Annotated in this window: 208 protein-coding genes, 1 tRNA gene and 1 other RNA gene (1 of these 210 cut by a window edge); 78 read left to right on the top strand and 132 right to left on the bottom strand. The window is 72.9% G+C overall.

All coding sequences use genetic code 11. The features are described 5' to 3' along the window. From D9598_RS13925 to D9598_RS13895, 7 genes are all read right to left on the bottom strand, one after another. Positions 1 to 588, bottom strand: partial view of an amino acid ABC transporter substrate-binding protein gene (locus D9598_RS13925; RefSeq protein WP_198367128.1) — the 5' portion only. The gene continues 438 nt to the left of window position 1, outside the view; the window shows 588 of its 1,026 coding nt (coding positions 1-588); the start codon lies at positions 586 to 588; its stop codon lies off the left edge, out of view. Between the two features lie 135 nt (positions 589 to 723). Then, positions 724 to 1,833, bottom strand: a complete 1,110-nt coding sequence (locus tag D9598_RS13920) for a glycosyltransferase family 4 protein (protein WP_198367127.1) — start codon at positions 1,831 to 1,833, stop codon at positions 724 to 726. A gap of 11 nt (positions 1,834 to 1,844) precedes the next feature. After that, on the bottom strand, positions 1,845 to 3,497 hold the full coding sequence (locus D9598_RS13915) for a heparinase II/III family protein (protein WP_198367126.1): 1,653 nt from the start codon (positions 3,495 to 3,497) through the stop codon (positions 1,845 to 1,847). Further along, positions 3,497 to 4,189 (bottom strand): ribulose-phosphate 3-epimerase, encoded by a 693-nt coding sequence (rpe, locus tag D9598_RS13910; RefSeq protein WP_198367125.1) that lies wholly within the window; start codon positions 4,187 to 4,189, stop codon positions 3,497 to 3,499. Before rpe ends, D9598_RS13915 begins: the two co-directional genes overlap by 1 nt. A 160-nt stretch (positions 4,190 to 4,349) precedes the next feature. Then, positions 4,350 to 5,630 carry an RsmB/NOP family class I SAM-dependent RNA methyltransferase gene (locus tag D9598_RS13905; RefSeq protein ID WP_198367124.1) on the bottom strand — a complete coding sequence of 427 codons (1,281 nt, stop codon included), beginning with the start codon at positions 5,628 to 5,630 and terminating at the stop codon, positions 4,350 to 4,352. A gap of 83 nt (positions 5,631 to 5,713) precedes the next feature. Next, on the bottom strand, positions 5,714 to 6,238 hold the full coding sequence (locus tag D9598_RS13900; protein ID WP_198367123.1) for a chromate transporter: 525 nt from the start codon (positions 6,236 to 6,238) through the stop codon (positions 5,714 to 5,716). Positions 6,239 to 6,252: 14 nt separating this feature from the next. Further along, positions 6,253 to 6,870, bottom strand: coding sequence for a chromate transporter (locus tag D9598_RS13895; protein ID WP_198367122.1), 618 nt, complete (start codon positions 6,868 to 6,870; stop codon positions 6,253 to 6,255). 71 nt (positions 6,871 to 6,941) lie between these two features. Between D9598_RS13895 and D9598_RS13890 the strand changes: the two genes are divergently transcribed. The 3 genes from D9598_RS13890 (at position 6,942) to D9598_RS13880 (ending at position 10,055) form a co-directional block, all read left to right on the top strand. After that, positions 6,942 to 8,654 carry a glycosyltransferase family 39 protein gene (locus D9598_RS13890; protein WP_198367121.1) on the top strand — a complete coding sequence of 571 codons (1,713 nt, stop codon included), beginning with the start codon at positions 6,942 to 6,944 and terminating at the stop codon, positions 8,652 to 8,654. Then, positions 8,651 to 9,256, top strand: coding sequence for a DedA family protein (locus D9598_RS13885; protein ID WP_198367120.1), 606 nt, complete (start codon positions 8,651 to 8,653; stop codon positions 9,254 to 9,256). The genes D9598_RS13890 and D9598_RS13885 overlap by 4 nt, the downstream gene beginning before the upstream one ends. A gap of 448 nt (positions 9,257 to 9,704) precedes the next feature. Beyond that, positions 9,705 to 10,055: a hypothetical protein gene (locus tag D9598_RS13880; RefSeq protein WP_198367119.1), complete on the top strand. Its 351-nt coding sequence runs from the start codon at positions 9,705 to 9,707 to the stop codon at positions 10,053 to 10,055. Between the two features lie 54 nt (positions 10,056 to 10,109). Here D9598_RS13880 and D9598_RS13875 read toward each other — a convergent pair whose 3' ends face one another. Continuing rightward, entirely contained in the window at positions 10,110 to 12,005 is a 1,896-nt protein-coding gene (locus D9598_RS13875; RefSeq protein WP_198367118.1) for an AMP-binding protein, read from the bottom strand. Between the two features lie 118 nt (positions 12,006 to 12,123). Then, positions 12,124 to 13,791: an MFS transporter gene (locus D9598_RS13870; protein ID WP_198367117.1), complete on the bottom strand. Its 1,668-nt coding sequence runs from the start codon at positions 13,789 to 13,791 to the stop codon at positions 12,124 to 12,126. Positions 13,792 to 14,266: 475 nt separating this feature from the next. On the opposite strand from D9598_RS13870, the gene D9598_RS13865 reads away from it, so the two are divergent. Both D9598_RS13865 and D9598_RS21160 read left to right on the top strand, forming a co-directional pair. Then, a complete protein-coding gene (locus tag D9598_RS13865) occupies positions 14,267 to 14,659 on the top strand; it encodes a hypothetical protein (RefSeq protein ID WP_198367116.1) in 393 nt (130 codons plus the stop codon). A 146-nt stretch (positions 14,660 to 14,805) separates the two neighbouring features. Next, positions 14,806 to 15,255: a MarR family transcriptional regulator gene (locus D9598_RS21160; protein ID WP_198367115.1), complete on the top strand. Its 450-nt coding sequence runs from the start codon at positions 14,806 to 14,808 to the stop codon at positions 15,253 to 15,255. A 40-nt stretch (positions 15,256 to 15,295) separates the two neighbouring features. On the opposite strand, the gene D9598_RS13855 is transcribed toward D9598_RS21160, so the two are convergent. The 7 genes from D9598_RS13855 to D9598_RS13825 all read right to left on the bottom strand — a co-directional run bounded on the left by D9598_RS13855 (position 15,296) and on the right by D9598_RS13825 (position 19,656). Then, entirely contained in the window at positions 15,296 to 15,706 is a 411-nt protein-coding gene (locus D9598_RS13855) for a hypothetical protein (protein WP_198367114.1), read from the bottom strand. 5 nt (positions 15,707 to 15,711) lie between these two features. Then, positions 15,712 to 15,984 (bottom strand): glycine zipper domain-containing protein, encoded by a 273-nt coding sequence (locus tag D9598_RS13850; RefSeq protein WP_198367113.1) that lies wholly within the window; start codon positions 15,982 to 15,984, stop codon positions 15,712 to 15,714. Positions 15,985 to 16,085: 101 nt separating this feature from the next. Continuing rightward, positions 16,086 to 16,277 (bottom strand): hypothetical protein, encoded by a 192-nt coding sequence (locus D9598_RS13845; protein WP_198367112.1) that lies wholly within the window; start codon positions 16,275 to 16,277, stop codon positions 16,086 to 16,088. Positions 16,278 to 16,318: 41 nt separating this feature from the next. Beyond that, the gene (locus tag D9598_RS13840; protein ID WP_198367111.1) at positions 16,319 to 18,043 is read right to left on the bottom strand and encodes a histidine kinase dimerization/phosphoacceptor domain -containing protein; all 1,725 of its coding nucleotides are present in this window, start codon (positions 18,041 to 18,043) and stop codon (positions 16,319 to 16,321) included. Positions 18,044 to 18,105: 62 nt separating this feature from the next. Beyond that, positions 18,106 to 18,324, bottom strand: a complete 219-nt coding sequence (locus tag D9598_RS13835) for a hypothetical protein (protein ID WP_198367110.1) — start codon at positions 18,322 to 18,324, stop codon at positions 18,106 to 18,108. Beyond that, positions 18,324 to 18,968, bottom strand: coding sequence for a sigma-70 family RNA polymerase sigma factor (locus D9598_RS13830; RefSeq protein WP_232477215.1), 645 nt, complete (start codon positions 18,966 to 18,968; stop codon positions 18,324 to 18,326). The genes D9598_RS13835 and D9598_RS13830 overlap by 1 nt, the downstream gene beginning before the upstream one ends. 211 nt (positions 18,969 to 19,179) lie before the next feature. After that, a complete protein-coding gene (locus D9598_RS13825; protein ID WP_370592028.1) occupies positions 19,180 to 19,656 on the bottom strand; it encodes a sigma-70 family RNA polymerase sigma factor in 477 nt (158 codons plus the stop codon). A 95-nt stretch (positions 19,657 to 19,751) separates the two neighbouring features. Between D9598_RS13825 and D9598_RS13820 the strand changes: the two genes are divergently transcribed. Continuing rightward, on the top strand, positions 19,752 to 20,477 hold the full coding sequence (locus D9598_RS13820; protein ID WP_198367109.1) for a PhyR family response regulator anti-anti-sigma factor: 726 nt from the start codon (positions 19,752 to 19,754) through the stop codon (positions 20,475 to 20,477). A gap of 84 nt (positions 20,478 to 20,561) precedes the next feature. Continuing rightward, entirely contained in the window at positions 20,562 to 20,723 is a 162-nt protein-coding gene (locus D9598_RS13815) for a DUF1328 domain-containing protein (protein ID WP_198367108.1), read from the top strand. 64 nt (positions 20,724 to 20,787) lie between these two features. Here the strand turns inward: D9598_RS13815 and D9598_RS13810 are convergent, their stop codons facing one another. From D9598_RS13810 to D9598_RS13795, 4 genes are all read right to left on the bottom strand, one after another. Next, positions 20,788 to 21,369, bottom strand: coding sequence for a DUF1643 domain-containing protein (locus tag D9598_RS13810; RefSeq protein WP_198367107.1), 582 nt, complete (start codon positions 21,367 to 21,369; stop codon positions 20,788 to 20,790). Positions 21,370 to 21,379: 10 nt separating this feature from the next. Further along, the gene (prfB, locus tag D9598_RS13805) at positions 21,380 to 22,510 is read right to left on the bottom strand and encodes a peptide chain release factor 2 (RefSeq protein WP_198367106.1); all 1,131 of its coding nucleotides are present in this window, start codon (positions 22,508 to 22,510) and stop codon (positions 21,380 to 21,382) included. Between the two features lie 248 nt (positions 22,511 to 22,758). Beyond that, the gene (locus D9598_RS21500; protein WP_198367105.1) at positions 22,759 to 23,703 is read right to left on the bottom strand and encodes a hypothetical protein; all 945 of its coding nucleotides are present in this window, start codon (positions 23,701 to 23,703) and stop codon (positions 22,759 to 22,761) included. A gap of 252 nt (positions 23,704 to 23,955) precedes the next feature. After that, positions 23,956 to 26,538, bottom strand: coding sequence for a penicillin-binding protein 1A (locus tag D9598_RS13795; RefSeq protein ID WP_198367104.1), 2,583 nt, complete (start codon positions 26,536 to 26,538; stop codon positions 23,956 to 23,958). Between the two features lie 205 nt (positions 26,539 to 26,743). On the opposite strand from D9598_RS13795, the gene D9598_RS13790 reads away from it, so the two are divergent. Beyond that, a complete protein-coding gene (locus D9598_RS13790; RefSeq protein ID WP_198367103.1) occupies positions 26,744 to 27,529 on the top strand; it encodes an alpha/beta fold hydrolase in 786 nt (261 codons plus the stop codon). Positions 27,530 to 27,538: 9 nt separating this feature from the next. On the opposite strand, the gene D9598_RS13785 is transcribed toward D9598_RS13790, so the two are convergent. The 7 genes from D9598_RS13785 to D9598_RS13755 all read right to left on the bottom strand — a co-directional run bounded on the left by D9598_RS13785 (position 27,539) and on the right by D9598_RS13755 (position 35,118). After that, complete coding sequence (locus D9598_RS13785; protein WP_198367102.1) at positions 27,539 to 27,961, bottom strand: hypothetical protein; 423 nt, start codon at positions 27,959 to 27,961, stop codon at positions 27,539 to 27,541. Positions 27,962 to 27,974: 13 nt separating this feature from the next. Beyond that, entirely contained in the window at positions 27,975 to 29,588 is a 1,614-nt protein-coding gene (locus D9598_RS13780; protein ID WP_370592027.1) for an ABC transporter ATP-binding protein, read from the bottom strand. Between the two features lie 11 nt (positions 29,589 to 29,599). After that, positions 29,600 to 30,634 carry an ABC transporter permease gene (locus D9598_RS13775; RefSeq protein WP_198367231.1) on the bottom strand — a complete coding sequence of 345 codons (1,035 nt, stop codon included), beginning with the start codon at positions 30,632 to 30,634 and terminating at the stop codon, positions 29,600 to 29,602. A 5-nt stretch (positions 30,635 to 30,639) separates the two neighbouring features. Further along, positions 30,640 to 31,752: a microcin C ABC transporter permease YejB gene (locus D9598_RS13770; protein ID WP_198367100.1), complete on the bottom strand. Its 1,113-nt coding sequence runs from the start codon at positions 31,750 to 31,752 to the stop codon at positions 30,640 to 30,642. A gap of 78 nt (positions 31,753 to 31,830) precedes the next feature. Continuing rightward, positions 31,831 to 33,705 carry an extracellular solute-binding protein gene (locus D9598_RS13765; protein WP_198367099.1) on the bottom strand — a complete coding sequence of 625 codons (1,875 nt, stop codon included), beginning with the start codon at positions 33,703 to 33,705 and terminating at the stop codon, positions 31,831 to 31,833. Between the two features lie 91 nt (positions 33,706 to 33,796). Continuing rightward, the gene (locus tag D9598_RS13760; RefSeq protein ID WP_198367098.1) at positions 33,797 to 34,588 is read right to left on the bottom strand and encodes an inositol monophosphatase family protein; all 792 of its coding nucleotides are present in this window, start codon (positions 34,586 to 34,588) and stop codon (positions 33,797 to 33,799) included. Beyond that, positions 34,585 to 35,118: a cytochrome c family protein gene (locus tag D9598_RS13755; protein WP_198367097.1), complete on the bottom strand. Its 534-nt coding sequence runs from the start codon at positions 35,116 to 35,118 to the stop codon at positions 34,585 to 34,587. The genes D9598_RS13760 and D9598_RS13755 overlap by 4 nt, the downstream gene beginning before the upstream one ends. A gap of 197 nt (positions 35,119 to 35,315) precedes the next feature. Here D9598_RS13755 and D9598_RS13750 point away from each other — a divergent pair, with 197 nt between their 5' ends. Then, complete coding sequence (locus D9598_RS13750) at positions 35,316 to 36,170, top strand: prephenate dehydratase (protein WP_198367096.1); 855 nt, start codon at positions 35,316 to 35,318, stop codon at positions 36,168 to 36,170. 55 nt (positions 36,171 to 36,225) lie between these two features. Here the strand turns inward: D9598_RS13750 and D9598_RS13745 are convergent, their stop codons facing one another. From D9598_RS13745 to D9598_RS13700, 11 genes are all read right to left on the bottom strand, one after another. Continuing rightward, entirely contained in the window at positions 36,226 to 37,377 is a 1,152-nt protein-coding gene (locus tag D9598_RS13745) for a DegT/DnrJ/EryC1/StrS aminotransferase family protein (protein WP_198367095.1), read from the bottom strand. Between the two features lie 49 nt (positions 37,378 to 37,426). Further along, a complete protein-coding gene (locus D9598_RS13740) occupies positions 37,427 to 38,842 on the bottom strand; it encodes a nucleotide sugar dehydrogenase (protein WP_198367094.1) in 1,416 nt (471 codons plus the stop codon). A 43-nt stretch (positions 38,843 to 38,885) separates the two neighbouring features. Further along, complete coding sequence (locus D9598_RS13735; RefSeq protein WP_198367093.1) at positions 38,886 to 40,883, bottom strand: nucleoside-diphosphate sugar epimerase/dehydratase; 1,998 nt, start codon at positions 40,881 to 40,883, stop codon at positions 38,886 to 38,888. 161 nt (positions 40,884 to 41,044) lie between these two features. Beyond that, complete coding sequence (locus D9598_RS13730) at positions 41,045 to 42,256, bottom strand: glycosyltransferase (RefSeq protein ID WP_198367092.1); 1,212 nt, start codon at positions 42,254 to 42,256, stop codon at positions 41,045 to 41,047. Further along, positions 42,256 to 43,389: a non-hydrolyzing UDP-N-acetylglucosamine 2-epimerase gene (gene wecB / locus D9598_RS13725; RefSeq protein WP_232477236.1), complete on the bottom strand. Its 1,134-nt coding sequence runs from the start codon at positions 43,387 to 43,389 to the stop codon at positions 42,256 to 42,258. Before wecB ends, D9598_RS13730 begins: the two co-directional genes overlap by 1 nt. After that, positions 43,386 to 44,630, bottom strand: a complete 1,245-nt coding sequence (locus D9598_RS13720; RefSeq protein WP_198367091.1) for a glycosyltransferase family 4 protein — start codon at positions 44,628 to 44,630, stop codon at positions 43,386 to 43,388. Before D9598_RS13720 ends, wecB begins: the two co-directional genes overlap by 4 nt. A 4-nt stretch (positions 44,631 to 44,634) precedes the next feature. Continuing rightward, on the bottom strand, positions 44,635 to 45,861 hold the full coding sequence (locus tag D9598_RS13715; RefSeq protein WP_232477213.1) for a DegT/DnrJ/EryC1/StrS family aminotransferase: 1,227 nt from the start codon (positions 45,859 to 45,861) through the stop codon (positions 44,635 to 44,637). A 71-nt stretch (positions 45,862 to 45,932) separates the two neighbouring features. Further along, complete coding sequence (locus tag D9598_RS21150; protein ID WP_370592026.1) at positions 45,933 to 46,556, bottom strand: sugar transferase; 624 nt, start codon at positions 46,554 to 46,556, stop codon at positions 45,933 to 45,935. Beyond that, positions 46,549 to 47,772, bottom strand: a complete 1,224-nt coding sequence (locus D9598_RS21145; protein WP_370592024.1) for an O-antigen ligase family protein — start codon at positions 47,770 to 47,772, stop codon at positions 46,549 to 46,551. The genes D9598_RS21150 and D9598_RS21145 overlap by 8 nt, the downstream gene beginning before the upstream one ends. Beyond that, positions 47,769 to 48,662, bottom strand: coding sequence for a hypothetical protein (locus tag D9598_RS13705; RefSeq protein ID WP_198367089.1), 894 nt, complete (start codon positions 48,660 to 48,662; stop codon positions 47,769 to 47,771). Before D9598_RS13705 ends, D9598_RS21145 begins: the two co-directional genes overlap by 4 nt. Before the next feature lie 54 nt (positions 48,663 to 48,716). Next, positions 48,717 to 50,435: a heparinase II/III family protein gene (locus tag D9598_RS13700; RefSeq protein ID WP_232477212.1), complete on the bottom strand. Its 1,719-nt coding sequence runs from the start codon at positions 50,433 to 50,435 to the stop codon at positions 48,717 to 48,719. 215 nt (positions 50,436 to 50,650) lie between these two features. On the opposite strand from D9598_RS13700, the gene D9598_RS13695 reads away from it, so the two are divergent. Beyond that, positions 50,651 to 53,386, top strand: a complete 2,736-nt coding sequence (locus D9598_RS13695; protein WP_198367087.1) for an SLBB domain-containing protein — start codon at positions 50,651 to 50,653, stop codon at positions 53,384 to 53,386. A gap of 4 nt (positions 53,387 to 53,390) precedes the next feature. On the opposite strand, the gene D9598_RS13690 is transcribed toward D9598_RS13695, so the two are convergent. After that, positions 53,391 to 54,290, bottom strand: a complete 900-nt coding sequence (locus tag D9598_RS13690; RefSeq protein ID WP_198367086.1) for a DMT family transporter — start codon at positions 54,288 to 54,290, stop codon at positions 53,391 to 53,393. Between the two features lie 206 nt (positions 54,291 to 54,496). Here D9598_RS13690 and D9598_RS13685 point away from each other — a divergent pair, with 206 nt between their 5' ends. Further along, complete coding sequence (locus D9598_RS13685; protein WP_198367085.1) at positions 54,497 to 55,738, top strand: ABC transporter substrate-binding protein; 1,242 nt, start codon at positions 54,497 to 54,499, stop codon at positions 55,736 to 55,738. Here the strand turns inward: D9598_RS13685 and D9598_RS13680 are convergent. The 4 genes from D9598_RS13680 to acs form a co-directional block, all read right to left on the bottom strand. Continuing rightward, the gene (locus D9598_RS13680) at positions 55,728 to 56,390 is read right to left on the bottom strand and encodes a glutathione S-transferase family protein (RefSeq protein WP_198367084.1); all 663 of its coding nucleotides are present in this window, start codon (positions 56,388 to 56,390) and stop codon (positions 55,728 to 55,730) included. The genes D9598_RS13685 and D9598_RS13680 overlap by 11 nt on opposite strands. A gap of 81 nt (positions 56,391 to 56,471) precedes the next feature. Continuing rightward, positions 56,472 to 57,290, bottom strand: coding sequence for an MBL fold metallo-hydrolase (locus D9598_RS13675; RefSeq protein ID WP_232477211.1), 819 nt, complete (start codon positions 57,288 to 57,290; stop codon positions 56,472 to 56,474). Positions 57,291 to 57,322: 32 nt separating this feature from the next. After that, positions 57,323 to 58,204, bottom strand: a complete 882-nt coding sequence (locus D9598_RS13670) for an aldose 1-epimerase family protein (protein ID WP_370592023.1) — start codon at positions 58,202 to 58,204, stop codon at positions 57,323 to 57,325. Between the two features lie 118 nt (positions 58,205 to 58,322). Then, positions 58,323 to 60,257 carry an acetate--CoA ligase gene (gene acs / locus D9598_RS13665; RefSeq protein ID WP_198367082.1) on the bottom strand — a complete coding sequence of 645 codons (1,935 nt, stop codon included), beginning with the start codon at positions 60,255 to 60,257 and terminating at the stop codon, positions 58,323 to 58,325. Positions 60,258 to 60,455: 198 nt separating this feature from the next. Between acs and D9598_RS13660 the strand changes: the two genes are divergently transcribed. Next, positions 60,456 to 61,496, top strand: a complete 1,041-nt coding sequence (locus D9598_RS13660; protein WP_198367081.1) for a patatin-like phospholipase family protein — start codon at positions 60,456 to 60,458, stop codon at positions 61,494 to 61,496. Between the two features lie 93 nt (positions 61,497 to 61,589). Here the strand turns inward: D9598_RS13660 and D9598_RS13655 are convergent, their stop codons facing one another. Then, a complete protein-coding gene (locus D9598_RS13655) occupies positions 61,590 to 61,913 on the bottom strand; it encodes a TIGR02300 family protein (RefSeq protein ID WP_198367080.1) in 324 nt (107 codons plus the stop codon). A gap of 112 nt (positions 61,914 to 62,025) precedes the next feature. On the opposite strand from D9598_RS13655, the gene aroA reads away from it, so the two are divergent. The 12 genes from aroA (at position 62,026) to D9598_RS13595 (ending at position 75,057) form a co-directional block, all read left to right on the top strand. Next, positions 62,026 to 63,387 (top strand): 3-phosphoshikimate 1-carboxyvinyltransferase, encoded by a 1,362-nt coding sequence (gene aroA / locus D9598_RS13650; RefSeq protein ID WP_198367079.1) that lies wholly within the window; start codon positions 62,026 to 62,028, stop codon positions 63,385 to 63,387. After that, positions 63,384 to 64,016 carry a (d)CMP kinase gene (cmk, locus tag D9598_RS13645; protein ID WP_198367078.1) on the top strand — a complete coding sequence of 211 codons (633 nt, stop codon included), beginning with the start codon at positions 63,384 to 63,386 and terminating at the stop codon, positions 64,014 to 64,016. The genes aroA and cmk overlap by 4 nt, the downstream gene beginning before the upstream one ends. A 393-nt stretch (positions 64,017 to 64,409) precedes the next feature. Continuing rightward, the gene (rpsA, locus tag D9598_RS13640) at positions 64,410 to 66,131 is read left to right on the top strand and encodes a 30S ribosomal protein S1 (RefSeq protein WP_198367077.1); all 1,722 of its coding nucleotides are present in this window, start codon (positions 64,410 to 64,412) and stop codon (positions 66,129 to 66,131) included. A 194-nt stretch (positions 66,132 to 66,325) separates the two neighbouring features. Further along, complete coding sequence (locus tag D9598_RS13635; RefSeq protein WP_198367076.1) at positions 66,326 to 68,443, top strand: catalase; 2,118 nt, start codon at positions 66,326 to 66,328, stop codon at positions 68,441 to 68,443. 121 nt (positions 68,444 to 68,564) lie between these two features. Continuing rightward, the gene (gene sppA, locus D9598_RS13630) at positions 68,565 to 69,482 is read left to right on the top strand and encodes a signal peptide peptidase SppA (protein ID WP_232477209.1); all 918 of its coding nucleotides are present in this window, start codon (positions 68,565 to 68,567) and stop codon (positions 69,480 to 69,482) included. Between the two features lie 40 nt (positions 69,483 to 69,522). After that, positions 69,523 to 69,852 carry an integration host factor subunit beta gene (gene ihfB, locus D9598_RS13625; RefSeq protein WP_198367074.1) on the top strand — a complete coding sequence of 110 codons (330 nt, stop codon included), beginning with the start codon at positions 69,523 to 69,525 and terminating at the stop codon, positions 69,850 to 69,852. Then, positions 69,849 to 70,205 carry a lipopolysaccharide assembly protein LapA domain-containing protein gene (locus tag D9598_RS13620; RefSeq protein ID WP_198367073.1) on the top strand — a complete coding sequence of 119 codons (357 nt, stop codon included), beginning with the start codon at positions 69,849 to 69,851 and terminating at the stop codon, positions 70,203 to 70,205. Before ihfB ends, D9598_RS13620 begins: the two co-directional genes overlap by 4 nt. A gap of 1 nt (position 70,206) precedes the next feature. Next, positions 70,207 to 70,923, top strand: a complete 717-nt coding sequence (gene pyrF / locus D9598_RS13615; RefSeq protein ID WP_198367072.1) for an orotidine-5'-phosphate decarboxylase — start codon at positions 70,207 to 70,209, stop codon at positions 70,921 to 70,923. Between the two features lies 1 nt (position 70,924). Beyond that, positions 70,925 to 71,602, top strand: coding sequence for a phosphoribosylanthranilate isomerase (locus D9598_RS13610; RefSeq protein ID WP_198367071.1), 678 nt, complete (start codon positions 70,925 to 70,927; stop codon positions 71,600 to 71,602). 26 nt (positions 71,603 to 71,628) lie between these two features. Next, on the top strand, positions 71,629 to 72,873 hold the full coding sequence (gene trpB / locus D9598_RS13605; RefSeq protein ID WP_198367070.1) for a tryptophan synthase subunit beta: 1,245 nt from the start codon (positions 71,629 to 71,631) through the stop codon (positions 72,871 to 72,873). After that, positions 72,870 to 73,700: a tryptophan synthase subunit alpha gene (gene trpA, locus D9598_RS13600; RefSeq protein WP_198367069.1), complete on the top strand. Its 831-nt coding sequence runs from the start codon at positions 72,870 to 72,872 to the stop codon at positions 73,698 to 73,700. The genes trpB and trpA overlap by 4 nt, the downstream gene beginning before the upstream one ends. Positions 73,701 to 73,776: 76 nt before the next feature. After that, positions 73,777 to 75,057, top strand: a complete 1,281-nt coding sequence (locus D9598_RS13595; RefSeq protein ID WP_198367068.1) for a DUF2254 domain-containing protein — start codon at positions 73,777 to 73,779, stop codon at positions 75,055 to 75,057. 8 nt (positions 75,058 to 75,065) lie between these two features. On the opposite strand, the gene D9598_RS13590 is transcribed toward D9598_RS13595, so the two are convergent. From D9598_RS13590 to D9598_RS13570, 5 genes are all read right to left on the bottom strand, one after another. Continuing rightward, complete coding sequence (locus tag D9598_RS13590) at positions 75,066 to 76,235, bottom strand: hypothetical protein (RefSeq protein WP_198367067.1); 1,170 nt, start codon at positions 76,233 to 76,235, stop codon at positions 75,066 to 75,068. Further along, positions 76,235 to 77,803: a hypothetical protein gene (locus D9598_RS13585; RefSeq protein WP_198367066.1), complete on the bottom strand. Its 1,569-nt coding sequence runs from the start codon at positions 77,801 to 77,803 to the stop codon at positions 76,235 to 76,237. The genes D9598_RS13590 and D9598_RS13585 overlap by 1 nt, the downstream gene beginning before the upstream one ends. A 59-nt stretch (positions 77,804 to 77,862) precedes the next feature. Next, positions 77,863 to 78,807, bottom strand: a complete 945-nt coding sequence (locus D9598_RS13580; RefSeq protein WP_232477208.1) for a tripartite tricarboxylate transporter substrate binding protein — start codon at positions 78,805 to 78,807, stop codon at positions 77,863 to 77,865. 93 nt (positions 78,808 to 78,900) lie between these two features. Then, on the bottom strand, positions 78,901 to 79,812 hold the full coding sequence (locus tag D9598_RS13575; RefSeq protein WP_198367064.1) for an AEC family transporter: 912 nt from the start codon (positions 79,810 to 79,812) through the stop codon (positions 78,901 to 78,903). A gap of 32 nt (positions 79,813 to 79,844) precedes the next feature. Continuing rightward, on the bottom strand, positions 79,845 to 80,828 hold the full coding sequence (locus D9598_RS13570; RefSeq protein WP_198367063.1) for an adenosine kinase: 984 nt from the start codon (positions 80,826 to 80,828) through the stop codon (positions 79,845 to 79,847). 281 nt (positions 80,829 to 81,109) lie between these two features. Here D9598_RS13570 and D9598_RS13565 point away from each other — a divergent pair, with 281 nt between their 5' ends. Together D9598_RS13565 and D9598_RS13560 are read left to right on the top strand one after the other, a co-directional pair. Continuing rightward, positions 81,110 to 81,793: a polymer-forming cytoskeletal protein gene (locus tag D9598_RS13565; RefSeq protein WP_198367062.1), complete on the top strand. Its 684-nt coding sequence runs from the start codon at positions 81,110 to 81,112 to the stop codon at positions 81,791 to 81,793. Between the two features lie 47 nt (positions 81,794 to 81,840). Then, positions 81,841 to 82,278, top strand: a complete 438-nt coding sequence (locus D9598_RS13560; protein WP_198367061.1) for a hypothetical protein — start codon at positions 81,841 to 81,843, stop codon at positions 82,276 to 82,278. Between the two features lie 40 nt (positions 82,279 to 82,318). On the opposite strand, the gene D9598_RS13555 is transcribed toward D9598_RS13560, so the two are convergent. Continuing rightward, complete coding sequence (locus D9598_RS13555) at positions 82,319 to 82,564, bottom strand: hypothetical protein (RefSeq protein ID WP_198367060.1); 246 nt, start codon at positions 82,562 to 82,564, stop codon at positions 82,319 to 82,321. A gap of 188 nt (positions 82,565 to 82,752) precedes the next feature. Here D9598_RS13555 and rph point away from each other — a divergent pair, with 188 nt between their 5' ends. The 4 genes from rph to D9598_RS13535 all read left to right on the top strand — a co-directional run bounded on the left by rph (position 82,753) and on the right by D9598_RS13535 (position 86,293). Next, positions 82,753 to 83,472 carry a ribonuclease PH gene (gene rph / locus D9598_RS13550; RefSeq protein ID WP_198367059.1) on the top strand — a complete coding sequence of 240 codons (720 nt, stop codon included), beginning with the start codon at positions 82,753 to 82,755 and terminating at the stop codon, positions 83,470 to 83,472. 4 nt (positions 83,473 to 83,476) lie between these two features. After that, the gene (locus D9598_RS13545) at positions 83,477 to 84,097 is read left to right on the top strand and encodes a non-canonical purine NTP pyrophosphatase (RefSeq protein ID WP_198367058.1); all 621 of its coding nucleotides are present in this window, start codon (positions 83,477 to 83,479) and stop codon (positions 84,095 to 84,097) included. A 169-nt stretch (positions 84,098 to 84,266) separates the two neighbouring features. Next, a complete protein-coding gene (locus D9598_RS13540; protein WP_198367057.1) occupies positions 84,267 to 85,244 on the top strand; it encodes a GTP-binding protein in 978 nt (325 codons plus the stop codon). Continuing rightward, positions 85,241 to 86,293 (top strand): WD40 repeat domain-containing protein, encoded by a 1,053-nt coding sequence (locus D9598_RS13535; RefSeq protein ID WP_198367056.1) that lies wholly within the window; start codon positions 85,241 to 85,243, stop codon positions 86,291 to 86,293. Before D9598_RS13540 ends, D9598_RS13535 begins: the two co-directional genes overlap by 4 nt. Before the next feature lie 23 nt (positions 86,294 to 86,316). Here D9598_RS13535 and D9598_RS13530 read toward each other — a convergent pair whose 3' ends face one another. The 3 genes from D9598_RS13530 to hemE form a co-directional block, all read right to left on the bottom strand. Beyond that, positions 86,317 to 86,976: a type 1 glutamine amidotransferase gene (locus tag D9598_RS13530; RefSeq protein ID WP_198367055.1), complete on the bottom strand. Its 660-nt coding sequence runs from the start codon at positions 86,974 to 86,976 to the stop codon at positions 86,317 to 86,319. 386 nt (positions 86,977 to 87,362) lie between these two features. Beyond that, positions 87,363 to 88,424, bottom strand: coding sequence for a catalase family protein (locus D9598_RS13525; RefSeq protein WP_198367054.1), 1,062 nt, complete (start codon positions 88,422 to 88,424; stop codon positions 87,363 to 87,365). 95 nt (positions 88,425 to 88,519) lie between these two features. Next, positions 88,520 to 89,563: a uroporphyrinogen decarboxylase gene (hemE, locus tag D9598_RS13520; protein ID WP_198367053.1), complete on the bottom strand. Its 1,044-nt coding sequence runs from the start codon at positions 89,561 to 89,563 to the stop codon at positions 88,520 to 88,522. A 361-nt stretch (positions 89,564 to 89,924) separates the two neighbouring features. Between hemE and D9598_RS13515 the strand changes: the two genes are divergently transcribed. The 5 genes from D9598_RS13515 to D9598_RS13495 are packed head-to-tail and all read left to right on the top strand — an operon-like array spanning position 89,925 to position 95,474. After that, entirely contained in the window at positions 89,925 to 90,782 is an 858-nt protein-coding gene (locus D9598_RS13515) for a pyruvate, water dikinase regulatory protein (RefSeq protein WP_198367052.1), read from the top strand. Beyond that, on the top strand, positions 90,782 to 91,375 hold the full coding sequence (locus tag D9598_RS13510; RefSeq protein WP_198367227.1) for a Maf family protein: 594 nt from the start codon (positions 90,782 to 90,784) through the stop codon (positions 91,373 to 91,375). Before D9598_RS13515 ends, D9598_RS13510 begins: the two co-directional genes overlap by 1 nt. Before the next feature lie 55 nt (positions 91,376 to 91,430). Then, complete coding sequence (locus D9598_RS13505; protein WP_198367051.1) at positions 91,431 to 92,522, top strand: AGE family epimerase/isomerase; 1,092 nt, start codon at positions 91,431 to 91,433, stop codon at positions 92,520 to 92,522. Positions 92,523 to 92,553: 31 nt separating this feature from the next. Beyond that, positions 92,554 to 93,936 (top strand): Trk system potassium transporter TrkA, encoded by a 1,383-nt coding sequence (gene trkA, locus D9598_RS13500; RefSeq protein ID WP_198367050.1) that lies wholly within the window; start codon positions 92,554 to 92,556, stop codon positions 93,934 to 93,936. Continuing rightward, positions 93,933 to 95,474 (top strand): TrkH family potassium uptake protein, encoded by a 1,542-nt coding sequence (locus D9598_RS13495; protein WP_370592022.1) that lies wholly within the window; start codon positions 93,933 to 93,935, stop codon positions 95,472 to 95,474. Before trkA ends, D9598_RS13495 begins: the two co-directional genes overlap by 4 nt. Before the next feature lie 3 nt (positions 95,475 to 95,477). On the opposite strand, the gene D9598_RS13490 is transcribed toward D9598_RS13495, so the two are convergent. Both D9598_RS13490 and D9598_RS13485 read right to left on the bottom strand, forming a co-directional pair. Then, positions 95,478 to 95,654, bottom strand: coding sequence for a hypothetical protein (locus D9598_RS13490; RefSeq protein ID WP_198367049.1), 177 nt, complete (start codon positions 95,652 to 95,654; stop codon positions 95,478 to 95,480). Next, complete coding sequence (locus D9598_RS13485; RefSeq protein WP_198367048.1) at positions 95,651 to 95,866, bottom strand: hypothetical protein; 216 nt, start codon at positions 95,864 to 95,866, stop codon at positions 95,651 to 95,653. The genes D9598_RS13490 and D9598_RS13485 overlap by 4 nt, the downstream gene beginning before the upstream one ends. A gap of 160 nt (positions 95,867 to 96,026) precedes the next feature. On the opposite strand from D9598_RS13485, the gene hrcA reads away from it, so the two are divergent. Continuing rightward, positions 96,027 to 97,127, top strand: a complete 1,101-nt coding sequence (hrcA, locus tag D9598_RS13480) for a heat-inducible transcriptional repressor HrcA (RefSeq protein WP_370592021.1) — start codon at positions 96,027 to 96,029, stop codon at positions 97,125 to 97,127. Positions 97,128 to 97,137: 10 nt separating this feature from the next. Here hrcA and D9598_RS13475 read toward each other — a convergent pair whose 3' ends face one another. After that, entirely contained in the window at positions 97,138 to 98,466 is a 1,329-nt protein-coding gene (locus tag D9598_RS13475) for an FAD-binding oxidoreductase (RefSeq protein WP_198367046.1), read from the bottom strand. Positions 98,467 to 98,526: 60 nt separating this feature from the next. Further along, positions 98,527 to 100,209 (bottom strand): peptide ABC transporter substrate-binding protein, encoded by a 1,683-nt coding sequence (locus D9598_RS13470; protein WP_198367045.1) that lies wholly within the window; start codon positions 100,207 to 100,209, stop codon positions 98,527 to 98,529. Between the two features lie 190 nt (positions 100,210 to 100,399). Here D9598_RS13470 and D9598_RS13465 point away from each other — a divergent pair, with 190 nt between their 5' ends. Then, positions 100,400 to 101,032 carry a cupin domain-containing protein gene (locus D9598_RS13465; protein WP_198367044.1) on the top strand — a complete coding sequence of 211 codons (633 nt, stop codon included), beginning with the start codon at positions 100,400 to 100,402 and terminating at the stop codon, positions 101,030 to 101,032. A 57-nt stretch (positions 101,033 to 101,089) separates the two neighbouring features. Here D9598_RS13465 and typA read toward each other — a convergent pair whose 3' ends face one another. Then, positions 101,090 to 102,919, bottom strand: a complete 1,830-nt coding sequence (gene typA, locus D9598_RS13460) for a translational GTPase TypA (RefSeq protein WP_198367043.1) — start codon at positions 102,917 to 102,919, stop codon at positions 101,090 to 101,092. A 204-nt stretch (positions 102,920 to 103,123) separates the two neighbouring features. Beyond that, the gene (locus D9598_RS13455; RefSeq protein ID WP_198367042.1) at positions 103,124 to 103,360 is read right to left on the bottom strand and encodes a hypothetical protein; all 237 of its coding nucleotides are present in this window, start codon (positions 103,358 to 103,360) and stop codon (positions 103,124 to 103,126) included. Between the two features lie 282 nt (positions 103,361 to 103,642). Here D9598_RS13455 and D9598_RS13450 point away from each other — a divergent pair, with 282 nt between their 5' ends. Then, positions 103,643 to 104,059: a DUF3775 domain-containing protein gene (locus tag D9598_RS13450; RefSeq protein ID WP_198367041.1), complete on the top strand. Its 417-nt coding sequence runs from the start codon at positions 103,643 to 103,645 to the stop codon at positions 104,057 to 104,059. 51 nt (positions 104,060 to 104,110) lie between these two features. Here D9598_RS13450 and D9598_RS13445 read toward each other — a convergent pair whose 3' ends face one another. The 8 genes from D9598_RS13445 to D9598_RS13410 form a co-directional block, all read right to left on the bottom strand. Then, on the bottom strand, positions 104,111 to 104,839 hold the full coding sequence (locus D9598_RS13445; RefSeq protein WP_232477206.1) for a DUF1194 domain-containing protein: 729 nt from the start codon (positions 104,837 to 104,839) through the stop codon (positions 104,111 to 104,113). A gap of 115 nt (positions 104,840 to 104,954) precedes the next feature. After that, positions 104,955 to 105,749: a c-type cytochrome biogenesis protein CcmI gene (gene ccmI, locus D9598_RS13440; protein WP_198367039.1), complete on the bottom strand. Its 795-nt coding sequence runs from the start codon at positions 105,747 to 105,749 to the stop codon at positions 104,955 to 104,957. Continuing rightward, positions 105,746 to 106,225, bottom strand: coding sequence for a cytochrome c-type biogenesis protein (locus tag D9598_RS13435; RefSeq protein WP_198367038.1), 480 nt, complete (start codon positions 106,223 to 106,225; stop codon positions 105,746 to 105,748). Before D9598_RS13435 ends, ccmI begins: the two co-directional genes overlap by 4 nt. Continuing rightward, entirely contained in the window at positions 106,225 to 106,776 is a 552-nt protein-coding gene (locus D9598_RS13430) for a DsbE family thiol:disulfide interchange protein (RefSeq protein WP_198367037.1), read from the bottom strand. The genes D9598_RS13435 and D9598_RS13430 overlap by 1 nt, the downstream gene beginning before the upstream one ends. A 25-nt stretch (positions 106,777 to 106,801) precedes the next feature. Next, on the bottom strand, positions 106,802 to 108,760 hold the full coding sequence (locus tag D9598_RS13425) for a heme lyase CcmF/NrfE family subunit (RefSeq protein WP_198367036.1): 1,959 nt from the start codon (positions 108,758 to 108,760) through the stop codon (positions 106,802 to 106,804). Beyond that, positions 108,757 to 109,326, bottom strand: a complete 570-nt coding sequence (gene ccmE, locus D9598_RS13420) for a cytochrome c maturation protein CcmE (protein ID WP_198367225.1) — start codon at positions 109,324 to 109,326, stop codon at positions 108,757 to 108,759. Before ccmE ends, D9598_RS13425 begins: the two co-directional genes overlap by 4 nt. Positions 109,327 to 109,373: 47 nt before the next feature. Further along, positions 109,374 to 109,520 carry a hypothetical protein gene (locus D9598_RS13415; RefSeq protein WP_198367035.1) on the bottom strand — a complete coding sequence of 49 codons (147 nt, stop codon included), beginning with the start codon at positions 109,518 to 109,520 and terminating at the stop codon, positions 109,374 to 109,376. Continuing rightward, positions 109,517 to 110,311: a heme ABC transporter permease gene (locus D9598_RS13410; protein ID WP_370592020.1), complete on the bottom strand. Its 795-nt coding sequence runs from the start codon at positions 110,309 to 110,311 to the stop codon at positions 109,517 to 109,519. Before D9598_RS13410 ends, D9598_RS13415 begins: the two co-directional genes overlap by 4 nt. Positions 110,312 to 110,529: 218 nt before the next feature. Here D9598_RS13410 and D9598_RS13405 point away from each other — a divergent pair, with 218 nt between their 5' ends. Next, positions 110,530 to 110,823: a YciI family protein gene (locus tag D9598_RS13405; RefSeq protein ID WP_198367033.1), complete on the top strand. Its 294-nt coding sequence runs from the start codon at positions 110,530 to 110,532 to the stop codon at positions 110,821 to 110,823. Between the two features lie 13 nt (positions 110,824 to 110,836). Then, a complete protein-coding gene (locus D9598_RS13400; RefSeq protein ID WP_198367032.1) occupies positions 110,837 to 111,265 on the top strand; it encodes an EVE domain-containing protein in 429 nt (142 codons plus the stop codon). A gap of 22 nt (positions 111,266 to 111,287) precedes the next feature. Here the strand turns inward: D9598_RS13400 and D9598_RS13395 are convergent, their stop codons facing one another. Next, positions 111,288 to 111,770, bottom strand: a complete 483-nt coding sequence (locus D9598_RS13395) for a hypothetical protein (protein WP_198367031.1) — start codon at positions 111,768 to 111,770, stop codon at positions 111,288 to 111,290. Positions 111,771 to 111,835: 65 nt separating this feature from the next. Here D9598_RS13395 and D9598_RS13390 point away from each other — a divergent pair, with 65 nt between their 5' ends. Beyond that, entirely contained in the window at positions 111,836 to 112,186 is a 351-nt protein-coding gene (locus D9598_RS13390) for a Rieske 2Fe-2S domain-containing protein (protein WP_198367030.1), read from the top strand. A gap of 8 nt (positions 112,187 to 112,194) precedes the next feature. Here D9598_RS13390 and D9598_RS13385 read toward each other — a convergent pair whose 3' ends face one another. From D9598_RS13385 to D9598_RS13370, 4 genes are all read right to left on the bottom strand, one after another. Further along, a complete protein-coding gene (locus D9598_RS13385; RefSeq protein ID WP_198367029.1) occupies positions 112,195 to 112,866 on the bottom strand; it encodes an amino acid ABC transporter permease in 672 nt (223 codons plus the stop codon). A 64-nt stretch (positions 112,867 to 112,930) separates the two neighbouring features. After that, positions 112,931 to 113,611, bottom strand: a complete 681-nt coding sequence (locus D9598_RS13380; protein ID WP_198367028.1) for an amino acid ABC transporter permease — start codon at positions 113,609 to 113,611, stop codon at positions 112,931 to 112,933. Between the two features lie 9 nt (positions 113,612 to 113,620). Continuing rightward, a complete protein-coding gene (locus D9598_RS13375) occupies positions 113,621 to 114,379 on the bottom strand; it encodes an amino acid ABC transporter ATP-binding protein (RefSeq protein ID WP_232477203.1) in 759 nt (252 codons plus the stop codon). Positions 114,380 to 114,474: 95 nt separating this feature from the next. Continuing rightward, entirely contained in the window at positions 114,475 to 116,115 is a 1,641-nt protein-coding gene (locus D9598_RS13370; RefSeq protein ID WP_198367027.1) for a bifunctional UDP-sugar hydrolase/5'-nucleotidase, read from the bottom strand. A 151-nt stretch (positions 116,116 to 116,266) separates the two neighbouring features. Here D9598_RS13370 and D9598_RS13365 point away from each other — a divergent pair, with 151 nt between their 5' ends. From D9598_RS13365 to D9598_RS13345, 5 genes are all read left to right on the top strand, one after another. Beyond that, positions 116,267 to 117,184 carry a sulfite exporter TauE/SafE family protein gene (locus D9598_RS13365; RefSeq protein WP_198367026.1) on the top strand — a complete coding sequence of 306 codons (918 nt, stop codon included), beginning with the start codon at positions 116,267 to 116,269 and terminating at the stop codon, positions 117,182 to 117,184. A gap of 14 nt (positions 117,185 to 117,198) precedes the next feature. Continuing rightward, on the top strand, positions 117,199 to 117,987 hold the full coding sequence (locus D9598_RS13360; protein WP_198367025.1) for a TIGR02186 family protein: 789 nt from the start codon (positions 117,199 to 117,201) through the stop codon (positions 117,985 to 117,987). Next, positions 117,988 to 118,467, top strand: a complete 480-nt coding sequence (locus D9598_RS13355) for a universal stress protein (RefSeq protein WP_198367024.1) — start codon at positions 117,988 to 117,990, stop codon at positions 118,465 to 118,467. Between the two features lie 149 nt (positions 118,468 to 118,616). Continuing rightward, complete coding sequence (locus D9598_RS13350; protein WP_198367023.1) at positions 118,617 to 119,180, top strand: NifU family protein; 564 nt, start codon at positions 118,617 to 118,619, stop codon at positions 119,178 to 119,180. Between the two features lie 107 nt (positions 119,181 to 119,287). Continuing rightward, positions 119,288 to 119,878, top strand: coding sequence for a malonic semialdehyde reductase (locus D9598_RS13345; RefSeq protein WP_198367022.1), 591 nt, complete (start codon positions 119,288 to 119,290; stop codon positions 119,876 to 119,878). A gap of 42 nt (positions 119,879 to 119,920) precedes the next feature. Here D9598_RS13345 and hisA read toward each other — a convergent pair whose 3' ends face one another. Genes hisA through hisB form a run of 5 tightly spaced genes read right to left on the bottom strand, consistent with a single transcriptional unit; the run spans position 119,921 to position 122,967 of the window. Then, positions 119,921 to 120,643, bottom strand: a complete 723-nt coding sequence (hisA, locus tag D9598_RS13340) for a 1-(5-phosphoribosyl)-5-[(5-phosphoribosylamino)methylideneamino]imidazole-4-carboxamide isomerase (RefSeq protein WP_198367021.1) — start codon at positions 120,641 to 120,643, stop codon at positions 119,921 to 119,923. 38 nt (positions 120,644 to 120,681) lie between these two features. After that, on the bottom strand, positions 120,682 to 121,263 hold the full coding sequence (locus D9598_RS13335) for a GNAT family N-acetyltransferase (protein ID WP_198367020.1): 582 nt from the start codon (positions 121,261 to 121,263) through the stop codon (positions 120,682 to 120,684). Continuing rightward, positions 121,263 to 121,916 carry an imidazole glycerol phosphate synthase subunit HisH gene (gene hisH / locus D9598_RS13330; protein ID WP_198367019.1) on the bottom strand — a complete coding sequence of 218 codons (654 nt, stop codon included), beginning with the start codon at positions 121,914 to 121,916 and terminating at the stop codon, positions 121,263 to 121,265. Before hisH ends, D9598_RS13335 begins: the two co-directional genes overlap by 1 nt. Beyond that, positions 121,913 to 122,362, bottom strand: coding sequence for a DUF2628 domain-containing protein (locus D9598_RS13325; RefSeq protein WP_198367018.1), 450 nt, complete (start codon positions 122,360 to 122,362; stop codon positions 121,913 to 121,915). Before D9598_RS13325 ends, hisH begins: the two co-directional genes overlap by 4 nt. Continuing rightward, on the bottom strand, positions 122,362 to 122,967 hold the full coding sequence (gene hisB / locus D9598_RS13320; protein ID WP_198367017.1) for an imidazoleglycerol-phosphate dehydratase HisB: 606 nt from the start codon (positions 122,965 to 122,967) through the stop codon (positions 122,362 to 122,364). The genes D9598_RS13325 and hisB overlap by 1 nt, the downstream gene beginning before the upstream one ends. A gap of 122 nt (positions 122,968 to 123,089) precedes the next feature. Here hisB and hslV point away from each other — a divergent pair, with 122 nt between their 5' ends. From hslV to D9598_RS13290, 6 genes are all read left to right on the top strand, one after another. Then, positions 123,090 to 123,644 (top strand): ATP-dependent protease subunit HslV, encoded by a 555-nt coding sequence (hslV, locus tag D9598_RS13315; protein WP_198367016.1) that lies wholly within the window; start codon positions 123,090 to 123,092, stop codon positions 123,642 to 123,644. 3 nt (positions 123,645 to 123,647) lie between these two features. Next, on the top strand, positions 123,648 to 124,967 hold the full coding sequence (hslU, locus tag D9598_RS13310; protein ID WP_198367015.1) for an ATP-dependent protease ATPase subunit HslU: 1,320 nt from the start codon (positions 123,648 to 123,650) through the stop codon (positions 124,965 to 124,967). 13 nt (positions 124,968 to 124,980) lie between these two features. After that, positions 124,981 to 125,790 carry an EcsC family protein gene (locus tag D9598_RS13305; RefSeq protein WP_198367014.1) on the top strand — a complete coding sequence of 270 codons (810 nt, stop codon included), beginning with the start codon at positions 124,981 to 124,983 and terminating at the stop codon, positions 125,788 to 125,790. 229 nt (positions 125,791 to 126,019) lie between these two features. Next, on the top strand, positions 126,020 to 127,705 hold the full coding sequence (locus D9598_RS21495; RefSeq protein ID WP_198367013.1) for a glycerophosphodiester phosphodiesterase family protein: 1,686 nt from the start codon (positions 126,020 to 126,022) through the stop codon (positions 127,703 to 127,705). Positions 127,706 to 127,869: 164 nt separating this feature from the next. Continuing rightward, on the top strand, positions 127,870 to 128,853 hold the full coding sequence (locus D9598_RS13295; RefSeq protein WP_198367012.1) for a cyclase family protein: 984 nt from the start codon (positions 127,870 to 127,872) through the stop codon (positions 128,851 to 128,853). A gap of 122 nt (positions 128,854 to 128,975) precedes the next feature. Continuing rightward, entirely contained in the window at positions 128,976 to 129,602 is a 627-nt protein-coding gene (locus tag D9598_RS13290) for an acetyltransferase (RefSeq protein ID WP_198367011.1), read from the top strand. A gap of 6 nt (positions 129,603 to 129,608) precedes the next feature. Here the strand turns inward: D9598_RS13290 and D9598_RS13285 are convergent, their stop codons facing one another. The 3 genes from D9598_RS13285 to D9598_RS13275 all read right to left on the bottom strand — a co-directional run bounded on the left by D9598_RS13285 (position 129,609) and on the right by D9598_RS13275 (position 133,309). After that, positions 129,609 to 130,859, bottom strand: a complete 1,251-nt coding sequence (locus D9598_RS13285; RefSeq protein WP_198367010.1) for an ABC transporter substrate-binding protein — start codon at positions 130,857 to 130,859, stop codon at positions 129,609 to 129,611. 100 nt (positions 130,860 to 130,959) lie between these two features. Continuing rightward, on the bottom strand, positions 130,960 to 131,901 hold the full coding sequence (locus D9598_RS21640; protein ID WP_370592018.1) for an NAD(P)-dependent oxidoreductase: 942 nt from the start codon (positions 131,899 to 131,901) through the stop codon (positions 130,960 to 130,962). Positions 131,902 to 131,944: 43 nt separating this feature from the next. Next, positions 131,945 to 133,309 (bottom strand): GDSL-type esterase/lipase family protein, encoded by a 1,365-nt coding sequence (locus tag D9598_RS13275; RefSeq protein ID WP_198367009.1) that lies wholly within the window; start codon positions 133,307 to 133,309, stop codon positions 131,945 to 131,947. Positions 133,310 to 133,583: 274 nt separating this feature from the next. Here D9598_RS13275 and D9598_RS13270 point away from each other — a divergent pair, with 274 nt between their 5' ends. From D9598_RS13270 to D9598_RS13260, 3 genes are all read left to right on the top strand, one after another. After that, positions 133,584 to 134,825 carry a bifunctional 2-polyprenyl-6-hydroxyphenol methylase/3-demethylubiquinol 3-O-methyltransferase UbiG gene (locus tag D9598_RS13270; RefSeq protein WP_198367008.1) on the top strand — a complete coding sequence of 414 codons (1,242 nt, stop codon included), beginning with the start codon at positions 133,584 to 133,586 and terminating at the stop codon, positions 134,823 to 134,825. Then, on the top strand, positions 134,822 to 135,343 hold the full coding sequence (locus D9598_RS13265; protein ID WP_198367007.1) for a YdcF family protein: 522 nt from the start codon (positions 134,822 to 134,824) through the stop codon (positions 135,341 to 135,343). Before D9598_RS13270 ends, D9598_RS13265 begins: the two co-directional genes overlap by 4 nt. Before the next feature lie 98 nt (positions 135,344 to 135,441). Beyond that, complete coding sequence (locus D9598_RS13260) at positions 135,442 to 136,398, top strand: SMP-30/gluconolactonase/LRE family protein (RefSeq protein WP_198367006.1); 957 nt, start codon at positions 135,442 to 135,444, stop codon at positions 136,396 to 136,398. A 60-nt stretch (positions 136,399 to 136,458) separates the two neighbouring features. On the opposite strand, the gene D9598_RS13255 is transcribed toward D9598_RS13260, so the two are convergent. Both D9598_RS13255 and nudC read right to left on the bottom strand, forming a co-directional pair. After that, a complete protein-coding gene (locus D9598_RS13255) occupies positions 136,459 to 136,764 on the bottom strand; it encodes a phosphoribosylamine--glycine ligase (protein WP_198367005.1) in 306 nt (101 codons plus the stop codon). Further along, positions 136,761 to 137,690 carry an NAD(+) diphosphatase gene (gene nudC / locus D9598_RS13250; RefSeq protein ID WP_198367004.1) on the bottom strand — a complete coding sequence of 310 codons (930 nt, stop codon included), beginning with the start codon at positions 137,688 to 137,690 and terminating at the stop codon, positions 136,761 to 136,763. The genes D9598_RS13255 and nudC overlap by 4 nt, the downstream gene beginning before the upstream one ends. Before the next feature lie 111 nt (positions 137,691 to 137,801). Between nudC and ffs the strand changes: the two genes are divergently transcribed. The 4 genes from ffs to recR all read left to right on the top strand — a co-directional run bounded on the left by ffs (position 137,802) and on the right by recR (position 140,890). Further along, an RNA gene (gene ffs / locus D9598_RS13245) (signal recognition particle sRNA small type) lies at positions 137,802 to 137,893 on the top strand. Between the two features lie 49 nt (positions 137,894 to 137,942). After that, positions 137,943 to 139,883 (top strand): DNA polymerase III subunit gamma/tau, encoded by a 1,941-nt coding sequence (locus tag D9598_RS13240; protein WP_198367003.1) that lies wholly within the window; start codon positions 137,943 to 137,945, stop codon positions 139,881 to 139,883. Beyond that, complete coding sequence (locus D9598_RS13235) at positions 139,880 to 140,221, top strand: YbaB/EbfC family nucleoid-associated protein (RefSeq protein WP_198367002.1); 342 nt, start codon at positions 139,880 to 139,882, stop codon at positions 140,219 to 140,221. The genes D9598_RS13240 and D9598_RS13235 overlap by 4 nt, the downstream gene beginning before the upstream one ends. A 66-nt stretch (positions 140,222 to 140,287) precedes the next feature. Then, entirely contained in the window at positions 140,288 to 140,890 is a 603-nt protein-coding gene (gene recR, locus D9598_RS13230) for a recombination mediator RecR (RefSeq protein WP_198367001.1), read from the top strand. 16 nt (positions 140,891 to 140,906) lie between these two features. Here the strand turns inward: recR and D9598_RS13225 are convergent, their stop codons facing one another. The 5 genes from D9598_RS13225 to D9598_RS13205 form a co-directional block, all read right to left on the bottom strand. After that, positions 140,907 to 142,751: a potassium transporter Kup gene (locus D9598_RS13225; protein WP_232477201.1), complete on the bottom strand. Its 1,845-nt coding sequence runs from the start codon at positions 142,749 to 142,751 to the stop codon at positions 140,907 to 140,909. A 144-nt stretch (positions 142,752 to 142,895) separates the two neighbouring features. Continuing rightward, entirely contained in the window at positions 142,896 to 143,696 is an 801-nt protein-coding gene (locus D9598_RS13220) for an amino acid ABC transporter ATP-binding protein (protein WP_304621608.1), read from the bottom strand. A 49-nt stretch (positions 143,697 to 143,745) separates the two neighbouring features. Continuing rightward, entirely contained in the window at positions 143,746 to 144,900 is a 1,155-nt protein-coding gene (locus tag D9598_RS13215) for an amino acid ABC transporter permease (RefSeq protein WP_198366999.1), read from the bottom strand. Between the two features lie 186 nt (positions 144,901 to 145,086). After that, the gene (locus tag D9598_RS13210) at positions 145,087 to 146,289 is read right to left on the bottom strand and encodes an amino acid ABC transporter permease (RefSeq protein ID WP_198366998.1); all 1,203 of its coding nucleotides are present in this window, start codon (positions 146,287 to 146,289) and stop codon (positions 145,087 to 145,089) included. Between the two features lie 140 nt (positions 146,290 to 146,429). Then, entirely contained in the window at positions 146,430 to 147,473 is a 1,044-nt protein-coding gene (locus D9598_RS13205) for an amino acid ABC transporter substrate-binding protein (protein WP_198366997.1), read from the bottom strand. A 318-nt stretch (positions 147,474 to 147,791) separates the two neighbouring features. Here D9598_RS13205 and D9598_RS13200 point away from each other — a divergent pair, with 318 nt between their 5' ends. Beyond that, positions 147,792 to 148,757 (top strand): ornithine cyclodeaminase family protein, encoded by a 966-nt coding sequence (locus D9598_RS13200; protein WP_198366996.1) that lies wholly within the window; start codon positions 147,792 to 147,794, stop codon positions 148,755 to 148,757. Positions 148,758 to 148,818: 61 nt separating this feature from the next. On the opposite strand, the gene rpsO is transcribed toward D9598_RS13200, so the two are convergent. The 11 genes from rpsO to metK form a co-directional block, all read right to left on the bottom strand. After that, positions 148,819 to 149,091 carry a 30S ribosomal protein S15 gene (gene rpsO / locus D9598_RS13195; protein WP_198366995.1) on the bottom strand — a complete coding sequence of 91 codons (273 nt, stop codon included), beginning with the start codon at positions 149,089 to 149,091 and terminating at the stop codon, positions 148,819 to 148,821. A 13-nt stretch (positions 149,092 to 149,104) separates the two neighbouring features. Continuing rightward, on the bottom strand, positions 149,105 to 150,106 hold the full coding sequence (gene truB, locus D9598_RS13190; RefSeq protein ID WP_198366994.1) for a tRNA pseudouridine(55) synthase TruB: 1,002 nt from the start codon (positions 150,104 to 150,106) through the stop codon (positions 149,105 to 149,107). 179 nt (positions 150,107 to 150,285) lie between these two features. Continuing rightward, on the bottom strand, positions 150,286 to 150,678 hold the full coding sequence (locus tag D9598_RS13185; RefSeq protein ID WP_370592017.1) for an acyl-CoA thioesterase: 393 nt from the start codon (positions 150,676 to 150,678) through the stop codon (positions 150,286 to 150,288). 13 nt (positions 150,679 to 150,691) lie between these two features. Then, complete coding sequence (gene rbfA, locus D9598_RS13180) at positions 150,692 to 151,126, bottom strand: 30S ribosome-binding factor RbfA (RefSeq protein WP_198366993.1); 435 nt, start codon at positions 151,124 to 151,126, stop codon at positions 150,692 to 150,694. Positions 151,127 to 151,256: 130 nt separating this feature from the next. Continuing rightward, complete coding sequence (infB, locus tag D9598_RS13175; RefSeq protein WP_198366992.1) at positions 151,257 to 153,992, bottom strand: translation initiation factor IF-2; 2,736 nt, start codon at positions 153,990 to 153,992, stop codon at positions 151,257 to 151,259. Between the two features lie 60 nt (positions 153,993 to 154,052). Next, on the bottom strand, positions 154,053 to 154,679 hold the full coding sequence (locus D9598_RS13170) for an RNA-binding protein (RefSeq protein ID WP_255528765.1): 627 nt from the start codon (positions 154,677 to 154,679) through the stop codon (positions 154,053 to 154,055). A gap of 19 nt (positions 154,680 to 154,698) precedes the next feature. Then, on the bottom strand, positions 154,699 to 156,309 hold the full coding sequence (nusA, locus tag D9598_RS13165) for a transcription termination factor NusA (protein ID WP_198366990.1): 1,611 nt from the start codon (positions 156,307 to 156,309) through the stop codon (positions 154,699 to 154,701). Between the two features lie 2 nt (positions 156,310 to 156,311). Further along, positions 156,312 to 156,896: a ribosome maturation factor RimP gene (rimP, locus tag D9598_RS13160; protein ID WP_198366989.1), complete on the bottom strand. Its 585-nt coding sequence runs from the start codon at positions 156,894 to 156,896 to the stop codon at positions 156,312 to 156,314. Positions 156,897 to 157,051: 155 nt separating this feature from the next. Next, entirely contained in the window at positions 157,052 to 157,573 is a 522-nt protein-coding gene (locus D9598_RS13155; protein ID WP_198366988.1) for a hypothetical protein, read from the bottom strand. Between the two features lie 61 nt (positions 157,574 to 157,634). Beyond that, positions 157,635 to 158,324, bottom strand: a complete 690-nt coding sequence (locus D9598_RS13150; protein WP_198366987.1) for a tRNA (guanosine(46)-N(7))-methyltransferase TrmB — start codon at positions 158,322 to 158,324, stop codon at positions 157,635 to 157,637. Between the two features lie 126 nt (positions 158,325 to 158,450). Continuing rightward, positions 158,451 to 159,638, bottom strand: coding sequence for a methionine adenosyltransferase (gene metK, locus D9598_RS13145; RefSeq protein ID WP_198366986.1), 1,188 nt, complete (start codon positions 159,636 to 159,638; stop codon positions 158,451 to 158,453). Positions 159,639 to 159,865: 227 nt separating this feature from the next. Here metK and D9598_RS13140 point away from each other — a divergent pair, with 227 nt between their 5' ends. Then, a complete protein-coding gene (locus tag D9598_RS13140) occupies positions 159,866 to 160,567 on the top strand; it encodes a protein phosphatase CheZ (protein WP_198366985.1) in 702 nt (233 codons plus the stop codon). Between the two features lie 6 nt (positions 160,568 to 160,573). Here the strand turns inward: D9598_RS13140 and dapB are convergent, their stop codons facing one another. From dapB to D9598_RS13115, 5 genes are all read right to left on the bottom strand, one after another. Continuing rightward, positions 160,574 to 161,314: a 4-hydroxy-tetrahydrodipicolinate reductase gene (gene dapB, locus D9598_RS13135; protein WP_198366984.1), complete on the bottom strand. Its 741-nt coding sequence runs from the start codon at positions 161,312 to 161,314 to the stop codon at positions 160,574 to 160,576. A 114-nt stretch (positions 161,315 to 161,428) separates the two neighbouring features. Next, on the bottom strand, positions 161,429 to 162,592 hold the full coding sequence (gene dnaJ / locus D9598_RS13130; RefSeq protein ID WP_198366983.1) for a molecular chaperone DnaJ: 1,164 nt from the start codon (positions 162,590 to 162,592) through the stop codon (positions 161,429 to 161,431). 86 nt (positions 162,593 to 162,678) lie between these two features. Then, positions 162,679 to 164,601, bottom strand: a complete 1,923-nt coding sequence (gene dnaK / locus D9598_RS13125; protein WP_198366982.1) for a molecular chaperone DnaK — start codon at positions 164,599 to 164,601, stop codon at positions 162,679 to 162,681. A gap of 123 nt (positions 164,602 to 164,724) precedes the next feature. Next, positions 164,725 to 165,291 carry a GNAT family N-acetyltransferase gene (locus D9598_RS13120; protein WP_198366981.1) on the bottom strand — a complete coding sequence of 189 codons (567 nt, stop codon included), beginning with the start codon at positions 165,289 to 165,291 and terminating at the stop codon, positions 164,725 to 164,727. 16 nt (positions 165,292 to 165,307) lie between these two features. After that, positions 165,308 to 165,895: a nucleotide exchange factor GrpE gene (locus D9598_RS13115; RefSeq protein ID WP_198366980.1), complete on the bottom strand. Its 588-nt coding sequence runs from the start codon at positions 165,893 to 165,895 to the stop codon at positions 165,308 to 165,310. A gap of 146 nt (positions 165,896 to 166,041) precedes the next feature. On the opposite strand from D9598_RS13115, the gene hemH reads away from it, so the two are divergent. The 5 genes from hemH to D9598_RS13090 all read left to right on the top strand — a co-directional run bounded on the left by hemH (position 166,042) and on the right by D9598_RS13090 (position 170,677). Beyond that, on the top strand, positions 166,042 to 167,136 hold the full coding sequence (gene hemH, locus D9598_RS13110; RefSeq protein ID WP_198366979.1) for a ferrochelatase: 1,095 nt from the start codon (positions 166,042 to 166,044) through the stop codon (positions 167,134 to 167,136). Next, entirely contained in the window at positions 167,137 to 167,787 is a 651-nt protein-coding gene (locus D9598_RS13105) for an HAD family phosphatase (RefSeq protein WP_198366978.1), read from the top strand. Between the two features lie 18 nt (positions 167,788 to 167,805). Beyond that, entirely contained in the window at positions 167,806 to 168,258 is a 453-nt protein-coding gene (gene hemJ / locus D9598_RS13100) for a protoporphyrinogen oxidase HemJ (RefSeq protein WP_198366977.1), read from the top strand. Between the two features lie 269 nt (positions 168,259 to 168,527). Then, positions 168,528 to 169,802 carry a transcription termination factor Rho gene (rho, locus tag D9598_RS13095; protein WP_198366976.1) on the top strand — a complete coding sequence of 425 codons (1,275 nt, stop codon included), beginning with the start codon at positions 168,528 to 168,530 and terminating at the stop codon, positions 169,800 to 169,802. Positions 169,803 to 169,930: 128 nt separating this feature from the next. Then, complete coding sequence (locus tag D9598_RS13090; RefSeq protein WP_198366975.1) at positions 169,931 to 170,677, top strand: GNAT family N-acetyltransferase; 747 nt, start codon at positions 169,931 to 169,933, stop codon at positions 170,675 to 170,677. A 34-nt stretch (positions 170,678 to 170,711) separates the two neighbouring features. Here the strand turns inward: D9598_RS13090 and D9598_RS13085 are convergent, their stop codons facing one another. Beyond that, positions 170,712 to 171,689, bottom strand: coding sequence for a quinone oxidoreductase (locus tag D9598_RS13085; protein ID WP_198366974.1), 978 nt, complete (start codon positions 171,687 to 171,689; stop codon positions 170,712 to 170,714). Next, entirely contained in the window at positions 171,686 to 172,156 is a 471-nt protein-coding gene (locus D9598_RS13080; protein WP_198366973.1) for a methylated-DNA--[protein]-cysteine S-methyltransferase, read from the bottom strand. Before D9598_RS13080 ends, D9598_RS13085 begins: the two co-directional genes overlap by 4 nt. A 160-nt stretch (positions 172,157 to 172,316) precedes the next feature. On the opposite strand from D9598_RS13080, the gene D9598_RS13075 reads away from it, so the two are divergent. From D9598_RS13075 to D9598_RS13050, 6 genes are read left to right on the top strand one after another with little or no spacing between them, the layout of a single operon-like run. Beyond that, positions 172,317 to 172,670, top strand: a complete 354-nt coding sequence (locus tag D9598_RS13075; protein ID WP_198366972.1) for a (2Fe-2S) ferredoxin domain-containing protein — start codon at positions 172,317 to 172,319, stop codon at positions 172,668 to 172,670. A gap of 56 nt (positions 172,671 to 172,726) precedes the next feature. Beyond that, a complete protein-coding gene (mnmE, locus tag D9598_RS13070) occupies positions 172,727 to 174,040 on the top strand; it encodes a tRNA uridine-5-carboxymethylaminomethyl(34) synthesis GTPase MnmE (RefSeq protein WP_198366971.1) in 1,314 nt (437 codons plus the stop codon). 25 nt (positions 174,041 to 174,065) lie between these two features. Next, positions 174,066 to 175,931 (top strand): tRNA uridine-5-carboxymethylaminomethyl(34) synthesis enzyme MnmG, encoded by a 1,866-nt coding sequence (mnmG, locus tag D9598_RS13065; RefSeq protein WP_198366970.1) that lies wholly within the window; start codon positions 174,066 to 174,068, stop codon positions 175,929 to 175,931. Further along, the gene (rsmG, locus tag D9598_RS13060) at positions 175,928 to 176,566 is read left to right on the top strand and encodes a 16S rRNA (guanine(527)-N(7))-methyltransferase RsmG (RefSeq protein WP_198366969.1); all 639 of its coding nucleotides are present in this window, start codon (positions 175,928 to 175,930) and stop codon (positions 176,564 to 176,566) included. The genes mnmG and rsmG overlap by 4 nt, the downstream gene beginning before the upstream one ends. Continuing rightward, on the top strand, positions 176,553 to 177,362 hold the full coding sequence (locus D9598_RS13055; RefSeq protein WP_198366968.1) for a ParA family protein: 810 nt from the start codon (positions 176,553 to 176,555) through the stop codon (positions 177,360 to 177,362). The genes rsmG and D9598_RS13055 overlap by 14 nt, the downstream gene beginning before the upstream one ends. Beyond that, entirely contained in the window at positions 177,359 to 178,219 is an 861-nt protein-coding gene (locus tag D9598_RS13050; RefSeq protein WP_198366967.1) for a ParB/RepB/Spo0J family partition protein, read from the top strand. Before D9598_RS13055 ends, D9598_RS13050 begins: the two co-directional genes overlap by 4 nt. A gap of 12 nt (positions 178,220 to 178,231) precedes the next feature. Here the strand turns inward: D9598_RS13050 and holA are convergent, their stop codons facing one another. The 6 genes from holA to D9598_RS13020 all read right to left on the bottom strand — a co-directional run bounded on the left by holA (position 178,232) and on the right by D9598_RS13020 (position 185,273). Next, a complete protein-coding gene (gene holA / locus D9598_RS13045) occupies positions 178,232 to 179,272 on the bottom strand; it encodes a DNA polymerase III subunit delta (protein ID WP_198366966.1) in 1,041 nt (346 codons plus the stop codon). A gap of 12 nt (positions 179,273 to 179,284) precedes the next feature. Beyond that, positions 179,285 to 179,803 carry an LPS assembly lipoprotein LptE gene (lptE, locus tag D9598_RS13040; RefSeq protein WP_198366965.1) on the bottom strand — a complete coding sequence of 173 codons (519 nt, stop codon included), beginning with the start codon at positions 179,801 to 179,803 and terminating at the stop codon, positions 179,285 to 179,287. Between the two features lie 46 nt (positions 179,804 to 179,849). Further along, the gene (gene leuS, locus D9598_RS13035) at positions 179,850 to 182,453 is read right to left on the bottom strand and encodes a leucine--tRNA ligase (RefSeq protein ID WP_198366964.1); all 2,604 of its coding nucleotides are present in this window, start codon (positions 182,451 to 182,453) and stop codon (positions 179,850 to 179,852) included. A 157-nt stretch (positions 182,454 to 182,610) separates the two neighbouring features. Continuing rightward, a complete protein-coding gene (locus D9598_RS13030) occupies positions 182,611 to 183,129 on the bottom strand; it encodes a DUF3576 domain-containing protein (protein ID WP_198366963.1) in 519 nt (172 codons plus the stop codon). A 126-nt stretch (positions 183,130 to 183,255) separates the two neighbouring features. Next, positions 183,256 to 184,488 carry a porin gene (locus D9598_RS13025; protein WP_198366962.1) on the bottom strand — a complete coding sequence of 411 codons (1,233 nt, stop codon included), beginning with the start codon at positions 184,486 to 184,488 and terminating at the stop codon, positions 183,256 to 183,258. 116 nt (positions 184,489 to 184,604) lie between these two features. Beyond that, a complete protein-coding gene (locus tag D9598_RS13020; protein ID WP_198366961.1) occupies positions 184,605 to 185,273 on the bottom strand; it encodes a thiamine phosphate synthase in 669 nt (222 codons plus the stop codon). Positions 185,274 to 185,276: 3 nt separating this feature from the next. On the opposite strand from D9598_RS13020, the gene D9598_RS13015 reads away from it, so the two are divergent. Next, complete coding sequence (locus D9598_RS13015) at positions 185,277 to 185,945, top strand: YggS family pyridoxal phosphate-dependent enzyme (RefSeq protein WP_198366960.1); 669 nt, start codon at positions 185,277 to 185,279, stop codon at positions 185,943 to 185,945. 64 nt (positions 185,946 to 186,009) lie between these two features. Further along, positions 186,010 to 187,356, top strand: a complete 1,347-nt coding sequence (locus tag D9598_RS13010; protein ID WP_198366959.1) for an LLM class flavin-dependent oxidoreductase — start codon at positions 186,010 to 186,012, stop codon at positions 187,354 to 187,356. Positions 187,357 to 187,409: 53 nt separating this feature from the next. Here the strand turns inward: D9598_RS13010 and D9598_RS13005 are convergent, their stop codons facing one another. From D9598_RS13005 to D9598_RS12985, 5 genes are all read right to left on the bottom strand, one after another. After that, positions 187,410 to 187,712 carry a putative quinol monooxygenase gene (locus D9598_RS13005; protein ID WP_198366958.1) on the bottom strand — a complete coding sequence of 101 codons (303 nt, stop codon included), beginning with the start codon at positions 187,710 to 187,712 and terminating at the stop codon, positions 187,410 to 187,412. 97 nt (positions 187,713 to 187,809) lie between these two features. Further along, complete coding sequence (locus D9598_RS13000; protein ID WP_198366957.1) at positions 187,810 to 188,376, bottom strand: XRE family transcriptional regulator; 567 nt, start codon at positions 188,374 to 188,376, stop codon at positions 187,810 to 187,812. 122 nt (positions 188,377 to 188,498) lie between these two features. Beyond that, positions 188,499 to 190,274 carry a hydantoinase B/oxoprolinase family protein gene (locus tag D9598_RS12995; RefSeq protein WP_198366956.1) on the bottom strand — a complete coding sequence of 592 codons (1,776 nt, stop codon included), beginning with the start codon at positions 190,272 to 190,274 and terminating at the stop codon, positions 188,499 to 188,501. Between the two features lie 16 nt (positions 190,275 to 190,290). Further along, positions 190,291 to 192,348, bottom strand: coding sequence for a hydantoinase/oxoprolinase family protein (locus tag D9598_RS12990; protein ID WP_198366955.1), 2,058 nt, complete (start codon positions 192,346 to 192,348; stop codon positions 190,291 to 190,293). Positions 192,349 to 192,458: 110 nt separating this feature from the next. Continuing rightward, positions 192,459 to 193,190, bottom strand: a complete 732-nt coding sequence (locus tag D9598_RS12985) for a haloacid dehalogenase type II (RefSeq protein WP_198366954.1) — start codon at positions 193,188 to 193,190, stop codon at positions 192,459 to 192,461. Positions 193,191 to 193,376: 186 nt separating this feature from the next. On the opposite strand from D9598_RS12985, the gene pepN reads away from it, so the two are divergent. Beyond that, entirely contained in the window at positions 193,377 to 196,001 is a 2,625-nt protein-coding gene (gene pepN / locus D9598_RS12980; protein ID WP_198366953.1) for an aminopeptidase N, read from the top strand. A gap of 21 nt (positions 196,002 to 196,022) precedes the next feature. Here the strand turns inward: pepN and D9598_RS12975 are convergent, their stop codons facing one another. The 12 genes from D9598_RS12975 to D9598_RS12920 all read right to left on the bottom strand — a co-directional run bounded on the left by D9598_RS12975 (position 196,023) and on the right by D9598_RS12920 (position 217,602). Continuing rightward, a complete protein-coding gene (locus tag D9598_RS12975; protein ID WP_198366952.1) occupies positions 196,023 to 197,711 on the bottom strand; it encodes a methyl-accepting chemotaxis protein in 1,689 nt (562 codons plus the stop codon). Positions 197,712 to 197,788: 77 nt separating this feature from the next. Further along, entirely contained in the window at positions 197,789 to 198,919 is a 1,131-nt protein-coding gene (locus D9598_RS12970) for a c-type cytochrome (RefSeq protein ID WP_198366951.1), read from the bottom strand. Beyond that, the gene (locus D9598_RS12965) at positions 198,916 to 199,590 is read right to left on the bottom strand and encodes a cytochrome c oxidase assembly protein (RefSeq protein WP_198366950.1); all 675 of its coding nucleotides are present in this window, start codon (positions 199,588 to 199,590) and stop codon (positions 198,916 to 198,918) included. The genes D9598_RS12970 and D9598_RS12965 overlap by 4 nt, the downstream gene beginning before the upstream one ends. Next, positions 199,590 to 199,967 carry a hypothetical protein gene (locus D9598_RS12960; protein ID WP_198366949.1) on the bottom strand — a complete coding sequence of 126 codons (378 nt, stop codon included), beginning with the start codon at positions 199,965 to 199,967 and terminating at the stop codon, positions 199,590 to 199,592. The genes D9598_RS12965 and D9598_RS12960 overlap by 1 nt, the downstream gene beginning before the upstream one ends. Before the next feature lie 10 nt (positions 199,968 to 199,977). Beyond that, entirely contained in the window at positions 199,978 to 202,503 is a 2,526-nt protein-coding gene (ctaD, locus tag D9598_RS12955) for a cytochrome c oxidase subunit I (RefSeq protein ID WP_198366948.1), read from the bottom strand. Further along, the gene (coxB, locus tag D9598_RS12950) at positions 202,500 to 203,477 is read right to left on the bottom strand and encodes a cytochrome c oxidase subunit II (RefSeq protein ID WP_232477199.1); all 978 of its coding nucleotides are present in this window, start codon (positions 203,475 to 203,477) and stop codon (positions 202,500 to 202,502) included. Before coxB ends, ctaD begins: the two co-directional genes overlap by 4 nt. An 81-nt stretch (positions 203,478 to 203,558) precedes the next feature. Beyond that, complete coding sequence (locus tag D9598_RS12945; protein WP_198366947.1) at positions 203,559 to 204,890, bottom strand: capsule biosynthesis protein; 1,332 nt, start codon at positions 204,888 to 204,890, stop codon at positions 203,559 to 203,561. Positions 204,891 to 204,925: 35 nt separating this feature from the next. Then, positions 204,926 to 206,140 (bottom strand): dATP pyrophosphohydrolase, encoded by a 1,215-nt coding sequence (locus D9598_RS12940; RefSeq protein ID WP_198366946.1) that lies wholly within the window; start codon positions 206,138 to 206,140, stop codon positions 204,926 to 204,928. Further along, positions 206,137 to 207,471: an aminotransferase class I/II-fold pyridoxal phosphate-dependent enzyme gene (locus tag D9598_RS12935; protein ID WP_198366945.1), complete on the bottom strand. Its 1,335-nt coding sequence runs from the start codon at positions 207,469 to 207,471 to the stop codon at positions 206,137 to 206,139. The genes D9598_RS12940 and D9598_RS12935 overlap by 4 nt, the downstream gene beginning before the upstream one ends. Positions 207,472 to 207,537: 66 nt before the next feature. After that, positions 207,538 to 214,974 (bottom strand): type I polyketide synthase, encoded by a 7,437-nt coding sequence (locus D9598_RS12930; RefSeq protein ID WP_198366944.1) that lies wholly within the window; start codon positions 214,972 to 214,974, stop codon positions 207,538 to 207,540. Between the two features lie 28 nt (positions 214,975 to 215,002). Beyond that, positions 215,003 to 216,361 (bottom strand): glycosyltransferase family 1 protein, encoded by a 1,359-nt coding sequence (locus tag D9598_RS12925; protein ID WP_232477198.1) that lies wholly within the window; start codon positions 216,359 to 216,361, stop codon positions 215,003 to 215,005. 233 nt (positions 216,362 to 216,594) lie between these two features. After that, positions 216,595 to 217,602, bottom strand: coding sequence for a C-terminal binding protein (locus tag D9598_RS12920; RefSeq protein WP_198366943.1), 1,008 nt, complete (start codon positions 217,600 to 217,602; stop codon positions 216,595 to 216,597). Positions 217,603 to 217,717: 115 nt separating this feature from the next. Here D9598_RS12920 and D9598_RS12915 point away from each other — a divergent pair, with 115 nt between their 5' ends. Next, complete coding sequence (locus D9598_RS12915) at positions 217,718 to 218,470, top strand: SDR family NAD(P)-dependent oxidoreductase (protein ID WP_198366942.1); 753 nt, start codon at positions 217,718 to 217,720, stop codon at positions 218,468 to 218,470. A gap of 14 nt (positions 218,471 to 218,484) precedes the next feature. Here D9598_RS12915 and D9598_RS12910 read toward each other — a convergent pair whose 3' ends face one another. Next, on the bottom strand, positions 218,485 to 218,931 hold the full coding sequence (locus tag D9598_RS12910; protein WP_198366941.1) for a MarR family transcriptional regulator: 447 nt from the start codon (positions 218,929 to 218,931) through the stop codon (positions 218,485 to 218,487). An 84-nt stretch (positions 218,932 to 219,015) separates the two neighbouring features. Here D9598_RS12910 and D9598_RS12905 point away from each other — a divergent pair, with 84 nt between their 5' ends. Next, positions 219,016 to 219,774, top strand: a complete 759-nt coding sequence (locus tag D9598_RS12905; protein ID WP_198366940.1) for a thioredoxin family protein — start codon at positions 219,016 to 219,018, stop codon at positions 219,772 to 219,774. 49 nt (positions 219,775 to 219,823) lie between these two features. Beyond that, on the top strand, positions 219,824 to 220,456 hold the full coding sequence (locus tag D9598_RS12900) for a glutathione S-transferase family protein (protein WP_198366939.1): 633 nt from the start codon (positions 219,824 to 219,826) through the stop codon (positions 220,454 to 220,456). A 5-nt stretch (positions 220,457 to 220,461) separates the two neighbouring features. Here D9598_RS12900 and D9598_RS12895 read toward each other — a convergent pair whose 3' ends face one another. The 3 genes from D9598_RS12895 to D9598_RS12885 form a co-directional block, all read right to left on the bottom strand. Continuing rightward, on the bottom strand, positions 220,462 to 222,249 hold the full coding sequence (locus D9598_RS12895; protein ID WP_198366938.1) for an adenine deaminase: 1,788 nt from the start codon (positions 222,247 to 222,249) through the stop codon (positions 220,462 to 220,464). 79 nt (positions 222,250 to 222,328) lie between these two features. Beyond that, positions 222,329 to 222,538, bottom strand: coding sequence for a PsiF family protein (locus D9598_RS21390; RefSeq protein ID WP_198366937.1), 210 nt, complete (start codon positions 222,536 to 222,538; stop codon positions 222,329 to 222,331). A 163-nt stretch (positions 222,539 to 222,701) separates the two neighbouring features. After that, positions 222,702 to 222,777, bottom strand: a tRNA-Ala gene (locus D9598_RS12885). Positions 222,778 to 222,940 lie beyond the last annotated feature (163 nt).

Below are 222,940 nucleotides of genomic sequence, written 5' to 3'. Positions count from 1 at the left end.
ATCGCAGCGGCCGTTGATGAAGGCGGCGCGCAGTTCCTCGAGATCGGCGATGACGAGCGGCGAGAAGCTCATGCCGTGGCTGCGGAAGTAGTCGGCCAGGTTCAGCTCGGTGGTCGAGCCCGGCTGCACGCAGACCGAGGCGCCGTTGAGCTGCCTCATCTCGCGCACGCCGCTCTCGGTCTTCACCATGAAGCCGGTGCCGTCGTAGAAGTTGACGGAGGCGAATTCGAGGCCGAGCGCCGCCTCGCGGCCCAGCGTCCAGGTGGTGTTGCGCACCAGCATGTCCACCTCGCCCGATTGCAGCGCGGTGAAGCGGTTCTGCGCCGTGGTCGGCACGAACCGGACCTTCTCGGCATCGCCGAGGACAGCGGCGGCGACGGCGCGGCAGCCATCGGCGTCGAGGCCGCGCATCACGCCCTGGCTGTCCGGCAGGCTGAAGCCCACCGTGCCGCCGGCGACGCCGCAGAGCAGATAGCCGCGGGCGCGGATGGCGCCGAGCATATCGGAGGCCGGTTGGGCCGAAGCCGCGCCGTACGACCCGAGCCAGGCGCAGGCGAGCATGGTGAGCGCACGCAGTGAGCGGAACATCGCGTTTCCTTCTCGACTTGCGTGACTGGCTTTCTCCCGACCGGCTTCTCTCGGCGGCGGCGCCGAGGCTAACAACCCGCGGGCGCGGCTGGCAATCGCCGTCTTGGCCCCGCGGGGCGGGCGGGGGCCGCGCCGTCAGAGCCCCATCAGGTCCAGCGTCCGGCCGATCACCTTGCCCTCGTCGAAGCGCTCCAGGGCGCGCGCCCGTCCCGCCGCGCCCAGCCGCGCGCGCAGGGCGGGATCGGCCGCCAGGCGCGCCAGCGCGGCGGCCAGCGGCGCGACCCGCATCGGCGGCACCAGCAGGCCGGTCCCGCCCTCCACCACCTGCTCGCGCGGGCCACGGATGTCGGTGGCGACGACCGGCAGGCCGGTCATCATCGCCTCGATCACCGACATCGGCAGGCCCTCGAAATGGCTCGGCAGGCAGAAGACATCCGCCGCCGCCAGGATCCGCGCAACATCCTCGCGGTAGCCGAGGCGCTTCAGGCGTGGCCCGAGCAGCCGCGCGGCGCGGGCGAAATCCTCCGTCATGTCGGGGCCGTGGTCGGTCGGCAGCCGCTCGCCCACCACCCAGAGCGTGGCCCGGGGCACGGATTCCATCGCCCGCAGCAGCTCGACATGCCCCTTGTGGCGCACCAGCCGGGAGACGATGACGATGACGCAGTCATCCTCCGCCGCGCCGAGTTCGGCGCGCAGCGCGGCGCGCGGCGCCGGGTCGGGGTGGAAGCGCGCCGGGTCGCGGCCGTTGCGGATGCCCACCGCCCGCCGCGCGATGCCGAGGCGGCGCGCATCGGCCGCCTCCTCCTCGCTCACCGTCATGAAGACGTCGGTCATCCGCCCGCCCAGCCATTCCAGGCCGAAGGAGAGGCCGCGCCGCCAGGGCGGCCCGGGCTGGTTGAACAGGAAGCCATGCCCGGTATAGGCGATGCGCGGCACCCCCGCCGCCCGGGCCGCCGCGCGCGCCAGCAGGCCCGAGATCGGCATGTGCGCGTGCACCAGATCGAAGCGTTCCGCGCGGAAGATCCGCAGCAACGCGGCGAAGGCCCGCGCCTGGGCCAGCGGGTTCAGGCTGCGCGCCATCGGCACGGGCAGGATGCGGAAGCCCTCGGCACGCGGCTGGTCGAGCAGCGGCCCCTCGGCGCAGATCCCCACCACCTCGTGCCCGCGCGCGCGCGCGCCGCGCATCACCGGCAGCACGAAGTGCCGCAGCGAGAAATCGACGTTGCAGACCTCGGCGATCTTCAAGTGGGGGGCCTCTACTCGCCCGGCGCCCGCCCCGCCTGACCGACGCGGCTCAGCGCCCACTGCACCGAGGGCGAGCCGGCCTCGGCCGTGAGCACCACCTGCGAGGTGCGGCGCGGCTCACCGGCCATGAAGACGCTTTCCTCGACGCCGAGGCGGGCGCGGCTGGCGCGCAGCCGCCAGCTGCCGCCGGAGGGCAGGCGCAGCAGCACCGCGTTCTCCTCCTCCTGCAGGCTGGCGACGACGCCCGGATGCAGGTGGAAGCGCACCACGCAGGCCGGCAGGTTCTCGCCCTCCAGCAGATCCTCGCCCCTGAGGTCGTCGCCATTCTCGGAGAGGTAGAGGCGGCGGCGATGGATGGCGCCATGGCCGCGGCGGTAGCCGTCATGGCTGGCATCGAGCCACTGCGCACCATTCGCCTCCTGCCGCTCGGCCTCCACCGCCTCCGGCCGGCGGCCGAGGCCCTCCTCGCGCAGCTCGCTGCTGTTGGTGTCGGCGAGCACCAGGGTGGAATGGGCGGCGGTGGCGCGCAGCGCGTCGCGCCAGGGCCCCTCGGCGGCGATGGCGGAGCCGCAGTTGACGATCAGCCGGTCCCGCCCCACCGACATCTCGAAGGAGAGCGTGCCGGCATGGTGGAAGCGGTCCGGATGGCGCGGCAGGCCGGCGGGGCTGAGCGCGCCACGCCCTTCCGGCGGCGCGCCGCAATCGGCGATCACCAGGGTGCGCCCGGCCTGCAGCCGCTGGAAGCCGCCCTCGGTCAGGATCAGCGGCGCCCGGCCGCGCGCCTGGCCCTGGGTGAGAACCAGGTCGACCAGCGCCGCGCCCTCGTCGCGCGTGCCGTTGAACAGCGCCAGGCCGCCATCGCCATGGCGGAACAGGCGCAGCGCCGGGGCGGCGCGGTCCAGCGCCAGGGCCAGGTGCGGCGGCGCCTCCAGCCCGGCGCCATGCAGCAGGTTGCGGATCTCGATCAGGTCCTGCACCGCCAGCAGCAGCTGGCCCGGGCTCCGCTCGACATGCGCCCCGTCCTGCAGGATCTGCCGCTCGATCTCCTGCGGCAGCACGCGCAGGCAGCGCGCCACCCAGGCCTCCTCGTTCAGCGCCACCGAGGCGGCGAGGCCGCCCTTGAGCGCCACCAGCGCGCCGCGATGCCGCGCCTCGGCGGGCAGCGAGGCGACCAGCCCGCGCGCATCCTGCGCCAGCCGAACCATGAGCTGCCGCCGGAAGCCATCCTCGGCGGTGGCGGCCAGGAAGTCCCAGTGGCCGAGCCAGGCCGAGAGCCGGGCGCCGGCCACCTCGGGCACGGCGGCGATGGCCTCCACCCCGCCCCGGGCCAGCCAATCGGCCGTCAGGTCGCGGGCGCGCAGCCGGGCGGCGTCGGTGCCGAGCGCGCGCAGGTCGCGCAGCCAGGCGAAGCCGTGCACGGCGGCGCGCCAGATCGCCGAGCCGCCGCCTTCCTCCCACCCCAACGCCTGACCCTGGCCGACCTCGGTGGAGAGGGCGAGCGGGCGGATGGTGCCGGCGATCTCGCATTCGCCGCGCAGCAGCCGGTGGCCGCGCGCGGCATCGCCGGGCCAGAGGTCGCGGAAGGAGCGGGCCGGCGCGTCCGGCACCCGGACCGGCTTCAGCCCGGCCACCACCCGGCGGGCGCCGCGCAGCCAGTCCGACATCAGGCGCGCCCTCCGGCCAGGCCAGAGTCCCGCGGGCCGGGCCCCCGCAGGGCGGCGATCGCCGCGGCATAATCCGGGGCGCCGAAGACGGCGGTGCCGGCGACCAGCACATCCGCCCCGGCCTCGATGCAGGCCGGCGCCGTCTCCGCCGTCACGCCGCCATCCACCTCCAGCGCGATGTCGCGGCCGGTGGCATCGATCATGCGCCGCAGCTCGGCGATCTTCGGCAGCTGGCCGGGGATGAACTTCTGCCCGCCGAAGCCGGGATTGACCGTCATCACCAGGATCAGCTCCACCATGTCCAGCACCGGCGCCACGGCGGCGGCGGGCGTGGCGGGGTTCAGCACCACGCCCGGCGACTTGCCGAGCGCCCGGATGCTCTGCAGCGTGCGGTGCAGATGCGGCCCGGCCTCGGCATGGACGCTGATCCGGTCGGCTCCGGCGGCGGCGTAGTCGCCCAGGAAGGGATCGACGGGCGCGATCATCAGATGCGTGTCGAAGGGCAGGCGGGACTTCGCCCGCAGGGCCTTCAGGATGGCCGGGCCATAGCTGATGTTCGGGACGAAATGCCCGTCCATGATGTCGAGATGGAGCCAATCGGCGCCGGCGGCTTCGATGGCGGCGACTTCCTCGCCCAGCCGCGCGAAATCGGCGGCGAGCAGGGACGGGGCGATTTTGACCGGGCGTGACACGGGGAAAGTTATGCCTTCAGGCCTGGAGCGGGACAAGGCGGCCGGACCCGGCCGCACCAGGGAATCCAGGAGATTCGGCACGCCGGGCGGCTGACAAAGCCTGACGCTTCCATCCGCCGGGGGCGGAAAAGGCAAATGACGGCTCCGTGAGCCCCGCGCCTCATGCCGCCCGGAACCGCGCCACGAAGAAGCCATCCATGCCGCCCCGCTCCGACCAGAGATCCGGCCGGGTGCGCAGCCAGCCCTCGGGCGAGAGCGCCGCCTCGAGCCCGGGCACCTCGTCCGGCCGGATCGGGTCGGGCGCCAGGCCGGGGGCGCCCTGGCGGGCCTGGACCTCTCCCTCCTCCGGCTGCAGCGAGCAGGTGGCGTAGACCAGTCGCCCCCCGGGGGCGAGCAGCCGCGCCGCCGCCTCCAGCAGCTGCCGCTGCAGCCCGGCCAGGGTGGCGATGTCACCCGGTCGCTTCAGGTGCGGCACGTCGGGGTGGCGGCGGATGGTGCCGGTGGCGCTGCAGGGCGCATCGAGCAGGACGGCGTCGAACCTCGCCGCCGGCGCCCAGGCGGCGGCGTCGGCCTGCACCACCTCCGCCTCCAGCCCGAGCCGCGACAGGTTCTCGCGCAGGCGCAGGATGCGGGTCGCGTCCCGCTCCACCGCCGTGACCCGGGCGCCGGCGGCAGCGAGCTGCGCCGTCTTGCCGCCGGGCGCGGCGCAGAGATCGGCCACCGCCATGCCCGGCCGGACGTCGAGCAGCCGCGCCGGCAGGGCGGCGGCGGCGTCCTGCGCCCAGGCCGCGCCCTCGGCGAAGGCGGGCAGCTCGGTGATGCGGGTGCCGGCGGGGAAGCGCGCCGTGCCGGTGGGCAGGGCCTCCGCGCCGTCCGGCATCGGCGTGCCGGGCTTCAGCGAGAGGTCGAGCGGCGCCGGCAGCCGGTGCGCCCGGGCGATGGCGCGGACCGCCGGGCCATAGGCCTTGTGCCACGCGGTCCAGAGCCAGCCCGGCGTGTCCAGCCGCTCGCCGTCCAGCTCGGCCACGGCGCCCGGCCCGGCCTCCGCCACGCGGCGCAGCACGGCGTTCACCAGGCCGGCGAAGGGGCGCGGCACCAGGTCGACGCAGCTCGCCACCGCGGCATGCGGCGGCGTCTCCAGCAGCAGCAGCTCGGCGGCGCCGATGCGCAGCGCGTTGCGCACCTCGGGCGGCGGCTCGCGGCGCAGCAGCGGCTCCAGCACCGCGTCCAGGCTGCCCATGCGGCGCAGCACGGCGGCGGCGATGCGGTGGGCGGCGGCGCGGTCCCGCGCATCGGAGGGCGGCAGGGCGTCCAGCGCCTCCTCCAGCCCGCGATGCCGTTCCAGCACCGCCGTCAGCAGGGCCAGGGCGGCGCTGCGGGTCGGATTGCGCGGCTTGGCCGCGAGGCGGGTTCGCGGGCGGGGGCGGGCGGGCGGCTTCATCGCGCCGTGCTAGCGCGCGCGGGCGGACGGCGGAAGCACCGGAAGCGCGAATCGCCGCCGCGAGGCCCGCGACCGCCCCTCCATCAGGCGAAGACCATCCAGAACAGCAGGCCCGCCGCCGGCAGCAGCAGGAAGGGGCTGATCCGGGTGGTCATCAGCAGCAGGGTGGACAGTCCCGCCACCGCCCAGGCCAGCGGCCCGCCCTCGGCGGCGCGCAGCAGGGTGGCGCCGGCGGCCAGGATCATGCCGGCGGCGACCGGCGCCAGCCCCTGCTCGACCACCCGCGTCCAGGCCGCGCCCCGGCTGCGCCGCCACAGCCCGGCCAGGGCATAGACCAGCAGGGAGGAGGGCAGGAAGAGCGCGACCGTCGCGACCAGCGCGCCGGCCATGCCAGCGGCCTGCCAGGCGACCATGGGCGAGAGCAGCGCGCCGGGGCCGGGCAGCAGGCGGGACAGCGCGAAGAGCTCCAGGAAGCGGGCGTCGCCCATCCAGCCCTGCACCTCGACCGCCTGGCGGTGCACATCGGCCACGATGCTCTGCCCGCCGCCCACCGTCAGGAAGGAGAGCGGCAGAAAGACCAGCAGGATGCGCCAGAGGGGATGTTCCATGGGGGCCGGCCGCTTCAGCCCGGCCGGGCCGGCCGGAGCGCCCAGGCCGCCTGGGCGATGCCGAGGGGCGCCATGGCCAGCACCACCCAGAGCAGGGGCAGGCGGAGCCAGAAGATCGCCAGGAAGGTGGCCGCCAGGATCGCCGCCGGCGCCACGCCCCGCGCCACCACCCGCCGCGCCGCGCGCAGCCCCATCTGCAGCGACAGGCCCAGCGCCGCCGCGGCGACGCCGGCCATCGCCCAGTGCACCCCCTGGCGCGCCAGCAACGGCCCGGCCAGCGCCGTGGTGGCGAGGGCCAGCACCAGCGCCGGCAGGATCATCCCCAGCGCCCCGGCCAGGGCACCCGGCCCGCCGCGCAGCCGGTAGCCGATCCAGAGCGAGAGGTTGACCACGTTCACGCCGGGCAGGGCCTGGCAGAGCGAGAGCCCGTCGAGGAACTCGCCCTCGCCCAGCCAGCGGCGGCGCTGCACGAATTCCCGCATCATCCAGCCGGAGAGGCCGCCGCCGAAGCTGGTCAGCCCGACCTTGCCGAAGGCCAGGAAGATCTCGCCGCAGCCCGGCGGCGGGACGGCCGCCGCCCCGGGGTCCGTCCCGGGGCCTGTTCCGGGCGTCCCGGACCCCGCTGCCGACATCCCCGCCTCCCCTCACCCGTTTCGTTTGATGCTATACACCGCGCGCCGAAACGCTCTACAGCCCCGGCATCATGCTTCCTGCCCTGCGCGACCTTCTCGACCGGCTGCCCGAGACGCGGCGGCCGCGCCTCTGGCTCAGCCTGCTCTGCCTGGCGCTGTGGCTGCCCGGCCTCGCCGCCCTGCCGCCCGGCGACCGCGACGAAAGCCGCTTCGCCCAGGCCAGCCGGCAGATGGTGGACAGCGGCGACTATGTCCGCATCCGCTTCGGCGAGGAGGAGCGCAACAAGAAGCCGGTCGGCATCCACTGGGCCCAGGCCGCCTCGGTGCATGCCGCCGAGGCGCTGGGCCTGGGCCATCGCGGCGAGATCTGGCCCTACCGGATTCCCTCCCTGCTCGGCGCCTGGGTGGCGGTGCTGGCGACCTTCCACTGGGGCCGGGCGCTGGTCGGGCGGCGTGCCGCCTTCCTCGGCGCCGCCATGCTGGCCGCCAGCATGGTCCTGGTGGTGGAGACGCATATCGCCAAGACCGACGCCGCCCTGCTCGGCGCGGTGACGGTGGCGATGGGCCTGCTCGGCCGCGCCTACCTGGCGCCGGAGGTCTTCTCCGCGCGGCAGGCCGCGGGCCTCTGGGCGGCCCTCGGCATCGCCATCCTGCTCAAGGGGCCGATCGGGCCGCTCATCGCCCTGCTCGCCATCCTCACCCTGGCCGTCGCCGACCGCGCCGGAGGCTGGCTGCGGGCGCTGCGGCCGCTCTGGGGCATCCCGCTGATGCTGGCCCTGGCGGCGCCCTGGATGATCGCCATCGGCATCGCCACCGAGGGCCGGTTCTTCACCGAGGCGCTGGGCGGCGACATGCTCTCCAAGGTCTCCTCCGGCGAGGAGGCGCATGGCGGGCCGCCGGGCTACTATCTGCTGACCTTCGCGCTGACCGGCTTCCCCGCCGCCTTCCTGGTGCTGCGCGCCCTGCCGGCGGCCTGGCGGGACCGCATGAACCCGGCGACGCGCTTCCTGCTGGCCTGGATCGCGCCTTCCTGGCTGATGTTCGAGGCAGTGGCGACCAAGCTGCCGCACTACACCCTGCCGGTTTTCCCGGCGCTGATGCTGCTGGGCGCCGCCTGGGCGATGGACCCGCTGCGGCGCCCGGCGCCGCGCTGGCTCTCCTGGCTCGGCGCCGCCCTGCTCGCCCTGGTGGCACTGGCCCTGGGCATCGCCGCCGGGCTGCTGCCCTGGCTGGCCGACCGGCGCGTCGATCCGGTGGCGCTGCTGGTCCTGCCCTTCGCCCTGCTCCTGCTCGGGGTGGCGCGCCGGGAATGGCGGGCGGGCTCGCCGGCCCGCGCCATGCTGGCCGCGGTGATGCTCTCGGTGCCGCTCTACGCCGCCATCCTCGGCGGGGTGCTGCCGCGGTTGCAGGCGCCCTGGATCGGGCCGCGCATCGCCGCGGCGCTGGCGGCGGCGGCGCCCTCGGGCGAGGTGCAGGGGGAGTTCGGCATCGTCGGATACCATGAGCCCTCCCTGGTCTTCGCCACAGGCACCGACACCGCCCTGCTGCGCAACGGCGAGGCGGCGGCGGCCTTCCTGGCGGCGGGCGACGGGCGCAGCGTCGCGGTGGGGGACCGCGACCTCGGCGCCTTCCGCGCCGCCGTGGCGGCGCGGGACCTCCCGCTGCGCGAGGCCGCCATCGTGGAGGGCTACAACTATACCCGCGGGCGGCGGCTGCGGCTGCATCTCTTCCAGCGGGTCTCGACCGCCTCCCTTCCGACGCCCGCCTCCGGAGCCACGCCATGATCGAGTGGATCACCCAGACCGTCGGCGAGGCCGGGCCGGTGGGCGTCTTCCTGCTGATGTTCCTGGAGAACCTGTTCCCGCCCATCCCCTCGGAATTCATCATGCCCCTGGCGGGGTTCGCCGCCGCCGAGGGGCAGATGTCGATCGTCACCGCCATCCTGGCCGGCACGCTGGGCTCGCTCGTCGGTAACGGCCTCTGGTACGAGATCGCCCATGCGATCGGCAGCCGGCGCATCCGGCCGCTGGTGGCGCGCCATGGCCGGTGGTTCGGCGTCTCGGCGGAGGACATGGACAAGGCGGAGGCCACGCTGCGGCGCCACGGCCCGGTGGCGCTCTTCTTCGGCCGAATGCTGCCGGCCATCCGCACCCTGATCTCGATCCCGGCTGGCCTCGCCCATATCCGGCGGCCGGTCTTCTATCTCTGGACGCTGGTGGGAAGCCTGATCTGGGTCAGCCTGCTCGCCGGGGCCGGGTATCTGCTGCGCGAGCAGTACAAGCGGGTCGAGACGGCGATCGAGCCGCTCAGCTATGTTGTGCTGGCCGGCGTCATCGGGGCCTATCTCTGGCACCTCTGGCGAAGCCGCCGCGCCGCGCGGCGCTAGCGCCCGGACGGCTGCGAGGAAGGGTCAGCCCGACCGATGCCGCCGGCACCGATCGGGGGACTGGGCTCGTGCGCGGCCTAGAGCACGCCAAAGATCCAGAGGAGGAGGATGATCGGGATCGGGATCCCCAGGAACCACAGCAGAATCGACTTCATCCATGCTCTCCTTCCTTGCCGCGGCGGCCCCAGGCGCGCCGGCTTTGGTCATTAGGCCAGCCCGCCTTGAAGGCCGGCACAGGGCGGCGACCCTCCGGCCCGCCCACGAAACGCCAACGTCGCCACCGGGCCGGCGGTTGCCGCAACACTCCAGGTTGTCGATCCGGGCTCACCTTCCCCCGGGGGTCTTCCTCCGGCTCGCGTGAAATTCCCGTGGAACCGGAGGCGCCCGTTCGCGTTGCACCGGCGGACCGGCCAAGCGGCCCGGATCCCGAGAAGAGGAGTTGAGGACGATGCGCCACCGCGAGATTCTGTCTGCCGTCGTGGTTTCCGCCGCCCTGCTGGGTCTGGCGGCCTGCGATTCCACCAACAACCAGGCGACCCGGGCCATCGACCGCAACGTCGGGACCAACACCTCGGGCGCCTATCCGAGCCAGTCCGACGGCACCCGCGCCAATCCCTCCGGCACCGAGGCCACCCGCGCGCTCGACCGCGCCGCCGGCACCAACACCTCCGGTGCCTATCCGACCCAGTCCGACGGCATGCCGGGCAACCCGCCGGGCACGGCGGCGACCCGCACCTATGACCGCGCGACGCAGTCGAACACCTCGGGCGCCTATCCGACGAACGAGTTGCGCCGCTGATCCGGCCGCCGGCCCCCTCCCGCGGGGCCGGCGCCGCCCTGGCGCGTCATGCCTCTAAGGGCGCCGCAGCACCGCGCCGATCTCCTCCAGGATGAGCGGATCGTCGATGGTGGGCGGCACGGCGACATCCTCGCCATCGGCCAGTTTGCGCAGCGTGGCGCGCAGGATCTTGCCGCTGCGCGTCTTCGGCAGGCGCTCCACCACCCGCGCCTCGCGGAAGGCGGCGACCGGCCCGATGCGCTCCCGCACAAGGGCGATCAGCTCGGCCGCGACCTCCGCCTCCGCCCGCGTCGCGCCGGACTTCAGCACGACGAGACCCAGCGGCACCTGACCCTTCAACGCATCCCGCGCCCCCACCACCGCGCATTCCGCGACATCCGGATGGGAAGCCAGGACCTCCTCGATGGCGCCCGTCGAGAGCCGGTGGCCGGCGACGTTGATGATGTCATCGGTGCGCGACATCACCCAGACATAGCCGTCCTCGTCGAGCATGCCGGCATCGCTGGTGTTGTAGTGGCCCGGGAAGGCGTCGAGATAGGCCTCGCGGAAGCGCGCATCGGCGCGGTAGAGGCTGGGCGCGCAGCCGGGCGGCAGGGGCAGGCGCAGGGCGAGGGTGCCGATCTGTCCCGGCGCGACCGGCTGGCCGGCCTCGTCGAGCGACACCAGCGTATAGCCGGGCGCCGGCTTGCCGCCGGAGCCCGGCCGCATCGGGAAGAGGCCGGCGCCGCGGAAGTTGCCGGTGATGCACCAGCCCGTCTCCGTCTGCCACCAGTGGTCGATCACCGGGCGGCCCAGCAGCCGCGCGGCCCAGACCGCCGTGTCCGGGTCGCAGCGCTCGCCGGCCAGGAACAGCGCCTCCAGCCGCGACAGGTCGTGGCGGCCGAGCAGACGGCCCTCGGGGTCTTCCTTCTTGATGGCGCGCAAGGCGGTCGGCGCGGTGAACAGCACCTTCACGCCATGCTCGGCGCAGACCCGCCAGAAGGCGCCGGCATCCGGCGTGCCGACCGGCTTGCCCTCATAGACGACGGAGGTGCAGCCGGCGAGCAGCGGCCCATAGACGATGTAGGAATGCCCGACCACCCAGCCCACGTCGCTGGCGGTCCAGGAGACATCTCCCGCCTTCAGGCCGTAGAGCATCGCCATCGAATTGTGCAGCGCCACGGCATAGCCGCCGCAGTCGCGCAGCACGCCCTTGGGCTTTCCCGTCGTGCCGCTGGTGTAGAGGATGTAGAGCGGGTCGGTGGCGGCGACGCTGACGCAGGGGTGCGGTGCCGCGGCCGCCATGGCCTCCAGCAGATCCTCGTCGCGCCCCGGCTCCAGCGCGCCGGGCCAGGCCTCGCGCCGCAGGATCAGGCAACAGGCCGGCCGGTGCGGCGACATGGCCAGGGCGGCGTCCAGCAGCGGCTTGTACTTCACCAGCCGCCCGGGCTCGATCCCGCAGGAGGCGGCGATGACGGCCCTGGGCTCGGCATCGGCGATGCGCGCCGCCAGCTCCGCCGCCGCGAAACCGCCGAAGACCACGGAGTGCACCGCGCCGAGGCGGGCGCAGGCCAGCATGGCGACCACCGCCTCCGGCACCATCGGCATGTAGAGGACCACGCGGTCCCCCCGGCCGACACCGCGCGAGGCCAGGGCGCCGGCCAGCCGCGCCGTGCGGTCCAGCAGCTCGGCATAGCTCAACCGCGCCTGGCCTCCCGTCACCGGGCTGTCCCAGATCAGCGCGGCCTGCGCGCCACGCCCCTCGGCGACGTGGCGGTCGAGGGCGTTGTGGCAGATGTTCAGCCGCGCATCGGGGAACCAGCGGCCATAGGGCCCCTGGCCGGCATCGAAGATGCGCTCCGGCGGCACCTCCCAGTCGATGCCGCGCGCCGCGGCCGCCCAGTATCCTTCCGGATCGGCCCGCCAGGCCTCGTAAAGGGCCTGATAGCCGGCATCCTGCGCGTCGGGCATGTCGCGCCCTCCCTGTTGCCGGACCCGCGCCGGGGCGGAGCCCGAGGCGGCCGGTCCTGTCCCTGGTGAACGGGGTGGCGGGAGGGAAGGCCCCTCCCGCGCCGGCTCAGCCGCGCGATCAGACGCGCGCGCGCGCCGCCTTCGCCCGCGGCACCTCCGCCATGTCCTCGGCGAAGATATCGCGATCCTTGGTCTCGGGCAGGAAGAAGGTCCCGATCACCACGGTCGCCAGTGCGATCACCACCGGGTACCAGAGGCCGTAATAGACGTCGCCGGTCTGCGCGATCATGGCGAAGGAGGTGGCCGGCAACAGCCCGCCGAACCAGCCATTGCCGATGTGGTAGGGCAGCGACATGGAGGTGTAGCGGATGCGGGTGGGGAAGAGCTCGACCAGCGCCGCCGCGATCGGGCCGTAGACCATGGTCACGTAGATGACCAGAACCGTCAGCACCAGGATCAGCACCGCCGGCTGTTCGCGGAACAGGTCGAAGGGATGCGCCATCTTCACCACGGTCGGGTTCGAGGCCGCGGGGTAGCCGGCGGCGGTGATCGCCGCGCCCAGGGTCTGGGTGAAGTTCGGCGCGGTGGAGTCGACGGCGACATCGCCGATCCGCACGCTCGCCGCCGTGCCGGGCGGCGCGCGCTCGACGATGTAGTTGACCGAAAGTCGCGCCAGCGCGGCCTTGGCGATGTCGCAGGAATTGGTGAAGCGCGCCGTGCCCACCGGGTTGAACTGGAAGGAGCAGTCGGCGGGGTCGGCCTGCACCACCACATGGATGTTCTGATGCGCGGCGTGCAGCGCCGGATTGGCCTCGGCGCTCATCAGCTTGAAGAGCGGGAAATAGGTCAGCGCCGCGATCAGGCAGCCGCCCAGGATGATCGGCTTGCGGCCGATCTTGTCGGAGAGCCAGCCGAACAGGACGAAGCCGCCGGAGCCGAGCAGCAGGGCCCAGGCGATGAGCAGGTTCGAGGTATAGCCATCGACCTTCAGCACTGAGCCGAGGAAGAACAGCGCGTAGAACTGCCCGGTGTACCAGACCACCGCCTGGCCGGCGACGAGGCCGAACAGGGCGAGAATGGCCACCTTGGCGTTCTTCCACTGGCCGAAGGCCTCGGTCAGCGGCGCCTTGGAATGGGTGCCCTCCTCCTTCATCTTCTTGAAGGCCGGACTCTCCTGAAGCTGCATGCGGATCCAGACGGAGATGCCGAGAAGCAGGATCGAGACCAGGAAGGGAATGCGCCAGCCCCAGTCGTTGAAGGCGGCCTCGCCCAGCACGCCGCGGGTGAAGAGGATGACCAGCAGCGAGAGGAACAGGCCGCCCGTGGCGGTGATCTGGATGAAGCTGGTGTAGAAGCCACGGCGGCCGTGCGGCGCGTGTTCCGCCACATAGGTCGCGGCGCCGCCATACTCGCCGCCCAGCGCCAGGCCCTGCAGGCAGCGCAGCACGATCAGGATGATGGCCGCGGCGATGCCGATCTGGTCTGAGGTGGGCAGGATGCCGACGATGAAGGTCGAGGCGCCCATGATCAGGATGGTGACGAGGAAGGTGTACTTGCGCCCCACCAGGTCGCCCAGCCGGCCGAAGACCAGGGCGCCGAAGGGCCGCACCAGGAAGCCGGCGGCGAAGGCCAGCAGCGCGAAGATATTGCGCGTCCCCTCCGGGAACTGGCTGAAGAACTTGGCCCCGATGATGACCGCCAGGGAGCCGTAGAGGTAGAAATCGTACCATTCAAAGACGGTGCCAAGCGAAGAGGCCAGGATGACGCGTCTCTCCTCACGCGTCATCGGCCGGTTCGCATCGCCCGTCTGAGGAGACGTGGAGCGAAGCGTCGAGCCCATTTTCCCTACCCTTCCCGGCTGGCTGCGGCGGGGCCGCGGCCGGGTCTCCTTATTGTTGATGGTCCCGCGCTCTTGGTCACGCGGTCAGCCTTTCCGCCGCCTGCGAGGGGCGGTCGGGCATGCTGCCCGGATTGTGGCGTGGTGGAGAAGGGCAAGGGAATCAGGATCGTCAGCCGGGCCGTGTTATGACATATTATTCATCTTCTTCAGGACCGTCCGCTCCCGGCCGGGCACGCTGCAACGCTGGCATCGCCTCGGTCGTTTGTCCGGCGAAGCATGCGCCTCGGGACATGACGGCAGGCCCCGAGGCATGGCCGGGACGCAGGGCCGATGGGCCTCCCGGTCCCGCATGAGGCGATAATGCGGCTAGCATCTTCCTGGCGGCGGCGTCAGCATGCGGAGGAGGAAGGAAGAGGCCCGGATGGATATGCTGCGCAGTCTGGCTGACCACTCGATCCGTCGCGTGCTGTGTGCCGCGGCTCTCGCCATTCTCGCCGTCATGTTCGGGCTGGGGGAGGATCCTGTCCTCGCCCTGCAAAGCGGCGCCCTCATGACCGCCGCGGTCTGGCTCGGCCTGTGGGGCGCCGCCCTGCAGATCCCCCGCATCGATCTGCGCCGCACCGGCCTCTGGCGGCAGCTTTCCGCCCTGGCCGGCGAGGGCGGACGGCGCCTGCGCGGCCCGGACGGCCATCGCCAGCTCGCCGCCGTCCTGGCGGAGCGGCTGATGTGGCACGCCGACCGCGCCGGCCTCGCCGCGCTGGGCCTGGCCGGCGCCACCTTCGCCCTGCAGGGCTATCGCGTCCTGCGCGGGTAGCCGCCGCCCCTGGTCCGAGGTATCCCCGCCTGGGGCGTGACCCGGTTGACGGATGCGGGCACGCGGCCAATGCTGCGTGCGCTCATTCACCGCTGACGAGGTGCGCCGCCATCGCCGACCAGGACATCACCCTGCTGATCGACGCCGTGCGCGAGGCCGGCGCCGCCCGGACCGGGGCGCCAGGCTACCGGCTTGAGGAATCGGTGGGGCACCTGCTCCGCCGCGCCCACCAGCGGCATGCCTCGCTGTTCCAGGATCGCGGTGCCGTCGGCGGGCTGACCTCCACTCAGTTCGCCACGCTCCTGAAGCTGGGCGAGATCGGGCAGGCGACGCAGAACGCCCTGGGCCGCGCCGTGGCGCTCGATCCGGCGACGATCCAGGGCGTGGTGGCCCGGTTGCGCGGAAGGGGACTGCTGGAGGTCCGGCGCGACCCGCTCGACCGCCGGACCGTGGTGCTCTCCCTCGCGCCCGAGGGAAAGGCGGTGCTGGAGGAGGCGACCGAACAGGGGCGCCGCGCCAATGAGCAATTGCTCACGGCGCTGGACCCCGCGGAGCGGCAGATGCTGATGCACCTGCTGCGGCGCCTGCTGGACTGAGGCCCTGCCGGGCCGGGCGGCGGTTGCCGCCCTTCCCGTGCTAGCGGCGCCGGCGGAACAGCCCGAACAGCAGCCCCATCATTCCGGAAGAGCGGGCGATACCGCCCAGCAGGGGCACCACGCCGAGGCTGGCGCGGGTCTGCGCGATCGCATTGTCCCGCAGGATGCGTGCCTCGATCTCCGCCCGGCTCGGCGCGTCCCGCATCGCCAGCAACCCGAGGACCAGCACCAGCACCAGATCGGCCCCCAGCAGCGTCCCGGCACGGGCCAGCGGCGTCCATTCGAGCGGCAGCGCCAGCCAGGCGACCACATGCAGCATGACCAGGGCGGCGCAGGCGAAGACCGCCGCGATCATGCCGAAAAGGGCCCGCCACACGTAGCGCTTGGCCTGGAGGCCGAGCACCACGCGCTCGGCCTCCAGGGAGACGGCGGCAAGCCGGAAGGGGCGCATCGGCGTCAGCGGCGCAGAAGCTGGGCGATCAGGAAGCCGACGCCGACCGCCACGGCCACGGTGGCCAGCGGCCGCTCACGCATGAAGTCCACGGCGTGATCGGCCTCGTGGCGGGCGGTGCTCTTGGCACGCTGCGCCAGATGCTGCGCCTTGCCGGCCGCGCGGGAGACGGCCGGGGTGATCTGCTCCTCCATCAGATCCTCCACCTTGCGGCGAAGATCGGCGATGCGCTCCTCGACGGAGGAGGTGTCGAAGGAGGAGGACGAGCTGCGGGCCATGAATGGTGCTCCTGTTCTGCGAGGCGGTCTGCCTGGACCTAACGTGACCTCCGGGCGACCAGTTGCCGGCCGGGGGGCGGAGCCGCCCCGGCGCGGCGGACTCAGTCGAGGGCGCGGTCGATGCTACGGCCCATGCGCTCGCCCGGCCCCTTCGGCGGGTCGATGGTGTCGCGGATGTTCTCACCGGCACGGTCCAGGCCGCGCCCGGCCCGCTCGCCGGGCCCCTCGCTGCAGGCCATCATCGGCAGGGCCAGGGCCAGGACGGGAAGCGTCAGGCTCATCAGTTTGCGCATGGAAATCCGGATCCTTCTCGGTTTGCTCGGAGAACGCACGCTCAAGCTTCTGGTTGCGCCGCCACCTGCTCGTTCCCCCCCTCGGCCCTTTCCCTGCGGAGCGGCGGCTCGGGCTCGGCCTCGCGGCGCCGCAGGGTGAAGCGCAGGCGAAGCTCGGTGCCCCCCGCCTGCCGGATCTCGACCTCGCCGCCGAGATGCTGGGCGAAGCCGCGGATCAGCGTCAGGCCGATACCCCGGTCCTGCGCATTGTCCTCCAGGCGCAGGCCCAGCCCGTCATCCCGCACGGTCAGCGTCACCTCGTCCCCCTCGGCATGCACGGCGATGGTCACGGTGCCGCTGCGCGCGTCCGGGAAGCCGTGCTTGATGGCGTTGGTCACGGTCTCGGTGATCAGCAGGGCGAGGGAGACGGCCTGGTCGGTGAGGATCTCCAGCTCGTCCGCCTCCACCGCCAGCTTGATCCGCTGCCCCGGCCGTTCGCCCATGGCGGCGAAGAGCTGATGCCCCAGTTCCTCGAGGAAGGGGCGGAGCGCGATGACCTCGAAGGTGCGGTTGGTGTAGAGATGGCGGTGCAGCGTCGCCAGCGCCTGGACACGGTCGCGCGCGGTGGCGAACTCCGCCCGGGCGCGCGGATCGCGCAGGCGGCCGGCCTGCAGGTTCAGCAGCGAGGCGACGATCTGCAGGTTGTTCTTCACCCGGTGATGGATCTCGGCCATCAACAGGTCCCGCTGGCGCAGCGCGGCCTGCAACTCCTCCTCGCGCCCCGCGATGGCGCGGGCGGCATCATCGAAGGCCTGCTCCAGCGCCTGCACCTCCTCCGGCTCGCCACGCTGGGCGGCGCGGCCGAAGGGCGCCCCGGGCTGCCAGCCGCGCACCCGCGCCGCCAGGCGCCGCAGCGGCCGGGCGATGGCGATGTCGGCGCCGACGACGATGACCACGAGGCAGGCCAGCAGGAAGGCCGCCAGCTCGGCCACCCGCCGCAGCAGCACCGCCATGGCGGTGCTGCGGATCTCGCCGATCGGCAGGCCGACCAGCACGCTCAGCCCCGGCGCGAGACGGGCGCTGGCATAGGCGTAGTCCGCCCCGGCCTGGGAGCGCGCCTCCAGCGCGGCGATGCCCGAGGCGTCCTGCAATTGCCGGAGCATCCCGGGTTCCGGCAGTTCGATCGCGCCCGCCTGGGTCAGCGGCAGCGCGCTGCCCTCCGCGTCGACGAGCCAGATGCGCTGCCCCTGGCGACCCTGGTCCCGGCCTTCGCTGCGAACGAAATACTCGAGCAGCAGGCCGGCGGCGATGACCCCCTGCGCCTCGCCCTCGGCAAGGATGGGCACCGCGCCGATGATGACGGGGCGGCCGGTGACGGCGCCCTGCTGGAAAGGACCGAGAATAAAGTCCCGACCCATCATGGCGCGGTGCGCTGTCGCGGAATCCTTCTGGGGCGTGGTCAGGAGCGCGATGCTGCTGCACCGGGTCTGCCCGTCGCGGTCCATGACCCAGATGTTGGAGTAGCGGCCCGGATTGGCGGCGCTGAAGGTGGAGAGAAGCGTGCTGCAGCTTTCCGCCGTGTCGCGCAGCAGGCGCGTGTCGGTGGCGATGCCCTGCAGCGTCTGGCGCAGGCTCGCGATGGTGGAGCCGTGCCGGGCCGCCGCGATATCGACCAGGATCGTGGCGTTGCGCCGGCCCGCTGCCAGTTCCGCTTCGTAGCTCAGAACGGCATTGGCGCCAGCGATGCCGATGACAGGCACGCTAGCGACCATGAGCAGCAGCAGCATTGGTCCGCGGACGCCGCGGAGCAATCGGTGCAGCGCCCACCCTTTCGGGGGCGCCGAAGAACTCACGTCGTTTTCTTCCCCGTCCGATCGTCCTCGATCAACCGAAGCAGTTCCTCAGGGATGGGCTCCTTAGCCACGCCGTCGAACATGGCGTGGAGCCCCCGCTGTAGCCAGATGTCGAACGCCGCATCCGGCGTGCCCTTGCGCGCACGCCCGCCGGACGGGCGCTGCGATGATTTCCCGGGCTCCGCCAAAACACGCTTGTCCGCTCTCTGATCCATCAGCTTCCCAAATGCAGGGCCTGCGTTCCGGTTGCACGGCCGGCGGTGCGAAGGCTAGCATCCCGGCGGCGCGTCTCGCCAGCCTCGGCCGGTGCCGCCTTGCGGCGCGCGACCTGCGGCTCGCCGGTCAGCCAGGCCTCGAGCTGACGCCGGGCCCGGAAGACGCGGCACTTGGCGGTGCCGACCGCGCATTCCATCACCGCGGCGGCCTCCTCGTAGGACATGCCCTGCACCGTCACCAGCAGCAGGGCGGTGCGGTGATCCGCGGGCAGATCCGCCAGGCGGCGGCGCAGTTCGCGGAGCGCCAGGCTGTCCTCCTGGGCCGCCGGCCGGGCCAGCGCCTCCGCCGGGGCGCTGTCCATGTCGCAGGTGTCGCGCTTGCGGCGGATGTCGGAGAGGAAGCGGTTGCGCAGGATGCGGAACATCCAGGCGCCGAAATTCGTGCCAGGGGTGAAGCTCGCCTGCGCGGCCAGGGCGTTGCTGACCGCCGCCTGGACCAGATCGTCGGCATCGGCCCGGTTGCGGGTCATGGAGACGGCCTGCACCCGCAGACGCGGCAGGATGGCCACGAGCTGGTCATGAAAGCTCGCCGTCGCGGTGGCGGAGGTGCGATCGGCTTCGAGGGTGGCCATCTCATGGGTCATGATTGTCTTCTCGCCTTGCATGACCCACCAATGAACGGCCGAAGGAGAGGGTTGCTTCCGACATGGCCGAAAAACGCATATCAGGCATGCGTTTTCTTCCGGAAACCTTTTGGCCGGTGCGCGCTTGTCGCGGCAATCCATGCCTGCCACGCCCCACTTCCGCCTCATCGGCCCACCGATCCGGCATCGCCCGGCCCGGCGCCTTTCCGCATCAATCCTCCACGGACCCTTCTCCGGCGGCCGGCGCGGACTGGAACCGCCGCGCAAGCGCCAGTCGCGCACGCGACACCCTGGCCTTGACCGTGCCCACCGGCACCCCGCAGACCGCGGCCGCCTCCTCGTGAGAGAGGCCATGCGCGCCGACCAGGATCAGCGCCTCGCGCTGGGGCAGCGGCAGCCCTTGCAGAGCGCGCGCCAGATCCGACATCTCACCATGCATCTCCTGACCGGGAGGCGCCTGGCCCGGTTCCGGCAACTGCTCCAGCACCCGCTTCTCCGTGCCCCGCCGACGCGCCTGCTCCAGGAAGACATTGCGCAGAATCCGGAACATCCAGGCCCGCAGGCTGGTTGCAGGATCCCATTGCGTTTCGGACCGCAATCCGCGCAACACGGCTTCCTGGACCAGATCGTCGGCCAGGAAGGCGTCGCGCGCCAGGAAGCGGGCAAAGGCCCTCAGATCCGGCAACACGGCGGGAAGCCGCGTCCGGATCGGGTCTGTTTGATTGGACATTCTTTCCTGTTCAAAGTTCTGCTGCAGCTTAGGACCGATACGAGGGCCACGATATGAACGCCGCACACCACGCCGAGCTTCTGCGGGCCCTGCCCCCCGCGCGGCGCTATGCCCGCGCCCTGACCGGCAGCCAGGCGGAGGGCGATGCGCTGGTCGCCAGCGCCCTGCGCGAGGGCCTGCCGCCGGACCTTCCCCCTCGGCTGTCGCTGTACGCCGGCGTGACGCAGATGACGCCCGTGCGGGAAGGCGCGGCGGGCGGCAGCCTCACTCTGCGGCACCGGCAGCTCCTGCTGTTGACCGCGCTGGAGGAGCTGACCGCCCAGGAGGCCGCCCGCGTCGTCGGCGTGCCGCTGGACGTGGCGGAGACCGAGCTGTCGGAGGCGCGGCAATCCCTGCGCGACGCCGCCGCCACCGACATCCTGGTGATCGAGGACGAGCCGATCATCGCCATGGATGTGCGCCAGCTGGTCGAGGCCTGCGGCCACCGGGTGATCGGCGTCGCGGCCAGCGAGGCGCAGGCGGTCCGGCTGGCGCAGGAGCGGCACCCCGGGCTGATCCTGGCCGACGTGAACCTCGGCATGGGCGGGGACGGGATCAACGCCGTCAACCGCATCCAGCAGGAGCTGAAGGTGCCGGTGGTCTTCGTCACGGCCTATCCGGAGCGGCTGCTGACGGCGGAGCAGGTCGAGCCCGCCTTCGTCATCAGCAAGCCTTTCGAGCCGCTGGCTCTTGCCATCGCGACCTACCAGGCGGTTTCCGCGACGGTTCCCATCGGCTGAAACCGTGATCCGAAGCACGGCGTTCCTCCGGTCGTCATGCCCCGCAACTCCGGCGAGGGCGACAGGACCGAAGGAGACGTCACCGTGCTTTACTGGACACTGATCTTTCTCGTCATTGCCCTGGTCGCCGGCGTGCTGGGCTTTTCCGGCGTGGCCTCGGCGGCCAGCGGCATCGCGAAGATCCTCTTCGTGATCTTCCTGGTCCTGTTCCTGATCTCGCTGGTGGCGGGACGCGGCTGGGCCTGACACGAGGCCTCGCCGGCGAAGGCGTCGCGAAGCCGTTCCCGGCGCCTTCAGTCCGACCCGGCCCTCAGCCCATGTTCCAGGGCACCGGCCGGGTGTCGCCGGCGATATAGAGCGGATGTCCCGGCTGGCCCGATTGCGTGACCCGGAGCGCCAGCGGCGCGATCCCGGCGGCCCGCAACAGGGCCGCCACCTCCGGGCCCCGCCCCCGCAGCGGCCGCGGCGGCAATCCCCAGGCGGCGATCACCGTCTCGGCTCGCGCCGCCCCCTCGCCGATCGCGGCGTCGTTCCCCGGCCCGACCGGATCCTCCGCCCGGAGCAGCATGGCCGGGCTGGTGGCACGCAGGGCGAAGATGTTCAGCACCAGCATGGCGCCATATCCCCAGCGGCGGGTGAAATCGCGGCAGCGGCGCACGGTGGGGTCGTCCACCTGCTCATCGGCGGTGGAGGGGTTCATCATGATCCAGGCGACGCAGCCCGGCGTGCCGAAGGGCTTCCCGTCCCAGCGCCGCTCCAGGACGGTGCGGTAGCGGCCGCAATCGGAGAAGACCGCGCGGCTGACCACATCGCCCGAGACCGCCAGCCGCACCTTGCCGCCGGGGTCGTGGCGGTCCTGCGGGCGGAGGGCCCCGGGGAACAGCTCGGTCATGCCGGCACCCTCACCGCGCGGCGGCGCTGGCATCCGAACGGTGCGCCCCGACGCGGGAGGCCAGGGCGGCGGCCATGAAGTCGTCCAGCTCGCCATCCAGCACCGCGTCCGGATTGCCCTTCTCGACGTTGGTGCGGAGGTCCTTCACCAACTGGTAGGGCGCCAGCACGTAGGAGCGGATCTGGTGGCCCCAGCCGATGTCGGTCTTGCCGGCTTCGGTGGCGGCGTTGACCTCCTCGCGCTTGCGCAGCTCCAGCTCGTAGAGACGCGCCTTCAGCATGTCCATGGCGATGGCGCGGTTGCGGTGCTGCGAACGGTCCTGGGTCGAGGCGGCGACGATGCCGGTCGGGATATGGGTGAAGCGGACGCCCGACTCGGTCTTGTTGACGTGCTGGCCGCCGGCGCCGGAGGCGCGGAAGGTGTCGGTCTTGAGGTCGGCCGGGTTGATCTCGATCTCGATCTTGTCGTCGATCACCGGGAAGACGTAGACGCTCGCGAAGCTGGTCTGGCGGCGCGCGGCGGCGTCGAAGGGGCTGATGCGCACCAGCCGATGCACGCCGCTCTCGGTCTTGAGCCAGCCATAGGCGTTGGGGCCACTTACCTGGATGGTGGCGGACTTGATGCCGGCCTGCTCGCCCTCGCTCTCCTCAGTGAGCTGCACCTTGTAGCCGCGCTTCTCGGCCCAGCGCTGATACATCCGCAGCAGCATCTGCGCCCAGTCCTGCGCCTCGGTGCCGCCGGCGCCGGCATTCACCTCCACGAAGCAGTCGCGCATGTCGGCCTCGCCGGAGAGCAGGCTCTCGATCTCGCGGCGCTTGGCCTCGGCGGCGAAGGCCTTCAGGTCGGCCACGGCGGCGTCGGCGGTCGCGGCGTCGCCCTCCGCCTCGGCCAGATCGATCAGCTCCAGCGCATCGGCGACGTTCTGCTCGAGCGCCTTTACGCCCTCGATCTGGTCGGCCAGCCGGTTGCGCTCGCGCATCACCGCCTGCGCCTCGTCGGGCTTCTCCCAGAGGGTCGGATCCTCGGCGCGGGCATTCACCTCATCGAGGCGGCGCAGCGCCACGTCCCAGTCGAGATGGCGCCGCAGCAGGTCGATGGAGTCCTGGATCTGGCCGCGCAGGGCCTCGGCATCGGCTCGCATCCTGTCACCCTTTCGGTCTGCGGTGGTGCCCGGAAGACGGGAAACACCGCGGGCGCCCACCCGGACGGGCCGGGCTTCCCGATCGTCCGGCGGAGGGCCGGCGGCGACGAGGCTGGGCGGAGGCAGGGGGGATTACTATCCCGCCGCCCAGGGTGTCCAGGGGGCGGCCGCCGGAAGAGGCCGGAAGCATGGCGGGAGGCGCCTGATGGCGGAGCCACCCGGCGCCCCCCCCGATCGAAGGATGCGGATCAGGCGATGAGGTGATCCGTGCGGCCTTCGCCGTGGCCATAGGTGATGTAGTGCGCCGTGGCGGCGTCGAGATCGTGGCCGAAGGCCGCCTGCAGGTCAGTGTACTTCGCCAGGTAGGTCTCGGCATCGAAGCTGTCGCGCGAGCGGCCCTCGGCGAAGCCGTGATTGATGAAGTGCAGCGTGCCGGCGGCATAATCGGGACCGAAGGCCTCGATCAGGTCCTCATGCGAGGCGATGTACTCCAGCGCGTTGAAGTCGCTGCGCTCGCGGCCTTCCTTGACGCCGTAGTTGATGTAGTGCGCGGCGCCGGCCTCGACATTGGCGCCGAAGGCGGCGATCAGGTCGTCATAGGAGGCGATGTAGGTCAGGCCGTCGAAGCCCTGGTCGCTGCGCCCCTCGGCATGGCCATAGGTGATGAAGTGGTTGTAGCCGAGCTGGGCATTGGCCCCGAAGGCCTGCACCAGGTCGTCATAGGCGGCGAGGTAGTTCAGGCCGTTGAAGCTGTCCGTCGCGCGGCCCTCGGCGTGGCCGGCCTCCACGTAATGCCAGGTGGCCTCCACGGCATTGGTGCCGAAGATGCCGATCAGGTCGGGGTTGGAGGCGACGTAGCGCTGCGGGCTGAAGGCCGGCACATCCAGCGTCAGCAGGCTGTCGGAAAACTCGAAGCGGGTGACGTTGACGGCATAGTCGAGTGCGCCGTCCAGCAGGTTCTCGACCAGCACGACGCCGCCGAAGGTGCTGATGGCATAGCTCGCGGCGGAGCCGGAATAGACGGCCGTGTCGAGGCCGGGGCCGCCGTCCAGGAAGTTGGTGCCGCCGCCGCCGATCAGCCGATCATTGCCGTCGCCGCCGAAGATGTAGTCGGCGCCATCGCCGCCGACCAGCGTCTCGTTCCACGCGAGACCGACCAGGACATTCTCGGGATGAACATAAGGGCGAGCCATGATGTGCGTTTCTTCCAAAATTGCGCCAATGCCGGGCTGAGGATCATTACCACCCGGTTAGTATCATTAAACAGACTTTCCGCGCATAAAGGGACCGTTCGCCACGTCAAGTTGTGGTGATATCGCGCATCACGGGTAATGGAGGATGGATTTCAGCCCGAGAGCCTGGGCCGAGGCCCGACATCGGGCACGAAAAAGGGCCGGCCCCCTGGGCCGACCCTGTCGCCGCGAACTCCGGGAGGCTTCAGCCCGTCAGTACAGGCCGCCCAGGCTGTTATCGACGCCGGCCGGCGTGCTGGAGGAGAGGACGCCGTTGTCGATCGGCGGGCGGGCGGCATTCTCGGTTCCCGGCTTGAAGGCCTCGAGAATGGTCTGGCCGTTCTCCAGCTGGGTGCGGACCAGCGCCACGCCCGGCGGCGCGCGGAAGGGCACCGGCGGGCTGTCCTTCAGCGCCGAGGCCAGCACGTCATGGAAGATGCCGGCCGGGCCGCCGCCGCCTGTCTCGCCCGAGCCCAGGCTGCGCGGCTCGTCGAAGCCCATCCAGACGGCGACGACGATGTCCGGCGTGAAGCCGACGAACCAGTTGTCCATGTAGTCGTTGGTGGTGCCGGTCTTGCCGGCGACCGGCCGGTTCAGCCCCTCCGCCGCGCGCTTGCCGGTGCCGTACTGCACCACGCCCTGCAGCAGCGAGACCATCTGATAGGCGGAGATCGGATCGGTCACCTGCTTGCGCTCGTCGACCAGCCGGGGCGGCTCGCCCTGCGGTCCGCCCTCGCAGCCCTCGCAGCGGCGGTTGTCGGCCCGCCAGACCACCTTGCCGAAGCGGTCCTGCACCGTGTCGATCAGGGTCGGCGTCACTTCCTTGCCGCCATTGACGAAGGAGGCATAGCCGGCGGCCATGCGCATCACCGTGGTCTCGCCGGCGCCGAGCGCCATGGAGAGCACGCGCGGCATGTTGGGAATGACGTGGAAGCGCGCCGCCGCGTCGGCGACCCGCTCGATGCCGACCTCCTGCGCCAACCGGATGGTGACGAGGTTGAGCGATTGCTGCAGGGCACTGCGCATGGTCACCCAGCCGCGCGGCTGACCGCTGTAGTTGCCGGGCTTCCAGAGGCCCTGCGGCGTCATGATCTCGATCGGCCCGTCGAGCAGCTTCTGGTTGGGCGGGATGCCCATCTCCAGCGCCGGCAGATAGACGAAGGGCTTGAAGGCCGAGCCGGGCTGGCGCAGCGCCTGGGTGGCGCGGTTGAACCAGGATTGCTCGAAGGCATAGCCGCCGGTCATCGCCAGCACGCGCCCGGTGGCCGGGTCCAGCGCCACCGCGGCGCCCTGGATCAGCGGGATCTGCCGCAGCGACAGCCGGGAGCCGCGCGCATTGCCGCGCGCCGGAACCTCCTCCACCAGCACCACGTCGCCCGGGCTCAGCACCTCCTGCATCCGCCGGGGCTGGCCGCCCAGGCGGCCCTGGGCATTCACCGGCCGTGCCCAGGAGGCGACATCCTCGAGCGACAGCGTGCCCTGGCGCGGCTGCGCCTGGGCGCGCCCGTCGGGCCGCTCCAGCCAGGACAGCCGGGCCTCGCGCGCCTCCACGGACAGCGCCACAGCGAGCCGCCAGCCGGGCTGCGCGCCACCCGGCCGCGACACCGCCTCCAGCGCCGGCATCCATTCGGTGGCGGCGGTGCTGATCTTCGCCACCGGGCCGCGCCAGCCGCCACGCCGGCGGTCATAGGCCGTGAGCCCGTCGCGCAGGGCCTGCTCCGTCGCCGCCTGCAGCTCGGGCTCCATGCTGGTGCGGACCACCAGCCCGCCCATCGTCGTCTGGTCCTGGCCGAAGCGGGCCACCAGCTCGCGCCGCACCTCCTCCGTGAAATACGGGCCGGTGGCCACGGTCTCGGGCCGCACCCGGCCACGCGCGATGATCGGCTCCTGCTTCGCCGCCTCGGCCTCGGCGCGGGTCACCGCACCATCCTCCGCCATGCGGTCCAGCACCCAGTCGCGGCGCGCCTTGGCGGCCTCGGGGTAGCGGCTCGGATTGTAGTTGTTCGGCGCCTTGGGCAGCGCGGCCAGGAAGGCGGTCTCGCCCAGGCTGAGCTCGTCCAGGCCCTTGTTGAAGTAGTTCATGGCCGCCGCGGCCACGCCATAGGCCTGCTGCCCGAGGAAGATCTCGTTCAGGTAGATCTCGAGGATGCGATCCTTCGGCATGGCGCTTTCCAGGCGGAAGGCGAGGATCGCCTCGCGCACCTTGCGCATCACCGTGCGGTCGTTGCCGACCAGCATGTTCTTGGCGACCTGCTGGGTGATGGTCGAGGCGCCGACGGCGCGCCGCCCGGTCGCCATGCCCTCGACATTCATCACCACGGCGCGCGTCAGGGCCAAGGGATCGACGCCGTGGTGGCTCCAGAAGTTCTGGTCCTCGGCCGAGACGAAGGCCGCCTGCACCCGCTTCGGGATGGCGCCGATCGGCACGAAGACGCGGCGCTCCAGCGCCAGCTCGGCCATCAGCTTGGAATCCGCGGCGTAGATGCGGCTCATCTGCGGCGGCTGGTAATCCGCGAGCCATTCGTGCGGCGGCAGGTCGCCCGCCGTCTGGCGATAGAAGCCATAGCCCGCCACGCCGGCCACCACGACGCCCGCCATGCCCAGCACCAGGCCATAGCCGGCGAGGCGGACAACCCAGCGGCCGAAGCCACGGCCACTGCCGCCGCGCCCCTGGCCGCGCCCTTGGCCGCGGCGCGGCGGGCGTGGCGGGACGCCGGGCGGCGCGGGAGCGGGCTGGTGAGGCTGGGCGCGCTCGCCGACCAGGGGGCGGTCGGCACGAAGATCATTGGGTGACATGGCCGGCCTCCCATACACCGCCGGGCCTCGGTGCGCGAAGCACAGTGTGGCGTCGGGAGGCAGATGGGCGCCCGCGCGCCTTCACACCAGGGTGAGAAGCGCATCCGTTCGTAACGCAAAGCAACGGGTTGCGGCACCGCCGCCCTGGCCGTGGCGTCATGCCGCCCCTACTCTGCCCTTTCTCCTGCTGGATCCCGCCCCCGCGATGCCCGACAGCCTGCCGACCTTCCGGCCCCCGGGCCCCCATGACGCCGGTCATCCCGGCCCGCCTTCCCTGCTGCTGCTGCACGGCGCCGGCTGTGGCGCCTGGGTCTGGCGCCACGGCTTCGAGGCCAGCTGCGCGGAGGCCGGCCTCACGGTGCGGGCGCAGCAGTTCGACCGCGGGGCCGCGCAACAGGCCGGGCTGTCCGACTATGTCGAGCAGACGCGGGCCCTGTTGCGGGCCCAGGCCGGGCCGGTCGTGCTCGTCGGGCATTCGCTGGGCGCGCTGGTGGCGCAGCGGCTGCTGCTGGAGCCGCAGGTGCGCGGCGCCGTGCTGCTGGCGCCGGTGCCGCCCGAGGGACTGTGGTGGTCGAGCGCCCGGTTGGCCCTGGCCGATGCCGTTCTCTGGGCCGAGGCGGCACGGATGGACCTGCCGCCGGGCCAGGCCCCGGCGGAACTGGCGGCCGCCCTCTTCAGCGCCGCGATGCCGATGCCCGCGGCCCGTGCCGCCCTGGCGCGGATGGGCGGCGAATCCTCCCGCGCGCTGCTAGAGGCGCAATGGCCGCAGCCGGTGCCGCCCGGCTGGCTGCACCGGCGGCCGGTGCTGGTGCTGGGCGCCGGGCAGGACCGGCTGATCCCGCCCGACGCGGTGCGCCGCTGCGCGCTCTGGCACGGCGTGCCGGTGGAATTCCTGCCGGGATGCGGGCATGTGATGATGCTCGAGCCGGGCGCCGAGGGCCTCGCGCGCCGCATCGCCGAATGGACCATGGCGCTGCGGGACGCCGGCTGAGAGCAGCTTTCAGCCCCGCAGGGCTTCCATGGCGCGCACGAAGGCCCGCCAGTCATCCTTGCGCGCCGCCGCGCGCGGCGTGCCGTCCGGCGCCTTGGCATAGAGCGTCAGCACGCCCTTGGCCCAGAGCCCGTCGAACAGCCGCTCATCCGACAGCGCCAGGGCGGCCGACCGCTCGAAGACGCCGGCCTTCACCCGGGGCTGCACCTTCCACAGCCACCACCCCATGCCGGCCACCAGCAGCAGCATGCCGACATGGACGTTCACCAGCTTCATGCCGATGATCGCCACCACCAGCAGGCCGACCGGCCAGACCAGGTTCTCGCCGTAGCGATAGACGGGGGAGCCGGGGGAATTCATCTTGCGGATATGGATGCCGAGCTGGACCCGGTCCTCCCGGATCTGCTCCCGCAACACCTCTAGTTCGTTCATTCGCCTGTTTCGTTCATTCGCTGGCCGAGACCTCCCGAGCTGCCGCGCCCTCCGGGAAGGCGGCGCGCATCAGGGCCCTCGTATACTCCGCCCGGGGCGCGCGCATCACCTCCTCCGCCTCGCCCGTCTCCACCACCTGGCCCCCCTTCAGCACCATGATCCGGTGCGCCATGGCGCGCACCACGCGCAGGTCGTGGCTGATGAAGAGATAGGCCAGGCGATGCCTGGCCTGCAGGCCGCGCAGCAGCTCCACCACCTGCGCCTGCACCGACACGTCGAGCGCGCTGGTCGGCTCGTCCAGCACCAGCAGGCGCGGCTGCAGCACCAGGGCGCGGGCGATGGCGACGCGCTGCCGCTGCCCGCCGCTGAACTCGTGCGGATAGCGCTGCGCCGTGGCGGGATCGAGCCCGACCTCCTCCAGCGCCGCCAGCACGCGCGCCTGCCGCGCGGCGGCGGAGAGCGAGGGCTCGTGCACCGCCAGGCCCTCGCCGACGATCTCGGCGATGCTCATGCGCGGCGAGAGCGAGCCGTAGGGGTCCTGGAAGACGATCTGCATCCGCGCCCGCAGCGGCCGCAGCGCGGCGCGCGACAGGCCCTGGATCGGCGTCCCCTCGAAGCGGATGGCGCCCTCGCTGGATTCGAGCTGCAGCAACGCGAAGCCGAGCGTCGTCTTGCCGCTGCCGCTCTCCCCCACCAGGCCGAGCGTCTCGCCCTCCCGCAGCGCCAGCGAGACGCCGTCCACCGCGCGCACCTCGCCGACCTGGCGGCGCAGCAGGCCGCGGCGGATCGGGAAGCGCACCCGCACCGCCTCGGCCTCGAGCAGGACGGGCGCATCGGGCGGCACCGGCGCCGGCGCCCCCCGCGGCTCGGTGGCCAGCAGCATCCGCGTGTAGTCGGCGCGCGGCGCCGCCAGCACCTCGGCCGCCCTGCCCTGCTCCACCACGCGGCCATGGCGCATCACCACCACCGCATCGGCATGGGCGCGGACGATGGAGAGATCGTGCGTGATCAGCAGCATCGCCATGCCGAGGCGCCGCTTCAGCTCGTCCAGCAGATCGAGGATCTGCGCCTGGATGGTGACGTCGAGCGCCGTGGTCGGCTCATCGGCGATCAGCAGCTTCGGGTCGTTGGCCAGGGCGGCGGCGATCATCACCCGCTGCCGCTGCCCGCCCGAGAGCTGGTGCGGGAAGGCGTCCAGCCGCTCGGCGGCATTGGGCAGGCCGGCGCGCCGCAACAGGGCGATCACCCGCTCGCGCAGCGCGGCGCCCCGCAGCGGCTGATGCAGCCGCACCGCCTCGGCCACCTGCCGGCCGATGCTGTGCAGCGGGTTGAGGCTGGTCATCGGCTCCTGGAAGACCATGCCGGCCACGCCGCCGCGCAGCCGCCGTAGCTCGGCCGGGCCGGCCCGCAGCACGTCGGTGCCGTCCAGCAGGACGCGACCGCGCGGATTGGCGCCGGCGGCCGGCAGCAGCCTCAGGCAGGACAGCGCGGTGACGCTCTTGCCGCTGCCGGATTCGCCGACCAGGGCAACCGTCTCCCCCGGCTTCACGGCGAAGGAGACCTCCTGGACCACGGTCTGGCCGCGAAAGGCGACGGAAAGATCCTCGACGCGCAGGATGTCGTCCACGCCCGCCGCCCTCACCGCCCGCCGCCCGGAAGCTTGCGCGGATCGAAGGCGTCGCGCACCGCCTCGCCCACGAAGATCAGCAGGGTCAGCACCCCGCCCAGCACGGCGAAGGCCGTCATGCCGAGCCAGGGCGCCTGCAGGTTGTTCTTGCCCTGCGTCACCAGCTCGCCGAGCGAGGGAGAGCCCGGCGGCAGGCCGAAGCCGAGGAAGTCCAGGCTGGCCAGGATGGTGACCGAGCCGGAGAGCAGGAAGGGCAGGAAGGTCAGCGTGGCCACCATGGCATTGGGCAGGATGTGGCGGATCATCAGTCGGGTGTCGGCGACGCCGAGCGCCTTGGCCGCGCGCACATAGTCGAGATTGCGGCCGCGCAGGAACTCGGCGCGCACCACGCCGGTCAGCGCCATCCAGGAGAAGAGCAGCAGGAAGAACAGCAGCACCCAGAAGCCCGGCGCGATGACGCTAGAGAGGATGATCAGCAGGAAGAGTTGCGGCATGCCCGACCAGATCTCGATGAAGCGCTGGAAGCCGAGATCCACCCAGCCGCCGTAATAGCCCTGCACCGCCCCGGCCGCGATGCCGATGACGGCGCTCAGGATCGTCAGCGTGAAGCCGAAGAGCACCGAGGTGCGGAAGCCGTAGATCACCCGCGCCAGCACGTCGCGCGCCTGGTCGTCGGTGCCCAGCGGATTGCGCCAGGAGGGGGGCGAGGGCGCGGGCCGGCCGAGATCGCGGATGATGGTGTCGTGGCGGTAGGGCAAGGGGGGCCAGAGCATCCAGCCGCCGCGCTCGGCCACCTCCTGCCGCAGCACCGGGTCGCGCCAGACGGCGGCGGTGGGGAAACCGTCGGGGATGATGTCGCTCTCGGCGTACTCGACGGCGACGGGGAAGAACCAGCGGTCCCCGACACGGGCCAGCAGGGGCCGGTCATTGGCGACCAGCTCGGCGCAGAGCGTGACGAGAAAGAGGGCGAGGAAGATCCAGAGCGACCACCAGCCGCGCCGGTTGGCGCGGAAATTGGCCAGCCGCCGGCGCGTGATCGGGCGCAGCGTCATCAGCGGCGGGCCTCGAAGTCGATGCGGGGATCGATCAGGGTATAGGCGATGTCGCCGATGAGCTGCATGAGCAGTCCGAGCAGGGTGAAGAGGTAGAGCGTGCCGAACATGATCGGATAGTCGCGGCGGATCGCTGCCTCGAAGCCGAGCAGGCCGAGCCCGTCCAGCGAGAAGACGATCTCGACCAGCAGCGCCCCGGTGAAGAGGATGCCGATGAAGGCGGCCGGGAAGCCGGCGATGATCAGCAGCATGGCGTTGCGGAAGACATGGCCGTAGAGCACCCGCCGCTCATCCGCCCCCTTGGCCCGCGCCGTCAGCACGTATTGCTTGCCGATCTCGTCGAGGAAGCTGTTCTTGGTCAGCATCACCAGCCCGGCGAAGCCGCCCACCACCAGCGAGAGGGTCGGCAGCGCCATGTGCCAGGCATAGTCCAGCGCGCGCTGCCAGAAGGGCCATTCGGCGCTGCCGGACGAGGCGAGGCCGCGCAACGGGAACCATTGCACGAAGGAGCCGCCGGCGAAGAGCACCGCCAGCAGGATGGCGAAGAGGAAGCCGGGGATCGCGTAGCCGACCAGCACCACGCCCGAGGTCCAGGCATCGAAGGCGGTGCCGTCGCGCACCGCCTTGCGGATGCCGAGCGGGATGGAGACGAGGTAGATGATCAGCGTCGACCACAGGCCGAGGCTGATCGAGACCGGCAGCTTCTCCAGCAGGATGTCGATCACCGGCCGGCCCTGGAACAGGCTGCGGCCGAAATCGAAGCGCAGATAGCCGCCGACCATGTCGAGGAAGCGCTCATGCGCCGGCTTGTCGAAGCCGAACATGGTCTCGATCCGCGCCACCAGCGCCGGGTCCATGCCCTGCGCGCCGCGATACTGGCCGACAGGCCCGCCCCCTCCGCCCCCCTGGGGCATCCCCTGGGGCATCCGCAGCTCACCCTGCCCCTCGCCCGAGAGGCGCCCGATGCCGCTGCCACCCTGCCCGCGCAGCTCGGCCAGCATCTGCTCCACCGGCCCGCCGGGCGCGAACTGCACCACGGCGAAATTGATCAGGATGATGCCGAAGAGCGTCGGCACCAGCAGGAGGAGACGCCGCAGGAGGTAGGCGCCCATGCGCTATCCTTCAGGAAGACCAATGGCAGGAAGACCGGCGGCGGGAGGCGGGGCCATCCCCGGACCGCGCGGCACGGGTCAGGGCACCGCCCTGCGGTCCGCCGGCAGGGCACGGTCGCGCGCCGCGTCCACCCACCAGGCCGACAGGTCGAAGTTGTAGCGCGGGTTGCGCTCCGGCCGGCCGAACTTGTCCCACCAGGCGATGCGGAAGCTGCGGCTGTGCCAGTGCGGCACGACATAGAACCCCCAGAGCAGCACGCGGTCCAGCGCGCGGGTGCGGTCGATCAGCGCCTGGCGGTCCGGCGCGCTGATGACCAGCTCGATCAGCGCGTCCACCACCGGATCGGCGATCCCGATGGTGTTGCGGCTGCCCGGCTCCTTGGCCTTGGCGGAGGACCAGTAGTCGCGCTGCTCGTTGCCGGGAGACAGGCTCTGACCGAACAGCTCGACCGTCATGTCATAGTCGAAATTGTCCATCCGCACCTGATACTGGGCGGGATCGACGGTGCGCGCCCGCGCCTCGATGCCGAGGCGCTGCAACGCCTGGATATAGGGCAGGGCCATGCGCTCGAAGGTCGGTCCGTCGAGCAGGATCTCGAAGCTGAAGGGCTCGCCCTTCTCGTTGACCAGCCGGCGATCCTTCACGCCCCAGCCCGCCTCCCGCAACAGGGCCAGCGCCTGGCGGGCGTTCTCGCGGCTGGCATTGCTGCCATCCGAGGACGGCACGCGGAACTCGGTGGTGAAGATCTCCTCCGGCAGACGCCCGCGGAAGGCGGAGAGCACCATCAGCTCGCCCTCGGAGGGCAGGCCGCGCGAGGCCAGCTCGGAATTGGAGAAGTACGAGGTGGTGCGCGTGTAGCTGCCGTAGAACAGGTTGGCGTTCATCCACTCGAAGTCGAAGACCAGCCCCAGCGCCTGGCGCACGCGGCGGTCCTGGAAGAGCGGGCGCCGGATGTTCATCGCGAAGCCCTGCATGCCGGTCGGCAGCTCGTGCGGGATCTCCTCGCGCTTCACCAGCCCCTGGCGCACGGCGGGGAAGTCGTAGGCGGTGGCCCAGTCCTTGGCGACGTTCTCCAGCCGGAAATCGACCTGCCCGGCCTTGAAGGCCTCCAGCGCCACGGTGCTGTCGCGGTAGTAGTCGAAGCGCAGCGTCTCGATGTTGTTGGTGCCCCGGCGCACCGGCAGGTCGCGGCCCCAGTAGTCGGCGACGCGGCGCAGGGTGACGCTGCGGCCCGGCTCGAAGGCCTCGATCCGGTAGGGGCCCGAGCCGAGCGGGATCTCCAGGCCGGGCTGAGCGAAGTCCTTGCCCTCCCACCAGTGCCGGGGAAGCACCGGAAGCTGGCCGAGGATCTGCGGCAGTTCCCGGTTGTCGGCCGTGCTGAAGCGGAAGACGATGCGGCGCTCCCCCTCCGCCACGGCCTCCGCGACATCGCCGTAGTAGCCGCTGAAATTGGGCCGCCCATGCCGGCGCAGCGTGTCGAAGCTCCAGACCACGTCGGCCGCGGTGACCGGCCGGCCGTCGTGCCAGCGGGCCCGCTCGTCCAGCTCGAAGGCGACGCCGCGCCCGTCGCGCGGGACCTCCACGAGTTTGGCCAGCAGCGGATATTCTGTGCTGGCCTCATCGAAGCTCGGCGTCATCAGCGTGTCGTAGATCGCCGCGACGGCGGCGGCCGGCGTGCCGCGCAGGATGAAGGGATTGAAGGAATCGAAGCTGCCGATGGCATGGCGCACCATGGCCCCGCCCCGGGGCGCCGCCGGGTTCACCCAGGGCCAGTGGGGGAAGTTCTCCGGCAGGGCCGGCTCGCCCAGCAGCGACAGGGCATGGGTGCGGCGGGGCCCGGGCGGCGCCTCCGCCGGCGGCGGAGCGGCGGGAGCCTGCTGCGCCCGCGCGCGAGGCAGGACAGGGCCCAGGGCGAGGGCGAGGCCGGAAGCGAACAGGGGACGTCGGCGCATGACCCCTAGGATGAGGGTTCCTCCCCCGCAGGACAACCGCGGCGTCGCCCGGCTTGCTTTTTGAAACGCGGGCGAGGGGCGCGCCGCCGCCTCAGCCGGCCAGCAGCCCTGTCGCCTCCGGCAGCAGGGCGGCGTCGCCCACCGCCAGCACCTGTTGCGGGCCGGCCTGCTCCCCGGCGCCGAGCTGCAGCGGCCGCCCCTGCCAGTCGGTCATGCGGCCGCCGGCCGCCTCGACCACCGGCACCAGCGCCGCCCAGTCCCAGGGCCGGAGGTCGGATTCCACGACGAGGTCGACCAGGCCGAGCGCCAGCAGGCCATAGGCGTAGCAATCGCCGCCCCAGGTCACGCGGCGCGCCGCCGCTCGGAGGCGGGCGAAGCGGGGCGCCTCTGCCGCGGTGAACATCTCATGGCTGGTGCAGGACAGCTCCGCCTCGGCCAGGCGGGAACAGGGCCGGGTGCCGGGCGTGCCGCCCATCGGGCCGGTGAAGCGCAGCGGCGCCCCGGCCATGCCCAGCCAGCGCTCGCCGGTCGCCGGCTGGTCGATCAGCCCGAGGACGGGGCGCCCCCGGTGCAGCAGGCCGATCAGGCTGCCGAAGAGCGGCCGGCCGGTGACGAAGGCGCGTGTGCCGTCGATCGGGTCGACCACCCAGACATACTCGGCGCCGGCGCGCTCGGCGCCGTATTCCTCGCCGATCACGCCGTGCTGCGGGAAGCGCTCGGCCAGCAGCGCCCGGATGGCCCGCTCCGCCGCCTTGTCGGCCTCCGTCACGGGGCTGGCGTCGCCCTTGGCCTCGACCAGCAGGCCGGAACGGAAAAGGGGGCGGATGACCGCCCCCGCCGCCCCGGCGGCCGCCTCGGCGGCCGCGATGAGGTCCGGTGTCACGGCAGCGGCTGCGGCGAGGCCGCCAGGGTCCGCAGATAGGCGATGACATCGGCCCGCTGCTCGGTGCTGCGCAGCCCGGCGAAGGCCATGCGGGTGCCGCGGATGGTGCGGGCCGGGCTGGCCAGGAAGTGGTTCAGCGCCTCGTAGTCCCAGGGCTTGTCGGCCAGGCCCTTCATCGCCGGGGAATAGTTGAAGCTGTCGAGATGCGCATGGTGGTTGCCGACCACGCCGTAGAGGTTGGGGCCGACCTTGTTGGCGCCGCCCTCCTCGAAGGTGTGGCAGGCGGCGCAGAGGCGGGCGGCGATCTGGCGGCCGTTGTCGACATTGGCATTGGCCAGCAGCGGCGCGATCGGGTCGATCTGCGGTTCCGCGGCGGCCGGGGCGCCGGAGGTCTCGGGCACGTCGATGGCGATCGCCGTCTTCTCAAGCCGCTTCGGATGCACGACCTGCTGACCGATGAACCCGGCCACCATGAAGGCGATCCCGGCGGTGAGGACGGCGGCGAACGCCTTGTTGACCTCCAAGCTCATTCTGCCAGATCCATTTCTCAGACGAAGTGCAGGGGACCCCGCATCGGACCCGGCCGCTGTTTGCGCACGGCCTTGGCCTCGACTAGAAGCGTCCGGACCATAGTGGGACAACGGCGGCGCTTCAACCCGTCGCCCCATTCCGAGCGACAAGCCCCGGCGCGGACCTTCCCCCTTCTGCCCGGGCCGGAGAATCAAGCGTGAGCGGTGTGATCGCCTTCCAGGGTGTCCCTGGAGCCTATTCCGACCTGGCCTGCCGCAGCGCCTATCCCGGCTGGACCACCCTGCCCTGCCCCAGCTTCGAGGCGGCGATGGAGGCGGTGCGGGAGGCGCGGGCCGACCTCGCCATGCTTCCTTGCGAGAACTCGCTGGCCGGCCGGGTGCCGGACATCCACCGCCTGTTGCCCGATTCGGGCCTTTTCACCGTGGGCGAGCACTACCAGCGCGTCGAGCACTGCCTGCTGGCGCACAAGGGCGCGACGCTCGCCGGGCTGAAGCGCGCCCACAGCCATCCGGTGGCGCTCGGCCAGGTGCTCAAGCTGCTGCGCGAGCGCGGGCTGGAGCCGGTGATCGAGGCCGACACGGCCGGCGCCGCCAAGCTGCTGGCCGAGCGGCCCAGCCTGGAGGACGCCGCCATCGCCTCCTCGCTGGCGGCCGAGACCTATGGCCTCGAGATCCTGCTGCACAATGTCGAGGACGAGGCGCACAACACCACGCGCTTCTATGTCATGGCGCGCGCGCCGCGGATGCCGGCGGTGGAGGCGATGAACACCGTCACCACCTTCGTCTTCCGCGTCCGCAACATCCCGGCGGCGCTGTACAAGGCGCTGGGCGGCTTCGCCACCAACGGCGTGAACATGACCAAGCTCGAAAGCTACATGCTCGACGGCCATTTCACCGCCACGCAGTTCCTCTGCGACGTGGATGGCCACCCGGACCACCCCCCCCTGAAGCGCGCCCTGGAGGAGCTGGCCTTCTTCTCGCGCGAGCTGCGCGTCCTCGGCAGCTACCCGGCGCATCCCTACCGCATGGGTCAGGCGGCCCAGGCGGACTGATCCGTCCGGCGGAGGGGGGAAGCCGCCGGTGAGGGCGGCCCCGCCCCGCGCGGCGTCAGAGCCCCGCGATCACCGCCGCGGCCACGCGCTCCACCTGCCCCTCGTCCAGATAGGGATGCATCGGCAGGGAGAGGATGCGCTCGCACAGCGCCTCGCTCACCGGCAGGGGCGGCGCCTGGCGCAGCCCCTCGGCATGGGCGCGGGCATAGGCGGGCTGCCGGTGCAGCGGCTTCGGGTAGTAGATGGCCGACGGCACGCCGCGGTCCTGCATCGCCTTCTGCACCCGCGCCCGCGCCGCCGCGTCCGGCAGCAGGATCGAGTAGAGTCCCCAGGCGCTGGTGGCGCCCGCCTGCTCGCCCGGCACCGCGACATGGCCGGCCAGCCGGGCGCCGTACTGCGCCGCGATCCGCGCGCGGGCGGCCAGCTCGTCTTCCAGCAGCGGCAGCTTGCAGAGCAGGATGGCGGCCTGGAGCGTGTCCAGCCGGCCGTTCATGCCGGTGCGCTCCACCTCGTAGCGCGTCCGGCCCTCGCCATGGGTGCGGAGCGAGCGGTAGAGCTCGGCGCGCTCGGCGCTGTCGGTCAGGATGGCGCCGCCATCGCCGTAGCAGCCGAGCGTCTTGGTCGGATAGAAGCTGAGCGCCGCCGCGTCGCCCCAGCGGCCCAGGCGCTTCCCGTCCAGCGCTGCGCCGAAGGCCTGGGCCGCGTCGTCGAGGGCGAACAGCCCTTCCTCGCGGCAGATCTCCTGGATCGCCACCCAGTCCGCCGGGCGGCCGAAGAGATCGACGCCGACCACGGCGCGCGGCCGCAGCCGCCCCTCCGCCTTCACCAGCGCGATGCGCCGCTTCAGGTCGGCGATGTCGATGTTGAAGCTGCCTTCCTCGACATCGACGAAGACCGGCGTGGCGCCGAGCACCAGGGGCACCTCGGCGGTCGCGGTATAGGTGAAGGCGGGCAGGAAGACGGCATCGCCCTGTCCGATACCCTCGGCCATCATGGCGATCTGCAGCGCATCCGTGCCGGAGGAGACGCCGACGGCGTGGGCGGTGCCGGCGAAGGCCGCCAGCTTCTCCTCCAGCTCGCGCACATCCGGGCCGTTGATGAAGGCGCCGCTGTCCAGGATGGCCGCGATGCGGCGGTCGATCCCGTCGCGGATCAGCGCCTGCTGCGCCTTCATGTCGAAGAGGGTGATGGGGCGCGTCTCGGTCATCGGCGGAAAGGCTCCGTGCAGCGGTGCAGGCCCGCCGGGCGGCGCCCGGTCAGGCCTGGATGACGGCGTGATAGGCCCGTTCGCCACCGGATGGGAAATCACCGCGCGTTTCACCCGGCAACGCATCGGTCTCCACCGCCGCATCGCGGTAGACGCCGCGCGTGTCCACCACCAGCGCCGCGTGGGCGCGCACGGCGGCGAAATCCATCCCCGGCTGCGGCGTCACCACCAGCACGGCATCCTGCGCCGCCAGCAGCCCGGGCGTCAGCGGCGCGCTCTCCAGCCCGGCCTCGGGCCAGGCCGGCACCAGCGGGTCATGATAGGCGACGCGGGCGCCGCGCCGGGCCAGCAGGTGCAGCAGCTCGCACGCCGGGCTCTCGCGCATGTCGGGGACGCCCGGCTTGTAGGCCAGGCCGAGCAGCAGGATACGGGCGTCGCGCAACGCCTTGCCGCGCGCGTCCAGCGCGTCGCGCAGCCGGCCGACGACATAGCCCGGCATGGCGTCGTTCACCCGCCCGGCCAGTTCGACGAAGTCGCTCGGCACGCCCAGCTCCCGCGCCTTCCAGGCGAGGTAGTAGGGATCGACCGGGATGCAGTGCCCGCCGAGGCCGGGGCCGGGGCGGAAGGGCATGAAGCCGAAGGGCTTGGTGGCGGCGGCGTCGATCACCTCGTGCACGTCGAGGCCGAGGGCGTGGCTGATCCGCTTCAGCTCGTTCACCAGCCCGATGTTCACGGCGCGGAACACGTTCTCGTAGAGCTTCACCAGCTCGGCCGCGCGCAGCGACGAGACCGCCACCAGCCGCCCGGCGGCCGCCGGTCCGTAGAGCGCCTGGCCGATGGCGAGGCAGGCGGGTGTCGCGCCGGCGATCAGCTTCGGCACCCGGCCGACCGTGCCCTCGGGGTTGCCGGGGTCCTCGCGCTCCGGGCTGTAGAGCACGAAGGCGTCGAGCCCCGGCCGCAGCCCGGCCTCCGCCAGCGCCGGCAGCACCACCTCCTCCGTGGTGCCGGGATAGGTGGTGCTCTCCAGCCCGATCGCCTGGCCGGGTCGCAGGAAGGGCGCGATCGCCGCGACGGCGGCGCGCACGGCGCCGAGGTCGGGCTCCTTGTGCGGCCCGATCGGCGTCGGCACGCAGATCAGCAGGGCGTCGCAGTCGCGCGCCTCCTCGGCGCCGGCGGCGGGCCGGATGCCGGCGGCGGCGACCCGGCCGTCGGGGATGCCATGCACCGGGCTGCGCCCCGCGCGCAGCGCCGCGAGCTTGGCCGCGTCGATATCGAAGCCGGTGACGGGAAAGCCCGATTCGGCGAAGCGCAGCGCCAGCGGCAGCCCGGCATAGCCGAGGCCGACCACACCGATGCGCGCCGTCCGCGCCGCGATGCGCTCGCTCAGCGCCGGGGCGAGCGGCGCGGCGGGGTCCAGCGCGCGGGCGCGGCCCCACCACGAGACCGGATAGGCCGGACCTTCCATCGTGCGTCCTCTCGCGGAACGGATGGCGCGGCCCGGCCCATGCTCAGGCGCGCGCGTCGGGGGTGGTGGGGGTGGCGCCGGCGGGCGGACCAGGGGGGGCGCCGGCATTGTGGTCGAATTCGGGGACCCGCCGGGCCAGCTCGGCCAGCGCCGCGCCGCCCTGGCCGGCCCGCGCCGCGGCGGCCATGGCGTCGATCGCGGCGCCGACCTCGGCCGCGTCGGTGGTGCGCGGCGTCGCCATCAGCAGGCCAGGATACTGCGTCGGGCGCGGCGGCTCCTGGCCGTGGAACAGCTCCTCGTAGAGCTTCTCCCCCGGGCGCAGGCCGGTGAAGCGGATCTCGATGTCCTCGTCCGGCCGCAGCCCGGCGAGGCGGATCATGCGCCGCGCCATGTCCACGATCTTCACCGGCTTGCCCATGTCGAGCACGAAGATGCCGCCATCGGACAGTTCGGGCGGCAGGCCGCGCCCGTCGCCGGCGGCGCGGAACCCCTCCGCATCGGCCATGCCGACGACGCTCGCCTGCAGCACCAGCCCGACCGCCTCGCGCACCGTCATGAAGTAGCGGCGCATGTCGGGATGCGTCACGGTGAGCGGACCGCCGCGCTCGAGCTGGCGCCGGAACAGCGGCACCACCGAGCCGGTCGAGCCCAGCACATTGCCGAAGCGCACGGTGATGCAGCGCATGTCGCCCGCCTCGCCGCCGCCGCGATGCCGCGCGTCCTTGTCCACCGCCTGGCAGTACATCTCGGCCAGGCGCTTGGAGGCCCCCATGACGCTGGTCGGGTTCACCGCCTTGTCGGTCGAGATGAAGACCATGGCGCGGCAGCCCTCCGCGCGCGCCGCGTCGGCGATGACGCGGGTGCCGAGGGCGTTGGTCAGCAGCCCCTCCAGGGGGTCGTTCTCGACCATCGGCACGTGCTTCAGCGCCGCGGCATGGAACACCAGCTCCGGCCGCACGTCGCGCATCAGCCGGGCGATGCGCCCGGCATCGCGCACATCGGCCAGCACGGCGCGGCGCGGCACCGCCGGATGCGTCTCCGCCAGCTCCAGGTCGATGCTGTAGAGGGCGAACTCGCCATGGTCGAGCAGGGTGAGCTGGGCCGGGCCGAGCGCCGCCACCTGCCGCGCCAGCTCGCCGCCGATGGTGCCGCCGGCGCCGGTGACCAGCACCCGCCGCCCCTGCACCAGCCGCGCCATGCCCTCGCGGTCGAGCGGCACCTGCGGCCGGTCGAGCAGCTCCTCGATCGCCACCGGGCGCAGCTCGAAGCGCCGCGCCCCCGCCCCCTCGCGCCGTGCCGGGCCGAGGCTGGTCAGGCGCGGCGCGCGGTTGACCGGAACGCCGTGGCGGTCGGCGGCATCCAGCATCTCCTCCAGCGCATGGCCCTGCAGGTCCGGATCGGCGAGCACGATGGCGCCCGGCAGGCGCTGCTCGGCGCGCAGGCGGTCCAGCACCTCGCCCGCCTCCTCGAAGCCGCCGAGGATGGGGTGGCCATGGATGCGCCGCCCCGCCCCGCGCGGGCTGCGCGCCAGGATGCCGATGACGCGGTAGCGCGGCGTGCGCTGCTGCAGCAGGGCGCGGATGAACAGGTCCGCGGCATCCCCGGTGCCGACCAGCAGGACCGGCAGGGCCGGCGCCTCGGACGGCGGGCCGACGCGGTGCGCCTGTTTCAGCGGCGCCAGGATGCGCGGCGCCAGCAGGACGGCGGAGAGCGCGCCCGCATGGATCAGCGGAAAGGCCACGTTGCCCGGCATCCAGGCCCCCGCCAGCCGCAGGCCGAGGCTGAAGAGCAGCGCCGCGCCGATCCCGGCGCCGACCACGGCCACCAGATCCTTCAGCGCCGCGAAGCGCCAGTACTGCTGCGGCAGGCGCACCGGCAGCCCGGCCAGGACCAGGGCCGCGACCGTGCCGGGAATGGCGCCGAGCCACCAGCCGCCGGGCGGCCAGTCGCCGGGCGAGGCCGCCCAGACGGCGAGCGGGAGCGCCAGGGCCGCCAGAAGCGAGTCCAGGCCGAGATTCAGCAGAATTCGGGTGAGGGCCATGGAGCGGGCGTATAGGCGTGCGGCGCGCCGGGGTGAAGCTTTGCCGCGGCCCCCCCACCGGCCCGCCGGGACGCCGCGGCGCCGCGAAACGGCCCCCGCGAGCCGCGCCGCGGGACGCGGCGCGAGGGGCGCGCCGGCGGACCAGGGGGTGGCGCGCGCCATCAGCGCGGCAGCGGCGCCAGGCGGTGGTACAGGCGGACCAGCCGTTCCGCCTCGCCGGCCCAGCCGAAGCGGCCGAGCGCCGCCTCGCGGCCACGCGCCCCCATGCCGGCGCGCAGCCCGGGATCGGCCAGCCGGCGCACGGCGGCGGCGATGGCCTCGGGGTCGGCGGTGTCCACCAGCAGGCCGCATTCCGCCTCGCGCACCACCTGGGCCACCTCGGTGGCGAAGGCCGGGGCGATCACCGGCAGGCCGGCCAGCATGCAGTCGAACAGCTTGTGCGGCAGGGCCAGGCGGTGGTTCTCCACGCCCGGCTGGAACAGCACAAGGCCGATGTCGCAGCGCGCCGCCTCGGCCAGCGCCTCGCCATGCGGCAGCCAGCCCCGGCGGGTGACGCGGGCGGCGAGCTCGAGCCGCTCGGCGCGGCCGGCGAAGGCGGATTCGGAGCCGTCGGTGAAGCGCCCGACCAGGGTCAGCCGCGTGGAGGCCGGGCAGAAGGCCAGGCAGTCCAGCATCTCCATGGCGCCCCGGGCGCGGCCCAGCGCGCCGAGATGCACCAGGGTGAGCGGCCCGGCGCGATGCCGGCGCGGCGTCACCTGGCTGGCGCGGGCGTAGTTGCGCACCGGCACGATCCGCTCCGGCGCGGCGAAGTCGCCGTCGAGCCCGTCCTTGGCCACGACCACCGCGTCGGCCCGGCGCGCCATGGCGCGGCAGGCGCCCCGGATGGCGGCGCGCGCCAGGGGCGCCAGCAGCGGGCGGAGCAGGCGCGGCAGGCGGTGGTCGAGCCGGGAAGGATAGTGCTCATGCACGTCCAGCACCACGCGCGCGCCGTTGCGCCGCGCCGCCAGGATCGCCGCCAGCCAGGCATCGGGCTCGCTGGCATGCAGCACGGCGGCGCCGCTGTCGGCGGCGCGGCGGGCCAGGGCCGGGATGTTGCGCAGCCGCCCGAGCCAGCCGGCGGCGCGGCGATAGGGCGCGATGGCGACGCCATGCCGTGCCTCGCCACCGACCGCGCCGGCGGCGGCCGGGCAGATATGGCGCACCCGCCAGCCGGCCGAGACCAGGGTGGCGCCCTCCTTGCCGACGACGCGCACATCGGCCGGCGGATGCGCCGCCGAGAGCATGCAGACCAGGGGTGGCGGCAGGCCGGGGGGCATCATCGTCACGGCGGCGGAGGCCGCGGGCCGTGCCGCCGGGGCGGCTCCATCGGGCATCAGGCGGCCCTCCCCAGCGGGGTGGGCAGGACCTCGGCGAGATGCGCGGCCATGCGCCCGCCCGCCCGGCCATCCCAGAGCGGGATCGGCCGGGCGCGCGGCCAGGCGCCGGCGAGCACCGCCGCCACCGCCTCCGGCAGGTCCCGCGGCGTCACCAGGCGGTTGCCGCCGCGCTCCAGCGTCACCGGCCGCTCGGTGGAGGGGCGCAGGGTCAGGCAGGGCAGGTCGAGCCCCGCCGCCTCCTCCTGCACCCCGCCGCTGTCGGTGGCGGCGAGCCGGGCGCGGGCCAGCAGGCCGAGGAAGTCGAGATAGCCGAGCGGCGGCAGGTCCAGCACGCCCGGCGGCCAGGCGAGGCCGAAGGCCCGCATCCGCCCGCGCGTGCGCGGATGCACCGGCCAGGCCAGCGGCAGGCGCGCCGCCGCCGCGCCCAGCGCCGCCAGCAGCGCCGCCAGCGCCGCCGGATCGTCCACATTGGCCGGGCGGTGCAGGGTGACGACGCCGTAGAATCCCGGCGCCAGTCCGCCCGGCAGGGGCCGCGCGCGGGCGGCGGGCAGGCGGGCGAGCAGCGTGTCGATCATCGCGTTGCCGACCGCCCGCACCGCGCCCGGCGCGTGGCCCTCGGCGAGCAGGCGCTCCGCCGTGGCGTGATCGGGCGCCCAGAGCAGGTCACTGACGGCATCGACGGCGCGGCGGTTGATCTCCTCCGGCATGTCGCGGTCGCCGCAGCGCAGCCCGGCCTCGAGATGCGCGACGGGGATGCCCAGCTTGCGGGCGGCCAGCGCGGCGGCCAGCGTGCCGTCGACATCGCCGGCCACCACCACCAGGGCCGGCCGGCGCGATTCCCAGAGGGCGGCGCAGGCCATCAGGGTGCGGCCGGTGGTTCCGGCATGGCCGCCCCCGGCCGCGACACCCAGGTCGATCTCCGGCTCGGGCAGCCCGAGATCGGCCAGATGCGCGCCGAACATCGCCGCGTCCCGGTGCTGGCCGGTGTGCAGCAGGACCGGGCGGCAGAAGGCCGGGCGGGCAGCCAGGGCGTGCCAGAGCGCCGCCAGCTTCGGCAGGTTGGGCCGCGCGGCGGCGACCAGGTGGATCTCGGCCATCCCGGCCAGGGAGGTGGCAGCGGGCCCGTTCATGCCGGCACCAGCGCGCCGGCCGGCTCCGCCCGCACCGCGCCCTCTACCGCCTCGACGAAGCGCGCCGCCAGCAGGCGCCGGTCCCATCGCCAGACCGCCTGGGAGCGCGCCGCCCGCCCCATCTGCCCGCGCAGCCCGGGATTGGTCACCATCCAGAGCAGGGCATCGGCCAGGCCGCCGGCCTCGCCCGGCGGCATGGCGATGCCGCAGGGCCCGTCGGCCAGCAGGCGCGCGGCACGGCCGGGCAGGTTGGAGACGACGGGCAGGCCGGCGGCCAGATAGTCCATCAGCTTGTTCGGCGCGGTCAGCTCGGCGAATTCCGGCACCGGCGCCAGGCAGTGCAACCCGACCTGGCAGCCGGCAAGCAGGCTGGCCAGCTGCCGCTTGGGCAGCGGCGGCAGGAAGCTGACATTGTACAGCCCCCGGTTCATCACCTCCTCCTGCAGCCGCGCCTTCTCCGATCCGTCCCCGACCAGCAGCAGGCGGATGCGCAGCTCCCCCCGGGCGCGCAGGATCGCCGCCGCCTCCAGCAGCTGCTCCAGCCCGTTGGCGCGGCCATGCGCCCCGGCGTAGACCGCCAGCATCTCCCAGGGCGCCGCCTCGTCCGGCCGCCAGGCGGGGACATGCGGGCCGAACAGGTCGAGGTCGCAGCCGTTCGGCACCACGTGCAGTCGATCCGGCGGCGTGCCGCGGGCGCGCGCCGTCTCCGCCATGCCCTCGCTCAGCGCCACCACGGCGGCCGCCTGCCGGCAGGCGGCATTCGCCAGGTGCTCCATACCGGCCAGGACCCAGCCGGGCACGCCGCCGAGGGCGCGGGGCAGCTCCGGCCAGGGGTCGCGCATCTCGTAGACGAAGGGCGTGCCGCGCAGCCGCCGCGCCAGCAGCGCCGGCAGGGTCACGGTGAGCGGTGTCGAGCTGGCGATCACCAGGTCCCACCGCCCGGCCAAAGCGAGCCGGCCGGCCTCGGCGGCATAGCGCAGGAAGGCGCCGCCGCGGGCGCCGAGCCCCTGCGCGTTGCCGCAGGGAATGTCGTACTCGACCAGCCGCAGCCCCTTCACCTCGCCCTCCCGCCGGCCATGGCGGAAGGCGCCCTCGAGGCCGGTCTCGGCGCCGGCATAGCGGCCGCAGGCGATCGTCACCGCGTGGCCGCGCGCCTGCAGCGCCCGGGCCATGGCGTGGCTGCGCGTGGCCGTGGCGCCGGCCGGCGAGGAATAGTGCTGGTGCAGGTAGAGAATTCGCATCGGCTCAGGTCCGGAAGCAGCCGCGGATGACGGCGATGACACGGTCCTGCTCGGCGGCGGTCATGGCGCCGCTCGGCAGGCAGAGGCCGCGCTCAAAGAGGCGGCCGGAGACGCCGGCGCCGTGGCAGCGCGCGCCGCGGAAGGCGGGCTGCATGTGCAGCGGCTTCCAGACCGGGCGGCTCTCGATGTTCGCCGCCTCCAGCGCCCGCCGCACCGCCTCGCGCGAGGTGCCGGAGCGCAGCGGATCGATCAGCATGACCGAGAGCCATCGGCTGGAGCGCGCCCAGTCCGGCTCCGGCATGAAGCCGACGCCCGGCAGGTCCGCCAGCGCCCCGGCGTAGCGGGCGAAGACCTGGCGGCGCTCCGCCACCCGCGCCTCCAGCGCGCCGATCTGCGCCAGCCCGACCGAGGCCAGCACCGAGGACATGCCGTAGGAATAGCCGGTGGTCTCGTGCTGGTAGTGCGGCGTCGCCTCCTTGGCCTGGGCGGCGAGGTGGCGGGCGCGGGCGATCAGCGCCGGCTGGTCCGAGACCAGGGCGCCGCCGCCGCCGGCGGTGATGATCTTGTTGCCGTTGAAGGAGAAGGCGGCGAGCGCCGCGCCCTTGCCCACCGGCCGGTCGCGGTAGCGCGCGCCCAGCGCCTCGGCGCTGTCGCAGAGCACCGGCACGCCCCAGCGGCCGCAGATCGCCAGGATGGCATCGAGGTCGCAGGGCTGGCCGTAGAGATCGACCGGCACCACGGCGCGCGGCAGCCGGCCGCGCCGCGCCGCCTGGATCAGCTGCTCCTCCAGCACCTCGGGGTCCATCGTCCAGCTGTCCGGCGAGACATCGAGGAAGCGCGGCCGGGCGCCCATCTGCACCGCCGGGGCGATGGTAGCGACGAAGGTGAGGCTCTGGGTCCAGACCTCGTCGCCGCGCTCGACGCCGAGCACGCGGTAGCCGAGGTGCAGCGCCGCGGTGCCGGAGGCGAGGGCCGCGGCATGGGCGAAGCCCGCCGCCTCGGCCACCGCCTGCTCGAAGGCCTCGGGCACCGGGCCGGCGGGCGCGATCCAGCCATCCGTCAGGGTGCGGCTGAGCACCGCCAGCTCGCCGCCCACCAGACTGGGCGGCGACAGCAGCAGCCGCTCCCGCGGGGCCGCCAGCATGGCCGTGCGGCGCGGGAAGAAGAGCACGCCCGGGGGGCCCGCCGGTGCGGCATCCGTGCTGTCATTGGCGGCTTTGGCGGAGGCCATGGGGGGCAGGCTCACCCTTTTGTGAACGCAACCCTAACCAATCAAATCCTGTGAGATTCAGCAATGGATAATCAACCTGAGGTTTGTAACCTTTGTTTCGCTTCCGCCTCGGCCACCGTTTCGAACCGCGGCATGCTGGCATGGCCCGGCGCGGTCACGCCGCGGCCACGCAGCAGCACGCCCAGCGTGCCGAGCAGGGCGCGCAGATCGCCCAGGGCGGTCACCCGGGCGGCATAGCGCGCATCGCGCTCCAGCCGCTCCGGCCAGGGCACGGCGTTGCGCCCGGCCGCCTGCGCCGCTCCGGCCAGGCCCGGCCGCACTCCCAGGCGCAGGCGCTGCCGCGCGGAATAGAGCGGCGTATAGGTCGGCGGCAGCGGGCGCGGCCCGACCAGGCTCATTTCGCCGCGCAGCACGTTGACCAGTTGCGGCAGCTCGTCCAGCGCCGTGGCGCGCAGCCGGCGGCCGAAGGAGGTCAGGCGTTCGGCGTCCTCGCCCGGGCCCTCGCGCATGCTGCGGAACTTCAGCAGGGTGAAGGGCCGGCCGCCGCGCCCGGCCCGCTCCTGCCGGAACAGCACCGGCCGGCCGAGCGCCAGCCGCACCGCCAGCGCGGTGCCGAGCAGGAAGGGCGAGAGCAGCAGCAGCAGCAGCGCCGCCGCCAGCAGGTCGACCGGGCGCTTGATCCAGGCTTCATACACGTCGTGCCACCATCCCGAGGGAAAGCGTGAGGCCGAGGGCGAACCAGACCATCCGGTTGCCGAGATCGGTCGAGACCATCGCCGCCATCGCCACCGGCAGCACCAGCGCGGTGACGCGGGCGACACGCTGCGGCGCGGCGTGGCGGCTGCGCACCAGCAGCAGCAGCCCGGCGCCGCCGAAGCAGAGCAGCCAGAGCAGCAGCCCCGGCAGGCCTCCCTCGGCCAGCGCCTCCAGCGCATGGTTGTGCGGGTAGAGGCCCCGCCGCTCGCCATGCCCGGCGGCGATGGTGAAGCCGCCGGTGCCGAGGCCGAGCGGCAGCGTCGCCCCGCCCCAGTCCAGCGCCGCGCGCCACAGGGCGGGGCGGGCCGAGGCCTCCATGCCGCCCTCGGTGAAGCGCTCCAGCGTGCGCAGCCCTTCCATCGCCGCGCCGTCCAGCAGCAGGACGGCGAGGCCGAGCGCGCCGGCCAGCCCGGCGGCCGCGGTCCAGGCCAGGGCGGCGCGGGCGCGGCCGGCGGACCAGCAGCGCAGCGCGGGGGTCAGCAGCACGGAGAGGCCGAGCGAGAGCAGCGCCATGCGCCCCCCCGGCAGCAGCGCCGCCCCGGCCAGCGCCAGGGTGAAGCCGGCCCAGAACAGCCACCCGCCCCAGCCCGGCGACTCGACCAGCCGCACCGCGCCGAGGCCGGCGGCGCAGGCGATGGCCTGGCCGGCCAGCTGGTACTGCACCCGCAGCAGGTCGGGATTGGCGCCGGCCACGCCGCCCAGCACCACCTGCCCGGTGGCCAGTCCGAAGGCGACCGAGGCGGCCACCAGGGGGCCGATCATCAGCGTCGCCCCGGTGAAGAGGCGGCGCGCCGGCGCGTCCGCCCCCACCGCCAGGCCGGCCAGCAGCATCACCGGCCCGACCAGCACGATGTCCGGCAGCTTCGCCGCCAGGACGGCGCCGCTGGCGCTCCACAGCCCGGCCAGCACCAGCCAGAGCCAGAGCATCCCGACCGCCGCCAGCGGCGGCCCGAGCAGGGGATGCAGCCGCCAGCGCCGCGTCAGCAGCAGCAGGGCGAGCGCCGGCAGCAGCAGCGCGGCGGCGAGCAGCGTCAGGTCGAGCGGCAGGGCGGCCGCCAGCGGCGTGCCCTTCAGCGCCCCGGCGAAATGCAGCGCCGCCGCCGCCGCCCCGGCGAGGCTGCCGAGCGCGGCGCTGTCGATGCGGGGCGGCGTCACTCCGCCGGGTCCGGTCGCCAGCCGCGCCGTGCCTCCCTCCGGGGCCCCATCCGGCGCTCCGCCGGGCCGCCGCGCAGCAGCACCAGGCAGGCGCCGAGGAAGAGCCAGGCCATTGGGGCGGTCAGCAGCAGCAGCAGCAGCAGCAGCGGCCGGTTCGGCTGCGAGGGGCGCAGCTCGACCAGCGGGCCGGAGACCAGCCGCGCCGCCACCGAGCGATCCGCCGCCAGCACCAGGGCAGCGCGCTGGTGCTGCGCCAGGAGCTCGAAGAGCGGCGTGCGGAGATAGATGTCGCGCTCCTCCGCCAGCCGCGACTCCAGCGCCGCGACCCGGCGGCGGGCCAGGGCGAGCAGGTCCTCGCGCACCCGCGCCTCGGCGAAGTCGTGCAGCCGCGCCAGCGCCTCCAGCGCCGCCTCGCGCCGGGGGTGGGCGAGTTCCAGCGTCCAGGTGACGGAGGCGAGCGACTGGGTGACGGACAGGCCCCGCTCCAGCCAGCGCAACGCGTCATCCGCGTCCGGCGGCCGGTCGAGGCCGAGCGCCTGGCGCAGCGGGGCGAGCGCGCCGCCCTCCCGCGCCGCCGCCAGATCGGCCAGCAGGCCAGTGTCGCGCGCCAGCATGGCGGCGGCCTCGGGACTGCGCAGCGCGGCGAGGTAGACGGCGAAATTGCCGCCCGGCCGGGTGTCGAGCAGGCTGCCGGGCGCCAGCGCATTGGCCGAGATCAGGCTGGAGGTGGCGATGCCGGTGGTCTCCGCCGGCGCCACCACCGCCTCGGCCACGTAGGCGCGGGGCCAGGCCAGGATCGTCGCGACGCCCGCCGCGATGGTCAGCAGCATGGCCAGGGCGAGCCAGCGCCACAGCCGGCCGATGCCACGCAGGAGCTGGTCAAGCGGCATCGCGGCTCATAACCCTGCCCGTGCGATGGCCCACAACCCTGCCCGTGCGATGGCTCACAACGTCACCCGCGTGACGATGCGCGAGACCGGCGCCGCGGCATGCACCGCCAGGACCCGGCAGGGGCGCACCACCCCATAGGCCGGGCTTTCCCAGCCCTCCTCCTCCACGAAGTGGAGCGGGGCATCGGCGGTGACGCGCAGCAGCGCGGGGCCGGTCACGCCCTCGGGCATCAGCCGCCACGCGCCGGGCCCCAGCCGCCAGCGCAGCGTCAGGCTGCGGAACCGTCCCCCCACCTCGTCGATGATGCGCCATTCCCGCCCCATGACGGCGACACGCCGGGCATGGCGCCGGCCGCGCCGGTCGCGTGACAGGGCGCCGTCCGGCAGCGGCCGCAGCCAGGGCCAATGGGCGTAGAGGAAGCGGCCGGCGCGCGGCATCGGCTCCTGCCCGTCGAACAGGATGCTGTTATGGGCGCGGGCGGAGGGGAAGTGGTCGAGCCACCATTCCTGGCCGGGGGGCGGGTTGTAGGCGCCGGTTCCCGCATCGGTGAGCAGCGGGCGGTCGCCGTGCCACAGCTCGAAATGCAGCAGGTCCGACTGTCCGGGGCGGAAGTGCAGCGGCCCGGTGCGCAGCAGGCCGCGCGCCCCGGCCTCGGCCCAGCCCATGCTGCCGCTGGCGGTCCAGCGCGGGACCGGCGGCATGGGCGCGCCTTCCGGCAGGTCGAGCCAGCGGCAGCCCGGCTCGGCGGCGAAGCCGGCCGAGGCTCCGGCGAAGAGGCGCATCGCCCGCTCGACGCTCCCGCGCGCATCGGCGGCGCCGCCCAGCGCCAGATCGGCGAAGGCGGAGCCGTCCTGATGGCCGAGCGCCGGCAGCGCGCCCCCCGCCGCGACCAGCCGCGCCAGCCAGTGGGCGGCGGCGGCGGCGCGGGCCGGCACCGGCGCGGGCAGCGGCGGCCGGCCCAGCCGGAGGCGCAGCACCTCCAGCACGGAGAGCGTGTCCAGCAACAGGCGGTGATAGCCGGTGGAATGCTGCGCGAAGCCGCCATCCGGCGCCACCAGCCGCGCCACCGCGCGGGCCAGGGCGGCCTCGCCCCGCCGCGCCAGCTCGGCCTCGCCCAGCAGCCAGCCGCAGGCCAGCAGGCCCGCGGGTTCGCTGATGCTGTGGTTGTTGTCCTGCGCGCGGGCATAGGCCGCGGTCGCCCGGATGCGGTGGGCGTGCAGCGCGAGCAGCCCGCGCGCCGCCGGGGAAGGATCGGCCTCCGCCCCGGCCAGCAGCAGGGCCAGGGCGAGGTGCAGCGCGCGCAGCGCCGCCTCCTGGCCGCAGGCCCAGTTGGGGCCGCGATAGGCCGGGTTGGCCGCCTGCCAGGCGGCCAGGCGCTGCTCCAGCCGCGCCAGATGCCCCTCCTCCGGCCAGAGCCGCGCCGCCTGCACCAGCAGTGGCGCCCAGGCCAGCCGGTTGGCCTCCCAGACGGGGCGGATATCGCCCGCGCCAAACAGGTCCAGTGCCAGTGCCGGCGTGGCGCCGTCGAAGGGGCCGTGCGGGCCGGCGGAGGGCAGGGCCGCGAGGGCGGCGCGCAGGCGGGCGGGCCAGCCCGGCATCGGTCCTTCAGCCAGCTCCGGTGCTGGGCGCAGGCAGGTCTCCGGCAGGAAGGCGCCGGTCACGGCCGGCCGATCGGCCAGGGCGCGGGCCGGGCCGCCGTGCAGCCGGCCCAGGCGGTACAGGGCGTAATGGGCGAGCGCATGCGGGCCGAGCCGGAGGGCGGCATCGAACAACGCAAGGTTGCTTAATCTGGGCGAATTGCGCGCTTGGATCGCCATCGTCATGCTGATAAACCATTGGTCACGATTTTGCGAGCGAGCTTTTAACCTCCACCGCTACCGCCACGGTGCTCCAGGACTTGCCGCCTTTCCTTTCCCCCGCCGCGCACCCGCCTTCCTCCGCCACCGTCCTCCGGCGGGGCGGCCGCCTGATTCTCGCCGGGATCCTGATGCTGCAGGCGGGCGGGGCGGGGGCGCAGGCGCCCGGGTTCGCGGCGCCCCCGAACGGGCCGCCGGGCGGGCAGGTCCCGAGTCCGCTGCTCTCGCCCCCCAGCCTGCCCAGCGTGCTGCCCGGCGGCATGCCGCTGCCGAGCCTGCCGCCGGCGATGCAGCAGGACATCCTGCAGCGCATCCTAGAGGCCTCGGGCGGGGGGCGCGCCCCGCCGCCCGCCGCCCCGCCCCCGGCGTCCCCCGCCGCGTCCGCTGTCGCCTCCCCCGTCCCGCACGCCGTCTTCTCGCCGCCGCCGGCCGCCGAGCCGCTGTCGCACACCGAGGCCTTCTACGCCGCGCGGCTGGAGGCGCCGCTGCGGCAGTTCGGCTACGACACCTTCCGCGAGATCGCGGCCGCCCCGCCGTCGCCGGCCGCGGTCGGCGGCCTGCCGGACGACTATGTCCTCGGCCGCGACGACGAGGTGCTGATCAGCATCCGCGGTCGCACCCGGCAGAGCCAGGCGCTGCGCGTCACGCGCGACGGCACGCTGCTGCTGCCCGACCTGCCGCCCTTCGCCGCCGCCGGGCGCACGCTCCGCGAGCTGCGCGCCGACATCGAGGCGCGGGTGGCGCGCGAGCTGGGCGGGTCGGAGGCCTATGTCTCGGTCGGGCAGGTGCGGCAGATCGGCGTCCTCGTCGCCGGCGAGGTGGTGCGGCCGGGCCTGCAATCCCTGCCCGCCATGACCTCGGTGCTCGATGCGCTGGCGCAGGCGGGGGGCGTGAAGCGCACCGGCTCGCTGCGCGCCATCCGGGTCGACGGGCCGCGCGGCAGCCGCGTCATCGACCTCTACGCCGTCATCGGCACCGAGCCGGGCATGCCGGACCTGGCGCTGCGCGAGGGCGAGCGCGTGGTGGTGCCGCCGCTCGGCGCCACGGTCGCCGTGGGGGGCGAGGTGACGCGGCCGGGCATCTACGAGCTGCCGGCCGGCGCCGCCAGCGCGCCGCTCGAGGCCCTGTTGCGCCTCGCCGGCCAGCCGCTGCGGCCCGCCGGCAACCGCTTCCTGCTGCAGGGCACCGACAGCGCCGGCCGACGCAGCTACGCCGAGGCCGGCGCCGCCACCCGGCTGCGGCGCGGCGACACGCTGGTGGTGCAGCCGGGGGCCGATGTCGCCGCCGGGCAGATCCGCCTCGCCGGCCATGTCGCCACGCCGCTGACCCGCGCCGCCACCGGCGCCGCCCTCTCCCGCCTGCTCGCCGATCCGCGCCTGGTGAAGCCCGATCCCTATGTGCGGCTCGGCGTGGTCTGGCGGGTGGACGCGGCGACGCGGGTGCGGCGCTTCCTCGGCTTCGATCTCGGCCGCGTGCTGCGGCGCCAGGCCGACCTCAAGCTGGAGGAGAGCGACGAGGTCATCCTGCTCTCCCAGGCCGACGTGCTCTGGCTGGCCAGCCCGCCGGTGCAGCGCGCCCTGCGCGGCGAGGCCCCGGCCCCGGCGCTGCCGGTGGCCCTGCCTGGCAGCCTCCCTGGCACCCTCCCCGGCGCCGCCGGCCAGGGCGCGCCGCCCGACACCGCCTGCCCGGCGCTGCAGACCCTCTCCGTCGCGGCGCGCTCCTCGCCGGCGCGCTTCGCCCATGCGCGCGGCGCCGGCTTCCCCGACCTCGGCGCGCCGCCCTGCCCGCAGCTCTTTCTCGACTATCCGGCGCTGCTGCCCTTCCTGCTCGACCAGTCGGTGCTGATCTCGGGCGAGGCGCGGCTGCCCGGCCTCTATCCCATCCTGGACGATACCGGCCTCGACCAGGTGCTGGCCGCCGCCGGCGGCGCCACCGACACGGCGGACCTCTCGGCGGTCGAGCTCTCGCGCGAGCCGCTGGAACAGGCCGGGGCGATCCCGCTCAACCGCCTGCTGCTCGATCTGCGCAGTGGCAATTTCGCCGCCATCCGCCTCTCCCCGCGCGACGCCATCCGCCTGCCGCGCGGCTTCGGCGACCGCGACAGCGGGCCGGTGACGCTGGTCGGCGAGTTCATGCGGCCCGGCACCTACGACATCCGCCGGGGCGAGCGCTTCTCCGAGCTCATCGCCCGCGCCGGCGGCCTCTCGCCCCAGGCCTATCCCTACGGCGCCGTCTTCACCCGCGAGAGCGTCCGGCAGCGGCAGCAGGACGGCTTCGCCCGCACCGCGCGGGAGCTGGAGCAGAGCCTGATCCAGGTGGCGGCGGGGCAGGCGGTGGCCGGCAGCAAGGCGGGCGGGCTCGACCTCGGCGGCGCCATCACCGCCGGGCGGGAGCTGGCGGGCTCGCTGCGCGAGGCGCGGGCGGCCGGGCGCATGGTGGTCGAGGCCAATCCCGTCATCCTCGCCGCGCGGCCCGATCTCGACGTCCTGCTGGAGCCGGGGGACCTGATCGCCATCCCGAAGCGGCCGAACGAGGTGACGGTGGTGGGCGCGGTGCTGAACCCGGGCAGCCTGCAGTTCTCCACCGGCTGGAAGGCGGCCGATTATGTCCGCGCCTCCGGCGGGGCGCAGCGCTTCGCCGATGGCGGGCGCGCCTTCGTCGTGCTGCCGAACGGCCAGAGCGTGCCGTCGGGGATCGGCTCCTGGCAGGGCGGCGGGCCGCCGATCCCGCCGGGCAGCCTGGTCGTCGTTCCGCAGGATCCCTCGCCCTACGAGACCTGGGGCTTCATCCGCGACCTGACGCAGACCCTGGGCCAGATCTCGATCAGCGCCGCGGCGCTCTCGGTGATCGCGCGCTCGTCGAAGTAGGCCCTTACGCCTTCTCCTGGTGTCGCAACTGCTGCTCGCGCAGGAAGATGAACAGCCCGGCGCCGACGATGACGGCGGCACCGGCCAGGGTCAGCGGGCCGATCACCTCGTCGAAGAACAGGTAGCCGAAGAGCATGCCCCAGAGGATCAGCGTGTACTGGTAGGGGACCACCACCGAGGCCGGCGCCAGCCGCAGCGCCTGGTTGACGCAGAGATTGCCGCAGAGCGAGCCGAGGCCGAGGAACAGCATCAGCGCCAGGTCGAGCGGGCCCGGCGTGGTCCAGCCCTGCGCCAGCGTCAGCGCGGCGCCGAAGGCGAGGGCGGCGAGGAGCTGCGCCGTGATCAGCACCGTGCCCGGCGTGCCGGCGAGCTTGCGGGTCATGACCAGGAAGCAGGCATAGCTGAAGCTTCCGGCCAGCGCGCAGACGGCGCCGAGGGAGAGCGAGCCGGGCGAGGGATGCAGCGCCAGCACCACGCCGCCGAAGCCCACCGCCACCGCCGTCCAGCGCCGCCATCCCACCCTCTCGCCCAGCAGGAAGGGCGAGAGGGCGGTGACGTAGATCGGGCCGGCCATGTAGTAGGTGATCACCTCGGCGAGCGGCAGGCTGCCGATGGCCCAGAAGAAGAGCGACGTCTCCAGGGTCGAGAACAGGACGCGGAGCAGTTGCAGACCCGGCCGCGGCGCCGAGAGCAGGCCGAACAGGCCGATGCGATGGATCTGCGGCGCCATGCAGCACAGGCCGGAGATGCTGCGCACCAGCAGAAGCTGGCCCACCGCGTAGCCGCCGACCAGCCATTTGCCGAGCGTGTCGTTCACCGCGAAGAGCAGCACGCCGAGCAGCATCATGGCGATGCCGCCGGGCGCGCCGGCGGGCAGCAGGCCCGGGCGCGGGATTGCGGTCATGGCGAGGCTCCACCCTTCCGGCCCTTCTTGTCCCGCAGCGGGAGCGGAGCCAGGCCGCAGCACTAGCCGGGCGGGGCGGCGCGGCCTAGGCCGGATCGATATCCGCCCCATCCGGTGCGGGCTTGCGTCGCCAGGCGAGACCTTTGCATCATGCGGCGAAGCGGCCCCGGCGAGACGGGCCGGCATGGCATTCTTGGAGAGAACGGATGAGGAAGTTCAGCCGCCGTGACCTGATGGTCGCGGGCGCCGCGCTGCCCGCGTTGGCGGCCCTGCCGGGGCGCTCGCGTGCGCAGGGCGCGGGGCGGATCCTGAAGATCGGCGTGCTGGCGGATTTCTCCGGCCCCTATCGCGACACCTCCGGCCCCACCTCCGTCGCCTGCGCCCGGCAGGCGGTGGCCGATCTCGGCCTGGAGGCGCGCGGCATCACCGTCGAGATCCTGCAGGCCGATCATCAGAACAAGGCCGATGTCGGCCTCGGCATCGCCCGTCGCTGGTTCGACCAGGACGGCGTCGACGCGGTGACGGAGGTGAACAACAGCGCCGTCGCGCTGGCCGTCGCCAACCTGGCGCAGGAGAAGGACAAGGTCGTGCTGGCCTCCGGGCCGGCCAGCGCGGTGCTGACCGGCCCGCAATGCACCACCAACCTGGTGCACTGGACCTACGACACCTGGATGTGCGCCAACGTGGTCGGCAAGGCGGCCGCCCGCGCCGGCGACGACAGCTTCTTCTTCCTGACCGCCGATTACAGCTTCGGCCATCAGCTCGAGCGCGACACGGCGGCGGCGCTGCAATCGGCCGGTGGCAAGGTGGCGGGCAGCGTGCGCTTCCCCTTCCCCGGCACCACCGACTTCTCCTCCTACCTGGTGCAGGCGCAGTCCTCCCGCGCCAAGGTCGTGGCGCTGGCGACGGCGGGGGCGGACACCGTGAACTGCGTCAAGCAGGCGCAGGAATTCGGCCTGACGCGGCGGCAGAAGATGCTCGCCCTGATCGCCTTCCTCTGCGACATCCACGCCATGGGCCTGCCCGCCGCCCAGGGCCTGCTGCTGAACGAGGCCTTCTACTGGGACCTGAACGACCGCACCCGCGCCTTCCTGAACCGGGTGAAGGACAAGGTGCCGACCAACTGGCCCAACCAGGAGCATGCCGGCACCTATTCCGCCGTGCTGCACTACCTGAAGGCGGCCTCGGATCTCGGCGTGGCGCAGACCAGGGCCTCGGGCCGCGCCGCCATCGCGCGGATGAAGGCGATGCCGACCGATGACGACTGCTTCGGTCCCGGCACGCTGCGCGCCGATGGCCGCAAGATCCACCCGGCCTATCTCTTCCAGGTGAAGCGGCCGGAGGAGAGCAAGGGGCCCTGGGACTACTACAAGCTGGTCGGCACCGTGGCGGCGGAGGAGGCCTTCCGCCCGATGGACCAGGGCGGCTGCCCGCTGGTCAAGGCCTAGGGCCGCCCTGTCCGGGCGCCGCCGGCACGTCGAAGTGCCGGGCCCAGGCCGCCCCCGCCCGGGGCCGCAGCGCCACGGCGCGGGCCAGGGCCTGGATCGCCGGCGCCTCGCGCGGCATCCAGGCCTCGGCCCCCATCCAGCGCGACATCACGGAGAGCGGGATGTCGGCCAGGGAGAAGCGCTTCCCCAGGATGAAGGGGTCCGGCCGTGCCTCGCGCGCGATCAGCCGCCACAGCTCCTGCGCCATGCTCACGGCGCGCGCGCGGATCGCCGGCGCATGCGCCGGATCGTCGCTGAAGCGCTCCGGATAATCGGCGCGGGTGACGCAGGGATAGATCTCGGCGGCGGCCAGCGTCATCCAGCGCAGCGCCGTGGCGCGGGCGGGGTCGGTGGCCGCCGGCAGCAGCCCTGCCTCGGGGTGCCGCGCCTCCAGCGCCAGCAGGATGGCCAGCGACTCGGTGACGACGGTGCCATCGGGCAGGATCAGGCTGGGCACCCGGCCCATCGGGTTGATCCGCCGGTAGGCGGCATCGAGCTGCCCGTCCCGCTCGATCGGCACGGGGCGGAGCTCGGCCTCCCGGCCCATCTCCGCCAGGGCGATCTCGACGATCGCGCCGCCCGAGCGGCGGTCGGTGTAGAGGACGTATTCCATGCCGCCAGCCTGCCAGCCGCCCCGGCCGGGCGCGATGCACGCCTGCGTGCGGATCAGGGCCAAGGGATCAGGGCCGAGGGATCAGGGCCAGGGGCGCTGAAGGGCGGCGATGTGCCGGCCGATCGAGGCCCTCACCGCCTGCTTGCCACCGGTGGGGATGACACGGCCCCAGAAGGCGCCATGCACCGATTCGAAGGACCAGGGCTCCAGCGCCGTGCCGATGCCGCGCACCGCCGCCTCCCCGAGCGGGACAAGGTTCGGGTAGCTGCGCATGAAGCCGAGATGCCGCCGGTCGGCCACCACCTGCAGGATGTCGCCGGCCAGCAGGGCGCCACGCCCCTCATTGGCCTCGGCGGCGTGCAGCACCGTGCCGCCGGGAAAATGCCCGCCGGCGCGGATCAGCGTGATGCCGGGGGCGATGCGCCGCGTCTCGCCCTCCCAGAACAGGATCTCCGGGCCCGGGCGCATCACCCATTCACGGTCGGCGGCGTGCAGGTGGATCGGGATGCCGCCGAAGGCGCGGCTCCATTCCAGCATGGTGGTGTAGTAATGCGGATGGGAGATGGCGATGGCCGAGAGGCCGCCGAAGGCGCGGATCAGCGCCACCAGCGTCTCGTCCAGGAAGGCCACGCAATCCCAGAGGATGTTGCCGCCCGCCGCGCGCAGCAGCAGCGCCCGCTGGCCGATGGCGAAGTCCGGCGTGCAGCCGAGGCCGAGCAGCCCGTGCTCCAGCTTCAGCACCGGCCGGTGGTGCCGCGCCAGCGTCTCGGGGTCGGTCCAGCCCTGGCCGGTCTCGGGGATGAACTGCCGCTCGTCCTGGCAGACCGGGCAGGTCAGGGGCGGCGCCTCGCCGGGCGGATACTGCGTGCCGCAGGCGGTACAGATGAAGGCGGTCGCCATCCTCGCTTCTCCCCTCGGGTCTGCCTCGCCGCTCAGTCGAGCGCCACGCTCCAGGCCAGCCGCCGGCTCTCGCCGGGCGCCAGCAGCATCAGCCCGGGCTTGTCCACGAAATCGCCCTGCCATCCCTCCGGGCTGGCCATGCCGTACCAGGGCTCGATGCAGAGGAAATCGGCACCCTCCGGCTTCGACCAGAGGCCCAGGTCGCGATAGCCCTCCCAGGACAGGGTCAGCCCGCGGCCCGGCGCCTCGAACCGGATGGCGCGGCTGGCGAGGCGGGGAAGGATCAGCGCATCCCCGGCGAAAAGGTCCGGCGAGAGCGGCCAGACCCGCTCCGCGAAGGGCGGCGGCTCCGGCTCCGGCCGCAGCAGGCCGTCGCGCAGGCGGCGCAACGGCCCGGCCTCCGCCCGCTCCAGCACCAGCCGGTGCGCCGCCTTCTCCGCCGGCCTCTCGCCTGGGCCGTGCGGCAGCGGCCAGCGGAAGGCCGGATGCGCGCCAAGGGCGCAGGGCAACGGCTCGGCCCCGGGATTGGAGAGGATGGCGGTGACGGTCAGGCGGGGCCCCGCCAGGGCGTAGTCCAGCTCCAGCACGAAGCCGAAGGGAAAGGCGTCGCGGCTCGCGGCGTCGTCGGCCAGGCGCAGGCGGCATCGGTCCGCGTCGCGCCGCACCCAGGCGAAGCGGCGGTCACGGGCGAAGCCGTGCTGCGTCAGCCGGTGCTCGCGCCCGGCATGGCGCAGCCGGTCCCCCGCCAGCCGGCCGACGATCGGGAACAGCACCGGGGCATGGCGGCGCCATTCCGGCCCCGCCTGCCAGAGCCATTCGGCGCCGCGGTCGTCGCGCAGGCTGGTCAGCTCGGCGCCCAGCGCGCGGATGCCGGCCGAGAAGCCGCCCGAGGCGATGACATGGTGCTCCGTCACGCGCCGGCCCGGCGCGGCGGCAGGGGCCTGCGGGCGCTTCCCCGCCCGGCCGGCCATCCCCGGCAGCGGACGGGGGGGCGATCCTGCTCCATCACGCCCTTCCGGTCCCCGCGCCGCCTCATCCCACCCGGTTGCCGACCAGCTCCTCGACCACCGTCGGATCGGCCAGGGTGGAGATGTCGCCCAGGCTGTCCGTCTCGTTCGCCGCGATCTTGCGCAGGATGCGGCGCATGATCTTGCCCGAGCGCGTCTTCGGCAGGCCCGGTGCCCACTGGATGGCATCCGGCGAGGCGATCGGGCCGATCTCCTTGCGCACCCAGACCACCAGCTCCTTGCGCAGGGCCTCCGTCGGCTCCTCGCCGGAGACCAGCGTGACATAGGCGTAGATGCCCTGCCCCTTCAGCTCATGCGGCATGCCGACCACGGCGGCCTCGGCCACCTTGGGATGGGCGACCAGCGCGCTCTCGATCTCGGCCGTGCCCATGCGGTGGCCGGAGACGTTCAGCACGTCATCCACCCGGCCGGTGATCCAGTAGTAGCCGTCCTCGTCGCGCCGCGCCCCGTCGCCGGAGAAGTACTTGCCGGGGAAGGTCGCGAAATAGGTCTGCTTGAAGCGCTCATGGTCGCCATAGACGGTGCGCATCTGCCCGGGCCAGGAATCGAGGATCACGAGGTTGCCCTCGGTCGCGCCCTCGAGCAGCGCGCCGTCATTGTCCACCAGCGCCGGCTGCACGCCCGGCAGCGGCAGGGTGGCGGAGCCGGGCTTCAGGTCCACCGCGCCCGGCAGCGGCGCGATCAGGATGCCGCCGGTCTCGGTCTGCCACCAGGTGTCCACCACCGGGCAGCGCTCGTCGCCCACCACGCGGTAGTACCAGAGCCAGGCCTCGGGGTTGATCGGCTCGCCCACGCTGCCGAGGACGCGCAGCGACTGGCGCGACCACTTCTTCACCGGCGCCTCGCCCTCGCGCATCAGCGCCCGGATGGCGGTCGGCGCCGTGTAGAAGATGTTGACCTTGTGCTTGTCCACCACCTGCCAGCAGCGGTCGACGCCCGGCCAGTTCGGCACGCCCTCGAACATCAGCGTGGTCGCGCCGTTCGCCAGCGGGCCGTAGACGATGTAGCTGTGCCCGGTGACCCAGCCGACATCGGCGGTGCACCAGTAGACCTCGCCGGGCCGGTAGTCGAAGACCAGCTCGTGCGTGAAGCTGGCCCAGACCATGTAGCCGCCGGTGGTGTGCAGCACGCCCTTGGGCTTGCCGGTGGAGCCGGAGGTATAGAGGATGAACAGCGGGTCCTCGGCGTTCATCGGCTCCGGCGCGCAATCGGGCGAGGCGGCCTCGCAGAGGGTGTGGAACCAGTGGTCGCGCCCCTCCTGCATCGGCACCTCGCCGCCGGTGTTGCGCACCACGATCACGTCGCGGATCGTCGGGCAGTTGCGCAGCGCCTCGTCGGCATTGGTCTTGAGCGGCACCTTGCGGCCGCCGCGCCGGCCCTCGTCGGCGGTGATGAGCAGCGTGCTCTCGCTCTCCTGGATGCGCGTCGCCAGGCTGTCGGGGGAGAAGCCGCCGAAGACGATGGAATGCACCGCGCCGATGCGCGCGCAGGCCAGCATGGCCACCGCCGCCTCGACGATCATCGGCAGGTAGAGGGTGACGCGGTCGCCCTTCCTGACGCCGAGATCCTTCATCGCATTGGACAGGCGGCAGACCCGCTCGTGCAGCTCGCGATAGGTGACCCTGGCGTCGGAGTCCGGGTCGTCGCCCTCCCAGATGATCGCCACCTGATCGCCGCGCGCCTCGAGGTGCTGGTCCAGGCAGGCGGCCGAGGCGTTCAGCACGCCGTCCTCGAACCAGCGGATCGAGACCTCGCCCTCGAAGCTGGTGTTCTTGATCTTGGTGGGCGGGGTCATCCAGGGAATGCGCCGCGCCTCCTTCCGCCAGAAGGACTCGGGATCGCGCGCCGCCTCCTCGACCATGGCCTGGCGCCGGGCGGCATCGGCATGCGAGCGCTTCGCCAGTTCGGGCTGCACCGGAATCACGCTGTGATCCGTCATGGGTTCCTCCGCTCGGGCGGCCTTGGGCAGGAAGCGGGGCCGCGATTGCCGTCCATTGGGGCAAGTGGGCGGGGGCGCCGTCAAGGTGAAGGGGCGGCGCGCGGGTGAAAACACCGGCGGGCGGGGAGCGGGGCGAGGCCCAGTCGGGGCGGTCCGAACGGGCTTCCGTCCTCCGGCGGGCGGGGCCAGACTGCCGCCATGCAGCCCGGTCCCCGCCCCGATCCCCGCAATGCCCTCCCGATCGACCTCGCCCTGCAGGGCGGCGGCGCCCATGGCGCCTTCACCTGGGGCGTGCTGGACCGCCTGCTGGAGGAGGAGTGGCTGCTGCCCGACGGCATCTCGGGCACCTCGGCCGGGGCGATGAACGCCGCCGTGCTGGTCGCCGCCCATGCGCGGGGCGGCCGCGAGGCCGCCCGCGCCGCGCTGGAGGCCTTCTGGCGCCGCGTCTCCGAGGCCGCCCTGCTCAGCCCGCTGCGGCGCGGCCCGCTCGATGTGCTGCTCGGCAACTGGTCGCTCGACAACTCGCCCGTCTATCAGGGGCTGGAGATGCTGGCGCGGGTCTTCTCGCCCTATGACCTCAATCCCCGCGGCACCAATCCGCTGTCGCGCATCCTCGACGAGGCCATCGACTTCGGCGCCCTGGCCCGGGCGCCCATCCGCCTCTTCGTCACCGCCACGCGGGTCCGCACCGGCCAGCCGCGCATCTTCCGCAATGCCGAGATCACGCCCCCGGTCCTGCTTGCCTCGGCCTGCCTGCCGACGCTGTTCCAGGCGGTGGAGATCGAGGGCGAGCCCTATTGGGACGGCGGCTATTCCGGCAACCCGACCATCATGCCCCTGGTGCGGGAATGCGACTCGCACGACACCATCCTGGTGCAGATCAACCCCGTGGAGCGGGCGGAGACGCCGCGCACGGCCAGCGAGATCGCCAGCCGGCTGAACGAGATCTCCTTCAACGCGCCGCTGCTGAAGGAGCTGCGCATGATCGCGGTGTTGCGCCAGGTGGCGCAGCCCGGCCAGTGCGAGGGGGCGCTCTGGGCCCGGATGCGCATCCACCGCATCGCCAGCACGGCGCTGGCGGAGCTCGGGCAGGGCTCCAAGCTGAACGCCGAATGGGCCTTCCTGACGCTGCTGCGCGACACCGGGCGGGAGGCGGCGGACCGGTTCCTGCGCGAGCATGGCGCCGATCTCGGCCGGCGCTCCACGCTCGACCTGGACGCGCTGACCGAGCCGGGCTGAGGCCCCGCCGGCGCAGCACCCCAAGAAAAAGGCCCGGACGCTGCACGCGCCCGGGCCCTCATGACGGGACGGGGCGGCGCCCGCCCCGGCCTCTCAGTTCTCTTCCTCGCGGTCGGTCTCGACCTCGATCTCGGCGTCCAGGTCGTCCTCGCTGTCGTCCAGCTCCTCGGTGTCGTCCAGCGCGTCGTCGGAATCGACGTCCTCCAGCTCGACATCGTCCTCGACATCGCCCTCGGCGGGGACGACCCGCTTCTTCACCTTCTCCTCCACCGGCGCGGCGGCGCGGCGCAGGCGGGGCTGCTCGGCGGGCTGCTCGGTGCCGCATTTCGGACAGACGGCGGGCTGGCGCGCCATGTCGTAGAACTTGGCGCCGCAGGCGACGCAGGTGCGTTTCAGTCCCAGTTCAGGCTTGGCCATCAGCGTTGTGTATCCCGGGAAAGGCGGGCCAGGGAGGGTCGGAAGACGGGCCGGCCGAGAAAATCCGGCGCGCATTGCCACGCACCCCGCCCCATGTCAAACCCCGGCCACCATGGGCCATGACAACCCTCCCCGCCCGCTCCGGTCGAGCCGGCCGATGCGCGGCCTGTCCGGGCGTCTCACCGTCGCCGGCGACAAGTCGATCAGCCACCGGGCGCTGATGTTCGGCGCGCTGGCCGTCGGCCAGACCGGGATCACCGGCCTGCTGGAAGGCGAGGACGTGCTGCGCACCGCCGCGGCCATGCGCGCGCTCGGCGCCACGGTCGAGCGGCTGGGCGAGGGGCACTGGCGCGTCGCCGGGCGCGGCGTCGGCGGGCTGGTCGAGCCGGGCGACGTGCTCGACATGGGCAATTCCGGCACCGCCGCGCGGCTGATCTGCGGGCTGCTCGCGGGCCATCCCATCTTCGCCGTGCTGACCGGCGACGCGAGCCTCCGCCAGCGGCCGATGAAGCGCGTGACCGATCCGCTCTCCGCCTCGGGCGCGCGCTTCTCCGGCCGGGCCGGCGGCCGCCTGCCGCTGGCCATCGAGGGCGCCGCCGCGCCGCTGCCGCTCGACTACACCCTGCCCATGGCCTCGGCGCAGGTGAAATCCGCCGTGCTGCTGGCCGGGCTCTGCGCCCGCGGCGTGACGCGCGTGGTGGAGCCGGAGGCGACGCGCGACCACACCGAGAACATGCTGCGCCACTTCGGCGCCACGGTGCGGGTCGAGGCCGACGGCCACCGCCGCGTCATCGAGCTGGAAGGCCAGCCGGAACTGACGGCCGCCCCCATCGCCGTGCCGGGCGACCCCTCCTCCGCCGCCTTCCCGCTGGTCGCCGCGCTGCTGGTGCCGGGCTCGGCGCTGACGGTGGAGAATGTCGGGCTGAACCCGCTGCGCACCGGGCTGTTCACCACGCTGCGCGAGATGGGCGCCGACCTCGAGGTCGGGAATGCGCGCACCGAGGGCGGCGAGCCGGCCGGCGACCTGACCGCCCGCGCCGGCGCGCTCCGCGCCGTGGACGTGCCGCCGGAGCGCGTGCCCTCGATGGTCGACGAATACCCGATCCTGGCCGTCGCCGCCGCCTGCGCCGAGGGGGTCAGCCGCTTCCGCGGGCTCGCGGAACTGCGGGTCAAGGAGAGCGACCGCGTCGCCGCCACCGCCGCCCTGCTCGCGGCCAACGGCGTCCGGGTGGAGATCGAGGGTGACGACATGCTGGTGCACGGCACCGGCCACCCCCCCGCCGGCGGCGGCACCGTCGTGACCCATATGGACCACCGCATCGCCATGAGCGCGCTGGTCCTCGGCCTGGCGGCCGGGGCGCCGGTCACGGTGGACGATGCCAGCTTCATCGACACCTCCTTCCCCGGCTTCGCCGACCTCATCAACCGGGCCGCCGGAACGGATGCCCTGCGGCGGCTGAACACGGCGGCATGAGCGCGACCGTCATCGCCGTGGACGGGCCGGCCGCGGCCGGCAAGGGCACCCTGGCCCGGCGCCTCGCCGCCGCGCTCGGCCTGCCCTATCTCGACACCGGCCTGCTCTACCGCGCCACCGGGCGCCGCGTGCTGGAGGCCGGGCGCGACCCGCGCGACGCCGCCGCCGCCGAGGCTGCGGCGCGCGGCCTCACCCCGGCCGACCTCAACCGTGCCGATCTGCGCGGCCCGGAGGCGGACCGGGCCGCCAGCGCCGTCGCCGCCCTGCCCGCCGTGCGCGCCGCCCTGCTCGACTGGCAGCGCGACTTCGGCCGGACCCATGGCGCGGTGATGGACGGGCGCGACATCGGCACCGTCGTCTTCCCCGAGGCGCCGCTGAAGCTCTTCGTCACCGCGAGCGCCGAGCAGAGGGCGCGGCGCCGCTGGCTGGAGTTGCGCGATCGCGGCGTCGCCGCCGACCCGGCGGTGGTGCTGGCGGAGCTGCAGGCGCGCGACGCCCAGGATGCCGGCCGCGCGGTGGCCCCCCTGAAGCCGGCGCGGGACGCGGTCCTGCTGGACACCACGGCGCTGGATGCCGAGGCCGCCTTCGCCGCCGCCCGCACCCTGGTGCGGGAGCGCCTGGGCCTCTAGCCGGCCAAGCGGATCGGGGGTGCATCCGGATCGCGGGAACGGCCCGCGGGCCACCGCCGCGGTGCCGCCAAGTCCCGAATCCGGCTGGATTTTCCCGGAACGTTACAGTCCTGTCGGATTCGGCTTGACGCCCGGCCTGACTCTGGCCTAGGCGAACGCTGGACTTCGAGGCCGCAGGGCCCCGGAGTGTCCGGCCCGGCGATGCTCCTTCCCTCGTGAAGCGCATCCAGCCCGCCGGGCCGGGAACAGGCGGGCCGACACACCGCCTATCGTCACAGGGTCGGTTGGCGCAGGTCCCGAGGGATGCGCCCGGCCAAGTCGTTCCCGTTCCGCGGGGGCGCAGGAATCGGCCCGGGGATCCTCTCCCGGGCGATGTTAGGAACACTCCGCTTCATGGCAAATGCCAACAGCCTGTCCACGACCTCCGCCGGCACCGAGGATTTCGCCGCGCTGCTCGATGCGACGCTCGGCGCTGACACCGGCTTCGCCGGCTCCGTCGTCACCGGCAAGGTGATCCGGGTCGACGATGACTTCGCGGTCGTGGATGTCGGGCTGAAGAGCGAGGGGCGCGTGCCCCTCAAGGAATTCGCGCCCCAGGGCCAGAAGGCCGAGGTGCAGCCCGGCGACGTGATCGAGCTCTTCGTCGAGCGCTACGAGGACCGTGACGGCTCGATCGTCCTGTCCCGCGAGAAGGCCCGCCGCGAGGAGGCCTGGACCAATCTGGAGAAGGCCTTCAACGCGCAGCAGCGCGTCAACGGCGTGATCTTCGGCCGCGTCAAGGGTGGCTTCACCGTCGACCTCGGCGGCGCCGTGGCCTTCCTGCCCGGCTCCCAGGTCGATATCCGCCCGGTGCGCGACGTCGGCCCGCTGATGGGCAGCCCGCAGCCCTTCCAGATCCTGAAGATGGACCGCGCCCGCGGCAACATCGTGGTCTCCCGCCGCGCCGTGCTGGAAGAGACCCGCGCCGAGCAGCGCTCGGAGCTGATCCAGGGCCTGAAGGAGGGCATGATCCTCGACGGCGTGGTCAAGAACATCACCGACTACGGTGCGTTCGTGGACCTCGGCGGCGTGGACGGCCTGCTGCATGTCACCGACATCGCCTGGCGCCGCATCAACCACCCCTCCGAGGCCCTGACCATCGGTCAGCAGGTCCGCGTGCAGGTCATCCGCTTCAACTCCGAGACGCAGCGTATCAGCCTCGGCATGAAGCAGCTGATGTCCGACCCGTGGGAGGGCGTATCCATCAAGTACCCGGTCGGCGCCCGCTTCTCGGGCCGCGTGACCAACATCACCGACTACGGCGCCTTCGTGGAGCTGGAGCCGGGCGTCGAGGGCCTGGTCCACGTCTCCGAGATGAGCTGGACCAAGAAGAACGTCCATCCGGGCAAGATCGTCGCCACTTCGCAGGAAGTCGACGTGATGATCCTGGACGTGGACGAGCCGAAGCGCCGCATCTCGCTGGGCCTGAAGCAGGCCCAGGGCAATCCCTGGGAGCTGTTCCTGGAGAGCCACGGCCCGGGCTCGATCGTCGAGGGCGAGATCCGCAACATCACCGAGTTCGGTCTGTTCGTGGGTCTGGCGCCCGAGATCGACGGCATGGTCCACATGTCCGACCTGTCCTGGGACGTGGCCGGCGAGCAGGCCATGGCGCAGTACCAGAAGGGCCAGATCGTCAAGGCCAAGGTGCTCGACGTCGATGTGGAGAAGGAGCGCATCTCCCTCGGCATCAAGCAGCTCGAGGCCGATCCGGCCGCCGAGGTGCTGGACCGCGTCCGCAAGGGCGACATCGTCACCTGCGTGGTGACGAAGGTCGAGCAGAACGGCATCGAGGTGAAGGTCGATGACGTGCTGACCGGCTTCATCCGCCGCGCCGAGCTGGCGCGCGACCGTGGCGACCAGCGCCCCGACAAGTTCGCCATCGGCGAGAAGGTCGATGCGAAGGTGACGGCCGTGGATCGCGCCGCCCGCCGCCTGGCCCTGACCATCAAGGGCAAGGAAGTGGAGGAGGAGCGCGAGGCGATGAAGGAGTACGGCACCGCCGACTCCGGCGCCTCCCTGGGCGACATCCTGGGCGCGGCCATCCGCCGCCGCAACCAGATGGCGACCGAGGACTGATCCTCGAACCGCTGTCCCGGCCCCGTGCCGGGACGGGCTTTCGCGGCGCCCCGGGTGGTCCTCCACCCGGGGCGTTCGCGTTTCGGACTTTCGTGGCTCAACGCCCGCCGCCCTGCCGCGTTCTCACCCTGCCCGCTCCCCGCCCCGCGTTCCCCGACGCGTGAGCGGCTTCACGAGAACCGGAGACCCTGCCCATGACGGCCGATCCGACGCGCGACCCCCTGACCCCGGCGGAGATCGCCGATGCCCAGATCCTGCGGGGTCAGGGTGGCGAGACGCATCAGCTGGCGGAGGGCGAGGTGCCCGTGCTGACCACGCAGCAGGGCATTCCCGTGGCCGACGACCAGAACACCCTGCGGGTCGGCCCGCGCGGCCCGAGCCTGCTGGAGGACTTCCACTTTCGCGAGAAGATCTTCCACTTCGACCATGAGCGGATCCCGGAGCGGGTCGTGCATGCGCGCGGCTTCGGCGCGCATGGCTATTTCGAGCTCTACGACTCCCTCTCGGACCTCACCCGCGCCGACCTGTTCCAGCGCAAGGGCGAGAAGACCCCGGCCTTCGTGCGCTTCTCCACCGTCGCCGGCAACAAGGGCTCGCCGGACGTGGCGCGCGACGTGCGCGGCTTCGCGGTCAAGCTCTACACGAAGGAAGGCAACTGGGACCTCGTCGGCAACAACATCCCGGTCTTCTTCATCCAGGACGCGATCAAGTTCCCCGACCTGATCCACGCCGCCAAGCAGGAGCCGGACCGTGGCTTCCCGCAGGCGCAGACGGCGCATGACAACTTCTGGGACTTCATCTCGCTGAGCCCGGAGGCCGTCAACATGGCGCTCTGGATCATGTCCGACCGCACCATCCCGCGCTCCTTCCGCTTCATGGAAGGCTTCGGCGTGCACACCTTCCGCCTGGTCAATGCCGAGGGCCGCTCCACCTTCGTGAAGTTCCACTGGAAGCCGAAGCTCGGCCTGCAGTCGGTGGTCTGGAACGAGGCGGTGAAGCTGAACGGCGCCGATCCGGACTTCCACCGCCGCGACCTCTGGGACGCCATCCAGATGGGCGACTTCCCGGAATGGGAGCTGGGGCTGCAGCTCTTCGACGAGGCCTTCGCCGACAGCTTCGACTTCGACATCCTCGACTCCACCAAGATCATCCCCGAGGAGCTGGTGCCGGTGCAGCGCGTCGGCCGGCTGGTGCTCGACCGCTGCGTGGACAATTTCTTCGCCGAGACGGAGCAGGTCGCCTTCTGCACCCAGAACATCGTCCCCGGCATTGACTTCACCAACGACCCGCTGTTGCAGGGCCGCAACTTCTCCTATCTCGACACGCAGCTGAAGCGCCTCGGCAGCCCCAACTTCACGCATATCCCGGTCAACGCGCCCAAGACCGCCGTCTGCAATTTCCAGCAGGACGGTCACATGGCCATGCGCAACCCGAAGGGGCGCGCCAATTACGAGCCCAATTCCTGGGGATCGGCCGGCGGCCCGCGCGAATGCCCCGAGCGCGGCTTCCGCTCCTGGCCGGCGCCCGAGAGCGGCGAGAAGCGCCGCGTCCGCGCCGAGCTCTTCGCCGACCATTACAGCCAGGCGCGGCAGTTCTTCCTCAGCCAGACGCCGGTCGAGCAGACGCATATCAAGAACGCCTTCGTCTTCGAGCTGAGCAAGGTGGAGACCCCCGCGATCCGCGCCCGGGTGGTGTCGCACCTGCTGAACGTGGACGAGGGGCTGGCGACGATGGTGGCCGATGGGCTGGGCCTCTCCCCACTGCCGCCCGCGGCGCCGCCGGCCCGCCCGGTGGTGACGGGGCTGCCGCCCTCCCCGGCGCTCAGCATCCTGAAGAACGGGCCGCAGGACTTCGGCGGCCGCAAGGTCGGCGCCCTGGTGACCGACGGCACCGACGCCGCGGTGCTCAAGGCGCTCAAAGCCGCGCTGGAGGCGGAGGGCGCCCTGCTGGAGCTGGTGGCGCCGAAGGTCGGCGGCGTGATGCTGAGCGATGGCAGCACGGTCCCGGCGAAGCAGAAGGTCAATGGCGGCCCCTCGGTGCTCTATGACGCGGTGGCCGTGCTGCCCTCGGCCGAGGGCGCTGACCTGCTGGCCGGCGAGGCGACGGCGCGGGACTTCGTCACCGACGCCTATGCCCATGCCAAGTTCATCGCCCATACCGAGACGGCGCAGCCGCTGTTCAACAAGGCCGGGCTGACCGATCCGGATGACGGCTTCATCCCGCTGGCCAGCGCGGCGGATGCCAAGGCCTTCGTCGCGGCATGCCGGACGCTGCGCTTCTGGGACCGCGAGGCGAAGGTCCACGCCGTCTGAGACACCGCCGGGAGGAGCCCCCGCCGCTCCTCCCGGCGGCATCCGCCGGCCGCATCGCTCCCCGGGGGCGCGCGCCGCCGCTTGACCCTCCCCCCCTTCCCCCGCCATGGATGCGCGCAGCATGACCGCATCCCTGGAACACGACCTGCTGGTCGACCGCCGCAGGCTCAAGCGCCGGCTGCTGGCCTGGCGGGTCGCCGCCGTGCTGCTGGCCGCCGCCGCCCTCTTCGCCATCCTCGGCCGGGGCCTCGGCGATGTCGCCGGCGGGCACCTGGTGCGGCTCGCGGTCGAGGGCACCATCACCGACGACCGCAAGGTGATCGAGGCGATCGACGAGGCGGCCAGGAACCCCGCCGTGCGGGGCATGATCCTGGCCATCGACAGTCCGGGCGGCACCGTGGCCGGGGGCGAGGGGCTGCACCACGCGCTGGCGCGCTTCCGCGCCGCCGGCAAGCCACTCACGGCGGTGATGGGCGGCACGGCGGCCTCGGCCGGCTACATGATCGCCCTGCCGGCGGAGCGCGTCTTCGCCCGGGAATCGACCCTCACCGGCTCGATCGGCGTCATCCTGCAATCCTTCGAGGCCAGCGAACTCATGGAGATGCTCGGCATCCGCGCCGAGATGCTGACCTCCGGCGCGCTGAAGGGTCAGCCCAATCCCTTCCGCCCGATGACACCCGAGGCACGGCAGGCGCTGCAGGCGGTGATCGCCGACATGCATGCCCAGTTCGTCGGCCTGGTCGCCACCGGCCGCGGGCTGCCACGGGAGCAGGTCGCCGCGCTGGCCGATGGCCGCGTCTATACCGGACGGCAGGCGCTGGAACTGAAGCTGGTCGATGCCATCGGCGGCGAGGCCGAGGCGCGCGCCTGGCTGGCCGAGGCGCACGGCATCCCCGCCGGGACCGCGCTGCGCGAGATGGACCCGCGCGGCACCGCCGAGCGGATGCTGGGCCTCTCCCTGCGCGCCGCGATGAAAGCCCTGGTTTCAGAATGGCTTGCGATTGACGGAGCCCGGGCCGTTTGGCAGCTTCCCCGGTGATCGGCCCTGACGCAGGGCGACAGCAGGAGACAGCGGCGCCATGACCAAGTCCGAGTTGATCGCCCAGCTCGCCGCGGCGAATCCGCACCTGCGCCAGCCCGATGTCGAGCTGATCGTCGGCACCATCTTCGACGAGATCACCAACGCCCTGGCGCGCGGCGACCGTGTCGAGCTGCGCGGCTTCGGTGCCTTCACCGCCAAGCGCCGCGATCCGCGCACCGGGCGCAACCCGCGCACCGGCGAGGCGGTTGAGGTGGAAGGCAAGTCCGTTCCCTATTTCAAGCCCGGCAAGGAACTGCGCGAGCGCGTCAATGGCGGGCCCCTGCAGGACCCGAAGCGAGGCCCGCGCAGCCCAGCGAGTGCATCATGAGACTGATCGGCTCCCTCCTCACCCTTCTCCTGCTGCTGGTGCTGGTGCTCTTCGCCATCTCCAACACAGAGCCGGTGTCGCTGCGCTTCTGGCCCTTCGACCTAGTCTGGCAGGTGCCGCTCGCCGGCGCCGTGCTCGGCGCGGCGGCGCTCGCCTTCCTGCTGGGCGCGCTGCTCGCCTGGGGCGCCTCGCTCGCCTACAGGCGCCGGGCGCGGCGGATGCAGCGCGCGGCGCAGTTGCTGGAGGCGGAGCTGGCCGAGATGCGCGCGCGCTACGAGCCGCCGCCGCCCGAGGCCGCGCTGGTGCCGCCCCGCCCCGGCGCGCCGCCCCGCGCCGCCCTCCTGGCCCGCTGAGATGCTGCCGAGGCCGAACGGCGCCGGGATCATCGCCGCCCTCGACACCGCCGAGGCCGACCGCGCCGAGGCCTGGGCGCGCGCCGTCGCGCCGCATGTCGGGCTGGTGAAGGTCGGGCTGGAGCTGTTCTGCGCCGCCGGGCCCGCGGTGGTGCGCCGCCTCGCCGCGCACCGGCCGGTGTTCCTCGACCTGAAGTTCCACGACATCCCGAACACCGCGGCCGGCGCCGTGCGCTCGGTCTGTGCCGGCAGCGCCCCGCCCGCCATGCTGACGCTGCACGGCGGCGGCGGCGCGGCGATGATCGAGGCCGCCCGGCGCGCCGCCGAGGAAGCCGCCGGCCCGGCCCGGCCTGCCATCCTGGCCGTGACGGTGCTGACCAGCTTCACCGCCGCCGCCCTGGCCGAGACCGGTGTCTCCGGCGGCCCGACGCAGCAGGTGCTGCGCCTCGCCCGGCTGGCGCTGGAGGCCGGCGCGGACGGGCTGGTCTGCAGCCCGCAGGAGGTCGGCCGGCTGCGCGATGCCTTCGGCGCCGCGCCCCTGCTGGTGGTGCCGGGCATCCGCCCCGCCGGCAGCGCCGTCGGCGACCAGGCGCGCGTGGCGACGCCGGAGGAGGCGGTCGCCGCCGGGGCGGACTGGCTGGTGGTCGGCCGGCCGATCACCGGCGCGGCCGAGCCCGGCGCCGCGGCCGCCGCCATCGCGGCCAGCCTGCCCCGCTGAGATGGCCGCGCGGATCAAGATCTGCGGGCTGAACGACGCCGAGGGCTATGACGCCACGCTGCGGGCCGGCGCCGACTGGGCCGGCTTCGTTTTCTATCCGGCCTCGCCGCGCGCCGTGACCCCTTCCCGGGCGGCGGCGCTGATCGCGCGTGGCGGGGCGGCGGCGCCCGTGCCGGTCGGCCTGGTCGTCGATGCGGCCGACGACGAGATCGCCGCCATCCTGGCCGAGGCGCCGCTGGGCCTGTTGCAGCTCCACGGGTCCGAGACCCCGGAGCGTTGCGCCGCGATCCGCGCCCGTTTCGGCCTGCCGGTGATGAAGGCGCTGGGCGTCTCCGGCGCGGCGGATCTGCGGCGGCTGGAGGATTACGCCCCGGCGGTGGACCGCTTCCTGCTCGACGCCAAGCCGCCGGCGGGGGCCAGCCTGCCCGGCGGCAATGCCGTCAGCTTCGACTGGCGCCTGCTGTCCGGCCGGCCGATCGCGCGCCCCTGGATGCTGGCCGGCGGCCTCGACCCCGCCAATGTCGCCACCGCGCTGCGGATCAGCGGGGCGCCGGCCGTGGATGTCTCCTCCGGCGTGGAGCGCGCCCGGGGCGTCAAGGACGCGGCGCGGATCGCCGCCTTCGTGGCCGCCGTCCGCCAGGCCGCGGTCCCCCTACCCCCCAGGCCCGTCACGGGCTAACACTGTTCCTCAGCCCGGAGGAACCCGTGAACCAGCCTCTGCCCAATTCGCTTCGCCAGGGCCCCGATGGCCGGGGCCGCTTCGGTCAGTTCGGTGGCCGCTATGTCGCCGAGACCCTGATGCCGGTCATCCAGGAGGTCGAGCAGGCCTATCTCGCCGCGCGCCAGGACCCGGCCTTCATGGCGGAGTGGCGGCGGCTGCTGAAGGACTACGTCGGCCGCCCGAGCCCGCTCTGGTTCTGCGAGCGGCTGACGCAGCACGCGCGGGCCGAGGCCGGCGCCGGTTCCGGCAAGGGCGCGAAGATCTATTTCAAGCGCGAGGAGCTGAACCACACCGGCGCGCACAAGATCAACGCCGTGCTGGGCCAGATCCTGCTGGCCAAACGCATGGGCAAGCCGCGCATCATCGCCGAGACGGGCGCGGGGCAGCACGGCGTCGCCACCGCCACGGCCTGCGCCCTCTTCGGCCTGAAATGCGTCGTCTATATGGGCGCCACCGATGTCGAGCGGCAGCAGCCCAATGTCTTCCGCATGAAGCTGCTGGGCGCCGAGGTGATCCCCGTCACCTCCGGCGCCGGCACGCTGAAGGATGCGATGAACGAGGCGATGCGCGACTGGGTCGCCAATGTCGCCGACACCTACTACTGCATCGGCACCGTGGCCGGCCCCGCCCCCTTCCCGCAGATGGTGCGCGACTTCCAGTGCGTGATCGGCGAGGAGGCGCGGAGCCAGATCCTGGCCGCCGAGGGCCGCCTGCCGGACGCGCTGGTCTGCGCCGTCGGCGGCGGCTCCTCCGCCATGGGCCTGTTCCATCCCTTCCTGGACGATCCGGACGTCGCCATCTGGGGCGTCGAGGCGGCCGGGCACGGCATGGAGACGGAACAGCACGCGGCCTCGCTCAACAAGGGCCGGCCCGGCGTGCTGCACGGCAACCGCACCTATCTGCTGCAGGACCCGCACGGCCAGATCATCGAGGCGCATTCCATCTCGGCCGGGCTCGACTATCCCGGCATCGGGCCGGAGCACGCCTGGCTGCACGAGATCGGCCGCGTCACCTATGTCGGCATCAACGACCAGGAGGCGCTCGATGCCTTCCTGCTCTGCTCGCGGCTGGAAGGCATCATCCCGGCGCTGGAATCGGCGCATGGCCTGGCGCAGGTGATGAAGCTGGCGCCGGAGATGCCGGAGGAGAGCATCATCCTGCTCAACCTGTCCGGCCGGGGCGACAAGGACATCTTCACCGTGGCCAAGCATCTGGGAGAGACGCTGTGAGCCGCATCGCCGCCCGTTTCGCGCAGCTCCGGGCCGAGGGCCGCGGCGCGCTGATGCCCTTCCTGGAGGCCTACGACCCCGATCCGGCGACCAGCATGGCGCTGCTGCGAGGCCTGCCCGGGGCCGGGGCCGACCTGATCGAGGTCGGCGTGCCCTTCACCGACCCCATGGCGGATGGCCCGACCGTGCAGCGGGCGGGGCAGCGCGCGCTGAAGGCGGGCGGAACGCTGGCCGGCGCGCTGGCCATGGTGCGCGATTTCCGCCGCGAGGACGACGAGACGCCCATCGTGCTGATGGGCTATCTCAACCCGATCCTCGCCTATGACACGGAGCGCTTCTGCCGCGATGCCGCCGCCTCCGGCGTCGACGGGCTGATCGTCGTCGACCTGCCGCCGGAGGAGGCGGAGGAGCTGGCCGATCCGGCGCGGCAGCAGGGGCTCGACCTGATCCGGCTGATCGCGCCGACGACCGACGAGACACGGCTGCCCAAGGTGCTCGCCGGCACCAGCGGCTTCATCTACTACGTCGCCATCGCCGGCATCACCGGCACGCGCAGCGCCACGCGCGACGCGCTGGCCGAGGCCATCCCGCGCGTCCGCCGCTTCACCGAGCTGCCGATCGCCATCGGCTTCGGCGTGCGCACGCCGCAGCAGGCGGCGGAGGCGGTGCAGGTCGCCGACGGAGCGGTGGTCGCCTCAGCGCTGATCGACACCCTGGCCGCCAGCCTGGACGAGAAGGGCCGCGCCCGCCCCGACACGGTCCGCAAGGTGCTCGACCAGGTGCGCGACCTGGCCGAGGCGGTGCGCGGGGCGCGCGTCCCGGCCTGAGAAGGCGCTGGGGGCGGCAACCCCGCCCTGGGCCTGGCGTTTCGCCGCGGCAGGCCTGTCACGGAAGGGAGGGGCGATGAGCCGCTGGCGCTGGATGCTGCGGAGGCTGACGCGCCGCCTGTGGTTCCGCGCCGCCCTCTTCTCCGTCCTGGCCGTGGCGACGGCCCTGGTCTCGGCGGTCGCGGCGCCCTTCATCCCCTATGAGTTCACCGCCCAGATCGGCGCCTCGGCGGTAGACAACATCCTCAGCATCCTGGCCTCCAGCATGCTGGCGGTGACGACCTTCTCGCTCACCACCATGGTCTCGGCCTTCTCCGCCGCCAGCAACGCCGCCACGCCGCGCGCCAGCCTGCTGCTGATCGAGGACCAGCAGGCGCAGAACGCCATCTCCACCTTCCTGGGCTGCTTCCTCTTCAGCATCGTCGGCATCATCGCCCTCAGCACCGGCTTCTATGGCGAGAGCGGGCGGGTGGTCCTCTTCATCGTCACCATTGGCGTCATCCTCTGGATCGTCGTTACCCTGCTGCGCTGGATCGACCATCTGTCGCGCTTCGGCCGCCTGGGCGAGACGGTCTCGCGGGTGGAGGCCACGGCCGCGGCCTCGCTCGGGGACTGGGCCAAACGGCCCCGCCTGGGCGGCGCGCGGAGCCTGCCGCTTCCCGCCGGGGCGGTGCCGGTCATGGCGGTGGATTTCGGCTATCTGCAGCATATCGATGTCCAAGCCCTGTCCCGCCTGGCCGAGGAGATGGAGCAGGACATCCATCTGGCGGTGCTGCCCGGCGTCGCCCTGGACCCCTACCGGCCGCTGCTGCACCTGCCGCGTGCCGCCTCGCCGGAGCTGGAGGAGCGGCTGCGCCAGGCCTTCACCCTGGGCGACCAGCGCGGCTTCGAGCAGGACCCGCGCTACGGCATGATCGTGCTGACCGAGATCGCCTGCCGCGCCCTCTCCGCCGCCACCAACGACACCGGAACGGCGATCGGCGTGCTGGCGGCGCTGGGGCGACTGCTCGGGCGCTGGGCCGAGACCAAGGCGGAGGACGAGGAGGCCGCGTTTCCGCGTCTGCGCGTGCCCGATATCGCGCCGGATGTCTTCTTCAACGATGTCTTCCGCCCCATCGCGCGGGATGGCGCCGGCGAGGTGGAGGTGGGCATCCGGCTGCAGAAGACGCTGGCCATGCTGGCGCGCTGCGGCCAGGGGCGGCTGGCCGCGCCGGCCCGGCGGCTGTCGGCGGAAGCGCTCGAACGGGCGGAGGCGGCGGGGCTGCTGCCGGCCGAGATGGAGATCCTGCGCCGCGCCGCCGGGGCGCTGGCCGCCGAGGCGCTGGCCGCCGGGCCGGAACGCCCCCTGCCCGCCTGAGGAGGGCTTCAGTCCTCCAGCACCGCCCGCCGGATGGCGGCGACCTGATGCTCCCAGGAATAGTGCTCGCGGGAGGAGAGGAAGGCGGCTTCGGCCAAAGCGGGGTAGGCGTCCATCCTCCCGATCACCGACTCCAGCCGCTCCTCCCAGTCCATCGCCCGCACCAGATACCCGTTCTCGCCGTCGCGGATGGCCTGGCGGAAGGCGTGACAGGGCGAGGCCAGGGTGAGGGTGCCGACGATACCGGCCTCGAAGAACTTCAGCTCCGACTTGCAGTGCGTGAAGACATTCTCCTGCAGGGGCACGAGGTTGATCTCGCTCTCGCCGATCGCCCGCTGCAGGTTGCAGAAATCCTGCATCGGCAGGCGCTCGATGCGGTCCGGATAGGGCTCCAGCACCGCCGGCACCTGCAGGTAGCCGGCCAGGCGCAGCACCAGATGCGGATGGCGCCGCAGCAGCGCGGCCAGGCTGCCGGCGACGATCTCGAAATCCCGCGCATGCGAGGGCGAGCCGCTGAAATAGCCGAGGTGCAGCCGCCCGTCCCGCGCGAAGCCGCTCGCCCGCTTCGCCGCCATGACGCGCCCGGAGACCGCCATCTGCTCGCGGTTCAGGAAGTTCGGCACCACGCGCGCATCGGCCACCGGCCCGAGCTCGCGCAGGCGCGCGGCCAGGAAGTCGTTGGTGGTGATGGCGCGCTGGCACAGGTGCAGCACCGCCGCCAGGCGCCCCACATAGCCGAACCAGTACATCCAGTTGGCCTCGGTCAGTTCCTGGTCGAGGCTGTTCATCAGCAGGTGCACGTGGTCGATGCTGAAGACCAGATCGTCCACGTCATAGATCACGCGCCGCCCGAGCTGCCGCGCGCGGGTGATCATCCGGTTCAGCCGCTCCGAATAGCGCGCCCGGGCGATGACCAGCACATCCGCCGCCTCGGCCATGCGGTCGAGCACCGCTGCCTCATCGGCCTGGAAGAACCAGGAGGCCGTGGCCTCCGGCATCCGGGCGTTGATCACCTGCGCCATGTTGTAGCAGCGGTAGCGGAAGGTGCTGCCATCCGGATGGTCGTAGTAGTAGGCGATGCGGATCCGCCCCGGCCGGCAGAGCTGCGCCAGCCGCGCATCCGCCCCGAGCGCCCAGGGATCGGCATAATCCAGCCGCGGCACGCCATGCAGGAACATCAGCCGCCATCCAGCGCGCGCAGGACCGGCTCCATGGCCATGCGCCAGTCGCGGTTCACGCGCAGCGTGGCGTAGCCGCGCCGGCGCGCCGCGCCGTCCTCGGCCAGCGCCGCCGCCTCGCCGATCGCCCGCGCCAGGCTGTCCACATCCGGCTCGACGCAGAGGATGTTGCCGCCATAGGCCGCGAGCGACTGCTTCACGCCATAGCGGTTGGTCACCACCACTGCGCCGCTGGCGGCGAGATCGAGCGGCGGGTAGCTCGGATGCGGCGTGTACATCAGGCTCAGCGCGGCATCCATCCGCCGCACCAGGGCCGCGTATTCGTCCCAGCCCAGCCCGTCGATCATGCGGACCTCGGCGCCGGCCGGCAGCGCCAGCGGCGTGCCGGTGCCGACGCCGTGGAACAGCCAGCGCGCCGGATCGATCCGGCCCTCCTCCAGCGCCCGCGTCAGCGCCTCCACGCCACGCTGGTAGAGGTTCCGCGGATGCCCCGGCCGGGCATAGAAGAAGAAGTTCAGCCTGTCCTCCGCCGGGCGCGGCTCGTAGCGATAGCTCGCCTCGGGGAAGGCCGGCTCGAAGACCAGGGCCTGCCCGGCCATCCCGGCCAGCCCGGTCTCCACCAGGTGCCGCCGCAGCAGCTCGGTGTTGATCACCACGCGCCCGGCGCCCCGCGCCAGGGTCTCGGCGCAGAGCAGATGCTGGTCGCCATGCGGATAGAACATCCGCTCATCCTCCTGCAGCAGGTAGAGGATGCGCTCCCGGGCGACGCTGGCGGCGGTGGCGTGGGTGGTCCACCAGGAGGTGGTGAGCAGCAGGTCCGCCGGCCGCAGCTCCAGATGCCGCGGGCCCTCCGGCGGCAGGTGGAGGAACTCGATCTCCAGCGTGTCCGGAAGCGCCAGCATCCGCAGAAGGCGGCGCACCCCGCCGACCTCCGCCGCCTCCAGGCGGGTGACGACGCGCAGGCCCTGCGACCGGCGCTCGGCCAGCAGGGCCCCCAGGATCAGTGCCGTGCCGACACCGCCGAACAGGCTGCCGGCGCTGACGCTGTCGGTCACCAGGGTGACGCGGCCGGGGCCGTCGCGGTCCGGCGTGGTGAAGACCGGGAGCGGCAGCAGGTCGCGCCGGGCCTGCCGCGATGCCTGCCGCCGGACCGCCTCGCGCCCTTCGCTCGCACCCCGGCGGAGGTAGTGCAGGAGCGGGTTCTGTCCCGCCGCCGCGACGTCCGGGTAGCGCTCCAGATAGGCGAGGGTGCCGAACTCGGGGCCGGGATCGCGCCCGTCGGCCACGCCGTGGCGGAGATAGTGCCGGGCCGGATCGCCGCCACTCATGGCCACGTCGGGATAGGTGTCGCGGTACCAGGGCGTGTCGAACAGCGGCGAGGCGCGCAGGCGGCGGGCATCGAGCCAGAGCCGCAACCGCCCCGGCAGCCCGTCATAACGGCCACCGCCCTCCTTCCGCAGGTGCCGGAACAGGGCCGACAGCCGATGGGCCCACTGGCCTGGCCGCGGCGCGGCGTGCTCGTTCGGAGATGAAGGCAGGGGAGAGTTCCGCTTCGGCGGGTTATTCATTCCGGTCCTGTAGCCCTGGTGTTGGCCCGCTTACAACACGCCGCCGCGCCCCGGCGGGGTCAGGCGTCGAGCCGGATGCCGAGTTCGCGGATCAGCGGCCGCCAGATCGCGCTCTCGGCCGCGACGAACTCGTTCAGCTGGCGCGGGGACCAGGGCGCGCTCTCGATGCCGAGGCCGCGCATCCGCTCCTGCATCCCCGCCTCGGCGACGGCGGCGCGCAGCTCGGCGTTCAGCCGGGCGATGACCGGGCCGGGCGTGGCGCCGGGCGCATGCATCGCCTGCCAGCCGAAGGCCACGGCATCCGGGATGCCAAGCTCCCGCGCCGTCGGCACCTGGGGCGCTTGGGCCGAGCGCGCCTCGGAGAGCACGACGAGGCCGTGCGCCTTGCCCTCGCGCAGGAAGGGGATTCCCGTCGCGCAGTCGATCAGCACGCTGTCCACCACGCCGGCCAGCAGGTCCTGCATCGCCGCCGGCCCGCCGCGATAGGGGATGTGGGTGGCGTCGAAGCCGGCGCGGCGCTTCAGCATCTCCATCGCCAGGTGGTGCGGCGAGGCCACGGCGGGCGTGCCGTAGTTCGGCGCCTGCCGCCGCGCGGCGGCGATGTAGTCGGCCAGGCTCCGCCACGGGCTGTCCGGCCGCACCACCAGGAAGAGGGGGAAGCGGCCGATGAAGCCGACGCCGGTGAGATCGTGGTCGGGGTCATAGGGCAGGCGGCTGTAGAGCGCGGGATTGTAGACCAGGTTGCCGTTGTCGGCGTGCAGCAGGGTGTAGCCGTCCGGGGCGCTGCGGGCGACGGTCTCGCTGGCCAGCACGGCGCCGCCGCCGGGGCGGTTGTCGACCACCATGGTCTGCCCCAGGCGCGGGCCGATGAAGCCCGCGACCAGCCGGGCGAAGGTGTCGCTGGGGCCGCCCGCCGGATAGCCCACCACCCAGCGCAACGGCCGCTCCGGCCAGTCCGCCGGCTGCGCCCGCGCGCCACCCGCCACCGCCGGGACCATGCCCATGGAAACACCCAGGAACCCGCGCCGCCTCACCCTCATCGCCGTCCTCTTCGTCCCGTCCCCGCCGGTGTGCGCCGCATCATGCGGCCTCCTCCCTCATCGCGCCAGCAGCGCCACCCAGAGGGGCAGCGAGACCATGGCCAGGATGTGCTGGGTGGTGATCATGGCCGCCATCAGCGGCGCGTCGCCGCCCATGGCGCGGGCCTGGACATAGGCGGTGGTGGCGGTGGGCTGGGCCATGAACAGGATGGCGATGGCCGCGACCGCCGGCTCCAGCCCGGCCATCCAGGCCAGCAGGCTGGCGATGGCCGGCATCACCAGCAGCTTCAGCACCGCCGTCGGCACCTGGATGCGCGGCCGGTCGGCCAGCGCCCCGGGCGCCAGCGCCGCGCCGACGCAGAGAAGACCCACGGCGAGCGAACCCTGGGCCAGCCCGCGCAGCAGCCCGTTCAGCCCGGGCGGCGGACCGCCCAGCAGGGCCAGCACCATGCCGGCGGCGCAGGCGAGCAGCAGCGGGTTGGTGGCGATCTGCCGCGCCACCCGCAGCGGCGAAGGCCGCCGCTCGCCGCCGAGCGCGAAGACGATGGTAATGATGACCTGCACGCAAGGCACGATCAGCCCGGTGGCGATGCCGCCGAAGGCGATGCCGGCCGGGCCGTGCACCGCCCCGGCCACGGCGAAGGCCAGCAGGTTGTTGTAACGGATGCCGCCCTGCAGCACCGAGGTCGTGGCCGGATGCGCCAGGCCCAGCGCCCGCGCCAGCAGCAGGGAGAGCAGCGTGCCGGCCAGCAGGCTGCCCCAGATGGTGAAGGCCAGGCCACCGAGCGGCAGGGCGGCGAGATCCACGGCGCCGATCGAGGAGACCAGCAGCGCCGGCAACAGCACCAGGAAGACCAGCCGCTCCATGCCCGCCCAGAGCGCCGCCTCCGGCAGCAGGCGCCGGCGCAGCAGCGCGCCCAGCGCGATCATGCCGAAGGTGGCGACGAAGGCGTCGAGCCAGGGACCCATGGCGGCGGCCGGTCTCCCTCGGGCAACCCCCCTCAGGCGGCGCCGACCAGCGCCTTCAGGTCGGATTGCGGGCGGGCGCCGAAATGGCCGATGCACTCGGCGGCGGCGAGCGAGCCCCAGCGGCCGCATTCCGGCAGCGCGTGGCCGCGGGTCAGGGCGGCGAGGAAGCCGGCCGCGTAGGCATCGCCGGCGCCGGTGGTGTCCACCACCCGGGCCGGTGCCGCGGGGATGTGGTGCGTCTCGTCGCCGGCGAGGATGACGCTGCCCCGCTCGCTGCGGGTCAGGGCGGCGAGCTTCACGTCGCGCCGCGCCGCCTCCATCGCCGCCTCGAAGCTGTCGGCCTCGTAGAGCGACATCACCTCGTCCTCGTTGGCGAAGAGGATGTCGGTGTGGCGGGCGACGAAGGCGCGGAAGGCCTCGCGGTGGCGGCCGACGCAGAAGGGGTCGGACAGGCTGATCGCCACCTGCCGCCCGGCCTGGCGCGCCAGGGCGGCGGCGCGGCGGAAGGCGGCCTGCGCCGCCGGCGGGTCGAAGAGATAGCCCTCGAGGTAGGTGACGGCGGCGGAGGCGACCATGGCCTCGTCCACGTCCGCCTCGCCGAAGGCGACGCAGGCGCCGAGATAGGTGTTCATCGTCCGCTGCCCGTCGGGCGTGACCAGGATCAGGCAGCGCGCCGTGGGGTCCCCGCCGGCCAGGGGCGCGGTGGGGAAGGTGACGCCGGCGGCGCGGATGTCATGCGCGAAGACCTCGCCCAGCGCGTCCTCCGCCACCTTGCCCAGGAAGCCGACACGGGCGCCGAGCGCCGCCGCCACGGCGCAGGTGTTGCCGGCCGAGCCGCCGCTGCTCTCCACTCCCGGCCCCATGGCGGCGTAGATCGCCTCGGCACGGGCGGTGTCGATCAGCGCCATCGAGCCCTTCCGCATTCCCTGATCCGTCAGGAAGCCGTCCTCCGCCCGCGCCAGCACGTCGAGGATGGCATTGCCGATGCCGAGGATGTCGAAGGTCGCCGCTGTCATGGATCGCAAGGCCCCGCTGATGTCCGCCGCCCGCGATAGCAGCCGGGGCGGCGGGCGGATAGGGCGGGCCCGCCGCGCCATGGGCTCCGTGGGGCCGGAGGACGGGGCGGCGGTAAAACCCCGCGCGGGGTCCGGCTTTCTCGCCCGACCCCCGTTGTCCGCCGGGGCGGGTGCGTGATAGCCCGTCATGGCCCGCCCCTGCCCCGCGCGCGGGGCGGGCCGACCGCCGATTGTCCTTTTCCGTGTCGCCAATGCCCGAGACACCGTCGCAGGGGGACCTGATGTCCATCTTCCGCCGCCGCGAAGAGCCCAACCCGTCCGCGCCCGGAGCCGGCGGCGCGCCGGATTCCGATGCCGTGCCGACCACCCTGCCGGTGGCGCGCGATCCCGATCTGGCCGTTCCGCCCTTCCGGCCCGCGACCAGCCCGATCAGCAGCCAGGAGCCTTCCATGACCATGCCGCCGAAGCCCAGCCATGCTCCCGTCGGCGTGCCGCCGCGGCCGCCGGTGAGCGCCGGCGGGGCGCCCGTCGCCAATGGCCTGACCACCCGGCCCGCCGCGGCGCCCGTCCCGGCGCCGGCCGCGGTGCCGGACCGGCGCACCATGGTGGTCGGCCGCGGCATCAGCCTGCAGGGCACGGTGACCGATGCCGAGCGCCTCGTGGTCGAGGGCATGGTGGAGAGCCAGATGCTGCACGCGGCCGAGCTCAACATCAGCCAGACCGGCGTCTTCAAGGGCGAGGTCGAGGTGGAGGATGCCGAGATCGCCGGCACCTTCGACGGCACGCTGACGGCGCGCGGCAATCTGGTGATCCGCGCCAGCGGCCGGGTGCTGGGCGTGGCGCGCTGCCGCCGCCTGCAGGTCGAGGAAGGCGGCCAGCTCTCCGGCCGGATGGAGATGCTGGGCGAGAACCCGGCGCCGTCCTACACGGCGCAGCCGATGGCCACGAGCCACGGCGAGGCCTGAGCCGGCTCGCGCGGCGGCACCATGGCGGCGCCTGGCCTTCCCTCGCCATGATCCTGCGTCGCGTGGTTCCGCTGCTGCTGCTCGGCGCCTGCGCCGCGCAGCCCGCCTCCCCCGACCGGCAGGCCGTGCTGCGGGAGGTGCTGGAAAGCTACCGCGCCAATCTGGCCGGCATGCAGCCCACGGCGGCGCCCGCCCTGCCCCGCCTCGCCACGGCGCCGGACCGCGCCTCCGCCCTGCTGGGCCAGTCGCCGGAGGCGCTGCGCCGCTGGCTGGGCGAACCCCGACTGCGGCGCGAGGAGGGGGTGGCGCAGATCTGGCTCTACCAGAGTAGCTTCTGCCACCTCGATGTGGTGCTGGACCGTGAGGAGGCGCCGGGCTCGCCGCTGCGGGTCAGCTACGCCAATGCCCGGGCCTCAGGCACCGAGCGGCGCACCGAGGCGGCCTGCCTGCAGGCGCTCCGCCAGGACGCCGCGCCCGCCTCCTGAACGAGCGCGGGCCCAGTCGGAGGGCCGGCCAGACGGCGCGTCAGGCGATATGCTTGTCCAGCTCGGCCTTGAGCGGACAGGTGCCCTCGGCGCCGCGCCAGGCCAGATAGGAGCCGGCCCCCAGCGCCAGGATGTTCAGCATGACGTTGGGCCGTGGCTTGGCGGCGGCCGCGGCCATGATCAGGCCGCCCAGGACGTAGAGCGTGCGCTCGGCCGTGCTCAGCACCCCGGGCTCCGGCCGCTCGGCGACGGGATAGTCGCGTCCGGTGAGGTCATTCTGCTCCATGATCCGCAAATCCCTTGCTGTGCGTTTCCTCAACGACCGGCCCCGCCGGTGGTTCCAGCTCACGGTTCCAGCTCACGGTTCCAGCTCACGGTTCCGGCCTGGGGCGCCGGGGCGCGGCCGCCATTTGACAGCGCCGCGCCCGGCGCCGCATTCCCTGGCGCCCAGACGTTCATGGAAAGACCCCGCCGATGCGCCCTTCCGGCCGTGCCGCCGACGCCCTCCGCCCCGTCCTCCTGGAGCCTGGCGCGGCGCGCCATGCCGAGGGCTCCTGCCGCATCCGCATGGGGCTGACCGAGGTGCTCTGCACCGCCAGCATCGAGCCGCGCGTGCCGCCCTTCCTGCGCGGCAAGGGCGAGGGCTGGGTGACGGCGGAATACGGCATGCTGCCGCGCGCCACGCACAGCCGGGGCGAGCGGGAGGCGGCGCGCGGCAAGCAGTCCGGCCGCACCCAGGAGATCCAGCGCCTGATCGGCCGCGCGCTCCGCGCCGTGGTGGACCGCAAGGCGATGGGCGAGATGGCGATCATCCTCGACTGCGACGTGCTGACCGCCGATGGCGGCACCCGCTGCGCCGCCATCACCGGCGCCTGGGTGGCGCTGCACCAGGCCTTCGAGCACGCGGTGCTGAAGAACGTCATCGCGCGCAACCCGCTGCGCGACCAGGTGGCGGCGGTCTCGTGCGGGCTGTGGAAGGGCGAGCCGGTGCTCGACCTCGACTATGCCGAGGACAGCGCCGCCCAGGCGGACGCCAACTTCGTGCTGACCGGGGCGGGCGGCATCGTGGAGGTCCAGGCCACCGCCGAGGGCGCGCCCTTCGCCGAGGCGGAACTCCAGTCGCTCCAGGCGCTGGCCCGCAAGGGCATGGCGGAGCTGTTCGCCGCGCAGCGCCGCGCGGTCGGCAAGGCCTGACGCCATGACCGCCCGCCGCCGCCTCGCCGAGCGCCGCATCGTCATGGCCAGCCACAACGCCGGCAAGGTGCGGGAGAACGCCGCCCTGCTGGCCGAACACGGCATCGAGATCGTCAGCGCGAAGGATCTCGGCCTGCCGGTGCCGGAGGAAACCGAGACCAGCTTCCTGGGCAATGCCACGCTGAAGGCGCTGGCCGCGGCGCGCGCCTCGGGCCTGGTCGCGCTGGCCGACGACAGCGGCTTCTCCGTCGCCGCGCTCGAGGGCGCGCCGGGCGTCCACACCGCCGACTGGGCCGAGCGGTCCGACGGCACGCGCGACTACGCCGCCGCCATGGCCAAGGTGGAGAGGCTGGCGCGCCATGCCCCCGACCGCGCCGCCTGGTTCACCTGCGCGCTGGTGCTGGCCTGGCCGGACGGCCACACGGAAGGCTTCGAGGGCCACGCGCCGGGACAGTGGATCTGGCCGCCGCGCGGCGCGAAGGGCTTCGGCTACGACCCGATGTTCGTCCCCGAGGGCCACAGCCAGACCTTCGCCGAGATGGATCCGGCGGAGAAGCACCGCATCAGCCACCGCGCGGCGGCCTTCCGCCTGCTGGCGGAGGGCTGCCTGGGGAAGGCGCCGTAGTTTCGCCGTCTCCGCGCGCCGGGGGCCTTGGGGCCTCGGTGGCCGGAGCCCCCCTGGCCCGGCCCTTCAGGGCAGCAGCCATGCGCCCCCGTGACCGCCGGGGCGAAGCGTATCATATAGCAGCCCCAAGGACTTCGAACCGCGCCCCCTCAGGCAGGAGCCGTCATCCATGAGCGAGACCGCCGACACCGTCCCCGTCACCGTGCTGACCGGCTATCTGGGAGCCGGCAAGACCACCCTGCTGAACCGCATCCTCAGCGAGAACCACGGCCGCAAGTACGCCGTGGTCATCAACGAGTATGGCGAGCTGGGCGTGGACAACGACCTCGTCATCGATGCCGACGAGGAAGTCTTCGAGATGAACAACGGCTGCATCTGCTGCACCGTGCGCGGCGACCTCGTCCGCATCCTGGGCGGGCTGATGAAGCGGCGCGGCAGGCTGGACGGCATCATCGTCGAGACCACGGGCCTCGCCAACCCCGCCCCCGTGGCGCAGACCTTCTTCATGGACGAGGACGTCAAGCGCGCCACGCGGCTCGACGCCATCGTCACCGTCGCGGACGCCAAGAACCTGCTGGCCCGGCTGGCGGACAGCGCCGAGGCGGAGGAGCAGATCGCCTTCGCCGACCTCATCGTGCTGAACAAGATGGACCTGGTGAGCGAGGAGGAGGCCGCCGAGGTCGAGCGCCGCATCAAGTCGATCAACCCCTATGCCGAGATCCGCCGCGCCACCAAGTCCGACGTGCCGATCGACAGCGTCATCGGCCGCGAGGCCTTCAGCCTCGAGCGCATCCTGCAGCACGCGCCGGACTTCCTGACCTCGGACGAGCACGAGCACAACGACGAGGTGATGAGCGTCTCCTTCGAGACCGACAAGGCGATCGACCCCGAGAAGTTCAACGCCTGGATCGGCCAGCTCCTGCAGGTGAAGGGGCAGGATCTGCTGCGCACCAAGGGCGTGCTGGCCTACCAGGGCGAGGACCGCCGCTTCGCCTTCCAGGCCGTGCACATGATCGCCGATGGCGACTTCATCGGCCCCTGGAAGGAGGGCGAGCCGCGCCACTCCAAGATCGTCTTCATCGGCCGCAACCTGAACCGCCCCCAGCTGCGCCGCGGCTTCGAGGGCTGCGCCGTGGAGGCGGCATGAGCGACGCGGCGCAGGCGGGCCTCGCCGAGGCCGATTTCCTGCTGCGCGAGCGCGGCACCTCCGCCGAGTTCGGCGCCTGGATCGTCGCCGTCGCCTTCGGGCGGGAGGGGAGCAGCGCCGCCTTCGCGCTCGGCGACGGCACACTGCGCCTGGCCGACGCGGCGGAGGCCGCGGCCGGCTGGCGGCGGATCGAGGCGCATGACGGGGCCTGCCTCGACCTGGTGCCGGACGTGGCCGGCGGCTTCCTCTCGGGCGGCGACGACGGCCGGCTCATCACCGTGGCGGGCGACGGCACGGTCACGGAACTGGCCGATTTCGGCGCCATGAAATGGGTGGAGCACCTCGCCAGCCACCCCTCCGGCCTGCGCGCCGCCTCGGTCGGCAAGCAGGTGCACCTGCTGGACGGGGCGGGGGCGCGGCTCAAGACGCTGGCGCATCCCTCCACCGTCGGCGGCGTCGCCTTCGATGCCAAGGGCAAGCGCATCGCCGCCGGGCACTACAACGGCGCCAGCCTCTGGTTCGTGAACAGCAAGGAGGACAAGCCGCGCGTCCTGCCCTGGAAGGGCAGTCACCAGCGCGTCGCCTTCAGCCCGGACGGCACGCATGTCGTGACGACGATGCAGGAGAACGCCCTGCATGGCTGGCGCCTGACCGACCAGCAGGACATGCGGATGTCCGGCTACCCCTCCAAGATCAAGTCCTTCTCCTTCACCGCCAAGGGCCGCTGGCTGGCGACCGCCGGGGCGGATTGCATCGTGCTCTGGCCCTTCTTCGCCGGCGGGCCGATGGGCAAGCCGCCGCTCGAACTCGCGGGCGGCGACGGCGTGCTCTGCACCCAGGTCGCCTGCCACCCGCAGCACGAGGTGGTGGCGGCGGGCTTCCAGGACGGGCTGGTGCTGATGGCCGAGATCGGCTCGGGCAAGATCGTCCCGGTCGCGGCACCCGGGCGCGGACCGGTCTCGGCGCTCGCCTGGAACGCCACCGGCACGCATCTGGCCTTCGGCACCGAGACCGGCTTCGCCGGGCTGGTCGATCTGTCGAAGCGGTAGGGGGCGCGATCGGGGCTCCGCCCTCAGAGGCCCACCAGCCGCAGCATCTCCCCGAACAGCGCCTCCCGCCGCGCCGCGAAGGCCGTGTCGCGCTCGCGCGTCAGGGCCAGCAGCGCCGCCGTATCGATGCCCCTGGCGGCGAGACGCTCCGGCGGGGTGAAGCCGATCCAGTCGGCGATGCAGCCGGCGTTCGCCTCGGGGTGGAACTGCAACCCCAGGGCCCGGCGATGGCGGAAGGCCTGGATGGTGCCCTCGGAGCGCGCCATCACCTCGGCCTCGGGCGGCAGGGTGACATGATCGCCGTGCCAACGGATCCAGGGGCCGCGCCAGAGCGGCCCGCTGCAGTCCTGCGTCTCCATCCAGCCCTCGTGGAAGGTGCCGCTGGGTGCGACCGTGCCGCCGATGGCGGCGGCGATCATCTGGGCCCCGAAGCACAGGCCGATGACCGGCCGTTCCGCCGCGATCCAGGCCGCCAGCAGCGCGCGCTGCCGGGCGATCCAGTCCTCTGTCTCATAGGCCGCGCGCGGCGAGCCCAGGCTGACGATCAGATCGGCCCCGGGCAGCGGGCCCTCCGCCACCTCCGACCCCGGCCGCACCTCCAGCCGGGCGCCCCGCCGCCGCAGCCAGTCACCGAAATGGCCGATCGGCGCCAGGGGTGAATTCTCCAGGACCAGCACGCGCATCGCTTCACCTCACCCCCGCGGGATACCGGCGAAGCCCGCCCCGCGACAAGAGCCGGCCCCGCATCAGGGCCCGCCCGGCGTCAGGGCCAGGACCCGGAGGGGGTCTAAGCAGGCCGGAGCCTGTCGCCACCAGCCCCACCAGCGCGCTGATCCATGGGCCGCGCCACCTGCCGGACACGCTGCCCCGCCCGGCTCCCTCGACCGTCCCCGCCGTCATCGTCATGGAGATGACCAGCAACCACCCCCTCGCCGTGCCCGTGATGGCGACCTCACCGCTGGCCTTCCTGGTCTCCCGCCAGGTCTGCCGCCGGCCGCTCTATGGTACCAGGGCGCTGCGCTTCCGGGACGGCCGGGGGAAGCGGGCCGCGGCCGCCCCGGCGCATCCCTCAGCGCATCACGGGGCAGCCATTGTGCGCCGCGCGGAAGCGGGCGGACTGCTCGTAGGTCGGCCGCCGGGCCCGCATGATGCCGCCCAGCGGGCGATGCGCCTCCAGCCCGTTCCAGGGGCTGAAGGCCATGCCATCGTCGATCTCGCGGCTCAGCGCCGCATCCCAGCCGGGCTGCGGGGGCGCGGTGATGCGCGCCACCGCGACATAGGGGCTCTCCTCCTCCGGCCAGGCCACCGAGGCATCCTCCACCGGCATGGTCTCGGGATTGGTCATCAGTTGCACGCGCACCTCCCAGGCGCCGCCATGCGCGCTCAGATGCGCCCGCATCTGGTCGCGCAGGGCATCCGGGTGGCCGGAGGTGGGGACCTTGCTGCCAGCGAGCGCCACCAGCTCCGGCGCCACCGGCGCGACCGAAAGCTTGGCGACATACGTGCCGTGACGCAGCGGCACCTGCGTCCAGAAGGTCTCTCCCAGGATCGAGGTGCCGGGATGGCCGCCCAGGCTCTTGAGCAGGGCGCTTTCCCCGCCCACCGCCTCGACCACCTTCTCCGCCCCGCGCAGCACCGCCGAGGCCACCTTCTTGAGGCCCTGCGGCTGATCCGTGATGCGCGCCAGCAGGCTGAGGCTGCCGGCGAAGGCCTTCGGATCGGCGGCGGCGAAGGCCGGCGCGTTGGCCATGACGAAATCCTGGTTGCGGCCGGATTCGGCGCCCGGCAGGCGGGCGCCCGGCACGTCCAGCACCTTGAGCGCGAGGCCGCGCGGCACGGTGATGCTGTCGTCCAGCAGGTCGCCCGGATTGGTGGAGAAGCGCATCACCACCGCATAACGCCCGGGCGTGGCGAAGAGGCCCTGCGCCAGTTCGGCCGGCAGGCCCTCCGACACCGTCATCTCCCCCTTGACCAGGCCGTGGCTCTTGGCGTGCACGCCGCGCAGGGCATGGCCTTCATCGGCCAGGGTGGTCTCACCGATGGTTCTGAGCGCCGCCGCCAGACGCGACACGGTCTCGGCCTCGTCCTCGGCGGGTCGCTCCAGGGCGGAATCGTAACGGACAGGGGTCATGCGCGGCTCCACGGGGGCCCCAGGGGAGGGGGCCCCCTGAAGAGCATCCAGGAGGGAACGCCCATGGCCCGTGCGCTGTTGCGGCGCCGGCTGCCTCAGCCGATGCGGATCAGCCGCGCCAGCGCCGCCACATGCTCGGGCGGCGTGGGCGGCACGACGCCGTGGCCCAGGTTGAAGACGAAGGGCCTCCCCCGCATCGCCGCCAGGATCGCGCGCGCCTCCGCCTCCAGCGCCGCCCCGCCGGCGACCAGCGCCTGGGGGTCGAGATTGCCCTGCAGCGTGACCTGCGCGGGCACCTGCGCCGCCGCCCAGCGCGGGTCCATCCCGGTGTCCATCGCCACGGCCTCCGCCCCTACCCGTTGCGCATATTCCACCAGCAGCGGCCCGGCCAGGCGCGGGAAGCCGATCAGCGGGATGTCCGGCCGCACCTTGCGGATGCCGCGCACGATCGCGGCCGCCGGCTCGATCGACCAGCGGCGGAACTGCGCCGGCGGCAGCAGGCCCGCCCAGCTGTCGAACAGCATCAGCGCCTCCGCACCGGCCTCAGCCTGGGCCAGGAGGTAATCCACGGTTGAATCGACGAGGATACGGATCAATTTTCCGAACAGGATCGGGTCGCCATAGGCCATCCGCCTGGCCTGGGCGAACTCACCGCCACCCCGCCCTTCCACCATGTAGCAGGCCACGGTGAAGGGGCTTCCGGCGAAGCCGATCAAGGCGGCGCGCGGCGCTTCCTGAGCCAGCCCGGCCCGCACCCGCGCCACCGTCTCCAGGATGGGCGCGATCCGCGCCCGCGCGCCCTCGGGGTCCAGCGCCGCGATCGCCGCCGCGTCGCGCAGCGGCTCGAGCAGCGGGCCTTCCCCTTCGGCATAGCGCAGCCCCTGCCCCATGGCCCAGGGCAGCATCAGGATGTCGCTGAACAGGATCGCCCCGTCCATGCCGTAGCGGCGCAGCGGCTGCAGCGTCACTTCCGCGGCCAGTTCCGGCGTCGTGCACAGGCGGATGAAGTCGCCCGCCTGGGCCCGCAGCTGCCGGTACTCCGGCAGGTAGCGCCCGGCCTGGCGCATCAGCCAGAAGGGCGGGGGCCAGATCGCCTCCCCGGCAAGGGCGCGCAGCAGTGGCTTCGATGCGTGTTCCATGGCGCCCCTTTCTCTGAAAAAGAGTCTTTAAGAAAGATGGGGGGTCTGTAGGCCCTGTGGATAAGGGGGACACAATATCGCCGATGTCTGTCCACAAGCTTCTCCACAGGCCCGACTCGAGCGGAAACCCAGCTTAAAGGCCGGTTTTCGGGCTTTTCCACAGAGTCCTGCGGACAGATGTGCCCAGTTGCCCCCAACCCCCTGAAAATGCGGATTTCATCCCCGATTCACCCAGGGGCCTTCCGCTGCCGCTCGGTTTTCCCCAATGTCCACAGCAATCCCCGCTATTCTCCCCTGACCGATCCCCCGACAAACCTCCCCGGCAAGACCACAGCCTGAACCACGGAAACGCCCGCCCCGCATGATCAACCTGCATCTCGTCTCCGACAGCACCGGCGAGACCCTGAATTCCATCGCCCGCGCCACCCTGTCGCGCTTCGCCGACCCGCATGTGGTGCATCACCGCTGGTCCCTGGTGCGTTCGCATCTGCAGCTCGAGCAGGTGCTGGAGGGGATCAAGGCCGAGCCCGGGCCGGTGATGTTCACCCTGGTGGACCGCTCGCTGCGGCATGCGCTGGAGGAGGTGTGCCAGCAGCTCCGCATCCCCTGCCTCTCGGTGCTGGACCCGGTGATGGACCTGCTGCAGGCGCAGATCGGCCAGCAGGCGCGGGAGAAGCGCGCCGCGCAATACGTGCTGGACGCCGACTATTTCCGCCGCATCGACGCCATGCATTACGTGCTGGCGCATGATGATGGCCAGGGCGTGGCCGGCATCGCCGAGGCCGATTGCGTGCTGGTGGGCGTCTCCCGCTCCAGCAAGACGCCGACCTGCTTCTACCTCGCCAATCGCGGCATCAAGGCGGCGAATGTGCCGATCGTGCCCGGCGCGCCGCTGCCGGACGAGCTGCTCGACCCGCCCTGCCCGGTGATCGGGCTGACCATCGACACGACGGCGCTGATCGACATCCGCCGGCACCGGCTGAAGCTGATCGGCAGCGGCGGCGTGCGGCAGGACACCAACGACTATGTGGACTTCGAGGCGGTGAAGGCCGAGATCCAGGCGGCGCGCCGGCTCTGCACCACGCATGGCTGGCCGGTCATCGACGTGACGCGCCGCTCCATCGAGGAGACGGCGGCGACCGTGCTGCAGCTCATGGAGGCGTGGCACACCCGCCGCAACCAGGCGCCGCCCCCGAAGCCGGCGGATATCGGCGCGTGATCCGCCTGTTGCTGGCCTCCTCCTCCGCCACCCGCGCGGCGTTGCTGCGCGGGGCCGGGCTGGCCTTCGAGGCGCACCCCGCCCGGGTGGACGAGGCGGCGCTGAAGGAGGCCGCGCGGGCCGAGGGCATCCCGCCGGCGGAGGCCGCGCTCCTGCTGGCCGAGGCCAAGGCCGGGCGCATCGCCCGGCGCGAGCCGGAGGCGCTGGTGCTGGGCGCGGACCAGCTGCTGGTCTGCGGCGACGACTGGTACGACAAGCCGGAGGATATTGCCGCGGCGCGCGCCCAGCTCCTGGCGCTGCGGGGCCGGACCCATGTGCTGCACACGGCGCTGGTGGCCTGGCGGCACGGCCGGCGCGTCTGGCAGCATGTGGCGGCGCCGCGGCTCGCCATGCGCCCCTTCACCGAGGCCTTCCTCGACCGCTACCTGGCGCTGGAGGGCGAGGCGGTGCTGCATTCGGTGGGCGCCTACCGGCTGGAGGGGCCGGGCATCCAACTCTTCGACAGGGTCGAGGGCGAGCACAGTGCCATCCTCGGCCTGCCGCTGCTGCCCCTGCTGGGCTTCCTGCGGCAGCACGGCGCGCTGCCTGAATGAGGCGCCCCGGCGGCCCCTGGACGCCGGCCGGGTGGCCGGGTTAACGGCCGGGCCTGTGGAAGGTGAGAATCTCTGGCTCTGGCTGAGCCGACGGGCATGGCCGCTCTGGCTGGAGCGCGGCATCGACTGGCGCGCGCGTGCCTTCCACGAGAGCCTCACCCTGGACGACCATGCCTGCACGGCCACCTTCCGCCGCCTGCGGGTGGCGGCGCGCCAGATCTACAGTTTCGCCCTGGCGCGGCGGCATGGCCTGCCACGTGCGGACGAGGCCGTGGAACTCGGCCTCGACTTCCTGCGCCGCACCGCCGCCCATCCGGACGGGGGCTATGCCTGGCGCTTCGCGCTGGATGGCCGCGTCATCGATGGCCGGCGCGACCTCTACGACCACGCCTTCGTGCTGTTGGCGCTGGCGGCCGCCAGCCGCGTGGTGCCGCCGGAGCCGCTCCGGCGCGAGGCGCTGGCGCTGGACGACTTCATCGAGCAGCGGCTGGCGCATGCCTCGGGCGGCTATCTGGAATCCCTCCCTCCCGCCCTGCCCCGGCGGCAGAATCCGCACATGCATCTGCTGGAGGCGCGCCTCGCCGCCGCCGAGGCCTTCGGCGAGGTCCGCTTCCTGCGCGGCGCGGAGGCGCTGCTGAACCTCTTCCTGGCCCGCTTCCTGCCGGATGGCTGCCTGGCGGAGTTCTACGACGACGACCTCCGCCCGCTGGAATCGCCGCACCGCGCGGAGCCGGGGCACCACAGCGAATGGCTCTGGCTGCTCGACTGGCAGGCACGGCTGTCCGGCCGGCCCGCCCCCGCCGGCGCGGTCGCGGCGCTGCGCCGCTTCCTGGCCGCGCATGGCCGCGACCCGGCCACCGGCGCCCTGCGCGACGCGGTCTGGAGCGATGGGCGGGTGATCGCCGGCGGCGCCCGCCTCTGGCCGCAGACCGAGCGGCTGAAATCCGCTGCGCTGGGCGGCGACCCGGCCGAGCAGGCGGAGGCACGGCGCGTGCTCGCCACCTATCTGCGGCCCGACGGGCTCTGGCATGAACGCCGGCTGGCGGAGGGCGGCATGAGTCCGGAGCCCGCCCCGGCCAGCAGCCTCTACCATCTGAGCTGCGGCATCGCCTTCATCGCGCAACCCGGCGGCGACGCGCGGCCTTGAGAGCAGAAGCGCAGGCGGGAGCGCGGTGGTCATGAAGGTCATCATCTGCGGCGCCGGGCAGGTCGGCACCACCATCGCCCGGCATCTGGCGATGGAGGGCAATGACGTCACCGTCATCGATGCCTCGGCCGAGGCGGCGCGGCGGGCGGACGAGAGCTATGACGTGCGGGGGATGGTGGGCTTCGCCTCGCATCCCGAGGCGCTGCGCCGCGCCGGGGCGCGGGAGGCCGACCTGCTGATCGCCGTCACCCGCTCGGACGAGGTGAACATGGTGGCCTGCCAGGTCGCTCATGCACTGTTCCATGTGAAACGTCGCATCGCCCGGCTGCGCCATCATGGCTATCTGGAGCCGATCTGGCGCGAGGCCAGGCCGCCGCCGGTCGATGTGGTGATCTCGCCGGAGGTGGAGGTGGCGCGCGGCGTCGCCCGCCGCCTGCGCACGCCGGGCGCCTTCGACATGGTGCCGCTCGCCGACGGGAAGGTGCAGCTGCTCGGCATCCATTGCGACGATGCCAGCTGCGGCATCGCCGGCGCCCGGCTGGGCCAGCTGCGGCAGGCGGCGGAGGGCCGGGGCTATGTCGTCGTCGCCCTGGTCCGGGAGGGCCGGGCCTTCGTGCCGGGCCCCGACGATCAGGTGGCCTGCGGCGACGATGTCTATGTCATCGCCCAGCCCGAGCATGTCGACAGCGTGATGGCGGTGTTCGGCCACCGGGAGCAGGCGGCGCGCCGGGTCGTCATTGTCGGCGGCGGCAATGTCGGCCTGCATCTGGCGCGGATGCTGAAGCGCGACGCGCTGGTCTCGCTCAAGGTGATCGAGCACGGGGCGGAACGCGCCGCCCACATCGCCGAGACGCTCGGCAGCGGGACCGTGGTGCTGCAGGGCGATGCGCTGGACCGCGAACTGCTCGAGGAGGCCAATATCGCCGAGGTCGATACCCTGGTCGCCGTCACCAACGACGACGAGACGAACATCTTCGTGTCCGTCCTGGCCAAGCGGGCCGGCTGCGGCCGGGTGATCACCCTGGTGAACAAGGCCTCCTACGCCCCGGTGGTGGATTCCCTCGGCATCGACGCCGTGGTGAGCCCGAGCAGCATCACCATCTCCTCCATCCTGCGCCATGTGCGGCGCGGCGCCGTGGCGCAGATCTACCAGCTGCGCGGCGATTTCGGCGAGGTGATCGAGGCGCGCGCGCTGGCCGGCTCGCGTCTCGTCTCGGCGCCGCTGGGGGAGGTGGGCGTGCCCGCGGGCATGCTGATCGGCGCCGTGGTGCGGGACGGCAGGGCCTTCATCCCGGACGCGGCCACCACCGTGGCGCCCGGCGACGACATCATCGCCGTCATGGCCTATACGGCGCGCGAGGCGGCGGAGGCGCTGATCGCCCTGCCGGGCAGCGCCCCGGGCCAGGGCGCGTGAGCGACGCCACGGCGCGTCCGCCGCCCGGCGGCGCCCGATCCGGCCCGGCGGCGACCCCTGCGGCGGGTGGCCATTGGGCGCCGCCTCCGCTGCGCCCGGTGCTGCAGCTCATCGCGCGCATGCTGCTGGTGCTGGGCGGCTTCATGCTGCTGCCGGCCCTGCTCGACCTGTCGCAGGGCCATCCCGACTGGCGGCCCTTCGCCGCCTCGGCCCTCGGCACCGCGCTGGCCGGCGGGCTGCTGCAACGCCTGACCCGCTGCGAGCTGCAGGCCGGGCTGAACCTGCGCCAGGCCTTCGTGCTGACGCCGCTGAGCTGGCTCGCCATCTGCGCCTTCGCCGCCGTGCCCTTCCTGCTGTCGCAACATCCGGGCCTTGGCGGCAACCTGACAAACGCGGTCTTCGAATCCGTCTCCGGCCTGACCACCACAGGCTCCACGGCGGTCAGCGGGCTGGACGAGGCGCCACCGGGCATCCTGCTCTGGCGCGCCCTGCTGCAATGGCTGGGTGGCATCGGCATCATCGCCACCGCGCTGGCCATCCTGCCGACCCTCGGCGTCGGCGGCATGCAGCTCTTCCGCACCGAAAGCTCCGACCGCTCGGAGAAGGTCATGCCGCGCGTGCGGCAGATCGCATTGGCCATCGTCCTGACCTATCTGGCGCTGACCGTGCTCTGCGGCCTCGCCTACGCGCTGGCCGGGATGGACGCGCTGGACGCCGCCGCGCATGCGCTCACCACCATCTCGACCGCCGGCTTCTCCACCTCCGACCAGTCGCTCGCCCGCTGGGACAATCCCGCGGTGCACTGGATCGCCATCGCCGGCATGCTGGCCGGCGCGCTGCCCTTCGTCCTCTATGTCCGCCTCGTGCGGCGGGACTGGGCCCTCCTGCGCGACAGCCAGGTGCGCGCGCTGCTCGGGCTGGTCGCAACGGTCACCGCCGGGCTGACGCTCTGGCTGGTGCTGCGCGGCACCTACGGGGTCTGGGAAGCGCTGCAGCACGCGGCCCTCGCCACGGTCTCCATCGTCACCACCACCGGCTTCGCCTCGGCCGATTACACGCAATGGGGCGGCGGGGTGGTGGGGCTGGTGTTCGGCCTGATGTTCGTCGGCGGCTGCACCGGCTCCACCACCGGCGGCATGAAGATCTTCCGCCTGCAGGTGATGGCGGTCATGCTGCGCGGCCAGTTCCTGCGCCTGCTCTATCCCCGCGGTGTCTTTCCCCGCCTCTATGACGGCAAGCCGCTGCCGGATGACGTGATCGGCTCGGTGGTGGTGTTCTTCACCCTCTACTTCATCTGCTACGGCGTGCTGACCATCCTGCTGATGGCGATGGAGCTGGATTTCCTGACCAGCGCCAGCGCGGCCGTCAGCATGCTCTCCAATGTCGGCGCGGGGCTTGGTCCGGTGATCGGGCCGGCCGGGCATTTCGGCAACCTGCCGGACGGCGCCAAGTGGCTGCTCTGCTTCGCCATGCTGCTGGGCCGGCTAGAGCTCTTCACCGTGCTGATCCTGTTCATGCCGCGCTTCTGGCGCGGCTGAGGCTCATTCGCCGAGCATCACCGTGCCGCCCCAGGACAGGCCGATCAGCAGCAGGGCCAGCAGCGCCGTGGCCGCCGCCGGGTGGCGCGAGGCGCGGTCGAGCAGCAGGCCGGCGGCACCGGCGCCCAGGCCGAACAGCAGCAGCGCGGCCAGGAAGCCGTTCATCACCGGGTTGTTCATCCCTTCCGCTCCCGGCGCGGCGCGGCCGGGCCGGTGCCCGAATCGCTGTAGCGCGACAGCGGCGCGGCGCGGTTCTGTTCCATCCTCGGGGCGGTCCGGGTCTCCTGCGGCGCGGCGCCGGCCGCCTCGCCGGAGCGTGTGGCGGCGGGGACGGCGGCGAGCCAGCCGAGCAGGGCCAGGGGCCAGATCCGGGAACCGGTCATATCCGTCATGATGCCCTCCTGCGCTTGTCCGCGCCCTGCGGCACTCCGAATTACAGGGAGGATGCAACGGCTTCGTGGCCATGATGTGTCGGCGCATGACAGGATGGCGCCGCGTCGGCGCCACGGGGCTTCACGCCTGCTTGAGAGGGAGGCAAAAAGAGCTGTCCCGATGAAGGATACGAGGAACTTGGCCAGGGGATCCGCTTCGTCGTTCTTCTCGTCCGGCCGCAAGGCCGCCGGCGCGGCGGGACTCGACAGCCGCGGCGCGGCGATCCTGCGCCAGATCGTCGAGCTCTATGTGGAGACGGGAGAGCCGGTGGGCTCGCGCACCCTCTCGCGCCGGCTGCCGCTGACCCTCTCGCCGGCGACCATCCGCAACGCCATGGCGGATCTGGAGGAGGCCGGGCTGCTCTTCGCGCCGCACACCTCCGCCGGCCGCCTGCCCACCGAGCGTGGCTTGCGCCTCTTCGTGGACGGCCTGCTGGAATTCGGCGACCTTTCGGAGGAGGACCGCGACGCCATCGCCGCGCGCTGCGCCGCTTCGGGCCGCAGCATGGAGGAGACGCTGTCCGAGGCCGGGCAGATGCTCTCGGGCCTCGCCGGCGCCGCCGGGCTGGTGGTGGCGCCCAAGACCGAGGCGGCGGTCAAGCATATCGAGTTCGTCGCCCTCTCGCCCGGGCGGGCTCTGGTGGTGCTGGTGAACGCGCATGGCCAGGTGGAGAACCGCGTCATCGAGGTGCCGCCCGGTCTGCCCCCCAGCGCCTTCAGCGAGGCCAGCAACTTCATCAATGCCCGCCTCTCCGGCCGCACGCTGGAGGAGACGCGCGCCACGGTGGCGGACGAGATCCAGGCCAACCGCACGGCGCTCGACGCGCTGACGCAGCAGATGATCGAGTCCGGGCTGGCCACCTGGGCCGGCGGCGGCGGCGGCTCGCTGATCCTGCGGGGCCAGGCGAAGCTGCTGGAGAACCTCGACCAGATTGCCCGCGTGCAGGAGATCCAGGCGCTGTTCGAGCGGCTGGAGGCGCAGGAGACCATGCTGCGCCTGCTCGAGCTGGCGCAGCGCGGCGAGGGCGTGCAGATCTTCATCGGCGCCGAATCGGGGCTGTTCAGCAGCGCCGGGCTGTCGATGGTCGTGGCGCCCTTCCGCGACGGCAAGGAGCAGATCGTCGGCGCCATCGGCGTCATCGGCCCGACGCGGATCAACTACCGCCGGGTGATCCCGGTGGTGGACTATACCGCGCGGGTGATCGGGCAGCTGCTGGGCTGACCGCCTCGACTCAGAGTGCTCCGGCCGGCGCCAGAGGGGTGCCGTCCACCAGCCGGCTGTAGCGATAGGGCGTGGGATCGACGATCGGCGCGTCCCCGGCCACCAGGTCCGCCGCCAGCCGCCCCGCCGCCGGGCCGATGCCGAAGCCGTGGCCGCTGAAGCCGGTGGCCAGGAAGAAGCCGCGCAGCCCGTCCACCGCCGAGATCACCGGCACCGCGTCGGGGGTCGAATCGATGGTGCCGCCCCAGGCCTCGGCGCAGTCCAGCTCGCCGAGGCTCGGCAGGTCGGCCTTCAGCGAGGCCAGTGCCTGCTCCACCAGCGTCATGTCCGGCGCCGGATCGAGCACGCGGGTCTTCTCGAAGGGCGTCACCTCGTTCATCGACCAGCGGGCGCCGGCGAGGAGGGCCTGGAAGAAGGGCCGGCCCAGCGTCAGCTTCAGCTTGGCCCGCCGCTGCACGAAGGTGGGCCAGAACTGCCGGCCATAGCGCAGGCTGTCCGGGGTGATGTGCACCGTGCCGCGCCCCCGGAAGGCGACGGTGTAGCCGCCATCCTCCCGCCGCCGCATGCAGTGCCCCGGCGTGCCGAGCGCCCCGGCCAGCAGCATCTCGCCCGTGGTGGTGCGGAAGGCGGTGCCGTTCACCATCAGCTGCGGCAGGGCGATGCCGTGGCGGCGGCAGAACAGGGTGGACCAGGCGCCGCCGGCCAGCAGCACGGCGCTCGTGCGGATGGTACCCTTCTCCGTCACCACCCCGCTCACCGACCCGCCCTGGGTCTCGAGGCCCCGCGCCGCGCAGTTCTGGAACAGCTTCACGCCGAGCCGCCGCGCCCCGGCGGCCAGCGCCGGCGCCGCCATGGAGGGCTCGGCGCGGCCGTCGCTCGGCGTCTCCATGCCGCCGACCCAGCCCGCCTGGCTGTCCGGCAGGCGCTCCTTCACCTCCGCCGCGCTCAGCATGTGGCTGTGCACCTGCATCTCGCGCGCCATGTTCGCCCAGCGCTCCCAGGAGGCGAGCTCGGCCGGGTCCTTCGTCACCCACATGACGCCGCGACGGCGGAAGCCGAGATCGGCGTTGATCTCCTCGTGCAGGCGGCCCCAGATGGCGAGGCTCTCGCGCGCCAGCGGGATCTCGTGGCGGTCGCGGCCCTGCTGGCGGCACCAGCCCCAGTTCCGGCTCGACTGCTCGCCGCCGACATGGCCCTTCTCGATCAGCGCCACCGAATGCCCCTTCTGCGCCAGGGCGTAGGCGGCGGAGACGCCGATGATGCCGCCGCCGATGACGACGACATCGGCCTGCGCGGGCAGGCGTTCATCGCCGGCGATGCGATCGACGGGAGGCGACATGGACGGGCTCCTGGAGGCTGGTCGTGGTGGAAGGTCGGTGGGCGGCGCGGCGCGTGGTCGTCAGGACCAGTACCAGTCGCGGATGTTCCAGCAGTTGGAGGAGGTGTTGATGTTCGGCCGGAAGCCGTTCAGCCCTTCCTTCGTGCCCTCGACCAGGGCCTGCTGGAAGATCGGCAGGATCCCCAGCTCCTCGCGGATGATCCGCTGGATGCGGCCGTAGATCGCCTTGCGCCGGTCCTGGTCGAACTCCGTCGCGCCTTCCGCCAGCAGGCGGTCCACCTCGGCGTTCTGGAACTGGATGTTGTTCTGCCCGCGCCCGCCCTTGGCGCCGATCGCCTTGCTGCTGAAGCGCGGCGTCACGTCCGGATCGCCGCCCAGCTGGTAGTTCACGGCGACCATCACCGAGCTGAACTTCGACTGCTGCCAGAACTCGCCCCAGATGACGGCGGCGGGCATGTTCTGGATCTTCATCGAGGCGCCGACCGCCTGCCAGTCCTGCATCAGCAACTGCTGCGCCTGCTCGCGGATCGGATTGCCGGTGGTGGTGGAATTGGCGATCTCCAGCCGCTGCCCGCCCTTCTCGCGGATGCCGCGCGCGCCCCGCTTCCAGCCGGCGGCGTCGAGCAGCGCGTTGGCCTTGCCGGGATTGTACTCGTGCTTCGGCAGGTCCTTCTCGATCGCCCAGGACTGGTTGGGCAGGAAGGACTCCGTGGGCGTCGGCAGGCCGTAGTACAGCGCCTCGATCAGCGCCTGCTTGTTCATGCCGAGGTAGAGCGCCTCGCGCACCGCCTTGTCCGCCCAGGGGCCGGATTCGAGATTGGGCGCGATGCTCTCGACCGAGGCCGTCGGATTGACGTGGACCTTCCGCCCGCGCAGCCCCTTCGCCTCATCGGCGAAGTTCGGGCTGATGCCGGCGATGCCGGTATAGTCCACCTGGCCGGTGCGGAACTGCGTGTACAGCACCGTCAGGTCGGGGATGTACTTGAAGACCGCCCGCTCGAGATGCGGGCCGCTGCCGTGATAGGCCGGGTTGGCCAGCAGCGTGACGTTGTCACCCGCCGCGCGGCTGCCCCAGCGGAACGGGCCGGTGCCGACCGGCGCGTGGTTGAAGGGCGAGAGGTTGGGGTCCGCGACTCCGGCCAGAAGGTGCTTCGGCACCATGAAGGTCAGCGAGAGGATGGAGAGATAGGGCGCGTAGGCCGTCTCCATCCGCCACTGGATGCGGTCCGGCGCCTCCACGCGGATGTCCTTGACCAGGCTGTGGCCGACGCGATTGCGGACGCGGAAATCGGGGTTATTGATCAGCTCCAGCGTGAACTTCACGTCCTCGGCGGTGAAGGGCGTGCCGTCATGCCATTTGGCGTCGCGCCGCAGCTTGATGGTCCAGAGCAGGCCGTCGGCGGAGATGCCGCCGTTCCGCTGGGTCGGGATCTCGGCGGCGAGGTCGGGGACGAAGGTGCCGTCCGGGTCGATGAACCAGAGCGTGCTGAACAGGTTCCACCAGACGCCCTGGTCCACCTCGATGCCCGGCATCAGCGGGTGGAAGACGGTGGGCTCCTGCGACAGGCCGACCACCACCTGCCCCCTGGGCTTGGCGGGCGCTTTCGGCTGCGCCCCCACCGGCTGTGTCCTTCCCGGCCGCGCCACGAGCCCGGCCGCCGCCGTGGCCCCGATGGCGAAGAGGCCCCGACGGCTCGGGCCCAGGATCTGCCGCCAGCGCGCGCCGGCATCGAAGTCGCTCATGGCCACGTCTCCCGTTCGACCGACCGTGGCTCCTGCCCGGAGGGGTCGTCACGCCGCAACTGCATCCCCGTGCCGGTGTCTCCCGGCGGCCCCGGCCTGTTCACCGTGGTCATAATTGTTGCGCCGATGTTCAGCCTCATCGAAGCTGGCTGTCAATCGCCCCCGATCCGCGGCAGGGAGGACAGGCCCCGTGAAAGCCGGACCCGAAGCGCCCGTTCCCCTTCACCAGCCGGAGGAGGAGGCGGCCAGCGACCGCCGCCTCGGCGAGGCGGTGCGGCTGCTGCGCCAGCGCCGCGGGCTGTCGATCCAGGAACTGGGGCGGCGTACCGGGCTTTCAGCCGGGATGATCAGCCAGCTCGAGCGCGGCCTGGCCACGCCCTCGGTGCGCAGCCTCAGGATGCTGAGCCTGGCGCTGCAGGTGCCGGTGTCCTTCTTCTTCGAGGAGCGCCCGGCGGCGGCGGCGCCCGGCCGCTACATCGTGCGCCGGGGCCAGCGCCGCGTGCTGCGCCTGACGCCGAGCGGCGTGCTGAAGGAGGCGCTGGCGCCGAGCGGGCCGGGGCAGATGGAGATCTACGAGCTGACGCTGAGCCCGGGCGGCTCCTCGGGCGCCGACTTCTTCCGCCACCAGGGCGAGAAGGCCGGCTACGTCCTCTCCGGCACGCTCCGCCTGTGGCTGGAGCAGGAGGCGCATCTGCTGGAGGCGGGCGACACCTTCCGCTTCCCGAGCGCCGTGCCGCACATGTTCGACAATCCGGGGGAGGTGCCGGCGCGGGTGGTCTGGATCACGCTGCGGAGCGACCCGCCGGCCGATCCGCCCCCCTGACGGCGAAAGGGGCGGGCCGGTGTCCCGGTCCGCCCCCTATGGGTCCGCCCCCTGGTCTCAGGCCGCCTCGCTCTCGGCGCGGCGGGCGTTCTTCTTGCGCTCATGCGGGTCGAGGTAGCGCTTGCGGAGCCGGATGGCCGAGGGCGTCACCTCCACCAGCTCGTCATCCTCGATATAGGCGATGGCCTGCTCCAGGCTCATCCGGCGCGGCGGCGTCAGTAGCAGGGCCTCGTCCTTGCCGGCGGCGCGGACATTGGTCAGCTTCTTTTCCTTGATGGGATTCACGTCGAGGTCGTTCTCGCGCGAATGCTCACCGAGGATCAGGCCGGTATAGACCTTGGCGCCGGGGTCCACGAACAGGGTGCCGCGCTCCTGCAGGGAGAACAGCGCGTACTGCACCGCCTCGCCGTCGGAGTTGGAGATCAGGCTGCCCTTGATGCGGCCCTCGATCGGCCCGGCCCAGGGCTGGTAGCCCAGGAACAGGCGGTTCATCATGCCGGTGCCGCGCGTGTCGGTCATGAACTCGCCGTGGTAGCCGATCAGGCCGCGGGACGGGATGTGGAACACCAGCCGCACCTTGCCGCCGCCGGAGGGCCGCATGTCCTGCATCATGCCCTTGCGCAGCGACATCTTCTCGACGACGACGCCGGAGAACTCCTCGTCCACGTCGATGACGGCTTCCTCGAAGGGCTCCTCGCGCTCGCCGGTCTCGGGGTTCTCGCGCGTCAGCACGCGCGGGCGGCCGATGGTCAGCTCGAAGCCCTCGCGGCGCATCTGCTCGATCAGCACGCCGAGCTGCAGCTCGCCACGGCCGGAGACCTCGAAGCTGTCGGCCTCCTCGCTGTCCTTCACGCGGATCGCGACATTGCCCTCGGTCTCCTTGAAGAGACGGTCGCGGATCTGGCGCGACGTGACCTTCTTGCCCTCGCGGCCGCCGAGCGGGCCGTCATTGATGCGGAAGGTCATGGACAGGGTCGGCGGATCGATCGGGATGGCCGGCAGCGGGGCCGCCACCTCGGGCGAGGCGATGGTGTCGGGGATGGTCGCGTCCGACAGGCCGGCGATGGCGCAGATGTCGCCCGCCTGCACCTCGTCGACCGGAACGCGGTCGAGGCCGGAGAAGGTCATCAGCTTGGTCAGGCGGCCGGTCTCGACCACCGTGCCGTCCTGGCGCAGCACGCGCACCGGCATGTTGGTGCGCGCCACGCCCTGCTCGATGCGGCCGGTCAGCACGCGGCCGAGGAAGTTGTCGGCCTCCAGGATGGTCGCGTTCATCGCGAAGGGCGCGTCGAGATCGACCGTCGGCGCCGGCACGTGGCTCAGGATCAGGTCGAACATCGGCGACAGGTCCTTGCGCGGACCATCGAGCGTCGTGTCGGCCCAGCCCTGGCGGCCGGAGGCGAAGAGGGTGTGGAAGTCGAGCTGCTCGTCATTGGCGCCAAGGGCCGCGAAGAGGTCGAACACCTCGTTCAGCACCTCGTCCGCGCGGGCGTCCTGGCGGTCGACCTTGTTGATGACGACGATCGGCTTCAGGCCGCGGGCCAGCGCCTTGGTCAGCACGAACTTGGTCTGCGGCAGCGGGCCCTCGGCCGCGTCGCAGAGCACGATGGCGCCATCGACCATCGAGAGGATGCGCTCCACCTCGCCGCCGAAATCGGCGTGGCCGGGCGTGTCGACGATGTTGATCTTGACGCCCTTCCACTCGACGGCGGTGGACTTGGCGAGAATGGTGATGCCGCGCTCACGCTCCAGGTCGTTGCGATCCATGGCGCGTTCGGCGACGGCCTGGTTGGCACGGAAGGCGCCGGCCTGCTTCAGCAGATTGTCGACAAGAGTGGTCTTGCCATGGTCGACGTGGGCGATGATGGCGACGTTGCGCAGTTCCATAAGGCGGGCAGTCCCGAGGCTGCGCCGCCTGCGCACGCGGCCCGAATCCCCTCGGCCAGCATCAATGTGGCGGGGTCGGGCAGGGCGGGCCTGGCGGCTTGTTGCGGCGCACAGATAGGATGCCCGGCGGAAAAAAGCGAGCTTTTCGCGCAGCCTTCACCCGCGACGGGCGCATTCCTGCCTCCACGGCCGCGCTCTGGCCGCTCAGGTGCGGTGCAGGGCCCGGCGGGCGCCGCCGAAGGGCTTCAGCGGATCGAACCGCTCGACAACGCAGAGATGCAGCGCCTGCCGCATGGCCGGCTCCGGCGGCGCGGCCTCGTCCTCCGAACCCTGCGCTCCGGCGGGGCGGTCGGCGATCTGCTGCGGCATCATGGAGCGGAAGAGGGGCGAATCCTCCGCGCAGCCAGGTGAATGGGCCAGGCCACCCTGCACGGAAACCATGCGCAAGGGCGCCTTCGGCACTGCGGTATCAGGCGAGGCGGGGGCCTCCAGAGCCTGGGATCCTGCTCCGAGAAGAACCGCTGCCATGAGGGGGATAAGCAAGGTTCTGGACATGCGGTATCAACGCCGGCTCATTTCGCTCGTTGCGCCGCAATTGTGGCGCTGAAGCAACACAAAAATTTTTTGGCAACCGGAGGGTTCTCCCTGGGCTTTCGCGTTGCCGTTAGCCTGATGCCCGGGATGCGCCGGACCGCACCAAGGGCGAACGCAGAGGAGGACTCGATGAGCGACACCCCCCGCGATGACGACGAGGCGGAGTTCGATCTGGGCATCAGCCTGGAGACCGTCGCCACGGTGGTGGATCATATCCGCGCCATCCAGGAGGAGGAGGAAGGCGAGGACGCCATCGATCCGGAGGATGAGGAGCCCGAGGAGGGTGAGGAGGATTTCGACGAGGACACCCTCACCGCCTTCATCGAGGAGCTGAACGAGGATGAGCAGGCGGCCCTGGTGGCGCTGGCCTGGACCGGGCGGGGCGACTACGAGCCGGAGGAGTGGGAGGAGGCGCTTCGCATGGCGAAGGAGCGGGGCGCGGGTACCGACACCGCCGCCTATCTGCTCGGCATGGACATGGCCGGCGACCTGATCTCCGAGGGGCTGGCCGCCTTCGGCATCTCGGTCGAGGAGGTCGAGCGCTGAGGCGGGAGCGGGGCCGGCCGGCTTCCGGCCCCATCCCGAGGCTCAGTTTCCTCAGGCGTAGTCCCGGCGCGGCCCGCCATGCCCGGCGATCTCGCGGATCAGCTTGCGGCGCACCGCCAGGCCGAAGCTGTCGAAATCCTCCGCCGCCACCAGGAAGGCGCCCTCCCCGCCGATCACCGCCTCGGCATAGTACTGGTCGAGCGGCACCAGCGGGCGCCGTCCGAAGCTCGGCCGGTCGTTGATGATCGGCAGGCCGTTGACGACGATGCCCTGGGCGACGGCGGCATCGCGCGCCTGCTCCACCGGCGGGCCGGAATTGTTCACCCCGTCCCCCGAGACGTCGATCACCCGGCGCGTGGCCTCGAAGGGGGCCTCGGCGAGCAGCCGGGCGCCGAAGCCGATGGCGCCCGAGATCGAGGTCCAGGACAGCGAGGTGCGCGGCGCCTCGGCCAGCGCCTCGCCCCAGCGCCAGGCCTCGGCCTGGGAGCCGACGCGCATCCAGGGCAGGAGCTGCCGCTGGTATTCGATGCCGGCCCATTCCACGTAGGTCAGGGCGATGGCCCCGATGGCACCGCCCTGGATCGCCTCCAGCAGGCGCGGATCGGTCATCGCCGCGCGATAGCCCTCGCGCTGCAGCTTGGCCTCGTCCTCATCGACCGAGCGGGAGACATCGACCGCCAGCACCAGCAGCACATCCACCGCCTCCGCGGCGCGCGGATGTCCCGGCCAGAGGGTCGAGGCCGCCGCGACGCCGCCCGCCGTCAGCCCAGCCGTCAGCAAGGAACGCCGCCACATCCTTTCCGCCTCCCGCCTGTTCCCGCACAGCAAAGCCGAGAGGCGGGGGGGTGGCGCAATTCTTTCATGTGCACACCCGCGTGTGCCCAGGGGCGTGTACTTAGGGCAGCTCCTGCAGCCGCCGCTCCACAAGGGCGCGCCAGGGCGCGTCGGGCGGCGCCTGGTCGAGCAGGGCGCGCCAGGTGGCGCGGGCATTCTCCGACCGGCCGGCACGGGCCTCCAGCAGGCCCAAAAGGTAGCGCAGGCGCGGCGCCTCCGGCTCGGCGGAAAGCGCCCGCGCCAGCAGGGCGGCGGCGGCGTCGAGCTCGCCCTGCCCGATGCGCAGCTCCGCCAGCTCGGCGGCCAGCGGCCCGTCGAAGCGGATGGACAGGGCGCGCGCGAAGGCGTCGATGGCGGCCTCCGTCCGGCCCCGCCCGCGCTCGGCATTGGCGAGCAGGATCCAGCCCTGGCGCGCCGCCTCGCCCTCCTGCGGCGCCGCCTCCAGCCGTTGCCGCAGCATGGCCAGCAGCGCCTCGTCCTGCGCCGCCGCCTCGGCGCGCTCGCGATAGGGCGCGGCCGGGATCTCGGGATGCCCGCGCCAGAGGTAGAGGCCGAAGCCGAGGGCGGGCACCAGGAACAGCATGGCGGCCAGCAGCGCCCCGCCCCGCCCGGCACCCGGCGCCGCCGCGGCGGCGGGCGAGGCCAGCAGGCGGCGCTGCACCTCGGTCACGGCGGCGCGGTGCGCGGCCTCGTCCATCCGCCCGCTCTCCCGCTCGCGCTCCAGCTCGGCGAGCTGCGCGCGGTAGAGGGCGCGGTCGGCCTCCAGCCGGCCGGTCAGGCGCGGCGGGCGGAGCAGGGCGAAGGCCAGCGGCGCCACCGCCAGCGCCGCCATGGCCAGGAAGAGCAGCCAGATCATCGCCCCGCCTCATCCTCCAGCGCGGCGAGGCGGGCGCGCTCGGCCTCGCTCAGCGGCGGCGCCTCGGGCACCGCGCCGCGCCGGCGGCGGACCAGCAGGATGGCCAGCGCGCCGCCGCCGACCGCCAGCACCGGCATGCCCCAGAGCAGCGCCGTGGCCCAGGTGACGGGCGGGCGCAGCAGCACGAAGTCGCCGTAGCGGTCATGGACATAGTCCATCACCTGGCGGTCGCTCTCGCCCATCGCCACCCGCTCGCGCACGATGCGGCGCAGGTCGCGCGCCAAGTCGGCCTCGCTGTCCTCGATCGACTGGTTCTGGCAGACGAGGCAGCGCAGCTCGCGCCCGATCTCCCGCGCCCGCGCCTCCTGCGCCGGGTCGCGCAGCATCTCCGAGGGCAGGCCGACGGCGCGCGCCGCGCCGGACAGGCCGGACGCCAGCACGAGCGCGAGCGCCAGGGCGGACAGGGTGCGGCGCATCAGGCGTGGCGCCGCAGCAGCGGGCGGATGTCCTGCTCCAGCACCTCGGGCGTCACCGGCCCCGGCCAGCGCCAGCGGACGATGCCCTGGCGGTCAATGAGGTAGCTCTCCGGCACGCCATAGACCCCCCAGTCGATGGCGACGCGGCCCGGCGCGTCCTGCGCCAGCTGGCGGAAGGGGTTGCCATGGCGCTGCAGGAAGGCCCGCGCATCGGCCGGCCGGTCCTTGTAGTTGATGCCGAGGATCGTCACCCCCTCCCGCGCCAGCCGCATCAGCTGCGGATGCTCGACGATGCAGGGCACGCACCAGCTGGCCCAGAAGTTCACCAGCACCGGCGCGGGCAGGCCGCGCAGCGCCGCCTCGGTCAGCGGCGGGGCGCCCTCCTCCAGCGCCGGCAGGCTGAAGGCCGGCGTCGCGCGGCCGAGCAGCGCGGAGGGCACGCCGCGCGGGTCGTAGCTGCCATCGCCCAGGCCGCGCAGCATGGCGTAGAAGCCGGCGCCCCCGGCCGCGACGAGGCCGAGCGGGGCGAGCATCAGCAGGCGGCGATTCATGGGTGGTCGTCCGTTCCTCTCGGCGTCATGCCGGCACGGCCCGCCGCTTCGCCGACGGCGCCGCGACACGCACCCGCCGGTCGGAGAGGGAGAGCCCGCCGCCCAGCGCCATGATGGCGGCGCCCAGCCAGATCCAGGGCGCCAGCGGGTTGTGGTGCAGGCGCAGCACCGCCGCGCCCTCCTGCTCCTCGCCCAGCACGGCGTAGAGGTCGACGAGCCAGGTGGTGTGGATGGCGGCCTCGGTGGTGGTCATCCGCGCCACGGGGAAGAAGCGCCGCTCCGGCGCCAGCACGGCGACGGTGGCGCCGTTCCGTGTCACCGTCACGGTGGCGCGCCGGGCGGACCAGTTGGACCCCACGGCATCCTCGACCCGGTCGAGGCGCCATTCATAGCCCGCCAGCGCCACGCTCTCCCCGGGCTGCAAGCCGGCCAGCCGGTCGGTGGCCAGGCCCATGCCCGCCATGCCCAGGATCGAGACGCCGAGCCCGGCATGCGCGATGGCCGCGCCCCAGGCCGCGCGCGGCAGGCCCCGCGCCCGGCTCCAGGCGGCGGCGGGGCGGCGGAACAGGGCGATGCGGTCGAGAACATCGGCCAGCGCGCCGCCGATCAGCCAGGCGGCGGCGGCGAAGCCCAGTGCCGGGCCGATCCGCGCGCCGGCGAGGGCGAGGCAGGCCGCCGCCGCCAGCGCCGCCAGCAGCGCCGCCCACCAGAGCCGCTGCAGCACCGGCCAGAGCTGCGCCCGCTTCCAGGGCAGCAGCGGCCCGGCCGCCATGGCCAGCACCAGCGGCACGGCCAGCGGCAGGATGGCGGTGTTGAAGAAGGGCGGCCCGACCGAGATCTTCTGCCCGAGCAGCAGGTCGGCGAACATCGGCCACAGCGTGCCGGTCAGCACCACCGCCGCCATCGAGCAGAGCAGCAGGTTGTTCAGCACCAGCCCGCCCTCGCGCGAGAGCGGGGCGAAGAGGCCGGCCGGCGCCATGGCCGGCGCCCGCCAGGCGAAGAGCGCCAGCCCGCCGCCCAGGTAGAAGACCAGCAGGCCGAGGATGAAGACGCCGCGCTCCGGGTCGTTGGCGAAGGCGTGCACCGAGTTCAGCACGCCCGAGCGCACCAGGAAGGTGCCGAGCAGCGAGAAGCCGAAGGCCAGCAGCGCCAGCAGCACGGTCCAGACCTTCAGCGCCTCGCGCTTCTCGACCACGATGGCCGAGTGCAGCAGCGCCGTGCCGGCCAGCCAGGGCAGCAGCGAGGCGTTCTCCACCGGGTCCCAGAACCACCAGCCGCCCCAGCCCAGCTCGTAATAGGCCCACCAGGAGCCGAGCGCGATGCCGAGGGTGAGGAAGGCCCAGGCGGCCAGCGCCCAGGGCCGCACCCAGCGCCCCCAGGCGGCATCCACCCGCCCCTCGATCAGCGCCGCGACGGCGAAGGCGAAGGTCACGGCATAGCCGACATAGCCGAGGTAGAGCAGCGGCGGATGGAAGGCGAGGCCGGGGTCCTGCAGGATCGGGTTCAGCCCCTGCCCGTCCGGCGGCGGCGGCCAGACCCGGCCGAAGGGATTGGACGTGGCCAGGATGAAGGCCAGGAAGCCCACCGCGACCAGTCCCAGCACGCCGAGCACGCGGGCGCGCAGCACCCCCGGCAGGTCGCGCCCGAAGCCGGCCACCGCCCCGCCGCAGAGCGCCAGGATCAGCACCCAGAGCACCATCGAGCCCTCGTGGTTCCCCCAGGCGCCGGAGAGCTTGTAGAGCAGCGGCTTGGCCGAGTGGCTGTTCTGCACCACGTTGATGACGCTGGTGTCGTTGGTGACGAAGGCCCAGAGCAGGGCGGCGAAGGCGGCCGCGACCGCCAGCAGGTGCCCCGCCGCCAGCGGGCCGGCGGCGGCGATCAGCCGCGCCTCGCCGCGCTGCGCGCCGAGCAACGGCAGCACCGCCTGTGCCAGGGCCAGGGCGAGCGCCAGGGCCAGCGCGAAATGGCCGATCTCCGCGATCATCCGCCGCTCTTCGCCTCCGCGGCGGGGCTGCCAATGGGGTTGCCAATGGGGCTGCCAATGGGACTGGCAGTGGGACTGAGCGTGTTCCAGGAGGCGGCGGGGGGCGGGGCGCCCCGGGCCGGGTCCCAGTGCCCGCTGCGCTTCAGTGCGTCCGCCACCTCCGGCGGCATGTAGGTCTCGTCATGCCGGGCCAGCACCTCGCTGGCGCGGAACAGCCCGTCGGGGCCGAGGCGGCCGAGCGTCACCACGCCCTGCCCCTCGCGGAACAGGTCGGGCAACACGCCGACATAGGCGACGGGAATCGTCGCCGGCCCGTCGGTGACGCGGAAGCGGGCCTCGGGGCGGCCGTCCGGCGTCCGGCCGCGCTGCAGACTGCCGGTTTCGACCAGGCCGCCGAGGCGGAAGGCGCGGTCGGGGCCGGGCTGCCGCGTGGCGATGTCGCTCGGCGCCAGGAAGAACACCAGATTGTCCTGGAAGGCGGTCAGGGTCAGCGCCGTGGCGGTGCCGAGACCAAGGCCGGCCAGCAGCAGCACCCAGAGCCGCCGCTTCTTCCGCGCCGCGCCCATGCCGCGGCCCGGGGAGGCTCCAGGGGACATCCCGGAAGACGCCCCACTCATGCCCGCCCCTCCCGGCGCGGCTCGATCTGCCGCAGGCGCCGCCGTGCCAGGGCATGGCGCCAGGCCGCCATCGCCGCCATGCCGCCGAAGCCCATCGCCGCCAGGGCCCAGGCGAGGGTCACGTGCCACCAGTGCAGGCTCATGCGCGCCGCGCCCGGGCCAGTTGCGCCTGCCGCAGGCGCCGTTCCATCACCGCCGCCCGGCTGCGCGCCAGCACCAGCGCGGCGAAGGCCAGGCTGAAGCCCAGGGCGCAGGTGAGCAGGGGATAGAGCAGCGCGACATGCAGGCCCGGGGCGCCGATGCGGGTGACCGAGGCCGTCTGATGAAGGGTGTTGAACCAGTCCACGCTCCACTTGATGACCGGCAGGTTCAGGGCCCCGATCAGCGCCAGGATGGCGCCGGCCCGGGCGCCGCGCTCCTCGTCGTCGAAGGCGCGGACCAGGGCGGCATGGCCGACCCAGAGGAAGAACAGCACCAGCACCGAGGTCATCCGCGCATCCCAGGCCCACCAGGTGCCCCACATCGGCCGGCCCCAGAGGCTGCCGGTGGCGAGGCAGAGGGCGGTGACCATGGCGCCGGCCGGCGACAGCTCCCGCGCCACCAGATCCGCCAGCGGATGGCGCCAGACCAGCGACAGCACCGACAGCACGGCCAGCCCGGCATAGCCGCCCATGGCCAGCCAGGCCATGGGGACATGCACGTACATGATCCGCACCGTCTCGCCCTGCTGCCAGTCGGGCGGCGAGAAGACCAGCGCCCAGGCGGCGCCGGCTCCCAGCACCAGCCCGGCGAGCGCCCAGAGCCAGGGCAGCCAGCGGTCGGTCAGGCGCAGGAAGCGGCCGGGATTGGCGAGGCGGTGCAGCGCCGCGCCCCGTCCGGGCGGCGCGGCGGGGCGCGGGGCGGCCGCGGTGGGGCCGGGCAGGGGGGTGCTCACGGCGCGCAACCTAGCCTGCCCTCGCCGGAGGCGGAAACGCCGATCGCACGCTCGAACAACACGATAAGCCTGATCCATGAGCCAGGGGGGGGTGCGGGGGGCGGATGCGGCAGACTTAGGCGCTGGCGTCGCCGGATTGAAGCCATCGCCACACCCGGTTACGTGATGGACGCAGCGGCGCCGCCGGACGGGGGGCGCCCCAGGAGGGGAATCCGACCATGCTGTTCGCCATCTTCGCCGAGGACAAGCCGGGCGCGCTGGAGCTGCGCCTCGCCACCCGGCCGACGCATCTGGAATACCTCGACAGCCAGGTCGAGAAGCTGGTCCAGGTCGGGCCGCTGCTCGACGCCGAGGGCAAGCCCTGCGGCAGCCTGCTGGTGGTCGAGGTGGCCGACCAGGCCGAGGCCGAGGCGCTGGCCGCCGGCGATCCCTATGCCAGGGCCGGCCTCTTCGCGCGCACCGTCATCCGCCCCTTCCGGCAGGTCTATGCCGGCGGCCAGCGCGTCGGCTGAGGCGGGCGGGGCGGTGCGGCACTGGCTGGTCAAGAGCGAGCCCGACGCCTTCTCCTGGCAGGAGCAGGTGGCGAACGGGGTGGAACCCTGGACCGGCGTGCGCAACGCCCAGGCCGCCAACCACCTGAAGGCCATGCGCCGCGGCGACCTGGCCTTCTTCTACCATTCCAATATCGGCAAGGAGATCGTCGGCGTGGTCGAGGTGGCCCGCGAGGCCTATCCCGACCCCACGGAGACGGTGCCGGAGGGCAAGGCGCCGCGCTGGGTCTGCGTCGACATGCGCGCGGTGGGCGCGCTGCCGCGGCCGGTGGGCCTCGCGACCATCAGGGCGACGCCCGCGCTGGAGGGCATCGCCCTGGTGCGGCAGTCGCGCCTCTCGGTCATGCCGGTCTCGGCGGCGCACTGGGCCGTGCTCTGCCGGATGGGCGACTGGCGGAGCTAGGGGGGGCGGGGCTGAGGGGCGCTCAGCGCCGCGGGCGCGGCTCGCGGTCGCCGAACCAGGGCGTGCCCTGGCTGGCCGGAAATTCCGGCGGCGGCACCGGCGGCGGAACCAGGGGGCCGGGATCGACATAGACCTGCACCCCCGATCCGGTCTGGCCGGTGCCCGGCTCGCCCGGGCCCCAGGCGCCCTGGCCGGGTGGCCGGCGGCGGAGGTCGCGCGGGATCTCCTGCCACCCTCGATGGCGGCCATCGGCGCCACCCTGCCACGGGGCGCCCCCGGCCGGGTGCTCCGGGCGGCCTCCGTGGAGGCCCCGGGACTCGAAATGCCACGGCGTGCCTCCCTGGCGTCCGGTCTGGTGTCCGGTCGGGCCGGGAACATAGCCCTGGCCTTCATGGTCCAGGCGGAGCTGGGCCTCGGCGGCCCGGGGCGCGGCCAGGGCCAGCCCGGCGAGCAGCAGGGCGCAGTGGATCCGGCATCGCATCGCGGCATCTCCCGTCTCGGCCATGCCAGTTTGCGCGACCGGGATGAACAGGGGATGAAGCGGCCGTGCCCGGCGACGGAGGAGGGAGAATGACCGAGGAACGCGCGCTGTGCCGCCTGGAGGAGATCGCCGACGGCAAGGCCAGGGGGTTTTCCGGCGTCTCCGGCGGCTTCATGGGGCTGCTCGCGGTGCGCCAGGGCGGGCGGGTCCGGGTCTATGTGAATGCCTGCCCGCATATCGGCGTGCCGCTGGAGATCATGCCGGACCGCTTCCTCGACGGCGCCGGGCGGCGCATCGTCTGCGCCGTGCATGGCGCGACCTTCCGCATCGAGGACGGCTTCTGCCTCACCGGCCCCTGCGCGGGGGACAGCCTGGAGGCGGTGCCGGCGCGGATCGACGCGGAGGGGACGATCTGGGTGCCGGCCGAGGCGGGGGCCTGAGGCGCCGCTCAGCGCCCCGCCAGGGCCTTGTTCTCCAGCCGCGAGATCACCCGCACCAGCGGCCAGAGCAGCAGGAAGTAGGCCACCGCCGCCGCCACGATCGGCGTCGCGTTGTAGGTCGCGTTCTGCGCCTGCCGCGCCTGGAACAGCAGTTCCGGCAGGGCGACGACGCTGGCGATGGAGGTGAGCTTCACCACCTCCAGCGTGTTGCTCACCAGGTCCGGCAGCACGTTGCGCACCGCCTGCGGCAGCACCACGTGCGCCAGCGCCTGCCCCCGCGAGAGGCCGGTGCTGCGCGCCGCCTCCATCTGGCCGCGCGGCACGCTCTCGATGCCGGCGCGCAGCACCTCGCCGTAATAGGCGCCGGTGTTGAGGAAGAAGCCGATGGCCACCGCCCCCCAGGCGCCGGTGTCGATGCCGGCGAAGGGCAGCCCGGCATAGAGGAAGACCAGCAGCACCAGCGGCGGGATGGCGCGGAACAGGTCGGTCCAGCCGGCCGCCGCCAGCCGCACCGCGCGCGGGCCGGAGGTGGCCAGCAGGGCCAGCAGGACGCCGCCCGCGAGGCCGAGCGGCACGGTGATGGCCGAGAGCGCCAGGGTGTAGAGGAAGCCCTGCCACAGGATCGGCCAGGCCTCGCGGACGATGTCGGCGTTCAGGAAGGCGAAGACGAAGTTTTCCACGGCGACGCTCAGCCTTCTTCTTTCATGAGGTTCACGCCGCGCCGCGCGGCCCGCGATCGCATGGCTAGCGCTTCCAGGCGAAGCGCGTCTCGATCCAGCGGCCGAGCGCGACGACGGGGATGAACAAGATCAGGTAGGCGATGGCGCCGAGGGTCAGCGGCGAGGGATTGGCCGAGAAGGACATGGCGCTCTGCGCCGCGCCGAGGATCTCGGAGACGCCGACCACCGAGGCGAGCGCCGTGCCCTTGGTGATGGCGATGGTGCGGTTGGTCAGCGGCGGGATGGTGATGCGCAGCGCCTGCGGCAGCACGACATGGCCGAGCGTCTGCGCGAAGCCGAGGCCGGTGGAGCGCGCCGCCTCCCACTGCCCCTTCGGCACGGCGGTGATGCCGGCCCAGAAGATCTCCTCGGCGAAGGCGGCCAGCACCAGGGTCAGCGACAGCCATGTCGCGGCGAAGCCCGAGATGGACAGCCCCGCCGCCGGCAGACCGAAGAAGAGCAGCACGATGATGACCAGCGGCGGCAGGGCGCGGAACAGGTCCACCGTGAAGATGATCAGCCAGTTCAGCGGACGGATGGCCAGGCTGCGCAGCAGTGCGAGCAGCAGCCCCAGCGCCAGGCCCGAGACGACGATCAGCAGCGCCAGCAGGACGGTCAGGCCGAGCCCCTGCGCGATCTGCGGCAGGTAGGTCGCCATGACCTTGAGGTTGAAGAAGGAGAAAAGGAAGTTGTCGAGCCCGCCCATCGCCGCGTCTCAGTGCCGGTCGATCTGGCGGATGAAGGCGCGGGTGCGCTCGTGCTGCGGGTCGCCGAAGATCTGCGCCGGCGGCCCCTCCTCCAGCTTCTGGCCATCGGCCATGAACACCACGCGGTCGGCGGCGGCGCGGGCGAAGGCCATCTCGTGGCTGACCACCACCATGGTCATGCCGCTCTCGCGCAGCTCGCGCATCACCGCCAGCACGCCGCCCACCAGCTCGGGGTCGAGCGCGCTGGTCGGCTCGTCGAACAGCATGACGCGCGGCTCCAGCGCGATGGCCCGGGCGATGGCGACCCGCTGCTGCTGCCCGCCCGAGAGCTGCGCCGGATAATGGTCCGTCCGCTCGCCGAGGCCGACGCGCTCCAGCGCACGGCCGGCGAGCTCCGCCGCCTCCGCCCTGCTCTTCCCCAGCACCCTGCGCAGCGCCAGCATGACGTTCTGCCGCGCCGTCATGTGCGGGTAGAGGTTGAAGCTCTGGAAGACCATGCCGATGCGGCGCCGGGCGGCGTTGATGTCCGTCCTGGGGTTCAGCAACTCGATGCCGTCGATATGGATCGAGCCGTCGCTCGGCTCCTCCAGCCGGTTCAGGCAGCGCAGCAGGGTGGACTTGCCGGAGCCCGAGGGGCCGATGATGAAGACCAGCTCGCGCTCCGCCACCGCGAGGTCGACGCCCTTGAGCACCGTGAGCGAGCCGAACCGCTTCCAGAGGCCGCGCGCATCGACGATCGGGCGCGGCGCGGGGGGGGATGAAGACATCGGCGCATTCCTCGGCTTCTCGGCTGGGCGCCTATAGGGCAGGCTGGGCAGGCTGGCAAAAGTATGGGTATGCAATTTCCGCGCCAGGATTCCGGTCAGGGCGGCGGGCCGGCCTCCGTGATGCGCCCCTCCAGCCGGGTACGGGCGGCGCCCTGCCGCCGCAGCCAGTCCGCCAGCGCCTCCTCCAGCGGCCGGCCGTTGTCGAGCACGGCCAGCGGGGCGTCGCGCAGCGCCGCGTAGCCATCGCCGCCGCGCCGCAGGAAGTCGTTGGTGACGATGCGGTAGGCAGCCTCCGGCCGCCACGGCGCGCCGCCGACCTCGACCGAGGCCAGTCGCTCCCCCGGTGGCGCGCCGGGCCGCCAGCGCAGCCGCATCCCCGCCACCTGCGGAAAGCCGCCGCCATTCTCCTGCGCGCGCGCCAGCCCCGCCTCCAGTGCCGCCCACAGGTCGGCGCCGCGCAGGGTGATGACCGAGAGCGTGTTGCCGAAGGGCAGCATCTCGAGCAGCGCGCCCCAGCTCACCACCCCCTCCGGCAGGCCGGCGCGCAGCCCGCCGCCATTGGTCAGGGCGGCGTCCGCCCCCGGCGCCGCCGCCAGCATGGCGTCGGCCAGCAGGTTGCCGAGGCGGCATTCGCCCTGGCGGCACCCCGCGGGTGAGAGGCCCGGCGCGCCCGGCCCCACGGCGCGCGCGCGCAGCGCCGCCAGCGGCGCGCCGTATTCCGCGACCAGCGCGGCCACGGCCGGGTCCGGCGCCAGCGACTCGTCCACCGCCCGCACCATGCCGCCATGTCCGGCGACCCGGCCATCGGCGCCCAGGTCCAGGTCGAGCCGGCCGAGCCAGCGGCCATGGGCGCCGGCCTGGACGATGCGCACGGCGCGGTCGCGCCCCTCCACCACCAGCGGATGCGGCCCCTCGGCGCCGGGCAGGCCATCGGCCAGCAGCGTATGGGAATGGCCGCCGATGATGGCGTCGATGCCGGGCACGGCGGCGGCGAGCGCGCGGTCGGCGGCGAGGCCGAGATGCGACAGCACCAGGATCGTCGCCGGCCCGCCGGCGCGGATGGCGGCGATCTCGCGCAGGGCGGCCTCCGCCGCCTCGGTGAAGCGCAGGCCCGGGCCCGGGCTGGAGGCCTGCGGCGTGGTCTCGGTGGTGAGGCCGATGACGCCGATCCGCAGGCCGCCGCGCCGGAAGGCCACATGGCCGCGGATGCGGGCCGCCAGGGCCGGCTCGCGCGCCATGTCCAGATTGGCCGAGAGCAGGGGGAAGTCCACCGCCGCGGCATAGGCGGCGAGCGTCAGCGGGCCGTGGTCGAACTCGTGGTTGCCGAGCGCCATGGCCTGGCAGCCGGTGGCACGCTGCACCGCCGCCTCGGCCAGGCCGCGATGCGCGGTGTGATAGAGGCTGCCGGTGAACTGGTCCCCGGCATCGAGATGCAGCACGGCCCGGCCGTCGGCTTCCGCCGCGCGCCGCGCCACGGCCAGGGCGGTGGCCATCCGCGCGCTGCCGCCGAGGCAGGGGCGGCCCTCCTGGCAGGCGGCGCCCGAGGCCTGCTGCCCGTCATGCCGGGCATGGACGTCGTTCAGATGCAGCAGGGTGAGGCGCCCGGCGGTTTCCGCCGCGGCGCGGCGCAGGCCGGGGAGGCCGAGAGGGGGGAGGCCGAGAGGGGGCAGGCCGAAAGCGGGCAGGGCCAGACCGCCGGCCAGCAGGGCCCGGCGGGTGGTGCGGAAATGACGCATGGCCATAAAATTTCCGGTTGGGGTCGCTTTGCCGTCCTTCGCCTCAGCTTTAGCCCAAGACTTGCCTTATTCCGAATGTCCCTTGCATGACGGCGGCCGCGTCGATCCGGCATGGCCGCCGCCCTGCGCCTGACGTGAGACTGGAATTGCGATGCAGGTCTACCTGCCCATCGCCGAGATGTCGGTCGATGCCCTGCTGCTGCTCGGCATCGGCTTCGGCGTGGGCTGGCTTTCCGGCCTGTTCGGCGTCGGCGGCGGCTTCCTGCTGACGCCGCTGCTGATCCTCATCGGCATCCCGGCGCCGGTTGCGGTCGCCTCGGGCGCCAACCAGACCCTTGGCGCCTCGGTCTCCGGCCTGATCGCGCAGTGGCGCCGCGGCAATGTCGATCCGCGCATGGGGCTGGTGCTGCTGGCCGGCGGCTTCGTCGGCTCGGCGCTCGGCGTGCAGCTCTTCGCCTGGCTGCGGCGCCAGGGGCAGGTGGATCTCGCCGTCGCCGTCTTCTACGTGGTCGTGCTCGGCAGCGTCGGCGGGCTGATGGTGCGGGAGAGCGTGCGCGCCATCCTGCGCCGCCGCCGGCGCGGCACCGCGCCGGCCCGGCTGCACGCGCATCTCTGGATGCACGGCCTTCCCTTCAAGCTGCGCTTCCGCAAGTCGCGCCTCTACATCTCGGTCATCCCGCCCCTGCTGATCGGCCTGATGATCGGCGTGCTCTCGGCCGTGATGGGGGTCGGCGGCGGCTTCATGCTGGTCCCCGCGATGATCTACCTGCTCGGCATGCCGACGGCGGTGGTGATCGGCACCTCGCTGTTCCAGGTCGTCTTCGTGGCCGCCAATGTCACGCTGCTGCAGGCCGTCTCGACCGGCAGCGTCGACATCGTGCTGACCCTGCTGCTGCTGGTGGGCGGCGTGGCCGGGGCGCAGTTCGGCGCCTCGATGGGCACGCGGCTGCGCGGCGAGGAGACGCGCTTCCTGCTCGGCCTGCTGGTGCTGGGCGTGGCGCTCAGCCTGCTCTGGGGCCTGGTGGCGACGCCGGACAGCCTCTTCGCCATCGGGCCGATCCCGTCATGAGGCGCTGGCGGGCCATGGCCCTGCTGCTCGCGGCCCTCCTCCTGCCGGACGGGCCGGCCCCGGCGCAGCCCCTGCCCCTGCCCCCGCCGCCGCCCGCCCCGCCGCAGCAGCCGGCGCAGGCGCGCCCGCCCCTGGTGGCGGAGCTGTCGCAGACGCGGGTCGAGATCTCCACCGGCTTCAGCGGCACCGACGTGCTGGTCTTCGGCGCCACCGAGCGGCTGCTCGGCCCGGGCGGCGACGACATCCTGGTGGTGGCGCAAAGCCCGCCGGAGCCCATGGTGGTGCGCCGGCGCGTCAATGTGCTGGGCTTCTGGATCAACGGCCCCTCGGCCCGCTTCCGCCAGGTGCCGGGCTTCTACCTGCTGACCGGCACCCGCCCGCTGCGCGAGCTGCTGAGCGAGGAGGAGCGCGCCGCCAAGCGACTCGGCCTCGACAACCTGCCGCTCGCCTCGACCGGCGTGCAGGACCCCGCCTATCACGAGGCGCTGCTGCGGCTGAAGCAGGACGCCATGCTGTGGCACGAGGAGGACGAGGCGATCCAGATCTCGGGCGCCCGCCTGTTCCGCGCCCGCCTGCCCCTGCCGGCCACCGTCGCCACCGGCGATTTCCGCGTCGAGGTGCTGCTGGTGCGGGATGGCCGCGTGATGGCGCGGCAGGAGCTCGGCTTCCGGGTCGAGCGGGTCGGCGCCGCCGCGCGCATCGCCGATGTCGCGGAGCAGGATCCGGTGATATACGGGCTGGCCTGCATCCTGCTCGCGGCCCTCGCCGGATGGCTGGGAAGCGTGCTCTTCCGGAGGGGATGAATGCCCGAAGCCGCACGCCGGGACCGCGTTTTCCTGGTCGTCGTCGATGACAGCCCGGAGCGCCAGATCGCCCTGCGCTATGCCTGCCTGCGTGCCCGCAACGGCGGCGGCCGTGTCGCCCTGCTGCGGGTGATCGAGGAGGAGGGGACGGTCGAATGGGCCGGCGTCGGGGCCATGCTGCAGGAGGAGCGGCGCGACGAGGCCGAGAAGCTGCTCTCGGCGCTGGCCGCCGAGGTGCAGGAGATCACCGGCGGCCTGCCGATCCTGCTGATCCGCGAGGGCGATCCGCGCGACGAGCTGCTGGCCCTGCTGGAGGAGGATCCGCGCATCTCCATCCTGGTGCTGGCCAGCGCCACCTCGGGCGGCGGGCCCGGCCCGCTGATCAGCGCCCTGATCGGCCGCTACGCGCCGCGCCTGCGGGTGCCGCTGACCATCGTTCCCGGCAATCTCGACGAGGCCGAGCTCAGCCGCGTGACCTGAGCGCGCGCCCTTGACCTGGCCTCCCGTGCGCCTGGGCATTCCGTGCCTGGCATGAGGCGGCGGAATGGCTCGCCGCTTGCGCAATCCCGCGCCATCGCCCACATCCGGGCGAGGAACCCCGACGCCGCAGCACGGAAAAGCCGAGACCGATGTTCATCGAGACCGAAGCCACCCCGAATCCCGCCACGCTGAAGTTCCTGCCCGGGCAGGACGTGATGGGCGCGCGCGGCACGGCGGATTTCATCAGCCCCGACGGCGCGGCGCGCAGCCCGCTGGCCGAGCGGCTCTTCAGCCTCGAGGGCGTCGCGCGCGTCTTCCTGGGCGCCGATTTCGTCACCGTCACCAAGACCGATGCGATCGACTGGCAGGCGCTGAAGCCGCAGGTTCTGGGCGCCGTTATGGAGCACTACATGGCCGGCCGGCCGGTGGTGCTGGAGGCCGAGGGCGAGGCGGCGCTGGAGGACAGCGACCCGGCCGATGCCGAGATCGTCGCGCAGATCAAGGAGCTGCTGGACACGCGGGTGCGCCCGGCGGTGGCCGGCGATGGCGGCGACATCGTCTTCCGCGGCTTCCGGGACGGCATCGTCCGGCTGCACCTGCAGGGCGCCTGCTCCGGCTGCCCCTCCTCCCGCGCCACGCTGAAGCACGGTGTCGAGAACATGCTGCGCCACTACGTGCCCGAGGTGGTCGCGGTGGAGCAGGTCGAGGGCTGAGGCGCCGCCCCGCCCGGCGTTTTTCGCCAGGCTGACCCTGGCCGGCGGGGCTTGCGCGCCGGCCGGCGGCGGGCATCCTGCTGCGATGCAACAGGAGTGACTGCCCGATGGCCGAGAAACTCGATTCCCACGCCCTGGATCAGCTGTTCCGCACCGCCCGCACCCACAACAGGTGGCAGGAGCGCGCGGTGTCCGACGAGACGCTGCGCGAGCTCTACGATCTGCTGAAGATGGGCCCCACCAGCGCCAACTCCAGCCCTGCGCGCTTCGTCTTCATCCGCACGCGGGAGGGCAAGGAGAAGCTGCGCCCCGCCCTCTCCGCCGGCAACCTCGAGAAGACCATGACCGCACCGGTGACGGTGATCGTCGCCTGGGACAGCCGCTTCTACGACAAGCTTCCGGTGCTCTTCCCGCATGCCGACGCCAAGTCGTGGTTCACCGGCAGCGAGGCCTTCGCGGAGGCCACCGCCTTCCGCAACGCCTCCCTGCAGGGCGCCTACCTGATCCTGGCGGCGCGCGCGCTCGGCCTGGATGCGGGCGCGATGAGCGGCTTCGACAACGCCAAGGTGGACGAGGCCTTCCTGGCCGGCACCGGCTGGAAGTCGAACTTCCTGGTCAATCTGGGCTATGGCGACGAGAGCGGCCTGTTCGACCGCCTGCCGCGCCTGGCCTTCGACGAGGTGGCGGACCTGGCCTGACGGCCGTCCCCTCGGGCAGGCGCCCTGGCCCGGCGGGCGGTTTCAGCCGCGCGCCGCCGCCAGAGCCTCGGCGGCGTCCAGCCGCCCGTCATACAGCGCCCGCCCGATGATGGTGCCGGCGACACAGCCCGTCGCCTTCAGCGCCGCGATATCGGCGAGCCCCGCCACGCCGCCGGAGGCGATGACCGGGGTGGAGAGGCGGCGCGCCAGCTCCGCCGTCGCCGCCACGTTCACCCCGCCCAGCATGCCGTCCCGTTCGATGTCCGTATGGATGATGGCGGCCGCCCCGGCATCCTCGAAGGACAGGGCGAGATCGAGGGCGGAGACGCTGCTCACCTCGGCCCAGCCCTCGGTGGCCACCATCCCGTCCCGCGCGTCGATACCGACGGCGACCCGGCCGGGGAAGGCCTGGCAGGCGGCGCGGGCGAAGTCCGGATCCTTGACCGCCGCCGAGCCGAGGATGACGCGGCTGATGCCGCGCGCCAGCCAGGCCTCGACCGTCGTCATGTCGCGGATGCCGCCGCCGAGCTGCACGGGGCGGGAGGTGTGCGCCAGGATATTGGCGACCGCCTCGGCATTGGCCGGGCGGCCGGCGAAGGCGCCGTCCAGGTCCACGACATGCAGCCATTCGAAGCCGGCCTCGTCGAAGGCCCGCGCCTGCCCGCCCGGATCGCCGTAGATCGTGGCCTGGGCCATGTCGCCGCGCTTCAGGCGTACCACCTGGCCGGCCTTGAGGTCGATCGCGGGGTAGAGGGTGAAGGCCATGCTGGCTCCTGGTGGCGGGCCGGAGGCGGCGGGGCGCGTCACTCGCCGCGGTCCCGCTCGCTGCGGATGTCGAGCGGCCGGCCGCGGGGCGCTTCCAGCAGCTTGTGGTAATAGTGCCCCGCCACCGTCTGGCCCCGCACCCGGGCATAGGCCGGATGGGTGCCCCAGCGGATATAGCCCAGCCCCTCGAAGAGGGCGATGGCGGTGGCCTGGGTCTCGCGCACGTCGAGGTTCAGCACCCGGTGGCCGAGGGCCGCCGCATGCTCCTCCACCCGCCGCACCAGCAGCCGCGCCAGGCCGTGGCCGCGCGCATAGGGGGCGATATAGGCATGGGTCAGATGCGCGCTGAAGGCCTGCGCCTCGTTGTTGCGCGGCGGACGGATGAGCTGCGCCGAGCCCACCGGCACGCCGTCCAGCCGGGCGACGAAGAGGGAGATGGCCGGCACCAGCAGCACGCCGCGGAAATGCCGCGTCAGCGCCTCGCGCCCCTGCGGCTCGATCCAGCCGAAGCCGCCGCCCTCGATGATGGCGGCATCCGTCGCCTCGCAGAGATCGGCCAGCTCCGCCTCGTCCAGCGCCTCGGCCCGCTCGACCTCCAGGGCATGCTCACGCCGCGACATCACGGGGACCAGGCCAGGAAGTTGGCCAGCATGCGCAGGCCGGTGAACTGGCTCTTCTCGACATGGAACTGGGTGCCGACCATGTTGTCGCGCCCGGCGACGGCGACCACGGGCCCGCCGTAATCGGCGGTGGCCAGGATCTCCTCCGGCCGGCCGCCGGCCAGGGCGTAGGAATGCACGAAATAGGCGTGGTCGCCCGGCGCCAGCCCGGCCAGGACCGGATGGGCCCCCGGCGCGAAGCGGAGCGCGTTCCAGCCCATCTGCGGCAGGGGCAGGGGCGCGCCCGCGGCATCGCGCGGGTCGATCGGCGCCACATCGCCGCCGATCCAGCCGAGGCCCGGCGTCACGCCATGCTCCAGCCCGTGCTCGGCCATCAGCTGCATGCCGACGCAGATGCCGAGGAAGGGCACGCCGCGCCGCAGCACCGCCGCCTCCACCGCCTCGACCATGCCCGGCATGGCGTCCAGGCCCCGGCGGCAGGCGGCGAAGGCACCCTGTCCCGGCAGGACGACGCGGTCGGCCCGCGCCACCGCCTCGGCCCTGTCCTCCACCGCGATCTCGGCCGCGATCCCGCCATCGCGCGCGGCGCGGTGCAGGGCGCGCAGCACCGAGGCCAGGTTGCCCGAACCCGGATCGACCACCGCAACCCTCATGCCCGGCCTCCTTCCACCGCCGCCAGCTCCGGCCGGCGGTCCAGCGCGCGCAGCAGCGCCGCTTCCTCATCGCCGCCCAGCACCACGGCGGCGACCGGCAGGCCGCGCCGCGCCAGGCTCCAGCGCCGCAGATCCTGTGCCTGCAGGCCGATCAGGATCTGCGCCGCGATCAGGACATAGGGCGTGACGGCGGCCGGCAACAGCACCGCCGCCAGCACGGCGAGGGCCAGCCAGAGCAGCAGCACCAGCCAGAGCCGGTGCATCAGGAACCACAGCGGCGGCAGCAGCGCCGCGAGCCAGGAGAAGCCTTCCGGCACCAGCACCAGCCGGCCGCGGCGGGGCGGCGCCTCCGGCATGGCCCCCACCGGCATGGCCCCCGCCGGCGGCACCGAGGCGCGCGGCGCGGGGGCGGGCGGCAACGGGGCGTGGACGGTCCAGGCGCGCATCAGCCCTCCAGCACGCCCTTGGTGGAGGGAATCGCGCCGGCCATGCGCGGGTCCGGCTCCACCGCCTGCCGCAGCGCCCGCGCCACCGCCTTGAACACGCCCTCGGCGATGTGGTGCGCGTTGGTCCCGGCGCGCTGCACGATGTGCAGCGTCAGGCCGGACTGCATGGCGAAGGCGCGGAAGAACTCCTCGAACAGCTCGGTGTCCATCTCGCCCACCTTGTCGCGCGGGAAGCGCACGCTCCAGGCCAGGAAGGGGCGGCCGGAGATGTCGATGGCGGCCTCGGCCAGCGCCTCGTCCATCGGCACCACGGCGTGGCCGTAGCGGCGGATGCCGCGCTTCTCGCCGAGCGCCCGCCGCAACGCCTGGCCGAGCACGATGCCGACATCCTCCGTGGTGTGGTGGAAGTCGATGTGCAGGTCACCCTTCGCCGCCACCTCGAGGTCGATCAGGCTGTGGCGGCTGAGCGCCGTCAGCATGTGGTCGAGGAAGCCGATCCCGGTGGCGATGCGTCCCTGCCCGGTCCCGTCCAGGTCGAGGCGGAGGCGGATCTCGGTCTCGCTGGTCTGGCGGGTGATCTCGGCGGTGCGGGGCGCGGGCGACATGGGGGCTTCCTAGACCGGGGGCGGGAGATTGCCCAGGGGGGAGAGCGGGAGGCAGCGGCGGGGTGGGCGGGTTCCGGGGCCGGCCGCTTGTTGCGCCGCCACCGCGATGCCATCTGCTGCGCATGAACGCGACGACTCACGATCCCCTGGGCTGGCATGGCACCACCATCCTCTGCGTCCGCAAGGACGGACAGGTGGCCATGGCCGGCGACGGTCAGGTCTCCATGGGCCAGACTGTGGTCAAGAACAACGCCCGCAAGGTCCGCCGCATCGCCGGCGGCAAGGTGGTGACCGGTTTCGCCGGCGCCACCGCCGATGCCTTCACCCTGCTGGAGCGCCTGGAGGCCAAGCTGGAACGCTTCCCCGACCAGCTGGAGCGCGCGGCGGTGGAACTGGCCAAGGACTGGCGCACCGACCGCTACCTGCGCCGGCTCGAGGCGCTGCTGGCGGTGGCCGACAAGGACCGCTCCCTGCTGATCACCGGCAATGGCGACGTGCTGGAGCCCGAGGATTCCATCATCGGCATCGGCTCCGGTGGCAACTACGCGCTGGCCGCCGCCCGCGCCCTGATCGACGTGGACGGCATGACGGCCGAGCAGATCGCCCGCAAGGCGATGGGCATCGCCGCCGAGATCTGCGTCTACACCAATGGCCGCATGGTCGTGGAGACGCTCTGAGCCATGAACGACACCGTCAACCTCTCCCCGCGCGAGATCGTCTCGGAGCTGGACCGCTTCATCATCGGCCAGCATGAGGCCAAGCGCGCCGTCGCCATCGCGCTGCGCAACCGCTGGCGCCGGCAGCAGCTTCCCGAGGGCATCCGCGAGGAAGTGGTGCCCAAGAACATCCTGATGATCGGGCCGACCGGCTGCGGCAAGACCGAGATCGCCCGGCGGCTCGCCAAGCTGGCGGACGCCCCCTTCGTCAAGGTCGAGGCCACCAAGTTCACCGAGGTCGGCTATGTCGGCCGCGACGTGGACAGCATCATCCGCGACCTCGTCGAGGTCTCCCTCACCCGCACGCGCGAGGCCAGCCGCAAGGAGGTGCAGGCCAAGGCGGAACTCTCCGCCGAGGAGCGGCTGATCACCGCCCTGGTCGGCGAGGGCGCCTCGGGCGAGACGCGGATGAAGTTCCGCCGCATGCTGCGCGAGGGCCAGCTGGAGGAGAAGGAGGTCGAGGTGCAGGTCGCCGAGACCGGCTCGACGCCGATCGGGATGATGGACATGCCGGGCATGCCGCCGGGGCAGATGGCCAACATCCAGGAGATGATGGGCAAGATGTTCGGCCGCCAGGCGAAGGCGCGCAAGCTGCGCGTCGCCGAGGCCCGCGCGGCGCTGATCCAGGACGAGGCCGACCGGCTGCTCGACCAGGAGAAGCTGACCCGCGACGCGGTCGCCCATGTCGAGAACAACGGCATCGTCTTCGTCGACGAGATCGACAAGGTCTGCGCCCGCACCGGCGAGGGCTTCCGCGGCGGCGACGTCAGCCGCGAGGGCGTGCAGCGCGACCTGCTGCCGCTGATCGAGGGCACCACCGTCGCCACCAAGCACGGCCCGGTGAAGACCGACCATATCCTGTTCATCGCCTCCGGCGCCTTCCACATCGCCAAGCCTTCCGACCTGCTGCCGGAGCTGCAGGGCCGCCTGCCGATCCGCGTCGAGCTCGGCGCGCTGACGCGGGACGACTTCCGCCGCATCCTGACCGAGCCGGAGCATTCCCTGGCGAAGCAGTACGTGGCGCTGCTCGGCACCGAGGGCGTGACGCTGGACCTGACGGCCGACGCGGTCGACGCGATCGCCGATCTCGCCGCCGAGATCAACGCGCGGGTCGAGAACATCGGCGCCCGGCGGCTGGCGACGGTGCTGGAGAAGCTGCTGGAGGAGGTCTCCTTCACCGCCAGCGACCGGCAGGGCGAAACCGTCCGGGTCGACGCCGCGTATGTGAAGGAGAAGGTCGCGCCGCTGGCCGCCAGCGCCGATCTCAGCCGCTTCATCCTGTGACCCGAAGGCCCTGATGACCGAGACCCTCCCCGCGTCCCTGCCCGTGCCCCTCCCCCTGCCCGCCGAGGCCGAGGCGGAGCTGGCCGAGGCGCGGCGGGTGCTGGACGAGACCTCGCTGGCGGCGCGGCTCGCTCAGCTCGCCGGCACGCCGGTCGAGGCGCTGCGCCGCCGCCTGCCCGGCTTTGCCCAGGGCATGGTGGACGGCGCCGTGCGCCGCGCGCTCTCCACCGCGCTGAACACCGCCATGCGCTCCGGACCGGGCCGCGCGCCGCCCGGCATCTCCTCCGACTGGCTGCACCGCGGCCTGGCGGCGGCGAGCGGTGCCGCGGGCGGCGCCTTCGGCCTGCCGGGCACCCTGCTGGAACTGCCGGTCTCGACCACCATCCTGCTGCGCCAGATCGGCGCCGAGGCCGCGGCCGCCGGCGAGGACACCCGTCTGCCCGAGACCGGCGCGGAATGCCTGAAGGTCTTCGCGCTCAGCGGGCCGGGCCTGGCGGACGATGCCACCGAGACCGGCTACTTCGCCACCCGCCTCGCCCTGGCGCAGTTCCTGCCGAACATGAGCGCGGCGCTGCTGCCGGGTTTCATCGGCGCCATCGCCGCCCGCTTCACCGGCCCGCTGATGATCAAGCTCGGCGCCCAGGCGGCGCCCGTGGTGGGCGCGGCGGCGGGGGCGGCGGTGAACCTCGCCTTCCTGCAGCATTTCCGCGAGCTGGCGCGGGCGCATTTCACCGTCCGCCGGCTGGAGCGCGAGCACGGCGCCGATGCGGTGCGCGCGGCCTATGAGGTGCTGGCCGCGCGGGCTCGGCACCGCGCCGCCTGACGGCCGCGCCCGGGGGCGCCCAATCCGCCAAGCTGTTGCTTTTCCGGATTGTTTTCCCGGCGTCCCGCCTGGCTACTTAATCTTCCGGCAATCTTTCGGTCATTCGGGCGTCATCCCCCCATCCTAATGGCGCGGCCATGCCGACCGGCGGGGAAGGCGGCCTGCGGCATCCGCGATGGCGCCGCTCCCCTCGTCGTGACGCGACCACCACTGAGGGAAAAGCCCGGACATGGTCAGTTTTGCCACGCTCGATGGCCAGCCGCCGCTCGTCATTGCTCACCGCGGCGCCAGCGGCTACCGCCCGGAGCACACGCTGGAAGCCTATAAGCTGGCGATCGAGATGGGCGTCAGCGTGATCGAGCCCGATCTGGTCGCGACCCGTGATGGCCATCTGGTCGCGCGGCACGAGAACACCCTCTCCGACACCACGAACGTGTCGGACCTTCCCGAATTCGCCGACCGCCACGTCACCAAGGTGATCGACGGCCGCAGCGTCACGGACTGGTTCATCGAGGACTTCACGCTGGCCGAGCTGAAGACCCTGCGCACCAAGGAGCGGCTGGGCGAGCTGCGGCCGGAAAGCCAGTCCTATGACGGGCAGTTCGAGATCGCCACGCTGGAGGAGATCCTGGCCCTGGTGCGGCAGGTCGAGGCCGAGACGGGCCGCGAGATCGCCATCGCGCCTGAGACCAAGCACCCGACCTATTCGGAGTCGATCGGCCTCGATCTCAGCCAGATGCTGATCGACACGCTGGTGGCGAACGACTTCACCGATCCTGACCGCGTCTACATCCAGTCCTTCGAATCGGGCAATCTGATCCGTCTGCACGACAGCATCATGCCGGCGGCGGGGGTGGATCTGCCGCTGGTGCAGCTCGGCAACGCCTCCTCCCTCGAGGCGCTGCGGGAGATCGCCCGCTACGCCGATATCGTCGGACCCAGCAAGGATGCCATCCTGCTGCGCACGCGCCTGGCCGAGCCGGTGGACGCGGATGGGGACGGCACGGCCACGCTGCGCTTCGAGCTGAGCGGTGAGATCAGCCCGCTGGTCGGGAACGCGCATGCCGTCGGGCTGAAGGTCATCCCCTACACCATCCGCGCCGAGGAGAACTATCAGGCGCTGAACCCGGACGGCACGCCGCAGACGGCGGCGCAGGAGGCCCTGAAGCTGCTTCAGCTCGGCGTGGACGGCTTCTTCATCGACCAGCCCGACATCGGCCTGCAGGCGCTGGCGGACCTCCTCGCCGGCGACGGCACGGACGGCGCCGATTGGCTGACCGGCGGCGGCGGCGCCGACTTCCTCGATGGCGGCGCCGGGGATGACGTCCTGAACGGTGGCGCCGGGGATGACGAGCTGACCGGCGGCGCGGGCGATGACTGGCTGAACGGCGGCACCGGCACCGACACCGCCGTCTACCTGGGCGAACTGGCCGGCCACGCCTTCCAGCGCGCGGGGCGGGTGCTGACGGTCAGCGGCCCGGAGGGGACCGACAGGCTGACCGACATCGAGCAGATCCGCTTCGTCGACGGCACCCTGACCCTGGGCGACGATCCGCTCTTCGACGCCGCCTTCTACGCGCGGTCCAACCCGGACGTCTGGGAGGCCGGGGTCGATCCGAAGGCGCATTACGACACGTTCGGCCGCACCGAGGGGCGCGATCCCAACGCCTTCTTCGACACCGATGCCTATCTGGCGGCCCATGCCGATGTCGCGGCGGTCGGCATGAACCCGCTGGACCATTACCGGGAGTATGGCTGGACCGAGGGCCGCGATCCCTCCGCCGCCTTCAGCACCGGCGCCTATCTAGCGGCGCATGCCGATGTCGCGGAAGCCGGCATGAACCCGCTGGAGCATTACCTGACCTATGGCCTGGCCGAGGGCCGCGGCCTGGGCGCCGACAGCCTGCTCGGCTGAGGAGGCGGGCCGGGACGGCGGCGCCGCCCCGGCCTTTCGGCGCCGGAGCAGGCGAATCCGGTGATGAAATAGGGTGGCCAGCGCCGCCGGCCTGCGCTCAAGCTGTGCCCAGTTGGCCCGAGGCCATGCTGTCGTGGCGGGAGAGCCAGCCGGGAGAGATGCTCATGTCCAAGCTGTCCCGCCGCAAGGCGGTCTTCGGCTCCCTCTGCATGGCCTGCGCCGGGGCGCATGGCCTGATGGCCAGCAGCGCCCGCGCCCAGGGCTGGAGCCCGCCCGGCGCCGCGCAGCGCTGCCCCTCCCGCTGGGGCGCCGCCGACCGGCGCGGCGCGATGAACCTGATGACGCCGGAGCGGGCGAAGCGCGCGGCGCAGCTAATCCGCACCGGCGAGATCGTCGAATGCGGGCAGACGCTGAACCAGACCATGCCCTTCTTCGGCACGCGCCGCTTCGACGTGCATCTCAAGCGCACCTTCATGAACCCCGAGGGCAACCGGCGCGGCTCGAACGAGGAGCTGGTGGTCGCCGAGATCGGCCAGGTCGGCACGCAGCTCGATGCCTTCCCGCACCAGACCATCGGCGACGAGGGCTACAACTGCGTCAACATCCCGCGCATCTCGAGCCGCAACGGCTTCACCGAGATGGGCGTGGACACGGTGGGCACCATCTTCACCCGCGGCGTGCTGATCGACGTGGCGGCGCTGAAGGGCGTCGCCACCCTGCCCGACACCTACGAGATCACGCCGGAGGATCTGGAGGCGGCGCTGCGCCGGCAGAACACGCGCATCGAGGAAGGCGACGCGGTGATCGTCCACACCGGCTGGGGCCTGCTCTGGGGTCGCGACAACGCGCGCTACGTCCGCTCCTGCCCCGGCCTCGGCGTCGCCGCGGCGGAGTGGGTCCTGCGGCAGAACCCGATGCTGATGGGGTCGGACAACTGGCCGGTGGAATGCGCGCCCTCCAAGACCATGCCGGATGCCAGCCTGCCGGTGCACCAGCTGGCGCTGGCCGTGCATGGCGTGCACCTGCTGGAGAACATGAAGCTCGACGTGCTGGCGAGCCGCGGGCAGCATGAATTCGCCTTCGCCGTGCAGCCGCTGAAGGTGCAGGGCGGCACGGGATCGACCGTCGCGCCCTCGGCGCTGTTCTGAGGCGGCCGGGAGGGCCGGCCGCCCTCCCTTCCCGCGACCTTGACATCCGCCTTCGTGTCAGCCCGCCTGCCGATCCGCCGCGCCCGCGGTAAAGAGGGCGTGGGCGAGGCAAGGGGATTGAGATGCGGCTGGTGATGATCGGGGCGGGCGGCCATGGGCGGGCCGTGCTGGAGGTGCTGCGCGATGCCGGCTGGCCCGATCCGGTCGGCGTGCTGGATGACGACCCGGCCTGCCGCGGCCTGCCGGGCGTGCCGCATCTCGGCCCCCTCGCCCGCGCCGCCGCCCTGCGCGCCGGGGGGGTGGAGGGCGCGCATGTGGCGCTCGGCGACAATGCCCGCCGGCGCCGGCTGGGCGAGGAGCTGGGCCGCCTCGGCTTCACCCTGCCCGCCTTCCGCCACCCCTCCGCCGTGATCGCGCGCGATGCCGCCCTCGGCCCCGGCAGCGTCGCCATGCCGCGCGTCGTCCTGGGCGCGATGGCGCGCGTTGGCGCCCATGTCATCCTCAACACGGGCTGCATCGTCGAGCATGACTGCGTGGTGGAGGCGGGCTGCCATGTCGCGCCCGGCGCCGTGCTGGGGGGCGGGGTGGAGCTGGGCGCGGGGGCGATGGTGGGCATCCTCGCCGGCATCCGCCCCGGCCGCCGGATCGGCGCCGGGGCGGTGGTCGGCATGGGTGCCGCGGTGCTGGAGGATGTTCCGCCGGCGGCCCGGGTGGGCGGCGTGCCCGCCCGGCCGCTGGGGGAGGGCTGAGCTGCCTCAGCTGCGGATCAGCGGGCACTCCGACTGCGCGAGCGGCTTCACCGTCTCCTCCGGCGCCATGGTCGAGACCAGCTTGCAGTAGTCCCATCCGCCCGTGCTTTCGGCCGGCGTCTTCACCTGCAGGAGATAGGCCGGCAGCACCGCCCGGCCATCGGCGCGGATGGAGCCGGCGCCGAAGGCGTCGTCCTCCGTCGGCATGGCCTTCATGCGCGCGACGGTGGCGGCGCCGCTGGCCTTCGCGGCCTCGACGCCGAGCGCCGCCACGGCCTTCAGGTAATGCAGCGTCACCGCGTAGCAGCCGGCATGCACCATGCCCGGATAGGCGCCGCCCATCGCCGGCAGCACGCGCCGGGTGAAGGCGCGGGTGCGGTCATTGGTGTCCCAGTAGAAGCTGTTGGTGAAGAGCAGCTTCTGCATGGTGTCGAGCCCGGCGGCGCGGATGTCGTTCAGGAACATCACCAGCGCGGCCATCTTCATGCTGCGCGTCACGCCGAACTCATGCGCCTGCTTGATGCAGTTGGGCAGGTCGTTTCCGCCCAGCGCCAGGCCGATCACATCGGCGCCGCTGCCGCGCGCGGCGATCAGCATGGCCGAGAAGTCGCCGGTGCCGAGCGGCGCCCGCGCGCTGCCCACCACCTCGCCGCCCGCCTGCTGCACGAAGGTGGTCGTCTCCGCCTGCAGGGAATGGCCGAAGGCGTTGTCGGTGGCGATGAAGTACCATTTCTTCCCGCCGCCGCGCACGGTCTCGGCCGCCACCGCCTTGGACAGCATGTAGCCGTCATAGGTCCAGTTGACGGTGTTCGGCGTGCAGAGCTTGTTGGTGAACTCCGTCGCGGTGACGGCGACGCCGAGGCAGGCCTTGTCCTTCTCGCGCGCGATGGTCGAGACCGCCAGGCCGACGGCGGAGTTCGGCCCGGCGATCACCATGTCCACCCCCTGCTGGTCGATCCAGCGCCGCACCAGGCTGGCGCCGGTGTCGGCCTTGTTCTGGTGGTCGCCGAAGAGCACCTCGACCTCGAGGCCCTTCGCCGGGCCCGAGGCCCCGGCCAGGAATTCCGTGGCGGCCTGGCGCGCGCAGCCGACGCCGCCGCGGCCCAGCAGGTCCGTGTAGATGCCGGAGAAATCGGCGAGCACGCCGATCCGGATCACCGGCGCCTGCGCCAGGGCCGGGGCGGCGAGCGGCGGTGCCGCCAGCGCGGTGGCGAGGCCGGCGGCCCCCTGGAGGAACACGCGGCGCGATACGGTCATGGAAGCTTCCCCTGGAACTGCGCCCACTGGCACGGCCGTCCTCTGCGTGACGGTTCACACCCGTGCCGGGCGGTGATGGCGATGAGGTGCCCGGCCGGGCTCAGCCCAGCCGGGGCTTGTCGATCCCGGCCATGTCGCAATGCGCGTCGACCATGGCCGAGAAGTCCTGGCCGCCGAAGCCGCGGGCCCGGGCGGCGCTGAAGGCCTCGCGCGCCGCCGCGACCATGGGCAGGGGCACCTTCGCCGCGCTGGCGGCCTCGACGATCAGCGTCAGGTCCTTGTGCGCCAGGTCGATGGTGAAGCCCGGCGCGGTGTCGCCGGCCAGCACCTTGGACGGCCAGGCGACCTTCAGCTGCCCGTTCACCGCCGTGGTGCCGTAGAGCACGTCGAGCGTCCTCTCCAGCTGCAGGCCGAAGCGCTGCGACAGGGCCAGGGCCTCGGCGTTCATCTGGCAGGAGGCGACGGCGAGGAGGTTGTTCACCAGCTTGGTGCGGGTGCCGCTGCCGGGACCGCCGCAGTGGTAGATGGTGCTGCCCATCGCCTCCAGCAGCGGCTTCACCCGCGCGAAATCCTCCGCCTCGGCGCCGACCATGAAGAGCGACTCGCCCCGGTCGGCATGGCTGGCCAGGCGCCCGACCGGCGCGTCGACGAAGCCGATGCCGCGCTCGCGCGCCTGGCGCGCCAGGCGGTCGGTGGTCTCGGGATCGATGGTGCTCATGTCCATCACCACGGCGCCCGGCCGGGCCTGGGCGATGACGCCTTCGGCGCCCCCCACCACCGCCTGCACCACCGCCGAATTCGGCAGCATGGTGACGATGACATCGCCCGCGCCGGCGACCTCGGCGACGGTTCGCGCCGCGCGCGCCTGCAGCGCCTCCAGCTCGCTCACCGCATCGGCGTTGATGTCGTTGACGATCAACCGGAAGCCCCTGCGGCACAGGTTCGAGGCCATGGGGCGGCCCATGCGTCCGAGCCCGATGAAGCCGACATCCATAATGCTGTCCTCCCTGGATTGCCTGTATGTTACGCTGGTTTGTCGCACGGACGCGCCACAAATGGCGCGGGCCGCGTCGCCGCGCCTCGCCTCAGCGGGCCGGCACCACCGAGGACGGCTCCACCGCCATGCCCATGGCCAGGTAGCCGGCGCGGTTCGGATGCAGCCTGTCGCCCTTGCCGCCGGTGGTGGAGTCCGGGATCATTTCCTCCCGCAGTCCGCCCGTCGCCGGATCGAGGGTCGCGCGGTCGAATTCGGCGACGGCGTCGAACAGCCCGCTCTGGCGGATGAAGTCGTTCAGCCCGCGCCGCTTCTCGTCCTGCTCGGCATGGCCATGCGCCGCGCTGGTGCTGCCCAGCGCGCTGGTCACGGTGGCGCCGACGATGCGGACGCCGGGGATGGCCGCGCGGAGGCGCCGCACCCCCTCCGTCATGCCCTCCCGCACCGCGTCCAGCGTGGCATTGCCGTTGCGGCTGAAGTCGTTGGTGCCCTCCAGCCAGACGACGGTGGCGACGCCCGAGAGGCCGATCACGTCGCGCTGCAGCCGGGCCAGCGCCGAGGGGCCGCCGGGGAAGGGCTTGTCCGGCCCGTATTCCCTTGGCCCGACCACCTGGTTGCCGCCGATCCCGGCATTGACGACGGCGACGCGGTGGCCCAGCGCCGCGTGCAGCCTGCGGGACAGCACGTCGGGCCAGCGGTCATCGCCGTTCATGGTCGAGGCGGTGCCGTCGGTGATCGAATCGCCCAGGCAGACCACGACCGGCGTGCCGGCGGGGGCGGCCATGTCCACCGCGTCGAGGAAGAACCACGAGGCGGTGGAGAGGGGGAAGGCCGCCTCGCCCTCCTCGGCGCCGTGCGCGCCGGCGCCGGGCGGCGTGACGTAGGAGGTCTGCAGCGCCTTGGCGTGCCAGGTCATCGGCCCGCTCGGCCCCGCGACATGGAAGGAGACGGCGAGCTTGCGGCCGGCCAGCAGCGGATGGCCCGACTCGGCGGCGAAGGGCAGCCCGACCGGGTCGGACCAGACCTCGCCGCCGGGCGCCACGGTGACGCCGGGCTGGCCGCCGAACAGCACCGGGCGGTTGCTGCCGGGCATCACCGCCGCGCCGCCCCAGTGCAGCCCGGCGAAGACGCCGTCGAGCCGCAGCGGCCGGGTGCCGAAGGCGTTGCTGAAGCGCAGGCGCGCCCGCGGGCCCCAGAGATCGGGGCGCAGCACCAGGCGGAAGGTCTGGTCCCGCGCGCCCTCGGCCGGGTCGGGAAAGGCGAAGCGCTGGTCGGGTTGGGCGGAGGGATTGCCGACCGGATAGGGCCCCTGGGCGGAGCCGGTCCAGGCCGTCGCCCAGCTTCCGGCGCCGCCGCTCCCTGGCGTGGACGGCCCGGCGGCGGTCTGCGCCGCCGCCGGCAGGACGCCGAGCGTCGCCGAGGCCAGGGTCGCGTGCAGCCACATCCTGCGGTCCATTCCTTCGTCCTCCCCGCGCGACGCTTCCGGCCGCTGCGCCTCAGCTTTCCATGAAAGCGGCGCGGCGCAAAGACGGGGCGGAGGTTACGGCCCCGCCATGTGGACGGCGATGCGGACCAGGGCGCTGACCACCAGCAGGACCAGGACGATGCGCGAGAGGGTGGAGATCGACGGCATGGCACGGAGATGGCCCCGCCCCGCCCCGGCGCAAAGCCCCGGCTCCCCTCTCCCTTCCGCTGGCGCCGCGCCGCGCCATCGCCTATCCCGGACCGCCATGGACGCCACCGATGCCCGCCTCGCCGCGCAGTACGAAGCCTATCCCTATCCCGAGCGTGACCCGCGCGAGGAGGCGCGGCGGCTGATCGTCGGCAGCCCGAGCCATCTGCGTGAGATCGACCACTGGATCTTCGGCGCGCGCCGCCCCGCCGGGCAGCCGCTGCGCGCCCTGATGGCCGGCGGCGGCAGCGGCGACGCGACGATCATGCTGGCGCAGCAGATGGCCACGGCCGGCCGGCCGGGCGAGGTGGTCTGGCTCGACCGCTCGGCCGCCGCGCGCAAGGTGGCCGAGGCGCGGGCGGCCGCCCGCGGGCTCGGCAATATCCGCTTCGTCACCGGCTCGCTGCTGGAGGCCGCGGATCACGGCCGCTTCGACTACATCGACTGCTGCGGCGTGCTGCACCACCTCCCCGACCCCGCCGCCGGTCTCGGGGCCCTGGCCGCCGCCCTGGCGCCTGGCGGCGGGATCGGGCTGATGGTCTATGCGCCGCATGGCCGCACCGGGGTCTACATGCTGCAGGAGGCGCTGCGCCTGATCGCGCCCGACAGCGAGGCGCCGCCCGCCCGCGTCGAGATCGCCAGGCGGCTGTGGAAGCAGGCGCCGCAGACCGCATGGCTGCGCCGCAACCCCTGGATCACCGACCACATCGAAGGCGGCGATGCCGGGCTCTACGACCTGCTGCTGAACCCGCGCGACGTGGCCTTCACCGTGCCGCAGCTGGCGGCGCTGATCGGCCGGGCGGGGCTGCGGCTGCGCTGCTTCGTCGAGCCGCTGCGCTACGACCCCGACCGCTACCTGAACGACCCGAAGCTCCGCGCCCGCACCGCCGGGCTGGACCCGATCGGGCGCGCCGCCCTGGCGGAGGCGATCTGCGGCAACATGGGCATCCACATCGCCTATGCGACGCGCGACCCGGCGCCGGAGCCCGACTGGGAGAACCCCGCCGCCGTGCCGTTGCTGCGGGAGCTGGACGGCCCGGCCCTGGCACGCGGCCTGCCGAAGGATGGCGTGCTGCGCGTGACCTTCGACGGGCTGACGGTCGGCCTGCCCCTGCCCCGCCTGGCCGCCGCCATCCTGGCGCGGGTCGACGGGCGGCGCAGCATCGGCGCCATCGGCGCGGAGCTGGCGGCCAACGGCGTCGCGCCCGAGGCCTTCCGCCGCGACCTCGCCGCGCTGCGCGCCGCGCTGGAGCCGCTGAACCGCCTGCTGCTGGCCGCGCCGGATGCCGGAGCGCCGTGACGGCCCGCCCGGCCATCATCATCTTCGGCGCGGCGGTGCGGCCGGATGGCGGGCCGAGCCTGACGCTGCGCCGGCGGGTGAAGGCCGCCGCCGCCTTCGGCGCCACCCTGGCCGATCCGCTCTACATCCCCACCGGCGCGCAGGGGCGGCACGGCCCGCCCGAGGCGGAGGTGATGGCGCGGCTGCTGCAGGACCTCGGCGTGCCGGGCGAGGCGATCCGCCAGGAGCCGAGCGGCACCGACACGCTGAGCTCCGCCCGCGCCTGCGCCCGGCTGCTGCGCGGGCATGAGGGGCCGGTCTGGGCGGCCAGCAGCGGCTATCACCTGCCGCGCTGCGTCGCCCTGCTGCGTGCCTTCGGCCTGCCGGCCCGCGCCGCCCCCGCGCCGGAGGCGGCGCATGGCTTTCTCGACCGCTGGTGGTGGCGGGCCCGGGAGGGTGCCGCCCTGCCCTATGACCTGGCGCTGGTGCTGTGGGAACGCGCCACCGGCCATGCGCCGGAGGGGCGGCCCCGGGACTGATGCCGCGGCGCCCGGCCCCGGCGGAAGGGAGACGACGCATTCCCGACCGGCGTGCTTCCATGGCAGGCTTCCCGCCGCAACGGGGAGAACCGCCGCCGATGTTCGACAACGAGACGCCCTGGGCGCCCAGCCAGCGCTATCCCGACCCGCGCTTCCGCGCCTTCGAGCCGGTCTTTCACGGCTTCCGGGCCATGAACGGCACGGTGGAGAAGCTGGCCGGGGGCTGCCGCTGGGCCGAGGGGCCGGTCTGGCTCGGCGACCAGCGCGCCCTGCTCTGGTCCGACATCCCGAACAACTGCATCCTGCGCTGGGACGAGGAGACGGGGCAGGTCACGCCCTTCCGCCGCCCGGCCAACTTCGCCAACGGCAACACGCGCGACCGCCAGGGCCGGCTCGTCACCTGCGAGCATCTCGGCCGGCGCGTCACCCGCACCGAATATGATGGCGGCATCACCGTCCTGGCCGACCGCTACCAGGGCCGGCGGCTGAACTCGCCCAACGACGTGGTGGTGCGGTCCGACGGCAGCATCTGGTTCACCGATCCGAGCTTCGGCCTCGGCGGCTATATCGAGGGCGAGAAGGCCGAGGCGGAGCTGCCGCACGGCGTCTACCGCATCGACGGGCAGAGCGGCGCGGTGACGCTGCTGACCGACGAGATGGAGGGGCCGAACGGCCTGGCCTTCTCGCCGGACGAGAAGACCCTCTACATCGTCGAGAGCCGCGCCGAGCCGCGCCGCATCCTGGCCTTCGACGTCACCGCGGAAGGCGGCATCGCCAACCGCCGGGTCGCCGTGCAATGCGCGCCGGGCGAGACGCCGGACGGCTTCCGCCTCGACACGCAGGGCAATCTCTGGTGCGGCTGGGGCATGGGCAGCGCGGAGCTGGACGGCGTGCGGGTGTTCAGCCCGGGCGGCACGGCGCTCGGCCATATCGACCTGCCGGAACGCTGCGCCAATGTCTGCTTCGGCGGACGGCACCGCAACCGGCTGTTCATGGCCGCCTCGCGGTCCATCTACAGCGTGCTGCTGAACGTGCAGGGCGCCCCGGGAGGGTGAGCCGGGGAGGGCCGGAACCAGCTTCCGGTCCCACCGCCGGCACGCCCGCGCCGAGGGGCCTCAGCGCGGCGGGCGCGGCGATTCCACGCCGCCGGGCGCGGCCAGGCCGTTGCGGCGCAGGCAGTCGCGATAGGCGCGAAGTTCCGCCACCCGCATGTCGTAGGCGACGCGCTCCCGGTTCTCCAGATTGGTCGCGTTGAGCTGCTGGGAGACGTTCTGCAGGGCCGGATCGTCGCGCGCCTCGGCGCGGCAGGCGGCATGGGCCGGGCTGAGCGGCGCCTCGTCGCGCAGGTCGGGCGCGCGCTCCCGGGCGCAGGCGGCGAGCAGCAGGCCCAGGCCCAGCCCCAGGACGGGAAGGCGCCTCATGCCCTCCACTCCAGCCAGTCCTCGATCAGGCGGCGGGCGATCGAGTCCAGGCGCGGCAGGCCGAAGCCGAGCGCGGCGTGGTCGCGGATCTCCTCGCGGCTGAACCAGCGGGCGTCGCGCAGCTCCTCCGGGTCGATGGTGATCGCTTCCGAGAGCGCCTCGGCGTGGAAGCCGAGCATGATCGAGGCCGGGAAAGGCCAGGGCTGGGAGGAGTGGTAATGCACCTCGCCCACCCGGATGCCGGTCTCCTCCAGCACCTCGCGCCGCACCGCCTCCTCCAGGCTCTCGCCCGGCTCCACGAAGCCGGCCAGGGTCGAATACATGGTGGTGGAGGGGAAGCGGGTGGAATGGCCGAGCAGGGCGCGGTTGCCGTCCGTCACCAGCATGATCACCGCCGGGTCGGTGCGCGGGAAGTGCTGCGCGCCGCAGGCGGTGCAGGCCATGGCGTTGCCGGCGCTGCGCGACTCGCAGGCGCCGCCGCAGACGCCGCAGAAGCGGTGCCGGACGCGCCAGTGCATCAGGCCGCGGGCATGCGCCAGCACGCTGGCCTCGCCCGCCGGCAGCAGCCCGGCGACGCTGCGCAGATCGGCGAACTCGCCGAATTCGGGTGGCAGGAGCGGCAGCGGGTCGTCGGCCGCGGAACAGTCCACCGCGAAGACCGGGCGGCCCTCCCAGAGGCCGAGCAATGCCCAGGGCCCGCCGGCCATGCGCACCGCCTCGGCCGCCTCGGTGGAGAGCAGAACCGCCTCGGGGTGGCCGTCGGCCAGGCCGCGCATCAGGCTGCGGCTGCGCCAGACGGGGATGAACAGGGCCTCGGGCGAGGCCATGGCCTCGGCGACGAAGGCGGCGTCCTCCCGCCGGCCGGAGGCTCGGTCGAGGGGGCTGCCGGTATAGGCATTGGGGCGGGAAGCCGGAATGGACAGCATCTTGGCCGCGACCCTGCCACCGGACGCGCCCGCCGGCAACCGACCGGGCGCGATCCTCGCCCCGCCCCCCTTGCCTCGGAGGGGGGGCGGCATGATATGGCATCCTCGGAAGGTCGGTGGCGGACAGGCGCCTTGCCAACCCGGTCAGGTCCGGAAGGAAGCAGCCGCAGCGAGTTCCCGCCTGGGTCGCTCCACCGGTCTTCCACCTCGCCCTGACGGCCCGCCGCGGCCAGCACCGGACAGCCGCGCGCCATGCCCAGCGATACGCCTCCCGCCGACGATCAGGACCTGCCGCCCCTCCCCGAGGGGCCGGGCCTGTTCGGCGAGGCCCCCTCTCCCGCGCCCGTCATGGCCGCGCCCATCATTGCTGCGCCCGCCATGGCCGAGCCGGAGGCCGCGCCCTACCGCGTCCTGGCCCGCAAGTATCGCCCCACCAGCTTCGCCGATCTGATCGGGCAGGAGGCGCTGGTGCGCACCCTGCGCAACGCCTTCGCGCAGAACCGGGTGGCGCATGCCTTCATGCTCACCGGGGTACGCGGCGTCGGCAAGACGACCACGGCGCGCATCATCGCCCGTGCGCTGAACTGCGTCGGGCCGGACGGGACGGGCGGCCCCACCGCCGACCCCTGCGGCGTCTGCGCCGAGTGCCAGGCGATCCTGGCCGACCGCCACCCCGACGTGCTGGAGCTGGACGCCGCCTCCAACAACGGCGTCGACAATATCCGCGAGCTGCGCGAGGCGGTGCGCTACCGCCCGGCCCGCGCCCGCTTCAAGGTCTATATCCTGGACGAGGTCCACATGCTGTCGACGGCGGCGTTCAACGCGCTGCTGAAGACGCTGGAGGAACCGCCGCCGCAGGTGAAGTTCCTGTTCGCCACCACCGAGATCCGCAAGGTCCCGGCCACCATCCTCTCCCGCTGCCAGCGCTTCGACCTGCGGCGGGTGCCGCAGGAGACGCTGCGCGCGCATTTCGCTGCCATCGCGGCGAAGGAGGGGGTGGCGGCCTCGGGGGAGGCGCTGGCGATGATCGCCCGCGCGGCGGACGGCTCGGTGCGCGACGGCCTCTCCCTGCTCGACCAGGCGATCGCCCAGGTGGCCGGCGCGCCCGGCGGCATCGAGGCCGGGCTGGTGCGGGACATGCTGGGCCTGGCCGACCGCTCCCTGCTCTTCGACCTGCTGGAAGGCTGCTTCCGCGGCGATCTGCCGGCGGTGCTGGCGGCGATGGACCGCGGCCATGAGCGGGGCGCCGATCCCGGCGTCATCCTGGCCGACCTGCTGGAACTGACCCATACCCTGACGCGCCTGCGCGCCGTGCCGGCGCTGCGGGCCGATCCCGCGCTGCCGGAGGCCGAGCGGGTGCGCGGCGTCGCCATGGCCGAGCGGCTGTCGATCCCGCTGCTGGGCCGCGCCTGGCAGGTGCTGCTGAAGGGCATCACCGAGGTGGCCGAGGCTCCGGACCGGCGCATGGCGGCCGAGATGGTGCTGATCCGCCTCGCCCATCTGGCCGAGCTGCCGACGCCGGGCGACCTTGTCCGCCGCCTGAGCGAGGGCGGAGCGGCGGGCGCCCCCTCCCCCGCCGCCACCCCCTCCTCCGCCCTGGCCGGCGGGCCGGCCGGTGGGCCGGCTGGCGGCCTGCGCGCCATGGCCGGTGGCGGTGCCCGCCTCGATGCCGCCCCCGCGCCGGCCAGCGCGCCCCTGGCCCAGCCGCGCAACTTCCGCGAGGTGGTGGCGCTGGCCTCCGGCGTCCGGCCGCTCCTGCACGGCCACCTGCTGTTCGACGTGCATCCGGTGAGCTTCGCACCCGGCCGCATCGAGCTGCGGCAGACCGCGCAGGCGCCGCGCGACCTCGCCGCACAGCTCGCCGCCCTGCTGCAGGAGCGCACCGGCAGCCGCTGGACCATCGCCCTCTCCAATGCCGAGGGCGAACCGACCATCGCCGAGCAGCGCAGCCACCTGGCCGGCGAGCGGCTGGAGATGGCCCGCGCGCATCCCCTGGTGCAGTCCATCCTGCTCGCCTTCCCCGGCGCCGAGGTCGATGCGGTGCGCGACGACAGCCTCGACGCCTACGGCCTGCCGCCGATCCCGGAGGCGCCCGATGAGGGGCCGATGGACGGATCCATGGACGGGCCGGACTTCGCGCCGCCCGATGCCGAGCCGGCCGATCTCGACGACATCCCTTCGGAGGACCCATGAAGAACCTCGCCTCGATGATGAAGCAGGCCCAGCAGATGCAGGCCAAGATGCAGGAGATGCAGGCCCGGCTGGACAGCATGACGGTGGACGGCGCCGCCGGCGGCGGCATGGTCACGGTCACGCTGAGCGGCAAGGGCGACCTGAAGCGCCTGGCCATCGACCCCTCCCTGGTCGATCCGGCGGAGAAGGAGGTGCTGGAGGACCTGATCGTCGCCGCCCATGCCGATGCCAAGCAGAAGGTCGAGGCGATGATGGCCGAGGAGATGCAGAAGGCGACGGCGGGGATGAACATCCCCGGCATGGGCGGCGGCCTCGGCGGTCTCAAGCTGCCGTTCTGAGCATGACCGGCGCCAGGACGCCGGGCCGGGCGCCCGGCCCGGGTTCCCGCTCGGGCAGGGGCTGAGGTGGAGACGCGCGGGCCGGATCAGGTCGAGCGCCTGGTGGCGCTGCTGGCCCGGCTGCCCGGCATGGGCCGCCGCAGCGCCCGCCGCGCCGCGCTGAAGCTGCTGCAGGATCCGGGCGGGCTGATGCTGCCGCTGGCCCAGTCCCTGCGCGAGACGGCCGAGGCCGTGCGGCCCTGCCGCATCTGCGGCAACCTCGACACCCGCGACCCCTGCCGCATCTGCGCCGATCCGGCGCGGGAACAGGAGGTGCTCTGCGTGGTCGAGGGCGTGGCCGATCTCTGGGCGCTGGAGCGCGCCCATGTGCATCGCGGCCTCTACCATGTGCTGGGTGGCGTCCTCTCGGCGCTCTCCGGCGTGGGGCCGGAGGACCTGCGCGTCGCCGCCCTGCTGGAGCGGGTCGGGGCGGGGGCGATCCGCGAGGTGATCCTGGCCCTGCCGGCCACGGTGGACGGCGCCACCACCGCGCATTACCTGGCCGACCGGCTGCACCCTTGCGGCATCGCCGTCACCCGCCTGGCCCAGGGCGTGCCCATGGGCGGCGCGCTGGACGTGATGGATGACGGCACCCTGGCCGCCGCGCTGAAGGCCCGCCGCCCGGCCTGACGAGGAGCCCTCCCGTTCAGATCGCCACGCGCACGCCGAGCTCGACCACCCGGTCGCTCGGGATGCGGAAGAACTCGGTCGCCGGCATGGCGTTGCGGCTCATCAACGAGAACAGCCACTGCTGCCAGGTCGTCATCCGCGGCGCCGAGGCGGCCACCAGCGTCTCGCGGCCCAGGAAGTAGCTGGCCTGCATCGGCTCGAAGCGCACGCCGTATTCGCCGAGCGCCTCCAGCTCCTTCGGGATGTTCGGGCTCTCCTGGAAGCCGTAGCGCAGGATGACGCGGTGGATGCCGGGCGCCAGCTCCGCCACCTCGCGCCGCTGCGGCGCCTGCGGCACGTCGAGATTCTCCACCGTGACGAACAGCACCCGCTCGTGCAGCACCTTGTTGTGCTTGAGGTTGTGCAGCAGCGCATTGGGCACGTAGTCGGCCTGGCCCGTCATGAAGACGGCGATCCCGGGCACGCGGAGGGTGCGCGACTGCGGCAGCCGCGCCAGGAAGGATTTCAGCGGCAGGCTGTCCTGGCGGAAGCGGGCGAAGAGCAGCTCGCGCCCGCGCCGCCAGGTCATCATCAGCGTGAAGAGCGCGACGCCGAGCACCAGCGGCACCCAGCCGCCGGCCGGCACCTTCAGCAGGTTGGCGATGAAGTAGCTGCCGTCGAGCAGCAGCATCGGCACGATGACCGCCGTGACCAGGGCGCGCGACCAGCCGAACTGCCGCCGGAAGACCAGTCCGGCCAGGCAGGAGGTGCAGAGGAAGGTGCCGGTGACGGCGATGCCGTAGGCGGCCGCGAGGCTGTCGGAATCGTGGAAGGACAGCACCAGGATGACGACGCCGACCAGCAGGGCGAAGTTGATCTGCGGGACGTAGATCTGGCCCTCCTCGGTCTCCGAGGTGTGGCAGACCACGAGCCGCGGCAGGAAGCCCATCTGCACGCATTGCCGGGCGATGGAGAAGGCGCCGGAGATCATGGCCTGGCTGGCGATGATGGTGGCGAGCGTCGCCAGCACCACCAGCGGCAGGCGGAACCATTCCGGCGCCAGCAGGAAGAAGGGGTTCTCCAGCGCCGCGCGGTCGGTCAGCAGCAGCGCGCCCTGGCCGAAGTAGTTCAGCGTCAGGCTCGGCAGCACGACCGCCAGCCAGACCCAGCGGATCGGCCGCTTGCCGAAATGGCCCATATCGGCATAGAGCGCCTCCGCCCCGGTCACCGCCAGCACCACGGAGCCCAGGGCGATGAAGGCCGCCAGCCGGTATTCCAGGCAGAAGCTGATGGCGTAGTGCGGCGAGAGGGCGATCAGCACGTGCGGCTGCTGCGCCACCTCGATCAGGCCGAGCAGGCCGAGGCTGCCGAACCACAGGGCGGTGACCGGGCCGAAGACCTTCCCGATGCTGTGCGTGCCCTTGTACTGGACCAGGAACAGGGCCAGCAGCACGCCGAGCGAGATCGGGATCACCGCGTCGGTGAAGGCGGGGGAGATGACCTTGAGCCCCTCCACCGCCGAGAGGACGGAAATGGCCGGGGTGATGATACCGTCGCCGAAGAACAGCGCCGCGCCGGCGATGCCGACCATCGCCACCAGCTTGCGGCCCCGCTCGCCGCGCGCCACCCGCTGGGCCAGCGCCATCAGCGCCAGGATGCCGCCCTCGCCCCGGTTGTCGGCGCGCAGGATCAGCAGCACGTACTTGAGCGTGACGATCAGCACCAGGGACCAGAAGATCAGGCTCAGCACGCCCAGGATCTCCCACTCCTCCAGCCCGTCGGCGGCGAAGTGGAGCAGGGAGGCGCGCAGCGCGTAGAGCGGGCTGGTGCCGATGTCGCCATAGACCACACCCAGCACGCCGAGCAGCAACGCCGGGGTCATGGGGCGGGGGGTAGGGGAGGATTCTTGCTGGGACACTGCCATCTGCGCCGATGTCGGGCGCAAGGCATAGGCTGGGGGCCCGTGGCGGCGCAAGCGCCGCCGCTCAGGCTCCCGGCGCGGCGGGGCCTGAGCGGGGCGGCGGGCTCAGTGCCCGCGCAGCACCTGGCTCAGGAAGGTCCTCAGCCGGTCGGTCTTGGGATCGTTGAACATCTGCTCCGGCACGCCCGACTCGACGATCTCGCCCCGGTCCATGAACACCACGCGGTCCGCCACCTGGCGGGCGAAGCCCATCTCGTGGGTGACGCAGATCATGGTCATGCCGGTGTCGGCCAGCATGACCATGGTGTCGAGCACCTCCTTGATCATCTCCGGATCGAGTGCCGAGGTCGGCTCGTCGAACAGCATGATCTTGGGCTTCATGCAGAGGGCGCGCGCGATCGCCACGCGCTGCTGCTGGCCGCCGGACAACTGCCCGGGATACTTGCCGGCCTGCTCCGGGATCTTCACCCGGGTCAGGTACTCCATGGCCAGCGCCTCCGCCTCCTTCTTCGGCATCCGGCGCACCCAGATGGGCGCCAGGGTGCAGTTCTCCAGGATGGTCAGGTGCGGGAACAGGTTGAAGCTCTGGAACACCATGCCGACCTCGCGGCGGATGGCATCGAGCGAGCGGAGGTCGTCGGACAGCTCGATGCCGTCGACGACGATGCGCCCCTCCTGGTGCTGCTCCAGCCGGTTGATGCAGCGGATCATGGTGGACTTGCCGGAGCCCGAGGGGCCGCAGACCACGACCCTCTCGCCCTGGGCCACGGAGAGGTTGATGTCGCGCAGCACGTGCATGGCGCCGTACCACTTGTTGACCTTGTCGAGCAGGATGGCGGGCGGCCCGTCGACGCGCGCGACGGAGGCGACATAGGCGCCGTCGGCGGGGTCCATGGTGGCGCTCATGCGGCGTTCGCTCCCAGGTTCGGGTGGTTGTCCTGCATTAGGCCCTCCCTCAGCGGACCCGGTGGCGGTTCAGCTCCGCCTCCAGGTTCTGGCTGTAGCGGGACATGGCGAAGCAGAAGATGAAGTAGATCAGGCCGACGGTGACATAGACCTCGATGCCGAAGCCCTGCCAGGCGGGCTCGACGATCGCCGTCTTGCCGGCGGTCAGCAGATCGAAGATGCCGATGATCAGCACCAGCGAGGTGTCCTTGAAGAAGCCGATGAAGGTGTTCACCAGCGGCGGGATCACCAGGCGCAGCGCCTGGGGCAGGATGATGAAGCCGGTCTTCTGCCAGTAGGAGAGGCCGAGCGCGTCGGCCGCCTCGTACTGGCCCCGTGGCAGGGCCTGCAGCCCGCCGCGCACCACCTCCGCCAGATAGGCGGCGGCGAAGAGGATGATGGCGATCTGCGCCCGCAGCAGCTTGTCGATGTTCATCCCCTCCGGCAGGAAAAGCGGGAACATCACGCTGGCCATGAACAGCAGCGAGATCAGCGGCACGCCGCGGATCAGCTCGACATAGAGCACGCAGAGCATCTTGATCGCCGGCATGCGTGAGCGGCGGCCGAGCGCCACCAGGATCGAGAGCGGGAAGGCCAGCGCGATGCCGAAGGTGGCCAGGATCAGGGTGATCGGCAGGCCGCCCCAGCGCTCCTGCGGCACATAGGACAGGCCGAACACCCCGCCCCACATCAGCACGCCGATGACCGCCAGCGTCACCAGCCAGACCAGCGCCAGCGCCGGCCGCCAGAAGCGGCGCATGGCGGAGACGATGTAGAGGCCGATGAAGAGCAGCACGCAGATGGCCGGCCGCCAGTGCTCCTCGTAGGGATAGGTGCCGAAGAGCATGAAGCGGTGCTTCTCGGTCACCACCGCCCAGCAGGCGCCGGCGCCGTTGAGCGCGCGGCAGGCCTGGGTCTGCGCCTGTCCGTTGGTGACGGGCACGGACCAGATGGCGTTGACGAAGGCCCAGTCGATGAAGCCCAGCGTCCAGCGGACGATCAGATAGGCCAGGGCCAGGGTGACGGCGGTCGAGATCCAGGAGGAGAAGAGGTTGGCCCGGGCCCAGGCGACGGGGCCCACCACCGTGATCGGCGCGCGGCGCGGCCCGACGGCGGCATCCTCCACGGGGCGGGGCGCGGTGGCTTCGGCGGCGATATCGGCCATGGCTCAGCGCTCCACCAGCGCGATACGCGCCGCGTAGCTGGCCCTCGGGCCAGCGAAGCAAGTCCCCGCGTAGCTGGCCCTCGGGCCAGCGAAGCAGGACCCCGCGTAGCTGGTTCTCGGGCCAGCGAAGCCGGAGGGAAAGGCAATGCGCGGGCCATGGCCTGCGAGCTTCGGCTTATCCATGGCTCAGCGCTCCACCAGCGCGATGCGCGCATTGTACCAGTTCATGAACAGGCTGATCGACAGGCTGATGGTCAGGAAGACCAGCATGATGATGGCGATGCCCTCGATCGCCTGGCCGGTCTGGTTCAGCGTCGTGTTGGCGATCGAGACGATGTCCTGGTAGCCGATGGCGACGGCCAGGGAGGAGTTCTTCGTCAGGTTCAGGTACTGGCTGGTCATCGGCGGGATGATGACGCGCAGCGCCTGCGGCAGCACGATCAGCCGCATGATGCGCCCGCGCTGGAAGCCCAGCGCCTCCGCCGCCTCCCACTGCCCCCGGGCCACCGACTGGATGCCGGCGCGCACGATCTCGGCGATGAAGGCCGCCGTGTACATGACCAGGCCGATCAGCAGGGCGAAGTATTCCGGCGTGATGGTCAGGCCGCCGGTGAAGTTGAAGCCGCGCAGCGCCGGGATGTCGCCCTGCCACGGAGCGCCGAGCACCGCCCAGATCAGCACCGGCAGACCGAGGACCAGGCCAATGGCAGCCGGCCATACCCGGCGCGGCTGCCCGTCCCGCATCTGCTTGGCCCGGGCCGAGCGGGCGTAGAAGACGGCCAGCACGACGCCGATCACCAGGCCCAGCAGCGCGAAGCTGTGCGCGTCCTGCCACTGGATCCAGGGCAGCTTCAGGCCGCGGTTGGAGAGGAACACGCCCTCGGCCGGATGCAGGGCCTGCCGCGGCGACGGCAGGCCCTGCAGGATGGCGTACCAGAACAGGAGCTGCAGCAGCAGCGGCAGGTCGCGCACCACCTCGATGTAGACGCCCGCCAGGCGGGCCAGCAGCCAGTTCTTCGAGAGCCGTGCGATGCCGATCAGCGTGCCGAGGATGGTGGCCAGGACGATGCCGACCACCGCCACCTTCAGCGTGTTCAGCACGCCGACGAGAAGCGCGCGCGCATAGGTGTTGGTGGGGCTGTAGGAGACGAGGCTCTCGGCCACGGGCAGGCCGGCCTCGCGGCCGAGGAAGCCCCAGCCGGTGGCGATGCGCCGCACCTCCAGATTGTGGTTGGTGTTGCGCACCAACCACCAGACGATGGCGACGACGATCCCGACGACCAGCACCTGCCAGATGATGGCGCGCAGCCTTTCATCGGCCCAGGAAAGACGGATTCCCTTCCTGGGCGGGGCGCGAAGCAGCCGGGGATCGGCAGCGGTGTCTGACATGCGTGAAAGCCTCGTTTTTGTTCGTCTTGCCCGCTTCTCTCGACGATCCTGACCCGCCGAGGCGTCTTCGCGCCAGTTGTTTCGGGCCGGCACGGAAGCTTGGCGGGGGCGCCCTCAGGGCGCGCCCCGCCGGTCGGCCCTTAGCGGAAGGGCTGGGCGTATTGCAGGCCGCCCTGGGTCCACTGCGCGTTCGGGCCGCGCTGGATGCCGAGCGGCTTCAGATGCCGCTCGAAGACCTCGCCGTAGTTGCCGACGGCCTTGATGATGTTCACGGCCCAGAGGTTGTCCACGCCCAGCATCTGGCCGAGGCCGCCGGTCTTGCCCAGCATGCGCTGGACCTCCGGGCGCTGGTCGCTGGCGGCCACCTGCTCGACATTGGCGGCGGTGATGCCGAGCTCCTCCGCGGCCAGCAGCGCGTAATGCGTCCAGCGGACCAGGTCGGCCCAGCGCTGGTCGCCATGGCGCACACCGACGGCCAGCGGCTCCTTGCTGATCACCTCCGGCAGGATCACGTGCTCGCCCGGGTTGGGCTGGGCGGAGCGCGTGGCGGCGAGGCCGGAGACATCGGTGGTGTAGGCGTCGCAGCGGCCGGCGACATAGGCGCTGACCAGCTCCTCCAGCCGCTCGATGATGACCGGGGTGAACTTGATGTTGCTGGCCCGCGCCCAGTCGGTCAGGTTCTGCTCGGTGGTGGTGCCGGGCTGCACGCAGACGGTGGCCCCGTCCAGCTCCTTCGCCGAGCTCACGCCCAGGCTGGCCTTCACCATGAAGCCCTGGCCGTCGTAGAAGTTGGTCGCCGGGAAATCGAGGCCGAGCGAGGTGTCGCGCGAGAGCGTCGCGGTGGTGTTGCGCGGCAGCACGTCGATCTCGCCGGACTGCAGCGCGGTGAAGCGGTTCTGCGCCGTGGTCGGCACGTAGCGGACCTTGTTGGCGTCGTTGAACAGCGCCACGGCGAGGGCGCGGCAGTATTCCACGTCGAAGCCCTGCCAGCGGCCCTGGCTGTCGGGCTGGGCGAAGCCGGCGAGGCCGGTGTTGACGCCGCAGGTCAGGCTGCCGCGCGACCTGATCGCGTCCAGCGTGGCGGCGTTCTGCGCCGGCTGCTGCGCCAGGGCGGGCAGCGCCAGGATGGTGGTCATGGCCGCCGCGCTCAGGGCGCGAAGGGTACCGAGCCGCAAGGGCTTCATTCAGACTCTCCCAGTTTATTCGCCCGCCGGCTCCTGCCGGCGATGCCTCCCGTTAGGCCTGCTTCCGGACCGCCAGGCCAGGCGGTGGTCGGGCCGCCGCGGCGGCACCCCCTCTCGCCCGTTAGCCTTGCGGGGCGGATGGTGCAATCATCCCGAACGATATCGCCATCCTGGCCAGGACCGGAGGATATCGCAGACCGCCGCCGGCGACGTCCATCCGGCATGCCCGCACGTGGCATGTCCGTGACGTAGCAATGCCCGTGCCACCGGAGGCGGCGGCGCCCGCCTTTTCGGCCGCAGAGGAGAACCGACCACCCCATGCTGTTGACCGATGCCGCCGAGACCGCGCGCCACCTCCCCTGGGACCGCCTGGACGAGGCCTTGCGGAGAATGTTCGAGACGGGATGCGACGCGCCCCTGCGGCACCGCCACGCCCTGCCGCAAAAAGAGGCAGCGGAAGGCTCCCTTCTGCTGATGCCGGCCTGGCAGGCCCACCGCTATACCGGCGTGAAGATCGTCCACGTCAATCCGGGCAATGCGCGCCAGCAGGGGGAGCGGCCGGCGCTGCAGGCGGTGCACTCGGTCTACCTGCTGTCGCATGGCGAGACCGGCCAGCCGCTCGCCATCCTGGATGGCGGCACACTGACCGACCGCCGCACCGCCGCCGCCAGCGTTCTCGCCGCCGGCTTCCTGGCGCGGCCGGACAGCCGCAGCCTGCTGCTGCTCGGCAGCGGCAAGGTGGCGCAGGCCCTGGCGGAGGCCTATGCCGCGCGCTTCCCGCTGCGCGAGATCCGCATCTGGTCGCGCCGGCCGGAGAGCGCGGCGCGGCTGGCGCGGCATCTGGCGGGGGAGGGGCTGCCGGCGAAGGTGGCGGAACGGCCCGATCCGGCCGGCGCCGACATCGTCTCCGCCGCCACGCTCTCCGCCGCGCCGCTGCTGCGCGGCGCCGAGATCGCGCCCGGCACCCATGTCGATCTGGTTGGCGCCTTCCGCCCCGACATGCGGGAGAGCGATGCCGCGCTGGTGGCCAGGGCCAGCCTCTTCGTGGACACGCGCCCCGGCGCCCTGGCCGAGGCGGGCGACGTGGTGCAGGCGATCGCCGAGGGGGCGATCGGCCCGGAGCACATCGCCGCCGATCTGTTCGAACTCTGCCGGGGGGAGCATCCGGGCCGCCGCGCGGCAGGGGAGATCACGCTGTTCAAATCGGTGGGCTGGGCGGGAGAGGACCTGGCGGCGGCGATCCTTGCCTATGAAGGCGCCGCGCCGGGAACCCCGGCGCCCTGAACGCGAAAGCGCCGGCCCCCTCGCGGAGGCCGGCGCTTCGGTCCCATCGGGCCGGCCGCGGTCAGCGGCGCAGGTTCAGGCGCTCGATCAGGCTCTGGTAGCGCGCCTGGTTCTTGCGCTTCACGTAGTCCAGCAGGCCACGGCGCTGGCCGACCAGCACCAGCAGGCCACGGCGGCTGTGGAAATCCTTCGGGTGGGTCTTCAGGTGCTCGGTCAGCGAGGAGATCCGCTCGGAGAGCAGGGCGACCTGCACCTCGGGGCTGCCCGTATCGCCTTCCTTGGTGGCGTACTGCTTGATGATCTCGGCGCGACGCTCGGCGGTCACAGTCGACATCGGCTCTTGCCTTTCAGTTCGCCGGCTCGTCCGCTTCGGGCGCGACCGGCAGGAGGGTCTTCTCGCCCGGGCCGAGCCACCGCTCCGGCTTGGCGAGGCCGGAGTCCAGGCGCACGAGTCCCTTCAGGCGCTCCCCCGCCATGGCCCGCGCGAGGCCCCCATCGGGGCTGGCGTCCTCGGGTATCCGCCCCATCAGCTCGACCAGTGAAATGGCCTGACCGAAGGAGAGGCGTGCGATCTCCGCTTCCGTGAGGGCCAGAGCCGGGATGTCGGCCAGCGCGGTCGTCACGGGGAGCAGCAGATCCGGGGAAGGAGGCGGGGTATCCTCCGCGCCGCAGAGTTTGTCCAGCGGAATCGCATCCTCCTCGAGGAAGGGCCCGACCCGCATCCGGCGGAGCGTCGCGATATGCCCGACGCTGCCCGCCGCGCGGGCGATGTCGCGCGCCAGGCTGCGCATGTAGACACCCTTGCCCGACTGCACGGTGAACACCGCCGTGTCGGCGTCGGGGCGGGATTCCAGCTCGAAGCGATCCACCCGCGCGGGCCGCGCGGCCATCTCCGGCACCTGCCCGTCGCGCGCCAGGTCGTAGGCGCGCACGCCGTTGATCTTCAGCGCCGAGAAGATCGGCGGCACCTGCATGATCTCGCCGATGAAGGCGGGCAGGGCGGCGCGGATCTGCTCGTCCGTCGGCCGGGCCTCGCTCGTCTCGATGACCTGGCCCTCGGCGTCGTCGGTGTCGCGCGCCTCGCCGAAGCGCAGCGTGAAGCGGTAGGTCTTGGTGCCGTCCATGACGTAGGGCACCATCTTCGTGGCGGCGCCGAAGGCGATGGGCAGCACGCCGGTCGCCAGCGGGTCCAGCGTGCCGCCATGCCCGACCTTCTGCGCCTGGAAGGCCCGCTTCAGCTTGTTCACCACATCCGTCGAGCCGATGCCGGAGGGCTTGTCGACGATCAGCCAGCCATCCATCGGGCGGCCGCGCGGGCGGCTGTTCGGCTTGCGGTAGGGGCGGGACATGGCTCTTTTCACTGCGGAAGGGGGAAAGCGCCCGCGCCGGATCGGGATGCGCGGCGTGCCGGAAACCCGGTCCCGGGCGCGAAGGTGCGGGGGGATACACCTCCCGCCGGGCCGATGCAATCATCGCACGGGGCGTGGCATCCCCCCGGGGCCCCTGACGCGGGCCGCCCGGCCCGCGCTCAGGCCGGCGGCAGGGGGCGCGGCCGCCCCGTCGCGTCCAGCGCCACGAAGGTGAAGACCGCTTCGGTGACGCGGTTGGCGTGCTCGCCCTCGCGCTCGCGGCGCCAGGCCTCGACGCGGATCTTCATCGAGCTGCGCCCGGTCGAGAGAATCTCGGCATAGAGACTGACCTCGTCGCCGACCCGCACCGGGGAATGGAAGGTGATGGCCTCCACCGCCACGGTGGCGCAGCGGCCGCGGGCCCGGCGCGCGGCGGCATTGCCGGCGGCGAGATCCATCTGCGCCATCAGCCAGCCGCCGAAGATATCCCCGGCGGGGTTGGTGTCCGCCGGCATGGCGATGGTGCGGATCATCGGCGCGCCCCCGGGCGGCGCCGTCTCAGGGGTGTTCAAGAGGGTCGCGTCCTTACCGCTCGTCCTCCCGCGGCGGAGCCTGCTCTCCCGCCGGGCGGGGCTGGAGGTCCTGCTGCACCTCGGGGCGGCGCATCACCGCGTCGATCTTCATCGCATAATCCAGCGCCGTGTCGGGCTGAAAATGCATCTCGGGCGCGAACTTCAGCCGCACGGCGCGGGCGACCTGGGTGCGCAGGAAGGGCTGCACGCGCTTCAGCGCCTTCAGCTCCTCGGGCGTCACCGCCCGGCCGAGCGCGGCGACGAAGCAGGTCATGTGCTTGAGATCGGGCGAGGCGCGCACCTCGGTCACGGTGATGTGGCGGCCGTCCAGGTCGGGATCGTGCAGCTCGCCGCGCAGGAAGACGGCGGAGAGGGCATGCCGCACCTCCTCCGCGACGCGGAGCATGCGCTGGCTGGGGGCGCCGGGGGTGGCGGTCTTCTTGGGCATGGGGCCTCACGAACAACAGAAGCGGGCGGCAATGGAAAAGGCCGGGGGCGGACCCCCGGCCTTGCTTCCGGCCGGAAGCCGGAGAGGCGGCGCGGGGCGCGGAACGGCCGCCCCGCGCCCCCGCCCCGGCTCAGGTGGCGGCGACCGTCTCGGTCTCGTAGCACTCGATCTGATCGCCAATCTTGATGTCGTCGTAATTGGCGAAGCTCATGCCGCACTCATAGCCGTTGGTGACTTCCTTGACGTCGTCCTTGAAGCGGCGGAGCGTCGCCAGCTCGCCCTGGTGGATGACGATGCCATCCCGCAGCAGGCGGACGCCGCAGCCGCGCCGGACCACGCCCTCGGTGACGCGGCAGCCGGCGATATTGCCCAGCCGCTTGACCTCGAAGACCTCGAGGATCTGCGCGTAGCCCAGGAACTTCTCGCGCTGGATGGGGGCGAGCTTGCCGCGCACCAGCTGCTCCACGTCATCCGCCACCTCGTAGATGATCGAGTAGTAGCGGATGTCGACGCCGTCCCGCTGCGCCAACTCCCGCGCCTGCGCCGTCGCGCGGACGTTGAAGGCGACGACGATGGCGTTGGACGCCTTGGCCAGCTGGATGTCGCTCTCGGTGATCTGGCCGACGGCGCTGTGCAGCACCCGGACCTTCACCTCGTCGCGCGACAGCTTGTTCAGCGTCACGCCGAGCGCCTCGGCGGAACCCTGCACATCGGCCTTGACGACGACCGCGACCTCCTTCTGCTGGCCGGCGGCGACACGCGCCATCATGTCGGCCAGCGTGCCGCGGGCGGCACCGGCGGCGGCGGCCTGCTTCTCCCGCAGCTTGCGCTGACGGAACTCGCTGATCTCGCGCGCCCGGCCCTCGTTCTCGACGACGGCCAGCGGCTCACCGGCGGAGGGCACCCCGGAGAGGCCCAGGATCTCGACCGGCAGGCTGGGTCCGGCCTCCTTCAGCTGGCGGCCCTTGTCGTCGAGCATGGCGCGCACGCGGCCCCACTCGGCGCCGGCCACCACCATGTCACCCTGCCGCAGCGTGCCCTTCTGCACCAGCACGGTGGCCACCGGACCCCGGCCCTTGTCGAGCTTGGATTCGATGACCGTGCCCTCGGCGGCGCGGTCCGGATTGGCCTTCAGGTCCAGCACCTCGGCCTGCAGCAGGATCGCCTCCAGCAGCTTGTCGAGGTTGGTGCCCTTCAGCGCCGAGACCTGGATCTCCTGGGTGTCGCCACCCAGGGATTCCACGACCACCTCGTGCTGCAGCAGCTCGTTGCGGACACGGTCCAGGTTGACGCCCGGCTTGTCGATCTTGTTGACCGCCACGATCATCGGCGCGTTCGCCGCCTTGGCGTGGTGGATGGCCTCGATCGTCTGCGGCATCACGCCGTCATCGGCCGCGACGACCAGCACCACCATGTCGGTGACGCTGGCGCCGCGGGCGCGCATGGCGGTGAAGGCGGCATGGCCCGGCGTGTCGATGAAGGTGACCTTCTGGCCCCCCGCCACCGTCACCTGATAGGCGCCGATGTGCTGGGTGATGCCGCCGGCCTCGCGCGCCGCCACGTCGGTCTTGCGCAGCGCGTCCAGCAGGCTGGTCTTGCCGTGGTCGACATGGCCCATGATGGTCACGACCGGCGGCCGCGTCACCAGGTCCGCCTCGGCGTCGACCATGCCCTCCAGGCCCAGCTCGACGTCGGATTCGGAAACGCGCTTCACGCGGTGGCCGAACTCGTTGACCACCAGCTCCGCCGTGTCGGCGTCGATGGTCTGGGTCAGCGTCGCCATCACGCCCATGCGGAACAGCGCCTTCACCACCTCGCCGCCACGTGCGGCCATGCGGTTGGCGAGCTCCTGCACCGTGATGGCTTCCGGCACCACCACGTCGCGCACCACCTTCACGCCATCGCTGCGGAGACGCTGCAGCTCCTGCTGCCGCCGCTCGCGCTCGCGGGCGCGGCGGACGGAGGCCATGGAGCGGCTGCGCTCGTCCTCGCCCTCGATGGCGGCGGCCACGTCGATGCGGCCGTCGCGGCGGCGATCGCCGCCGATGACCGGCTTCTTGGCGGGGGCGGCGGCGGGCTTCTTCGCGGCGGCGGCCGGCATGCCGGGGCGGCGGACCGGGCTGCGCCGCTCCTCCTCCTCCCCCTCGCGGCCGCGCAGGGTCAGGCGCGGCGGGGCCGCACCAGGCGCGGCGGCCGGCGCGGCCGCGGCACCGGGACGGCGCAGCGGCGCGGCGGTGCCGGCGGCGGGACGCGCACCCATGGGGCGCGGGCCGGGCGCGGCGCCGGACGGCGCCTGGCGCGCGGCGGCCGGGGGCGGCGCCAGCTTGCGCGCTTCCTCCTCGGCCTTGCGGCGGGCCTCGTCCTCAATCTTCTGGCGCGCCTCTTCCTCGGCGCGGGCGGCGGCCTCCTCGGCGGCGCGGCGCTCCTCCTCGGCCTTGCGCGCGGCCTCCTCGGCGGCGCTGCGCACCATCAGGGCCTGGCGCTCGCGCTCCTCGCGCTGGCGCTGCGCCTCGGCGCGCCGGTGCTCCTCCAGCACGCGCAGGCGGGTGGCCTGCTCGGCCTGATTGAGCGGACGGCCGGGCGCGGAGCCGCTGCCGCCGCGCGTGCCGGGACCGGAGGCGCCGCGCTGCGGGCCACCGGCCATGCGGGGGCCACCCGCCTGCGGGCCCGCGGCCGGCTTGGCGCCAGGGCCCGCCGGGCCACCGGCCCGCTTCTTCACCACCTCGACCTGCACGGTCTTGCCGCGACCGTGGCTGAACGACTGCCGCACCGTACCGGCGGCCTCCGTCTTGCCCAGCTCGAGTCGTCCGCCGGGCCGGAGGCTCAGCCTGCTCTTCGCAGCATCCTGTTCATTCTGGTCGCTCATTCGTTCGCCTGAACCCGATCCGTCTTGTGCCATCAATCCTGTCGCGAGCCGTTGCCGGGCTCACGTCCCCGCTCCGCTCGCGTTTGAGGAGACAGCGGCCAGACGGCCCGCCTCCTGCACCAAAATGTCCGCGATGCGTCCGGGTGCTATCGCCACGTGCACTGCATGATCCCTTCCGAACACCGCGCCCAACTCCTCCGCCGTCAAGGCCAGCACCAACGCGACATCGCGCCGGCCGGCCAGCCTTGCCCGCTCCGAGGGGCTTCCGTCACTCGCCTCGACCAGCACGCCGACCCGTCCGGCCTGAAGCCATTCGCGCACCTGCTGGAAACCGCACACCGCCTGTCCGGCCCTGCGCGCCAGGCCCACCTGATCGCGCAAGCGATCCCTCAGGCCTTTTTCAATCCGCGCGCGAAGATCGGGGGGCACATGCACCTGGCCGCGGGCCGCCCTCGGAAAGGCGCCCCGGCTCACGGCGCGTTCTAGCACATCGGCCCTCGCGCTCAACCACATTCCCCGTCCGGGCAGCTTCCCGCCGAGGTCGGGCACGATCTCCCGCGCATGCGTCCCGCCGGGACCGATGACGAAGCGGATCATCGCTTCCTTCGGCCCACTCTCCCGCGTGACGATGCAGCGGCGCAGCGGACCCTTCGGTTCCGGCTCCGGGCCCTTCCCCTCGGGGGGCAGGCCCGGCAGGAACTCCGTCTTACCGCTCGTCGCCCGTCTCCCCGGCCTCGGCCCGCGGCGTCTCCGCCGCCGGATCCTCCACGGGGCCCTCATCACCCGTCCCGCCGTCCTGCTGGCCTTCCTGGGCGAACCAGTGCTCGCGGGCGGCCATGATGATGGCGTTCGCGGTTTCCTCGTCCACCGCCTCGGGGCCGAGGATCTCGATCAGCTCGTCGGCGGCGAGATCGGCCAGATCGTCCAGCGTCTTCACGCCCTTCTCGCCGAGCGTCACCAGCATGGCGGGGCTGAAGCCGCCGGCCTCGGCCACCGCGTCCTCGACCCCGAGCGCCTGGCGCTTCTCGTCGAGTTCCTGATCGCGGCGGTCCAGGAAGGCCTGGGCGCGCCGCTTCAGCTCGGCGGCGACATTCTCGTCGAAGCCCTCGATCTCGGCGAGATCCTCCTCGGGCACCTCGACCAGCTCCTCGATCGAGGAGAAGTCCTCGCTGACCAGCAGGCCGGCGATGACGTCGTCCACGTCGAGCGCCTCGACGAAGAGGCCGGTCCGCTTGCGGAACTCCTCCTGCCGGCGCTCGCTGGCCTCGGCCTCCGTCAGGATGTCGATGTCCCAGCGCGTCAGCTGCGAGGCGAGCCGCACATTCTGGCCGCGCCGCCCGATCGCCAGCGACAATTGGTCATCCGGAACGACGACTTCAACCCGCTTGCTGTCGTCGTCCATCACCACCTTGGAGACCTCGGCCGGGGCCAGGGCGTTCACGACGAAGGTGGGGTTGTCGGCCGACCAGGGGATGATGTCGATCTTCTCGCCCTGCAGCTCGGCCACGACAGCCTGCACGCGGCTGCCGCGCATGCCGACGCAGGCGCCGACCGGGTCGATCGAGCTGTCGCGGCTGATCACCGCCATCTTGGCGCGGCTGCCGGGGTCGCGCGCCACCGCCTTGATCTCGATGATGCCGTCGTAGATCTCCGGCACCTCCTGCGCGAAGAGCTTGGCCAGGAAGCCGGGATGCGTGCGGGAGAGGAAGATCTGCGGCCCGCGCGGCTCCTCGCGCACGTCGTAGATATAGGCGCGCACGCGGTCGCCGTTGCGGAAGGCCTCACGCGGGATGGTCTCGTCGCGGCGCAGCAGCGCCTCGGCGCGGCCGAGATCGACCATCAGGTTGCCGTACTCGGTGCGCTTGACGACGCCGTTGACGACCTCGCCGACGCGGTCCTTGTACTCGTTGAACTGCTTGCCGCGCTCCACCTCGCGCACCCGCTGCACGATCACCTGCTTGGCGGTCTGCGCGGCGATGCGGCCGAAGTCGATCGGCGGCAGCGGATCGACGATGAACTGGCCAACCTCGATGCCCGGCTGGATCTTCTGCGCGATGCGCAGCGGGATCTGCGTCGCCTCGTTCTCCACCGGCTCCTGCTCGACCACCTCGGTCCAGCGCGAGAGCTTCACCTCGCCCGAGCGGCGGTCGATGACGGCGCGGATATCCTTCTCGTGCCCGTACTTGGCGCGGCCGGCCTTCTGGATGGCCTGCTCCATCGCCTCCAGGACCTCGTCGCGCTCGATCATCTTCTCGCGGGCGACGGCCTCGGCGACCTGCAGCAGCTCGGGGCGGGCAATGGCGACATCGGCGGCCATGGTCAGTTCCTCTCGTCGCGGGGCGTCTCGGCCCCGTCTTCGTCCTCGTCCTCACCCGCCGCGGCCCTCAGGCGCGCGGCCTCGGCCGCCGTGGCGGCGATCAGCTCGTCGGTCAGCACCAGCTTGGCGCGGCGCATGTCGGCCCGTGGCAGGGCCACCTCGCCGCCATCCTCCAGCCGCAGCCGCACCACCTCGGCATCGGCGCCGAGAGCGATGCCGCGGAAGCGGCGCCGGCCCTCGAAGGGGATGCTCATCTCCACCGTCGCCAGCTGGCCGGCGAAGCGCTGCCAGTCCTTGGTGCGGGTCAACGGACGGTCGATGCCGGCGGAGGAGACCTCGAGGTTCCATTCGCCGGTGAAGGGATCGTCCACGTCCAGCACGGCGCCGACGGCGTGGCTGATCGCCTCGCAATCCTCGACGCCGATCAGCCGGCCATCGGCGCGGTCGGCCATGATCTGGACGGTGGGCGTCTGCTTGCCCTGGATCTGCACGCGCACGATCTCGTAGCCCATCGACGCCAGGGTCGGCGCGATGGCGGCGGTGATGCGGGCCTCGAGGCCCTCGTTGAGAGGCAGATCGTCTTCCAAAAAACAAAAAAGGCGGCCCGCGAAGGCCACCCCCCTGACTGTGCAGCGAAGATGTTCTGCCAGCCATATAGTCCCAGGCCGGAGGCGGCACAAGGAAAACCACGGGTTAGGGCGGGGAGGGGACTGCCCGGCGCGCCGGCCTGTCGCGCCCCGGCCTATCGGACCAGGGAGAGCCGCGCCAGATGCGTCACCCGGCAGAGGCCGTGGCTGCGGCGGGACAGCACCTCCCCCGAGAGACGGTTGTCATAGACCTGGGCGAGGCCGAAGCCGTGCAGCCGCAGCAGCAGGAAGTGGCCGGTCACGCGGACCAGATGCAGCCCGGGGGCGAGTCCGCCGCGCCGCGCCAGCCCGAGCAGCGTGGGCCGGCCCGCGACCTCCAGGGACTCGACGGTCACGCCCCCCAGGTCGAGCGCCGCCACCACGTCGCGCCAGTAGGCGATGTCGATCTCGCCATGGGCATAGCGCTCCGGAGCCGCCTGGCGCAGCAGGCCGCAGGCGGCGTGGTAGGAGCAGTCCGCCGCCAGCGCCACCGCCGCCGGGCCGCACCAGGCGGCATAGCCGCCCCGCTCCGCCGCCAGGGCCTCCGCGCCGCGCCGCCCGGCCTCGTCGCGATCCAGAGGATTGAAGAAGCGCCTGTCCATGCGGCGCACGGTGTGGGGCGGGGCGAAGGGGGTCAATGGATTTGCATCGCACCCGATGCAAAGAAACCGCAGTGTTGCCCGCCGGCCACGAATCGGCTCAGCCGCGGCGGCGCCAGATCCAGTACAGCGGCCGGCGCCCCTCGCGCAGCGCCTTGGCCTCGTAACGCGTGCCGGGCCAGCCCTCGGGGCGCGACTCGGCCAGCGAGACCGGCTCGAAGACGTCCTGCGCGCCCATCACCTCGCGCACCCAGTCCTGGTAGGTCGGGTCGTCGGTGGCGATGCGCCATTCGCCGCCGGGCCGGATGGCGCGGCCGAGCACCGGCAGAATGGCCGGATGCACGAAGCGCCGCTTGGCGTGGCGCGCCTTGGGCCAGGGGTCGGGGAACATCAGGAACAGGCGCGAGAGGCTGCCCTCGGGCAGGGCGCGCAGGAGGCGGCGCGCATCCTCGGTCCAGAGGCGCAGGTTGGGCGGCAGCGGGGCCGTCGCCTCGCCGCCCTCGGGCACCAGCCGGCCGAGCAGCGAACAGATGCCGTTCTCGAAGACCTCGGCGGCGATCAGCCCGGCGCGCGGATGCGCCGCGATCTGCGCCAGGGCGTGCTCGCCGCCGCCGAAGCCCACCTCCAGCCAGAGCTCCTCCGGCCGTCCGGGAAAGCTGCCCAGCGGGTCCAGCGGGTCGAGGGCGAGGCGCGGCAGGGTCGTCTCCAGCAGGGCCTGCTGCCGGGCGCGCAGCGGATGGCCCCGGCGGCGGCCGTAGAGGCGATCGGGGACGGCGGGGGTCTCGGTCATCGGTCAAACCAAATGAAAAGGAGGGGCAGGGGAGAGGAAACCCCCCCCTGGAAATTCCCCCTGGCCCCTCCCGTCGTCGCGGGAAGGCCGGCCCCGGCGGCGCCGAAGCGCGCCGGGGCCGCCGCGTCACCGGCCGAAGGCGCGCTTCAGCTCGGCGGCGAGGTCGGTCTTCTCCCAGGTGAAGGTGCCCTTCTCGGCATCCGGCGCGCGGCCGAAATGGCCGTAGGCGCTGGTCGGCGCGTAGATCGGGCGGTTCAGGTGGAGATGCTCGCGGATGCCGCGGGGCGAGAGGTTGACCATCTCGTTCACCACGCGGGCCAGCTTGGTCTCATCCACGTCGCGGCCGGTGCCGTGCAGGTCGAAATAGACCGAGAGCGGCTTCGAGACGCCGATGGCGTAGGAGACCTGGATGGTGCACTTCTCGGCCAGGCCGGCGGCGACCACGTTCTTGGCCAGGTAGCGGCAGGCATAGGCCGCCGAGCGGTCCACCTTGGTCGGGTCCTTGCCCGAGAAGGCGCCGCCGCCATGCGGCGCCGCGCCGCCGTAGGTGTCGACGATGATCTTGCGCCCGGTCAGGCCGCAGTCGCCGTCCGGGCCGCCGATGACGAAGGTACCGGTCGGGTTCACGTAGAACTCGTCCTCGGGCACGCTCCAGCCGTCGGGCAGGCTGCTGACCACGATCGGGCGCACCAGCTCGCGCACCTGCTCCTGCGTCATCCCCTCCTCGTGCTGGGTGGAGACGACGACGGAGGAGACGCCGACCGGCTTGCCGTCCACGTAGCGCAGCGTCACCTGGGACTTGGCGTCGGGCAGCAGGCCGGCCACCAGCTTGTCCTTGTTGCGGCGCAGCTCGCTGATGCGGCGCAGGACCAGATGGGCGTAGTAGAGCGGCGCCGGCATGAGGTCGGGCGTCTCGGTGCAGGCATAGCCGAACATGATGCCCTGGTCGCCGGCGCCCTCGTCCTTGTTGCCGGCGGCGTCCACGCCCTGGGCGATATGCGCCGACTGGGCATGCAGATGGCAGGCGATCTCGGCGTTCTTCCAGGAGAAGCCTTCCTGGTCGTAGCCGATGTCGTGCACCGCCATGCGCGCCAGATGCATCAGCAGCTCGGGCGTCACGCTCGCCGGGCCGCGGGTCTCGCCGGCCAGGATGATGCGGTTGGTGGTGACCAGCGTCTCGCAGGCAACGCGGGCATAGGGATCGGCCTCCAGGAAGGCGTCCAGCACGGTGTCGCTGATGCGGTCGGCCACCTTGTCGGGATGGCCCTCGGAGACGGATTCCGAGGTGAACAGATATTCGCCCTTGTCGCGCATGGCCTCATTCGTCCTCTTGTCGCGGCGGCGACCGGTTCGCCCCGGCCTGGCAGTCCCCCGGGGGTTCCGGGCGGGGGGCTGTTTCGCAAGCGCGGCACAGGGGGTCAAGCGAAGAGAAGGCGAGGCGAGGGCGCCGGGCGCAGGGCGGCCATGCGGCGCGCATGGCAAGGAAGCCTTCACCGGTCCCGCCCTAGGCTCGCGCCGACCTGTCCCGCCTGGAGCCGACCATGACCGCAGAGGCCCGCCTTCCCGATGCCGGCGCCGGATCCGAAGCCGCGCTCCGCGCCGCCGTTCAGGCCGAGGTGGCCCCCCTGCTGAAGGATCTGCGCGGCTTCGTCGACCGCCGCATCGCCGAGCTCAGCGCCGAGCTCAGCGCCACCTCCGACATGGCGGACATGGCGGAGGAGAAGCTGTCCCGGCAGCTGAGCCAGGTGCATGAGCAGATCGCCCAGCTGGTCGCCATCCCGGTCGCCAGCACGCGCAACAGCGGGCTGGAACTGGAAGCGGTGGTGCAGGCCACCGAGGCGGCCGCCAACACCATCATGGAGGCGACGGAGGCGATCCAGGCCTGGATCGCCGGCGGCCAGAAGGACCAGGCCTCGATCGAGGCGCTCTCGGCCCGAGTGAACTCGATCTTCGAGGCCTGCAGCTTCCAGGACATCACCGGCCAGCGCATCCGCCGCGCCATCCAGCATCTGCAGCAGGTGGAGACCATGCTGGAACAGATCGTCCCCGGCGTGACGCAGGCGGGCGGCGAGGCCCTGCCCCGGCCGATGCGAATCGGCACGCCGTACCGGACGGTCAGCACCGAGGCGGCCCTGACCCCGGATCTGGGCCAGGAGGCCATCGATGCCCTGCTGAACGGCGCCGCGCCCGAGAAGGCGGCCGTGCTCAGCCAGGAGGATATCGACGCCCTGCTGAACGGCTGAGCCGGCTCAGCCCATTCCCAGCACCTGCCGCATGCCGTAGAGGCCGGGCGGCTGCCGCACCACCCAGTGCGCCGCCTGCACCGCGCCGGTGGCATAGACGCGGCGGTCGAAGGAGCGGTGGGTGAGGGCGATGTGCTCGCTGGCCCCGGCGAAAAGCAGGGTGTGCTCGCCCACCACCTGCCCCCCGCGCAGGGCGGAGAAGCCGATCGGGCCGGTGGCGCGCGGCCCGGTGTGGCCATCCCGCCCGCTCTCCATGCCGACCTCCTCCAGCGTCGCGCCGCGGCCGCGGGCCACCGCCCGGCCCATCTCGATGGCGGTGCCCGAGGGGGCGTCCACCTTCTGCCGGTGGTGCATCTCGACGATCTCGGCATCGTACTGCGCCGGCGGCAGGGCGGCGCCCATGCGCTCGGCCAGGGCGAAGAGGACATTGGCGCCCGGGGCGAAGTTCGCCGCATAGACCACCGGCACCCGCTCCGCCGCGGCCGCCACCGCCGCCTCCTGCGCCGCCGAGAGGCCGGAGGAGCCCAGGATCAGCGGCCTGCCCTGCGCGGCCGCCAGGGCGGCATGCCGCTCGGCGGCGGCGGCGATGGTGAAGTCGATCACCACATCGCTGGCCGCGAAGAGGGCCGCGGCGTCGCCATCGCGGCCGATGCCGCCCGCCAGGGTGGCGCCGGCGGCGGCCACCTCCTCGGAAAGCAGCTTGCCCATGCGGCCGGACAGGCCGGCGATGCCGATGCGGAGGGTCATGTGGCGCGATCCCAGCAGGACGAAGGAAGCCGAAGGACGGAAGGCCCGGGAGAGGATGCCTCTCCCGGGCCTTTCTCTGCCGCGCCGGCGCGCGAAAGGGAAGCCTGGGGCGGCCTAGCGGCCGAGCCCCTCCCAGAACTCCTTCACCTTGGCGAAGAAGCCCTCGCTTTCCGGGCTGCTGTTGCCGTCCTCCCCGGTCTCGCCCTCGAACTGCTCCAGCAGCTCGCGCTGGCGGGGGGTGAGGTTCTGCGGCGTCTCCACAGCCACCTGCACGTACATGTCGCCCCGCGCCGCCGAGCGCAGCACGGAGAAGCCCTTGCCGCGGAGGCGGAACTGGTCGCCCGTCTGGGTGCCGGAGGGAATGGTGACGCGCGTGCGGCCGCCATCGATGGTCGGCACCTCCACGGCCCCGCCCAGCGCCGCCTGCGTCATGCGCAGCGGCACGCGGACGAAGATGCTGGCGCCATCCCGCTGGAACAGCGGGTGCGGCCGCACCGCGACATCGACATAGAGATCGCCTGCCGGCGCGCCCCGGAGTCCGGCCTCTCCCTCGCCGGAGAGGCGGATGCGGGTGCCATCCTCCACGCCGGGCGGGATGGTGACGTTCAGGCTGCGCTCGCGCTGCACGCGGCCCGCGCCCTGGCAGACCTTGCAGGGGTTCTTGATGATGCGTCCGGTGCCGCCGCAGGTCGGGCAGCTCCGCTCGATCAGGAAGAAGCCCTGCTGGGCGCGCACCTTGCCGGCGCCGCCGCAGGTCGGGCAGGTCTGCTGGCCGCCGCCGCCGCCCTTGCCCTCGGCGCCGCTGCCATCACAGGCCTCGCACTGCACGCTGGTGGTGACGCGGATGGTCTTCTTGGCCCCCGCGAAGGCCTCCTCCAGCGTGATGTCCGCCTGGGTGCGCAGATCGGCGCCACGGCCGGTCGCGCCGGCGCCTCGCCCGGACCGGGCGCCGAACTGGCCGAACATCTCGGCGAAGATGTCCTCGAAGCCGCCGGCGCCGAAAGGTCCGCCGCCGCCGCCGAAGGGCCCGCCGGCCCCGCCGCCCATGCCGCCCTCGAAGGCGGCGTGGCCGTAGCGGTCATAGGCGGCGCGCTTCTCCGGGTCCTTCAGGACCTCATAGGCCTCGTTCACGTCCTTGAACGCGGCCTCGGCCTTCCTGTCGCCCGGATTGCGGTCCGGGTGATACTTCATGGCCAGCTTGCGATAGGCCTTCTTCAGGTCCTCGTCGCTGGCATCCCGGGACGCGCCCAGGGTGTCGTAATAGTCCTTCTTGGCCATCCTTGGCCTGTCCCCCAAGCTCCGGAACGAGGATGCGCCCGGCTGTTGGGCCGGGCGCCTGTCGGGTCAGCGCGGCGGGAGGCCGGTCACTCGGGCTTCTTCTTGCCCGGGTCGACATCCTCGAACTCGGCATCGACCACCTTCTCGCCCGCCTTCGGCTCGCCCTCGGCCGCACCCTGCGCGGCCTGGGCCTCGCCCTCGGCGGGGCCGGACTTGTAGACCGCCTCGCCCACCTTCATCGCGGCGGCGGAGAGGCGCTCGGTGGCGCTGCGGATGGCCTCGGCGTCCTCGCCCTCCTTGGCGCTGCGCGCCGCGGCCAGGGCGGCCTCGGCCTCGGCCTTCTCCGCCTCGGGGACCTTGGCGGCATTGTCCTTCAGCGTCTTCTCGGTGGTGTGGATCAGCGCATCCAGCTGGTTGCGCGCCTCCACCGCCTCGCGGCGCTTCTTGTCGGCCTCGGCATTGGCCTCGGCCTCCTTCACCATCCGCTCGATATCGGCATCCGACAGGCCGGACTTGGCCTGGATCTTGATCTGCTGCTCCTTGCCGGTGGCCTTGTCCTTGGCCGAGACCGAGACGATGCCGTTGGCGTCGATGTCGAAGGTCACCTCGATCTGCGGCACGCCGCGCGGCGCGGGCGGGATGCCCTGCAGGTCGAAGTTGCCCAGCAGCTTGTTGTCCGCCGCCATCTCGCGCTCGCCCTGGAACACCTTGATGGTGACCGCGGTCTGGTTGTCGTCGGCGGTGGAGAAGGTCTGGCTCTTCTTGGTCGGGATCGTCGTGTTGCGGTCGATCAGCCGGGTGAACACGCCGCCCAGCGTCTCGATGCCGAGCGACAGCGGCGTCACGTCGAGCAGCAGGACGTCCTTCACCTCGCCCTTCAGCACGCCGCCCTGGATCGCGGCGCCGATGGCGACGACCTCATCCGGGTTGACGTTGCGGGCCGGCTCCTTGCCGAAGAAGGTCTTCACCGCCTCGACGACCTTGGGCATGCGGGTCATGCCGCCGACCAGGATCACCTCGTCGATCTCGCCGGCGTTCATGCCGGCATCCTTCAGGGCCTTCTTGCAGGGCTCCAGCGTCCGCTGCACGAGGTCATCGACCAGCGCCTCCAGCTTGGCGCGGGTGAGCTGCAGCACCAGGTGCTTCGGGCCCGAGGCGTCGGCGGTGATGAAGGGCAGGTTGATCTCGGTCTGCTTGGCCGAGGACAGCTCGATCTTCGCCTTCTCGGCGGCCTCCTTGAGGCGCTGCAGGGCGAGCTTGTCGCCGCGCAGATCGATGCCGTTCTCCTTCTTGAACTCGTCGGCCAGGTAGTCGATCACCCGCTGGTCGAAGTCCTCGCCGCCCAGGAAGGTGTCGCCGTTGGTGGACTTCACCTCGAAGACGCCGTCACCAATCTCGAGCACGGAGACGTCGAAGGTGCCGCCGCCGAGGTCATAGACCGCGATGGTGCCGGTGGTCTTCTTGTCCAGGCCATAGGCCAGGGCGGCCGCCGTCGGCTCGTTGATGATGCGCAGCACCTCGAGCCCGGCGATCTGCCCGGCCTCCTTGGTCGCCTGGCGCTGGCTGTCGTTGAAGTAGGCGGGGACGGTGATGACGGCCTGCGTCACCTTCTCGCCGAGATAGGCCTCGGCGGTGTCCTTCATCTTGCCGAGGACATAGGCGCTGATCTGCTGCGGCGCCATCTTCTGGCCCGCCGCCTCGACCCAGGCGTCGCCATTCTCGGCGCGCACGATCTTGTAGGGGACGAGATCGATGTCCTTCTTGACCGTCGCGTCCTCGAAGCGGCGGCCGATCAGGCGCTTGACGGCGTAGAGGGTGTCGGTCGGGTTGGTCACCGCCTGGCGCTTCGCGGCCTGGCCGACCAGCCGCTCGCCGTTCTTGGCGAAAGCCACCATCGAGGGGGTGGTCCGCGCGCCCTCGGCGTTCTCGAGCACCTTCACATCGCCGCCTTCCATGATGGCGACGCAGGAATTCGTGGTGCCCAGATCGATGCCGATGACTTTGCTCATCCGAGGTCTCCTTTGCGGCGGATGGGGGCGGCCCAGGCTTGGCGCCGCGCCCATCCCCATATGCTCTTCAGGCGAGGAAAAAGGGGTTGCCGCCCGAACCGGGCGGTTGTGAGTGCGATGTATTCAGCCCGGCGCCACCGGACAAGGGGCATTGCCGCAGCGCGCAAGAAATGTGCCGTCCAATGTCCCGTCCGAGGCGGGGTCCGCGGGAGCCAGGAGATAGACCACCCGCTTGCCGTTGCGCGGATCGGTGGCCTCGCCCACGGGGCGGAAGCCGAGGCAGTGGTGGAAGGCGAGGCTCTCCGGATTGGGCGGGTCGAGATTGACCTCGCAGCCCAGCGCCGCGAATCCCGCCTGTGCCGCCGCCCCGGCCGCCGCGGCGTAGAACCGCCGGCCGAGACCCTGGCCCCGGGCGGTGGCGGAGACCATCACGCGGTCGATATAGGCCGCCTCGGGATGGTGCTCGCGGACCCAAGCGTGGTTGGGTCCCTCCGCCGGCCCCGCCGGGCCGAGCAGGATCAGCAGGCCCGTGGGCGCTCCGACCGGCCCCGCCGCCAGCGCCAGCAGCGCGGCCTCCAGCAGACGGGACAGCGCCGCCGGCTCCAGCGCGTTCACCGCCGGCACATGGCGGTTGTTGAGGGCCAGGAGCGCCGCCCGGTCCTGCGGCGCGACGGGGCGAACCCGGGTCATCAGGCAGTTGGGGTCATCAGGCGGTTTCGGACACGCCCTCGCCGGCCACCACCACCATGGCGGGCTTGAGCAGGCGCCCGTTCAGCAGCCAGGCCGGCGTCCAGGCCTGCAGCACGGTGCCGGGGGCCACGCCGGGCGGCGGCGGCTGCTGCGCCATCGCCTGGTGCATCTCGGGATCGAAGGGCTTGCCGGCGGCGTCCTGCTTGGTCACCCCGTTGCGCTCGAGGATGCCGATGAAGGCGCGCTCGACCCCCTCGAAGCCGCCGCGCAGCTTGGCCAGCAACTCCGGCTCGCCCTCGGCCGGGGGGGGCAGGGAATCCAGGCCGCGGCGCAGGTTCTCGGCCGCCTCCACCACGTCGCGGGCGAAGCGCTGCACCGCATAGGCGCGGGCATCCTCCACCTCGCGCTTGGTGCGGGCGCGGAGGTTCTGCATCTCCGCCTCGGAGCGCAGCCAGCGGTCCTTGGTCTGCGCCAGCTCGCTCTCCAGCTCGGCGATCCGGGCCATGGCGTCGGCGGGCTGCTCGGGGGTGGGCTGGGTGGCGTCGGCCGGCGTTTCCGCCGGCGGGGTCTGGTCGTTCATCACGGAATCATTCTTTTCAGTCATGGCGGTGCCCACAAGGGTCGTTCATGCCTTCACCTAAGGAAGCCGGGCCTCCGTCACAAGCCGCGCCGCGCCTCCGGGGGGCGGGAATGCCCGCCACCCCTTGGGCCGCCCCTTGACCCGGGCGGTTTCCGTGGCATCTGCCAAGCATGTCCGCACCCTCCCGCCCGCGCGTCGCCGTCATCCTCTTCAACCTCGGCGGCCCGGACGGCCCGGCGGCGGTTCGGCCCTTCCTGGAGAACCTCTTCACCGATCCCGCCATCCTGCGCGTGCCGGCCTTCATCCGCCCCTGGCTCGGCCGCCTGATCGCCGCGCGGCGCACCCGGGCGGCCAGCGAGAACTACGCCATCCTGGGCGGCCGTTCGCCCTTGCGGGAGCTGACCGAGGCCCAGGGCGAGGCGCTGGCGGCCGCGCTGGCGCCCGAGATCGAGGCGCGCTGCTTCGTCGCCATGCGCTACTGGCACCCCTTCGCCGAGGAGGCGGCGCGGCAGGTGAAGGCCTGGGGCGCGGAGGAGGCGGTGCTGCTGCCGCTCTATCCGCAGTATTCCACCACCACCACCGGTTCCTCCCTCGACGACTGGCGGGCGGCCTGCGAGCGGGTCGGGCTGGAGCTGCCCGGCCGGACCCTCTGCTGCTGGCACTCCGACCCGGCCTTCGCCGCCGCCACCGCGGCCCTGATCCGCGAGGCCGAGGCGGCGGCGCGGGCGGCCCTGCCGGCGGGGGCGCGGCTGCGCCTGCTGTTCTCCGCCCATGGCCTGCCGGAGAGCATCGTCCGGCACGGTGACCCCTATCAGTGGCAGGTGGAGCGGACGGTGGCCGCGGTGACGGCGGCGCTGGAGCGGCCCGCGGGGGCGCCCCCCCTGGAGCACGGCATCTGCTACCAGTCCCGGGTCACGCCGCAGAAATGGATCGGCCCCTCGCTGGAGCAGGCGCTGGAGGCGGCGGCGCGGGACGGGGCCGCGGTGCTGGTCAGCCCGATCGCCTTCGTCTCCGAGCATTCCGAGACCCTGGTCGAGCTTGACGTGGAGTACCGGGAACTGGCCCACAAGCTGGGGCTGCCGGGCTATTTCCGCGTCCCGGCGCAGAACAGCGACCCCGGCTTCATCGCCGCCCTGGCCGGGCTGGTGCGGCGGGTGCGCGACGGCCAGCGCGCGCTCTGCTCCTTCGCCGGCGCCCGGCAATGCCCCAAGGTCCACGGCGACTGCCCGCATGCCCGCGCCCGCGCCACCCTGGAGACCGCCTGAATGACCCCTCGTCCCGCCGCCATCCTCTTCGACTGCGACGGTGTCCTGGCCGACAGCGAGGCGCTGGCCGCGCTGGTGGTGGCGGAGGATCTCGCCGGGCGCGGCTGGCGGGTCGATCCGGCGCGGTGCCGGGCGATCTTCCTTGGCCGCGCGGTGCCGGACATGAAGCCGGTCATCGAGGCGGAGTTCGGCCCCCTGCCGGCGGACTGGCCGGCACGGATGTCCCACCTCCTGACGGAGCGCATGGCGCGCGATGTCGTCCCGGTTCCCGGCGCGCTGGAGGCGCTGGCGCGCATCGCCGCCGCCTGGCCGGTGGCCTGCGCCTCGAATTCCTCCCGCGCCGAGCTGGCGGCCAAGCTGGACCGGCTCGGCATCGCCGGCGTCTTCGGCGGCCGGGTCTTCTCCTTCGAGGATGTGGCCCGGCCGAAGCCCCACCCCGACATCTATCAGGCGGCCGCGCGGGCCTGCGGCGCCGATCCGCGCGACTGCGTGGTGGTGGAGGACAGCATCCCGGGCATCCGCGCCGGCCGGGCCGCCGGATGCCGCGTCCTGGCGCATGCCGGCGAGCTGCCGCCGGGGCCGCTGGCGGCCGAGGGGGCGGAGCCCTTCGCCCGGATGGCGGATCTGCCCGGACTGCTGGGCCTCGGCTGAGCGGGGAGGGTCGAGCGGATGGATCTCGGCATCCTGGCGGAATGGTATCCCTGGACCAAGGCCCTGCACCTGATCTCGGTCTTCGCCTGGATGGCGGGGCTGTTCTACCTGCCGCGCCTCTATGTCTACCACACCGCCGCGGCGCCGGGCTCGGAGCAGAGCGCGTTGTTCCAGGTGATGGAGCGGCGGCTGCTGCGCGGCATCATGAACCCCGCCATGATCGCCGCCTGGATCTTCGGCCTGACCCTGGTGCTGACGCCGGGCGTGGTGGACTGGGGCGCGGGCTGGTGGCACGGCAAGCTCGCCGGCCTGCTCGGCATGACGCTGTTCCACCACCACCTGGGCTACGCCCGCAAGGACTTCGCCGCCGATCGGCGGCGGCACAGCGAGCGCTACTGGCGGGCGGTGAACGAGGTGCCGACGGTGCTGCTGATCCTGATCGTCGTCATGGTCATCGTGAAGCCGTTCTGAGGGCGCAAAAATCCTGCGGAAAACCTTGAAAGCGAGGGGGAAACCGCCATTTCCCCCATTGACGCGAAGCCCCTGGCGCCCTTAGCCTCCCCACGCTTCCCGTCAATGGCGCCATATCAGGCCACCGGCCCGATCTGACGCCGTGACTCCCTCCTCCTTATTCGGGACATGCCGGCCGCGCCACACGCGGCACCGGCTCGCAGGCAGGCCTTGCCGCCGCCCTTCGGAAGTGTCCCGCTGCTCCCGCCGGAACGGAATGCGTCCGACCCATGCATCTTTCTGAACTCAAGGCCAAGAGTCCCTCGGACCTGCTGGCCTTCGCCGAATCCCTGCAGATCGAGAACGCCTCCATCCTGCGCAAGCAGGATATGATGTTCGCGATCCTGAAGCAGCTGGCGGAGAACGACCAGGCGATCCATGGCGACGGGACGCTGGAGATCCTGCCGGATGGCTTCGGCTTCCTGCGCAGCCCGCAGTCGAACTACCTGCCCGGCCCCGACGACATCTACGTCTCCCCCGCCCAGGTGCGCCGCTTCGGCCTGCGCACGGGCGACACGGTGGAGGGGCAGATCCGGGCGCCCAAGGACGGCGAGCGCTACTTCGCGCTGCTCAAGGTCAACACCGTCAATTTCGAGCCGCCCGAGGCGCTGCGGCACCGCATCAACTTCGACAACCTGACGCCGCTCTATCCGACGCGCCAGCTGAAGATGGAGAACCCCAACTTCGAGAGCGTCGCCAAGGGGCAGCAGAAGGACTACACGCCCCGCGTCATCGACCTGGTGGCGCCGATCGGCATGGGGCAGCGCGCCCTGGTGGTGGCGCCGCCGCGCACCGGCAAGACCGTGATGCTGCAGAACATCGCCAAGTCGATCTCGGCCAACCACCCCGAGGTCTTCCTGCTGGTGCTGCTGATCGACGAGCGGCCGGAGGAAGTCACCGACATGGCCCGCACCGTGCGCGGCGAGGTCGTGGCCTCCACCTTCGACGAGCCGGCGACCCGCCACGTCCAGGTCACCGAGATGGTGCTGGAGAAGGCGAAGCGCCTGGTCGAGCACAAGCGGGATGTCGTCATCCTGCTCGACTCCATCACCCGCCTCGGCCGCGCCTACAACTCGGTCGTGCCGTCCTCCGGCAAGGTGCTGACCGGCGGCGTGGACGCCAACGCCCTGCAGCGGCCGAAGCGCTTCTTCGGCGCCGCCCGCAACATCGAGGAAGGCGGCAGCCTCACCATCATCGCGACCGCCCTGATCGACACCGGCAGCCGCATGGACGAGGTGATCTTCGAGGAGTTCAAGGGCACCGGCAACTCCGAGCTGATCCTCGACCGCAAGCTCTCGGACAAGCGCGTCTTCCCGGCGATCGACATCACCAAGTCCGGCACCCGCCGCGAGGAGGTGCTGATCGACCGCGCGACCCTGACCAAGATGTGGGTGCTGCGCCGCATCCTGAACCCGATGGGCACGCAGGACTCGATGGAGTTCCTGTTGGACAAGCTGAAATACAGCAAGACCAACCAGGACTTCTTCGACGCGATGAACACCTGACAGCAACAGGGCGGCCCCCGGAAGGAGGCCGCCCTTTCTGTATGGGCGCGGCCTGCTCACCCTCGCGCGGGGCTTTTCCTCCCTGACCGGCGGCGTAAGCTGGGCCGGCCGCGCGATGGAGAGCTTCCATGGACCTGGAATGGATCGCCACCCTGGAGCGGGCCTCGCACACGGCGGTGCCGGCGGCGCGCACGGCCTTCGACGGCCCCTTCCTGCTGCGTGGCTTCCTGGGCGGCACCGGCCGCGCCAATGCGGTGAGCGCGCTCGACCCCGCGCCCGACCCGGCCCTGGAGGCCCGCCTGCCGCGCATCGAGGCGGCCTATGCCCGGCTTGGCCTGCCGGCCCGCTTCCGGTCGACGCCGCTCGATCCACCCGGCCTGGAAGCGGCGCTGCTGCGGCGGGGCTACCGGCCGGAGAGCGAGACGGCGGTCATGGCGGGCCCGCTGGAGGGCTTCGCGGCGCCCGATGCCGCGCTCGAGATCCTGCCCGCGCCGGACCCGGACTGGCTCGCCATCCTCGCCACCGCCGAGTACCAGACGCCGCAGCGCCGCGCGGAGAAGCAGGAGGCCGCCGCGATGATGATGGTGCCGGCGGCCTGGCTGCTGCTCCGCATCGAGGGACGGCCGGCGGCCAGCGGGCAGGTGGCGGCGGATGGTCCGCTGCTGGGCTTCTTCGACATCGCCACGGATCCGGCCTTCCGCCGCCGTGGCCTCGGCCGACGACTCCTGGCCGCCGCCGCCGACTGGGGACAGAGCCAGGGCGCCGCGACCGGCTGGCTCCAGGTCTCCGCCACCAATGCGGCCGCCATGAACCTCTATGAAGCCTTGGGCTTCCGCGAGGTCTATCGCTACCGCTACTTCCTGCGCGCCGGATAGCGGCCGGAGTCGATCGCCCCGGAGGCAGGGAGGCTCAGGGCAGGAAGATGGTGCTGCCGGTGGTCCTGCGGGCCTCCAGCGCCCGGTGGGCCTCGGCGGCATCCTTCAGTGCATAGGTCTGGTTGACCTCGATCTTCACCGCGCCGGACAGCACGACCGAGAACAGGTCGTTGGCGGTCGCCACCAGGTCGTCGTGCCGGGCGGTGTAGGTGGCCAGCGTCGGGCGGGTCAGGAAGAGCGACCCCTTCGCGGCCAGGATGCCGATATCGACCGGCGGCACCGCCCCGGAAGCATTGCCGTAGGAGACCATCATGCCGAGCGGCGCCAGGCAGTCGAGCGAGGCGGCGAAGGTGTCCTTGCCGACGCTGTCATAGACCACCGGCAGCATGGCGCCCTGGGTGATCTCCTTGACCCGCGACGGCAGGTCGTCCCGGCCGGAGAGCAGGACATGGTCGGCGCCATGCGCCAGGGCCAGGGCGGCCTTCTCCTCGGTGGAGACGGTGCCGATCACGGTGCAGCCGAGCTGCTTCGCCCACTGGCACATGATCAGCCCCACACCGCCGGCGGCGGCATGCACCAGGATGGTCTGGCCCGCCTTCACCGGGAAGGTCCGGCGCAGCAGGTACTGGGCCGTCATCCCCTGCAGCATCATGCCCGCGGCGGTGCGGTCGTCGATGCCGTCCGGGAGCTTCACCAGCCGGTCGGCCTTCACCGTGCGGGCCTGGGCATAGGCGCCGATCGGGGCCATGGCATAGGCGACGCGGTCGCCCACCGCGACCTCCGTCACCTCGCTGCCCACGGCCTCCACGACGCCGGCGGCCTCCATGCCCAGGGTCGCGGGCAGGGAGGGCAGCTTGTAGAGGCCGGTGCGGAAATACACGTCGATATAGTTCAGCCCGATGGCGCTGTGCCGCACCAGCGCCTCATCCGGCTTCGGCGCCGGCAGCGGCACCTCTTCCCAGATCATCTTCTCCGGGCCGCCATGTTCGTGGATGCGGATGGCGTGGATCATAGAAGGGTTCCTTGCTGCCGGAGGCTGCGGCGTTCGAGATCGAGAAGATAGCGCTTCGTGGTGACGCCTTCGCCCCCCGAATAGCCACCGAGGGCGCCGCCGCCACCGACGACGCGGTGACAGGGGATGATGATCGGGATCGGGTTCCGCCCATTAGCCTGGCCCACCGCGCGGGCGACGGAGCCGAGCTCGTGGGCCAGCTCGCCGTAGCTGCGGGTCTCGCCCGGCGGGATCGCCTGCAGGGCGGCCCAGACCCGCTGCTGAAAGGCGGTTCCGAACGGGGCCAGCGGCAGGTCGAACCGGTTGCGCTCGCCGTCGAAATAGGCCTGGAGCTGATCGCGCGCGGTCCGCAGCAGATCGGTCTCGTGCTGGTCGCGGCCGCGGCCCCAGTCGAGCGCCACGATCGCCCCCTCCTCCTCGGACAGGGTCAACGGGCCAAGGGGGGTCAGGAAGGAAAGCTGGGGCATCTGCGAGGATTCGACACGCTCCGTCGCCAGCGTCAAGAGCCATGACATTGCGGCGCGGGAAGGGGGGTGCCACATCTGACCCCTCGGCCACGCCCTGCCTGAACGGCGAGGGACGGCCAGCCTTCGCCTCTCGGGATCTGCCCCTTTCCGGAAGAATATCGTGACACAACCCGCCGATCCGCCGCCCTATTTCCAGGCGCATGTCTTCGTCTGCTGCAACCGCCGCCCTGACGGCCACCGGCGCGGCTCCTGCGCCGCCGGCGGCAGCGAGAAGCTGAAGGACTATATGAAGGCCCGCGCCAAGGAGCTTGGCATTCCCGCGATCCGGGTCAATCAGGCCGGCTGCCTGGACCGCTGCGAGTTCGGTCCGGTGATGGTGATCTATCCCGAAGGGATCTGGTATCGCGCGCAGACGCGGGAGGATATCGACGAGATCCTGCAGACGCATCTGCAAGAGGGCGGCCGCGTGCGCCGGTTGATGCTGACCGAGCACGACGTGGTCGCCAAGTCCTAGCGGCGCCTCCTGTTTCACGTGGAACGTCCTTCATGGCCGCCGCACAGGGTGTCGGGATGACAGACACCATCTTCGCTTTGGCCTCTGGCGGCAGCCGCGCCGCCATCTCGGTGCTCCGTCTCTCCGGAGCCGGCAGCGGGCCCGCGCTGCGCCGCCTGGCGGGTGGGCTTCCGGCGCCGAGGCAGGCCAGCCTGCGCCACCTGCGCCATCCGGAGGGCGGGGAGCTGTTGGATCAGGCGCTGGTGCTCTGGTTCCCCGGCCCCGCGAGCTATACGGGTGAGGACGTGGCCGAGCTGCATCTGCATGGCGGCCGCGCGGTGCTGGAGGGGGTGAGCGAGGCCCTGCTCGGCCTCGGCCTTCGCCCGGCCGAAGCCGGGGAGTTCACCCGCCGGGCCTTCCTCAGCGGTCGCATGGACCTCACCGCCGCCGAAGGCATCGCCGACCTGATCGCGGCCGAGACGGCGGCTCAGCGGCGGCAGGCCCTGCGCCAGGCCGGCGGTGCCCTGGCCCGGCGCTACGAGGGCTGGAGCGCGCGGCTAACGCGGCTTCTGGCCCATCAGGAGGCCGCGATCGAATTCGCCGAGGATGGCCTGCCGAATGATCTCGAGGCCGAGGTGCGCTCCTCCGCCATGGTCCTGGCCGCGGAGATGCAAGGGCATTTGGCCGAGGGCGGGCGGGGAGAGCGGCTGCGGGAGGGCCTCTGGGCCGTCATCCTGGGGGCCCCGAATGCCGGGAAGTCCTCCCTGCTGAACGCCCTGGCAGGGCGGGAGGCGGCCATCGTCTCCGCCCGCGCCGGCACGACACGCGACATCGTCGAGGTGCGGCTGGAGCTGGGCGGCGTGCCGGTCTGGCTGGCGGATACGGCGGGCCTGCGCGAGACGCCGGACGAGATCGAGGCCGAAGGGGTCCGCCGCGCCCGTCGTCGCGCCGACGAGGCGGATCTCCGCATCGCGCTCTTCGCCGCCGACCAGCCACCCGATGCCGCGACCCTCGCCCTGCTCGATGAGGCAACGCTGGTCGTGGCCAGCAAGGTCGATCTCGCGCCCCCCGCCAAGCTGCCCGGCGGCCGGCAGCCCCTGGCCATCTCGGTGCGGGACGGCACCGGGCTGGAGGAGTTCCGGCGGCGGCTCGACCAGCTGGCTGCCGAGCGGGCCGGCCTGACCGATGAAGCCAGCCTGACACGGCCGCGCCATCGCGCCGCGCTGGACGAGGCGGTGTCCTGGCTGGACCAAGCGGCCGCCGCGCCCATGCCGGAACTGACCGCCGAGGCCCTGAGGGCGGCGCTGCGGGCCCTTGGCCGGCTGACGGGCCGGGTGGGGGTGGAGGCGGTGCTCGACGTGGTGTTCGGGGATTTCTGCATCGGAAAGTAGGGCAAGCCGGTCTATACCCCGGCCTATGCGCAAGACGGATTTCGACGTGGTGGTGGTGGGCGGCGGTCACGCCGGCACCGAGGCGGCGGCGGCGGCGGCCCGATATGGCGCGCGCACCCTGCTGCTGACCCATCGGCTGGAGACCCTGGGCGAGATGTCCTGCAACCCGGCCGTCGGCGGCGTGGGGAAGGGGCATCTGGTGCGGGAGGTGGATGCTCTGGATGGCCTGATCGGCCGCGCCGCGGATGCCGCCGGCATCCATTTCAAGCTGCTCAACCGCAGCAAGGGCCCAGCCGTGCGAGGGCCGCGGGCCCAGGCGGACCGCCGTCTCTACCGCCAGGCCATCCGCGCGCTGCTTGAGGCGCAGGCGGGCCTGACCATCCGCGCCGGCGCGGCGGAAGGGATCGAGAGGGATGCATCGGGGCGGATCGCCGCCGTGGTGACGGAGGCCGGCGAGCGCATCGCCTGCGGCGCCCTGGTGATCACCGCCGGCACCTTCCTGCGTGGGGAGATCCATATCGGGACGCGGCGGCAGCCGGCCGGGAGGGTCGGCGACGCGCCCTCCCTTGGCCTGGCCCTGGCCCTGGAGGCCCTGCATCTGCCGATGCGGCGGCTGAAGACCGGAACGCCGCCCCGGCTGGACGGCCGTAGCATCGATTGGTCGGGGTTGGAGAAGCAGCCCGGGGACGCCGTGCCGGAACCCCTGTCCTGGATGACGGGACGGATCGACAATCCGCAGGTCGATTGCGCCGTCACCACGACGACACCCGAGGGCCACGCGCTGATCCGCGCCAACCTGCACCGGGCCCCGGTCCATTCCGGCCAGATCCAGGGCGTGGGCCCCCGCTACTGCCCGTCGATCGAGGACAAGATCGTGCGCTTCGCCGAGCGGGAGCGGCACCAGATCTTCCTCGAACCGGAGGGCCTGGACGACCACACCATCTATCCGAACGGCATTTCCACCAGCCTGCCGGAGGATGTCCAGCGCGCCTTCCTGGCCACCATCCCGGGTCTCGAGCGGGCCGTCATCCTGCGCCCGGGCTATGCCATCGAATATGACCATGTCGATCCGCGGGCCCTGCGACCCAGCCTCGAGGTCCGGGACGTGCCCGGCCTGTTCCTGGCCGGGCAGATCAATGGCACGACCGGGTACGAGGAGGCGGCCGCCCAGGGGCTCCTGGCCGGTCTCAACGCCGCGCATCAGGCCGGCGGGGGCGCGGAAGAATTGTTGCTTCAACGTACCGAATCTTATCTCGGCGTCATGGCGGACGATCTGGTGCTGCAGGGCGTCAGCGAGCCCTATCGCATGCTGACGGCCCGTGCGGAGCATCGGCTGACGCTGCGGGCCGACAATGCGGGCCTGCGCCTGACGGAGAAGGGGATCGCCTGGGGCGTCGTCGGCCCCGAACGGGCCGGCCGCTTCCGGGCTTTTGCCAAGGCCGTGGCGGAGGCCTTGGAACGGGCCCGCCTGGAAGGGGGTTCTCCAGCCGCCCTGCGGCGCCAGGGCCTCGAGGTGAATCAGGATGGCCGCTGGCGCAGCGTGATGGATCTTCTGGCCCTTCCCGGGATCGAGCCCGCCATGATCCGCCAGGCCTTTCCCTGGCTCATGGAGCTTCCCGAAGGGGTGGGAACCCAGTTGGAGGCGGAGGCGCTCTACGCGCCCTATCTCCAGCGCCAGGAGGCGGAACTGCGGTTGCTGGTGCGGGAAGAGGCGGTCGCCATCCCACGCGCCATCGACTTCGGGCGCATCCCTGGCCTGTCCAACGAGATGCGGCAACGGCTGGGGGCCGCGCAACCGGCGACTCTGGGGAGCGCGGGCCGGGTTCCGGGCGTTACCCCCGCGGCACTGGCCGCACTGGCGGCACATCTGCGGCGGGAGCGTTCCACGTGAAACGGTCCTCCGCTGACGACCTTGCGAGGCCTCTGCCCGGAGCGGCGCAGGTTTCACGTGAAACGCGGGAGCGCCTGGACGCGCTGCTGGCGCTGCTGCTGCGGTGGAACGCGCGGATCAACCTCGTGGCCCGGCAGGCGCCGGAGGAAATCCGTCAGCGTCATATCGAGGATTCCCTGCAACTCCTGCCGCTCCTGCCGGAAGGCCTGACGCCGCTCGCCGATCTCGGTTCGGGCGGCGGCTTTCCGGGTCTGGTGCTGGCGGCGGCGGTGACGAGGCCCGTGCATCTGGTGGAGTCCGACCGGCGCAAGGCGGCCTTCCTGCAGGCCGCCGTCGCCGAGTTGGGGCTTCCGCATGTCACGGTGCATGCCGTGCGGATCGAAACCCTGGACCTGCCGCCCGTCGGCGTATTGACGGCCCGCGCCCTGGCGCCGCTGGAGCGGCTGCTGCCCTGGGCCGCCGCGCTCCTGGCGCCCGAGGGCGTCGCCCTGTTTCCGAAAGGACGGCAGGTCGATCAGGAGCTGTCGGATGCCGAGGCGGCGGGCTGGACATTCTCCGTCGAGCGGTTCATGAGCAACACCGATCCGAAGGCCACCATTCTCCGCATGTCTGGAATCCATCGTGCCGGCGCCTAAGCCCCCTCTGCGCCGTATCGCGCTCGCCAACCAGAAGGGTGGGGTGGGCAAGACCACCACTGCCATCAATCTGGCCACCGCCCTGGCGACCAAGAAGAAGGTCCTGGTCATCGACCTCGACCCGCAGGGCAATGCCTCGACCGGCCTGGGCCTGCCGCGCGCCGAACGGGGCGCCGGGAGCTATGCCCTGCTGGTGGGCCTCAAGCCCCTGGCCGAGCTGATGCGGCCCACCCGCGTGCCCGATCTCTTCGTGCTCCCTGCCGATACCGATCTGGCCGGGGCGGAGGTCGAGCTGGTCGGCATGGAGCATCGCGAGCACCGGCTGCGGCTGGCGCTGGAGGCGGCGGCGGAGACGCTGAAGGATTTCGACCTCATCCTGATCGACTGCCCGCCTTCCCTGGGCTTGCTGACGGTCAACGCGCTGGTCGCGGTGGATGCGGTGCTGATCCCGCTCCAGGCGGAGTTCTTCGCGCTGGAAGGCGTGTCGCAGATCACCCGCACCATCGAGCTGGTCCGGCGGGGCCTCAACCCAGGCCTTACTCTCGACGGCATCGTGCTGACCATGTTCGACCGCCGGAACAACCTTTCGGAGCTGGTGGCGAGCGACGTCCGCGCCTTCTTCCGCGACAAGGTCTTCGAGACGGTGATCCCCCGCAACATCCGGGTCAGCGAGGCGCCCTCGCACGGCCTGCCGGTCCTGCTCTACGACCCGAAATCCGCCGGCGCCCAGGCCTATATCAAGCTGGCCGCCGAGATGCTGCGCCGTGACCGTTCGCGTGGGGACAAAGCCGCATGACCGCCCGCAAGCCCGCTCGTCTCGGCATGGGCCTCTCCGCCCTTCTCGGAGAGGCCGCTCCCGGTCCGGAGGTTGCGGCACCTTCCCTGCCGCGCACCCTGCCGATCGAGGCCCTGGAGCCCGGCCCCTTCCAGCCGCGTGGCCCGATCGACCAGTCGGGCCTGGCGGAACTGGCCGCCTCCATCCGGGAACATGGGGTGTTGCAGCCCATCCTGGTCCGACCCAAGCCCGGCCAGGCGGGGCGCTACCAGATCATCGGCGGCGAGCGCCGCTGGCGCGCGGCGCAGTTGGCGCAGCGGCACGAGGTTCCGGTCTATGTGCACGAGCTGGACGACCGCGCGGCGCTGGCCGCGGCCCTGGTGGAGAACCTGCAGCGCGAGGACCTGAACGCCCTGGAGGAGGCCCAGGGCTACCGGCGGCTCACGGAGGAATTCGGCCTGACGCAGGATGCGCTGGGCCAGGCGGTCGGCAAGAGCCGCAGCCATGTCGCCAATACCCTGCGCCTGCTGGCTCTGCCGCAGAAGGTCCGCGAGATGCTGGCGCGGGGCAGCCTCTCCGCCGGCCATGCCCGCGCCCTGCTGACGGCGCCCGATCCGGTGAAGCTCGCCGAGCTGGTCATCACCCGGGGCCTCAATGTCCGGCAGACCGAGGCGCTGGCGGCGGCTTCCGAGCGGTCGAGGCCCGCTCCGGCCCCCGTCAGCCCCCAGGCCGAGACCCGGGCCCTGGAGCACGACCTGACGGCGCGGCTGGGCCTCAAGGTGGCGATCCAGCATGGCCGCAAGGGCGGGCGGATCACCATCAACTACCGCGACCTCGACCAGCTGGACGGCCTGATCCGCCTGCTCAACCCGGGCTGAGCGGTTCGGGTCTCAGCCGCGCCTTTGCCGGGCCAGCGCCTGCCGGGCCAGGGTCAGCACCGCCGTCTGCGCCACGACACGATCGGGGATGGGGCGGGCGGCGGAGCCGGACTTGCTGAGCTTCTCCGCCTCCAGCAGGGCATCCCCCGCCGCCGCCAGCTGATGCGGCGGCCAGAGCCGCAGCGCCCGCTCGAAACCCGGCTTGAGCCGGAAGAAGACCGGCGGCCGCAGGGCGTCCATGGCCTGCCCAGCGGGCTGTCCGGCAGACATGGCGAGAGCGGCCAGATGCAGGCGCTGCACATGCCGCAGCGCCGCGCGCAGCACCATGACCGGGCTGGCGCCTTCCGAGAAGGCGGCATCCAGCGCGCGGTCGGCGGCCGGGATGTCGCCCGCGGTGGCGGCGATCAGCGCCTCGTCCAGATCCAGCGTCGATCCCTCGCCGGCGCAGGCCAGCACATCCTCCTCGTTCAGCTGCCCGCCGGGGCCGGCATAGAGCGCCAGCTTCTCGACCTCCCGGCGCAGGAGCATGCGGTCCTCGCCCAGCCGTGCCGCCAGCCAGTCCAGCGCCGCGGGCTCGGCGGTGACGCCGGCCTCCCGCAGCAGCCGGGCGATGCTGCCGGCCAGCTCGGCGCCGCGCTCGCGATAGCATGGAATCACCGCCGCCCCCTGCGCGGGCTCCAGCAGGGCACGCAGCTTGGCGCGGGCCGGCAGCTCCCCCGCCTCCAGCACCAGAAGCGCCTCGCCCGGCCCGGCCAGGGCCTCCTTCACCGCGCCCGCCAGGCCATCCACGGCATCCCGCACGCGAACCACCCGGCGCCCGCCGGTCAGGGCCAGGGCGGCCATCTCGCCGGCCAGGACACCCGGCCGCGCGGCCGCCTCGCGCGGCAGCTCAGCGAGCCGGAAGGGATCGTCCCGGCCGATCACCGCCGCGACCAGCGCCTCGGCGCGCTCGCGCACCAGGCCGGCATCCTCGCCATGCAGCAGCACGACGCGGCAGGCCGGGTCCGGCGCCGCCAGGAAGCCCGGCAGGCGGCGCGGGTCGAGCTTCGCCACCCGCCGCCCTCCTCAGGTGCTGCGCCGGTTCCGCAATCCGGCGGCCAGGCGCACCATGATGTCGTCCGCCACCTGCTCGATCAGCCGCTGGAAGGTCGCGTCGCGCGAGAAGTCGCCGGCGAAGAACTGGTTGTCCGGGATGTTGTAGGCGTCGAAGGCGCGCTCGGTCCCCTGCAGCACCGTCGCCGGCGGCGTGCCGGTGGAGACCAGCGCCCAGCTCGCCGTCATGGTGTTGCGTACGCGGGAGGGAGAGCCGTCCCGCCGGAAGCCCTCGAAGTCGATGCCGAGCTGCGGCTGCACCCGCAGCTCATAGGCGCCGTGGCCCGTGCCCGCGCCGCCCAGGCGTTCCAGCAGGGCGCGGCGCAGCAACTGGCCGGTGCGCTCGGGGATCAGCGCGACCTCGGTGTTGGCCAGCACCTCGCGCACCTCGGGCTCCGCCACGCCGGCGGCGCTGGTGGCGCCCTGGGGGCCGTAGAGCGGCTGGAAGCCGCAGCCCGCCAGGGTGACCGCCCCGCCCGCCGCCAACGCCATCAGGCGCCGCCTGGACGGCCGCGGAGAGGCGGTCAGGCCCATGGCCTCAGACGACGAAGTTGACGATGCGGCCCGGGACATGGATGCGCTTCCTGATGGGGCGCCCGGCAATGGCGCGCTGGACATTCTCGTCCGCCTCCGCGGCGGCGAAGACGCTGGCCTCGTCGGCGCCCACCGGCACGGCGATGGTGGCGCGCAGCTTGCCCAGCACCTGAACGGCGAGGGTCACGCTGTCCGCCCGGGCGAGCTCGGCGTCCGATTCGAGCCAGGGCAGCTCCGCCACCAGGCCGGTGCCGGGGCGCAGCACGGACCACAGCTCCTCCGCCAGATGCGGCATCATCGGGCTGATCAGACGGGCCAGCGCCTCCAGCGCCTCGCGCCGGGCGGCGCCATCCTCCGACGCCGCGGCCTCGATGGCATTGGCGAATTCATGGATGCGGGCGACGGCCACGTTGAAGGAGAAGCTTTCCAGCGCCTCGGTCACGGCGGCGATGGTGCGGTGCGTGGCGCGGCGGAGGTCGCGCGCGGCCCCGGGGCCGGGCTCCTGCCCCGGCGGAGGCAGGCTGGGCGCCGCGCCCTGCACCAGCCGCCACAGGCGCTGGGTGAAGCGCGAGGCGCCGGAGACGCCGGCCTCGGTCCATTCCATGTCCCGGTCGGGCGGGTTGTCGGAGAGGATGAACCAGCGCGCCGTGTCGGCGCCGTAATTGTCGATGATGGCGCCGGGGTCGATGGTGTTGCGCTTCGACTTCGACATCTTGTCGTTGCGCGAGACGGTCACGGCGAGGCCGGTGGCCTTGTCCGTGGCGCTGCCATCGGCGGCGACCTCCACCTCGTCCGGCGCCAGCCAGCGGCCGTCCTGCGCCTTGTAGGAGGCGTGCTGGACCATGCCCTGCGTGAAGAGGCCGGCGAAGGGCTCGGAGATGGCGAGGTGCCCGGCCTGGTTCAGGGCGCGGGTGAAGAAGCGGGAATAGAGCAGGTGCAGGATCGCGTGCTCGATGCCGCCGATATACTGGTCCACCGGCAGCCAGCCATTCGCCGCCTCCGGCACCAGCGGCGTCTCCGCCTTCGGCGCGGTGAAGCGGGCGAAGTACCAGGAGCTGTCGACGAAGGTATCGAAGGTGTCGGTCTCGCGCCGGGCCGCGGCGCCGCAGGCGGGGCAGGCGACATGCTTCCAGCGCGGATGGTTGTCGAGCGGATTGCCGGGCAGGGTGAAGTCCACATCCTCCGGCAGGGTCACCGGAAGCTGGTCCTGCGGGACGGGAACGACGCCGCAGGCCTCGCAATGGATCACCGGGATCGGGCAGCCCCAGTAGCGCTGGCGCGAGACGCCCCAATCGCGCAGGCGCCAGTTCACCACGCCCTGGCCGGCGCCCTGCGCCTCCAGCGCGTCGATGGCGGCGCGCCTGCCCTCGGCGGTGGACTTGCCATCCAGGAAGCCGGAATTGATCAGCGTCCCGTCCTCGACATAGGCGGTGCCGCCGATGGCGAAGCCGGCGGCGTCCTCGCCGGGCGGCAGCACCACCGGCACCACCGGCAGGTCGTACTTGCGGGCGAAGTCGAGGTCGCGCTGGTCGCTCGAGGGGCAGCCGAAGATGGCGCCCGTGCCGTATTCCATCAGCACGAAATTGGCGATCCAGACCGGGTAGCTCTGGCCGTTGAACGGGTGGCGGACGCGGAAGCCGGTGTCGATGCCCCGCTTCTCGGCCTGCTCGATGGCGGCCTCGGAGGTGCCGAGGGCGCGCACCTCGGCGATGAAGCGGGCGATGGCCGGATCGCGCGCGGCGGCAGCGGCGGCGAGCGGGTGCTCGGCGGCGACGGCCAGGAAGCTCATGCCGAACAGCGTGTCCGGCCGGGTGGTGAAGACCTCGACCTCGTCCAGCCCGCCCACGGGCGACTCCACGGGGGCCTCCACGGGAGCCTCCAACGCGAAGCGCACCCGCGCGCCCTCGGAGCGGCCGATCCAGTTGGACTGCATCAGCTTCACCCGCTCCGGCCAGCGGTCCAGCCCGTCCAGGCCGGCCAGCAGCTCGGGGGCGAACCTGGTGATGGAGAGGAACCACTGGGAGAGCTTCTTCTTCTCCACCGGGGCGCCCGAGCGCCAGCCGCGCCCGTCGATCACCTGCTCGTTGGCGAGCACGGTGTTGTCCACCGGGTCCCAGTTGACCCAGCTTTCCTTCCGCTCGGCGAGGCCGGCCTTCAGCAGCTCCAGGAAGAGCTTCTGCTGCTGGCCGTAATAGCTCGGGTCGCAGGTGGCGAATTCGCGGTCCCACTCGATGGACAGGCCCATGCGCTTCAGCTCGGCCCGCATGGTGGCGATGTTCTGGTAGGTCCAGGCGGCGGGATGCACGCCGCGCTCGCGCGCCGCGTTCTCCGCCGGCAGCCCGAAGGCGTCCCAGCCCATCGGGTGCAGCACCTGATGGCCGCGCGCCCGCTTGTAGCGCGCCACCACGTCGCCCAGCGTGTAGTTCCGCACATGCCCCATATGGATCTTGCCGGAGGGGTAGGGGAACATCTCCAGCACGTAGTACTTCGCGCGCCCGGCATCGGGCACGTCCGGCACCGCGAAGCAGGCGCGGGCCTCCCATTCTTGCTGCCAGCGCGGCTCGGCGCGGGCGAAGTCGTAGCGGGCAGGCGTGGCGGCGTCGGTCATGGCACCAGGGCGATCGGCGGCGAAGGAAGGAAGCGGACGGTGGCTGGGGGAGAGGGATACGGCCTCGTCGCCGCCAAGGAAAGGGAAGGGCGGGAAATGATCTCCCGCGTCCTGGCGCCGGGGCCTTTCGCGCCCGGCGCCAGGATGCGGCCAGGCCTCAGCGGGAGGCCGTCTGGCTGCGCAGCTCGCGCGCCCGGGCGAGGATCTGGTTCTCCATGTCCACATTGGTGCTCTGCGCCACCGGCGCGTCCACCCAGGCGCCGTTGCGCTGTTCCTGGCGGAAGATCGAGACGCGGACGCCGTCGGAGCGCAGCTGGCGGCCGAGAACATAGGCGGTGGCGCGGAAGCGCTCGCCCGGCGTCGCGGGGGGCGAGTACCAGTCGGTGATGATGACGCCGCCGAAGGGATCGGCGGAGGACAGCGGCAGGAAGGACAGCGTATCCAGCGAGGCGCGCCAGAGATAGGCGTTCACGCCGAGGGCGCCGCCCTCCTGGCTGCCGCCGGCGGGCTGCGAGCGGTCGGTGCCGAAGACCAGGATGCCGTCCGATCCGCCGAGCCGTCCCTGCACGCGGGACCGCTTGCTGTCGTCGCCGTATTCGTCGTTCTGCACCTGGCGGCCCTGGCTGCAGGCCGCGAGGAGGGGGAGGATCAGCCCTAAGGCGAAAAGCTTGCGCATGGCGGCGGCACGATAGGCGGCCCGGGCGCGCGATCAAGCGCAAAAACGGAAGCGGCGCGATCGGAGGCGAAAACAGGAAAGGGCGGCGGGTTTCCCCGCCGCCCCGGCATGCCCGATCCCGAAGGATCAGAAGGCGATGCGGGTGCCCACGATGACGATGTTGGCATCGACGGCGTTGTTGTCGGTGCCGGCGGCGCCGGTGGCGAAGTTGAAGCCGTTCTCCTTGCGGCGGACCTGGTTGTACTCGGCGACCAGCGCCAGGCCCGGGGCCAGGGCGTAGGAGGCGCCGACCGACCAGCCGCGATCGACGCGGCCGGCGGCCACGGACTGGCTGCCCGCGGTGCGCAGATCGTAGGTGTTCGCGCCGATGGTCAGGCCGCTGAAGGTATAGGAGGCGCCGGCGAACCAGGAGGTCATGTCGCGGCCGTCGACCTGGCCCTTGGCCAGCGGGTTCCAGCCACCGTTCGAGGAGCCCCAGTTGTACCAGCCGCCGACCAGCAGGCCGTAGGCGGTGAACTGCGCGCCGACGACGCCCACGCTGATGTTGTCACCGGAGAGGCCGGTGGTGTTCTTGGCGACCTCGGAGCCGATGTAGCCGCCCGTGATGGACATGCCGACGCCGGAGAAGGAACCGCGGTAGCGGGCCGCCACCTGGTACTCGTTGCGGCGGCGCAGCGCGCCGGGGCCCGAGGTGAAGCGGTCGCAGCTGGCGTTCGGCAGGGTGCCGGCGCAGCCGACGTCCTCGCCCTCGCCGGTGTTGAAGGCAAAGCTGCCGCCGAAGTCGAAGCCGAAGAACTGCGGCGACATGTAGATGATCTTGGTGTTGTCGCCGATGTCACCGGGGTGCATCGTGGTCGCGCGCGGGGCGCCGATCACGCTGTCGAACCAGTCGCCGTCCATGCCGCCGGTGCCGAAGTTGGTGATGTGGCCGGAGTTCATCAGGCCGCCGAGGACGCCGTCCTCGTCACCCATGCGGAGCTGGCCGAGCTGCGGCGTGGCCACCCACATGTACATCTCGTCGGTGTCGACGCCCGTCTTGGACTGGGCGGCGAGGTTGTCCGACGCCGAGTTCGAGTTGTTGGACATGTCGACCTGAAGCTCGACGGTCGCGCCGTAGGTCAGGCCGTTGGCGGCCTTGCCGGCGACGATCACGTGGACCTCGGTGTCGGAGGCGAAGTCGGACTTGCCGGTGGAGACGCCGTTGTTGACGCCGCTCGACAGATCCTGGTCGGTGAAGCTGTAGTTGAAGCGGAAATAGCCGCCAACCCGAACCGTCGGGGCTTCCTGAGCCGCAACCGGGGCCGGCCCAAACACGGCGGCCGCGGCAACCGCAGTGGTCGCCAACAGAATCTTGCGCATCCCTAGTCCTCCTCACGCGCCGGAATGTGCCGGCTGGTCCCGCGGCCCGCCTGCCCCCCTCGGCAGGGTCCCTCGCCCCGAATGAAGCGGGTTTCAGGCCTGGGGCGGACTATGGTTCAGCCAGCCGAGGCGCGGCAATGCTCCGTGAAAGCGCTGCGCGACTTCCTTGAGACACTGTGGCGCGGAGGCAACAGGGCGGTGATGGCGGCCAGGCCACAGGCCGGCGGCGGCACCTGGCGGGCGGTGGCGGCGGTCACGCCACCCAGCGCCGCGACCGGCCGCCCGGCGCGGCGCGCCAGTGCGCTCCAGCGCCAGGGGCCGAGGGCGGGGGCGCCGGGATGGCTGGGCGTCGGGAAGATCGGCGAGAGGAAGACAAGGTCCGCCCCGAGTCGCCGCGCCCGGCGCAGGCCGGCCGGGCCATGCGCCGCCACCGAGAGGAAGGCCCCGGGCCGCCCCGCGCGGCGCGCCAGCAGGAAGGGCAGCAGGGCGGAGGTGGCAGGCCGGTCCGGCCAGTGCAGCCCGGCCCGCCAGGCCAGGGCCGGGCGCGGCGCGGCGCCGAGGAGCAGGACGAGCCTCCGCCGCCGCCCGAGTCGCGCCATCTCTCCGAGCAGGGCCGGGGGCAGGCCGCGGGCCACCACCCCGCCGCCGCGGGGCAGGCCGGCGGCGGCGGCCCTGGGGTCGGGCAGGCGCACCGGATCGCTGAACAGCCAGAGGCGGGGCAGCGCCGCGCCCCGCCAGCTGCGGCCCGGCTTGAGCCGGGATGCCGCGCCCTCTACCGTCCACATGCCATGGCCTCCATCTCCGACAACCTGAAGCACATCCAGGACCGCATCGCCGCCGCCTGCGCAAGCGCCGGGCGCGATGCCGCCGGCGTCACGCTCGTCGCCGTCTCCAAGTTCCATCCGGCCGACTCGGTGGCCGCCGCCCTGGCCGCCGGCCAGACGACCTTCGGGGAGAACCGGGTGCAGGAGGCGATGGGCAAGTTCCCGGACCTGCGCCCGGCCCATCCGGCGCTGCGCCTGCATCTGATCGGCGCCCTGCAGACCAACAAGGCGCGCGACGCCGTGCGGGTGGCCGATGTCATCGAGAGCCTCGACCGGCCGCGGCTCGCCGCCGCCCTGGCCGAGGCCATGCGGCGCGAGGGGCGGCGGCCCGCCCTGCTGGCGCAGGTCAATATCGGCCGGGAGCCGCAGAAGGCCGGGATCGATCCGGACCGGCTGGCGGACTTCCTCGCCGAATGCCGGGAGGCGCATGGCCTCGCCATCGAAGGGCTGATGTGCATCCCCCCGGCCGCGGAGGACCCGGCGCCGCATTTCGCGGCGCTGGCGGAAAGCGCCGCGCGACTCGGCCTTCGCACCCTTTCGATGGGGATGAGCGGCGATTTCGAGACCGCGATCCGCCACGGTGCGACACATGTCCGGGTAGGCACGGCGATCTTCGGCGAGCGCCAGGCCTGAGGCGGCTTCCATCCGAGACGAAGAGGATATTATAGTGGACGGCGCACCCCACCGGAGCGCCGTCATGTCCCGCCAGATCCGCCTGAACGCCTTCGACATGGCCTGCCTCGGGCATATTCAGCAGGGGCTCTGGACGCATCCGCGCGACAACAGCCTGGGCTACAACCGCCTGGAGCACTGGGTAGATCTGGCCCGGACGCTGGAGGCCGGGCTGTTCGACGGCCTCTTCCTGGCCGATGTGCTCGGCATCTACGATGTGCTGGGCGGCGGGCCGGAGGCCGCGCTGCGGGGGGCGGTGCAGGTGCCGCTGCTTGACCCGGCGATGCTGGTCCCGGCCATGGCGGCGGCGACCACGCATCTCGGCTTCGGCATCACCTGCAACCTGGCCTATGAGCCGCCCTTCCTCTTCGCCCGGCGGATGTCCACGCTGGACCACCTGACGCGCGGGCGCGTCGGCTGGAACATCGTCACCGGCTATCTCGACAGCGCGGCGCGCGCCATGGGCCTGGCGCGGCAGATGGCGCATGACGACCGCTACGACCTGGCTGAAGAGTATATGGAGGTGGTCTACCGCCTCTGGGAAGGCAGCTGGGCCGGGGACGCCGTGCGGGCGGACCGGGCCGCCGGGCTCTATGCCGATCCCGCCCGGGTCCGGCGGGTGCGGCATGCCGGGCCGCAGTACCAGCTCGACGCCATCCATCTCTGCGAGCCCTCGCCGCAGCGCACGCCGCTGCTCTATCAGGCCGGCGCCTCGGACCGGGGCCGCGCCTTCGCCGCGCGGCATGCCGAATGCGTCTTCCTCAATGGCGGGCCGAAGCCGCAGGTGGCGGCGCTGGTGGCCGATCTGCGCGCCCGGGCCGCGCCACGGCCCATCCAGGTGCTGGTCGGCGCCACGGTGATCGTGGGGGCGACCGAGGCCGAGGCGCGCGACCTGCTGGAGGAGTATCGCCGCCACGCCAGCGTCGAGGGGGCGCTCGCCCATGCCGCCGCCTCGCTGGGCATCGACTTCGACCGCTACGGCATGGACGAGCCGATCGAGGCCGGCGGCAGCCAGGCGATCCAGTCCAATGTCACCGCGATGCGGCAGGCGGCGGGCGCGGTGCTGACCAAGCGGAGGCTGATCGACCAGTTCGTCCTGGGCAGCCGGCAGCCGCCGATCGTCGGGTCCGCCACGCAGGTGGCGGAGGCGCTGCTGGCCTGGGTCGCCGAGGCCGATGTCGACGGCTTCAACCTCTCCCGCACGGTCATGCCGGAAGGGCTGGAGCGATTCGTCCGCCTGGTGGTGCCGATCCTGCAGGAGCGGGGCGCCTACAAGACCGGCTACGCGCCCGGCACCTATCGCGAGAAGCTGTTCGGCGCCGGGCCGCTGCTGGCGCCCCCGCATCCGGCGGCCGGCCTCCGCCTGGCGTGAAGGCCGGCCCGGGGCGCGCCGTGGCTCAGGCGGCCAGGGCCAGGATGCGGGCGTCAGGATGCGGGGGTCAGGATATGGATCGCCCGGCTCGCCACCATCTCCTTCGTGCGCTCGCCATAGGCCTGCATGTGCGGCGAGGCGGCATGCGCCTTCAGCGCCTCCGGGCTGGCCCATTTCTCGACGACGACGAAGCTGTCCGGCCCGAAGGCGGCGGGCGTGCGCTCGGCGTCGATGGCCGGGCCGTATTCGATGCAGCCCTCCTCGGCCAGCACCGCCGGCATATTGGCGCGGAACTCCCGCAGCACGGCCTCGCGCTGGCCCGGCTTGGCGGTGATGATGGCGATGACATGGATCATGCGATGGACGCTCCCTTGGCGGGGCCTGTCGCCGGCCCCGGACAGCCGGGATGCTAGGGGGCGGAGGGCGGCCTGCCAACCGGCCGGCGGCCGCCCCTCACCGCCGCAGCAGCGCCACCAGGTAGCGGCACGCCGCCGTGCCGGGATTGTGGAAGCGGCAGGGCGCGGGCGGGCCGAGACGGAGACAGTCGCCCGGATGCATCTCGTGCCGCGAGGCGCCCTGCGTGAAGTCCAGCCGCCCTTCCAGCAGCAGGATCTGCTGGTCCTGGATGAAGGCGAAGGCGGCGGCGGGGTAGTCCACCGAACGGCCTGGCGGCAGCACGCCCTCCACCAGCTCCAGCGGTGTCGGCGGGCCACCGGCCGGCGTCACCGCGCGGCGGGTGAAGCCGGTTTCCGGATCGCTCCAGAGCGGCTGGGCGGCGGCGGGCAGGAGCTGGCCGGCGCCGTGCTCCACACGCGCCAGCAACTGCGACAGGCTGAGGCCGAAGGCGCCGGACAGCCGGCCGAGCAGGGCGGCGGTGGGGCTGACCTCGTCCCGTTCGATCTTGCTGATCATCGCCTTGGAGACACCGGAGCGCTCGGCCAGCTCGGCGAGCGACCAGCCGCGGGCCTCGCGCTCGGCCTTCAGCCGCTGGGCGAGGAGGGATGCGGCATCGGCGGGCATGGCGCGGAGCATAGGCAGGCGGCCGGATGGTGGCCAGAGGGGGGGAATCGGGGGGGGGCTGCCAGGGCGGAATGGCCGGCGCCTCCCCCTGGTCACCCCCTCCTTGGTCATCTCTCGGGGGGCTATCGGCCCGTGCGGAGCGCGCGGGTCGCGGCCTCGTCGATGCCCTCCCCGGCGATCGCCACGCCGTAGTCGCGCCGGGCGGTGGCGGGGGAGATCAGCCCGTCCAGCACATCCTCCAGCACCCGCGCCGGGTCGCGCCGGAAGGGGTCGCCATAGCCGCCGCCGGCCGGACCCTCGCAGAGGAAGGTGTCGCCCGCCTTCACCGCCCGGTGCGGCACCTTGGAGGGCAGCGCCGCCGTGCCGCCCGCCGCGCCGAGCAGGCTGAGCCGGGCGGTGGCGCCCGCGCCGCCGCCGAGGAAGCCCCAGGGCCGGTGCGCGTGGCCCTCGCCCTCGACCGAGGTGCCGGCATCGGTCAGGAAGCGAATCTCGCGCACCGAGCCGAGGCCGCCGCGCCACTCGCCGGCGCCGGCCTCGTCCTCGCGCAGCTCGTAGCGGGTCACGCGCAGCGGCAGGTGGCTCTCGATGTCCTCGATCGGGTTGTTGCGGGTGTTGGCGTAGAGCGTGTCCACCGCGTCCATGCCGTCCTGCCCGGGCCGCCCGCCATAGGCGCCCTCGAAGATCTCCATGTGCACCCAGTGCCCCTCCTCGCGCAGACCGGAGAAGGCGATGACCTTGAGGTTGCCGATGCCGGCCGAGACCTGTCCCGGCACCGCCTGGGCCAGCGCCTTCATCACCGTGTCGGCCAGCTGGTTGCCCGGGCAGAAGCGGGCGATGGTGGGCGCCGGGAAGGTCGGGTTGGCGAGGCAGCCCCGCGGCGCGCGGATCTCGATCGGCCGCGTCAGCCCCTCGTTCACCGGGACATGGCCGAGGATGGCGGTGTCCAGCAGCACCGAGCGGACGGTGAGCCAGACGGCGACATCCACCGTGCCATGGAAGGGCATGTTGATCGGCCGGTCCGGGATCTGCGGCGCGGTGCCCTCGAGGTCCACCACCAGCCCGTCGCCGACCTTGGTGACGGTGGCGACGATCGGCAGGTCGCGCCGCGCCGGGTCGTCCAGGTAGCCGTCGATCCGCGTCTCGGCGCGCCAGCTCCCCTCGGGCAGGGCGGCGATGGCGCGGCGCATCAGCCGCTCGGCCTGGTCCAGCATGGCGGCGCAGGTGGCGCGGAAGCCGGCCAGGCCATGCTGCGCGACCAGCGCCGCCATCCGCTCGGCGCCGATGCGGCTGGCCGCCACCTGCGCCTCCATGTCGCCCACCACCAGCTCCGGCGCGCGCAGGTTGTCGCGCAGCATCTGCCAGACCGCCTCGTTGCGGACGCCGCGATCATGGACCTTGATCGCCCGGAAGCGCAGCCCCTCGGCATAGGCGTCGATGGCGTCGACGATGCCGCAGGAGCCGGGCGTCAGCGCGCCGATGTCGAGATGATGCGCCGTGGTGACGGAGAAGCCGACGAGGTGCTCCCCCGCCTGATCCACGTGAAACACCGGCACCAGGAAGGCGACGTCCGGCCCGTGGCTGGCGCCGCCGTAGGGGTCGTTGTGCATGATGACGTCACCGGGCCGGACCGGCTCGCCCCGCGCGGCGAGCGTCGCCAGCACCGCCTTGACGTAGCCGGGGATGGGGCCGGATTGCAGCGGCGTGGATTGCGCCGATTCCGCCAGGCCCTGCCCGGTCTCGTCGGTCAACGCGGCGCCGAAATCCTCGGACTCGCGAATGATCGAGGAATAGGCCATCCGCATCAGCTTGTAGCCGACCTCGACGGCGATGGTCTCCAGCGCGCCCTGCAGCACGCTGACGGTGACCGGGTTGACGGCATCCGGGGTGGTGTCGCGCATGGCTCCGTCTCCGGGCTCAGAGTTCGATCAGCAGGTTGCCGCCGGCCTCGGCGGTCAGGCGGCAGCCGGGCGGCACCACCGTGGTGCTGTCGGTCTGCAGCACGATGGCCGGGCCGGGGATCGCCGCGCCCACCGGCAGCAGCTCGCGCCGCAGATAGGGCGTGTCGTGCACCTCCGGCGCCTCGGCGCTGCCGAAGACCACCGGGCCGCGCCGGACCAGCGCCTCCGTGAGCGATCCGCCCACCCGTGGCGGCGGCGCGCCGAGATGGGGCCGCGGGATGGCGCCGGTGACGCGCAGGTTGACGATCTCGACCACCCGCTCGGGGAAGGCGTGGCCGTATTCCGCCTTGTGCTGGGCGTGGAAGCGCGCGAGCAGGGCCGCCGCATCCGCCTCCTCCGCCGGCCAGGCGACGCGCAGCTCGTAGCCCTGGCCGGCGTAGCGCAGGTCGGCGGCGCGGCTGAAGCGCGCCGCGGCGGCGGGCAGGCCGTCGGCGGCGAAGCGCGCGGCGATCTGCGCCTCCATGGCGGTGAAGTCGGCGGCGATGCGCGGCAGGTCCATCGCGTCCGACAGCTGGAAGCAGGTGCGCACGGCATCGACCGAGAGGTCGGTGGTCAGCAGCCCCATGGCCGAGGTGATGCCCGGATGCGGCGGCACCAGCACGGCGCGCCCCTCCAGCAGGCGCGCCACCTCGGCCCCGTGCAGCGGCCCGGCGCCGCCGAAGGCGACCAGGGCGTAGTCGCGCGGGTCGATGCCCTTCTGCACCGTGCGGCTGCGGATGGCGTTCGCCATGTTGGCGTTGACGACCGTGAGGATGCCGAGCGCCGCCGCCTCCAGACCGAGGCCCATCCGCTGCGCGAAGCGGCCGACCGCGTCACGCGCCGCGGCGGCATCGAGCGTCATGCCGCCGCCGAGGAAGTTCTCCGGGTCGAGCCGGCCGAGGACGATGTTGGCGTCCGTCACCGTCGCCTCGGTGCCGCCGCGCCCGTAGCCGGCGGGGCCCGGCTGCGCGCCGGCCGATTGCGGCCCCACCCGGAAGGCGCCGCCGGCATCCTGCCGGGCGATGGAGCCGCCACCGGCGCCGATGGTGTGGATGTCGATCATCGGCACCAGCAGCGGGAAGCCGGCGATCCAGGTGTCGCGCGCCGAGGCCTCGCCGAAGCGGCCCCGACTGACGATGGCGATGTCGGCCGAGGTGCCGCCGATGTCGAAGGTGATGAGGTCGTCCCGGCCGGAGAGCCGGCCGGCCCAGGCGCCGCCCAGCACCCCGGCGGCGGGGCCGGAGAGCATGGTCAGCACCGGCTGCTCCGCCACCATGGCGACCGAGGCGACGCCGCCCGTCGAGCCCATCACCTGCAGGTCGCCGCCGACGCCGGCCTCGCGCAGCCGGGCGGCCAGGCGGGAGACATAGTCGCGCACCTTCGGCCCGACGAAAGCGTTCATGGCGGCGGTGGTGAAGCGCTCGAACTCGCGGAACTGCGGCGCCACCTCGGCCGAGGTGGTGACGAAGGCCTCCGGATACTCCTCCCGGACGATGTCCCGCGCCCGCAGCTCATGCGCCGGGTTGAGGTAGGAGAAGAGGAAGCAGATGGCGATGGCCTCGACCCCCGCGGCCCGGAGTTCCCGGGCGGCGGCGCGCACCTCGTCCTCGTCCAGCGGCACCAACACCTCGCCACGCGGCGGCACCAGCCGCTCGGTCACGACATGGCGGTGGCGGCGGCGCACCAGCGGCCGCGCCTGCCAGGGGATCTGCTGCTGGATGGAATAGTGCTCCGGCCGCTGGTGCCGGCCGATGTGCAGAACGTCGCGGTAGCCGCGCGTGGTGATCATCCCCGTCAGCGCGCCGCGGTGCTCCAGCACGGCGTTGGTGGCGATGGTGGTGCCGTGCAGCACCTGATCGACCGCCCCCGGCGCGAGGCCGGCCTTGCCGCACAGCTCGACCACGCCGCGCGTGACGCCGAGGGAGGGATCGGCCGGGGTGCTGGAGACCTTGTGGATCACGGCGCGGCCGCTGGCGGTCTCGGCCAGCACCAGATCCGTGAAGGTTCCGCCCACATCGACGCCGATCAGATTCATGACGATCCCAGCCTCCCTCATGCCATGCGGCGGCGGGCCGCGCGCCGGAGGCCAGCAAGCGTCATGCCAGGGCGGCCCGGCTCCGCGACGCCGACGGATCGGGCGCCGCCCTATTCCCCGAGCCGCGCCTTCTCCGCCTGGTGCGCCGCCGCCAGCCCGGCCAGCGAGGCGAAGCGGAAGTCGTAGCCGGCGCCGGACGAGGGCGGCGACGCGGCGCCCCAGCCTTCCGGATGGCGCCGCCGGTCGATCCAGGCGGAGGCGAGGCCCATCCGCTTGGCCGGCGCATGGTCGTGGAACAGGCTCTGCGCGACATGCAGGACCTCCCCCTGGCCATGGCCGAGGGCGGCCAGCCGCGCCAGCAGGTGTTCGAAATTGCGCAGGCTGGGCTTGTAGCTGCCGATATCCTGGGCGGTACAGACGATGTCGAAGGCGGTCCCGAACCGCTGGGCGCTGCCGGCGAAGCTCGCGCGGTCCACATTGGACAGGATGGCCAGCCGGTAGTGCCGCTTCAGGTAGGCCAGCGCCCCGGCGGCGTCGGGGAAGGCCGGCCAGTCCGGCACGGAGGCGCCGAAGCGCAGATGTTCCGCCTCGTCCGGCTCGATGCCCCATTCATCGGCCAGCTGGCGGTGCACATTCGCCAGCAGGCCGGAATAGAGCATGCCGGGGGATTCCGCCTGCAGGGTGGATTCATGCCGGACGAAGGCCTCGAGAACCGTGTCGCGGTCCAGTTCCAGCCCGCCACGCCGCAGCAGGGGCCGCAGGCCGGCATGGACGCCGCTTTCCCAGTCGATGAGCGTGCCGTAGCAATCGAAGGTCAGTACGCGGAAATCCTGCAGGCGCATCGCGTCGTCTCCGGCGGCCGGGTGGGGTCAGCGTGGCATGTCCGGGCCCCGGCGGGGAAGCGCGGAATCCGCCTCCGCCCGCCGCCCGGTCGGGGGGGTGGCCCAGGGGACGGTCAAGGGGATGGTCAAGGGGCGCCCAGGGTCCATACTGCCGGCCCGAATGCCGCGCAGACCGAGGGCGATGCCATGACCGCCGAACCATCCGCCACCACGCCCCCGCCGACCATCCGCCGCGAGGATTATCGCCCGCCGGCCTTCCTGGTCGACGAGGTCGATCTGCACTTCGCCCTGCACCCGGCGGCGACGCGGGTGCGCGCCCGGCTGGCGCTGCGGCGCAATCCGGCGGCGCCGGCGGCGGCGGATCTGCTGCTGGACGGCGAGGCGCTGCGGCTTGTCGCGGCGCGGCTGGACGGCGAGGTGCTGCCGCCCGCGCGGATGCGGGCCGAACCGGGCGGCGGGCTGGCCGTGCTCGGCGTGCCCGATGTCTTCACCCTGGAGACCGAGGTGGAGATCGACCCGGAGGCCAACAGCGAGCTGTCGGGCCTGTACCGCTCGGGCGGCAACTACTTCACGCAGTGCGAGGCGGAGGGCTTCCGCCGCATCACCTACTTCCCCGACCGGCCGGACGTGATGGCGCGCTACACGGTGACGCTGGAGGCCGACAGGGCTGGCTGTCCCGTGCTGCTCTCCAACGGCAACCCGGACGGCGCGGGCGATCTGCCGGAGGGCCGGCACTGGGCGCGCTGGACCGACCCGCATCCGAAGCCCTCCTACCTCTTCGCCGTGGTGGCGGGCGACCTGGTGGCGCTGCGCGACCGTTTCACCACCCGCTCGGGCCGCGAGGTCGCGCTCGCCATCTGGGTGCGGCGCGGCGACGAGGACGCCTGCGACCACGCCATGGATGCGCTGAAACGCTCGATGCGGTGGGACGAGGAGGCCTATGGCCTCGAATATGACCTCGACGTGTTCAACATCGCCGCCGTCTCGGACTTCAACATGGGGGCGATGGAGAACAAGGGGCTCAACATCTTCAACACCAAGTACATCCTGGCCCGGCCGGAGACGGCGACGGATGCGGATTACGAGGGCATCGAGACCGTTGTCGCGCATGAATACTTCCACAACTGGACCGGCAACCGCGTCACCTGCCGCGACTGGTTCCAGCTTTCGCTGAAGGAAGGGCTGACGGTCTTCCGCGACCAGCATTTCAGCGCCGACCAAGGCAGCGCCGCGGTCCGGCGCATCGCCGATGTCCGCCGCCTGCGCGCCGCCCAGTTCCCAGAGGATGCGGGGCCGATGGCGCATCCCGTGCGGCCGGATTCCTACGTCGAGATCAACAACTTCTACACCGCCACGGTCTACCAGAAGGGCGCCGAGGTGGTGCGGATGATGCGGGCCCTGATCGGTGAGGCGAACTTCCGCAAGGGGATGGACCTCTACATCGCCCGGCACGACAACCAGGCGGTGACGATCGAGGATTTCGTCGCCGCCATGCAGGAGGCTTCCGGCACCGACCTTTCCGCCTTCACCCGCTGGTACGCCCAGGCCGGCACGCCGGAGGTGGCGGTGCGCGAGGCCTTCGACGCCGCCGCGGGCCGCTACACCCTGACGCTGGCGCAATCGACGCCGCCGACGCCGGGCCAGCCGGAGAAGCTGCCGGTGCCGATCCCGGTGGCCATGGGGTTGATCGGCCCCGATGGGCGGCCGGCGGCCGCGCCGCGCGTGCTGCTGCTGGAGGAGGCGGAGCGGGATTTCGTCTTCGAGGGGCTGCGGGAACAGCCCGTGCCTTCGCTGCTGCGCGGCTTCTCGGCGCCGGTGAAACTGTCCGGCCTGCCGCTGGAGAGCCTGGCCTTCCTGGCGGCGAAGGACAGCGACCCCTTCGTCCGCTGGGAGTCCGGCCAGCAATACGCCACGACCGAGATGCTGCGCCTCGTGGGCGACGTCCGCGCCCAGCGCCCGCTCGTCCTGCCGGAGGGGCTGGCCGGCATCACCGCCGCGCTGCTTGACCGGGCGGAGGAGGACCGTGCCTTCGCCGCCGAGGCCCTGGTGCTGCCCTCCGAGGATTTCGTCGCCGACCAGATGCCGGTGGCCGATCCGGAGGCCGTGCACGCGGTGCGCCGCTTCCTGCGCCGCGCGCTGGGCACGCGCTTCGCCGCCCGCCTCGCCGCGCTGCACGACCGGCTGGCCGATTCCGGCCCCTACCGGACGGATGGTGCCGCCATCGGGCGGCGGGCGCTGCGCAATGCCGCGCTGTCCTATCTCGCCGCCGCCGAGGGCGGCGATGGGCTGGCGCGGGCCGAGGCGCAGTACGCGGCGCGGCAGAACATGACCGACGTGCTGGCGGCGCTGCGCGTCCTGGCCGATGCGGAAGGCCCGGCTCGCGAGGCCGCGCTGGAGGATTTCCACGCCCGCTGGCGGCACGACGAGCTGGTGCTGGACAAGTGGTTCGCGATCCAGGCCACCGCCGACCGCCCGGACCTGCTGGCGCAGGTCGAGGCCCTGTCGCGGCATGCCGATTTCGACCTGCGCAACCCGAACCGGGTGCGCGCGCTGATCGGCGCCTTCGCCAGCGGCAATCCGGCCTGGTTCCACCATGCCTCCGGCGAGGGCTACCGCTTCCTGGGGGGAATGGTCGCGCGGCTCGACGCGGTGAACACCCAGGTCGCGGCCCGCATGGTCGGGCCGCTCGGCCAGTGGAAGCGCCAGGACGCCGCGCGCGGGGCGATGATGCGGCAGGAGCTGGAGCGCATCCTGGCCCGGCCCGGCCTCAGCAAGGGCACTTACGAGAAGGTCTCGAAGGCCCTGGCCTGAGGCGTCCGGGCGCGCCGCCGCTCAGGCGGCGCGCACCCGCGTGGTGAAGTCGCGCACCTCGCCGTTCAGCCGCTCGGACTGCCGCGAGAGCTCGGAGGCGGCCGCCAGCACCTGCGAGGCGGCGGCCCCGGTGTTGCTGGCGCCCTGGCTCACCAGGCCGATCGACTGCCCGACCGCCGTCGTCGCCTGCGCGGTCTGCTGCACCGTGCGGGCGATCTCGCTGGTGGCGGCGCTCTGCTCCTCCACCGCCGCGGCGATGGCCACGGTGATCTGGCTCATCTCGTTGATGGTGCTGACGATGCGGCGGATCTCGCCGACCGCCTCCTGGGTCGCCTGCTGGATCTGGCCGATCTGGCCGCCGATCTCCTCGGTCGCCTTCGCGGTCTGCGCGGCCAGCGACTTCACCTCGCTCGCCACCACCGCGAAGCCCTTGCCGGCCTCGCCCGCCCGCGCCGCCTCGATCGTCGCGTTCAGCGCCAGCAGGTTGGTCTGCCCGGCGATGTCGCTGATCAGCCCGACCACGTCGCCGATGCGGCCGGCGCCCTCGGCCAGGGTGGAGACCGTCGTGTCGGTGCGCTGCGCGTTCTCCACCGCCTGCCGGGCCACGCCGGTGGCCTGGGCGACCTGCCGGCTGATCTCCTGGATGGCACTGGTCAGCTGCTCCGTCGCCGCCGCCACGGTCTGCACGCCGCCGCTCGCCTCGCCGGCGGCGGTGGCGACCTGGCTGGCCTGGCCGTTGGTCTGCTCGGCCGTGCCGCTCATGTCGCGCGCGGTGGCCTCCAGCTCGGTCGAGGCGGAGGACAGGATGCCGACCATCTCGCCGACACGGGCCTCGAAGCCGCGCACCAGCTCGGCCAGCGCCAGGGCGCGCTGCTCCTTGCCCCGCCGGTCGGCCTCCTGCGCGGCCCGCAGGCGGTCGGCCTCGATCAGGCTCTCCTTGAAGCTCCGCACGGCGGTGGCGATGGCGCCCAGCTCGGTGCCGCGGCCAAGATCCGGAACCTCGGCCTCCAGCCGGCCCGCGGCCAGCGCCTCCATCGGCCGCAGGATGGCGGCGATGCCCTGGCCGATGCCCCGGACCATCAGCACGCCGAGGCCGACGGCCAGCACCACGGCGAGCGTCAGGACGCCGAGGGTCAGCGAGCCCAGGGTGGCGGTGGTCTCGGCGCCCTGCCGGCGGGCGGCGTCCGCCTGCTGGCCCGCGGTCTCGATCAGCCAGTCGATCACGCCGGCGGCGCCCTCCGCCGCCTGGCGCACGGCCTGCTGGTTGAGCGCCTCGGCCTCGGCCAGGCGGCCCGCGCGCACCAGCTCGGCCACGCGGGCGGCGCCGGACTTGTAGGCCGCCCAGTGCCGCGCCAGCTCGTCGACCATCTGCTGCCCGGCCGGGGTGGTGATATGGCGCCGGAAATCCCGTATCGCGGTGTCGAAGCCGGTGGCCTGCCGCTCCACCCGCCGGGCCTGCTCCTCCAGGGCCGGCGCGTCCTTGACCAGGAGCAGGTAGAGCACCGAGACGCGCGCCTCGTTCAGCGCCGCGCGCAACCCCCCGGCCTCGCGCAGGGCGGGCAGGCGGCTGTCGGCGATCCGGCTGCTGACCTCGTCCATCCGGGACAGGCCATGCAGGGACATGCCGCCCATCGCGGCCAGGAGCAGGAGCATCAGGCCGAAGCTGCAGGTCAGCTTCGCCTTGATCGAGAGGCGTTGAAGCAGGGGCATGCGGATCGGGCCTTTCCGGTCTTCCTGCCTCCAGCCTCCCATCTGAAGATTACCAAACCTTCAGCGCCGCCGCGATTTCAGGGCGAGCCGGGTGCCCGCGCGGCGAACCAGGCGGAGACGGCGCGGGCCGCCTCCGCCGGAAGGCGGCGGCCGATCGTCTCCATCACCGGGCCGTGGGGGCCGCCACCCCGCGGCGCCGCCTCCCGCCAGAGGCGGAGCTGGTTCTCCAGATAGGCGGCGTGCTGGCCATCCAGGCGCGGCCAGGCCGGGTTGCGGGCCAGGGCGGCGGCGCCGTGGCAGGACAGGCAGGCCGGGACACCCTCCGCCGGCAGCCCTTCCCGCGCGATCCGCCCGCCCTCGGCCAGCAGGCCCGGCGCGGCCTCCCGCGACGGGGCGGCCGTTGCTGGAACGGCAGGTGCCTGGGCGGCGAAATGCGCCGCCAGGGCGCGCAGCGCCGCCTCGTCCGCGCGTGCCGCCGGAGGCTGCATCATGCCGCTGCGGCGGCGGCCCTCGGAGAAGGCGCGCAGCGTGTCGTGGAGATAGGCCTCGCTCTGCCCGGCGAGGATCGGGAAGGCCTCGTTCTCCCGCCCCCGCCCGTCGACACCGTGGCAGCGGGCGCAATCGGCCAGCATGTCCTGCAGGGGCGCGGCCAGGCTCTCGCCGCCGGCGACGCCGGAGCCCGGCTGCCGCCCCGCGGCCGCGCCGAAGGCCAGATCGCGGTAGCGCTCGGCCTCCATCCGCGGCAGCGCCCGGAGAAAGGCGACCATGGCCCAGATCTCGTCATGCCGCCCGGGCTCCACCCAGGCCGGCATGCCGCTGTAGCGCACGCCGTGCTGGACGATGCGGAACAGCTGCTCCGGCGTCCAGGCGTCGAGCGCCCGGCCGAAATCCGGCGGCGGCGGCAGACTGGCCTGGACGATGGGGTTCTGCCGCTCGCCCGGCGCGCCGTGGCAGGGGGCGCAGCCGGTGGCGTAGTGCCCGGCACCCCGGTGCAGCAGGGCGGGATCGTCCAGCGGCGGTGCCGCGATGCCGAGGGCGTGGGTGCGGACCGAGTTCCGCATCACCCAGTGCAGGAACCACTCCGTCACCGCCCAGTGCCCGCCGCTGGCGCCGATGTTGATGACGCCGGACCAGCCGACCAGCATCCCGCCGAGCAGCAGGGCGGCGAGGCCGAGCAGCACGCGCTTCCAGGTCAGGCGCAGGGTCATCGCGTTTCCTCCGGGGCGGGATCGCGCAGCAGCCGCGCCGCCAGCCAGAGGCCGCCGGCCAGATAGGCGCCGCCGCCGGCCAGCAGCATCACCACGCCGCCCAGGGCCTGGTCCTCCAGCGCCGTCAGGCCCGGGATGCCCTCGCCGGGGGCATGGGCCGCATGGCCCGGATACGCCTCGTGGCGGTAGAGCGGGCGCGGGGCGAGGCCGATCAGCGCGCCGAGCAGCGTCATGTGCATCGAGGTCAGCAGCAGGCCCAGGATGCCGGCGGCCTGGCGCGGCCGGCTCTCCGCCGCCCCGGCGCCCAGACAGCTCAGCCAGACCAGGGTCGCGGCGGCGAGGAAGCTCGCCTGCTCCAGCGCCATCAGTCCGAGGCTCTCGCGCGCCGCCCGGTGCGGCCCGGGCGCGTGCCAGCCCCAGATGACGACGAACTCGATGGCCGAGGCCAGGACCGGGGTACCCGACAGCCGGTCCAGCGCCCCGCCGGACGGGCAGCGTGCCGCCAGGCCCAGCGCCAGCAGCGGTGCCGCCACCGCCACCACCGCCATGTGCATCGCCATGTGGCCGGTGAAGGAGGCGCCGAGCGCCCAGCGCAGCGGCCCGCCCCAGGCCAATGCCAGGACGCCCAGCGCCAGCACGCCGAGGCCGAGGGGCAGGGCGAGGCCGCGCATCAGCGGCAATCCGCGATGGTCAGCGCCGGCAGTGCGACGAAGAGCACGGCCACGAAGCTGAGCGCGCAGAGCAGCAGCGTCGCGAAGCCGAGGAAGCGCTGCCGGTCATCGTCGGTCGGATCATCGTGCGGCGGATCCGCCGTGCCGAAGCCCCAGTGGCGCCGTGCCTGACGCCCGGCCACCAGGATCAGCGCCAGGGCCAGCAGCGTGGCGAGTCCGACGCCGAGGCGCGGCAGCGGGATGGCGGCGAAGGGATCGCCCGCCTTGGCGCAGGCCACGGAGCCCAGCACGTAGCAGAGCAGGAAGTGCAGCGCCCAGATGGCGGGCGGCGCCAGCAGGGTCCAGAGATCGGCATGGCGGCGGTTGTGGATCAGCATGCCGCCCGCCTCATCCGACCAGCGGGAAGAGGGCGACGGTCGCCAGGGTGACGAAGCCGGTCAGCGCCGCGAAATGCCAGTAGAGGACGACATTGTGCAGGTCGATGTCGTGCTCGGGGGTCAGCCGGCCGGCCAGGCTGCGGGCCAGGGCGTAGAGGCTCATGACGATGCCGAGCGCGAGGTGCAGCGCCGCCCAGATCAGCAGCACCCAGACGGCGGCGGGATAGGCGTGGCTGGTCGGGTCCAGCCCTTCCGCCCAGGGGCCGGCCAGCATGGCCAGGGCGCCCGCCGCCGCCAGCAGCGCCGCGCCGGCCAGTGCCGCGCGGGGCGCCGCGATGCCGCCCTGCCCGCTCCAGCGCCGCGCCGCCAGCATCAGCCCCCAGGCGCCGGCGGTGGCGAGCGCGGCGAGGCCGGGCCAGAGCAGGCCGGGCCCGAGCGGCAGGCCGTCGGGCCCGGGCGGCGGGAAGACCGGATGGATGGTCCAGAAGTAGAAGTAGCTGAAGACCAGGCTGGCGAAGGCGGTCATGTCGCCGGTCATGGTGATGAACATCGCCCACCAGCCGACCGAGCGGATGCCCGAGGCATAGAGCGGCAGCGCGACGCCCTGCCCGATGTCCTTCTCGCGCTTCTCCGGGATCACCGCCGTGCCGCGCCAGAGCCAGAGGATGATGGCGGCCATGGCGGCAAGGCCGAGGACCAGCCCCGCCCGGTAGAGGTGGAAGGTGGTCAGGATGAAGACCGCGCCGGTCAGCGCCGCCGCGATCATCGGCAGGAAGCTGTTGCCGGGCACGCGCAGGCACTGGATCGGCCGCGCGTCGAGCACGGAGGTGACGAGCGTCTCGCGCCGGCCCTCCTCCGCGTCGGGCAGGAACTCCAGGCCCTGGTCGACACGGCGCGGCAGGTCCGGATCGTCCCAGAGCGGGTAGCGCGAGCGGATGGCGGGCACGCTGCGCACGCCGTATTCCGGCCCGGGCAGCGGGTTCAGCCATTCCAGCGTGCCGGCGTTCCACGGGTTGCGCGGCGCCGGCGGGCGGCGGCGATAGCCCCAGACGGCGTCCCAGGTGAAGAGCAGCACGCCGGCGGCGAAGATCGCGGCGCCGATCGAGGAGACCAGGTTCAGCGTGTCCCAGCCGATGCCGGCGGGATAGGTGAAGACGCGGCGCGGCATGCCGCGCAGCCCGGTGACGTGCATCGGCAGGAAGGCGATGTTGAAGCCCAGGAACATCAGCCAGAACACCCAGCGGCCCAGCCGGTCGGAGAGCTTCCGCGCCATCACCAGCGGGAAGTAGTAGTAGGCGCCGGCGATCAGCGGCAGCACCATGCCGCCGATCAGCACGTAGTGCAGGTGCGCGACGACGAAGTAGCTGTCGTGCGCCTGCCAGTCGAAGGGGGCGATGGCCACCATCACGCCGGTCAGCCCGCCGATGATGAAGATGGCGAGCGCGCCGGCAGCGAAGAGCATCGGCACCGAGCGCGTCATCCGCCCCGCCAGCATGGTGGCGAGGAAGACGAAGATCTGAACGCCCGTGGGGATCGCCACCGCCTCGGAGGCGGCGGAGAAGAAGCCGAGCGAGATCGCCGGCAGGCCCACGGTGAACATGTGGTGGACCCACAGGCCGAAGCTCAGGAAGCCGGTGCCGACGGCGGCGAGCACGATCCAGGAATAGCCGATGATCGGCCGCTGCGCGAAGGTCGGCACGATCATCGCCAGCAGCGCGATCGAGGGCAGGAAGACGATGTAGACCTCGGGGTGGCCGAAGATCCAGAACAGGTGCTGCCACAGCACCGGGTCGCCGCCGCGGCTGACGTCGAAGAAGGGCCAGCCGGCCAGCCGCTCCAGCTCGAACAGGATGTCGCCCGCGATCAGCGGCGGGAAGGCGAAGAGGATCATGCCGCCGACGATCAGCACGTACCAGCAATAGAGCGGCATGGTGTTGATGCGCATCCCCGGCGGCCGGCACTTCAGCACGCCGACGATGAGCTCGACGGCGGCGGCGATCGAGGCGACCTCGATGAAGGAGAGGCCCAGCAGCCAGATATCGGCGCCGATGCCGGTGAGCGCGGGGTCGGTGGTCAGCGGCGGGTACATGAACCAGCCGGCATCGGGGGCGGCGTTGAAGAGGATCGAGCCGCAGACGAAGATCCCGCCGATCAGGAAGCACCAGTAGCCATAGGCGGAGAGGCAGGGGAAGGGCAGGTCGCGCGCCGCCAGCATGGTGGGCAGGATGAGGATCGCCACAGCCTCGAAGATCGGCACGGCGAACAGGAACATCATCGCCGTGCCGTGCAGCGTGAAGGCCTGGTTGTAGAGCCCGGCCGGGATCAGGTCGTTGTCCGGCACGGCGAGCTGCGCCCGCACCAGCAGCGCCAGCGCGCCGGCGAAGAGGAAGAACAGGAAGGCGGTGGCGGTGTACCAGCGCCCCACCTCGGTGTTGTTCACCGCCGACCAGTAGCGCAGGCCCCGGGGCGTCTCCCAGGCCTGCTCCAGCCGCGCCTCCTGCGCCGCGCGGCGGGCCTCGTCCGGCGCCGTGCTCATCGCAGGTCTCCGAGCCAGCCGGCGATGGCCTCGAGCTCGCCGCGCGGCAGCATGGCGTAGTCCGGCATGCGCGCGGCCGGCTTGATCTGGCCGACCCGCGCGATGAAGGCGGCGCGCTGCGCGGCGGTGTTCTCCAGGATGCCGGCGCCGAGGCCGCGCCGGCCGCCGAGATGCGTCAGGTCCGGCCCGATCACGCCACGCGCCGAGGTGCCGCGCACGCTGTGGCAGGCGCCGCAGCCATGCTTCAGGAAGGCCTCGCGGCCCGGCCCCGCGGCGGTGGCCGGCGCCGCCTCGCGCGCCAGGAAGGCGGCGAAGTCCGCGGGCTCCATCACCTCGACCTCGAAGGCCATCAGCGCGTGCGAGGCGCCGCAGAACTCGGCGCAGGCCCCGCGGTAGAGCCCCGCCTTCCGCGGCTCCAGCACCAGGCGGTTGGTGCGGCCGGGGATCATGTCCATCTTACCGGCCAGGTTCGGTATCCAGAAGGAATGGATGACGTCGCGCGCGGAGAGGCGCAGCTCGACCCGCTCGCCGCGCGGCAGGCGCAGCGCGTTGGCGCTGACCACCGGGGCGCCGCCGGGCGGGTGATAGCGGACGCGCCACCAGAACTGCTCGGCCTCGACCTCGACGAGGAGCGGCCCGCCGGGGGCGCGCAGCGCCGGCATCAGCACCAGGCCGTACACCAGCAGCACGGCGAGCAGCAGCGTCGGCACCACCGCGCCGCCCCAGAGGATCAGGCGCCCCGCGGCGCGCGGGCTCCAGGGCCGGGCGCGGCGCCGGGCGGCATGCAGCGAGAGCGCCAGCATCAGCAGCCAGATGATGGTGCCGGCGGCCAGCATGACCCAGAACAGGCGCGCCAGCTCGGCCGCCTCGAAACCCGCCGGGTCCAGCGCGGACTGGATGCCGGAGCAGCCAGGCAGCAGCAGCAGGCCTCCGCCGGCACGCCAGAGACCTGTCATGCCGGAGGTGTCGCGCAAATCCCCAAGCTCCCGCTGCCCCGCCGTGCAACGCCGGAAGCCGCGCCCGGTTTCGGGACCGGCCCGCGCGGCGGCGCGACCTCAGGCCGGCTGGGGAGGATAGGCCTGCTGCCGCTCCGGCCGGATGTACCAGCCCGGCGCGGCCGTGCCGGGATCCTCGTCCGGCGCCATCAGCTCCGGCACCGGCTGGTTGAGCCGCCCGTGGTGCAGCCGGTGCACCGCTCCGCGCACGGCGACATCCAGGCCGGGCCGGTTGTAGTAGACGCCGCGGATGTGCAGGCTGTGCGCGATGCAGCGCAGGAAGCCCTCGCGCAGCGGGATCTCGGGCGGCTTCGCCTCGGTCCAGAAGCGGTCGAGCGGGCCGGAGAAGACCAGGCCGGGGATGCGGTAGATCGCCTCGCCAAGCGCGAAGGTCGGCGTGTGGTCGATGATGGCGCGCAGGCCCACCGTGCTGTTCACCGTCACCACGCCCTGCACCTGCTCCACGATGGCGCCGAGGTTGCCGCCGCCGAGATAATGCATCCGCTCCTGCAATCCGTATTGCCGGGCGATGCGGGCGCTGCGCCGCTTCCAGTTCTTCATGCCCGGATCAAGCGGATGCACCTTCACCAGCAGGTGCGCGTCCGCCGGCGCATGGGCCGCGAAGCTGGCGGCCACCTCGTGCAGCACGGTGTCGAGGTCGCGATACCGGGAATAGGCGCGGATGGAGAAGTCGGTCTCCATCTGCATCGCCATCAGGAAGAGCGGCCCGCGCCCGGTCAGGCGCTTCAGGATGGCGTCCGCCCGCCGGTTGCTGGCGCCGCGCCGCAGCAGCCGCCAGGCGACGCCGAGATAGACCGGGATCGGGTGGTGCAGCTGGTGGCTGTCGTAATGCGGGAAGGGCCAGGGCATCAGGCTGGCCAGATGGTAGAGCATGTCCCAGGCCGCCTGGCTGCGGAAGTCGTCATGATGGCGCACGGCGAGGTCGGGCGGCGGCAGCTTCGCGCCCTCGCGCACGATGGCCTCCGGGTCGCGGGTGAAGCGGCTGGCGGCGTTCATGCCGTCGCGCTCCAGGACGATCCAGTCGGGGCGGATATAGCCGAAATCGGTCACCGCCACGCGGATGCCGCGCGCCTCGGCGGCGGCGATGGCGACCTTGTTGTAGGGCCGCTGCTCGCCGATCAGCACCATGTCGGTGATGCCGTGCCGGTCCAGGAAGGCGGCGATGAAGTCCGGCCATTCGGCGGCACGGCCGCGGAAATCGACGGCGCCGGGGCCGCGCCAGAAGAAGCGGTCGCCGAGATTGAGGTTGATGCGATGGACCTGATGGCCCAGCGCCCGCAGCCCGGCGCCGACCTCATCGAAGAAGGGCGAGATCGGCCCCTGCAGGAACAGGAAGCGCTTGGGTGGAGGAGGAGGGGCCGCGGCCGACATCGTTGCACCCTTGAAAGCGGGTGGCGCGAACCCTGTCAATCTGTGGATGCAATGACGGCCCGATTGGCAGCCAGGGGCAGTGGAGCGCCCCAGATCCGCCATCGGCCCGTGACGGGCGCGGGGAGGCTGTCCATCAGCCGCAGCATGCCGCGATGGTCCTCCAGGATCCAGGAGATCTCGACCCGCCGCCAGCCGCGGCGCTCGGCATGGCCGATCGCGGCCGCCAGCAGTGCGCCGGCGGCCATGCGCCCGGCCTCGGTGCCACGCCAGGCGCGGCGGATGCCGAACATCGGCAGCCGTGCGCTGCCCTGGCCATCGATCAGGGCGCGCAGCATCCGCGCCCAGCCCAGCGGCAGCAGCCGGCCATCGAGCCGCGCGGTGGCGGCCTCGACATTCGGCAGCAGCATGGCGAGCCCGATCGGCTCGCCGCGCCATTCGGCGAAATAGCCGCCGCCGGCCAGCAGCATGGGGCGCAGCAGCCGCTTCATGGTGCCGGCCTCGGCGGCGGAGACCGGCAGCGCGCCCCAGTTCTCCGCCCAGGCGTCGTTGAACATGTCGCGGATCAGCGCGACCTCGCGCCCGAGGCCCCGGCGCCGCAGCGGCCGGATGCGCAGCTCGCCGCGCCCGGACCAGGCGGCGAGGCGCGGAGCGGAGGCCGCGCGGTGCGACTCGGTGGCGGTGTCGAGGGTGCAGGCCAGCACGTCCTTCTCCCGGGCCAGGCCGAGCGCGTCGAGCATCGGCGGCAGCCAGGCGGGATTGCGCGGCATGCGCGGCATGGGCAGCGCGCCACCCTCGACCAGCAGGCCGATCTCGTGGTTGATCGTGAAGGAGAAGGGGCCCCGCAGGCGCGTCGCGCCCCGCTCCGCCAGCCAGCCGGCGGCCGTGTCGAGCAACGCGGCCAGCACCGCCGGGTCGCGCTCCAGCGCCAGGAAGCCGAAGCTGCCGAGGCCCGCCGTCGCGGCGCCGTCGCGCGGCCAGGCGGCGGCGATGCGGCCCACCGGGCGGCCGTCGCGCCAGGCCAGCCAGCGCGGCACCGTCCATTCGGCGAGCGCGGTGTTGAAGCCAGCGTCGAAGATGCGCCTTGTGTCGGCGAAGAGCGGCACCGACCAGCCGGCGGCGGCGCCGCCCAGCAGCGCCGGCAGGCGGATGAAGAGCTCGGCCTCGGCCGGGGTGGTGACGCGGCGGATCTCCGTCCCGGCGGCGCTGAGGCCGACCGGCCCGGCCGGGAAGGCGCCGCCCTGCCGGGTCATGCCAGGCCCGGCAGGGATTCCACCCGGCCGATGCCGGCGGCGGCCTCGGCCAGCGCGGTGGCGGCGTGGTCGAGATCGGCCTCGCTGTGGTCGGCGGAGAGGAAGAAGCGCAGCCGTGCCGACTGCTCCGGCACGGCCGGGAAGATCACCGTCTGCACCGCGACGCCGCGCTCCAGCAGCGCCGCCGCCACCTTCACCGTGCGCACCGAGGAGCCGAGGACCACCGGCAGGATGGCCCCGCCCTGGCCCGCTCCGGTGTCGAAGCCGCGCGCCCGGATGCGCTCGCGGAGCGCCCGGCCGTTGGCCTGCAGCCGCGCCACGCGCTCCGGCTCGGCGCGCAGGATGCGCAGCGCTTCCAGCGCGGCGGCGGCCAGCGGCGGCGCCAGCCCGACGGAATAGACCGAGCCCGGCGCGGTGTGGCGCAGCCAGTCGATCACGTCGGCCCGCGCGGCGATATAGCCGCCGCAGGCCGACAGGGTCTTGGACAGCGTGCCCATCCAGAGATCGACGCCGGCCGGGTCGACACCCTGCGCCTCGGCCACGCCGCGCCCGGTGGCGCCGAGCACGCCGAGACTGTGCGCCTCGTCCACCATCAGCCAGGCGTCGTGCCTGCGGGCGATGCCGACGCAGCGCGCCAGATCCGGCGCGTCGCCATCCATGCTGTAATGGCCCTCGACCAGCAACAGGGCGCGGGTCGAGGCCCCCTGGGCGCCGCGCCGCGCCGCCGCCATCTCGCGCTCGGCCGCTGCCATGTCGTTGTGCGCGAAGGGGATGCGGCGCGCGCCCGAGAGGCGGATGCCCTCGGTGCAGGAATTGTGGATGGCGGCGTCATGCACCACGATGTCGCGCGGGCCCATCAGGTGGCCGATGGTGGTGACGTTGGTGGCATGGCCGGAGACGAAGGTCAGCGCCGCCTCGGCGCCGTGCCATTCGGCCAGCGCCGCTTCCAGCGCGAGATGCAGGTCGCGCTCGCCCGAGGTGATGCGCGAGCCGGAGGGCGAGACGCCGTAGCGCTCGATCGCCGCCTTCGCCGCCGCCTGCACGCGCGGATCGTCGTTCAGGCCGAGATAGTTGTAGCTGGCGAAGTTCACCACTTCGCGCCCGCCGATGCGGCTGTGCGCCCCGGCCAGCCCGTCATGCGCGCGGAAGAAGGGCTGGCGCAGGTCGAGCGATTCGATGGCGGTCTTCAGCAGGGCGAAGTCGCGCATGCCGGGGAGCGTCGTGAAGTCGCGCGCGCTGCCGGCATCGGCGCGCGGGGCGGCGCTGTCGCGGCGGCGCGAGAGGCGGGCGAGCAGCGCCATGCGGGCGGTGGCGGACAGTCCGACGGTCATGCGCGTGCTTCCCTGGTCCTCATGGACGCCTCCGCCACGGGGTGCCGCCCCTGCGGGAGAGAGACCTCATTCCGCCGCCGCCTCCGGCGTCGCCGCCCGGCTCGGCTCGAACTGCTCGACCAGCCCGGCCAGCCCGTCATCGCCGCCGCCCAGGCCCTCGGCCAGCTTGCGCGCCAGGCTGTCGATGGTCAGCTCCTCCGTCACCGAGGCGAGCGGCACCGGCATCGCCAGGCGCTGCTCCAGCGCGCCGCGCAGCTCCAGCCCCCCCAGGCTGTCGAGGCCGAGGCCGGCGACCGGCGCGTCCACCGGCACCGCCTCGGGCGGCAGGCGCAGGATGCGCGCCACCTCCTCCTGCACCGTCTGGCGCAGCAGGGCGCGGGCGGCCTCGGGCGGCAGGGACTGCAGATGCGCGCGCAGCCCGCCGGCCTCGGGCAGGGGCTCGGCGCGGCCGCGCACCCGCGAGAACAGCGGCTCCTCCAGGATCGGCAGCGCCATGCGCGCCTCGCGCCAGCCGACGCGGGCGAGGGCCAGGACCGGCGCGCCGCTGGCCAGCATGGCCGGCAGGGCCGAGAGCGCCTCGGCGGCCGTCATGGCCTCGACGCCGAGGCGCCGCGCCAGGGTCCCGGCGGTGGCGGCATCGCCGGCCAGCACGCCCGCATCGGCGATCGGGCCCCAGCCCACCGCCAGCGCCGGCAGCCCCTCCGCCCGCCGGCGCCGCGCCAGCGCCTCCAGCGCCATGTTGGCGGCCACGTAGTTCGCCTGTCCCGGATTGCCCATGGCCGTGGTGGCCGAGGAGAACAGGAGGAAGAGCTTCACCGGATCCTGGCGCGTCAGCCGGTCCAGCGCCTCGGCGGCGGCGAGCTTCGGCGCCAGCACGGCGGCGAAGCGCCGCGCGTCCAGCGCGGTGGCCGCGGCATCGTCGAAGACGGCGGCGGCCTGGACGACGCCGACCAGCGGCCGCCCCTCGGCGCGGATGCGGGCCAGCGCGCCCTCCAGCGCCGCCGGATCGGCGGCATCGGCGGCGTGCAGGCTGGCGCGGGCGCCGAGCGCGGCCAGGGCGCGCAGCGCCGCATCGGCGCCGGGCGCCGTGCCGCCGCGCCGCGACAGCAGGGCGAGGTCGGTGGCGCCGCGCGCCGCCAGCCACTTGGCGCATTCGAAGCCGAAGCCCTGCGTGCCGCCGACCACCAGGATGGTGCCGGCGGGCGGCGCCCAGCCGGCGCCGGCGGGGCGGGCGGGCTCGGGCAGCGGCGGCGGGGCCAGCACCAGCTTGCCGATATGGGCGCTGGCCTGCAGCGTGCGGAAGGCGGCCTCGGCCTCCGCCGCCGGGCGCAAGGCATGGGGCAGCGGCGACAGGGTGCCGGCCCCGATACGGGCGGCGATCTCGCCCAGCAGGGCGCCGGCCAGCTCCGGCCGCGCGCTCGGCAGCTGATCCACATCGACGCCGAAATAGGTGATGTTCTGCCGGAAGGGGCGCAGGCCGAGGCGGCGGTTCTCGAAGAAGTCCCGCTTGCCCAGCTCGACGAAGCGGCCGAAGGGCGCGACGAGGCCGAGGCTGCGCTCCATCGCCTCGCCGGCCAGGGAGTTCAGCACGACATCCACGCCGCCCGGCCAGGCGGCACGCAGCCGGTCGGCGAAGCCGGGGTCGCGGCTGTCCAGCACCAGCTCCGCCCCGGCGGCCCGCAGGAAGGCGCGCTTGGCGGCGCTGCCGGCGGTGGCGGCGACCCGGGCCCCGGCGGCGCGCGCCACCTGCAGCGCGGCGAGGCCGACGGCGCCGGCGCCGCCATGGATCAGCACCGTCTCGCCGCGCCGCAGCCTGGCGCAATGCTCCAGCGCGTAGATCGCCGTCATGAAGGCGACCGGCAGGCCGGCGGCGGCGGCGAAGCCGAGCCCGTCCGGCAGGCGGGCCAGGGCCGCGCCGCGCGTCAGCACCCGGCTGGCCAGGGCGGCGGGGGCGAAGCCGAACACCGCCTCGCCGGGCTGGAAGCCGCTGCCCGGTCCGGCCCGCTCGACCAGCCCGGCCATCTCCATCCCCAGCGTCGGCCCGGCGAAGCCCGAGAGCAGCGCCTCCTCCGGCAACAGGCCCTGCGCCCACATCAGGTCGCGGAAGTTCAGCCCGGCGGCGGAGACGCGCACCGTGACCTCGCCGGGGCCGGGTTCGGGCAGGTCGAAGGCCTCCCAGCCCAGCGTGCCGAGCTGGCCGGGCTGGCGCACGACGAGGCGGGCCGGGCCGCGCGGCGCCGCCGGCGGGGCCGCGCCCGGGCGCAGGCGCGGCCGCAGACAGGCGCGGGCCGAGAGCAGCAGCTCGGGCTCGCGCGCCGCGCCGGCCCCGGAGGACGGATCGGCCGAGGGATCGGCCGAGGGATTGGGCAGCAACTCCGGCAGCAGGCGGGCGAGGGCGCGTTCCTCCGGCATGGTGGCGAGTCCGATTCGGCGCGGCCGCAGGCCCGGCATCTCGTTGGCCAGCACGCGGCCAAGGCCGAGCAGCGCCGCCGCCTCGGGCTCCCGCGCGGTGTCGCCGAGCAGCAGGGTGAGGCTGGCGGCGCTGCCCTGCGCCGCCTCGGCCAGGCGCGTCACCCGGGCGAGGGTGGCGGGGAGCGCCGCGGCGTCCGGGCGCGCCAGCAGCAGCACGTGCCGGTCCTGCAGCTGGCGCGGCGCGATCCGCGCGGCCTCCTCCAGCCCGTGGTGCTCGACCCGCGCCCCGGCGGTCTCCAGCGCGGCGCCGAGCGCCTGGGCCAGGGCGGCGCTGGGGGGATCGGCCTGCAGATGGAAGAAGCCCCGGGCGTCGGCGGCAGCCGGGGCCGTCCGCGCGGCGCGGGGCAGGGCGCGGGCGGCCACCAGCAAAGCGGGCCAGGGGGCGGCGACCAGCTCCGAGACCCAGGCCCGCTGCCATTCCGGCGCCGCGCAGGCGGTCTCCCAGGCGGCGGCGGCGGGCAGGGGCGGGGCGCCGTTCTCCCACCAGCCGGCGTCCTGGCCGCAGGCGAAGCTCCAGGCGCGGCCGGGCTGCGGCTCGGCCAGCAGCAGGGTGCCCCCTTCGGACAGGGCGGTGGAGAGGGCGGGCAGCAGGGCGGTGCCCAGGCGGCCGCGCGCGGCGGCGGCCAGCCCCACCACGAGATCGGCGGGCCCCGGCGGCGGCCCGGCCCCGGGCTGCCAGAGCGCCAGGGTGTAGTCGACCCGGCCGGTCAGCGGCGGCAGGGTGGCGGCCAGCGCCTCCTCCGGCGCCGCGGCGGCGGTGTAGTGGACGGCGCGGCCGCTGCCGCCCAGCACCGCCAGCAGCGCGCGGGTCAGCGGGCCGCCCTGCGCGCCCACCTCGAGCACGCGCAGCGGCCGGTCCTCCGGCCATTCCTGCACCAGCCGCGCCACGGCCTGGGCCAGGACGGCCGCCAGCCGCTCGAAGCCGGCGGCCTCCGGCGGCGGGCTGTCCGGGGCCTGGTCGGCAGGCGCGGGGCCGGCAGGCGGGGGGCCGCTCAGGGCCAGGCCGCTGTCCAGCACCCGCGGCAGCCGCTCGGCCGCCAGGGCCAGCCAGGCCAGTTCGTGCGCGAGGCCGGGCTGCTCGGCCAGCACCGATTGCCAGATCGCGCCCGGCTCGGGCAGGTCGGGCGCCTCGGGCAGGTGCCAGCCGGCGGGGCCGGGCTCGGCCAGCCCGTCCTCGGCGAGGGCGCGCAGCAGGGCCAGGGCATAGGTCGACAGGCCGGCGGCCGGCAGCAGCCCGTCCGGCCGGGCGCGGGCGCGCAGCGCGGCATGGGCGCTGGCCACCACATGGCCCTCCAGCAGCAGGGCGGTCTCGGCCAGGTCGCGGCTGGCGTCCTCGGCGAGGCCGGCGCCGACGGCGGCATCCAGGTCGAGGGCGGGCGGCGCCCCGGGCCGCGGCGAAGGCTCGTCCTCGACGCGGAACAGCGCCTCCTCCACGCGCGGCGGCGGCGCCAGCCGGAAGCGCTGCATCCAGCAGTCCTCGAGCCGCGCCACCAGCCGCCCGCTGCCGTCGCGCAGCGCCACGTGGCACTGGTCCGATCGCGTGCCGCGATGGCCGCGGCGGAGATCCGCGGTGACCGGCACGGGCGCGCCGCGCCGCAGCACCATGCGCCCCAGCCGGACCGGCGCGGCGGCGCGGCCGTCATCCTCGCCGGCGCGGGCCAGCAGCTCCAGCATGCCCTGCAGCGCGCCATCGAGGCGCACCGGATGGATCAGCCAGCCGGCCTCGTCCGGCGGGGCCTCGGGCGGCAGGGCGAGGGCGAGGCGGAGGGCGGCGCCATCCCCGGCCAGCCGCATCCGCGTCACCGGCCGGAAGGCCGGGCCGTAGTCGAGATGGAAGCGCGCGGCGGAGGCGACCAGCGCGGCGCCCGGCGCCTCCTCACCCTCCCCGGCCGGCGGCACGGCGAGGGCTTCTGCCAGGGCCTCCAGCGGGGCCGGGCCGATCGTGCCGCGCGCATGCAGCGTCCAGCCTTCGGCGGACAGGCGCGGCCGGCTCTCGATCAGGAACAGCCCGGCCTCGGGCTCCACCGTGCAGCGCAGCTCCCGCGTCGCGGCCGAGACCGGCAGGGCGCGCAGGATCAGCGTGTCGCGCAGCTCCAGCGCCGGGGCCTCGGGGAAGAAGCGCGCGGCGGCGGCCAGCGCCAGGTCCAGCATGGCGGCCGCCGGCAGCACCGCCTCCCCGGCCAGGCGGTGATCCGCCAGCCAGGGCTCGAGGGCGGTGTCGAGCAGGCGCGACCAGCGGCCCGGCTCGGTGCCGTGGCGCTGGCCGAGCAGGGGATGATCGGTCAGCGGGTCGGTCAGCCGGGCGGATTCGGCGCTGGGCGTGAACCAGTGGCGCTGCCGGTCGAACGGGGTGAGGGGCAGGCCGCGGCGCAGCGCCGGCCCCTGCCAGGAGGGGCCCCGGCGCGGATCGGCGCCCTGCGTGATGGCGCGGTCGGCCAGCGCGGGAAACGGATCGCCCGGCGGGTCGCGGCGCGACAGGCCCGGCAGGACCGGCGCCTCGGCCTCGGCGGCGCGCAGGCTCTCGCGCAGGTAGGATTGCAGGACCGGATGCGGCCCGATCTCGAGGAAGAGCCGCGCGCCATGGTCCACCGCGGCCTGCACCGCGGCCCGGAAGCGCACCGGCTCGCGCAGGTTGCGCCACCAGTATTCCGCGTCCAGCGCCGGTCCGGGCAGCTTGCCGCCGGTCACGGAGGAGAGGAAGGCGATGCGCTCCGGGCCGCCGCGCAGCCCGGCGAGGTCGGCGGACAGCGCCGCGCGCGCCGGCTCCATGGCGGCGGAATGGAAGGCGTAATCGAGGTCGAGCCGCACGGCCGAGAGGCGCCGCGCCTTCGCCGCCTCGAGCAGCGCCTCGATCGCCGCCTCGGGGCCGGCGACGGTGATGGCGTCGGGCGCGTTGTAGGCGGCGATCTCCGCCCGCCAGCCGGCCTCGTCCGCGGGCAGGGCGGCCAGCAGGGGGGCGGCCTCGTCCGGCCCGGCGCCGAGCGCCGCCATGCGGCCGAAGCCGCGCCGGGCGTGCTGCGCGCGGGAGCGGGCGACCACCAGCCGCACCGCCTGCTCCAGCGTCAGGATGCCCGCCGCCAGCGCCGCCGCCACCTCGCCCACCGAATGGCCGAGGCAGAGATCCGGCCGCAGCCCCTCGGCGGCCAGCGCGGCCAGCATGCCGTGCTGCACCAGGAAGAGCAGCGGCTGGGCATGGTCGGTCCCGGCCAGGGCCTCGGCGGTGACGCCCTCGGCCAGCAGCGCGGCGCCGGACCAGCCGGTGAGCGGGGCGAGGAGGCTGTCGGCCTGCTCGACGGCGGCGCGGAAGGCGGCGTTGTGCGCCATGGCCTCGCGCGCCATGCCGGGGAACTGGCTGCCATTGCCGGAGAAGACGAAGGCCATGCCGCCCGTGGCGGGGCGCCGCGCCACGCCCTGGCGGACCGCGGTCGGCCGCCCGCCGGCGAGCCAGGACTCCAGCCCGGCGCGCAGCGCGGCGCGGTTGGTGCCGCGCAGCGCCAGCCGGTGGGCATGCAGGTCGCGGTGGCGCGCGGCGCCGCGCAGCAGGGCGGGCAGGCCAGGCTCGGCGGCCGTGTCCAGCCGGTCGCGCCAGCGGGCCGCCAGGCCGCGCAGCGCCGCCTCCGAGCGGGCGCTGAGCAGCAGCGGCGGCGGTGGCCCCTCCGCCGCCGTTCCGCCCCCCGCTCCGGCTCCGGCTCCGGCTCCGGCTCCGGCGGGAGCCGGTGGCGCGCCCAGCAGCAGCGTCGCGTTGGTGCCGCCGAAGCCGAAGCTGTTGACGCCGATCACCGCGTCCGGACCGATCTCCACCCGCTCCAGCGCGGTGGGGACACGGATGTTCAGCCCGGCGAAGTCGATGTTCGGATTGGGCTCGCGGAAGTGCAGGTTGGGCGGCAGCGCGCCATGCTCCAGCACCAGCAGGGCCTTGAGCAGCCCGGCCATGCCGGAGGCCGGCTCCAGATGGCCGATATTGGTCTTCACCGAGCCGACCGGCAGCGGTGCGGCGCGGCCCTGGGCCAGGGCGGTGCCGATGGCCCAGCTCTCCGCCGGGTCGCCGGCCTGGGTGCCGGTTCCGTGCGCCTCGAAATAGGCCAGGGCCTCGCGCCGCACGCCGCTCTCGGCCAGGACGCGCTCCAGCAGCGCCGCCTGCGCCTCGCGGTCGGGGAGCGAGAGGCCGATGGTGCGGCCGGCGGCATTGGTGCCGGTGCCGAGAAGGACGCCGCGGATGGCGTCGCCCGCCGCCAGCGCGGCGGCCAGCGGCTTCAGCACGACGAGGCCGGCGCCCTCGCCGCGCACATAGCCGTCCGCCGCCGCGTCGAAGGCCTGGCAACGGCCCCGGGCCGAGAGCATGCCGGCGCGCGAGAAGCCGATGAAGGCGAAGGGCGAGAGCAGCAGCTGCACGCCGCCGACCAGCGCCGCCTCGACGCGGCCGGCGCGCAGCGCCGCCACGGCGGCGTCGAGCGCGACGAGCGAGGAGGAGCAGGCTGTGTCCACCGTCTGGCCCGGGCCGCGCAGGTCGAAGACGTTGGTCAGGCGGTTGGCCAGGATCGACAGGGTGTTGCCGGTCATGAAGTACCGGTCGGTGCCCGCCGCGTCGCCCAGGCGCAGCTCGGCATGGTCGGTCGAGGAGCCGCCGATCCAGACGCCGATGGCGCGGCCGGCCAGGCGGCTGGCCGGCCAGCCGGCATCCTCCAGCGCCTCCGAGGCCACCTCCAGCAGCAGGCGCTGCTGCGGGTCCATCTCCACCGCCTCGCGCGGGGAGAGGCCGAAGGCGGGGGCGTCGAAGCCGGCGATGTCGCCCAGATGGCCGGCGGCGAAGCTGTAGCTGCGGCCCGGCTCGCCCTTGCGCGGGTGGTGGAAGGCGGCCTGGGCGAAGCGATCGGCCGGCAGGGTGCCGACGGCGTCGGAGCCGCTTTCCAGCAGCCGCCAGAAGGCGTCGAGATCGGGCGCGCCGGGCAGGCGGCAGGCGGCGCCGACGATGGCGATGGCGCCGCCCGCCGGGCGCGGCGGATTGGGCGGGCGCTGCGGCATGGCGTTCATGAGGAGGGTTCCGCGCGGCGGCGGAGGCTCACGGCACCGCCTCGTCGCGGGCCACCATCCCGGGCCGCGTGGCGGACCAGGCGGGGCGGGCGACGGCGGGACGCAGCGCGGGGAGGCGCCGGCCGGCGCGGCGGCCCTGCGGCGCGCCCAGGCGGTGTTCGGTCACGGTCTCCAGCAGGCGCTCCACCATGGCGAAGTGGTCCTGCCACTCGGGCGCCCGCCAGCCCTGCAGGCGGGCGAGCTGGGCGGCGCGGGCGGGGCTGTCCGGCCGCGCGTAGTCGAGGACGGCCCGGCGCCAGGCGCTGCCGTCCAGCGGGTCGAGATAGTCCGGCACCTCGGCGCCGACCTCGCGCAGCGCCGGCAGGTCGGAGCAGATGCTGGGCACGCCGGCGGCCAGGGCCTCGGCCAGCGGCAGGCCATAGCCCTCGGCGAAGGAGGGGAAGAGCAGCGCGCGGGCCCCCAGCAGCAGCTCGGAGACCTTGCGGTCCGGGAGCTGGCCGATCTCCTGCACGATGCCGTTCAGCGCCGTGCAGCGCTCCAGGATGTCGACGACGTTCTCGTTCTCCCAGCCACGCTTGCCGATGATCAGCAGGCGCGGCGTGGCGCTGCCGAGGCGCGCCAGCTCGCGCCACAGGTGCAGCAGCAGGAGGTGGTTCTTGCGCGGCTCGATGGTGCCGAGGACGACGAAGTAGGGGTCCGCGCCGGAGGCGGGCCCGGCATGGCGCGGCGTGTCGATGCCGAGCGGCGCGATGAGCACCGGCGGCGGCAGGGGCCGCCCGGCCAGGTGGGGGGCCAGCGCCTCGGCCGTGGCGGCGGAGTTGACGATCACGCCATCGGCCAGGCTGGCGGTGACGCCGATGCGCCGCAGGTGCTTCTCCGCCTGGCCGGGCCGGGCGTATTCGGGGTGCGAGACCGGGATCAGGTCGTGGATCAGCGGCACGAAGGCGCAGCCGCCCTGGCGCAGCGACTCGATCGGGCCGGCGCGGTCGAGCGCCTGGTGCGAGACCAGCAGGAAGGCGAGCCGCCGGCCGCTGCCGAGGAGGCGGGCGAGGTCGGCGCGGCCGAAGCCGAGCAGCAGCCGGCCGCGCGCCAGGGTGCCGATGCGGGCGGCGCGGCGCAGCGCGGGGCTGTTGGAGAGGCCGCTGTCCCAGGCCTCGGTGAGCGCCGCCACGAGGTCGGCGACGAGGGTCCGGGGCAGTTCCGCGAAGCCGCCCTGCAGTTCCTGGCCGACGAAGGTGCAGGCGCCGGGCGGCAGGCCGAGCCAGTGGCGGGCATAGGCCAGCTCGACCCGATCGATTCCCGAAGGGGTGCGCTTGCGGCCGCAGCCCAGCAGCCTGGAGACGTCCAGCACGACATGCAGGCTGTGGGCGGCAGGGTCAGCAAGCATCAAGGGTTCCCTTTGGGGAGGGTATGATGCCTAGCGGTTGTGTCCGCATGGCAAGTTTGCGTTAAGGGTTATGCTGCATCCGCGAACCGGAGTGGTTCACTAAACCGTGATATACACCTTTGAGGGTGTAAGGAAACAAGAACATTTATTCGAGTGGTATATCTATCGCTGAATCGCGTTCTAGAACCTTTGCATACCCTTAGCGCAACCTTTGCGTGCAGACCTCCTTCGATTCAGTCGGCGCCGGGCGGGATCACGTTGCTGGCAAGGCCCTCCACCAGCACGTCCCGCATCGTCTCCGCGCTCTTCACCCGGATGTCCTGGAAAGCGTGCGGCGTGTGGAAGGCGCTGTGCGGCGTGACGATCAGCCGCCCGGCCAGCCAGGGCTCGCGCGCCCGATAGGCCGCCAGCAGCGGGTGCTCCGGCGCCACCGGCGGCTCCTGCGGCAGCACGTCGAGGCCCGCCCCGGCCAGATGGCCATCGCGCAGGCAGGCCTCCAGCCCGTCCAGGTCCAGCATGGGGCCGCGCGCCGTGTTCACCACCACCGCGCCGGGGCGCAGGCGGCGCAGCGCCGATTCGTCCAGCAGGCCGGCGGTGGTGCGGGTCAGTGGCGCGTGCAGCGAGAGCGTGTCGGTCTCCTCCAGCAGCGCCTCCAGGCTGCGCGCCCGCTGGATGCCCAGCGCCCGGTCCACCCCGTTCGGCAGATAGGGGTCGTAGAAGCGCACGCGGAAGCCGAAGGCCTTGGCGCGCAGCGCCACGGCGGTGCCGATGCGGCCGAGCCCGATGATGCCGAAATCCTGCTCGCTGGCCCGCTGGATCAGCGGGCTGTCGAGGTAGCGCCACGCGGCGGGCGGCGTGCCGCGCTGCAGGTCGTGGTGCAGGGCGATGCCGCGCCGCAGCGTCAGCGCCAGGGCGACGGCGTGGTCGGCCACCTCGGTGGTGCCGTAGTCGGGCACGTTGCAGACGGCGATGCCCCGCTCCGCCAGGGCCGGACGGTCGAGCCGGTCGTAGCCGACGCCCATCCGCACCACCACCTTGAGCTTCGGGAAGCGGTGCAGCTGGCTGCCCGGCAGCCAGTGACGGAAGATGAACAGTCCGTCCGCCTCGGCGCAGAGCGCGTCGGGCAGTTCCTCCACGCCGCCGGGGCCGCCGCCGCGGACCACCCGCACGCCGGGGCCGAGGATCTCCTCCTCGAGAAGGGTGTCGGGATAGAGGCCTTCGGGCTCCAGGACGGTCAGCATGCCGGCGATTCCTCCTTCTTGGGCTTTGCCATGCGCCCAGGATGCGGGGAGCCCCTTGGGGCCGCAAGGCACCTCCCCCTATCCTGCCGGCCGGGCAAGAGAGGGGAAGCGGCGCATGGCCGAACGGAAGATCCTGATCACCGGCGCGGCGAGCGGCATCGGCGCGGCGACGGCACGGCTGCTGGCCGCGCCCGGCGTGGCGCTCGTGCTGCACGCGCGGGGCAACCGCGAGGGGGCGGAGCGTGTCGCCGCCGAGGCGCGGTCGGCGGGCGCCGAGGCCGGCGTGCTGCTGGCCGACCTGGCCGAGGCCGGGGCGCCCGAGCGGCTGGTGGCCGAGGCGGCCGCCCGCCTGGGCGGGCTGGACGTGCTGGTCTCCAATGCCGGCTTCGCCGACCGCACGGCGCTGCGCGACCTGACCGACGCGGCCTTCGCGCGCAGCCAGGACACCATCCTCTGGGCCCTGCTGCGGCTGGCCCGTGCGGCGGGGCCGCTGCTGGCGGCGGGCCAGGATCCGCGGCTGGTCGCCGTCTCCTCCTTCGTCGCGCACCACTTCCACCCCGGCGGCACGCTCTTCCCCGCCTCCGCCGCGGCCAAGGCGGGGGTGGAGGCGCTGGTGCGGAGCCTGGCGGTGGAATGGGCCCCCGCGGTGACGGTGAACGCCGTGGTGCCCGGCCATATCGCCAAGGATCCGGGCACCCATGCGGCCCTGAACGCCGAAGGGCGCGAGGCGGCGGTGCGCGACCATATCCCGCTGCGCCGCCTGGGCCAGCCGGCCGAGGTGGCGGCGGCCATCGCCTTCCTGGCCTCGCCGGCGGCCTCCTACGTCACCGGCCAGTGCCTGCATGTCGATGGCGGCATGGTGATCTGAGGCAAGGGGGCGGTTCAGCCGAGCCGCGCCAGGTTGGCGCGGAGCCGGTCGGCCTCGCCCTCGCCGAGGCCGGCCTCGGCCGCCGTGTGGGTGTCCCGCCACACCGGGAAGGCCTCGGCCAGGACGGCGCGGCCGGCCGGTGTCAGGTGCAGGCGGCGGCTGCGCCGGTCCTCCGGATCGGGCTCCACCCGCACCAGGCCGCGCCGTTCCAGCGGTTTCAGGCTGGCGGTCAGGGTGGTGCGATCCATGCCGAGCAGCTCCGCCACCGGCCGCATCGGCGGCGGCTCCGGGCGGTTCAGCGACATCAGCAGGGAGAACTGGCCATTGGTCAGGCCGAGAGGGCGCAGCGCCTCGTCGAAACGGCGGGCGAGGGCGCGGGCGGCGCGCTGGGCATGCAGGCAGAGGCAGGTGTCGCGCACCAGCAGTGTGGTCGCGAAGGGGAGTTCGGAAGGCTTTGACACGCCGCTTTAAATGTTGATATCAACACAAAAGTCAAGGCCCTCACGGCGCCGCCGTGCCATGGCCGCCACTTCGGAGGTTCCACCATGTCCCAGACGGAGACCGAGGTTCAGACCGGGCACCGGGTGGTGCCGCGTCAGGAATGGCTCGCCGCCCGCCGGGCCCTTCTGCTCGAGGAGAAGGCCCATACCCGGGCGCGCGACCGGCTGAACGCCGCGCGGCGCGCCCTGCCCTGGACCCCGGTGGACAAGCCCTACCGCTTCGCGACGCCGCATGGGCCGCGCGGCCTCGGCGATCTCTTCGAGGGCCGCGGCCAGCTCGCCCTCTATCACTTCATGCTGGCGCCGGGCTGGGAGGCGGGCTGCACCGGCTGCTCCTTCCTCGCCGATCATTTCGACGGCATGCTGCCGCATCTGAACCACCATGATGTCACCCTGGTCGCCGTCTCCCGCGCGCCGCTGCCGGAGATCGAGGCCTATCGCCGCCGCATGGGCTGGCGCTTCCCCTGGGTCTCCTCCTTCGGCAGCGACTTCAACCGGGACTTCCACGTCTCCTTCCCGCCCGAGGCCCTGGCGGAAGGCAGCGTGGACTACAACTATGCCCGCCTCGATGCCGCCGACGCCTTCGAGGAACTGCATGGGATGAGTGCCTTCGGCCGCACCGCCGACGGGGCGGTGTTCCACACCTATTCCACCTATGCCCGCGGGGTGGAGGAGATGATGGGCACCTTCATGCTGATGGACCGGCTGCCGCTCGGCCGCAACGAAAGCGGCACGATGGACTGGGTGCGGCGCCATGACGAATACGCCGACGAGCACGGGGCGCGCTCCTGCTGCGCCGGCTGATCCGGCGCGGCATCGCCTTCCTGCCGCATCCTTTCGTGAGGACTCCCGCATGAGTGACGACCTCGTCTTCTACACCAACCCCATGTCGCGCGGGCGGATCGTGCGCTGGATGCTGGAGGAGATCGGGCAGCCCTACCGGACCGAGATCCTGGCCTATGGGCCGCCGATGAGGGCGCCGGCCTATCTGGCGGTCAATCCCATGGGCAAGGTGCCGGCCCTGCGCCATGGCGCGGCGGTGGTGACCGAGGCGGCGGCGATCTGCGCCTACCTGGCCGATGCCTTTCCCGCCGCCGGCCTTGCCCCGGCGCCGCGGGACCCGTTGCGCGGCGCCTATTACCGCTGGCTCTTCTTCGGCGCCGGGCCGGTGGAGGCGGTGGTCAGCGACACCGCCCTCGGCGTCACCGTGCCGCCCGACAAGGAGGCCATGGTCGGCTACGGCAGCAAGGACCGGGTGATGGCGGTGCTGGAGGCGGCGGTGGGCCAGGGCGACTACCTGCTGGGCGAGCGCTTCTCGGCCGCCGATGTCTATCTCGGCTCGGAACTGTCCTGGGGCATGGCCTTCGGCGTGCTGGAGAAGCGGCCGGCGCTGGAGCGTTATGTCGCGCGGATCGAGGCGCGACCGGCGGCGATCCGCGCGCGGGAGACGGACGACGCGCTGCTGCCGCCCGGCGGCGCGGCCTGAGCGGTTCAGGCGATCAGCGCCGAGGTGAACACCGCCCCGGTGCCGCCATCGGCGATGCCGAGATCCGTCACATGCGGCCCGGCGTTGCAGGCCAGCGTCGCGCCGACCACGGCCTTGAAGACGCGGTAGGGCGGCTGCCATTCGGCGATGCCGTCGGCGGCGGCGCGGAGCGCGGCGAACCGTGCCGCCACCTCCGCCGCCGGCGCGTCGGAGAGCAGGCCGCAGACGGGCAGCGGCAGCACCGCCCGCACCGCGCCGCCAGCGGCCACCGCCATGCCGCCGCCGGCGGCGATCAGCGCGTTCGCCGCCGCCGCCATGTCGTCCGGATCATGGCCGAAGACGCAGAGATTGTGGCTGTCATGCGCGACCGTGGTGGCCAGCGCGCCGCGCCAGGACCCCCAGCCTTCCAGCACGCCGAGCGAGGGCCGGGCCGGGGCGAGCCCGTGGCGGTGGATGACGGCGAGCATCGTGACCTCGGGCGGCAGCACGGCGGCGCCGTCGCGCACCGGCACCGCGATCTCGCCCCAGCGGGTGAAGCGCGGCTGGGCCACGCTGCGCAGCCGCGCGGTCGGGCCGGGGGCGGCGATGCGGAAATCGCCGGCGGCCAGCGGGGCGAGCCTCATGGTGTCGCGCAGGCCCGGCGGTTCGCCGCCCGGCAGCGGCGCCGCCAGCCGGCCGCCCTCGGCCAGCAGGGTGCCGGAGCCATAGACCCGCTCCACCATCATCCCCTCCAGGTCGGAGAGCACGATCAGGTCGGCGCGGCGGCCGGGAGCGAGCAGGCCGAGATCGGCGCGGCCGAGGCGCTGCGCGGCGTTCAGCGTCGCCGCCCGCAGCGCCTCCAGCGCGGGCATGCCATGGCGTACCAGCCGCCGGATCAGGTCGATCATGCCGCCGCGCGCCACCAGGTCGTCCGGGAAGACATCGTCGGTGCAGAGCGTCAGGGTCTGCGGATAGCGCGGCAGGCTGCCGAGCGCCGCGACCGCCTCGGGCAGGATGTAGTCGTGGCTGCCGCGCAGCTCGATGGCCAGGCCGGCGCGCAGCTTCTCCAGCAGATCGGCACCGGAGGTGATCTCGTGGTCGGAGGTGACGCCGGCGGCGGCAAAGCCCTGCAGCGCGCCCGCTGAGAGGCCGCGCGCATGGCCGCAGACCAGCTTGCCGCTCTCCAGCCCCGCCGCCAGGATGCCGCGCATGCGCGGCGCCCGCTCCAGCACGCCGCGCATGTCCATCACCTCGGCGACGCCGGCGACCTCGGGCCAGGACAGCATCTCCGCCATCTCATCCGGCCCGAAGCTGGCCCCCGCGCGCTCCAGCCCCGGCGCCGAGGGCACGCAGGAGGGGGCGAGCAGCAGGGCGCGGAGCGGCAGCCCGCGCAGCGCGGCGATGGCCCAGCGCAGCCCCTCCAGCCCCGCGACATTGGCCAGCTCGTGCGGGTCCCAGCAGATCGTCGTGGTGCCCTGGGGCAGCACCGTCTCGGCATAGCGGCGCGGCGTCACCATCGAGCTTTCGACATGCATGTGCGTGTCGATCAGCCCCGGCGCGAGGATCCGGCCCGGCAGCGCCTCGACCATCGCGGCATCGGCGCGCGTGCCGGGGGCGTGGACGCTGGCGATCAGCGGCCCGACCAGGCCGAGATCCGCCGCGCGCAGCTCGCCGGTCGCCATGTCGGCGATCCGCGCGCCGGTCAGCAGCTGATCGAAGGGCGCGAGCCCCTGCGCGGCGCGCACGGCGCGGTCCCGCAGCGCCGCGTCGTTCAGCGCCGCGTCGTTCAGGGCGGGAAGCGGGTCCTGGGACATGGCCGATCCTGCTGTCGGAAGAGACCGACCGGATAGGCCCGCGCGGAGGGGGGAGGCAAGCGGCCGGGCGCGGACGCGCTCAACGGTGGGAGAGGCAGGTCCGCATGAAGTCCTTGCGCCCCTGGCCGCGCAGCGACTGCTCCCGCGCGGTGGCGTTGCAGCCGCGCATCCGCTCCTGCTGGGCGAGCCGCGCCGGCGAGGGCTCGACCGCGGCCTTGCGGGGCGCCGCCTCGGACAGGGTCGGCAGCAGCACGGCGGCGGCCGCCAGGGCGGCGAGGACGATCTTCACGGCAGGCGCTCCACAAAACCCAGGGTAGCTTAACGAGAGCAGTTTTTCTCCAAAAGAGGAATTATTCGCCGCGCGGCATGGGCCGCCGAGCGCGGAGAGGCTGCCGGCACGTGGCCCAAAACGAAAGGGCCCGGCTTCTTGCGAAGCCAGGCCCTTGAAACCGTGGTGGAGCCAATCGGAATCGAACCGACGACCTCTTGAATGCCATTCAAGCGCTCTCCCAACTGAGCTATGGCCCCCCGGTGAGGTGGCGCGATATAACCGTGCCCCCCGGGGCGCGCAAGAGCGGTCCGCGCGGTTTTTTTCGCTTTTTCCGTTCCGGCCGCGGCCCCCTTCCGCAGCCCCGCCCTGGCCGGTAGCCTCGGGGCCGAGAACCATCCTCCCGGAACCTGAGGAGCGTCC

Source organism: Roseomonas sp. KE0001 (assembly GCF_016107285.1).
Classification (GTDB): domain Bacteria; phylum Pseudomonadota; class Alphaproteobacteria; order Acetobacterales; family Acetobacteraceae; genus Pseudoroseomonas.
Note: the sequence above shows the minus strand (reverse complement) of the source record. Positions and strands in the feature narration are given on the sequence as shown.

Bases quoted from the DNA above. Each gene is read 5' to 3' on its own strand.
- D9598_RS13515 (WP_198367052.1), top strand. From the start codon at position 89,925: ATGATCAACCTGCATCTCGTCTCCGACAGCACCGGCGAGACCCTGAAT.
- D9598_RS13395 (WP_198367031.1), bottom strand. From the start codon at position 111,770: ATGGCCGAGACGGGAGATGCCGCGATGCGATGCCGGATCCACTGCGCC.
- leuS (WP_198366964.1), bottom strand. From the start codon at position 182,453: ATGACCGACGCCGCCACGCCTGCCCGCTACGACTTCGCCCGCGCCGAG.
- D9598_RS13595 (WP_198367068.1), top strand. From the start codon at position 73,777: ATGAGCCGCTGGCGCTGGATGCTGCGGAGGCTGACGCGCCGCCTGTGG.
- D9598_RS13405 (WP_198367033.1), top strand. From the start codon at position 110,530: ATGCTGTTCGCCATCTTCGCCGAGGACAAGCCGGGCGCGCTGGAGCTG.
- D9598_RS13255 (WP_198367005.1), bottom strand. From the start codon at position 136,764: ATGAGGCGCCTTCCCGTCCTGGGGCTGGGCCTGGGCCTGCTGCTCGCC.
- D9598_RS13140 (WP_198366985.1), top strand. From the start codon at position 159,866: ATGACCGCAGAGGCCCGCCTTCCCGATGCCGGCGCCGGATCCGAAGCC.
- D9598_RS12970 (WP_198366951.1), bottom strand. From the start codon at position 198,919: ATGACCCTGCGCCTGACCTGGAAGCGCGTGCTGCTCGGCCTCGCCGCC.
- wecB (WP_232477236.1), bottom strand. From the start codon at position 43,389: ATGAACGGGCCCGCTGCCACCTCCCTGGCCGGGATGGCCGAGATCCAC.
- D9598_RS13735 (WP_198367093.1), bottom strand. From the start codon at position 40,883: ATGGCCCTCACCCGAATTCTGCTGAATCTCGGCCTGGACTCGCTTCTG.
- D9598_RS12985 (WP_198366954.1), bottom strand. From the start codon at position 193,190: ATGCGCCTGCAGGATTTCCGCGTACTGACCTTCGATTGCTACGGCACG.
- D9598_RS13655 (WP_198367080.1), bottom strand. From the start codon at position 61,913: ATGGCCAAGCCTGAACTGGGACTGAAACGCACCTGCGTCGCCTGCGGC.
- D9598_RS13105 (WP_198366978.1), top strand. From the start codon at position 167,137: ATGACCCCTCGTCCCGCCGCCATCCTCTTCGACTGCGACGGTGTCCTG.
- D9598_RS13080 (WP_198366973.1), bottom strand. From the start codon at position 172,156: ATGCCCCAGCTTTCCTTCCTGACCCCCCTTGGCCCGTTGACCCTGTCC.
- D9598_RS21500 (WP_198367105.1), bottom strand. From the start codon at position 23,703: ATGGCTCGCCCTTATGTTCATCCCGAGAATGTCCTGGTCGGTCTCGCG.
- hslV (WP_198367016.1), top strand. From the start codon at position 123,090: ATGAACGCGACGACTCACGATCCCCTGGGCTGGCATGGCACCACCATC.
- prfB (WP_198367106.1), bottom strand. From the start codon at position 22,510: ATGCGAGCCGATGCCGAGGCCCTGCGCGGCCAGATCCAGGACTCCATC.
- D9598_RS13560 (WP_198367061.1), top strand. From the start codon at position 81,841: ATGATCCTGCGTCGCGTGGTTCCGCTGCTGCTGCTCGGCGCCTGCGCC.
- D9598_RS13085 (WP_198366974.1), bottom strand. From the start codon at position 171,689: ATGATCCACGCCATCCGCATCCACGAACATGGCGGCCCGGAGAAGATG.
- D9598_RS12905 (WP_198366940.1), top strand. From the start codon at position 219,016: ATGTCCCAGACGGAGACCGAGGTTCAGACCGGGCACCGGGTGGTGCCG.
- D9598_RS13820 (WP_198367109.1), top strand. From the start codon at position 19,752: ATGAACGCCGCACACCACGCCGAGCTTCTGCGGGCCCTGCCCCCCGCG.
- D9598_RS13490 (WP_198367049.1), bottom strand. From the start codon at position 95,654: ATGAACAACCCGGTGATGAACGGCTTCCTGGCCGCGCTGCTGCTGTTC.
- hslU (WP_198367015.1), top strand. From the start codon at position 123,648: ATGAACGACACCGTCAACCTCTCCCCGCGCGAGATCGTCTCGGAGCTG.
- dapB (WP_198366984.1), bottom strand. From the start codon at position 161,314: ATGACCCTCCGCATCGGCATCGCCGGCCTGTCCGGCCGCATGGGCAAG.
- D9598_RS13680 (WP_198367084.1), bottom strand. From the start codon at position 56,390: ATGGAATACGTCCTCTACACCGACCGCCGCTCGGGCGGCGCGATCGTC.
- D9598_RS13705 (WP_198367089.1), bottom strand. From the start codon at position 48,662: ATGCCGCTTGACCAGCTCCTGCGTGGCATCGGCCGGCTGTGGCGCTGG.
- D9598_RS13795 (WP_198367104.1), bottom strand. From the start codon at position 26,538: ATGTCACCCAATGATCTTCGTGCCGACCGCCCCCTGGTCGGCGAGCGC.
- D9598_RS13830 (WP_232477215.1), bottom strand. From the start codon at position 18,968: ATGACCCATGAGATGGCCACCCTCGAAGCCGATCGCACCTCCGCCACC.
- D9598_RS13540 (WP_198367057.1), top strand. From the start codon at position 84,267: ATGAGCGAGACCGCCGACACCGTCCCCGTCACCGTGCTGACCGGCTAT.
- D9598_RS13845 (WP_198367112.1), bottom strand. From the start codon at position 16,277: ATGCGCAAACTGATGAGCCTGACGCTTCCCGTCCTGGCCCTGGCCCTG.
- D9598_RS13590 (WP_198367067.1), bottom strand. From the start codon at position 76,235: ATGTTCCTGCATGGCGTGCCGCGGCTGGATTATGCCGATCCCTGGGCG.
- D9598_RS12930 (WP_198366944.1), bottom strand. From the start codon at position 214,974: ATGAACGCCATGCCGCAGCGCCCGCCCAATCCGCCGCGCCCGGCGGGC.
- D9598_RS13435 (WP_198367038.1), bottom strand. From the start codon at position 106,225: ATGCGCCGCACCCTGTCCGCCCTGGCGCTCGCGCTCGTGCTGGCGTCC.
- hisH (WP_198367019.1), bottom strand. From the start codon at position 121,916: ATGAGGGTTGCGGTGGTCGATCCGGGTTCGGGCAACCTGGCCTCGGTG.
- D9598_RS13260 (WP_198367006.1), top strand. From the start codon at position 135,442: ATGTTCGACAACGAGACGCCCTGGGCGCCCAGCCAGCGCTATCCCGAC.
- D9598_RS13755 (WP_198367097.1), bottom strand. From the start codon at position 35,118: ATGAGCTTGGAGGTCAACAAGGCGTTCGCCGCCGTCCTCACCGCCGGG.
- D9598_RS13210 (WP_198366998.1), bottom strand. From the start codon at position 146,289: ATGTCAGACACCGCTGCCGATCCCCGGCTGCTTCGCGCCCCGCCCAGG.
- truB (WP_198366994.1), bottom strand. From the start codon at position 150,106: ATGTCCCGCCCCTACCGCAAGCCGAACAGCCGCCCGCGCGGCCGCCCG.
- D9598_RS13455 (WP_198367042.1), bottom strand. From the start codon at position 103,360: ATGGTTTCCGTGCAGGGTGGCCTGGCCCATTCACCTGGCTGCGCGGAG.
- D9598_RS13030 (WP_198366963.1), bottom strand. From the start codon at position 183,129: ATGCGCAAGCTTTTCGCCTTAGGGCTGATCCTCCCCCTCCTCGCGGCC.
- D9598_RS12995 (WP_198366956.1), bottom strand. From the start codon at position 190,274: ATGCGCGACACCACCCCGGATGCCGTCAACCCGGTCACCGTCAGCGTG.
- D9598_RS13840 (WP_198367111.1), bottom strand. From the start codon at position 18,043: ATGCTGCTGCTGCTCATGGTCGCTAGCGTGCCTGTCATCGGCATCGCT.
- D9598_RS13215 (WP_198366999.1), bottom strand. From the start codon at position 144,900: ATGGCCGATATCGCCGCCGAAGCCACCGCGCCCCGCCCCGTGGAGGAT.
- D9598_RS13675 (WP_232477211.1), bottom strand. From the start codon at position 57,290: ATGGCGACCGCCTTCATCTGTACCGCCTGCGGCACGCAGTATCCGCCC.
- D9598_RS13865 (WP_198367116.1), top strand. From the start codon at position 14,267: ATGGATATGCTGCGCAGTCTGGCTGACCACTCGATCCGTCGCGTGCTG.
- D9598_RS13380 (WP_198367028.1), bottom strand. From the start codon at position 113,611: ATGGGCGGGCTCGACAACTTCCTTTTCTCCTTCTTCAACCTCAAGGTC.
- D9598_RS13685 (WP_198367085.1), top strand. From the start codon at position 54,497: ATGAGGAAGTTCAGCCGCCGTGACCTGATGGTCGCGGGCGCCGCGCTG.
- D9598_RS13545 (WP_198367058.1), top strand. From the start codon at position 83,477: ATGACCGCCCGCCGCCGCCTCGCCGAGCGCCGCATCGTCATGGCCAGC.
- D9598_RS13765 (WP_198367099.1), bottom strand. From the start codon at position 33,705: ATGCGCCGACGTCCCCTGTTCGCTTCCGGCCTCGCCCTCGCCCTGGGC.
- rho (WP_198366976.1), top strand. From the start codon at position 168,528: ATGCATCTTTCTGAACTCAAGGCCAAGAGTCCCTCGGACCTGCTGGCC.
- D9598_RS12895 (WP_198366938.1), bottom strand. From the start codon at position 222,249: ATGTCCCAGGACCCGCTTCCCGCCCTGAACGACGCGGCGCTGAACGAC.
- D9598_RS13005 (WP_198366958.1), bottom strand. From the start codon at position 187,712: ATGATCCATGTCATCGCCATCATCACCGCCAAGCCGGGCCAGCGCGAG.
- D9598_RS13370 (WP_198367027.1), bottom strand. From the start codon at position 116,115: ATGCGTCATTTCCGCACCACCCGCCGGGCCCTGCTGGCCGGCGGTCTG.
- aroA (WP_198367079.1), top strand. From the start codon at position 62,026: ATGGGCCATGACAACCCTCCCCGCCCGCTCCGGTCGAGCCGGCCGATG.
- D9598_RS13295 (WP_198367012.1), top strand. From the start codon at position 127,870: ATGTCCAAGCTGTCCCGCCGCAAGGCGGTCTTCGGCTCCCTCTGCATG.
- rpsA (WP_198367077.1), top strand. From the start codon at position 64,410: ATGGCAAATGCCAACAGCCTGTCCACGACCTCCGCCGGCACCGAGGAT.
- D9598_RS13855 (WP_198367114.1), bottom strand. From the start codon at position 15,706: ATGCGCCCCTTCCGGCTTGCCGCCGTCTCCCTGGAGGCCGAGCGCGTG.
- D9598_RS13375 (WP_232477203.1), bottom strand. From the start codon at position 114,379: ATGTCTTCATCCCCCCCCGCGCCGCGCCCGATCGTCGATGCGCGCGGC.
- D9598_RS13470 (WP_198367045.1), bottom strand. From the start codon at position 100,209: ATGAGCGACTTCGATGCCGGCGCGCGCTGGCGGCAGATCCTGGGCCCG.
- D9598_RS13305 (WP_198367014.1), top strand. From the start codon at position 124,981: ATGACCGAGACCCTCCCCGCGTCCCTGCCCGTGCCCCTCCCCCTGCCC.
- hisB (WP_198367017.1), bottom strand. From the start codon at position 122,967: ATGTCGCCCGCGCCCCGCACCGCCGAGATCACCCGCCAGACCAGCGAG.
- D9598_RS13025 (WP_198366962.1), bottom strand. From the start codon at position 184,488: ATGCGCAAGATTCTGTTGGCGACCACTGCGGTTGCCGCGGCCGCCGTG.
- D9598_RS13905 (WP_198367124.1), bottom strand. From the start codon at position 5,630: ATGAAGCCGCCCGCCCGCCCCCGCCCGCGAACCCGCCTCGCGGCCAAG.
- D9598_RS12920 (WP_198366943.1), bottom strand. From the start codon at position 217,602: ATGCTGACCGTCCTGGAGCCCGAAGGCCTCTATCCCGACACCCTTCTC.
- D9598_RS13620 (WP_198367073.1), top strand. From the start codon at position 69,849: ATGAGACTGATCGGCTCCCTCCTCACCCTTCTCCTGCTGCTGGTGCTG.
- D9598_RS12960 (WP_198366949.1), bottom strand. From the start codon at position 199,967: ATGCTGATCCACAACCGCCGCCATGCCGATCTCTGGACCCTGCTGGCG.
- ccmI (WP_198367039.1), bottom strand. From the start codon at position 105,749: ATGATCTGGCTGCTCTTCCTGGCCATGGCGGCGCTGGCGGTGGCGCCG.
- D9598_RS13915 (WP_198367126.1), bottom strand. From the start codon at position 3,497: ATGTCGGACTGGCTGCGCGGCGCCCGCCGGGTGGTGGCCGGGCTGAAG.
- D9598_RS13715 (WP_232477213.1), bottom strand. From the start codon at position 45,861: ATGGCCTCCGCCAAAGCCGCCAATGACAGCACGGATGCCGCACCGGCG.
- D9598_RS13485 (WP_198367048.1), bottom strand. From the start codon at position 95,866: ATGACGGATATGACCGGTTCCCGGATCTGGCCCCTGGCCCTGCTCGGC.
- D9598_RS13525 (WP_198367054.1), bottom strand. From the start codon at position 88,424: ATGACCCCTGTCCGTTACGATTCCGCCCTGGAGCGACCCGCCGAGGAC.
- D9598_RS13890 (WP_198367121.1), top strand. From the start codon at position 6,942: ATGCTTCCTGCCCTGCGCGACCTTCTCGACCGGCTGCCCGAGACGCGG.
- D9598_RS13000 (WP_198366957.1), bottom strand. From the start codon at position 188,376: ATGCCCGCCGATGCCGCATCCCTCCTCGCCCAGCGGCTGAAGGCCGAG.
- D9598_RS13785 (WP_198367102.1), bottom strand. From the start codon at position 27,961: ATGAACGAACTAGAGGTGTTGCGGGAGCAGATCCGGGAGGACCGGGTC.
- D9598_RS12925 (WP_232477198.1), bottom strand. From the start codon at position 216,361: ATGCTTGCTGACCCTGCCGCCCACAGCCTGCATGTCGTGCTGGACGTC.
- D9598_RS13895 (WP_198367122.1), bottom strand. From the start codon at position 6,870: ATGTCGGCAGCGGGGTCCGGGACGCCCGGAACAGGCCCCGGGACGGAC.
- D9598_RS13390 (WP_198367030.1), top strand. From the start codon at position 111,836: ATGACCGAGGAACGCGCGCTGTGCCGCCTGGAGGAGATCGCCGACGGC.
- D9598_RS12935 (WP_198366945.1), bottom strand. From the start codon at position 207,471: ATGACCGTCGGACTGTCCGCCACCGCCCGCATGGCGCTGCTCGCCCGC.
- typA (WP_198367043.1), bottom strand. From the start codon at position 102,919: ATGGAACTGCGCAACGTCGCCATCATCGCCCACGTCGACCATGGCAAG.
- pepN (WP_198366953.1), top strand. From the start codon at position 193,377: ATGACCGCCGAACCATCCGCCACCACGCCCCCGCCGACCATCCGCCGC.
- D9598_RS13635 (WP_198367076.1), top strand. From the start codon at position 66,326: ATGACGGCCGATCCGACGCGCGACCCCCTGACCCCGGCGGAGATCGCC.
- D9598_RS12990 (WP_198366955.1), bottom strand. From the start codon at position 192,348: ATGAATCTGATCGGCGTCGATGTGGGCGGAACCTTCACGGATCTGGTG.
- D9598_RS12915 (WP_198366942.1), top strand. From the start codon at position 217,718: ATGGCCGAACGGAAGATCCTGATCACCGGCGCGGCGAGCGGCATCGGC.
- D9598_RS13350 (WP_198367023.1), top strand. From the start codon at position 118,617: ATGTTCATCGAGACCGAAGCCACCCCGAATCCCGCCACGCTGAAGTTC.
- D9598_RS13885 (WP_198367120.1), top strand. From the start codon at position 8,651: ATGATCGAGTGGATCACCCAGACCGTCGGCGAGGCCGGGCCGGTGGGC.
- D9598_RS13270 (WP_198367008.1), top strand. From the start codon at position 133,584: ATGGACGCCACCGATGCCCGCCTCGCCGCGCAGTACGAAGCCTATCCC.
- ctaD (WP_198366948.1), bottom strand. From the start codon at position 202,503: ATGAGCACGGCGCCGGACGAGGCCCGCCGCGCGGCGCAGGAGGCGCGG.
- sppA (WP_232477209.1), top strand. From the start codon at position 68,565: ATGACCGCATCCCTGGAACACGACCTGCTGGTCGACCGCCGCAGGCTC.
- D9598_RS13575 (WP_198367064.1), bottom strand. From the start codon at position 79,812: ATGGGTCCCTGGCTCGACGCCTTCGTCGCCACCTTCGGCATGATCGCG.
- hemE (WP_198367053.1), bottom strand. From the start codon at position 89,563: ATGGAACACGCATCGAAGCCACTGCTGCGCGCCCTTGCCGGGGAGGCG.
- D9598_RS12945 (WP_198366947.1), bottom strand. From the start codon at position 204,890: ATGTCGGCCGCGGCCCCTCCTCCTCCACCCAAGCGCTTCCTGTTCCTG.
- D9598_RS13835 (WP_198367110.1), bottom strand. From the start codon at position 18,324: ATGGATCAGAGAGCGGACAAGCGTGTTTTGGCGGAGCCCGGGAAATCA.
- D9598_RS13415 (WP_198367035.1), bottom strand. From the start codon at position 109,520: ATGAGCCTGCACTGGTGGCACGTGACCCTCGCCTGGGCCCTGGCGGCG.
- D9598_RS13870 (WP_198367117.1), bottom strand. From the start codon at position 13,791: ATGACGCGTGAGGAGAGACGCGTCATCCTGGCCTCTTCGCTTGGCACC.
- nusA (WP_198366990.1), bottom strand. From the start codon at position 156,309: ATGGCCGCCGATGTCGCCATTGCCCGCCCCGAGCTGCTGCAGGTCGCC.
- ccmE (WP_198367225.1), bottom strand. From the start codon at position 109,326: ATGGGCGCGGCGCGGAAGAAGCGGCGGCTCTGGGTGCTGCTGCTGGCC.
- D9598_RS13200 (WP_198366996.1), top strand. From the start codon at position 147,792: ATGCTGTTGACCGATGCCGCCGAGACCGCGCGCCACCTCCCCTGGGAC.
- D9598_RS13225 (WP_232477201.1), bottom strand. From the start codon at position 142,751: ATGACCCCGGCGTTGCTGCTCGGCGTGCTGGGTGTGGTCTATGGCGAC.
- D9598_RS13690 (WP_198367086.1), bottom strand. From the start codon at position 54,290: ATGACCGCAATCCCGCGCCCGGGCCTGCTGCCCGCCGGCGCGCCCGGC.
- rph (WP_198367059.1), top strand. From the start codon at position 82,753: ATGCGCCCTTCCGGCCGTGCCGCCGACGCCCTCCGCCCCGTCCTCCTG.
- mnmE (WP_198366971.1), top strand. From the start codon at position 172,727: ATGACAGACACCATCTTCGCTTTGGCCTCTGGCGGCAGCCGCGCCGCC.
- D9598_RS13220 (WP_304621608.1), bottom strand. From the start codon at position 143,696: ATGAGCGCCACCATGGACCCCGCCGACGGCGCCTATGTCGCCTCCGTC.
- D9598_RS13740 (WP_198367094.1), bottom strand. From the start codon at position 38,842: ATGGAAGGTCCGGCCTATCCGGTCTCGTGGTGGGGCCGCGCCCGCGCG.
- D9598_RS13810 (WP_198367107.1), bottom strand. From the start codon at position 21,369: ATGACCGAGCTGTTCCCCGGGGCCCTCCGCCCGCAGGACCGCCACGAC.
- D9598_RS13115 (WP_198366980.1), bottom strand. From the start codon at position 165,895: ATGACTGAAAAGAATGATTCCGTGATGAACGACCAGACCCCGCCGGCG.
- hisA (WP_198367021.1), bottom strand. From the start codon at position 120,643: ATGGCCTTCACCCTCTACCCCGCGATCGACCTCAAGGCCGGCCAGGTG.
- D9598_RS13345 (WP_198367022.1), top strand. From the start codon at position 119,288: ATGGCCGAGAAACTCGATTCCCACGCCCTGGATCAGCTGTTCCGCACC.
- pyrF (WP_198367072.1), top strand. From the start codon at position 70,207: ATGCTGCCGAGGCCGAACGGCGCCGGGATCATCGCCGCCCTCGACACC.
- D9598_RS13150 (WP_198366987.1), bottom strand. From the start codon at position 158,324: ATGACCGAGACCCCCGCCGTCCCCGATCGCCTCTACGGCCGCCGCCGG.
- hemH (WP_198366979.1), top strand. From the start codon at position 166,042: ATGTCCGCACCCTCCCGCCCGCGCGTCGCCGTCATCCTCTTCAACCTC.
- ihfB (WP_198367074.1), top strand. From the start codon at position 69,523: ATGACCAAGTCCGAGTTGATCGCCCAGCTCGCCGCGGCGAATCCGCAC.
- mnmG (WP_198366970.1), top strand. From the start codon at position 174,066: ATGCGCAAGACGGATTTCGACGTGGTGGTGGTGGGCGGCGGTCACGCC.
- D9598_RS13745 (WP_198367095.1), bottom strand. From the start codon at position 37,377: ATGACCGAGACGCGCCCCATCACCCTCTTCGACATGAAGGCGCAGCAG.
- D9598_RS13015 (WP_198366960.1), top strand. From the start codon at position 185,277: ATGGCCTCCATCTCCGACAACCTGAAGCACATCCAGGACCGCATCGCC.
- D9598_RS13900 (WP_198367123.1), bottom strand. From the start codon at position 6,238: ATGGAACATCCCCTCTGGCGCATCCTGCTGGTCTTTCTGCCGCTCTCC.
- D9598_RS13530 (WP_198367055.1), bottom strand. From the start codon at position 86,976: ATGCGCGTGCTGGTCCTGGAGAATTCACCCCTGGCGCCGATCGGCCAT.
- D9598_RS13240 (WP_198367003.1), top strand. From the start codon at position 137,943: ATGCCCAGCGATACGCCTCCCGCCGACGATCAGGACCTGCCGCCCCTC.
- D9598_RS13580 (WP_232477208.1), bottom strand. From the start codon at position 78,807: ATGGGCATGGTCCCGGCGGTGGCGGGTGGCGCGCGGGCGCAGCCGGCG.
- dnaK (WP_198366982.1), bottom strand. From the start codon at position 164,601: ATGAGCAAAGTCATCGGCATCGATCTGGGCACCACGAATTCCTGCGTC.
- hemJ (WP_198366977.1), top strand. From the start codon at position 167,806: ATGGATCTCGGCATCCTGGCGGAATGGTATCCCTGGACCAAGGCCCTG.
- D9598_RS13355 (WP_198367024.1), top strand. From the start codon at position 117,988: ATGCCCGAAGCCGCACGCCGGGACCGCGTTTTCCTGGTCGTCGTCGAT.
- D9598_RS13050 (WP_198366967.1), top strand. From the start codon at position 177,359: ATGACCGCCCGCAAGCCCGCTCGTCTCGGCATGGGCCTCTCCGCCCTT.
- D9598_RS13535 (WP_198367056.1), top strand. From the start codon at position 85,241: ATGAGCGACGCGGCGCAGGCGGGCCTCGCCGAGGCCGATTTCCTGCTG.
- D9598_RS13275 (WP_198367009.1), bottom strand. From the start codon at position 133,309: ATGGACCGCAGGATGTGGCTGCACGCGACCCTGGCCTCGGCGACGCTC.
- nudC (WP_198367004.1), bottom strand. From the start codon at position 137,690: ATGCTGTCCATTCCGGCTTCCCGCCCCAATGCCTATACCGGCAGCCCC.
- D9598_RS13020 (WP_198366961.1), bottom strand. From the start codon at position 185,273: ATGTGGACGGTAGAGGGCGCGGCATCCCGGCTCAAGCCGGGCCGCAGC.
- D9598_RS13585 (WP_198367066.1), bottom strand. From the start codon at position 77,803: ATGAATAACCCGCCGAAGCGGAACTCTCCCCTGCCTTCATCTCCGAAC.
- D9598_RS13570 (WP_198367063.1), bottom strand. From the start codon at position 80,828: ATGACAGCGGCGACCTTCGACATCCTCGGCATCGGCAATGCCATCCTC.
- D9598_RS12965 (WP_198366950.1), bottom strand. From the start codon at position 199,590: ATGCGCGGCCTCGCCCTGCCCCTCGGCCTCGGCGTGCTGGCGCTGGGC.
- D9598_RS13090 (WP_198366975.1), top strand. From the start codon at position 169,931: ATGGACCTGGAATGGATCGCCACCCTGGAGCGGGCCTCGCACACGGCG.
- D9598_RS13450 (WP_198367041.1), top strand. From the start codon at position 103,643: ATGAGCGACACCCCCCGCGATGACGACGAGGCGGAGTTCGATCTGGGC.
- D9598_RS13555 (WP_198367060.1), bottom strand. From the start codon at position 82,564: ATGGAGCAGAATGACCTCACCGGACGCGACTATCCCGTCGCCGAGCGG.
- D9598_RS13235 (WP_198367002.1), top strand. From the start codon at position 139,880: ATGAAGAACCTCGCCTCGATGATGAAGCAGGCCCAGCAGATGCAGGCC.
- D9598_RS12940 (WP_198366946.1), bottom strand. From the start codon at position 206,140: ATGACCCGGCAGGGCGGCGCCTTCCCGGCCGGGCCGGTCGGCCTCAGC.
- D9598_RS13285 (WP_198367010.1), bottom strand. From the start codon at position 130,859: ATGACCGTATCGCGCCGCGTGTTCCTCCAGGGGGCCGCCGGCCTCGCC.
- dnaJ (WP_198366983.1), bottom strand. From the start codon at position 162,592: ATGGCCAAGAAGGACTATTACGACACCCTGGGCGCGTCCCGGGATGCC.
- acs (WP_198367082.1), bottom strand. From the start codon at position 60,257: ATGACGGATCACAGCGTGATTCCGGTGCAGCCCGAACTGGCGAAGCGC.
- D9598_RS13360 (WP_198367025.1), top strand. From the start codon at position 117,199: ATGGCCCTGCTGCTCGCGGCCCTCCTCCTGCCGGACGGGCCGGCCCCG.
- D9598_RS13010 (WP_198366959.1), top strand. From the start codon at position 186,010: ATGTCCCGCCAGATCCGCCTGAACGCCTTCGACATGGCCTGCCTCGGG.
- hrcA (WP_370592021.1), top strand. From the start codon at position 96,027: ATGAAGGATACGAGGAACTTGGCCAGGGGATCCGCTTCGTCGTTCTTC.
- D9598_RS13720 (WP_198367091.1), bottom strand. From the start codon at position 44,630: ATGCGAATTCTCTACCTGCACCAGCACTATTCCTCGCCGGCCGGCGCC.
- D9598_RS12900 (WP_198366939.1), top strand. From the start codon at position 219,824: ATGAGTGACGACCTCGTCTTCTACACCAACCCCATGTCGCGCGGGCGG.
- D9598_RS13325 (WP_198367018.1), bottom strand. From the start codon at position 122,362: ATGCGCGCCTGGACCGTCCACGCCCCGTTGCCGCCCGCCCCCGCGCCG.
- D9598_RS13290 (WP_198367011.1), top strand. From the start codon at position 128,976: ATGCGGCTGGTGATGATCGGGGCGGGCGGCCATGGGCGGGCCGTGCTG.
- D9598_RS13365 (WP_198367026.1), top strand. From the start codon at position 116,267: ATGCAGGTCTACCTGCCCATCGCCGAGATGTCGGTCGATGCCCTGCTG.
- trkA (WP_198367050.1), top strand. From the start codon at position 92,554: ATGAAGGTCATCATCTGCGGCGCCGGGCAGGTCGGCACCACCATCGCC.
- D9598_RS13790 (WP_198367103.1), top strand. From the start codon at position 26,744: ATGCCCGACAGCCTGCCGACCTTCCGGCCCCCGGGCCCCCATGACGCC.
- D9598_RS13565 (WP_198367062.1), top strand. From the start codon at position 81,110: ATGTCCATCTTCCGCCGCCGCGAAGAGCCCAACCCGTCCGCGCCCGGA.
- D9598_RS13875 (WP_198367118.1), bottom strand. From the start codon at position 12,005: ATGCCCGACGCGCAGGATGCCGGCTATCAGGCCCTTTACGAGGCCTGG.
- D9598_RS13660 (WP_198367081.1), top strand. From the start codon at position 60,456: ATGCAGCCCGGTCCCCGCCCCGATCCCCGCAATGCCCTCCCGATCGAC.
- D9598_RS13695 (WP_198367087.1), top strand. From the start codon at position 50,651: ATGCTGCAGGCGGGCGGGGCGGGGGCGCAGGCGCCCGGGTTCGCGGCG.
- D9598_RS13205 (WP_198366997.1), bottom strand. From the start codon at position 147,473: ATGAAGCCCTTGCGGCTCGGTACCCTTCGCGCCCTGAGCGCGGCGGCC.
- cmk (WP_198367078.1), top strand. From the start codon at position 63,384: ATGAGCGCGACCGTCATCGCCGTGGACGGGCCGGCCGCGGCCGGCAAG.
- infB (WP_198366992.1), bottom strand. From the start codon at position 153,992: ATGAGCGACCAGAATGAACAGGATGCTGCGAAGAGCAGGCTGAGCCTC.
- D9598_RS13850 (WP_198367113.1), bottom strand. From the start codon at position 15,984: ATGGCCCGCAGCTCGTCCTCCTCCTTCGACACCTCCTCCGTCGAGGAG.
- D9598_RS13430 (WP_198367037.1), bottom strand. From the start codon at position 106,776: ATGAATCGCCGCCTGCTGATGCTCGCCCCGCTCGGCCTCGTCGCGGCC.
- D9598_RS12975 (WP_198366952.1), bottom strand. From the start codon at position 197,711: ATGCCCCTGCTTCAACGCCTCTCGATCAAGGCGAAGCTGACCTGCAGC.
- D9598_RS13475 (WP_198367046.1), bottom strand. From the start codon at position 98,466: ATGTCGCCTCCCGTCGATCGCATCGCCGGCGATGAACGCCTGCCCGCG.
- D9598_RS21495 (WP_198367013.1), top strand. From the start codon at position 126,020: ATGGTCAGTTTTGCCACGCTCGATGGCCAGCCGCCGCTCGTCATTGCT.
- lptE (WP_198366965.1), bottom strand. From the start codon at position 179,803: ATGGCGTTGGCGGCGGGCGGGGCGGTCACCCTGGCGGGCTGCGGCTTC.
- rpsO (WP_198366995.1), bottom strand. From the start codon at position 149,091: ATGTCGACTGTGACCGCCGAGCGTCGCGCCGAGATCATCAAGCAGTAC.
- D9598_RS13770 (WP_198367100.1), bottom strand. From the start codon at position 31,752: ATGGGCGCCTACCTCCTGCGGCGTCTCCTCCTGCTGGTGCCGACGCTC.
- D9598_RS13730 (WP_198367092.1), bottom strand. From the start codon at position 42,256: ATGCCCGATGGAGCCGCCCCGGCGGCACGGCCCGCGGCCTCCGCCGCC.
- D9598_RS13425 (WP_198367036.1), bottom strand. From the start codon at position 108,760: ATGATCGCGGAGATCGGCCATTTCGCGCTGGCCCTGGCGCTCGCCCTG.
- metK (WP_198366986.1), bottom strand. From the start codon at position 159,638: ATGCGCGACAAGGGCGAATATCTGTTCACCTCGGAATCCGTCTCCGAG.
- rbfA (WP_198366993.1), bottom strand. From the start codon at position 151,126: ATGCCCAAGAAGACCGCCACCCCCGGCGCCCCCAGCCAGCGCATGCTC.
- D9598_RS13120 (WP_198366981.1), bottom strand. From the start codon at position 165,291: ATGACCCGGGTTCGCCCCGTCGCGCCGCAGGACCGGGCGGCGCTCCTG.
- D9598_RS13880 (WP_198367119.1), top strand. From the start codon at position 9,705: ATGCGCCACCGCGAGATTCTGTCTGCCGTCGTGGTTTCCGCCGCCCTG.
- D9598_RS13610 (WP_198367071.1), top strand. From the start codon at position 70,925: ATGGCCGCGCGGATCAAGATCTGCGGGCTGAACGACGCCGAGGGCTAT.
- D9598_RS13335 (WP_198367020.1), bottom strand. From the start codon at position 121,263: ATGTCGCGGCGTGAGCATGCCCTGGAGGTCGAGCGGGCCGAGGCGCTG.